We start from the raw sequence: 230,686 nt of genomic DNA on the forward strand, positions 1-230,686 counted from the left end.
TCTAAAGGTTTTCCGTAAGTGGATGGTTTACAGCAGGAAAAAGTTTAACCCTCGGCAAAACTTTTTGGGATATCGGGTGTTTAGGGCGACTTAATAAACCCATCAGGTTTCAAAAACCTGATGGGTTTGAAATAAAGCGTGCCGTAATAACATACTTATATAGTAGCACTGAATCTGATTTGCTAAATAACTATAGCTATCCTCGTAAATATTTATAAATTAGTTATATGTTACAGGTTAAACGATGGTGCGATGATTTAATCGGTTTATTATTACCAAACCTCTGCAATGCCTGTGGTGCGGCTGTATACCACAGCGAGGATTTGATCTGTACCAAATGCCCGTACGATTTGCCTTTTACCGATTATCACCAACATGGAGAAAACAGGGTAGCTAAACAATTATGGGGGCGTGTACTGTTTAATGCTGCTATGGCAATGTTATACTTTAGAAAAGGAGCCAAAGTGCAAAACCTGATCCATAACCTGAAATATAACGGCAGAACTGATGTTGGCGTACTCCTAGGGGGATTGCTTGGAGAACGACCAAAAGTGAGTTCTTTTTACCAGGATGTTGATTTAGTAATTCCAGTTCCATTGCATCATAAAAAGTATAAATACAGGGGTTACAACCAAGGTACTTTTATTGCCGAAGGAATAGCAGATAAAATGGAAATTGGGTTTAGCGAAAAAAATTTAGTACGCAACAATGCTACAGAAAGCAGACTAAAAAAAACCGTTACAACCGCTTTGAAAATATGCAGAACGTTTTTAGCGTAACTGGCCCGGAACATATTGCTGGCAAACACACTTTATTGGTTGATGATGTGATTACAACTGGTGCAACTTTAGAAGCCTGTGCAAACGAACTCTTAAATAGCGGGGCCGCAAAAGTTAGTATTGCCGCACTGGCTTTTGCCGAATAGCTTTATTATACCATGGGCCCCTTGTAAGAACTCAAACATTTTTCTAAGTTTGAGTTATGCTTTCAAAAACTATTTTATTGCTATTGATGATATTTTTTGTTTTTGCATGCAGAAAGGGCGAACGCATTACCACAGATACAAACGCAAGGTTAAATATTCCAAGTAAGGAATTGTTGTTTGATACCATTTTTACTTCAGTTGGTTCTATAACGAAACGGTTAAGCATTGTAAACAGCAATCATGATGCGGTAAAAGTTTCTGAAATCACACTTGCTGGTGGAAACAGTTCTGCATTTAGCATCAATATTAATGGGGAAGATAGCTTTAGCAAAAATGACCTGGTTATAAATGGTCAGGATTCTATTAATCTCTTTGTAAAGGTTATGATTAATCCAAACACAGATCATTTACCCTTCCTGGTTCAGGATTCAATTATTTTAAATACCAATGGAAACAGGCAAGTGATAAGGCTTTTAGCTTATGGCCAGAATGCGGTTTTTGTTAATGATCAAACCATTGCCATTAACACCACCTGGACAAAATCGTTACCCTATATTATAATTGGATCTTTAACGGTTAAAAATGGATCTTCACTTATGATCCAGCCTGGTACTAAAATTTATTTCCACAAGGATGCCGGTTTAAACATAGAAGGCAATTTAATGGTTAATGGAAGTATTACCGATCCGGTTGTATTTTGTAGTGATAGGTTGGAAAACCTATATAGCGAAGAACCCGGTCAATGGAAGGGGATTTTTTTGAAAAGGACCGGCAACGGAGTAATTAAAAGCGCACTGATCAAAAATGCCTCGGTGGGCATTACATCTGATTCGTTATCGTTAAATGCCGATCCTAAATTGATTTTGAGCAATAGTATTATCAAAAATATGCAGGTGGCTGCCTACATTGGTTATCATTCGGAGCTATTGGCCTTTAATAATGTGATGTACAATTGTGGCAATTATTTAATTTATGCCGTTGGAGGAGGAAATTACAGCCTTAAACAAAATACTTTTGCAGGTTACAACTTAAATTTTCCCCGTAAAACAGCATCCCTAAGCTTTTCAGATTATTTATCGGCGAATGTATACAACAAACTCCAGTTAGATTTAACCAACAATATTATTTGGGGTAGTTTAACGAATGAACTGGATATCCAAAAGAAAACATCCGCAGCAGTTCAGCTTAATTTATGGAGCAACTTAATCAGATCTACCAATAATAGTTATGGCAACAATGGCAATATTTTGAATACTGACCCCTCTTTTATCAGTAAGGAGATGGAGAATTTTGAGGTATCGGCAAATAGCCCGGCAAGAAAAAAAGGTGCTGATTTAAGCAACGACCCCTATTTTTCAGGCTTTCTCAATAAAGATATAAAAGGCCATACAAGAATTTCTCCCTCAACCTTAGGAAGTTACGAGAAATAATCGTTTTTTTTCATTTTCAAAAAACAATTCGGCGAGAAATCTCGTTTATATATATGAGAGCGTTAATTTAGATGGTAAGGGTCGATATTTCTTCTAAAGAATATCGGCCCTTTACTTTTTACCAGGATTTTAAGATCGCAGGATTGCCGCTCAATTCTTTCAGGTTAGTTTTGAATATCCATCTATTCCCAGTAGTATTATTTTTTGAAAGTGGACATTGGTGCCCGTGGCGGCCTGCAGTCCCGCTTTTCCTCCTACTGTTTTAATTTATCGATATTAAAAACATAACGCTCAAAACGACATCCGTTCAATCGGGCTTAATTAACAAAGTCGCTATTTAAATATGATTATAATGAAAAAAGCAGCTACAAATTAATGCAACTGCTTTATTTATTTGTTTTGTTGTAAATTATTCTACGGTTACCGATTTAGCAAGATTCCTTGGCTGATCTACATTACAACCACGCATTACCGCAATATGATACGATAATAACTGAAGTGGAATAGTTGCTAAAAGTGGTAAGAAAGCTTCGTTTGCATCAGGGATCTCGATACAATAATCAGCCATTTTCTTCACCTCTGTATCGCCCTGCGTTACAATAGCAATTACTTTACCTTTTCTGGCTTTTACTTCCTGAATGTTACTGATCACTTTCTCATAAGATGAGTTTTGTGTAGCAATAAAAACTACCGGCATTTCTTCGTCGATTAAAGCGATAGGGCCATGTTTCATTTCTGCAGCTGGATAACCTTCTGCATGGATGTATGAAATTTCTTTCAATTTTAAAGCACCTTCTAATGCTACAGGGAAGCCACTTCCTCTGCCTAAGAATAAACAGTTGGTAGAATCTTTAATTTTTTCTGCAACTTCTTTAATCAGGTCATTCGATTCTAAAGCTATCTGAATCTTTTCAGGGATATTGTCTAGTTCAGTTAAAAGTTCTATTAATTTTGAAGTGGTTATGGTACCTTTTTGTTGCGCCATGTAAAAGGCCATCAAAGTTAAAACAGTTACCTGTGCGGTAAAGGCTTTTGTAGAAGCTACACCAATTTCTGGTCCGGCATGGGTATAAACACCAGCATGGGTTAAGCGTGGAATAGAAGCGCCTGCAACGTTACAAATTCCAAAGATAGTTGCTCCACGTTCTTTTGCCATTTCTATGGCCGCCATGGTATCAGCCGTTTCTCCGGATTGTGATATGGCAATTACCACATCTTTTTCAGTGATAATTGGATTTCTGTACCTGAACTCTGAAGCATATTCTACCTCAACCGGGATACGTGCATACTCTTCGATCAGGTACTCGCCAACCAAACCTGCATGCCACGATGTTCCGCAGGCTACAATGATAATACGATCAATATTTTTTAGTTTCTCTGCAAATTCTTTAATCCCACCAAGCTGTACTTTACCTTCTTCAGGATAAATACGGCCACGCATACAATCTTTGATGGAACGGGGTTGTTCATAAATCTCTTTTAACATAAAGTGATCAAAACCACCTTTTTCGAGCATTTCGAGTTTTAACTCTAATTCCTGAATCTGTGGCGTTTGAACAACGTTGTCCAAATGTTTGATTAAAAGATCCTCTCTGGTAATCAAAGCAATTTCGCCATCTTTTAAATAAATTACATTTTTAGTGTACTCTATAATCGGGGTAGCATCAGATGCAATAAAATATTCCCCTTGTCCAACGCCAATTACCATCGGACTACCTTTTCGGGCAGCAATTAAACGATCGGGATGTTCCTTATCCATAATTACAATGGCATAAGCACCATTTACCTCATGCAAAGCCAAACGAACGGCTTCTAAAAGATCAATCTTTTCAATTTCCTGGATTTCTTCAATCAGATGGATCAATACTTCTGTATCAGTATCACTTTTAAACTCGTGCCCGCGACTAACTAACTCTTCCTTTAGCGTGGCATAATTTTCAATGATCCCATTGTGTATAATAGAAAGTTTACCATTATTTGAAGTGTGTGGATGGGAATTACGATCTGAAGGAACACCGTGTGTAGCCCAACGGGTATGGCCCATGCCACTTGTGCCTGATTTATCTTCTTTTTCAGCAAACTCTTCCAAAACAGCAACTTTTCCGGCTTTTTTATAAATATGCTGACCGCTGCTATTCATCAGTGCAATACCAGCACTATCATAACCGCGGTATTCTAATCTTTTAAGACCTTTTAATACAATTGGCCAGGCTTCTCTGTAGCCAATGTAGCCTACTATTCCACACATATGTTTTTATTATCACATTAATTTGCCAAATATATAAAACAAACGTTTGTTTTACAGCATCAACGCTAAAAAACTTAATTCATCAAAAAAGCAGTTACAAATTAATGCAACTGCTTTTTAACATTTTCTTTCTAAAATTAATTAGAACTATTTTTTACTTATATAATGGAAATGCACTTACCAACTGAATCACTTCAGCTTTTACTGTGTTTAGATTGGCTTCATCTTCAGGGTTGGTTAAAACGCGATCGATCAACTCAACAATTTGCTCCATTTCAGCCTCTTTTAAACCACGGGTAGTAATAGCAGCTGTACCTACACGGATACCAGAAGTTACAAACGGAGATTTATCATCAAATGGCACCATATTTTTATTCACGGTAATTTCTGCTTTTTCTAGAGCATTCTCAGCCAATTTACCGGTGATGTTTTTATTACGAAGATCGATCAACATCAAGTGGTTATCGGTGCCACCAGAAATAATACCATAACCTTTAGCTACAAATGCTTTGGCCATTGCCTGTGCATTTGCTGCAACTTGTTTAATGTAAGTTCCGTACTCCTCGCTTAAAGCTTCACCAAAAGCAATTGCTTTTGCTGCAATGATATGCTCCAACGGGCCACCTTGCGTACCTGGGAAAACAGCCATGTCTAATAAATTGCTCATTAGGCGAATTTCACCTTTAGGCGTCTTTAATCCCCATGGGTTTTCAAAATCTTTTCCCATCATAATCATACCGCCACGTGGACCACGTAAAGTTTTGTGGGTTGTTGTGGTTACAATATGGCAATGTGGAAGTGGGTTAGCCAATAAACCCTTAGCAATTAAACCTGCCGGGTGAGAAATATCAGCTAAAACCAAGGCACCAATTTTATCAGCAACAGCACGGATAAAGGCATAATCCCACTCGCGAGAGTATGCAGATGCACCGCAGATAATTAATTTTGGTTTTTCAGCTAAAGCTACTTCCTCCAGTTTTTTATAATCGATTAGTCCGGTTTCTTTTTCAACACCATAAAAAAATGGTTGATATAATTTACCCGAAAAGTTAACTGGTGAACCATGTGTTAAGTGACCTCCATGAGAAAGATCGAAACCTAATATTTTATCACCAGGCTGTAAAACAGCAAGCATTACTGCTGCATTTGCTTGCGCACCAGAGTGCGGCTGAACATTTACCCACGCTGCACCAAACAATTCTTTTGCCCTATCAATCGCAATCTGCTCTACCACATCTACTACCTGGCAACCGCCATAATAACGTTTTCCTGGTAAGCCTTCAGCATATTTATTGGTTAGTACCGATCCGGCAGCTTCCATTACCTGCTTGCTTACAAAGTTTTCTGATGCAATAAGCTCTAAACCATGCTCCTGGCGGTTTAATTCTTTATCGATAAGTTCAAAAATTTGGTTGTCGCGTGTCATCTTATATTAGGTTTGTATTTTTTTGGCAAAAGTAAGGATTTCAAATTTAATTTAGGCTGGTTTAAGTTAATGCTTTCACATTAAAGTTGTTAAAACCGCTTCCAATGGTTATCTCTATGATTTGTTGTTGCAACATTTCTAAAATAGCCAGGAAATTATATACGAAATGCACCTTATTTTCTGAGTTTTTGAGTACGAGGGCAAAATCGATCTGTTTATTGATATCGAGCAGATTCGCAATAAAATGTTTTTGCTGCTCAATGGTGTAAGGATATTGCACCACCGTATGTTTAACTTCTTCGCTACGCAGCTCATATTTCTGCATCGTTCGGTGATAAACCGTTAAAAGTTTATAAAGATCCAGCGATAAAAGTTCATCCTGATGAGAGGAAGATGCAGCAGCAAGGGTTAAATCGAATGCAATGTTTCCCCGATGATCCTGTTTTAAACGTTCCTCTTCGAAACCCTTCATTTCTTCTGCGGCAGATTTAAACTGTTTATAAGCAATAAGCCTCGCGATCAGGTCTTGTTCAGCATTGATTTCGTTTCCAGCTTCATCAACCTCAATCCTAGGCAAAAGCATTTTAGATTTAATGCGCATCAGGGTTGCCGCAACCAGAATAAATTCGCTGGCTATTTCTACATTTAAGGCAAGGAGTTGATGAATATAGGCCAAAAAGTCATTTGTAATCTTCGCAATCTCTACGTCCTGAATGCTCAGCTCGTCGCGCTCAATAAAGAACAACAACAAATCGAAGGGGCCTTCGAATACTGGAAGTTTTATCTCAAAATTCTCTGCCTGCATGTGAAGGCACAAACATAGTGAAAAATTTTAGTCTGGAGGATATTTAACCCCAATGTAAAAAGATAGACATCATTATTACAATAGCAACCTAAAGCACTAAACATTAACCGCTTAACCTTCAATAATAAACCACTATTTTTCTCTTCTATATTAAAACAAAAATACCTTACTTTGTATCTTGTTTTTTACCAAAAATTTCGAATGCAAGTAAAAGCTGGCCCTCTGCTATCAAAAATCAACTATCCTGCTGATTTAAAGCAATATAGCGAATCTGACTTAGAACAAATAAGTCAGGAATTACGACAGTATATTATTGATGTAGTTAGTGTTAACGGAGGCCATTTTGCGTCCAGTTTAGGTGTTGTCGAATTAACGGTTGCCTTACACTATGCATTGAATACCCCATACGATAAATTGGTTTGGGATGTAGGCCACCAGGCATATGGACATAAAATTTTAACCGGTCGCAGGGATTTATTCCACACCAACCGTGTGTATGGAGGCATCAGCGGCTTTCCAAAAATTTCAGAAAGTGAGTACGATACTTTTGGCGTTGGTCACTCTTCTACCTCTATTTCTGCCGCTTTAGGTATGGCTGTGGCTTCGCAGCTAAAAGGAGAAACAGATAGACAACATGTTGCCATTATTGGTGATGGTGCGATGACTGCTGGTTTGGCTTTTGAAGGATTAAACCACGCGGGAATTGAAAACAGCAATGTGCTGGTTATTCTGAATGATAATTGCATGTCTATCGATCCGAATGTAGGTGCACTTAAAGAGTATTTAACCAGCATAACGATTTCCAAATCTTATAACCGTTTCCGTGATGATATTTCTCATGTATTGGCCGGGCTTTCTAAATTAGGTCCAAATGCACATAAGTATGTTAAAAAAATAGAAAAGAGCATTAAAGGAACTTTACTTAAACAAAGTAACCTTTTCGAGGCCTTAAATTTTAGGTATTTCGGCCCTGTTGATGGCCACGATGTAAAACGTTTGGCTCAAACCATAAAAGACTTATCTGCCATTCCAGGCCCTAAACTTCTTCACTGTATTACGGTAAAGGGTAAAGGTTTTGCGCTTGCAGAAAAAGATCAAACAAAATGGCATGCACCAGGTCTTTTTGATAAGATAACGGGTGAAATCAATAAAAGCATTCCAGATAAACCACAACCACCAAAATACCAGGATGTTTTCGGACATACCATGGTAGAACTGGCTGAGGCTAATGATAAAATAGTAGGTATTACACCTGCGATGCCTTCAGGATCATCATTAAATATTATGATGAAGGCTATGCCAAAACGTGCTTTTGATGTGGGTATTGCAGAACAACATGCGGTAACCTTCTCTGCTGGCTTAGCCACACAGGGCTTGGTTCCTTTTTGCAACATCTATTCAAGCTTTATGCAAAGAGCATACGATCAGGTAATCCATGATGTGGCGATACAAAAACTAAACGTTGTTTTTTGTTTGGATAGGGCAGGTATGGCAGGTGCAGATGGGGCAACCCATCATGGTGCTTACGATATTGCTTATATGCGTTGCATCCCAAATTTAGTAATTTCTTCTCCAATGAATGAAGAAGAACTACGTAACCTGATGTTTACTGCTCAACAGGAAAATGTTGGGCCATTTGTAATTCGTTATCCTCGTGGCAACGGTGTAATGCCTGATTGGAAAAGGCCATTCAAAGCTTTAGAGATTGGCAAAGGACGTAAAATTTGCGATGGTGAAGATGTAGCGCTATTAACCATTGGCCACGTAGGTAATTTTGCTGTTGAAGCGAGAGCAGAATTAAACAGCGAAGGCTTTTATCCGGCTCATTATGATTTACGTTTTGTTAAGCCTTTAGATGAGCAATTATTACATGAGGTGTTTGCTAAATACAAGAATGTAATTACTGTAGAAGATGGATCTTTGCCCGGAGGGGTAGGCTCAGCTGTATTAGAGTTTATGGCCGATCACGGCTATCATGCTAATGTAGTCCGTTTAGGTATTCCTGATCAGTTTATAGAACATGGGGAGCAACCTGAGCTTTGGGCAGAATGTGGTTATGATAAAAGTGCGATTATTGAAGCGGTAAAGAAAGTTGCAATAAAAAGAACAACGAATACAATGGCTGGATAGCTTAAAAGAGCAAATTTCTTTGATAATTGTATGTTTAGATTATCAAAAGGTTAAGTTTTGATGATGATTTTAATCAAATTACTCAAAAATAAGTATTGATATATGTCATAACTACAAAAGGAGGCCTAGAATCGATTTTATTGTTCCCATAATCTACTTTGATCGGCAAACAGTATTTAAGTTACTATGTTTACTGGTATCATATTTGTGTTGATACCAGCAAACCTTAATAATATAGTAATGAAAACGTTTAAAAAATCCATCCTATTTACCAAAACCGTTCTTAATTTTTTTGGATTCTTATTTAACCAATCTTTAAACAGAGACAAACTCAGCAAAAAGTCTGGATAAAGAAATGCAAATCTTTAAAAATCGTGGTAGATATTTCTAAATGAGCTTCTTAATCCAATAGTTAACAATCCCGTTTTATTGATCCCCAACTCGTTACTTTCTCTTCTATATGTACCTGCCACTTCTAATCTTAAATTGTATTTAGGATTAAGTAAATAAGCAACCTGCCCTTTTACATAGTAGAGGTCTGTGCCTTTGCCTTGCCCTATGTGACTACCATATTGAACAGATCTGGTATCATAACTCTTAAAAATATCACCACCATAATTCATGCCTGCAGGATCTAGGCCATATCTTGAATATAATGCTTGTCCCTGAAGGTCAAATCGTTTGTAGCTATAGTTTAAAATCCCCAAAAACTCTCTAAAGTTTGCGCCACGTGGATGCGCTAAGGATTGATTGTAATTGGCGTAATTCGAAATTCTATCGAAGTGCGCGTAAGTATATGGCCTGGCTGTGTTAAATTCAGCGAGATAATTTAAGCCCTGTACTTTAAATAGATCAGATCCGCGTACACCAAACTGAACAGCAAATTTATTAGCCCAATAACCATTTCCTTTAAAAAATTCTTTGGCCGTAAATTCATCGAACATGAACTGCCCATATAATGCTGTTTTTTCTAAGAGTTCATATTTTAGGTTAATTCCTAAACGCATTTTATCCGGCGAGGTGGTATTCGTACTCTCAACTGGGCGCAAAAACAAAAAAGGGTGGATATAATTAAAATCAAATCCACGTTTGCCTTCGGGCTCTGCATCAGCCCAAGTAACTGCCTGAAAAAAACCAACGGAAAAACGTTTCGTTGCATTCCAATCTACATAGTGCGCTGCCATCCATTTCCCACGGTCTCCTAATCTTCTATCACTCGCTAATTTTGGCGCCCCTGGATCGAGCATGTAGGCAAATATGGTTTGATACTGCACACTACCTACAGTTGCCCTTACTCTAAAGAAAGAATAATTTGAAGAAACATCTGATAACAGCATCGAACGATAACCATCCCCTATGAAGTTCTTATCATATCCTAAAGCAAAATTTAAATATTTATTTGGCGTATATGACAATAATGCTGTAACGTAAGACCAGTCTTGTTTATCTGCTCCCAATTTACCATATCCCTGCCCAGGTACTACCTGGTTCGCGACGATAAAGTTGTTTACATAATCCACAAATTTACCTTGATTTTCAAAACCATTCAGGTAGAATGAAAACTGTTTTCCTACGTTACCTCCAACCTGGAAACCACGTGTATTTAACCATGTTGACCTATTTCCGCTAAAATCTTTCCCTATCTGAAAATCAGGAAGAAAATCTGCGTAGATATTATAGTCATCACTTTTAAATTCAAAAAGATGTTCCTGGAATAATTTACGATGCACCCAGCTTCTTTTATTTAAACTGTCCGTTCCGGCATTCATTAATGAATCATACTGCTTTTGTAAAGCACTATCATCCGAATAGAAACCCTTGATGGCAGAGTGAAATTTAGATTGCTGATCGTAAACAGCAGGGCTTAATTTTTGATAAAATTGATAATCGTAGGGAATAATACGATTAGGAGTAGGGTTTTGTGCATCAGCAGCTAAAGCAAAAATGGCCATGAAGGCCATTAAGAAGATTCTTTTAATCATATTTTAGTCGTTTATTACCTTATCTAATTCTTCAAATATCGAATTTTTACTTTTAAATTCCGGAACCAGTTTTTTCATATTCATTACCACCTGCCGATCATTATCCGATTTGGCAGATGAGATTAACTCATAAATCTGTTTCTCCACATCTGCGAATATATATTCCCTTACTTTACCGATCATAATTTTCTCATGATGGGTAGGCATAGTATTTTCATTATCATTGAGTAATTCTTCGTATAATTTTTCTCCCGGACGTAAACCTGAATATTCAATTTTAACGTCAACATTAGGTTCTAAACCAGCCAGTCTAATCATCTTTTTAGCCAATTCGACAATCTTAACCGACTTACCCATATCAAAAACGAAGATTTCACCACCTTTCCCCATACATCCTGCTTCGAGTACCAAACGACAAGCCTCAGGGATCGTCATAAAATAACGCGTGATTTCCGGGTGGGTTACGGTAACTGGTCCACCTTTTTCAATCTGCTGTCTAAATCGAGGAATTACAGAGCCATTAGACCCTAAGACGTTTCCAAAACGGGTAGTGATAAATTTAGTGATCGGTTTAACATTCAGGTCATTGATATATTGTAAGCCGTTGCTAAAAATAAAACCATCTGTACTTAATGAATTGTTAAGTGATTGAACATAGATTTCGGCAATGCGTTTTGAGGCGCCCATAATATTGGTCGGATTTACAGCCTTATCAGTAGAAATCATTACAAATTTCTGAACACCATATTTAACAGATTTATCCGCAATGGTTTTAGTCCCCAATACATTAGCTTTAATGGCTTCCGCAGGATTATCTTCCATCAAAGGGACATGTTTATAGGCAGCCGCATGATACACGTAATGTGGCTTGTAAGTTTCAAACAGCTTATCCATGCGCTGCTCATCACGAACATCGCCAATAAAAGCGTGGAAATTTTTACTCTTATTGGTTTCCTCCAACTCAAGGTATAATTCATGCAAAGCAGTTTCTGATTGATCGCAAAGAATAATCAGTCCCACATTAAATTTCGAAAGCTGACGAACAATCTCACTACCGATAGATCCTGCCGCACCTGTAATTAGGATCCGCTTTTTGTCCAGCATCTGTCCAATTCCATCAATATCAATTTTAATTGATTTTCTATTCAATAAATCCTCGATATTTAATTTCTGAATCTGTGTCGACTTTAGCTGTCCATTAGTCCATACATCAGGAGGAGGGATGTTTAAAACCTTAATATCATTCTCCAGGCACAAATCAACAATTTCATCCTTTTTTTCATCTGGAATAGTGTAAGAAGCAAAGATAATTTCATCTAACTCATGTTCACCAATCAGATAGGCAAGATTTGCAGCATCTAAAATTTTAATACCATCTATAGTTTTGCCAATTTTTCTCTGGTCATCATCTACGAAAGCAACAATATTTTTATTTACACTTCCGTCATGATCAAAAGTCCTTTTAGTCGCCAAACCGGCTTCGCCTGCGCCATATATGATTACTTTCTTTTTATCGAGATTGAGGTTTTTAACATAAATAAAGAAATATTTAATCAAAACCCGGTAAGTCATCAAAAACAAAAAGCTGGTTAGGCCATTGGTAATTAATATCGTAATAGAGATTAAAGGGTATTGAAAGAAAGTAATTGCAATTAGGTTGAGTACGAAAAAAGTACCATTACCAATTACTACGGCAATTAAAATACGGAATGAATCCTGCGCACTGGTATAGCGGATGATACCCGTAAATGTTCTAATATGAAAGAAAACTGCAATATTAATGGTACCAATAATCAGGAGATTTCTCGCAAGTTCAGGCAATTCTATTGCTGTTAAATCTAAATTATGCTTAAGGGAATAAGCAAATATTAAAGAACAGGTGCAAATGGTCAGATCTAATAAGAAAATGACCCAGCGCGGAACAATATTAATTTGTGTAAACAAAATACAATAGGCTAAATTTTAGTAAAGATACGCATTATAACAAGATTAATACAAGTGTAATGCAACAACTTCATCAGGCTCAAAAGCGCGGGAAATAGTGCTAAGTCTGCCTATTGCACTACAGGCATCTACACTTGTACCCATCCCAATTTTAGCACTGCCTCCTATATACGAGTTTGGATAAATACAACAAAAATCTTCAATAATGGCATCATGGTCAACAGTTACATTTGCATTAACTATCACATGTTTGCCAATAATAACGCCAGATTGAATTACTGCGCCTGCTAGAATTACACTCCCTTCACCTATAACTACATTATCCGCAATTATAGCCTTTGGATGTATCAAGGTGCCAAATTCGTGCACGATATACTTAGCAATATTTCTGCGTACCTCATTGTTACCAACTCCAATAATTAACTTAGCCTGTTGCTCAACACTTTCGTGATATGGCAAAACAGGAATATTGTTAATGGAAGACAAATCTTTATTATCATCAAAGTAGGTGATTAACCGACCTTTATTAAGTGTAATTGCATCGCCAATTACCCTGGCATGGCCTCCGCCGCCATAAACTACCCAATCATTCATTTGTTACTGATTTTATCAATCTATCTTTCCCCTCCATCATAAAACGGACAATAAGGAAAATAATTCCCGACGTTACAATCAAAAACAATGCCGTTAGCGAATCTTTTCCCACAAATAAAATAAGAAGGACATTGATGATCAATTGGATTAAGATATAAATGCTCACCACCAATAAATGAGGCCATTTTTTTTCATTGGAAAGAAACTGATAAAAATGGCTTCTGTGCGCTTCAAAAATATTCTCTTTTCTAATTACCCTAAATACAATTGTGGTTACAGCGTCTAATCCATAAAACAATAATAATAGGATGTAATTAAAATTCTGCGTTTGGATCACCAGCTGCCCTATGAGAAAAACAATAATGAAAGCGATGCTCACACTTCCTACATCACCGGCAAAACACTTAGCTTTTTTTCTGAAATTAAAAAAATTGAATACGAGTAACGACAAGCCAACAGTAATTAATAAATCAGATGAAGTAAATGAGGTAACCTGTTCGTTAATATAATATAAAGTTGCAATTGCCAATAAGCTATATCCTCCTGTAATTCCGTTTATACCATCCATAAAGTTATAGGCATTAATGGTTCCGATCACAAAAATTAATGCAATAGGAATCCAATACCAGCTTAAACTAAATAGATTCCATTGGTAAAACATGAGCAAAACAGATAAAAGATGGATACTTAATCTTAATTTGTTGTTTAGAGTGAAAATATCATCTAAAAAACTGATTAAACTGATTAGAAATAAACCCAGAATAAAATAGGTATATTGAAATCCAAAAGTGAAGAAAAAAATTAGCGCTGCCAGTGTAAAAATAATTCCTCCTCCGCGGATAGTTACTGTTGTATGAGAACTTCTGTGATTGGGTTTATCTATGATATTGAAATGATCGGCTATTTTAAAGTAGAAAATTTCCAGAGCAAACAGGCCAATTAGAATAATTAAAATAAAAATCGGTGCCATTGGATTATTGGATAAAGGATTTAAATTAAAGTTAATAATAGTCAAAATGCAGTTAGGTGTTACTGAAGGATTTTGCTGTAATCCTTAATCCTTCATTCGTTTTGAGAGGCAAATGGCCCCCTATCGCTTTTTTTATTTTATTATTGCTTACCAAATAATTCTCTGTTAACTTACTTAAACGTTCAGAATTCAACGGTAACTTTAAAAGGTCACCAACTTTAGCTAATCCTCTAATTATTCCCGGTGAAATTGCCCATAGTTTAGATTCTCTATTCAATGATTGTGCTAAAATACCTACAACCTCATTAGTTGATAAAGCATCATCATCTGCGATGTTATATATTCCAGAAGGAATATCTTTCTTGAGTAAGTTCGCAATTACAAAACACAAATTCTCAACACTTAAGAATGAGCGTTTATTTTTAAATGAGGCTAAAGGGTAAGGGATTCCTTTTTGAACAAATTTATATAGTAAATTTAAATTCCCCTTATTACCAGGACCATGAATCATACAGGGGCGAAGGATGTAATACGACTTTCCTTCAGGCAATGGCTGGCCCTGTATATATTTTTCGGCCATAAGCTTGGATCTGCCGTAATGAGTTATCGGAGCTGGTAGAACTTCTTCGGTCAAAACTCCATCAACTTGATCAGCTGCAGCTTTTACCGAACTAATAAAAATAAATTTTCGGCAATCAGATTTTAAAAATTCATCGTAGAGTTTTTTTGTAAGTTCAAAGTTAACCTGATAATATTCCTCAGGATTTGAAAAATTTTTTAAATCATGTGCCTTTCCAGCGAGATGAACAATAGCTGCTTTATCTCTGATAATTTGATTAGAAATTAACTCAGACCGCTTGAAATGCTCCACTTGCATTTCTAATTTACTGAGGTAAGGACTTAAATTTTTACCGACAAAACCGGTAGCTCCCGTTATTAGAACTTTAATCATTTAAATTGGGATAAGGCTTCGTTATTAATTTTTTCTCTTTCACTATCAAAAAACCAACCCCATTTATTGAAGTAAGCAACTGCAGATTTTATAAAAATTATAAATAATTTTTTGCTTTTGTTTGCTCCGGATTCATATCCATGATAAACCGATACTTTAGGAAAATATATAGTTTTATATTTCTGATGCATTCTTCTGGATAGGTCCCAGTCCTCAAAATACATAAAGTATCGATCATCATACATTCCAACATCTTTAATTGCTTTTAAATTTAACAATGTAAAACAACCAGAAAGTACAGGGGCATTATAAACTAAATCTTTTGGTACAAACCTCAGCTCATAGTTATTTATAAATTTAAGATATGCTTTGTTAGGCTTTTTTAACTTACGCCATAAAATGTGCAGGGGTTTTGGCAGTAACTTTGGCAGATCCTGGACAGTATTATCTTCGTTTAAAACTCGCGGCATCATCATTCCAACACGATCATTTTCTTGCATATATTTCACCATTGGAAAAATTACATTTTCATCAAAATAAATATCAGGATTAATTATGAAGTGATGATTTGAGCCTGCAGAGATTGCTTGCTGAATAGCGAGATTATGCGCAGAGCCAAAGCCCGGATTAGAAGGATTATGAATGTATATGATATCTTGAAAATTATGCTTTAGATGGATTAATGCATCAGTAGGAGAGTTATCAATCAAAAATAAAATTATATTATTAGGCTGATAGCTAAAAATACTTGAGATTGCTTTACTTATTTCTATAACATTATTTTGATACAGAACTATGCTTGCTGTTACCTTCATACTATCTACCTAGTTTCACAATTAATAACCTTCTTATATATTTAACTCTTGAATAACAAAAAAGGAAAACAAATTCTAGTAGTTTCACAACTTTTAATTGATATCCTAACCTCATATTTTGCAAATCACCGATAGCCATTTCTCCAAGATTAGATGAAAGTCCGACATGGCCAAAATGGGGCTTTCCATCTCCAGTAGTAACCAAACTTTCGTTCAAAAGGAAACATTTAAAGCCAGCTGACGCAATTCTTATCCAATAATTAGCATCTTCACAATAATCTTGATTTTCACTAAATAAGCCTACATTATCCATGACATTTTTTTTAATCATAACTGTAGGTGTTGCAAAGAAATTTTTATAGAGAAGCATTCTCGCAGTGATTCTAGTCAAATGAGAAAATTTAATCCAAAAAAAACGAAGAAAATGCTCATTATTTCTATTACATCCTATAAATGAAATATCCTGATTTTCAGTAATAAATTTCATTTGTCGCTCAATTTTATTGCTTGCCCATTCATCATCAGAATCCAAAAATGCAATCCAATCGCCTTTAGCTAATTTCATCCCTGTATTTCTAGCCCGAGAAACACCAGCATTAATTTTATTTGTTAATTGGATGGTCATAGGCCCAACATTGCTTTCGATAATCTGTTCAATTATTTTTTGAGAATTATCTTTTGAACCATCATTTATAATTATTATTTCAATTGCACCTGTATAGGTTTGATTCAAAATTGAATCAATACAAACTTTAATAGTTTTTTCAGAATTATACACCGGAATTACTACAGAGATCAACATTTTATATAGTCAAATTTATTATACTAGATATTTTACTTTTCAATCTATTCAGTTTATACCTTTTTAAATACAAAACTCTGTTTCATTGCTTTATAGAAAACAATAAATCCTTTGACGAAAAGAATAGTCAATAAAGAACTGTACAGCTGTGTAAATACCATTACCCAGTCAAAGAAATAGATCAAATCATAGAAAGTTGATAATAGTATAATTATTACAAAAGGTTTATTTTTAAAAAAAATCAATAACCTATAAAATCCTGTAATATAAAATATTGTAAATAAAACCCCAAAATAACCGTACTTTAAGTATAAGTAAATTGGCAACGTAAAATTTACGGACATATAGTTCTCCCTTACGAAAGATTCTGAAAAGCCCATAAACATTGCCCTGTAATAATTATTGGGCATCACATCAAATTCAAATATCTGACCCGGCAACAATGCATCAATACATAGTTTCAATTGATGCCAAAAATCATATTTAGAATAAAATAAACTTAAATCCAAACTATGACTCTCATGATATAAGGGAAGCATAGATGTTTCAAGTGTTGACATCCTTCCCACAATTTGATTCATAATAAAATCAAAACCAACTAGTTCAGTTATACCACGGGATAAAGTTGCATAAACGAATAAAATAGGTGCAATCAACAGCCCATATTTTAAAAAATTTTGCAGCTTACTTTTGTAATGCTTAAACCCTTCAAAGGCCATGCCAATAAAAAAGACAAAAAATATAGAAATTATACCACTTCTACTACCGGATAGCGTAATGTAAGCGACATAAAAAAATATCGCCTTAATAACACTAGACCTCTTTTTTTGAACAAATAATAATAATAGTAATAATGTAAAAGGATTTAAAAAAAGTGATACATAATTTGTCAGTGATCCTGTAGAATCTCCATTTACCAGCGACTGAAATCCACCACTTAGATAAAATACCAATAATTTGAATAAAATAGAAAAGTAATATAAAAAATTAATTGGTCTGCCATCAACAATTGGTTTTACCACAAAATCTTTTTTTGTAGTAATTTTCAATACAAAAACACTTAATAGTAAAGAACTTGCAATTAACAAGATAGATTTATATAGGGATGGATAGTCTACTAAATCCGAATACACAGGAGTAAACCCCATAAATAGGTAATAGACACACGGAATAAATACGTGTAAAATAAGAACATACCAAATAATCGCAATAACCGCTTTTTTCATCTATATATTTTTCTATCACACCAAATGAAAGAACAAAGAATTTATTATTTTAAAATACTTAATAAACTTTTTGATATGATTCTTATAACGCCAAATTTAATAGCTAAAGAACCATAATAAAATGCATATGATATCGGGCGAATTCCTTCTTTAATTTGCGATTTGTTAAAATAAATCCATCCGATATGGTAATTTAATGTTGCATTTATCTTTTTTTTATTTTTTTCATCTTTTTCCGAATCAATATAGGTTTGGAACAAAAATTTATATCTATTGATCCGGCTATTATCATTTAAAGAAAGATTTGAACTTCCCAAAAAATAATATCCCAGCGCTATAGAGATATATTTAAAGCGTATTCCTGTTTTAGCTAGTTCAATCCATAAGTAATAATCTTCCAAACCAATTAATTCTTTCTTTTCTGAAAATCCAATTGACTCTGTGAAAATAGATTTACGCACACATACAGATGATGTAGGAATGCCGTAGCTGCCATATAGTAAATCATGGTATGAATCTTTTTTATCCAAATCCCTCGACTTCATCTTTTTTACAACCATCCCATTTTGAATAATATCTAAATCATGATAAATAAAATCAATTTCCTCTAAATTCAGTTTTGATATAAAATCTAATTTATCGCTCTTATACCAATCGTCAGAATCTAAAAAGCAAACCCATTCTCCTATCGCACTGGATGCCGCAATGTTTCTTGGCCGTGCAGGTCCTCCTGAATTTGTGGTCAAATAAATATATTTTATATCTAATACCGATTTATATTTATCAACTACCTCTTTTGTATTATCGGTTGAGGCGTTGTCGCATACAATAACTTCAAAGTTAGTATACGTTTGAGCCGCTAATGAATCTAAACAACGTACTAAATCAGAAGATCGATTATAAGTTGGTACTATAATCGAAAATAATACAATTGAATTATCTTTCATTTCGTTCCAAACTATCAAAAAGTTCTTTAATTCCATCTTCTAGCGACCATTGAATGGTGAAGCCGATGCTAAGAAGCCTACTGTTATCCATTTTATAAGATATTGGTTTCATTTTTTTATCTGATGCCACGGATGTTATTTCTAATGCAGTGTGGTACCTTTCAAAGTAGACCTGCCGTATCTTAAAAGCAATTTCCATTATCGATAAAGTTAATCCAGAACTAAGGTTATAAACTGTGTGATTGGAATCTGTTTCGAGTATTGCTTCAACAGCACCACAAATATCCCATCCATGAATAAAATCACGCAATGGCGAACCATCAGATTGAAGAATGATCTTTTTTTCCAAAATAGCCATTCGGCAAAGATCATTTATCACTAACCACCAACAGTTACTATCATCAAATATCGGAGCGCCATAGCTATTAGATAGGCGAATTATCTTGCACTCGACATCCGAAACTCTATTATAATGTTCACAGATAACTTCTCCGATATTGTGAGTAAGTGCATATGCATTTAGTGTTTTAGTACATTCTAATTCCGTAACAACCTCATTTTGTATAGCACCATAAACCTGCATAGTTGAAAAATACAAAAACTTAGATAATCCTTTTTTTGAAAAAATATCAAGTAAGCTCCATACCGGAGTTATATTAACTGAACTCACAAATGAAGGAGAGCCATTAGACTGATGATGATCAAGAGAGACTAAATGTATAATGGCATAAAAATCTTCCTCAGCAAGTTGATAAATAAAATTTTCATCCCTAATATCACCTATAGCAACTCTTTCCATTTTTGCTATCCAATCATTATCTGATGGTAATTTTGAGTAGCAAACAGGCGTTACCGCATATCCTTGAAGTGCTAAATGTAAACATAGCCGTGCACCAATATAGCCACTGCCACCTGTTACCAGCACTTTTTTATTTACCATTTGTATTCAATTTCATGCAACTCATCTTTGCGTTCAACTTCTGAAGGATCGTGTTCCATATTTGCTAAATTTAGCAACAAATTATAAACTTCGCCTTCACCATAGAATGCAACCCAAACATTGGGTGGAATAGTAATTCTCTGATAATTATTCACACCCAGTATTACATCATAAAAATTACCCTTTGTAATACTCTCTTCTCTATCATCATATATCACAAAACGAATTGTGCCGACGGGAACAACAAAATTAAGAGTCATTCTTAAATGTTTCTTCCATGGTTTGGCGTCCTTGTAGTTTATCGTAGAAAAATAAGCTTCACCAAAACCAGAAAATCCTGCATCCGATTTTTTCATTCCGTGAAATACATCTCCTTTAGGATGATGTATTTTTTTTAATGAAGTTAATAAAACTCCCTCTACATTTATCTTGTCCATGCTATTTCTTCGGCTAAAGCTAAATCTTCGTATGCCTCAATTTGTGCCTTGGTATAAGTAAACATATCGCCTTTATTTTTATAAAACTCATAGTACCAATCGCTCGTAAACTCAATCAAAGTTTTATAATTAAGCGTTGGTTTCCATTTAAAATGAAACAGAGCTTTATCACAATTTAGCTTTAGCAACCCAGCTTCATAGAATTTAATATCTCCAGTTACTATATAAGCATCCTTTGAGTTTTCAAAATGCCAACGTACCGACATATCTTCCAATATTTCCTGAACAGAGTGGTTGTATTCAGACTTAGGCCCAAAATTGAAACTTTCTCCATTTAATGAATGATCTTTATGTAGTCGTTCACCTAGTTGAAGATAGCCACTTAATGGCTCCAAAACATGTTGCCATGGGCGAGTTGCCTTTGGACTCCTAATTTCAACAACTTTTCCCACACTCCAAGAACGCATACAATCGGGTATTATTCTATCTAATGCCCAATCACCACCTCCTATAACATTTCCAGCACGGGCTGAGGCAATTCGTACATTTACCCCATCTTTTTTGAAAAATGAATGATAGTAGGATTTAAACATCAATTCCGCTGCTCCCTTACTTCCACTATAGATATCTTTCCCACCAACGGCATCTGTCTCTTTATATCCATAAATCCATTCCACATTATCATAACACTTATCACTTGTGATAATGATTCCTGTACAATTCTTATCATACTTTCTTAGTACCTCAAGTATATTAGCGGTTCCCATCACATTGCTAGAAATAGTGTCTAATGGCTCGCTGTAAGAAAATGACACGATTGCTTGTGCTGCCAGATGGAATAAAAAATCAGGAGCCACCTCATTAACAATTTTTTCAATACTTTCAAAATCGCGAACATCGGCTACATAATGAGTCATCTTGTCTGCTAATCCTAACTCGAGAAACATTGATGGATTAGATGGAATATCTTTAGATATTCCGTAAACATCTGCGCCTAAAGAAATCAGCCAGCTACATAGCCAAGAGCCTTTAAATCCAGTATTACCTGTAACTAATACTTTTTTGTTACGATAAACATCTCCAAAAATTATTTTTTTTCCCATTTCACCCATGGCGCCTGATTGTTGTTATAAAGTTCATTTAATAAAGTGTATTCTCTTGAAGTGTCCATAGGTTGCCAAAAGCTATCATGCTCGTAAACTTTCAATTCTCCTAATTCTACCAGCTTTTTCATTGGCTCTTGTTCGAGCACTAAGTCTTCTGCATCACTCAAAATGTCTAAAAACTCATTATTGCAAACAAAATAACCACCATTAATCCATCCACCACTTGCTTGCGGTTTTTCATTGAAACCGGTAATTGTAGAACCATCATCAGCAATGCCTAATTCACCAAATCTTCCAGGAGGTCTTACTCCGGTTAGGGTAACCATTTTGCCATGCGACTTATGGAATGCTACCAGAGACTCTATATCAATATCACCTACACCGTCACCATAGGTTAACATAAAATAAGGATCATTCCCTATATATTTTTTTATCCTTTTTACCCTCGCACCTGTCATTGCTTTTATACCAGTTTCAGCTAGGGTTATTTCCCAACCATCTTCTTCGTGGTTCGCCTCTGAAATTATTTGCTCCGATTTTTTACCCAATCTAATCGTAACATCAGAACTTCTAAGTTCATAATTAATAAAAAAATCTTTAATTACTTCACTTTTATATCCCATGCATAAGACAAAATCAGCATAACCATAATGGGCATATGTTTTCATGATATGCCAAATAATTGGTTTCCCTCCGACAGGAATCATCGGTTTTGGAATGTCATCAGCTACATCACGGATGCGAGTACCGTATCCTCCGCATAATATTACTGTTTTCATATTTTTATTGTATCTAGTTATAATATGTTTAATTAAATCAATCCTAATCTTGATTTTTCCCAAAAAACGGTCCTCTGAATCGCCTCTTCGAACTCAGTGAATTTAAAATTTACTAGCGATCGCATTAATGAAATGTCTAAACAGAAATCTTTAACATCGGTTGATTTAGACTCAATATAATTGATGTGCAGTGTAGGAAAATATATTTTTATAATGCTCAATATATTATTCAATTGATAAGCTTGGCCAGAACCAATATTTATTATCTCATTAACAATACCAAGCTTTAAGAGACGAAAAATTATTTTCACTAAATCGTCAACAAAAATATAGTCTTTAGATTGGTTCCCATCTCCCCAAACCTCAATTGTTTCGTTATTTAAAGCTCTTCTTACAGCAATATTGATAACGCCCTGTTTTTCCGACAAATGGAATTTCCCAAATGGGTTTGAAACTCTCAAAATCAAGTAATTAATACCAAATTGCTTTTGATACAATCGCAAAAAATTTTCAATCGTAAGCTTAATCACCCCATAAGAACTTACTGGACTACAAACTGTCTGTTCAGAAACCGCTTCTAAATTTTTATCTCCATATACTGCTCCTCCAGATGAAAGGTAAAGTATAGAAAAACAGCCAAAATCTTTCATAACATCTAATAATCCAATTGTAGCTATTAAATTACCGTTGATATCAGACAATATGTTATTATTTGAGGATAGCGGAGTTGTTGATGTAGCACAATGAAAGACCCTCGTAAAATTCCATTTTGAAAACAGTCGAATTAATATGTTCTTGTCTCCGTAATCGCCCGAAACATACTCTACACCATCAATCTTTTCATTTTGAAAATCTCTTGATAAAACAACTATTTTATGATTTAAAGATTCTTCATTATTGATGACAAAATCGATAATATTCCTGCCAATAAAACCGGAGCCCCCGAGTAATAAAATTGTGTCTTTAGCTGTCATGAAGTTGATCATAAATTTGTTTCAATTTCAATCCATAACTCTCAGGATTATAATTTACATAGGTCCCTTTTGCATTAATACCTAATGAAGTCCTCAAATCTTTATTACTGTACAATCGAAAGATTTCATTTGATAAATTATCAACAAAAGTTAACATATCATTTGGTATTAAAACACCGTTAACATTCGCATTCAGTACCTGAGAAATCCCTGCAAAATCAGTCGCCACAATAGGCTTCCCGTATCCCAATGCTGATAGTAAAACTAATGGCATATCTTCATCTTTAATGGATGGCAATAAAAATAAATCGCTAGCAGCTATATAATCTTCACTGTTATTTTTGTACCCTAAAATAAAAACATTTGAAGCAAGGCCCAGCTCATTAATGTAATCTCTCAAATAATCTTCTTGCTCGCCGTTCCCAACAAAAGCGCAATATACCTTTTTTGTTGAAAGTAATCCATTCCTAAACAAATTACAGAGAGCGTCTATTAAATATTTTTGCCCCTTTCTTTCGGACAAAAAAGCAACCTGAACAATAAGAAAACTATCCAACGGAATATTCAATTCCGTTAAAATTTCTTCCCGATTATTTTTAATTGCTGGCAATGGAGCACAGTTATTAACTAAAAATATTTTATTAGGATTAAAATTTCGTGCTTCTACCAACCGTTGTTTTGCCCTAATGGAAGCATTGATGAAACAGTTTACATGCCTATCGATAAATTTATCATAAATCTTTTCAAAATAACTTTTGCGATCCAATGCTTGATTATTTACCTGGTAAACAACTTTTGCCTTAATTGTCAAATAATTAGCTAAAACGATTACACTGCAGCTACTTGCGGCTGGATATCCTCCATTATTAACATGAATTATATCTGGTTTATTTCTACGTAATAACAAAATAAATCTAACCAAATTCCATAGAAAATAAATTTTGAACTTTGAAAGTAGAAAAAACGGAACTTTAATTACTCCTTTTAAATATTTAGAGATTTTAAGACAATTTATTTTGTAAAACAGTGTATTATTAGATAATAAAGTTAGAGGGAAGTTATTTTCTCGATCAAACAAACCTTCATTTTTCAATCCGATCTCGTATTCTCTATGCTTTCTATAGCTATAGAGAAGTTTAAAATCCCTATTTAAAATCTCATTTTTTAATAAGAAGGCCATTAACTTTTCACTTCCTCCATATATATAACAATCAGTAAAAATTAGTATGCTTTGCTTACCCTTATTTTTCATTTCTTACCCTTAACTTTCCTAAATTATTTACTTCTGAGTTGTTTTACTGTTTTGTTCAATTGATTTTTCCAGTTTTGAGATGTTAAATACAGTACGACAAAAGATCCTAATATTAATATACCAATTACTGCAGCAACAATCAATAAATAAAGTTTAGACTTTTCCTGTGGCAGATAATTCCTAATGGCAAATGAAGTTAACGTCAAGAATAAAACAGGCAAAAATATAGGGCTAAAAATCTTTTTTATTGAATCCAATAAATTAAGCTTGAGATAACCTATCATAAGTTTGTACAAAACTATGGCAGAAAACAAAAATGCAATTAATTTGAATATTGCAAATGAGTTTGCGCCCCACATACCTATTGTGACAATTATCCCTATCCAAAAAATAATTGGAAGTAGGGTATTGATAAAATATAGTTCTTTTTGACGTTCTTTTGCAATCAACATAAAGTTAGTTGGATAAGTGATAAAGGCAAAAACATTGCAAAAGACTAAAAACTGAACTATTGATATTGAATTATAATAACCAGCACCAACCCATGTCACAACAATTGGTTTGGCAAAAATAGCAATTGCAATAATAGGAAATATAACTACGGGAGCTAGAATTGAGACCACCTGTAAATAAAAGGATTTTAAACTTTCCTCTTCTTCACTACCTACAAAATGATTGAACCTCACATTAAAAGGTGAAAAAAGAATCCCTAAAATACTCCTAAAAAAAGTAAGAACCGTTAGTCCGATAGCATAAACTGCCACTTGATCAGCTCCTAATAGTTTACCGATGGCTACAGTATCTAGCTCGTAGTATAATATCCAGGAGATAGTGACAAATAAACTGGCAAATGCTAAACCTTTTATCTTTTCAAAGACAGCTTTATTAAAACTAATAGATAAAAATAATTTTTTAAAATTATAATTATATCTGCTCCGAGCAATTTGTAAAGTAATTAATGCCGCAATTAAATTAACTACCTGAGTGAATAAAAAGTAGCCAATAATATCGTACTTACCTTCCCTAAAAAACCACAGTACCGATGATATCCTAATAATACTTCCTAAAATATTAGTACGCTGAATTACAAAATCTTCCATCCTTACACCAAAAATCATTTGCAATAAGCGCTGCAACAAAGTTGTAGGGGTAAAAATTGCAAGTATTAATAATAGCGAAGATGCAACATGCCTTTGCTCAATAGTTTTTATTCCTTTAACTAATAGCTCTGGCTGAAGACTTAGAAAAATAAAAACAATGGAAAACAAAATCAAAAAAACCAATAAAACAAAATTAGTGAACCCTATTGTTTTAATCTCTCCATCCCTATCACCTTTAGCAAAAGATTCAGCTGCATATTTTTGCCCAGCGCCCATAAATCCCAGATCAGCATAAGCTAGAAATATCGAAAAAGATATACATACCGAGTAAATCCCATAAACTGTTGGATTAGAAGTAAGATAAGGGATTACCACAAACATGGAGAGAAAATTCAATACTAAGGAGACTCCTTGCCAAAGATAAATTTTAAGATAATTTTTTGTGTAGGATTGTTGCATTGAATTTAGATTCTTTTGTATGGGTTTTAGTTTAGCTTTTTAATGAATTTTGCAGGTACTCCAGCTACCAAAGTATTTGCTTCAACATCCTTATTAACAACAGCACCAGCTGCAATTACCGCATTATCTCCGATTATGACTCCAGGTAAAATAATACTTTTTGCACCAATCCAAACATTGTTACCAATTGCTATTTTTTTTGCAACGTTAGGTTGTTCTCTTATCAAGATGTCTGTTTTTGTATCATGATTACTATTTATGATCAAAACATCTGGTCCTAAAAGACAATCATTTCCAATTATAATATCTTCTTGGTTGGCACTAAAAAAGCAGTTATAATTGGCGAAAAAATTATCTCCAAACACAATTGAAGCCCCATTTTCAGTAAAAATTTTAACATCAGGACAAACTCTAAAAAAATGACCAATTTTAATATTCTTTATATTATCAATAGTCACATGATCGGGGATAACAAAATCAGAATGTCCCCAAAACCTGGAATAATAAAACTTTCTTAAACGTACACCTCCAAAAACAGAAGGAAATGTCCGAACGAACCAAATCCATAAATTCATAGTTTGAATTATTACCTTTTATTTGCTATAAAGTCTAAAAATATATTCTGAGATAATTCGAACTCACTTGCTTCTGACGTTAAATACTTATAACTATAATCCATATATAAATCTTCATTTATTCCTGTAGGAATATTCAATTCTTCAGAATCCATAGATATTATGGCACATCCTGATGCATTCTTTATTGCATTTAAAGATAATTTATAATCAAGAAAAGTTTCCTCTAAATATTCATTGGTCAAAAGAATAAGTTTCTTTTTGTAACAAATAGGAAAGCAAACAGCGGTACTATTATGAGTTAAAACTAAAGAAGCATTTTTCACTAACTCATTTGGTTTATAAAATATAATTTCTCTACCATTGAATGGGTTTTCCGTATTATATTTAGCTGCTTTGGGATGAGCGGCTATAATAACCCTTTTATTGGTTCTTTTTTCAAATTTCTCAAAAAAGGCATTTAATTCGCTATAATATCTATTTGCTTCAACTGTTTTTATATTAAAGTAGATAGTATCTGGATGATATGGAAAATATTGGTCCAAAAAAACAGCATAGTCATCTTTGAACGCCTCTTTTTTTTCTCTTTCAATTAGAAACTTATCATAATCAATAGTGTTAACGTTAATAATTTCTGCGTTCAATAAATCTATATCATTACCATAACCAAATGCAATATGACCATCTGAACCGGCTCTAAAAATATAATTGTAAGTTTTTACATAACCATAAATTTTAAACAATCTTGCCAGCCGATTTTTTACCATTATGCTCAAGCGATTCAGGCCAAAATTTTTGATATTAAAAATATATTTGGTTACCGTAGAGTCATAAATATTCGGGAATGCACCCCTGCCAAAAACACCTGTAAATAATTTGTGTTTCGTAAAAATTCTGAATAGCTTAACAACTCTCCATTCATAACCTATAAATGATATATATAAATTTTGAGAATTATCCTGCCCGATCAAATATTTTTCCAAATCCTTGTAGGAAGAAATTTTAACCGTATCCTTATAAGAAAATTCATTTATTAGATCTACATTAAAGAAAAGTGCAGTTACGTCTAAATATTCTACTAAAATATTATTCTGCAAAAGCGCTTCAAAGTAATAATCATTATATATAACGTTTGTTAAAGGAAAATAACCAACGTATACAATCTTCTTAAACTTCATTTTTTATATTTCTAATTATTTTAGCTGGGCTACCCACAGCTACAACTCTGTCTGGGATTGATTTGGTAACGATAGAACCTGCTCCTATAACCGAGTTTTCACCAATTGTTACTCCTGGTAAAATGATTGCATTGGCACCAATCCAACAGCCTTTTTTCAATGTAACGGCCTCATCAGGGTAATAGCCTTGATCAATTAGCGAAACTACGGGATCATCAAATTTATGATTATTTACATATATATGTACTCCCGCACCTATCATGACATCATCCTCAATTCGAATTGAGCAATCCATTTCTATGACGGTATCACCAAAAAGCATTGTATTAGGCCTTATAATTACTCTTTTACCAATTTCTATTTTAGAACACCCAACAGCATAAGCTCCAGCCCTAAACTGAGCTGTATCGGAAAATTTTCTAAACTTTTTTCTACACAGCTTAAGCATTCTATTTTGGTAATGAAGCATCCAGTGCGTAAACGGAATATCCGGACCAATGCGATCAGCTCCGATACAAAATTTAATTTTCCTATATATATCAACTAATAACATCCCATTGAGCTATATTTTCTCCCGAACTTATTATATGTTTTCTTGCAATGGGTAAACCGTCTCCAATAAAATTAAAAAGATTAGCTGTCGCTACAGCACTAACTCCTTGAAGTTTTAAGCCGTCAATAAGATGCTTTTCATTCCCTGCTCCCCCAGCTATGATAAGCGGAAGATTGATTTGATCCTGCAATTTGATAATATTATCAAAATCATAACCAAAACCGGTTCCATCTTTATCTATGGAGTTCAAGTAGATTTCACCAATATTGAGATCTTCTAAATATTTAATGTAATCAGTTAAAGATAAACTGATTTTTTGGGTGCCATCCTTAATATAAACTTCGTCGATACCATTAACCGTTTTATAGTCTATTGATGCAACCACACTTTGAGAGCCATAAGTTTTGACAATCTCAGTAACCAATTCGGGGTTTTCGGTAAGAACACTGTTCAACACGATTTTATCCGCACCGCTATTAAACATAAGTTCTGCATCACCAATAGAACGGATTCCTCCGCCTGCAGCTATTGGAATAAAAACATCATTAACAAGACTAGTAACTGTTTTAGCAAAATCAGATATTGATTTTTCACCTTTTGTGGCATCTAAGACAATTAGTTCATCTAAAGAAAATGCAATTTTTTGAAATTTATAGTTACGTTCGAGCCAATTGACGTTTCCAACTTTTTGCAAACGGAAATTTCTACTTTGCATGAAATATCCATCACTATATATCAAAGTGAAAATTATTCTCTTTCTTAACATTAAAATTTCTCAATAAAGTTTTTCAAAAGCTTAAGCCCATTGGTTTGGCTTAATTCTGGGTGAAATTGCACACCAGCTATATTATCTTTTTCGAAGCCAGCAATAAATTTATCCCCATAAGTACAATATGAAGAATTAATATCAGCATCGCCAGTCATCTTGTAGCTGTGAGTAAAATAAAAATCCGGCAATATACTTAATCCATCAAATAACCGAGACTTTTCACAAACTTCAACCTGATTAAATCCAACATGTGGTATTTTTAAGCCCGTTTCATGAAACTTGGTAACTTTTGTATCTACCAAAGCCAACCCGTCGTTAAAGCCATCCTCATCGCTTGAATTCCCAAATAATTGCATTCCCAAACAGATTCCCAAAATTGGCTTTTTATTTATATTTACTAAATCATTTAAGTATTTATCAATCTGTTTTTCCTTAATACGTTGCATTGCCTTACCAAAAGAGCCTACGCCTGGTAAAATTAATTTATCAGCACTTTTCATAATGTCGAAATTGGCTGATAATAAAACATCTTCAACTCCAAGGAAACTTAAAGAACTAGAAATAGATTTAATATTTCCCATTCCATAATCGACAATTACAAGTTTCATAACACAAAATCCTCACCTGGGATAAATTTTGGTTCCCATACCCCATCTATTTTCTCAAATAACTCTTTATTTGCATATTTATCCAAAACAGCATCAAATTCTTCTTTAGTCATTTTATAATAATCTAAATAAGTATCGATCAAATCGCGTGGGTAAGCATTATCATACATCTTAACTAAATTAAGTGCCTGATCTCTAGTCATAGACCCCCTACGGATCTCAATCCCGGCATCTTGAGTTGCTCGTCCAAAACCAAATTTAAGATACATTAAATAGGCGTGAAGTGCATATAATGCCTGGTCATTTTGAGAGAAATTAGTAAAAGTATCTAAATTACCTTCATCTTTCTCAATTAAACCACAGTGTTCTTTTGCAACGACATAATTACGATAAGAATCCCAAGGCTCAAAATAAGACCAATGTGTAAACGATAAGCCAACTTCTGATATTTCTTCATCTGTAGGAAATTTAAAGAATGACAAATCTGCTTCTGAAATATCGCCGTCCTGCATTATTCTTTCAAATACTTTATCGTGTCCACCTTCTAGATAAACACGCTTCATATAATTAATATCATATAAAGGCTTGTTCTTGCTTTCAGTAGAACCTCCATATTCTATTTCACCATCTTCTCCATATACTAACAATGGGATTTTAAAATTTGTTGCAGTCTTTATTACCGCGGTCATAATAGCAATTAACCAACCATAATAAGGAAATCCTTTTTCAATAAATCCATATTTATTTAAACGATTTAAAACAATAGGATTTGGTGTTAAGTGAATGTGATTATAGCCCGAATGAATAAAATTACTTAAATTTTGATCACCAATTTCTAAAGATAAGGCAGGCCTAACAGTTATGGCCAATGGATTCATACCATACTTATGCTTTAACGTATAAGCAACATAAGAACCATCTTTCCCACCACTAACCGGAACAATACAATCGAAATTCCCATTCGTTGATTTATGTTTTGCCAATAAATCTTCAAGCTCTTTTGCTCTCGGATTCCAGTCCATTACTTTTTTTTCTTCCATCCATTGGCACGCATTGCACCAACCTTTTTCATCAAATGTAATTCTTGGTCTGGTTGACATATTCAAGCAGTTTTTACACCAAAAAATTGTTTTATTGCCCATATTTATATTTCGTAATAATTTAATATCTAAATGCTTGTCCATCCGCCATCTATGGCGAGATTCTGACCTGTGACATATTTTGATTCGTCAGAGAGAAGAAAAACAACTGCGGGCGATATGTCTTCAGGAGTTCCCATTCTTTTCATTGGTACTTTTTTGTTATAATTTTCAACAAAGATAGGGTTTTGATTATCGAAAATCCCACCTGGAGAAACTGTATTAACCCTAATGTTCTTTGGGCCAAAATAAGAAGCTAAATATCTGGAGAAATTAACAATTCCTCCTTTTATAGCAGAATAAGCTGCAGGCATTGTCATTGTTGTTCCGTTGTACACTGTAAAATCAGGCCCAACTATACCATAAACAGATGACATGTTAACAATAGCACCAAGTTCCCTTTCAACCATATATTTGCATACCTGCTGTGTAAAGTAGAAATAGCTATTCAACTGCCAGTCTACATTTTTTTGCCACGATTGATATTTTATATCTTCAAATTTATTTCCCCAATCTGCAGTTCTGGGATACGCATTGTTTACCAAACCATCAATTTTTCCATATTTATGGATTATTAATTCAATGCAGTTCGTTACAGATTCTTCATTTGTAATATCACACTTTAAAGTTGATAAATCTTCTTTAGTTTCATTGCTGATATCGACGTTTATACAAAAACCTCCCTCGCTTAGAATACTTTTAATTATTTCTTTGCCAAGAAGTCCACTTCCTCCAGTAACAATAATAATTTTATCTCCTAATCTATTCATTTATAAGGCAAACTTTAAGTGTTTCAAGTGATTCTTCAAAGGTATTCATTGGCATTTGATTATTCATCAAACAGTCTATAAAATATTGCATTTGTGATTTATACGTTTGTAAAATCGTAAAGTCACTTGGTTGATAGATTAATCCATGTAAACTGGATGTAATTTTATTCTGCAACAAATCCACTTGCCAGGTTTCATCCTCAAACAAAATTTCTAAACTTCTTTTTGCGTCCTTCCTATAGTAATTGAGCACTATATTCACACAAAAATTCGCATACTCTAACGAGTAATTAGCATAATCGTATGCATCAATATCAAGTGAAGATTTATTTCTTTTAATGCAAGATCCATTTAAAGGAATATCAAAGAACCATTTAACATAATCTATCTCATGAAATAAATCTAAATGAACGCCTCCGCCCATAACTTTGTTCGCACTATATACTTGTTTATAATCAACAGAAGGTCTCCACTCTGGCAAATATGAACCACAGTATACATTTACCTCATTTATTCTTTTTTTATTCGATGAATCAATGTAATTCTTTACAAATGATACGCATGGATGAAACCTAAGATTACATGCAACATAAGTTTTTAAACCTATTTTATTAATATTCTTAACAAGTTCATCAGCTTCAGCCAGTGTGCTAAGCGGAGGTTTTTCAATAAATAAAGGAATATTCTTATTGGCTAATGAATTAATATAAAATGAATGGAGGTGTGTAGGGTTTGAGATAATTGCAAAATCAATCTCTCTATCAAAATTATCTAAATCATATACATTAATGACACCATCTATTATCGAGGCACCTTTTTGAGATCGTAAAGCATAAATCTTCGATTCCACATTTAAAGCCTTTAAAGCGTCAATATGCTTTTTCGCAATAGATCCCAACCCAATGATTAAAATCTTTAGCATAAAATATCGATTTTTTTATTTACAATCAAGTATTCTAAAAATTCGAAATCAATTGGATGATCAAGATCAAAACAAATATGTTTCATTTCAAAAATTAAAGATCGACTAGTGATAGGTGATTTTAATCCTAAATCAAAGAATGAACGTTTATACCAATAAAAAGATGCATTTAAATCGTATACCGGAGGCGCCATTTGTCTACTCATTACCGAACCATCGCTCGATTTCTTAATTAAATCAAAATAGCCATTACCAGCAGGTTCAACCATATTAAAATAAGGATTTCTCGCTGCTGGATTAACGGAAAATAGTGTTAAGGCATTTTCATTTTTCTGTATTAAATCAAATCCTTCCTTTAAGTCTTCTTTAGTTCTTAACGGAGATGTTAAATCTAAATCTAAAATATAATCGTACTGATCACCGAATAAAGACTCTTCATATAATAAAAGATCTCTGATAGTATCGATCTTACCAGCACTATCAGAAGCAAGTTCATTAGGTCTTGAATAATTAGTATTTAAATGTAACTGGGCTGCTGCCTGTTTTATTTTATCATCATCAGTAGAAAGCGCTATTTTAGCATTATAATCTTTAGCGAAATTCCTTGCAACCTCAATGGTATATTCAAGTAGTGGCTTTCCAGCCAGTGGCTTAATATTTTTGCCTGGGATTCCTTTCGAACCACCTCTGGCACAAAGTGTTATTAGAATATTCAACATTATAATTTTATGTGTTTAATATCTTCTTGAGCCTTAATCAGATCATGATGTTTACCAATATCTAACCAATATCCTAAAAGAGGATAGTGAATTAAAGTAGTATTATCATTTTCAATCACTTTATCCATTAAATCAGTTGCGTTAAAAAACGTGCCTCTTTCAAATACTTTTTTTAACGAAAATTTTAAAAGATAAATACCCCCATTGGAATAATAAGTATAATTTGGCTTTTCCGAAAATGAAGTAATCTGATGCCCAGATGTTTCTATCACAGCATACGGTATATTAACGTGGTAAGGTACACTAGCTATGGCCATATCAGCCTTATTGGTTTTATAAAAATTAAAGAAATCTTCAAAATCAATATTTGTTAATAAATCCGAATTCATTACCAATATGTCTTCATAGTCGATTTGATTTACAAACCCCATAGCACCAATTGTACCTAAAGGTTCATTTTCTTCGAGATAATGTATATTTATTCCTTTATCTATGCCATTGCCAAAATAATCTATAATCTGTTCTTTTAGATATTTAACACTAATATAAATATCCTTAACACCGTAGGAGATTAACCGATCTATATTATGTTCTATAATTGGCTTATCTCCAACTTTTAACATGGGTTTTGGACATCCATCAGTTAAGGGCCTTAACCTTTCTCCTTTACCACCTGCCATTATTAATGCTGCAATTGGGAGAACTGTTCTTGTTTTTTTTAAATCTAAAATTTCTAATAACTGAAATTCATCATCAATTGATGGTATCAGGTTAATTTCAGCTATCCGGTATTGCTTTATAAGATCAATATTATCTTCAGAGACTTTAAGGTATTTAAAGTTTATATTCATGAAATCCTGAATAGGATGGGAAATTTCTAATCCATTTAAAAGCCCTCTTCTAATGTCTCCATCAGTTAACGAGCCAACTAACTTATTATGATCATCAACAACAAATAAAGTCCTACTTGCGCTATCGCCCAACTCATCTAAAGCCTTAAGTGCAACCCTTGCTTCATGGTTAACACTTACAATATGCTCTTTATTTTTATCTATAAGATTCATAATTTTTTACAATATTGGTTATTAACTTGGCGGAATTTCGTTTATAATAAATATTTTCTCCTGTATATGAATTATCTTGACCGATTTTATTTACTGCCTCGATGATTTTGGATGAGTCAATGGGTACATGAATAATATTTCCACCCGCTGTTCTACCTTTTTGACGGTCGCCCAGATTAATAACATATTTATTAAAAGAAGCAGCCTCTATTATTCCACTTGAAGTATTACCTAATAAAAACGAGCAATACTTCATCGCTGAAAAATAACTTTGAGTGCCTAAATTTTCTATTAAAAAGACTCTTTTGTTATTAGAAAAATTATCAATTAAAGCTTTTCTGACAATGTTGCCCGAAGTGTCTGCATTAGGCATAGTTACAAGTACCTGATAATCGGCCAGATTAGCTAGTGTTTCTACCAATTGCCCTGCGTAATGGCTGTTTTGTTCAGCAGCTACAGTTTCAGGATGAAATGTAGTAAGCATTGTTGGTAATGACAGATCAATTCCCCACTTGCTCTTAAACTCTTTGATACTTAACAATGTAATATCGTTCAGGTTATCGAGACTAAGCGCTCCAATATCAAAAATATTTTCTTCACTGCCTGTGATTTGAGCAACTCTTTTTGCATGGTTTTGTGTAGATACAAAATGACACTTTGATGCTAAAGTTATGGAGTGTCTAAAAACATTATCTATTGCTCCTATGGTTGTCTCACCACCGTGAATATGTGCAAATGGAATTTGAAATGGAATACCAGCTGTAACTGCAGCAAACATTTCATACCGATCACCTAAGCAAAAAACAAGTTCAAAACTATCTGAATGTTTATTCCAAAAATCTGCAAATTTAATTGTTGTTAATCCTATTGCAGTTGAAATTGAACTCGCTGAATCTGTTAAGAGCATTGATTCAATAGTATAACTAACATTAAATCCAAGGTTCTCGATCTGGTTAATGGTTTTGCCATGAAAGTCAGAAAGGTGCGTTCCAAAAGCTATTATTTTCAGCTCAAAAAAATCATCTTTTACCAATTCTTTTAATAATGGCAGATAAATCCCAAAATCAGCCCTTGAACTCGTTAATAAACCTATTTTCATTAGATAAAATCTGTAGAGTTTAGTTTGTAGCCTGCGGGCAAATTACCAACTATTTGTTTCCCGATTACTTCTCTCATTTTCATTGGTGAGAGCCCATCACCGGGTCTTAACATTTCCAAGTCAGACTCTAAAATAATCTCTCCCTTTTTCTTAGCAACTGCTAAATGAATACTTTTTCTTGCTATAGCTATATTTTTAATTTCAGACTCGCTAGGCTCTTTTTTACTCGAACCTAAAGAATGCTCAATATTACGAATAGCATTTACCATATCCTTAAGCTCTCTAGGCTCTAAGGATGCCGCGTGATCCGGTCCAGGTAAACTACGATCTAACGTAAAGTGTTTTTCAATTATTTTTGCACCAAGGGCTACAGCAGCAATTGGAACTTCAATTCCGAGGGTATGATCAGAATAACCTATTTCTACATCAAATTTTTTCTGAATCTCCAACATAGCGAATAAATTAACATCCTTGTATGGCGTAGGATATTCCGTATTACAGTGTAAAACTGATATTTTAGCTTCTGAATTTTGTTTCAACACCGAAATGGCCTCTCCAATTTCCTCCATCGTGCTCATTCCAGTGGATAAAATAATTGTATCGGCTAATTCAGCAACTTTTTCAAGATATGGCAAGTTGGTTAATTCACCAGAAGGAATTTTAAATAAACTTAAGCCCAATTCCTTTAAAAAAGTTAAACTATCTAAATCAAAAGCTGTTGAAAAAAAACTTATATTCTGTGATTTACAATAATCAATCAACTCGTAATGATCACTTATCGATAATTCGAGTTTTTGCAACATCTCCAATTGACTTTCGCTAGAATTACCTGTGTTTTGATTTTGATAATCAGCTTTCACAGCTTTACTGCTTACCAATTTATTGGCCTTAAAAGTTTGAAATTTAACGTAGTCAACACCAGCTTCTGCAGCGGCATCAATAAGTTTTTTAGCTGTTTCAATGCTTCCATTGTGATTTACTCCTGCCTCTGCGATTATTAATGTTCTCATAGGTTATTTCTTTTTAGCAGGATTTCCATAAACGATTTCCCCATCTTGAATATCTCTTACCACCACAGAACCTGCACCAATAATTACATTTTCTCCGATAGTAATTCCTTGCCTTATTACTGCATTTGCTCCAATAAATGTCCGTTTTCCAACGGAAATATTACCTGCTAATACCGCACCAGGTGCTATATGCACATAGTCATCAATTGTACACTCATGTTCAATAACACTGCTCGAATTACAAACAACAGCTCTTCCGATCTTAGCCAATGAATTTATTACTGCACCCGGCATTACAACTGTACCATTTTCAATAGTAGCTAAATTGGAGACATTCGCTTTGCTATGAACCAAATATGGACAACGTATTCCTTTATTCACTAAATGTTCAAAAACTTTAGCTCTGATCAAATTATCACCCAAACCTAAAAAGACATCACTATCCTTAAGATTATTTAATATTTGAGGATCATTTTCATTTCCTAAATATGTTAGGTTATATGGATTATTAACTTTTTCTTCTCGTTCGCAATATCCAATCAAGCGGTAGTTAGCAGACAGAATGGAATCAATAACTACAAATGCATGTCCGGAATAGCCTATTATTACAGCTTTCATTATAACCTTACACTGCTAGGTATATTAACTAAACGGTCAGCAATCCACTTACTATTTTCAAGATTTCCTCTTTCTGAATTTTCGAACATTTGTAGCCTGTGCATCAATTCCCAAACAGGTCTGGCCATTACACCATTACTATTCATATATCCCAAAAATTCTTGCTGTTGTTCTTTATCCTCTAAAATGAGTGTATTAAGCCAATAATTAGCCTTCGCATCTGCTAGTTCAGTTACAAATTTGATATTAGTTCCTTCTAGTTTGTTTTGATATAAACCAGCTAACTCTCTTTTATTTTCAACAAATTTACCCAGTTGTTCCAATTGTGCACAAGCTAATGCAGCATTCAAATTTGGCATTCTATAGTTGTAGCCAATTTCATCATGCACAAATGCCCACGGGTGAGCAACTTTAGCTTGTGTGGTTAAATGCTTGGCTCTTAATGCCAGTTCTGAGTTGTTGGTAATCAAAGCACCACCACCACCACTTGTTACAGTTTTGTTCCCGTTGAAACTAAATGTTCCAATTTCTCCAAAAACACCAGTATGTTTATTTTTATAATAACTTCCTAATGATTCTGCTGCATCTTCAATTAACGTAATATTCCAACGTGCACAAATTTCAGCTATTTCATCAATACGACATGGTAAACCAAAAGTATGCATCGGAACGCAAGCCTTTATTTTCCTTCCCGAATTTTTGTTATAAGTGAATCCATCAGCTTTTATAGTTGCATTTTCCTCCAAAAAGCTTTTGATCGAGGCTGGAGAGAGTCCTAAAGTATCTTTATCAACATCTAAAAATACTGGCTTAGCGCCGATATAACTAATGGCATTACAAGTAGCAATAAATGTTAAACTTTGTGAAATAACTTCATCTTCAGCTTTTACATCGGCTAAGATTAAAGCCATGTGCAATGCATTTGTTCCGTTGACAATTGCTATAGCATGTTTAGCGCCTGTAATTTCACACATCATTTCCTCGAAACGATTAACATAGCTTCCTACAGAGGAAACAAATGTAGAATCCAACGTATCCATCACATATTTACGTTCATTACCTATAAATAATGGCGCGTGTAAAGGAATAAAGTCTTGATTTGGAAATAATTCTTTAATGAATAAGGCTAAATCTTCGAAAATAACTTTCATACTACATTTTTGCATCTAAATATTTACCCGTTTCTTTATGTCCAAAATCTGGAATCATACTGTGAAATAAATCAACTATAGTTTCTTTGGTCCACTTCTTTCCGGCTTTCAAACTGGAGATATTCTTTTCAAAATGATCAAGTTGATCATGATCAAATTTAAGTTCGTTTTTAATGATACCTAAGTTATCAAACCTATCCAGATCCAACACTTCATTCTCAGTATAAAATTCTTCAAAGTCTTTTTCTCCAGTAGTATCACTATGCGTGAATAAGCACGGCCATTTACCTTCGTGAGGCAAAGTTTTGATTAATGCCCTTGCTTCGTCCTCAGTATTACATAAGTAAGGTTCATACCCTAAATCATTTAAATACCTTACCGCGATATCGGCAAAAGTAATGAGATGCAGATTTTCGCTTAATTTAGGAAAGAAAACATCTCTATTTTCACCAAAAATACAAGACATTAAACACAATTCTCCAGATTCTTTAGGGATAACGAAGTACCTTTTAATGTCGTTAGGCGCAACTATTGGCTGTAATTTTTGAACACGTTGATTAAAGCCATGTAATAAGGAGCCATCAGAAAAAGCAACGTTAGCAAAACGAGCTGTAGAAATGTTGATTTCTTTGCTTTTACGCATTAAAAACATTTCCATAATACGTTTTGAAGCTCCCATCATGTTAACAGGGTTTGCAGCCTTATCAGTTGATACACAAAAATACTTCTTAACTCCTTTAGCAATAGATTGATTGATTGTTTTTTCAGTATTAAAGATATTCACATCAATCATGCGCATTAAGGTAAAAGGATCTTTTTCGCTTCTTACATGCTTTAATGCTGATAGATTAAGGACATAGTCATACTGGCCATCCGATTCAATAAATGCATCATACTCGATTGAGCCAATATCTAAAGCAAAGGTTTGGAAATCTCCGTTAATATAACCAAAAGAACTTCGAATGTCTCTAACCAATTCTACCATATTATTTTCGCTGATATCTACAACATGAAGCTTTAGTGGATTTCTTTTGAATATCTCTTTGGTTACAGCCTGCCCTATAGAACCAGCCCCACCAATGACTAAAAACCTAGATTGACTAACTTCTTCACTTAATCTATCTTCATTTCGACTGATGTCATCATGAAATAGTTCTCTTTCACGGCCGATTAAACTTAATATTTTCATTTTTCTTTATCAAAATAACTTCAAAATTAGGTTCAAACTTATTTTAGAACAACAATGAAGTAGCTTTAAATTATTTTTTAAAAATCTTTTGGTACCATTTCTCGTTAGAACTTTGGCCATAATTCCCGTACCCATAACCATAACCATAATACTTGCTTACGATATCATTAACGACAATCCCTAGGTTCTTCATTTTTCTGGTCTGATATAATTCTTCAACAATTTTGATCTGATCTTTTTGTGTGATCTTTTGTCTTACTAGATATAGAGTTACATCAGCATATTTAGAAAGTAACTGAGCATCAGCAATAATTCCCACTGGAGGAGCGTCCATAATAATATAGTCAAATTCCTTTTTTAACTCTTCAATTAATTTTGGGACATGTTCATTCATTAAAGTCTCTGCTGGATTGGGCGGTAATGGCCCAGAAGAAATAATGAACATATTTTTATTGATTGACAAAGGTTTAACAATATCGGCCATTTTTATTAAAGGGCTTATGGTGAAATTACTAAAACCCATATCATTGCGAACCGCTAATTTAGCCGAGAGTCCCGGCTTACGTAAATCTAATTCCATCAACAATACTCTTTTCCCTGCTAAAGCAAGTATATTTCCCAAATTAATTGCAGTAAATGACTTACCCTCGCCGCTCATACTAGAAGTTAAAAGTATCACTTTCTCCTTTTCTGTTTTTAAGTAAAAGGAAAGATTTGTACGTAGAGCTCTAAACTGTTCAGAAATAGCTGAACGACTTTGATTGGCTACAATTAGGTTATCATCAATAGAATTGTGACTAATTTCTCCTATAACTGGTACACTTGTGAGAGAAGTAATCTCCTCCTTTGTTTTAATACTTGTATTAAGCAGTTCTTGTCCAAAGATTAAAGCAATGGGAAAGATTAATCCAACTACTAGACCTACAAGATATATAGTGTTTTTCTTAGGGCTAATCGGACTTACATCAGACTTTGGAGGATCAATAGTTTTAGCTATTGAAATATTCGCTGTTTTGGAAATATTGGTTTCTTCGGCTTTCTGCATCAAAAATATGTACAATTCCTGCTTAATCTGCTGGTTACGGGCAAGTTTCAGATAATTTTTTTCTACCTGAGGAACGCCAGAGATCTGATTTTCGGCTGTATTGAGTTGGCTTCGAAGCTTATCTCTTGTGAACAAAGCCGATTTTTTTGTATTTTGAATGTTGGAGAGCATATTACTCCGTAATTCAGCAATTTGTTTATCTATATTTTGAATGAAAGGACTTTGCTCCGTAACTCCAAGTAACTGTTTTTCTCGTTCAAGGAGCAAAGAGTTATAGTTTTGCATAATATTAGAAAACACCATATCTTGGGGTATCAGAGACGAAGGGAATGCGCGCTTATTATTTTGATTGTCCTTTAAATATTTCTCCAGATCATTGATTACCGTAACTTGGGTTTCTGCCTTAGCCAATTCAGAAGAAAATACGCCAGAATTTTGGACTAATAATCTTCCCTGCTCACTCATATCAGCTAACTGATTTTGCTGTTTAAATGTTTCCACCTTATTTTCTACATCTCCCAGCTCTGAAGCAATTACATTTAATCTTTCTTTGATAAATCTGTAAGTACTGTCCGCAACCGCATTTTTATCATTTAAATTGGATTGTGTATATTTCTTAATTAAGGTATTCAAAATATCCTCTCCTTTATTCGGTAAAGGATAAGACAATTTTAAATCAATTATACTAACCTGTTTGTTGCTCGCTGCAACGCTCAATTGCCCCATAAGTGAAGCGACTCTAGAATCAATTGAACTAATGATAACATGGTATTCACTATCATCAAATTGACCTAATTGAGTTGACTCAAGTTGCAACATACCTATTCCATTAACTTTAAACTGCTCATTCCATCCAACTTCTTTTTTAAAATTCTTAGTACTGACCAAAAACTTGTTTGCAGTTTTTTTGACTATATCCAATTTTGTCGTTACAATTGTATCAACCCCCTTAATAATATTTATTTTAAATGGCGCTTGATACAATTCACGACTAACTAGATTCGTTTTCTTTGAGTACACAATATTTAATTGCATTTCTCTAACAACCTGTTCCATCAAAAATCTAGTTTTTAAGATTTCCACCTCATTGTCAACGGAATTCTTAGACCCCATCAGCCCACCTAGATCCATGAGCGCTCCAGCCTGTTTTGCCATCCCACCACCTTTTTGATCGTCGTTAACAATTAACTTTGCATTGATCTGATAGGCTGGAGCAGTATATTTGCCATATATGAATGCAACTATTAAACAAGCAAAAATACTAATTACAAACCACGTCCATTTATCTAAAAGTTTATTAAATATGTCTTTAAAATTAATTTCAACCTCTTCATGGTCTTGTACGATATTCATTTCTTGATGATTATTCATTTAAATGGCTACTATTATTTAAAGTTAGAAATGGCCAAAACAATAACCGAAACTACTGAGGCAATTACACCAATAGTCTGGATTTGAGCAGAATTTGAAGCAGAAACCTTGCGTTTATTTGGTTCTACATAAACAACATCATTCTGCTTTAAGTAATAGAACGGACTGCTAAAAATATTGCTGGAATTGAGGTCCAACCGAGCAAATTCCTTTTTACCATTATTATCTCGAACAATCAACACATTTTCTCTCCTGCCGTAAATAGTCAGATCCCCAGCTAAACTTAAAGCATCTAAAATTGTTACTTTTTCGTTTGGTAAGGTATAGGCAGATGGCGAATTTACTTCACCCAAAACGCTCACTTTAAAATTAGCAAAGCGCAACTGAACGTTAGGTTGTTTATAAATGTCAGTAGATTTTTCGCGGATCATTTCTCTCGCCTGATAGGTTGTTAAACCCGCTACTTTTAGTTTTCCAATAAGCGAAAGCTCAATTTCTCCATTTTTGTCAACTAGAAAACCAGTGCTCTGAGCGGCTAAACTGGAATTCGTATTGCCGCCAAGTGCTGGAGTTGAAGCGGCTTGATTAATGATTGCACCGCTTTGAGGATTAAGGGTAAAGATGTTAATACTTAATATATCATCTGGTTGTATTACAGGCTCTGTAAAAGCAATAGCGCTATCTAATTTGGCTTGTTTAACAGACTGAATGTCTTGAAAATAAGCAATTTTTTTATTACTTACACAAGAAAAGCTAAGGGTAATCATAAAAAACAGAACAATCAGCTTCGATCCCTTATTCACATTATTTTTTTTATTCATAGGTATAAATCTGTTCTAACATTATGGTGTATAATGAACAGCTTGCAAACTTAATCATTTAATTGTAATATCTAAAAAGCATAATTTCAGATTAATTATAACTAGTTTAATTTCAGCGTTAATTATAAAAATGATGTCAATTTTGAATTAGTGAGGTATAAATAAATATTAGATCAAAACCGATCCAAATATTTCCTGATTCTTAAAGTCATAAGAACCAATTAAATCATAAAGTTTACCGGATTGTATCGCCTCTTTTAACGTATTTAAATGTTTATCATGATGTAAGTCAGTACCTGCTAAATCATACATTTTTTCTTTTAAAAGCGATTCTGCGAGTTGTTTTACATCTTTACCATAGTATCCCAAAACCGACAAAAGATTCAGCTGTAACAAACAGCCTTTTTCTTTAAAGCGTTTTAAACGGCTCTTGTCTCTAAAATAGAAGGTATAACGCTCGGGATGTGCCAAAACAGGCTTATAGCCCTTAATTTCAACATCAAATATGGTTTGACTAATGCTTGGGCTTTCAGAAAGATAAGACATCTCAATCAACAAATGTTTCTGATCTAGTGAGCATAAATTTTGATCTAAAGTAAAATCCTGATCAATCATATATTCTGCCCCCGCACCTAATTTTGTCGAAATATTAGCATGATCAAGTGCTGTTTGCAAATCCCGTCTGGCCTTATTTATACTTTCTGGCGTATTAGGATATAATTCCTTTAATATATGCGGGGTAGCAATCAATTGATCAAAACCAAGTTCTGTAAGTGATTTCACAAATCTAACAGAAGTGGCTACATCGGGTGAACCATCGTCAATTCCCGGCAAAATGTGTGAGTGTATATCAACACCAAGCCATGAAATATCGGTAACTTTATTTTTCTTACTAAAGAAACTGAACATATATTATAAATGGAAATATCAAATTAATTCACTCAACATTAATACTAAACATATCAACTAAATCCTTATTCATTTATAATTGAAAGGAAAAAGATAATTACTCAAATTAACTGCATAAATCTAAGGCATTTTATACAGTTTTCCTATAAAGAGTAGATTAAATCAGACAAATAGTCGAAGTGATCTCTTCATAAATAAGTTTATAGCTAACCTCAGGTAAAAGGTTATTCAAAATAGTTTAAAGTCTTAAATCCGCCTTCTTTTAAATATTCATTCTTTTTCATTAAATGAAGATCTGAAGTTATCATATCCTTAACTAAAGCAGCCAGATCATATTTAGGCTCCCATCCCAACTGCGTTTTAGATTTGGTTGGATCGCCCAACAACAAATCGACTTCTGTTGGCCTGAAATATTTAGGATCTACCTGCACAATTGTGCTACCTAAAAATAATTTATCACTTTTCAATCCATTTTGTGCCAAAGTTTCTTCATCTAAACCAATAATTACCCCTTTTTCGTTTTCATCTTTTCCAGAAAATTCGATATCAATACCTAACTCAGCAAAACTCATACGTACAAAATCACGAACAGTGGTGGTAATACCTGTAGCTATAACGAAATCTTCTGGTTTTTCTTGTTGTAAAATTAACCACATGGCTTCAATATAATCTTTTGCATGCCCCCAATCTCTTTGAGCGGATAAATTACCGAGATAAAGACATTTTTGTAGACCTAAAGCAATTTTAGCAGCAGCCCTGGTAATTTTCCGGGTAACAAAGGTTTCGCCTCTTAACGGGCTTTCGTGATTAAATAAAATACCATTGCAAGCAAACATGTTATACGCCTCACGGTAATTTACGGTGATCCAATAAGCATACATCTTAGCAACAGCATATGGCGAGCGTGGATAGAAAGGCGTAGTTTCACTTTGTGGAACAGCCTGAACCAAACCATATAATTCTGAAGTACTGGCTTGGTACACCCTGGTTTTTTTGGTTAAACCCAAAATACGTACGGCCTCTAAAAGTCTCAAGGTCCCAATGCCATCTGCATTGGCAGTATACTCAGGCATCTCAAAACTTACATGCACATGGCTCATTGCCGCAAGGTTATAAATTTCATCAGGCTGTATTTCCTGAATAATACGGATTAGGTTAGTAGAATCAGTTAAATCACCATAATGCAATTTGAAATGCACATCTTGCTCATGTTGGTCCTGATAAAGGTGATCAATTCGATCAGTATTAAATGATGATGAACGCCTCTTTAACCCGTGTACGAAATAACCTTTTTTTAGCAGAAACTCCGCCAAATAAGCTCCATCTTGTCCTGTAACACCTGTAATTAAAGCAACCTTCATATTCATTGATAATTTTTATAAGTTACAAACATACAGAATAATTTATTTGGTTGATAAGCGATTTTAAAATGGTGACTGGCTTTATTACGCCCTTAAGCAGGAAACGTTGATCATTACCCATTCTTCTTACCAAGCTCACACTAGCCAGGCCCTTTGCTATTTTAGACATTTCCTCATATCCGCCATTTTTATATTGTTTGTTTACCTTTTAGGTAATAAATGGGTAAAGAATAGGTAACCCTGGGGTTAACCTGGTAGCAACAAGGGATAAAGAACAGGTACAGAAGGGGTAAACAAATATCAGCAATATTATAGCCTTGCATCTGCCAAATCCCTGTTGATGAAGGATTTCGTATCGAAAATAATTGATCCTTTTGCTTTAAAACCAGCGTAATCGATATGTAAGAATTGCTGGTGAGCTACTGCTAAAATAACCACATCATAATACTCAAAGTCATCATTTTTAATCATTTGAATATTATATTCTGCTTTCACTTCAGCTGCATTGGCCCATGGATCATACACATCAACCTGCATACTAAAAGAGACAAGTTCTTTATAAATATCAATCACTCTAGTGTTTCTGGTGTCAGGGCAATTCTCTTTAAACGCAAAACCCAAGATGAGTGCTTTAACTCCATTAATGACCTTATCTTTGGCTACTAACATTTTGATCACCTTATTGGCCACAAACATCCCCATGTTATCATTTACCCTTCGGCCAGATAGGATTACTTCTGGCTTGTAGCCCAATGACTCCGATTTATGTGCCAAATAATAAGGATCTACTCCAATACAATGACCGCCTACCAAACCTGGTTTGTAATTAAGGAAATTCCATTTGGTAGCAGCAGCAGCCAATACATCAGCTGTGTCAATGTTCATACGATCGAAGATTAAAGCCAATTCATTGACAAATGAGATATTGACATCTCGTTGAGCATTTTCGATGGCTTTTGAAGCTTCTGCAACTTTAATACTAGGCGCTAAATGAGTCCCTGCCGTAATAATTGACGCGTAAAGTTGGTCAACCTCCTCTGCAATAACAGGAATAGAGCCCGATGTTACTTTTTTAATTTTAGTAAGTGTGTTGATCTTATCGCCAGGATTAATCCTCTCTGGCGAATAACCACAGAAAAAATCGTTATTATATCTTAAGCCTGAAATTTTCTCTAAAACAGGCACGCAATCTTCTTCGGTACAGCCTGGATAAACCGTAGATTCATAAATCACAATATCCCCTGTTTTGAGCACAATGCCCAACATTTTACTGGCAGCAAGCAAAGGTTCTAAATCTGGTCTTTTAAGATGATCAATAGGGGTTGGAACGGTAACGATATATATCGTACAAGCTGTTAGATCAGGTAAGCTCGAGCTTAAAGTTAAGCCATTATCACTATTTGCTGAATTGCACACATTTTTCAAGTCGTTCAGATTGGCTTCATGTGTACGGTCTACCAATCGATTTAATTCAGCCACACGACTTTCATTGGTGTCAAAACCAATTACTTTATATTTTTTAGCAAATTCTATTGCAAGTGGCAATCCGACATAACCTAAACCTATAATGGCAATTTGCTTTTTTTTATTCATTTCTCTTTCGGTGATGGGGCAAAGATAAGATAAGATAAATCAAGAATGCTTTAATTGTGCTTGATTCAATGCTGGCAATCTTTTTACCACAAAGCACACAGAGAAAAAAGCACAAAGCACACAGAGTCGGAGCAGCGTAATGTTTAAATGAATCTTACATTTTTATGTGCATCTGTAAAGATTCTTCGCTGCGCGATAATTGACGTTAGTCTATAATGTTTAAAATGAGCGCATTATGCAAGATGTACGTTTCCAGCCAGCTAGGCCTTAGCATCATTTCCCCGTTCTACGTAATCCGTCCTAACAAATTTTTCGGTGCCTACTATTCAAGCCATACCACTGACTTCGAAAGAAAAATTTTCAGCTGGTGGTTTTTGTTTCTTTTTGGCAGCAAAAAGAAAGAGCCCATCGGCGGCGGCGAGCCGAGGAAAGACTGTGCGGATGGATAACGTCACTAATATTGATTTTTATACAATAAATTATCCCTCAGGATGACAGAGCATAAAAATAAAATCGCCAATAAAAACATTTGTATTTATCGGCGATTAATAAGGATAATATGCTAAACAGGATTACTTAATCTGTTTCAACAAGTAACTACCATACCCACTTTTAACCAAAGGGGTGGCGATAGCTTTAAGCTGCGCTGCATTGATAAAACCCATGCGATAAGCAATCTCTTCAATACATCCGATTTTTAAACCTTGTCGCTCTTCTATGATCTGTACAAATTGTCCTGCTTGCATTAAAGAGGTGAAGGTTCCCGTATCTAACCAAGCCGTACCTCGGCTCAATACACCTACTTTTAATTTACCCCTTTCTAAGTAAATCCGGTTTACATCGGTAATTTCGTATTCACCTCGTGAGGAAGGTTTAATATTCTTTGCAATTTCGACTACCTCATTATCGTAAAAATACAATCCAGGTACTGCATAATCTGATTTTGGCTGAAGTGGCTTCTCTTCAATGGAAATGGCTTTTTTATTAGCATCAAACTCCACTACGCCATAACGTTCAGGATCTGCTACCTGATATGCAAATACCACACCGCCGTCAGGGTCTGAACTGGCCTGTAATAATTTTGCCATTCCATCACCATGAAAAATATTATCACCTAACACCAGTGCTACTTTATCTTTACCTATAAACTCTTCACCAATTACGAAGGCCTGTGCTAAACCATTAGGCTCAGCCTGTACTGCATAGCTAAACTTACAGCCCAGTGAAGCCCCATCACCTAATAATTTCTCGAAATTAGGCAAATCGTGAGGGGTAGAGATAATGAGGATTTCTTTTATACCAGCCAGCATTAGGGTTGATAAGGGATAATAAATCATCGGTTTATCGTAAACCGGCATCATTTGCTTACTACAAGCCAAAGTTAAGGGGTGCAAACGTGTTCCGCTGCCACCAGCTAAGATTATACCTTTCATATTAGATTTGAGATTTGAGACATTAGATTTGAGTGAATACTCAAGCTAACAACTTATTATTTATCTATTATTAATTTGTTTTATACATTCTGCCAGGCTATCTCTCCAATAAGGGATTTCCAAATTAAAAGTTTCTTTTATTTTAGTTTTATCCATTACCGAAAATGCCGGACGGGTAGCTTTAGTTGGATAAGCAGATCCTGGAATGGGATTTACTTTAACACTTGTTTCATTGATATCAAAAATTGCTTTAGCAAAATCAAACCATGAGGTTACGCCTTCATTACTATAGTGATATATGCCATAAGCTTTTGAGGAACTAGCAATCACATCAAAAATAGAATTTGCCAAATCAATGGCATAAGTTGGTGTACCCACCTGATCGGCAATAATATTAAGCTCATCTCGTTCAGCGCCAAGCTTTAACATCGTTTTTACGAAATTATTGGCATATTCAGAATATAACCAACTGGTACGAATAATGAAATACGCAGGTAGTATTGAAGCAACAGCTTTTTCACCATCCAATTTAGTTACTCCGTAAATATTGATCGGCCTAGCTTCATCTTCCTCTTTAAGCAATTTCACTTCATTTCCTTCAAAAACGAAATCGGTAGAAATATGTACAAGTGCTACGTCATTGGCCAAACAAGCCGAGGCAAGATAAGCTGCGCCAGTTTCATTAATGGCTTTAGCTAAACCAACCTCATCTTCTGCTTTATCAACTGCGGTATATGCTGCGCAGTTGATTACATAAGCAGGATTTTCTTTTGCTAAAAGAGTATTTAAACCACTCTCATTTAAAATATTGGCATCTTGCTCAGCAGGAAAAACAATTTCTATAATTCCCCTTCGTTCTGCAACTACTTTTAAACACTGGCCCAATTGCCCGCCAGCACCAATAACTAATATTTTACTCATATATGCTGTAAATCGGAAAAAGGTTTTAGAAGCAGGTCTTTATCCGATATGGCCTTATCTTTTTCTGGGATTAACCAATCGATATTCAAATCCATATCGTTATAGATTACCCCAGTTTCTGAAGCTTTATTGAAAAAATTATCACATTTATATAAAAACTCAGCGGTTTCACTTAATACTGAAAAGCCATGAACAAATCCCTTGGGAATATACAGTTGCAATTTATTTTCAGCACTTAAACGTACTGCAATATGTTTACCATATGTTGGTGAGCTCGGGCGTACATCAACGGCAACATCCAATACTTCACCTTTGGTTACCCGCACCAGTTTTGCCTGTGCAAACTCTCCTATTTGCGCATGTAAACCACGGATCACACCATAAGAGGAGGAAGATTGATTATCCTGAACAAACCTTCCTGATAAACCTGTTTTTTCTTCAAAAGTATTTTGATTAAAACTTTCGAAAAAATATCCCCTTGGATCTTCAAATACCCTCGGTTTAATAATCAAGCAGTCTTTTAATCCTGTTTGTTCAATTTCCATTATTTATTGCTGTACTGCTGTTCGTAATACGATTGATAATTGCCAGAAGTTACATTGTTTAACCAGTCTTCATTTTGTAAATACCAGTCGACCGTTTTGGCTAAACCTTCTTCGAACTGTAAACTTGGTACCCAATCTAATTGATTTTGCAACTTACTAGAATCAATAGCATAACGTAAATCATGGCCTGCACGATCGGTTACGTATGTAATAAGTTTAGCTGAATCCCCAGGTTCACGACCTAGTTTTTGATCCATGATCGTACAAAGTAAATTGACCAAGTCGATATTTTTCCACTCATTATGTCCACCAATATTGTAGGTATCCCCAGTTTTCGAATTATGGAAAATCACGTCGATTGCCCTTGCATGATCTTCTACCCATAACCAATCGCGAACATTTTCACCTTTACCATAAACAGGAACAGCTTTATTATTTTTGATATTATTAATGGCTAGTGGAATCAGTTTCTCTGGAAAATGATGCGAGCCATAATTGTTAGAGCAATTAGAAATCACGCAATCCATACCATAAGTATCATGATAGGCTCTTACAAAGTGGTCGGAACTTGCTTTTGACGCTGAGTAGGGGCTATGTGGATCATATGCAGTGGTTTCAGTAAACATACCTTCCTCACCCAAGGCTCCATAAACCTCATCAGTACTTACATGGTAAAAACGTTTTTTATCGTAATCACCTTTCCAATACTCGCGGGCAGCGTTTAATAAATTTACAGTTCCAATTACGTTGGTAATCACAAAAGCTGTTGGATCAGAAATAGAACGATCTACATGGCTTTCTGCCGCCAGGTGGATTACTGCATCGAAGTTTTCTGTTTTAAACAGATCAAACATCGCGTTAGCGTCTGTAATATCTTCTTTTACAAATCTATAATTTGGTTTATTTTCAATATCGGTTAAATTAGCCAGATTACCCGCATAGGTAAGTTTATCTAAATTAACGATTTCATACCCGGGATAGTTATTAACAAAACGGCGAACTACATGAGAGCCAATAAAGCCCGCACCACCAGTGATTAAGATTTTTTTCACAGTTATTAAATGATTTTCAATTCGCTAAAGTAAGTTAGATTTCATTGAATTACAACTAATTTTTGGTAATCATGATTACTAATTTTCCTACCGCAACTAAACTTCAACGACAAACTAAAAACTATTTAATTAATTTTCAGTATTAAAAAGCAATCCTGTTGTCCTTAATAAGGAATAAATATGTTATAATGGACGAATTCAAGTAAATTAACTTTATAACTATGTCAACCTGATAAACCTGACACATAAGTACTTTTCTTTTGTTCACAACACATTTTATTTCTTTTGGACTAATGCCTCACAGCTATTTCTCAGATGAAAAGATTCCCAGCGATGATGAAAAATTAAATTAATACTTTTCTTCATCTAAAATTAACCTCTTTTAGTAAGTACTCTTAAAAATTCTTCACGAAAAATAAAAGAAATCAAGCAGCTAATTTTGACGATATCAATTTACAAGCCGTATTTTATTTATTTGCTATCCACTTTATTATATAAGGCCCGGGTACCAATATCCCATAATACTGTGGAGATTTATAATTTGCCATTAAAACCAACGAGACGGGACATTCCTCGAATCATATTTGTACGAAGCATCGAGTTTATTATGATCATTTCTTTACAAGCAACCTTTTTTTTATGGTTTCGAATTGGAGACACTATTCATAAAACATTCAATTAAAAACACAGAATTACAGTAAAGACCTACCCTAAAAAAATAGTTTTATCATACCTAAAGTTGCTGAACTATTCTGATACCCTCCAAAAAGACTGAGAAAATCAAATAAAAGTACAAATTTATTATTCACAAAATCAAATATGCTATTGATCACAGGTTTCCTTCCTGCCTGGAAGAATGATGGTTTACATTTTATCTTTTACTACAATTAGAACAAAATTGAACTAAACTATGATTAAGATTAAAATTAGATTTATGTCTCATTAGTTATTCGCTGATTAATCACGGTAAACGCATCTTGGGGATATTACTCAAGTAGTGCATCGTACAGAGATATTATCTTCCCCTCCTTGCCATTTTGTTTTCTGAATCAAACGCTCCACCTGACATCTTCACCGCCAGGTTGGGCACATTGTTAGGTTGATATCGTTTTTGATCGTCATAAAATATTATCCTATCACCCTGAAAAAATCCTTCGGGACGAACTAACGGCCTGACCAGGCGCTTAAAATCAAGGATCTCGCTTCCGTCGTAAACCCTCTTTGTACGATGATTGATCAAGGTGAAGCCGATAACATCCCCGCCCTTGGTATGATAAATGATATCAATATTTAACTTCTCTCGGAACGCCTCTGAAAGATCGGATTTATAGTTTTTCCTTAGATAAGAATGCCAGAAAGAAGGGTGGCGGACGGGCGTGCCGGAAACAACCTTCAAAGAGAGCTCAATTGCCTGTTTAAGTGCACTGACTTCAACACTGTTATGTTTATAGCTTTTTATGATATTATTTATAACGTTCAGATCTACCTTTCGAATTGATCTCGAGTGCCTCACCATATAGAGGGTTGTAGCTCTAATGTAAGCCGAATACCCCATAGTCTTTAATAGAATAGTGAACTGATCTAGTGTTGTAAATTGATAAGTAATTGCTTTTGAATAATCCATCTCAGCCTGGGCAACGGGATCAAAGCCTATAAGCTGGTGTAATGCCAGAGATGCTCTCAATTTTTCATAGCGGGATTCAACAGATTTTCTGTTTTTACACACCCTTACTGAAACAATGTGTACATGATTATTGGTATTATCATTATGAAAATAAATCAGGTGGGGATTATTTGCGTAACCCATTTTTTCGAGCCAAAGCCCAGCAATATGCGTTAACTGACGTTTATCATATGAGTGGCCTTTAGCCATTATAACTGCATGAAGCTGCTTGTTTTTAACTTTTGGGTTAAGCGCCCCAATCATCCGCAGGTAAGACCTATAATCCGAGGGCTTAGGCTTATCCAATACTGATAGCGATTGGAAGTTTTTAACACACATCAGCTCGGCCTTTCCTGCGGACACTTTGTCTGCATTATATTTAATTGCCGCAAACCGGCTATTGGATGAAAGAAACTGAACTATCATGATTTCGGATCTAAATAAAAACTGAACTTGTAATTAATTACTGCCAATAAGCTTAATTAATTTTTTCATGCATTTCCCTATATTATATTGTGATTCATAACACTTGGCGACCAAAGAAATTAATTCATTCATATAATATTTATCGGTCGGTGATTCGACAGCGCATTTTTGCACGAAATTTCGAATGGCCAGGGTCGAGGAACCCGACTCGACAGCAACGCGATCCATCCACTCGACCAGATGAGCTGAGTCAAGTAAAAGATGTGCCCTTTTATCAAATATTAATCTCCGGATATATTCGGACATCGTAACGCCGAGCTTTGAGATTTCTTTTTTCATCTCGGTGTACTCTTTATCTGTCATACAGCATATTGCTTTTCGGTTTCGCAATTCATTAACTTTATATGGTTTCTTCATAAAACTCTTTTTTACTAAGAACCGAACCTGAAGCCCGGTCAACGCTAATGAAATTCGCCATCATTTTTCATATTTATTGACAATACCCATAACAATACCTAGATATTTTAAAGATATTTCACATCATTCACGATACTGAGCTACCTTGACTAACAAGCTATGTACTCATTAAGCTTCCTGGTTGGCCTACGGTATTGCTGTCTATAATCCCGTACTTCAGATCGTATCTGGAGTATCTACGCCTGATAGAAATGAGGGACTTTGAAACCGAAGCAGTGACTCATTAAAGCCAATCAATCAGCAACCGCTGGTTGCGCTCTTCTTAGAGCTTAAATTGGTGGAAAAGCTGGCGATCAAGATGGTAAGGAGCAGTGCAAATAGGAATGAAAGTAAAAAGCCAGTATTGGGATCTAGTGTTGAAATAATCATAGAAAGACTTGCAGACGAAGAAATTTTGCAGGAAATCCATCAACCTTATATTGATTAGTTATAGGCCAAAGATGAAATATTCCCTTATTAGAAATAAAAGTTCAGGATGACATTGACAGTAAAGCCATTAGCAAAGTAAACTGCCTAACAAAAAACATACATCCTTTCAGATGCCGATAACATTAGAACGGGAACCCACTCATAAAGCTGCTGTCTTACTTTTGTTTCACTCTAAGTAAAATAATTATGCCACATGTCTCCCGCTGTTCCTGCTTTTCGCAAATAGGGAATAGGTTTTCCGATAAAACCCAACTCAAATGCATCGGTCCTAGGGTAAATGTGATCCAGGCAACGACCGTTCCGGAATATCATTTTTTGGGATCGGTGATACGTTATCAAACGCTGACATGAAACCCGCCATTGCATGCCTTATCTATAGGCTCGTGAGCACATGGATGTCTCACCCTACGGTTCTGCAAAAAACCTCTTTTTATCTTATGATCATTTATATGTCTGCTTGTGCCGCATTATGGCCGAACTTCTGCAGCATAAGTACCCGTCGGTATCATATTATAACATATATACCCTGATGCTTTACAAACTATTCTCTATTCGAACGCAGTTTAACATCGAATGTTCTCTCTTTCTTACATGAGCTCGCCATTGCAATGCCCTTTCTATTGGGCTTGTGAGAACATATATGTCTCACCCTGTGGTTATGCAAATAACCTCCTTATTGTTTATTCTGTGATTACCTGGATACCTGCCAATTCTGCCTTGTAGTTGATCTTTTCTTTTAAGTTGTAATAGCTCCAGTTCTGTAGCAGGTAAGGGTCTTCCTTTGCCATTTCCTCTTTTTCCTCCTGATTAACAAGCAGGAGTGTTGCAGCGCCGTGCTTTACGCAGAAATCGATCAACATCCTGCTGTAAAGGTGCAGCTTCTGATCGACGTAGCGTTTTTCCATGTGCCTGTAATCCTCCACACTTTTCATCTTTCTCTTTCTCCCGTGACCGCTGCTGTTGAAGGGCACAGCCTTTTTGACCCTGTTGACTGCTGCCTTTATGGCCATCCTGCGGTGGAGGAACTCTTCCCTGTTGCCTATCACACGTTCATGTTGCCCGATCTTGACCGTTACCGGATGTTCAATGGAAAGTGATGCCTCGGCAATAATCGCAGGATCAAGGGCATGCTGTTCTTTCTCTACCGGTACGGATGCGAGCAGGAATATTTTTCCTTTGTCCAGTTGTATCTGGCTTGCACGGAGTTTTAACGTGCCGTTGATCATCCGTTCGAATATCTTTTTTTTGCCCGACCTGTCTTTCCCGAGGTAGGTCTTGAAAGGGATCTGAAAAAGCCTGAAGGTAAAGTCACGGTTGTCGGCCGTTCTTGATAGTCTGCAAATGATTTCTGCGCCAAAGGGCAGCGGTATATTATGCTTATAGTTCCTGAGGGATTTCTCACCTCTCCAGTAGGCATCCTTTTCCTGGTTGAAATAGGCAATCAAGGTATTATTGAGGTTGCTCAGGATATTGGTGGGTATCTGACCCTTGAAATGATCGGACAGCAAGCGATAGGTGGTATTCTGCCGGGAGGATTTTAGTATCCCATTTTCCTCCTTTTTAACGTCGGCGATCTTGAGCTTGATGTCCTCTGTCAGGTAGAAAAAGTCCTTGACCCTTTCCTGTATGAACTGATGGCTCATTATCATGTTGGCCGCACGGTAGCAGATTGATTGCCAACCGTACAGCTGTCCTATTGTCTGCCTGACTGTTTCCTTATCACTGGAATCGATCCGCAGCTGTATTTTACGGGTTACGATCATCATGTTCTTTTCCATATCACCTTTTTCTGCTTTTTTTGATTCTGAGCGAAGCGGCGGCGAAGGCCCTCTGTATATATCCCTGATCGAGGTTTAATGCTACCGCGATCTGACTGAAACTATACTGTAGCTCGTAGCGCATATTGAGGATTTTAGATTCTTCTTCGCTCACTTCGCCCTCAAAACTGAACTTAGTGGTCTTTTCCAGTTTATTGAAATTCGCTGCATCGCTGATAACTGCTTTCAGGTATTCAAGCGTGCGCTCCACCTTTCTTGCTACCTGATAATCGGAGATGCCACCAATGTGCCAGGCCATGCGAGGGTAATCAAATGAATATTTTATACATAGCCGAATAAATAGCTGTTGATCAGGACTGAGATTGGGCAGAACGGCCTCAATCCTCTCCCATTGCTTTTTTTCTTCATCGAGTGGTTCATGATGATAGATGACATTTTCTTCCCAGTCAGAGTCCGGATTGTACCCAACCTTAAACTCCTGATAGTTTTCAATTTCATCCAATCTAAGCATATTGCGCTGGAAACTGTTAGCGTTAGTTTTGTAATATGCCCTGCAACCTTCAGCAGTCACTTTTGTTAAGAAGGTTTCGATATGTTCAATGCAGGTAATGTTTTGACGGCATAGCCAGAGCCGGAGGAAGGCTTCGCTTACTATGCAGTCCGCACTGATATCATCTTTGATGTACCTAAAGCTATAATAGTATATGGAGGAATATAACCTTTTATAGAAAAATTCAAGTCCCCTTTCATTTCCCTCCTTAAACTCGGCGAAATATTTTTTCTGATTCGGTATGGATGAAACCCTGGTTGATTGCATGCTGGCATTATTTAATTTTTATAAATAAGCCTGAACAAAGTATTTACCAATTAAAATAGGGCTGGTAACCCACTTAGTTCGTTGCAGCATGGTTCTGGTAAACCGCCAAACCTTTCGGAATGGATCTCAACAACAGACATAAGCGAGCACCAGCCCTATTCTTACATAGGGTGGCAATGCTACACTTACGCTCGCTGAGATTAAATTTACCAGATTTAGCTGCGAGGCTCGTATGCAATCCTTCTAGTTCTCGGAATGCAAAAGTATAACTTTAATTTATTATCATTTTTATCAAAAATAACAATAAATAATGTAAAAGCAAAATTAAATAATTTAAAAACATAATTAATTAACTTTTTACATTAATTTTAAGGCTTAATCAATAATTTTCTGAATCTTATATTTGTTTTACTACAGCTACAATGAGTAAGACAATCTATAATCGCATCAAGTCGGTATTAGCCGAGAAAGGAAAAACAAATAAAGATTTAGCTGATGCTCTAAATATAGCTCCTGAAACTGTTTCGAGTTGGTGCACGAACTCAGCTCAACCTTCAGTAAAAAGATTGTTTGAGATAGGTGAATACCTTAATACCGAACCTAGGGATTTATTGATTTCAATTAAAAAATGAAGTACCCTTGATAAAAATCTAAATTAATTAGCATTAATATTTATTACCTATCGATTTAGGACTTTTAGTATTTTTTAATTTGTTACTCCAGCTGCTAATTTTGATAATAGTTTTATCCAACTTCATCTTGTCCTTTTCCGATATTTATTTTCTCAATTTTGCTTTTTCTTAAAAGCCAAGGTAGCCACATTGAGTTTAATGGTCAGCTCCTGATCATACAGGGAATTTGCAGGACCTCTTTTTTTGTATTGTCAGTACCAAAAGCAACAACATCACGCCATTTCCGTAACATATCGAAATGCTCGGGTAAACCTGCAATATAAATTAAATAAGGCATCCTGAAATGTTAGTGGGTTTACGATTTCATCATTATCAAGATTTAAGACCCTGCTTTTTGGTTGTTTTTTTATTAGTTTTTTTATGACCTTGATTAACTGAATAATTAAATATGTTCCTATTTATGGATGCTGACTAAATCGAAGGGCGCGCTTGCCCGAGACTGCTGTGAAAGTCGATATTTCGCGGCCTCCGCCTGCAACAAATCAATTTTTCATTAAACATAGTTCTCGCAAATTCAAAAAAGGACAATAAAACCTGATACAAGTCTTCTGCATCCATCTTACATATATAGCAAACCCCTCTTTGTAGCATGCGCTGGAATAACTTTTTGTCATCAGCTTAAAAAGACTTCCATTCTTCCATATGGAAAGTAATAGTTTATATGATTTCTCAGAAAATGAGTTGCATAGGCACAATAATAGGCTAAGGTTATAGAATTCGGAACGATAGCCTAAGTGGGCTTGGCTAAGGCAGATACAGCCTTGCTCAGCAGCCTATTATCAATATTATACAGGAGGGAACGGAAAGAAAAATTGTTGAAAGAGTCAATTTAAATAAAGAAAAGTACGATAAATAATTGGAGAAATTTTTTAGGACAAAATATAATTCTCGCACTAATCTTTCATACGCTACCCTTATTTATCGTTCGACCATTAAATAACTGATTCCTGAATTGTTATAGACATGATATTTCGATTGAATAAATAGGCATTACCATTTAATTGAGGCAACTTAAACTTCATAAGGCTAATCAACACATAAATTTATAAGGCAATTTTATAAATGCATGATAAGTAAAAGATCATACCAAGAAACTGCAATTACAATTCAATAAGCTCTTACATCGCAGCCACAGAACTCTCAAGTTCTTTATACCACTCTTCTCCATACTTCCGGATGAGTGGCCCTTTTAAAAAACTATATACAGGTACTTTAAGCTCACGGCCGAAGGTGCAGGCATCATGACAGATATGCCAGCGATCGTAATTCAACACATCAAACTCAGGGTATTTGGTAATGCGGATAGGGTAAAGGTGACAGGAAATTGGTTTCTGCCACTCAACTATTCCTTGCTCGTAGGCTTTTTCGATAGCGCATTTGGTAATGCCTCCTTCAAAAAGCACATAAGCACACTCTTTATTTTTATCAACACAAGGGGTGGTTAAATCGCCATCTTCATCAACAACGTAAACACCTTGTTCTTCAATAGCTTTAATGCCTTTTTCGTTTAAAAGGTGTTTGATTTTCGGATAAATCCCTTCCAGGATACCTTTCTCATCATTATCCAGGGGTGCACCAGAATCACCTTCCACACAACAGATCCCCTTGCACTTGCTTAAATTACAAACAAAGTTTTCTTTCAACACATCTTCGTGTACCAACACCTGTTCAACTTCTATCATCATTATTCTTTTGCTAAAGCGTATTTAAGGCCATCGGCCGATTTTAATTCCATGGTTACTGCACCCACCAATATCTCAACCTGAGCCTTTACCGGTACGCGGTTTCCATCGTCGGTTACCCAAAGGTACAACCTGCTGTCTTTTTTAAAGATTCTACCCGGTTTAATTGACGGGCTAAATTTCAAGCAGCGGATACTCCCCAATTTACTCTTCACCGTTTCTTTACCTACGTATTCAACTTCAAGGGCCGAAATTTCATCACCCAGGAAATAGTTCAGTTTAAACTTATCGCCCACTTTAATTTTACTGATGTCGAGGCTCCGGGCAAAATAATAGGCCGAAACAAGGTCAAAAGTCTGGTTTGTTGGTGTAGTAAATGTTCCCCTGTTCGATACTACCTTTTTCGCACCCTGTGTAAAACGTGCTTTATCCTGACGTTTGTAGCTCGCTTCACGGATATTTTCCTGGTAGAAGTAAGGCAACAGGTCAGTTTTATCAATATACGAATCGTAATGGTCTCTTATTTTATAGAAAATATCAAAAGTACCCGATGTCTGTGCATCCACCGTAAGTTTATACGTTGGCTTGTTATCAAACTTTAAATCAGAATTGGTTACTTTAATGGTGGCTTCTGCCGCGGTAATAAAGCCGTATCTCAATTTATATTGTAAAACTTCACCTTCCTGAAAAACAGCATCCTTCTTCAGGGGAAGTTCCTGAGCCATTGCAAAAATGTTGCATAAGCTAGCCGTAACGGTTATCAATATCTTTTTCATTGCTCTTGTATTCATTTGTGTGTGTGATTGAGAAAGAATCAGGCTTCTTTAGAATCCGGTCAAATTCCTTTTCACTATGAAGATATACAAAAAGCAAACCAAAATTTAATCTTTTCGCTTATATACAGGAACGGTAGAGCACGGCTCGCCAAACATGATGCTTTTTACCACAGGGGTAAGCAGGTTGGTGATTTCTACATAAGCTGAAACCGGTACGTCAATATCGCCACATCCTTTTACCACTACACGCTCATTGGCATATTCTTGCGGATTAACTTTAGACAGCGCTTTGGTAAATAAAACAGCTTCTAAAGTATCCAGACCACCAAATACCACTTCATTAGCATAAGGCTTTAATTTATTGGCCAATAACATGTAAGCCCAGGTAGGAACAATGGCATCTGCGGAGCAGGTAATGGCTACATTTTTATCCTGGTATTGTGCCCAGTCATGATCTTTAATAAAGGCCCTGAAATCTTTTTCCCTCAGCATTAAGCCGTGAAAGAGATTATCTACAATATCATACACAACTCTTTCGCCTTTATGATAAAAGTCTTCGAGGTTTAAGGTGATTAAACCGCTGCTGGCAACTTTATTAACGATGTTCTCTTGAATTTCCATGGTCTTAAATAAAAAAACCGTTCCGATGACAGATCGGAACGGCTACAAAATTACGTATTTTCTAATTAATAGAATTTCACGCGATTGTCTTTTATCTTTGCATTTTCCTGTAAGGCCTGGAAAGCTGATCCTAATGAACGCTGACCTAAGCTTAACAACATGCTTTCTTTTTGTTTAAACATATTGGCAATAGGAGCCGGGCTTGTAAATCCATCTACAGTAAATACATATACACCACGCTCACCTTGAACAGGAGCAGATACTTTACCTGGCTGTGAACCAAATACACTACCTACTAAAGCATTTTCTTGTGCAACACCTGGAATTACAGGGTTAGCAAATACTACGTTCTGTACTGGATTAACCGGACGGGCAACTTTAGCCGCAACCTGATCTAAGTTTGAACCAGCATTAGCAAATTTCTCTTTCAATTGTTTTGCTTTAACTGCATTGATTACCATTGGTTCGATTTCTTTTTTCACATCAGCCAATGACAAGATACCTTTAGGGCTAATATTAGTTAAACGAGCCACTACATAAGCATTACTCATGGTATAAATTTCTGGTAACACATCACCTTTATCTGCAACATAAGCATCCTGGATCAATTTACGTGGGTTATCTAAACCTGCTGCAAATCCTTGTGTTGGTGCTACCTTATCAGCCACACCTACTTTTAATCCTTTTTGAGTTGCCAATTTGCTAAAATCATTACCTTTTACATCAGCTAAGAAACTGCTCGCTGCTTTGTAAGCTGCTGCCTGGGTTTTACTACTTGCTGTTAAGGCTTTTTCTACGTAAGCCAATTTAGCCACTTTAGAAGAACCAATGTGTTTTTCGATTTTGAGGATGTGATAACCGTATTGTGATTTTACCACTTTTAGATCTCCAGGTTTACCATCAAATGCTGCATTTTCAAATTCAGGCACCATTTGTCCACGAGAGAAAGTTGGCAATTCACCACCTTTATCTTTAGAACCATCTACGCTATAATTTTTAGCCAGTTCAGCAAAATTGCCTCCTTTTAAAATTAATGTTTTTAATGAGTCAGCTAATTTAGCTGCTTTATCTTCGCCACCTACTTTAGTCGGGTCGATTAAAATGTGGCTTGCTTTTACCGAATCAGGAGAGATACGGGTTGCAACCACTTTTATAATTTTGTATGAGTTACCGGTTAATTTCGGGCCATAAAAGCTGCCTGCAGGTAAAGCGAATACTGCCGAATCAACTGCAGGGTCTAATTTACCTTTAGTAAGATAAGTGAATGGTATTTTAACTTCTGAATTGATCGCAGCAAAAAGTGAATCGTTTTTAGCCACCTGAAAATCAGCCGCAATTTTATCAACCTGAGCTTTAATTGCTAATGAATCTGCTTTATTCGGACTGATGCTGAAAGTTACGTATTCGAAAGCACGGGTTTCTTGTGGATTGTTGAAACGTGCTTTGTTCTGATCGTAATATTCAGAATAATCACCATCAGTTAATTTAACTGATTTATCCGGAATAGACGCATAATCTAAACTTACATATTTAAAATTAGCCAGTTTGTTACGGTTGTTATATTCATCGGTAGCTTCTAATGAAGTTACATAAACCGAATTACGGATCAAATTAGAATATTTGGTCTGTAAAGCCTGATTTTTAATTTCTTCCTGCAACATTGTAGATTGTTGTAATGCCTGAGGCTCTTTTGATTTTAAAAAGTTCATCAAGGTTGCACGGTCTACCTGTCCGGTTTGAGGGTTAGAGAAATATTGTTTGATCAATGGGCTAGGGTTTTGGCCTTGCAATAAATCCAACAATTCATCTTCTGATACGGTTAAGCCTAAACGATCATATTCTTTGGTTAACAAAACTTTAGCAAGCTCTGCATTCCAAGCCTGATCTACAGCCATAGCGGTCATCTGTGCATTTGCACTACCGCCATATTGTTGTTTCATTTGGTTTACACCTTGATCAACTTTTGGTCCGAACTCGTCGATATTGATATCGTTACCATCAATAGATCCTACAACTTTTTGATTTGCCGACCAAAAAGGTTTACCCACGTTAATTGCATCACCTACTAAAAATGCAACAATTGCAAAACCGATAGCGAAGACTAGGATGTAGCCCGCACGGTTACGCAAAAATGTCATTAATCCCATATTGTAATTATAAATTTATTTAGTTCTTTTTTAAGAGGGCGCAAGATACAAATTTGGATTAAAAAAGAAAATACAAAATTTTATTTATCAAGTGTTTAATTTTTAAGGTAATAGAAGCCGAAATATTTGAAATTATTAGATGCTAAAACCTTTTTACCAAAGTTGATGATGCCAAAAGAATTTACCGGTTAACTATCGCAAAAGAAAAAAGCTGTTGCTTTAACTGAATTGGCCTAAATAAAAAGTCAATTGTGGCTTCTTATTTATTTTAGACTTCATTTAAGCAGATATCCAAAAAGTTAAAAAGGCTCATCCCTTACAGGATGGGCCTTTTTGGAAAACGGCAATAATTTATTGTATCGTCATTTTAGCACTAACAGATTCTTTTCCGTCTTTATCATAAGCAACAAAATCCATTGCGATAACAGCAGTTGCTGTATTGTTACTTCTAGTAATATTGGTCAGAATTAAGTAGTGCGTTTTTATTCTATTTATTAAGGTGTTTGCGTCATTTACATAGGAAGCAGCTCCAGTATAATAAGGAACTAAATCTATTCCATTATTTCCAGTCGCAGCCCATACTGTTCCAGTTGGTGCAGTACTACTATTTGTTATAATGAATGGGTACAATGATATGGCTGGTTTCGCTGAAACATTTACAAAGGGGTCCCATGTTTTCAAAGCAGCAATATTTCCTGCACTTTGAATGCCAAATGACAAATTAGCCGTCTGGGTGGTATTGTCGGCATATGTTAGTGCTAAAATAGCTGGTCTATTAACCACACCTACTCTCCAGGTTGTATTTTCCAAATCAAATTGTAAATTTTTATCTATCCAATCCCAATTTGCAGGGCGTTTAAATAATTTATAAACCACGCCGCCCTCTGGCTTATAAACCCCACCACTGCGATAACCTCTTATTTCTATACTTTCATCGCTAACACTTATCACTTTAAATATGTGGTCTGTAATATCAGAATATTTGGAGCCTACTTTAAATAAGCTGGTTATATCAGAGCCTGTAGTAAATGTTAACAGAATACTTCCGGTACCGTCTTCTATTTCGAAATAGCTTGGTGTAACTTCAGATTGTCTGTATATTGATCTTGTTATAACGGTATTTTTTGTTGTATCAAATTTCATTATTACCGGTACATAAGCAGAACTGGCTGTGCTTTTAACCATCATTACCCAACCATTTGGAGCACTATGCAAGGCTTTTTTTAAAGCCTGTTTATTTTGGGCTGTTATTAATTTACTTTCTGTAATTGAACCATTTACAACATCTTTTTCGCAAGATATAAAGACAACGGCTAGTAGAAAATAAAAACAAATTATTGATTTATTTTTCATCTTATCAAATATTTAAAATTAATAATTGGTTCTGTAAACAACAGAATCCAAAACGTCATGAAGTTTGTATAAATCCATTCCCCTGGTGCTGTAAAAATTATCTATGTATCTATATTTAGTTACCAGTTTAGGATTTTTAGTTAATAAAACATCAACATTGGCCTTAGTGCTTCTCGCAATATTTTCAACTGTTGTTGCAAAATCTTCTTCGGGTGCATAGCCTCCATAAGCAGTTGTAAAACCATCTGCATTTGCAGTAGCAAGTGATTTTGAGCTATAACTAGACCCATAATAGGTACCTACTGAAATCCTGTCAAAATCAAATCCTCTTCCGTATTTATGATCTTGCTGATGAGCATGTTCGTGGTATAAAGTAACAATATGATCAAAAAGCCATGCTTTATTGGCCTTATCAAAATTATTTACCCCCCCCATACCCAATCTGTAAAATTGAGCGTTCATACCAGCTCCGGCTGCAGCACCAGCAGTAGTGATGTCATTAAAATGAATAAAACCACCTGCCAGCACAAATTCAATTGGTGTTTCCTTGGAAAAATAAAGTGGAAACTTTTCTTTAAGAGGTTTTAACCAAAACCCAAGCAAAACAATCCTGGTGTAGTTTAGTGCTTTGGTATAATCAGGAGGAGTAAAAAAGGTAGTTCCTGCAATTGTTTGTGGCGAATACTCGTAAATGATCTTTACGCCATAATCTTTATAGATTTGCTCACATAAATAATCAAGCTCATTCCATAGAGGTTTTGGTTTATTGCTAACTGTAAAATAATCAACATTTGGTTTAAATTCTCCTACCGGAGTCTCTGTTTTACAGCTTCCAATAATAAAACTCACTAAAAAAAGTAATATAATCTTTTTAAAATTTTTCATGTTACCTTGGGTTTAATTGTGTTTCTAAAGCAGGGTTTCCAATTCTTGCAGATAAAGGGATTTGTAAAGCGGTCCGTAAGTCGTTACTTTTTAATATCGTACCAGTAGCTGGTAAATACCTGATTAACCTATGCTCTACCTCTATACCTAGCCTCTTTATGTCGTACCATCTCATCCCTTGTCCCAAAAATTCAATCCTTCTCTCTTTTAAAATCAAAGCCAGAATTTGCTCATTGGTTAATCCGGCAGTATTTAAGGCAGTATATGGAGTAAATCTTGTCTTCCTAAGGGCTTCCATATCTGCGATAGCTGCAGCCACATTTGGCGTACTTGCTTTCATGTAGGCTTCAGCTCTATTTATTAATGCTTCCTCTACAGTAAAGCATTCATATCTAGCTGCTGGTACACTTGGTTGATTGTCTTGATGTGCATATTTTAAATACATTGAAACACTGTCGATTACAGTTGCTACACCAAGCATTAATCTCCTTCTATAATCAGTTGTATTCCACAAGGTAGATGAAGCTAATGAATAGTTGTGTGATAGGTAAAATCCCCCCAACCGATATCCAACAGGTAATTCTAAAAAAGTCCCGGTTTGACTTGCCAACAAAATATTTTTATGTGTACTGGGATTCATAAATTCTAATGTAAAGTTGGCATTAGAAGTAGATGTTAATACTGCTAAATCTTTAACATAATCCCGTAATGTTAATCCAGTTTGACTTAGTACATCATTAGAATACTTAATGGTTGCATCCCAGCTGCCTTTATATAAATTTAATCTGGATCCGAATGCATTTGCACTAGCTACACTAAATCTATATGGATTTTTAATCAGAAATGATTCTCCGGCTTTTAATAAGGCTAAGCCTTCTGCAAAATCCTTATCAATCTGATCATAAACTTCCTTTACAGTATTTCTTTTAAATGTTGGCCTGTTGTCTTTTGGAACTTCGGTAATTAATGGAACAGCCAAGTTGTTGCCATTGGTTGAGGGATTATAATGCATTCCAAAAAGATTAGTTAATGTAAAATAGCAATAGGCCCTTAGCATCAACGCTTCCCCTAACACGGCTTTCTTTTGTAACTCATTACCAGAACTCCCCATTACCCCCTCAATCACAATATTTGCCATGTAAATTTTACTGTAGTAGTGAGCATAGGATCTTGAAGGTGTAGCAGTTGCTTCTTCATAATCATCTTTATACATGAAAATGGGTACATATCTGGATACGTTACTAGCTTGCATGGTAGGTGCGTAATGATGAAAATCATCTGTTAAAATATCAGTAAACATATCTTGTCTTTCAGGGTATGCTTTAGTTACCACATCTTCAAAATCTCCTACAGATTTTAATTCCAATCTGTTATCGTAAGGTTTATCTATAAATTTATTGCAGGATAACAATAGTAACACAGGTACTATTGCAGCATATATATATCTTAATTTCATAATTTATTTATTATAGTCCAACAGATAACCTAAGTGAGTATGATTTTGGATTTGGCATAGAAGTACCGCCAGAAAGTAATAAATCAGGATCAACTCCTCTTAACTTTCCACTTGCCCAATAATGAATATTATTTGCAGCAAATGATATTCTGGCCGATTTTATGCTTTTGTTTTTAAGAAGGTTCTGACCAAAGTCATAAGAAAACAAAATCTCACTCAATCTCAGGTTATTACCACTTGCAACCCTTAAATTACTTCTATTGTAGGCCAGCTCATCCATATTTGATATGCTGTTTAAATAAACTGCTTGAATAGGGCTGATTAATGCCGGGATATTGGTGTTGAACTGATCACCTGGCGCGCCATATCTATACTGTAAATCAGCAGAAATTGATGAATTATTGCTATAGTTTCTTTGATAAATTGGCGACATAAAAAGTTTGTGCCCCATAGAGTATGTTAAAAACACCCTCACATCAAAGTTTTTATAAGAAACATTAGTTGCAAATGAACCCGTTGAGGTAGGTTGCCTTGAACCAACATATTCTACCAAAGATCTATCTCTTTCAGATGTAGGAATATTCATAACAGGGGTATTTCCTCTTAAAAAAGTAGGCCTTCCATCGGCATTTAACGCATTATATTTAAAAGCGAAAAGCGCATCAAGCGGATAACCATTAAGTGGGTAACCAGTTGGCCTTGTTATTTGACTCAGAATAGAGGATTCTAATTCTCCATCAGTTACTTTATTTTTTACATAACCATAGATAAAATTAACACTCCATAAAACTTTATCATTATTTAATATATTGTTTATACCTAATAATACATCAACACCTTTATTAGACATATTGGCAAAATTTATTAGTTTGGTTGTAAAGCCCTCTTCTTGAGCTACATTAACACTATTTACAAGGTTTTTATTTTTCCTGTCATAATACTCTGCTGTTAGATTAATCTTACCAAATAAACTTAAGTCGAAACCAACATTAGTAGTATAATCCTTTTCCCAGTTAAGGTTAAAAAGTTCGGGAGAAGTGATATCAATACCTGTTTCACTATTTTCTGTATCTAACCGGTTAATATTAACGTACTGAGCATTTAACATGGGCGAACCCTGATAAGCATTTCCTCGCAATGCATAACTAGCTTTTAGCTTTAACATATCAACTATGTCTCCCGAATTGATTTTCTGAAAAAAGGGTTCTCTTTCAACATTCCACGATACCCCAACGCTATAATTTGGTAAAAACTTAGATCTTGCCAGTTTACCAAACATATTGCTGGTATCAAATCTCATGGCCCCTTCCAAATTATATCTATTTAAATAGTTGTATTGAAAATTACCATAATAACCAACTAATGACTGATCGGTAAAGGATTCGATGTACAATCGATCATCTTCTAATACCGATTTTTGATAAGCTAGATTACTTGGAGAGATGATCTTGCCTCCATAATACATGTAGCCAATCGCTTTAGTATATTTATAATCTGTTCTAAGGCTATTAATATCCATACCTACTAATCCAGAAATACTATGGTTTTCCCATTTTTTGTTCGCGGTAAGCATATTTCTGACATAATAATTAGAAGACATATTACTTCTTGAATATAAAAATCCACCTTTTGGTAAAATTGTTGTTGGAACTGAAAATGGATTGGTAGGATCTTTATAAAGTAAAGTATTTTGACTTCTTAAAACATCATTATAATCTACTCTATGCGCGTTAGACCAGTTAGATCGCTCAGTAATCGTATGATCATATGAAGTATTAGATCTATCTATAGAAAATGTTCCTTCGTATTTTAAAAAGGGAAGTAATTTTACAGTAGGCTTAATCATCAAAGAAACTGTTTGCGATTTCAGTGTATTGAAATTTTCATTCAATTCTTCAACAATGTTAAATGGAGCCAGATTATTTAAATAATACTTATATGATCCATCGTTATTGTAAGGATACATCGCCCTGCTGGTACGCATAGCATATAAAAAAGGGTTTATTTCTGCTTGCCTTGTAACCTCTGAAAAAGATGTACTACTATTTAATGTTCCTGGGGTACGCTGATTTCTGAAATTCCAATTTAAATTGATATCTAAATCTAAAAATTTAGTTAAATTAAATATCGACCTGGCATTTGTAGTAAACCTGTTCATATCGAAACCCACTGACTGCCCGTTATCATTTACATAACTTCCGGATAAATAATATGTATTTTTTTCTCCACCACCTGAAAATGACATATTATATTCTTGCAAAATATTGTTTCTGAACAACACATCAAACCAGTCGGTATTAGCATTTGCAGATCTATCTAATTCAGCATAGGCTTGCTTAAGATTTATATCTCTTAATGCATATTGTCTGTAAGTTTCCGTTAAAGCACCAGTTGAACTTGGCCAATTTGCATTAGCAAAATAGCCCATGTTATACAATTCGTTATAAAACTCCGTTTCCTGATAAGAATCCATCAAGTTGAAATCTTTTGCTTTAGGCTTAATGCCGTAACTCAATGCGGTTGTAAAATTTATATTTCTTTGGTTTTTTTTACCAGACTTGGTTGTAATTGAAATAACTCCATTTGCAGCTCTAGTACCATATAATGATGTAGCCGACCCATCTTTTAGAATTGAAATATCTTCAATATCATTCGCGTTTAAGCCTGCTATTGCAGAACCTAGTAAACTTGCAGGATCGCCAGAATAAAGCTGGCTAACACTTACATTTGCAGGCGATGTTACAGGCACACCGTTTACCACATACAATGGCTCTTGATTTGCACTGATTGATGCATTACCACGAATTCTAATTTTAGGTGTAGCACCAAATGTACCGGAAACATTTTGAACACTTACTCCGGCTGCTGCCCCCTGCAACATTCTAGAAACATCTACAGATCCCGATCTTTCAATATTTTTCATATCTACCTGACTTACAGAACCAGTAAATTTAGTTTTATCGATTTTCTGATAACCTGTTACAATAACCTCATCAAGTTTATTATTACTGCGAAGTACAATTTTCATTGAATTTGTAGCTGCAACTTCATGGCTGGTATAACCAATATAGCTAAAAACCAAAATTGCACCTGCCTGTGAAACTTTAATATTAAAATTTCCATCATTGTTGGTTTGTGCATAATTCTTTGTTCCTTTCTCCGTAACCGTAGCTCCGGGCAATGGCTTTCCACTTTCATCAACAACCTTACCCGTTATGATTACCTGAAACGTTTCGGTATTTAATTTTTTTTCGGGTTCATTTAAAGGGTTAATCAATATCGTTTCGCCTTCGATTTCAAATTTAAAAGGCTGGTTGGTCATTGCTATGTTTAGCGTTTCAGTAATCGAAGCATTATTTACTTTTAAGCTAACCGTGTTTGCCTTGCTAAGCAAATCGGTATTATAAATAAGCTTGTAATTACTCTGTTTCCTGATTTCCTGCAAGACCGAATTTAGGGTTGCATTTTTTACATCGAGTGTAATTTTTTGAGAAAAGGTTTTAGCAGAGATGTGCAAGCTTGCAATAAGGATTAAAACTGCTGTTAGTTTCATGGTTAGTGAAAATTTGGAGATCGTTCTTCCCGCGCGCCCATAATTCTGCTGTAGGCAGAGCAATAGCTTGCGCTGAATATTTAAATTCATACTTTTGTTTGGTTCTAGTGATTAGTTGATGGACAGTTAACTTGGTTGCTTTAATCAAAACCGGTTGCGTTGGTAGCGCAATCGGTTTGCTTTTTTTTTTGTAATTATTTACATAGGCGAATTTTTAATGGTTTATCTTAATGGTATTATTGGTGATCTGAAATTTTATATTTCCTGTTTTTTCCAGCATACGTAATACTGCCGAAAGTTTTTCATCTCTGGAGATGAAAATATTGTACCTGGTTTCAGGAAGGTCGTTATAATCTACTTTTACGTTATACCACCTGGATAACTGCCTTAAAATATCTTTCAGGTACATATCCTCACAGCTAAAATCTCCATCTTTCCACGAAACTGCTTTTTCAGCATTAACTTTTACCACTTCTAAATGGCGGCCGTTCATGGAGACAGCCTGTTCGCCAGGGCTTAAAATTTTATGTTCGCCGGTTACCTGTTCTTGCACATCAACTTTGCCTGATACAAGCGTGGTTCTAAATGCAGGATCATCATTATATGCACTGATATTAAACTCTGTTCCAAGCACTTTAATAATTTGTTTTGGCGTTTCTACATAAAAAGGAATGCGATTGTTATTTAGCAATAGTTTTGCTACTTCAAAATAGGCTTCACCGGTAAGCGCTACTCTACGTTCTTCATGAGCAAACTTTAAGGGATACTTTAATGATGAGCCGGCATTTAACCATACCCTCGTTCCATCAGGCAACAAAACTTCATATTTGGCCCCGTTTGGCGTAGCAAGTACGTTATATCCTGAAACATCGCTATTGCTTTGGCTGCCTGTAATTTCATATACCAGTGCCCCATCTTTCGCCCTTTTTATTTTTATTCCTTTATCGCTAAATACAGCGTTGCTGTTATCTGCAGTAAGTGCAACAGATGATCCGTCTGCCAGGGTCAGAATTGCCTTATCAACACCCGGCTGGGCATCATTTATCAATGCTGTTTTTACTTTGACCTGATCTTGTTGTTTATTATACCGCCATACCGTAAAAGATAAAATGCAAATGATTGAGGCTGCTGCTGCATATTTAAAAAACAGCATAGAAAAATATGGCTGTTTAGTTTGCCCGGCAAAAATATTTTCGTGGAGGTAACGATCTGTTTGATTAAAAATCTCCGCTATTTGGATTTTCTCTTCAAAATGTGGAGGAGCATCTTTTTTGAGTTCATCAAGGATCAGCAATTTCAGGTCGGTTTTTAACCCATCTTTACCAAAATACGCTAATAATGCTTTTATTTCTTCAGCGGTACACTTATTATCGAGGTATTGCTTAAATAAGCTGGAAATCTCCTGCATGTTAGTTTGTTTCTTTCAAGCTAATACGCTCGAAAAGAAAAAACCAACTACTTTAATTTAAATTTTTATTAAAAATTATTTAATCAGGAGCAAAATCAACATAAAACTAACCTCAGAAAGGTTTGTCTTCAAGATTTTCGTTGCTTTTACAATATGATTATTAACTGTTGCTGTAGAAATATTTAAAATTTCGGCCACTTCGTTATAACTTCTCCCTTCTACCTTGCAAAGCATAAACACTTCACGACATTTTGGAGGAAGTTGCTCAATGAGATTTTTTATGAGGTTAAAATCTTCTTTTAAATGCAAATCATGTTCAATCGGATTATATTCTTTACCAATAGAAAGCATAATTAATTTTTCTTCGAGCTTTTTATCCCTTGAGGCCTTTCTGAAAAAATCATAAACTTTATTTTGGGCAATTCGAAAAATATAATTTTCAAAAGATTGGGTAGTATCAATGGCAGATCGGTTACGCCATATGGCAACAAATACTTCCTGAAGAATATCAGCAGCAATTTCTGTAGACTTTGTTAGTTTAAGGATATTTGCAAGTAATGGTACCCTATACTTTTTATAAAAAAAATCGAAAGATTTACTATCTCCTTCTTTTAACCGAATAAGTTGTTCAAAATCTACAACCAAAACATGATGTTTGTCAACTGGTTCTGCTCCAAAATTTACCATACCTGTAAAGGAATAATTGAGTGGTTAACAATAAATTTGGGATGATTATTCTATTGTTGTAAAATCAAGAATCCAACAATGTCCTGTTTTATATAAATAGAGAAACTAAGATATAAAATAATAATAAATAACAGTAATTAAATCATTATTTTAAAAACCAGATGGGTTTAAGCCTAAGAAAAGTATAGAAAGAAGATTGAGTTAAGGTGCTACACCTTCTTTCATATTTAACTCCCCGTTACCACTATCCATTTCGTAAGTGCTAAAATCCTGAGGGGCTTTAAAATTAATCCCTTCACCTATGCTGCCATCAGCGCCCTTAACATACACACGCTGATTGGAAAAGAAGTATTTTTTTGATTCGTCCCAGATCAGTTCCTGAGAAGAGAAAGTATCACCTTTGCTGTTCTTTACCACAACGTTTTTCCTGAACTCGGTTTTAAGCTCTGCATCTTTTCTGATGGCATAATCGCAAACCAGGTTTCCATCAATGGTTCCGTTCGGATTATAAAAATCGATATTTACACCTTTAACCATTTCCTGATAAGAACTCCCGTTAGCTGGGGTAACCTTATCCATTATTGGGGCATATCCTTTTGCCTTTACCCTTGCCGAATCGCTATAGGTAATATCAACACCAATGGTCCTGTCGCGCGATAGAATTGTTTTATTTACCGCAACTGAACTTGCATTTTTTAAATCGTCGTCTCCACATGATGCCAGAAACAAAGGCAACAACAGAAACAGACCATATAAAAATGTTTTCAGTTTCATTAGTCAACCCTGTACTTACGGAACCAGGTATCGTTCAAAGTAAAGCCTAAGTGAAAGTTAATGTATTGTTCTTTTACCAGATTATTGTTTAAAGTTCCCCTTTGTCCAACCTCAGTGGTAAAATTGATTTTATAAAATGCAGTGCCACCAGTTGCTGTAGGTAACGGGAAACCAAAGCCTAATGATGCACCCATTTGTTTAATGTCCTGATTGTTGATCTGGATATAGGTTTTATCGTAGCTTACGCCCAAACGGTAATCAATACGTTTTAAGTAACTGTTATAAGAATAGGCATCAGGCGTCCACTGGCCACCTAATGATGCACCCCAGCTATCCTGCAAGCCTTGATTTACACCGTTTATGCTGGTTTTAGACCATTTGCTCATTCTGAAATCGGCACCAACCAGCCACTTATCGTTCTGCTGGATTGCGATACCAAAATTATGTGTTAATGGTAAAGTAAGATTAGATTTTCCATTATTGATTGAACTTAAAGTATCAATCGCTGTATTTTCGTTTCCATCCTGATCTCTGGTATACTGAGTAGCAAAGAAGGTTTGTGTAGAGTTTATTTTGCCCGAAGTGCTACCTGAATAACCTAAAGTAACCAATGTTTTTTTGCCTACGTTAAAATCGTATTGAATACCGTAAGAGTAATTCAAACCGGCTACACTGTTTTTGTTCTGAAGTTTAGCGTTTAAAGCACCTACCGACTGGAATTCGGTTGCGCGGGTAGTTTGCAGGTTACCAAAAATGTATTCTAAGTTACCACCAATCCTTAAGTGATCGCCAAAACGGTAACCATAGCCTAAATAAGCTTTTGATAAACCACCTTCACCTTCATAAAGCTGATTTACTGTTGTGGTATCAACTTTTGTTGTGTTTTTATAAGAATAACCTAGATCAGAATAGGGTAAGATGCCAAAACTCAGGGCCGATCTTCTGGTAACCGGAGCAGCAAATGCCAGGTGACTAAAAGTAGAGTTAAAGCTCGATTCGCTTAAACTTCCCCTGGTTAAATTGGTTGTACCTGCACTCATACCAATATCAATGGTGGTTAAGTTAATACCTGCATATGATGCCGGATTTTGCATATTGATATTATTGAAACCGGTAACTTTGCCTACAGCAGTAGAAATTCCGCCCATTGCCCTAAATTGAGGCAATAAAGATCCTTTTATATTTCCGAGCCCATATCTTGAATATGGTGATGATGTGGTAACCTGTGCCTGAGCACCAAAACCACAAACTAGAACGAGTATGGCTGCAATATAATTTATTCTTCTGTACATTTTAATCTGCAATAGCTTCATTTAATCCTTTTAATACCAGGTATGGATCTTTTATAATTTGAGGCGCAAAGATGCTGTTTTGTAATTGCTTATACAAAAAATTAGCATCGCCACCCGTTATAATCACCTTTAAGGCACTTTCTTTTTTATTATTTAGGGCAATAAAGCCTTCAATTTCATTTATTATCCCTTGTAAAACACCGTTTTTAATGGCCGATAAAGTATCGGTTCCATCCGTTATGCCTTCACTTTCATCCCATTCTACCAGTGGCAACCGGCCGGTAAATTCGTGTACTGCTTTAAAACGCATTTTTATACCCGGGCTTATACTTCCACCAAAATACTCTTTCGATCGGCTTAAAGCATCATAAGTAATACAAGTTCCGGCATCTACCACCAAACTTGCGCTTGCAGGGTATAATCCGTTTGCACCCAAAACTGCTGCCCATCTGTCTAATCCTAAAGTAACGGGTGTTTTATATCTGTTTTGCACGCCGTTGCTCAATAGGGTTGAAAAACGGATGTACTCGGTATGCTTTTTTAAAAATACTTCCAGCGGACCAATTTCCTGGTTTACACTGCTGATGATGGATTTTGCCGGTGAAAATTTTTCAATCAACTGCGCTAAATCAATGATGCCAAGTTTATTGAAACGCTGATGGTGAACAATTTCCTTATTTGCAAAAACGGCAACCTTGGCAGCAGAATTTCCAATATCAATGCTTAACCTGCGCATTTAAAATCTCCTCCTGCAAATAATATGTTCTTTAGAAATTCCAATGACTCCATTTTTTATCCATCTGATTAAAACCCAAAAGGCTTTAATTCTAAAATCATGCACAAAGCTATTAATCTTTGTCAAGTTTCGTTCTAGTTATTTGTTAAAAAAGGTTAAACAAACAGAAAATACTGTATGGAAAGCACAAATAAAAGGAACAAAGTTTCGTAAAACCAGCGTTTTTTTGCGTTGCTGAAATAGTAGGCCAGCAGTACCGATCCGGGTGGTACGCAAAGCAGGAAATGCCATGTTCTGAAATCCGGTTTAAGGTAAAAGCTGGCTGCCGAAACAATAAACATAAAAAATAACAGCTGGAAGCTTTTCCTTGTACTGATAAAACTCCTGAAGAAATTTTCGCGTAACTGTAATGATGCCAATATAATAATTACCGCTACCGGAATCAGCACCAGGTAATCGTTATAATTGATTTTAAAAACAGAAGGAAACTTATTGCTGAGTGGTTTCCAGATCTGATAAAAAGAGCTCAAATTATCATTCCAATAGTAAAATACCGCCAGGAAAAAGAACACAGTAATAAAGCCGATTAATCCGGCCACCCACTCGCGCCAGTTAAAAGACCTGAAAAGCAACAGCGCCAAAAAGATCATCAGCAGCATCACCATAAAAGGAAAATAAACCAATGTACCTATGGCGATAATCATCCCGATATCAAACACAGTGTTGATTGAATTGGCGCTTTTACCCAGTTTTAGAAATTTATCGATAATCCAGATGAGTAAAAAATTGCAGATCAATGCCGGCGATAGGATCATGAAGGGCATAAACAAACTGGTACCGGTAATGAACATTAATCCAGGCAGAAAACTGGGTTTACCCAATAAATTGTGGTTGTTTATAATTCTGTTAAAAATTAAGGCTTGTATATAAACCAGGATCCCCGCAATAAAAATATTGGTTTGCGGCGTAAAGGTGTTATCCAAATCTACATTGATCAGCAGCCTGGCGAAAGGCTCTAAAAAATCGAAGTTTAACTGCGCAGGTATTTCGTAAAAGATAGCCATACGCAAAAAAAACGTATAAGCCAGCAATAATACGAGGTTAATTGGATTTAGCTTTCTAAACTGATTAATCATGCCTTTTTAAAGAGTAGGCAAAGTAAAGAAAATAATTTAAGAGTAACCGAAGAAAGATAAAAGGGGGAAGACTGAAGGGGAAAGACTAAAGAGAGGATTTATAGTCAGATATTTATAGAATAGTCAGTCAGAGCGGAGTCGAAGAGCGTTTGATAGGCAAAAAGCGGAAAGACTAAGACTAAAGCGGAGGGCGGTAAACGGAAAGATTAAAGAAAGGAGTTTTATTATTTTTTGAAAAGCAGGTTCCAGTTCTTTTCGATTACGGTAGTCCTGCCGCCCGCTTTATCCCGATGAAAAAATCGGGATGCCCGCTTCTGTCAGGTTTAGATAACATTTTAAGATGCAATAAATTAGGATTATTTGCTAGAAGTTAAACAGTAACTTAACAAAACTTACATTTTCTTCTATTTCTTATATGGTTCAAATGACGATTGGTTACAACGGTATCGTTTAATTAAAAGATTCTTCACTAAGTTCAGGATGATAAAACTAGTCTAATCAATTCTGGACTAAAGACTTAGGACTCCGGACTAACCCTACTATATTTCCTCACCATATCGTCAATTATCTGAGCCGTTTCATCCGGGAAATCAAATTCATGCTTTTGTGGATTTTCTACCCAGTTTTTAATAATAGGAAGCCAGTTACGGGTACTGCCCCAAATTACAGGCAAACCAAACTGTTTTAAAGCGTAGGCGTTACACTGCTGTTCGAACTGAAAGCGCATAGGTGCAACCAACAGCTTTTTCTTTAAATAAAGTGCTTCAGCAGGCCCTTCAAAGCCGCCTCCGGTAAACAAACCTTCGCAGGTGGCCAAACTTTGATTAAACTTTTCGTTGTTAACAGGCTCTACAAAAACATTGTCCTGTTGATAAGCTACTTTACTATGCTTAGAAAAAACCTGCCAGGTAACGTCAGGCAATTGGGTAAAAAGCTTTACCAAACGTTTATCATCAATAGCCGGAAGATATACGGTATAATGACCTAGATTTTCACTTTTCAGGTTTCTGATCTCCGCCCTGATTACCGGAGTATGGATAAAGGTATCGTAACGGTCGAAATGAAAACCAATATGGTATTTTGTCGGCGCATAACGGCTTAAAATCAGCTTCCCCCAATCTAAAGTCCTCGGGCGGGGTACTCTTTTCGATTTAAATGCCGCCTGGTGACTTAAGGATACGCATTCTATGCCCTGCAGTTTACAGGCCCAGGCACTTACCGGCTCAAAATCGTTAACAATTAAATCATATTCTTTAAGCGGAAGCTGTTTCATGTCTTTCCTAAAACGGAAAAGATTCATGTTTAGCCAGGTTTTATAATGATCTACACCACCTTTTTTTCCAAAAATGAAACTGAATCCATGTAGTTGGTATTTTACAGGCTGGCTCAATTTTACATCGGCCTGCGTTCCACTGACTAAAATATCCAATTCGCCATATTTTTGAAGCAAAGGAATAATTTCCCTCGCCCTGCTGATATGACCGTTTCCTGTTCCCTGTATTGCGTAAAGTATCTTCATTTATGCCCGAATATCTAAAATTATTGGGCAATTTCATATTTTATATTCTGTAAAAGAATATTAATATCCAGTTTGCTTTTTAAATCTTCAGCATCCGAAAGGATTCCTTCGTCTAATTCATCCTTTGTAAAATGCTGATGCTCATATTTAAATATTGTCCAATTTTGATCCTGATATTCTAAAGCAGTTAAACTTTCTACCCAGTCGCCGCTGTTCAGATAAGTTACTTTTCCGTCATCGGTTACAATTTCGCGTTGTTCTGCCTGGTGTATATGGCCACAAACTACGTACTGGTAACCTTTCTCAATTGCGAGCTCAGCCGCCGTTTGTTCGAAACTATTAATGAATTTAACAGCATCTTTAAACTTTGCCTTAATTTTTTTCGAAAAGCTCATTTTTTCCCTTCCAAATGCAGTAAGCACCCAGTTTACAAAACTATTGATCAGGATGAGGGTATCGTAACCTACGGCACCCAGTTTGGCAAGCCATTTAGAATGCTGCATGGTAACATCAAAAACATCGCCATGAAAAAACCAGGCTTTTTTACCATCCAGTTCTAAAATAAGCTTATTTTGAAGGTGAAATGTCCCCATTTCCATCCCGTCGAATTTGCGAAGCATTTCATCGTGATTTCCGGTGAGGTAATGCACCTGAACGCCCTCTGAAACAAATTTCATCAATTTACGGATTACTTTCATGTGCGATTCGGGCCAATAACTTTTACTAAACTGCCAGATATCGATGATATCGCCGTTTAAGATTAATGTTTTTGGCTTAATGCTTTTCAGATACTTTAAAAGTTCTTTTGCATGACAGCCATAAGTACCTAAATGCACATCGGAGATTACGACTACATCTACATTTCTTTTATCCATAAAAGGGAAATTTTAGGGGGAAGGGTATTATTACCGCCCGGTTAAAGCAGTTTAGAGATAAATTAACCTGGTTACCATTCTTCTTCCTCATCGAGTTTTACCTCAAAAGGGCTAAAGAAATAAAGTACAACAATTAATAAACATACGGCAAAGAATGACTCTAACATATCACCTGATTTTTCACTACAAAGATAAGACACTGTATATCAAACAAATGTTACGACATTGTTAAATTTTAGTTTGGCGGTTAATTAGTTCAGTAGTTCATTTGCCATTGGTTTATGGGTAAAGCAAACTGCCAATTCAAAACCGGGTATTGGTTAATCGGTTAACTGAAGCCAAAGTCGTCTTCTCGACCGAAGCGCAGCGAAGTGGAGAGATCTATTTAGACAGATGCGAAGAAAAGTCGTCATTGCGAGGAGGTACGACGAAGCAATCTTAAAGCGCATGCCAGTAGCGGTCGTTGTAAGGATTGCTTCGTGCCTCGCAATGACGATTCCCCGCAGCTGAGCATTTCTTCAAAATTATCTTTTCTCTACTGGTTTTTATAAAATAAATTATCCCTCAGGATCAAAAACCGAGGGAAATTTTCTGTGTTTCCGTGGCAAAAAAACAAGGGCAACAAAAAACCCCGCAAGAAATAAATCCTACGGGGCGTAAATTTATCTAGAGAAAAAATTAAGCTTTAACGGCTTTCTTTTTCTTCTTTTCTTCAGAATAAAACCCGAAACCTAAGCCAGCCAATAACAAAATCGATCCTGCTAAAGAGATTTTCTCACCAGCGTAATAAGATGTTGGGTGAAAAATAAATTCGAGTTTATGGTTACCTGCTTCAAGCTGTGCTGCACGTAAAACGTAATCGGCCCTGAAATATGGTTTTTCCACACCATCGATAAACATTTTCCAACCCTTGTTGTAATAAATCTCCGAGAATACTGCAATTGCATCTTTGGAGGTAGAATATTCGTAGGTTAAATGATCAGGATTATAGTTGGTTAATTTGATAAAACCTTCCTGTCCGGTTCCTAAACGTTTGGTATCCATTGTATTTTTGAAGCTTTCATCAACAATGGCTTCCTTTTTAGCATCGAAACTGCTGATGGCTTTCATTTCTTCATCGGCATTTTTAACAAACTGCACACTTTCAACAAACCAGGCATTGCCCGCAGCGGTTGCGTTACGTTGCATTTTATACGATCCGTTTTGAGGATCCTGGGTAATGATGTATTTGGTATTTAGCATATCCAATACATCTTGGTTGATACTTTTGGTCAGCTGGTTATCTACCAATTCCTGAAAACGTTTTAACCTTGCCGAGTGGAAACCACCAACAGTTTTATGGAAATAAGATGTTTCAGCACTTTTAAAAGGATCGCCTAATGATAAATCGAAAACCCTGAAGTTTGGATCTTTATCGGCCGAGATAAAATTATCTACATCTCTTGGTTGATAATGATTATCTAAGTCAGATTTGCTTACAAAATTCTGGTTATTTAAATAACGACGGTCTACCTGCCATAAATCTACTAAAACAAACAAAGCCAATAAGCCAAAGGCCAATTGCATATTCATTTTTTTGGTGATGAAAGCCCAGGTAATACCAAAACCAATGGCAATGAATATTAAAGTACGTAAAGCATCGGTACGGGCTAAACTTATTCTATCTGCTTTAACCGCATCTAAAATTTGAGCGGTTAACGAGGTGTTATTTTGTAATATCTGGTTTAACCAGGTGGTTAACTGGGGTTGCGATGCGTTGGTAAAGCTAAAAAATGCTGTTGGCGCAACAGCAACCAAAAGGGCAAAACCACCGGTAATTCCGGCTGACCAGGTAAGGCGCTGAACCAGGTATTTTTGATCATACTTGCCATCCTGTGCTTCCTTAACAGCTAAAATGGCCAATAAAGGAACCAATAAACCCACTACAGCAAGAATAGATTCTACTGCTCTAAACTTATTGTACATTGGCAAATAATCAAAGAATATATCTGAGATTAACGGAAAATTCTGTCCGAATGAAAGCAATAACAATAAAATACTACTTCCCAATATCCACCATTTCCAACGGTGTTTAACAATAAATAAACCAAAAACGAACAAGAAACAAATGATAGCACCAAAATAATATGGGCCAGAGGTACCCGGCTTATCTCCCCAATAATTCGATCCTACATTTTGTGCAATGGCATTTAAGGCTTTCTCCGTATCCTGACCATAAACAGGGCCAATTACATTTGATACCGTACCATCCTGCAAAATTTTAATAAATTTCCCGTTAGGATCTAACTGGCCACCACTTGCCCCACCATATAAATTCGGGATCAGAAAAGTAAAACTCTCGCCAACACCCTGGCTCCATTGGTAAGCATATGCCTTATCCAAACCATTTGCTGGTTCGGCTTTATCGGTAGTTAAGTTAGATTTACCGCGGATGGTTTCTTTACCATACTCGTAAGTGGTCCATAACGTACCCGCATTAACCAACACCGCCAGGAATAAACCAGCTACGATATAAGCAATTGATTTACCAAAAGTGGCAACCTGTTTTGCTTTAATCGCGTGGTAAAGCTCAATACAACCCAAAATAAACAGGGCAATAAACAGGTAATAGGTCATTTGGATATGGTTCGAACGAATCTCCAAAGCCATAAACAAGGCGAGTAAACTACCCCCCACCAAATACCTGCCCCTAAGCGTGAGGATAATAGCGGCTAAAATAGGAGCGAAGAAGCCAATAGCCAAAGCTTTATTGCTATGCCCGGCTGCTATAATGATAAAGTTATAGGAGGTAAATGCAAAGGCAATGGCACCCGCAGCTGCCAGCCATGGATTTATTTTTAGTACACAGAATAGTAAATATGCGCCCAAAAGGTATAATAAAACCGTACCTACAGGATCAGGAAATACACCTTTAATTACATCAATACCATAAGTGGTAATGTTAAGCGGGTACTGCACCCAGATTTGGTAAGCCGGCATACCGCCAAACATCTGGTTGGTCCAAAGTGGTCCTTTACCATCTTTAGCCTTAATATCCATAATTTCCTTCTGCATGGCTTTGGCCTGCAAAACATCGCCCTGTTGCGGCGCTTTACCCTGTAAAACAGGACTGAAGTAGGCAAAAGTGATGACTACAAAAAATGCAATAATGGCCAGGTGTATGCCATTTTTATTAAACCAGTTATTCATTAAGGTTTGTTTAAGTTTAAACGAACGTCAAAAATAAAAAATTGGGCGGTATAAAAAAGGAATAAATTAAATGCGTGCTGAATAAAAAATTAGATTTGTAGCAAAGAATAAAAATTCAACCCATTTATTATGAGAAAGTTTGTTGTCACCATCGCGCTTGCTTCGCTATACTTTGCTTCGTTCGGGCAGATTGTAAGTTTAAATACCACTGAAACCGAAAAGCTTAAAAACGCCGTAAAAAATGATGAAGAATCCAAAAAACTGTATCAGGGCTTCGAAAAATCGGCTTTAAAATATTTGAATGAACAGCCTAATCCTATTGACACCATTAGAACGGAAGGTTTATTGAAAGGAAATCCGAAGAAAGTGAAAACCCAGCAGGCCCTGGCTGATATGAACAAAATTTTTGCACTGGCTTTACAGTACCGGATGACCACCGAGCAAAAATATTTAAACAAATGTGTAGAATTTCTTTCGGCATGGGCAAAAACGAACAAAGCCAACGGAGATCCTATCGATGATACCAACTTAGATCCGGCGGTTGAAGCTTACGACCTGATCAAAGCCGACATCCCGGCTACAGACAAAAAACAGATTGAGCAATGGCTGAACGAAACAGCCTGGGCAGAAATTAACAGCAAAAGGATGAAACCCGGTAAGGGCACCGCTGTTAACAATTGGAATGCGCACCGCTTAAAAGTAGTTGGCGAAATCGGTTATGCGCTCAACAATCAGGAATTAATTAAATGGACCATTGATAACCTGAAAAGCCATATCAACATTAATTTATATGCTGACGGAACGAGCCTGGATTTTAAAGAACGTGATGCCATGCATTATCATATTTATGATCTTGAACCGATGCTGAAACTGGCGATTATGATCGACAGGGCAGGCGGCGCAAACTATTATACTTACGAATCGCCTAAAGGATCTTCAGTCAAAAAATCGGTAGAGTGGTTAATCCCGTATATCAATGGCGAAAAACAGCACGAAGAATATGTAAACACCAAAGTTAAGTTCGATCGCGACCGGGCAAAAAACAATGAGCCGGGTTTTGCGCCAGGAAGTATGTTTAAACCGGGTTTAGCCTTGCCTGTGTTAAGGTTGTCGGTTTATTTCGACCCTTCACAAGCCGATCTGTTAAAAAAGGTAAGTGGTGACTCGAACAACTGGCAAAGGGTACTGGAAGAATTAAAGCATAAACAATAAGTATTTTCAAATTAAATAAAGTTTCAATAATTTTTGAAAGTTTAAAAATAACTTTATATTTGTGTATGGAATTAGCAGCAGCAAAATTAAAATTTATAGAAGCCTGGGGCAAATTAGGCTCAGAATGGGGAATTAACCGCACGATGGCCCAGGTACATGCATTGTTGTTAATTTCGGCAGAAGCATTAACCACCGAAGAAATTATGGAGCAGTTGAGTATTTCGAGGGGAAATGCCAATATGACCCTCCGCGACCTGATTGGTTGGGGGCTGATTGAAAAGCAACATAAAGCCGGCGAACGTAAAGAATATTTTTTTGCGGATAAGGATGTTTGGAACATTGCCCGTCAGGTTGCCAAAGAACGCAAAAAAAGAGAACTTGAACCTGTTTTAAAGGTATTGAACGAACTCTCGTCTGTAGATGGCGATGAAAAAGACCCGGAGTATATTACCTTCAAAAAATCGATTAAAGACATTAATAAACTGGCCGGAAACGTAGATAAAACTTTAGAAACCATGTTAAAAGCAGAAGAAAGCTGGTTCTGGGGTTCGGTGTTGAAGGTGTTTAAGTAGGGAGTATTAAGTAGCAAGATTATAGTATCAAGTAGCAAGACTAATAAAAAAGTCCGTCATTGCGAGGTACGAAGCAATCTTACAACGGTAGCAGGAAAGTGATGGTAAGAAAGAAGTAGCAAGACATGCGTACCCTAACCGCTAACACTAATCCATAAACCCAAAAAAGCCTTACCAATAGTTCGGCTTAATTTTTTAAATCAATGTTTCATATTTTACTGAAAGTATTAAAATTTAAATAAGATGAGAACGCTTAAAAACCATGTGATTTTATTTGATAATGAATGCCCAATGTGTTACGCCTACACCAAAGCCTTTGTAAAAACAGGAATGCTGGCCAGTGATGGTCGCGAGGCTTACCAGGAGATGGCGCAGAATATTTGTCCATTGGTAGACCGGCAGCGTGCGGCCAATGAAATCGCGCTTGTAAATACTGAAACTGGCGAAGTTATTTATGGTATTCAAAGCATATTCAAAATTATTGCGCACGCCATGCCCTTCTTTAGGCCATTGTTTTTGTTCGGTCCGTTTATTTACCTGATGCGTAAATTTTATGCTTTTATCTCTTACAACCGCAAAGTGATTATTCCGGCTGCCGTTAAAGAAAATACGATACAACCTACTTTTAAAGTCCATTACCGCATAGCATACCTGCTTTTCACCTGGTTGGTTACGGCTTACATTTTAACCGGTTATGCACATTTGCTAACCGATTTTGTACCCTTGGGAAGCAAATACCGCGAATATTTAATCTGCGGCGGACAAATATTTTTCCAAAGTGCCATCATTGTTTTTTACCGGAAAGAAAAACTTTGGGATTACCTGGGCAATATGATGACCATTTCTTTTGCCGGTTCATTATTGCTGCTGCCAGTGCTGATTTTGGCAAAGTACTTTGACGTACAACCTGTCTTTTTTATCCTTTATTTTTTAATGGTTGCCGGATTGATGTTTTTGGAACACATTCGCAGGAGCAAATTATTAAAACTGGGTTGGTTGATGAGCATGAGCTGGGCGCTTTACCGCTTAATGGTTTTGGGATTAATCTTTTTATTATAACATCATGAAATACGGAAAAATTGTACTCGCAGGTGGCAATGGTTATTTAGGTAATGTATTGGCCAAACATTTTAGCAGTCTGGCTAATGAAGTAATTATTCTGGCCAGAAAACCAAAGGCTGATAATGGCAATATTAAAACCTTGCTATGGGATGGAAAAACGATGGGCGATTGGGCAAATAATTTATCAGGTACCGACCTGTTGGTGAATCTTTGCGGCAAAAATGTAAACTGTAGGTACACCGAAAAGAATAAAAAGGAGATTTTCGATTCAAGACTGATCCCCACCCGTTTACTGGGTGAGGCGATCAAAGAAATGGAAAACCCTCCGAAACTTTGGATTAATATTACCTCTGCAACCATTTACCGTCATGCGGAAGACAGCCCACAAGATGAGTTTACGGGTGAAATTGGTGCCGGTTTCTCTATTGAAGTTTGCAAAGCGTGGGAAAATAGCTTTTTTGAAAATGAAACACCTCATACCCGGAAAATAGCGCTCAGGATGGGCATTGTGTTAGGTTTAAAAGATGGTGCATTTCCACGCTTGCTGAACCTTGTTAAACTGGGCATGGGTGGTAAACAGGCCAATGGCGAACAATACATGAGCTGGATACATGAAGATGACGCCGCCAGAAGCATGGAATGGTTGCTTAATCATCCAGAAATAAATGGCGTAGTAAACTGCACCGCACCAAATGCAGTTAAAAATGATGTTTTTATGCTTAGCATCCGGAAAGCTTATGGTCGTAATTTCGGCTTACCTGCTCCAGCATGGTTATTGGCCATAGGCGCTAAAATTATCGGAACGGAAACAGAACTGATATTAAAAAGCAGGTGGGTTAAGCCAGTTGTGTTGTTGAATAGTGGTTTTGAGTTTAAGTATGGGGAAGTGGGTGAAGCAATGGAAGCGTTGAGCGGGAAGCGATAAGTAAAGGGACTAGGTTTATTATGATACGTGCAATACTGTATTTTCTTTACCGCTCTTTGCCGCGGAGGCATTCTACTTTGGAGCGCCAAAGTAGCCAAAGCGCTTTGTCAATCCAACAATGGGCCTTTCACACGATCCCTACACACATCAAAAAACAGCGGCACTTCGTTTTGTTTGTCACAGCGGGTTGAAAGTGTTTGCAAGCTATTAAACACAAAACCACTGCGTTTAAGGCTTGGTACTGCTATTGGCTCTGTTTTGCAACTGTTTTTTGATTCGGCAGGCCCTTGGGATTGACGGCGTGCTTCGGTAGATGCAGTGGGGTTTTTAAAGCAAGTTAGCATAGTGCCTCAAACTATTCTTAAAAATATACCCGATAGATAAATACGCAAACGTTAATTATGCCTACCATCATTTTAAAAACATTGATTAATGCAACGGTTGAGCGTTGCTTCGATCTATCTAGAAATATCGATCTTCATATGCAATCTATGGAGCGCTCGCAGGAGCAGGCCATAGCCGGAAAGGTAAATGGATTGATCGATTTAAACGAATCAGTTACCTGGAGGGCCAAACATTTTGGCCTCTATTTCGAAATGACCAATAAAATTACAGCCTTAAAATATCCAACTTCCTTTACCGATGAAATGATAAAAGGACCATTTAAAAAACTTCATCATCAACACTTCTTTAAAACAATAGGCACACAAACCGAAATGACCGATGTTTTTGAGTTTAAAGCGCCTTTGGGTATTTTAGGCTGGCTGGCTGAAAAACTTTTCCTAATCCGTTACATGAAGCTGTTATTAGTAGAAAGAATTGAGGTAATAAAGCGTGATGCGGAAGGCGATAAGCGGAGAGCATAAAGACTAAAGCCGAAAGACCAAAAATCAGCGCTTTTTTCACCATGTTACATATTTAAGTACCATATAAGCCTACATGCCCTTTTATTACTCATATGCTAAAACCCTTTATGCGACTGAATAATGTCATTTAACAGCTTAGTTGTGCTCAGGTAACTAAGGTGGTAAATTAAACCACGCAATATTTATTTTTATAACCACCTGAGATCACCTGATTTTAGCGCATTTTTTTCACCATATAAGACATTTAAGGATCATATAAGCTTGACTGCTCTTTATATTCCTTAACCCCTTGTGTACAAATGTGAGACTGGCCAATGCCATTCAACAGCTTAGATGTGCTCAGGTGACTAAGGTGGTAAATTATACCCCAGTTTCTTCACCATATAAGACATTTAAGCACCATACAAGCTTACATGCCCTTATATTCCTTATATGGTAAAACCCTTTAAGCAATTGGCTAATGCCATTCAACAGCTTAGATGTGCTTAGGTGACTAAGGTGGTAAATTATACCACGCAATATTTATTTTTTATAATCACCTGAGTACCCAAAACATCATCTCAATTTTTTATTCCCATAATTTCCGCTTTACGGTTTTCCGTAAGGATTGCCGTTGCCTTGCCTATACTTTTGATCAGCTAAACAATACTAAAAGCATTAAAATGTATAAATTATGAAAACAGGCAATACCCTGAACTTTTTCAGGATAATGGGATTATTGGGCTTAATTGCAATTTCAGCATGCAAAGGTTCTGGAGGATCTAAATCAGAAGATCCGTTTGCTGCTACAAACTTCAATTTTTACGATCAGGATTTAGGCAAGCGTATCGAATTATACCATATCGCTACCACGCCGGGAAATGAAACTAAAAGAGGCATACCTGCGCTTTACATCGATTTTTCATCAGGTATAAACAAGGCATTTTCTGATCCGGCGATCAAAAGCATGATGTCGGCCTGTTTCAATACCATTCTGGCACAACAATTTGAAGTTTACAAATTAGGTTCTAACAAAATATCATTATTAAATGTAGCCAATACTACTGAGCTTGGGCAACAAGTAAGCGACCCTAAACAATATGCTGATATCTGGGCACCTTTGCAAGCAACAGTAGAGAAAATTGTTGCCGGCAATAGTGATGCGCTTCTGATTACCGATTTTGAGGAGTGGCAAAAAAACATAGAAGTTACCAATACCGCTTTTCTAAAAATCCCTTTCTCCAAATGGCTCGAAAAAGGAAACGCTGTTCACTTTTTTATTGCTGATTATAAAGAAGGCAAGGTGAGCAAACATCTTTATTTTACCATATTCAGCTGTGGCCATCCTGATGCAGGCAGTATGATTTCAAAACTCGAATCAAAACTTGCCCCTTCAACAACCAGGTTCGATTTATCGAACAGTGCTTACCAGTTATCAACAGCATATCCCTCTGAAAAATCAGGAGGCATTTTTTACGATGAAAGTGCAAAATCAGACAAAGCGAAAAATATACTCGATTTAAAAGAGGGTTACATCAACGGACTTAAAAACGGGCGCAATTTTGAGTTTTATCCACTAGGATTAGATTGGAAAAACATCGATCAGCTACACAGCACCTATGCAGCCCAGAATCAGTTTAACGATATCTTCAGGGAACTTTTCATCAACCCCAGCAATGATGATAGTTACACTTTCGGAAACTTCAGCGTAAAAGTTTCGGATGTAACCACCGATTTCGAAAATTTCGCAAAAGCAGAAGAAGCTAAAAAACACCAACCCAAATTAAGCAAAGGGAGTAATGGCGAGGCCAAGTTTTCTGATCAGGAAAAGGATGAAATTGCTCTGGTATGTTACAATACCGATGGGAAATTGAAAGCGCAATGGATTTACAAAACACAGGCATCAAATCAGCTAAATGAGGTTTTTACCTTAAACCAAACACTCTTTACCAATACCAGGGCATCAAATCCTAAACATGTAGAATTTGGCATTGCTTTCGACCCTAAATTCAGTGTAAGCAACATGCATAATCCTGAAGGCTTAGTTAGGGTAGATATTCTATCAAACACAGCTACCCCTAATTTACAGGGCACTAAAATGGCCAAATTTGAGTGGATTAATGCTAAAAACAGTCCAAATACAGCTTTGTCAGAATCTATTAAAACCACCTTACAGGAGCTTAAACCTGTAGATAAAGTAGTGTACTCCTACTACATCAAAACTCAACAGTAACCTAAAATTTTTAAAATAAATTCTAAAATGGAATCAACTTCAGCTTACATCATCTCGATCATCACCGCATTGATCTTTCTCCTGCTATCTGCCATCATTGCAAACGCCATTAAATTTGAAGGCGGGAGCAATCCAAAAGATCCGCAGGCCCGCAAAACCTGGTTTTGGATATTGGCCATCTTAAATCCTGCAGTATGCTTTTTATTAGGCTACTATGCATTTAAACCAGATGCAAATATCATGGTGGTAAATAACTACGTAACCGCCCTGGGCATTGGCACAGCTATCGGATTCATCCTCTACATCATCATCGGTTTTGTAATGAGCAAAATATTTACCACTGGCAAAATCGGACACTGGTTTTGATTTTTTAATAAGATATAATGGATAAATTATTCGTAATCGCCATAGGCGGTACAGGGATGCGCTGTTTAGAAGCCTTTACCCACCTGTGTGGCATCGGGATGTTCGACAACCAGGAAATTGAAATCCTCACGCTTGATACCGACCAAAATAACGGGAACAAAGGCCGGGTTGAAGAACTGATCGGCCTTTATAACCGGATTAAAACAACAGGCACCAGCGTAGGCGGAACACCAAATGCAAATACTTTTTTTTCAGCAAAACTGAATTTATACCGGTTTTTCACCAATTATGCCAGTCCGGGAAGGGAAACCTATAAAAATATCACTAAAATCACTACAGGTTCACCAGAACAACAAAAGGCCAATAAATTAATTTCCGACCTGTTTTTAGACAATGGTTCGGTACAGGAATTTGCTTTAGATCATGGCTACCGTGCACAAACCCACCTGGGTTCTATGCTGATGTACCATGGCATTGTAGAGGCAGCCAGGAATATTATTAAAGGTGCTGCGGTGCAATCGCAAGAAAGGGAACTGGATACTTTTATGGGCAAACTAGAGGGAGCAGGTGCTCACGCAAGGGTATTCATCTTCGGATCTATCTTCGGGGGTACAGGTGCATCATCTATTCCGGTAATCCCCAAAGCGTTACAGGATTTTGTAAAAATACGCTCTAATGGCAATGCCAGTATCGATTTTGCCAAGGCCAAATTTGGCTCTACCTTATTAACAGAGTATTTTACCTTTAATAAACCCGATGATAAACAGAAAGCCAGCAAAGCCAATAGCGTAATTGCCGATTCGTCGTTCTTTCCGCTAAACAGTCAGGCGGCACTGCAGTTTTACCAAAGCGACCCTACGGTGCAGAAATGTTATAAACTACTTTACCATATCGGCTGGCCGATAGAAAGTAAAAAAATTGATGGCAACAATGTTTCCAATCAGACCATCACGGGTGGTAGCGAACAAAAAAATCCATGCCACATTACAGAGCTTTTATGTGCCTGTGCCGCTTACGATTTTTTTACCCGGAACGATGGCTTTAACAGTGCAAAAGCAGATTACCTGTATAAAGCGGTAGAGTTTAAAGATAATTCGTTCAACTTTTCTTTTGACGACTTTATAGGGAATGAAAATAAATCGGGCGAAATCTTTGTAAACAAACTCGGTGCATTGTTCTCCCTGGCACATATTTCATTAACCAAAAACGGTGGTGCTTTTGATGATGCCGGTATAAAAGGTTTTATAAAACAATGTGAAAACCAAAAACTCAACCAGTACAGTACCATTACCGATGCGGAGTGCAAAGATATAAACGAATATTTCAAGCTATTTGCCTACACCTTTAAAGATGCCAAATTTATACCCGGCTGGCTTTACCAGGTGAGGAGTTCTGTTGCGCCGGGCAAGTTCCTTTTTGATAGCAAAGCATTCCCGGATAATCCTACTGAACTAAAAAAACTGGATGTTGGCACCATTTTCCTCGATGAAAAGCACCATTGGAGTAAAGGAGGGCTTTTTAGGGACCGCTATGACCTTTTTGTTGAAAAACTGATCAACACCAACCCAAAAGATGAGCAAAAAGTAAATACCACCAAGGAAAAATTCCTTGCGCACATTTTTAATGCACTCACCATTTCACAAAACTTCGATATAAACTAAAGATCCATGTCTGATAAAAGAATCAAAGCACTGGCGATAAAAGTTCATCCCAAAACAGAACCGAACGGTGTCGAATTTGCCTGGGATAAAATCCCCCAGCTTGAAGTATTTACCAAAAACATCCTGATACCCGAAATTGCTGTCGATCAGGATGGGAATTCTGCTGTTAATATCGGAACAATTGTATCGGGCATACCCTCAGTATTTGCCCGTGCCAATTTGTTTAAAAATGCATTAGATAATATCCTTGATAAAGATGCCGAAACATCAGGTTTGATGTTGTTCTATAAATCGCTGATCAGCGAATGGAAAGGCATGATTAGCTGTATAGCTTTAAACTATAAAGATATTGAAGCAAATAGAGTTCATCTGTCATATTCAGACGGCGGACATTTAAACACTACAATAAATATATACGAGCCTACCGGAGCATTTGGCAATATGCTGTTTGAACGTAAACCTTTATGGTGCGATCAATCATTGGCAAATAATACCGACAGGGTACCTTTTATCGACGTTATTTCATTTAAAGGCCATGTGATCGGCGGAACTTCGCCCGATAGTTTTGTTTTTACTTCGGTATCGTACCAGATTAAAGAAAAGTTCCCGTTTATTAATGTTCAGAATGGGAAATTTATCGATCCCTTACAATCAGAAATCAACCCGCAGGAACTTTTTACCCTGTATGGTTATGCCAAACACATTTTAGAAAACATTGAAAGGTTCAGGTTAAATTATGCCGGTGTAGAGGAACTGATCAGGCCTGAATATGGAAATATTTCTACCTGTATCCAGGCATGGATGAACGATATGGTCAATTATCAGCAGGCAAAGGGATACCCTAAACTCGATAAATCTACCCCGCCCGAAGTTGGTTCCCTGTTCAATTATCCTTTCAGCCTTCTTTTTAATTATTCAACCGAACTATTCGGCTCGGAAGGTATTATCTATAATGAAGCAAAAGAGGGTAGCATCTTATTTGATCCGAAAGATTTATTGCTACCGGATACCACAGAAATTGCACAGATAGATTTTGGCAGGGAAGGAATGGAAACGCGGAATTTTCTAAAATCAAAACCCATACTGCTATTATCGGCCGAAACCAAAGGCCAGTTAAAAAGTTATGCATATTTTACCCTTCCGTTAACGCCATTGGCATTAAATGTTTTTGGTGCCACGCTTGATGCATTGGTGGGCATTTCGGAATCATCAAACGTAAAATCGCGGATTACCGCCATTTACGACCCTGCGGATAAAGATGGCGAACGTTTAATCGTTCAGTTAAAACTTTATACCGAAACCGGCAACGAGATTGTTAAGGAGGTAATTTATAAGGTCACCTCCGAATCCATCAGTGGAAAAGACATTTTAATGTGGCCGAATTTTATTTCCAAACAATGGAACCGTTATTTTCTATATTCAGAAATCCCACATAACGATGCAAAATTTCAGGCTACGCCATTTATCGGCAATGTAGACGACGATTTTTTCAGGATAGCTTTAGATGAAAAGGGCATTCCTTTATACCTGGCCAATAACGGAAAGGCAGCGGTAATCTCCGAAAAATATGGCAACATTAAAGCGCAGTTGCATATCGCATCCAATAATGCGGTGGCCGACAATAAATATAAATACGAGATCTACGAAAGCAATAAACCTTTTAAAGGCGTAAAGTTTGCACATGCCGGGCTTGATTGCGGCTTCGGGATCATCCGTTATGATGGTTCGGGCAATACACAAGCCTTGCCTATAAACATGTTAAATGCACCAAGGGCTTTATCTCCAGCCTTTTTGGGTGTCGACTTTGGCAGTACCAATTCTTCTATCGCTTATTTTTCCGATCAACGGAACGAGGTTTGCGAAAATTTAAAACTGACCAACAAAAGGGTATCACTCCTGGCTAGCGATAGCAAAAACAACGATGAAAGGCCAGCTGTGGAAGATGAGATTTTCTTTTTTCAGAACGACGAAATCTTAACCAATTCCATTAAATCGGTGTTAACCATCCACGATTCGAGAAGGGTGGTAAACGATGGCAATATCCAGGTTAATTCATTAATGGCCCAGGCTGTAAAAGGTGGTTTTCCATGTTTCGAAAAAAACCTACCGATCGAAAATGCAGAAAACAACCGCTACATTTTGGGTTATAACCGGATTGGCAGGGCCGAGCTGGTGTACAACATGAAATGGTCTACCCAACAAATTGATAAAAGTTATAAAACGGCTTATTTAAGCACCCTGCTCCTTCATGTATATGCACAGTTATTTATCGAAGGGCATGAGCCGCATACCTTAAAATGGTCGTATCCATCATCAATGGGCAAAGAACTACTGAGCGAATACAGGGCCATTTGGGATTCGCTTAAAGAAATATCGCCGATTGAAAGTAGTGTAAAATTAAAAACCTACCCTCCTTCCGATCTTTCGGATATAGGCGATACATCGGGCGGCAGTAGCTGGGGTGCTCCGGTGGCTACCCCTGGCTGGGGTACTCAGGTTTCAGCTCCCGCGGCCACAACATCGGCCTGGGGCTCAACGGAAACCGGAAATACCGGATGGGGCGAACAACCTAAAACAAATGCCGCTGAAGGATGGGGCAGTGAAACCAAAAAATCGGTTACAGTAGTTGATATCAAAACCGAAACAGGCCCGGTACGGTTCGATTTCAAAAAGTTAAGCAATGAAGAATCCTTATCCGAAGCCTGCGCCGTGGCCAATTACCTCGTACGCCCCAATGGCGGTTACGCCATTAACCCGGGAGAATTGGTGTTATGTTTCGATATCGGTGGAAGCACAACGGATATTACGGCACTGAGCCAAATGGGAGAAGGGAAGGCAATGATTAAACAGAATTCCATCCGTTTTGCTGCCGAACGTGTGGCCCAAGCCACCAAATTTTCGCCCAACTTTAAAAACGTGCTGCTGAGGATCTGCGAAAAGAAAAAAATATCTATCCAGGGTTTAAATTCAGGCACACCTAAATATAACGAAAATACCGCCCCATATTATTTCGAGCAGGTTGTTGACCGGTTAGAAGCGTCGGATTTTGAAACATTTTACCTGTTAATTGCTGCCGAATGTAAGGAAATGATGAGCGTTAATCTTTATGTTACCGGCCTGATTATGTTTTATGCCGGTCAGATTGCCTATAAACTAAGGAACGAAATTGTAAGATCGGAAGATGCACCACCGGCTGTTAAAGCGATCGCCCCAAAAATAAAAATTGCTTTTGCAGGCAAAGGGGCCAGGATATTCGACTGGTTTACGGCGGTAAATCCTGCCGCAGCCGATGATTATTATACCCAGATGTTCATCAGGGGAATGGGCGGAGAGGCTGTTGCCAAACAAACCATTAATCCGGTATCGGCAAGCCCATTAAAAATAATCGATATCAATTCGCAGCGCGGAACCGATAATGCAGATGTTAAATACGAAGTATCGAAAGGGCTGGCCATTCCAACCAACATCACCAGCATTTTGGTACCTACCAATAAACAGGCCATTGAAATATTAGGCGAAGATAATTTCTGTGTGGTTACGCCAAACGGGGAATTTAAATACCTCGAGTCGACTAATTCTATTACGCCGGAAATGCTGGAACATATCGGCAACCATTTTATCTGTTTGCCGCAGGAAGGCAAACCGCACTGCCCAAGGTTTATGGATTTTGCCGATCTCTTTTATAAAGTTTCGTCTGGCATGTTTGGTTTAAAAATGAATGCGACAGATTTTATGGCCGGTTTCCAGGATATGAACATTGAGAACTACATCAAAGGCGAACCCGACTTTATTAAAGCACAAAAGCGGAAACACGAGGAACAGAAAGAGTTTGATTATGTGGCCCCGATCATTATTCTGGAAGGGATGAAATTCTTCGAAAAACACCTGCTTAAGGGCATTCAAAAACAATAATTGCGATGAAATTTTGTGTATTGGCAAAAATATCGAAGCGTACGGTTACTTTCTGGTATCAATCAGAAAGTAACCCCTATGCGCCATTAACAATGAGGGAATCGAATGAAATTCCCTTATACTTTTATGTAAATGGCAACGATTTTATTTTTGGTGCCGCAGCGAGGGATCGATTCTATAAAAACGATCCGCATGCCTATGGCAATTATTTTGAAATTGTAAAAGACCCGGGCAAACATTTCAGCATTTACGGCAATAAAAAACCGGTTAAGCAGCTTTTTTATTATGGTATAGAACAGTACCTATCCCATTTTTTAAATACGGTATTATACAAGGCAGATTCTATCGAATCGTATAGACAGCAGTTCCCTTTGCGCTTTTTATTTGATGATGATATTGAAGACAATGAAAAATCGCTGATCGAAAACCTGTTTCAGGAGGCCGGCTATTTTAATTTAGACCGTATAGCATACAATCATGCGCTTTTTAATATACTGGGCCAAAAACAGCTATTGCCAAGTAACAGGGCAATATTGTTAATGAATGGTATTGACGATGTGCTTTATTTAAAACTATATCGAAACATCAAAGCCGAAACGCTTGGTTCGACTAAACTGGCAGGTCAGGGTGCCGACCCGAGGGTAAAAATCCTGGCCGATATGATTGTAGAATACATTACCGTGCAAAACTCTTACCTGTCGATCAATAAAGATACAGAGATTGCTTTTCTGCTCTCTTTTTGTGCAGGTTTACTTCAAAATATCAGTCCCATTATTAATGGTGAGGCTGAACTATCTGACGGAAACCGGTATTGGTTTAATGTAAGAGCGCGAAATTTGAACGACAGGCTTCAATATTATGCCAATGACGGGATGATTTTCACGGCAATAGACGACCTGTTAAAAGCAAACAGTTTACTGGCAGATGATGTGATGATCTTACTTGGATCTGAAGAAATCAATACGGCCTATTTTTCTGAAAAATTGCTTAAAAAGTACCATCATGTGGTCGCATTACAACCGATTGATGTTAAAGATACCATGCATTCGGTTTTCATGGCCATTGCGAGTGCCAGTTACAGTGTTAAAATAAAAGCGCCCACTACACCACCGGTAATGGCCCGGCCGCCCCTCCCAACACCAAAGCTACCGCCGCCATTGCCGCCGAAAAAGGAAAGCAGCGCTCCTAAACCTGTAAATATACCCAGGTTACCCGAAATAAAAGTTACACCAAACACTAAAAACAATGCGGTAAAACCACCGCCCTTGCCTCCTAAAAAAGGTTAGGCATATCAATCAAAAATATCACAAAATGGCTATACAAATAGAAAAAAGAAAACCTGTATCCCTAACCAGGGAAGAACCCGGCTTAAACCATATCATTGCCGGTTTAGGCTGGGATCCGGCACTTGTAAACGGACATTCCGTAGATCTCGACCTTTCGCTGTTTATGCTGGGCGAAAACGGTAAACTCATCGCTGATGAATACTTTGTTTTTTATAACAATGATACCAGTCCGGATGGCTCAAGCCACTACCCTGGCGATAGCAGGGGTGGCGAAGGTGATGGCGATGATGAAGTAATCCATATCGATTTATCCAAAATAGATCCAAGGGTTGAGTTCCTGTATTTTACCGTAACCATCGATCAAAGCGAAGAAAGGGGCCATCATTTTGGTCACGTTCAAAACGCTTACATCAATATCAGGAACCATGCAGATAAATCTGTGCTGTGCCAATATATGCTTCAGGAAGAATTTACGAACGAAGATTCCCTCATGATTGCTTCCATCTCCAGAAATGGTGGCGAATGGAGTGTAGAAGCGCTTGGCCAGGCCTTTTCTGGTGGCCTTAATACATTAATAGAATTATATCAATAAGATGAGCAGTTTTAACTTAAACAAGGGAGACCGGTTCTCCCTTTCAAAGGCAGCGCCTGGATTAACCATTGTAAAAATAGGAATGGGCTGGGATCCTAACGACGAGCCCGGCGGGCCGGAATTTGACCTCGATGTTTCGGCATTTTCAATAGGCAGCGATTTCAAAATCCCTTCTGATTCTTACTTCACCTTTTACGGACAGATCCGGATGGGAAATAAAATTGAAGATAAGATAGAAAAAGGCCTTTTTAGGCCATTTACTGAGGATGGGGCTATTACCGGTGCGATAGATGATCCGGATGGAAGCAGAAGTGATGGCGACGACGATGAAGATATGTTTATCGATTTATCGAAGGTAAGCCAGAAAATTGAGCAGATTATCATTTGCTGTACGATTTGTAAATACCCTAACGACAATAAAAAAGACAGAAGAACATTAGACCTCAACTTTGGAAAAGTAAACGACTGTTACATCAGGATTGTTGACGAAAGTAATGGTTCGGAGATCCTCCGTTACGACCTGAAAGACCAATATACCAATGAAGATGCCGTAGAATTTGGGCGTTTGTTCCGTGCCGGCGATAGCTGGGAATTTGAGGCTATGGGCAGGGCACACACCGGCAGTTTGCAAACTTTAGTGGAGATGTACACCTAAGCAATATAAAATTATGGCATTTGATTTAAATAAAAACGATGGTTCTAAAAAGGAACCATCCAAATTCGATCTTTCCAAGGCAGAGATTGAAAACCCGACTCCAAAATCACGGACCTGGTTCATTGGCCTGTTTGGAATATTAGTTGTTGGTGGGGTTATCTGGTATTATTCATCGGGCAAAACAGATCCTGCAGCAAAAACATCTACACCAACCGTTTCTTCCAATCCCGCTTCGGTTGTTGTACCTGTAACGCCAAAAGAAAAAGTTAGCGATATGGATACCACTGCTGCAGCGCAGGTAAAATCACCGGCGATTAAAGAAGATTCGATCAGAAAAGACAATCTGGATGCAGCCCCTGCCCAATTACCAACAAAAGCGCTTAAAGCTTTAAACCATACTGTACCGGTAACATTTGTTCAGGGTTCATCATCTTTTGCCAGTACCAACAGCGCTTTAATCAAACGCATTGTGGCTTATTTGATCAAAAACCCTGCGGCATCCGTTCATATTGATGGTTATGCCAGCAGCGATGGTCCGATAGCCGTAAATCAGCAAATATCGCAGGCAAGGGCTGATGCCTTCAAAAATCATTTAACAGGATTAAATATCGAAGCAAACCGGATAATTGCCACAGGCAAAGGCATTGAAAATCCGGTTGCCTCTAATAATACTGCTAGTGGAAGAAAAAAGAACAGACGTGTTGAAATTACATTGCTATAAATTAACTATTAAACAAACACCTGTGGCAAAAAGAAGAACCAGGAAAACAAAACAAAGAGGTTTTAAGGAAATTTTAATCTTATTGGGGGTGCTCTTTAGCAGCATCCTCTTTATCATCAAAATAATTTTCGGGCGCATTGGCTGGTTAGAAGTTTTTGCCCCAATTGTAATCGTATTTTGCACCCTTTTTCTCCTGTCGGCGTTAAAAACTGCGCTGAGAAAAGTATAAAAATGAGGTTGTGCCATAATGTGGATGACAGGGGACTTAGAGAATCGATAAGCTACGAAAAATCGTCATTTCGCCTGAAGCAGAGCGGAATGGCGAAATTTATCTCAAGATGTCCAACTTTGCTAATAGCCTGAATATTTACTTACTAAGCAGTTGTTTTTGTGGCTTGCGCCATTCCCACGGAGCAATAGCTGTCATATCTTGCCATAAACCTATTTTATTTTTCCTTGCGTTTATCTCCAATTGCGCATATAACGGATCGCTGGAATATTTTTTAAAATGCCAGGCCATGCCGAGTTTAATCATTTCCTGATTAATTACCTGTTTTTTATCGTTAATCACTACAGCAATCAATCTTTTATAGCGGTCGTATTTTTGGCCCTGCACCGTTACCATCTGTCCGAAACACAGATTGGAAAGAGCTTGTTTGGCTTCGGTACCAAAAGGCTGGTGGCCACGTTTCTCGGGGCAATCGATATGTGCCAAACGGATTTTAAGGGGATGTTCCTGATACAATACTTCCATGGTATCGCCATCTAATATGCGGATGACTTTGGCCGTAAAAACCAGGTTGCTGTAATTTAAGGGTTTCCCTTCTCCGGGCTGGATAATACAGGCCTGCAGTGTTAATAATAATACGAGTAATCCTACTTTTCCCAGCCGCATAGTGTTTTTCCGTCTTTTTTAGCTTTTTCTATATCTATTTTTACAATCTTATACGTACAGTTACTCAAACCCTTACAACTAGAAGAATTGTGGTACCTTTTAGCATTCGGACTGTTGCAAATGTACACCGTTGTGCTTTCTTTGCAGGTGATGTTGGTTAAAAAGAAGAGGATGAGTAAGGAGAGTGTTTTCATTATCTCAGAATAGTTTATTATTACTTGTGAATTATAAGTAGCGCATTATAATAATTCAATTTTTCTTAAATGTATATCCATTTGTTTCTGAATTGTTTTATCATAATCAGATTCTGATTCGTTTGATTTAGCAATTAAAATAAGTAACTCTAATAATAAAAAAAACATGAGCCAGATAATATATACAGTTGCTGCAATGGTAGATTTTTGTAAAATGCTAAACATAATTCCAAGTTCATCCAAAAAACCAATTTTACTGCCTACTTCTTTTTCCAATAAAGCCTTGAGACTTAGCAGTACATTTTCTTTAGCTATTTTCTGATCATTAAGTAATTTTAATTGGTTGTCGATAGGCTGAAGTTGATCTACTTTAGGGTTAGGGATAGTTTTGACAAATTTTGTAACAGTTCTCGTTAATGTAGTACTTGTAATTAGTCGGTTAGCGCTGTCCAATGATGTTTTTGTCACAGGTGTATTGCCTGATGTTGTTTCTACTATTTGCTTGGTCGGATTTTTGTTAATATCATCTAAAAGTTCCCTTCGTTCATTCTCTTTCTTTTGCACAGCGCTATTTAAATCTGCAATTTGATCCGATATTTGTTTTGTTCTACCAGGCATTAATGAATTAACCTGATCTTGATTACTTGCCATTTTTGTTTTATCTATATCATCCTTGAAAATAATCTGGTCTACAATTAATGAACCTATTATCGACATCAATACAGCTAATCCTATGCGAGTAATTTTTAGCCCTCTGTTAGTTTTTCCACTAAGCAAAATCTGTCTCTCAATTTGAACAATTATGAATACAGATATAAGAGCGCCTAAAATACTCCCAAAAACGCCTATTTTCATATATGTATTGCAAAAGCAAAAGCCTACAAATGCCCAAATAGTTGTGACAATTAATAAGGCAGCTGTATATTTTTTAACTTTTTGAGTGGATACTTCACTACAATTTGAGAGGATATAGAAATTATATCCAGTTAAAAAGCAACAGAATTTAAGCCACCAAATTTGAAATCTTTTCATTTAAAACCGCTTTAATATTGAATGATGAGAGATTGCCGATAGACCGTTCATAAAACCTCTTGTGTAACTAATTATTATCCCTTTACTATCTCCGATATTATTTATATGCTCTGTTTCAATTTCTAAAACTTTTTTCATATGACTTTCTGCTATGTTTTTCTTCATCTTTAGTTCATCGACCACATCTACCATTCCACTCCTTGCTCGACTATCGATATGAAAATCAATCTCTTTAATAAAGTCTTCATAGAAAGTTTTTACTCTCCTTATTGTACGTTCCAATTGATTTTTTAATGAATCTATATTCTGTTCCATATGTTTTGTATCAGGATTCATCAATGCATCATCATAGCCTTTGGTTTCATGATTTTTATCCAAGAAATCAAATAATAACTCTATGCTATGATCAACCTTTTTAGCGGCCACATCATCATTTTTCAATGCCAGATCTTTTTCATTTTCTATAAATATATTTTCTGGGATATCAATAGGGTTTATCCTGTTAATTTCTTCGTTAGTTGAAGATGGATTTAAAGGCAGAATTTCTGCTTTTCTTTTAAAAAAGTTAAACATATTTTTAAAGATAAATTATAGGAACTTTGAATTTTGAGTGGCCACGCTGATGGCAAGAATTACATAATGTGATTAACAATTTTTCTGAATAGTCCCAAGGAACTTTAAATTTCTTCACTTCAATTAAATAATGATATTGACGATGATGTACCTCTAACTTTTCGTCAAATCCACAGATCACACATTTATTAAGATCTCTTGCTAAAATCATCGCTCGTTTTTCTTTCCACCTATTGTCAAATAATAATGCACCATAAGAGCCATGCTTCTTTATATTTTCCTTCCCAACATTTGAGGATTGGTCTTCTGTATTAATAAATCTTCGATAAACTTCCATAATTGAGCTTTGTAGCAATCAAAATTATATAGAATAAAAGCACAAACCTTACGGGAAACCGTAACGCAAAAAACTATTTTCATGATGCCTGCAATCTAAACTGACATTAAAAACACTAAATATCAAACAGTTAAACAACACTTAAATCATCGTGAACAGTAAAAGAAGTATGACTATATTTTCTTAGCAGATTTCTCCACTACGGTCGAAATGACGACCTCACGAAACCTATCGTTTAAGATTGCTTCCCCGAAAACCGGGGCAAGCTGCCGGCTTAAAAAGCATCCTCAAAATGACGAATAATCACAAATTATTCCTTCGGCTTAATATAATCTTCTGATTTTTCTTTCTTCCACCAACTGTTATCGAGGCGTTTAATAGACATAAATGTTCGGGTAATGCCGGGTTTCATGGTAGCCGTATCGAGGTGCCTGGGCCATACGTGGATAATGGTATCTTTCCCGATGCATACCCACCAGAATGTTTTTCCGTAACGTTTGGTGGTATAAACTTCGCTGATGGTTCCGTTAATTACTTTGGTGTTAAAACCAGGTTCCATTAACTGGTAGGTTAAAATTTTCTGTGCACGGGCGGTGGCTATCGCGAAGGTGAGTAATAACAGTATCATCAGGTTTTTCATAGCGCTAAGGTATTCAGGCTAAAAACGGATTCTTTACGGCTAACCTTAGGGTAATCCTTCAACTTTATCCGATAGCTATCGGATCAGGATGATAAATCGCTTTTTTAACCATAGAGATCCACTGAGGTAAGACACGGAGAACACAGCGGGTTGCAGGCTTAAATGATCTTATTCCTTACATGGTTGACTAATAGCAGAGATTGTTTTGCGCATTAATACGTTAAAGAAAATATAAGCTTAGGTGGCTTACCGCCTTGTTTTTTACCACCTAAGATACCTTAGCTCACCTTAGCGTAAGCAATTTCATTCGATGTTAATAAGCTAGATGTTCTCAGGCGACTTAGGTGGTTTACAATAAAGATAGGAGTAAACCTAAGTGGTGACAATTTTCGCAAAACTATCCTTCGACTCCGTTACCATTAACAGATTTAGAAAGGTCGTTATTGCGAGGTACGAAGCTAACCGAACGAAGTGAGCTCATGAATGCCATTAAAAACAACTGCAAAAATGAATAATCTTAATGTGCACGCTAGTAGCGATCGTTGTAAGATTGTTTCCCCTCAAATCGGGGCAGGCTGTCGGCTGAAAAAGCCTTCTCGCAATGACGACCCCTATAAGCCTGTTAATTTTTATCCAATAAATTATCTTTCAGGATGATAAATCGCTGAGCGTTTGCCTGTTTAAAATGAGAGGTTGCCCTGTTTGCTCCCAAACAAACCATCAGGCAACCCCTACATTTTTGATTGATGAGAGCGGATAATTAATAATTTTCTAAGGTTTGGTGTAACTGGTTTCTGTAATTGTAAAGCTCATCGAGGTTAAACAACTGCTTTTTCTCACCCGCGTCCTTTCCGTTCTGGAAAGTTTCGAGGTATTTATTGGCGGTATTAAAATGGAACCTGCAGATGGGTTTCCGGTTATTGTCATCAAGCAATACCCCAAAATACGATTGCGTATCGCGGGCGGAAATGCGTGCAGCAGGAATCTTTTCGCGTAAAATGGCCTTTACAATCTGAAAAGCTTCCAACTCTTCTTCAGTGGTTACAATTTTGGAATCATCTGGAATTTCGGTAACCGGTAGTGTTTTATCTTCCTCCTTTTTCTCAATTTTTTCGTTGATATTCAGGGCTGATTTTAAACGATCGCTGATTGATTCATTTATGGAAATGGTCAGGGCTTTTTTAGCGTATTCTTTAAAGGCAATCATCCGGTTTGCGGTGAGTGGTTTATCGAAAAACCGGTTCACCAATAACTTCACCATTTCATCAGAAGGAGTATCGATTTCCTTTTCAAATTCCTTTCTAATGGCTTTAATGTATTTTAAACCTTCGGCCGAATCGAGAATGGTTTCTAAGTTATATTCATTTTTGGTAAAACTTTCGAGAATTTTTATCGCATTATCCTTCAGGTCTTCAATATCAATGGTGAGGAAAGGTTTCTCATCCATAATATTCGGCTTTTCCAGGTCGGCGTAAAAGTTGTAAACCGTACCATTGGTTAATACGCCAAAGCGGGCTTTAGAAACATGGTAATATCGGTGCAATTGCGAATTATGGGCATCGGCACTTTCTTTCCAGTGTTTACATTCGAAAATGAGGATGGGCTCGTTATTTTTACGGATCACGTAATCAACTTTCTCTCCCTTTTTTGTGCCGATATCGCAAATGTGTTCAGGTATTACCTCCGTTGGGTTAAAAATATCATACCCTAGAATTTGAATAAAAGGCATTACAAATGCATTTTTGGTAGCCTCTTCGGTATTGATCTGGTCTTTTAATCCGACCACACGCTGGTGAAGCTGCTCTAATTTTAATTTAAGATCCATAACCTGCTGCATTTAAATGGTTTCATCTACTACTGGTGCAGCGGGTGCATTTAATTTTACCGATTCGATACCATTATCGCATGTATCTTCAGTATTATACATTTGGCTTGTGCCAATAATTTCGCCATTGCCAGCCTTTAAATTGAAATAAAATGATCCGTTTTTGGCCGTTTTTCTATCGTACCTGGCATCAGTTGATGCGTTGTTTTTAACCGATTCGATTCCTTTAATGCAAGATGCCTTTGTGGTGTAACCTTCGCTGGTGAGGATCACCTTTCCGTTTGATGCTTCGAGGTTAAACTGGTATTCGCCGTTGGTTCTTTTAGTAATGATAAATTTTCCCATAATTAAGTTTTAGCTGCTCAAAAGTATGAGGGCAATTTGGTTGATCTTTACGGGAAACCGTAGGTTGGTTTAATAGTTCACTGGTCATTAGTTTAATTGTTTGATAGTCTATAGCAGTTTTCGTCATTGCGAGGGAGGTATGACGAAAACTGCTAGCGACCCTTACTAGAAATATTCTTCCCGGCCAATAAACTGCATTAAAACCTTCTATTCATATTTGATTTTTATACCATAAATTACCCCTATCAATGCCAGATTCTAAAGAATGGTCGTCATTCTCGAGCAGGGAACCACGAAGTGCTCAGCGAAGCTAATCTTAATGCAGCTTACAACCCCTACCAAGGCATTACGATTGCCAGTCGGGCTGGCAATGACGATTCTACGCGCTGTCATTAAACCTCCAATGTATTTGAAAAATGCTAACCTCTACCATTGTCGGACATAAAAACACTCGTCATTGCGAGGAACGAAGCAATCTTACAACGATCGCTAAGTATTAAAACTATATTAATGCTTTTTTGTCCACCCATTGTAGTAAGATTGCTTCGTGCCTCGCAATGACGATTTTTGGCAGATTTATCAGCTCCGCGCTCAATGACAGATTCTAAAGAATGGCCGAGGTCAATCGACTCATGACTATGGACTGAAGACTTAGGACTAATCAAATAATCCCTACATCTTTACAATAAGCGATCAGTTGTTCATTTTTGGAGAAGCCAAGCACTTCTTTCATCAAATTAAGGCGTTTTTCGACGCTGCTGAGGCCAGATGGTTTAATATTGTTTTCCTGCAGGTAATGAGGAATATTTTTTTGGGGTGTTCCATCAACCAGTTGAGAAATGATGGCGATATCCAGTTCTGTAAAGTCGTGCGAGTTATTTTCTTTCCTTGCCAGTTTTACATCCGGAGAAAGGTATTTTTTATGATGATAAATAGCGGTTAAAGCCTGTTTGAGGTGATGGGCATCATTGCGTGCCTTACATACATAAGCATCAATCCCCATTTCTTTAAATAACATGTCGATAATTGCAGGTTTATTCTCTGCGGAAAATACCAGGATTTTTAAATTGGGTTGTACTTGTTTTACAGCTTGTATAAGTTCTGTACCGCCAGCTATTTTTTGTTTATTATGGTCATCTATAAAAGTGAGGTCGGTAACCAGCAGATCATAAGGTTGTTCTGCCCTAATGGCGTTATTAATCCATGCAAGTGCATCATCACAATAATATACGTATTCAGGATTTTCAAAACCCAGATCAGTTAATGTTTTCTGCATCGAAATATTGGCCATTAAATGATCTTCGGCAATAAGTATTCTTTTAAACATATCTATATTAATTAGGAAACCGGAAAGAGGATCTTAATTTTTAGCCCCTTTTCTACATTAGTATCAAAGGTAAGTGTACCATTTATTGCTTTAATACGGTTTCCCGTATTGGTAAGGCCATTTTTAGCCTGTGGTTTACCTGAAATGCCGATTCCGTTATCTGTATAATAAATGTTTATTTTTTCGTCTGCATGCTCAAACCTGATCACCACATCATTTGCCTGGCTATGTTTGCTCATATTTACCATCAGTTCCTGAAGAATATGCTCTATTTCCTCCTTCGCCTGATCAGATGCTTTTTCCCATAATGGGGCTGAATTACCTACAAGGATTACTTTTGTGCCTTCGGAAGCGAATGACCTTAACAGATTCGCTATTTTTTCGTTAAATGGCAGATTTTTAGTTTTTGGTTTTTCGTACGAAATATCACGCGATTGCTCATAAAGTTCTTCTATTTCGTTAATGATGGGATCATCTTTTAAGGTTTCCTGATGATCAAGTTTACTCATGATCCTGTATAAGCCGTTAGCAACTACATCATGCACTTTTTGCGAGGTGATTAACTTATTTTCGCGGATAGAATTTTGAGCTTCGAGTTCTAATCTTTGTTTTCTTTTTTTATACCAAAGGGTACCAGCAATAATGAGTAAAAGAATACCGATAATGAGTATGATGATCTGGTATCTTTTACCGTCATTATCTTTTTGTAGAACAAGGTTATCGGCTTTACTTTTCTCTGTATCGTAACGGATTAGTGCAAACTGGTTTTTAGCCGCACTGCGTGCAGTTTGTAGACTATCGTTTAATTTTTGATAGGTAGCAAAGAATTGCTTAATGTTTCTAGCAGGACTTAATTTAATTAGCTTTTGCAAAGCTTCTAATTGATCATCAGGACTTTCCAGTTTTTGCGCTATCTGGTACATTTTATTTGCGTACAAAAGTGCTGAGTCTGGTTTGATTTTAAAATAATAATCGGCAAGATGAGAATAACTTGAATTTAACCCCCAAATATCATTTTCTTTTTCTCTAATCTGGAGCGCCTTTAATAATTCCGGTATAGCATTATATTTTTCATTTTGTTCCCATTTTGCCGATGCCATATTAGTTAAGGTCATTGCATAATTTTGAGGGCTAATGATTTTTTGTTGTAAAATCTCCTGATAAACGGCTAGCGATCTTGAATATTTTTTTTGATTATTATATGCGTTCGCAATATTGTTTTTTGTTATTAAAGTAGAAGCGCTATCCTGGGCATATTTTAAAGATTGATTATAATATTTAATGGCTTGCTCATAATTTTTCAGTTGAAAGGATGCCAATGCAAGTTCATGCAGATTAGACTCTAAATATCTAAATTGCTCTTTTTTATTTACATTGAAATAAGTTAATGCTTCCAGTGAGCATTCCTGGCCGCCGAAATAATCTCCTTTATCAATGGAAATCAAGGCCATGTTTACCAGGCACTTTGCAATTCCTAAACTATCTTTTTGTTGCAAAAATAGCTCTTTAGCTTTGTTGAAATATATAAAAGCACTATCAGGAACTTTCTTTTCTCTGAATTCAAAGGCTTGATCATAATAAAGATTAACCGCTTCGCTTTTTTTTTCTTCCTTATCTTGTGAGCAAGAAAAGAGCAGTAATAGTGAGAAGAGCGTAAAATAGAAGTATTTCAATTTTATTTGGTTTTTATTCTAAATTATAAAAATAATCATAATTATTCTATTCAGCTTGAACTACTGACATCATAAAAGCTCAAAAAGAAAAAGGGCGACAATAATGCCGCCCTTTAATCTATTACTTACTAGTCAATTTTTGGAGGAGGTAAGTGTCCGTTATCTCCACCTGTATCGTCACCCCCAGGCTCATTACCTGGATCACCAGGGGTGTTACCGTTTGTACTTACTTCTGTACCGCCGCCGTGGGTACAATTACTATTTGTATTTGTAGGTGTTACCAATCCTAATAGGATAGCGATAAACATTGGAATAAACATGATTCAAAAATTTAAAAAGTGATGTACACGTAGTTCCCCACGCCCCATGCGTGGGGGTTGCTACAAACTGTAAATCAGAAGGCCTTCTGAAATTTTTGGGAAGTGGTGAGTGTCTGTCGCGGGAGCTAGTAACTGCTTCCCAAACCGGCAAATAACAACCGCGATTTCTACTCGTTTTTAACATTTAGTTCTTGCTAGGATTATCGTTTGAATCGTTGCTTGAATTAATTGTTGGGACAAATATTCAAGCTTCAAATCGCTAGTTTTCAGATAATTCCAAAGATTCTAAAGAATTCTTTTTAAATTCCAAAGAATTCCGGAAACCCGTAAGGATTCCAGAAATTCCATTTTTACTTTTACGCTTAAATTTTTAAAAAAATGCTCGAAGATTATCAAGACATAGTATTGGCTGCCTATAAAAAGATGAAGGATGGCGGGAAGTTGCATGCAATTTTGCCAAAAGAGACAACTACCAAATTAAGAAGCGCATGTTTAAAGGTTTACAAAAGTAGGCACGATCCAAAGGACCAGGATATACTTGCAACTTTTTTTGATGTAGATAGAATGGTTTGCGATATCCAAAAAAAATTAAACGAATCTGAGCCTGATGATTTTAGACCTCTTTGGAACCATATTACTGGTGGAACAGTTACAACTGAGGAGAGAAATACCGATCTTCTAGCATGGTTAATAGATTTGGAACCTAGACCAAGTAGTTCTTATTATTTGAGTGCTGATAAAACAATTAAAATCGGGGGCATACCTATAGATGATCTTTTATCCCCTCCAAAACCTGAGCCACCAAAACCTGAGCCACCAAAGCCACCTGAAAGATTTTACAAGCCCCGCTTCTCACCACGCTATATTACCATTTCCTGCATCATTTTACTCTTCATTAGCACCACTACTTTTGTTGTATGGGAACGTCACATTAAAATGATTAAAATGCCCGCATCAGGAGAGAAATTTATGTATTGGGATGGCGATCATTATGAGCCGGTTAAAGATGATAAACAAAATATTGGGGGGCCAATAATTCCGTTAAATGTTCAAACTTTAACACAGCAAAGAAAAATTAATTTACCTGATACGCTAACGAGTTATTCAATTGGGAAAGTATGGTATAAAGGTCGCGGAAAGGGTCATGAGTTTTTTACCGATAGCGGTGCGTATCCTTTAGATACACAAAGAGTCCTGTTACCACTTTCGAGTACTATTTTAACAAAGTACACTTCCAATTACAGATATATGCTTACCCGGTTAGTATGGTTTTTATGTGCTGCCTTTTTTATTGGTCTTTGTGGTTATGGAGTAAGTACAGTGAAGAAAGTTGATGAATCGAAAGGAGAGAAGAATCCGGAAATACAGGTATCACCAGAAACGTCTCATGAAATGAATGATACTACTTTAGCGCCTGAGGAATACAGTTTATCATCCTGAGGAATAATTTATTGTATAAAATCGATATTACTCACAGAGAAGTTTTTGAACCTAACTCCCCCTAACCCGTCATTTCGACCGGAGTGCAACGAAGTGGAGAAATCTGCTGCTGACAACTCCATTCAAGATAGATTTCTCTCCCGAATATTCGGGATTATGCTTCAGTCGAAATAACGTATAGGGTTTTATGGGCAAAAAAACATGATTATTATCGGAGATTTATACAAACGTCATTATAAACGGAGTACAGCAAAGTCGAGAACCACCTAAGTACTCTGCGAAGCAAAACCTATCTAGATGGATCTCTCCATTCCACTGCGTTTCAGTCCAGATGACGAAACTTTTATTGGCGTCTGTTATGGTGGCGTACTAGAAGGAGCTATGGAAAATGAATTTAACCGCCTAGCCTTGGGCGATTAACATCAGGCACAAAGCATCTCTGTATTCTCTGTGCCTTTTCTCTGTACTCTCGGTGGTAAAAAATGCAAGGAGTTCAAAAGTCGGAGGACCGGGGTCCGAAGTTAATAGCGCAAAAAAGCCACCCAGCTTTGCGTTCTTTTGCGCCTACGCTCTGTGAACTTTGCGGTTAAACGATCAAGGATATTTCACCATTTAGACAAGCACTACGTCAGAAGCATCTCAATGTTCTCCGTGCCCTTCTCTCTGTAATCTCTGTGGTTAAAAATGCAAGGAGTCCGAAAGTCGGAAGACCGGGGTCCGAAGTTAATAGCGCAAAAAAGCCATCCAGCTTTGTGTTCTTTTGCACCTACTCTCTGCGAACTTTGCGGTTAAACGATCAAGGATATTTCACCATTTAGACAAGCACTATGTCAGAAGCATCTCAATGTTCTCCGTGCCCTTCTCTCTGTAATCTCTGTGGTTAAAAATTCATATGTATTGAGCATCCTACACAATTAACCGGTTAACCAATTTAAACAGTTAACCCAATCAACAAATGACTAATGAACTAACGAACCAACCCTCCTTTTAAACTATACACTTCCCCTTCATAAAGCCCTTCCAACAGCTGCACCGCCATTTTGCTCCGTTGCCCGCTTTGGCAATAAAACACCAGTTTTTTATGCTTTGGTAGTGTTTCAAGTGAAGAGGTTAATTCATATAAGGATATATTTACCCCACCAATATTGTTTTCCTCGTGTTCATAATCTTCTCGTACATCGATCAGGAAAATTTCATCAGTGGATTCAGAAAGCCATTGATCTAAAGTAGCCTTATCAATTTCATTTGTACTTATTTCATTTTTAACACTTTGCGGTTGTTTTTCTGGTGTAATTCTGAATACAAACATCGTGTTATTCAATGCATCGATCGTCATTAATTTACCAGCTAAAGTTTCGCCGATACTGCAGATTAATTTAATGGCTTCGTTGGCCATGTATAAACCGATAATTCCGGGTAGAATGCCAATTACACCACCTTCTGCACAATTAATACTTTCGGTTGGTGGTTGCGGATAAAGATCCCGATAATTTGGCCCTCCATGATGATTAAATACCGCAACCTGACCTTCAAACTGTAAAATAGAGCCAAAAACCAGGGTTTTACCTAAACTTACGCAGGTATCGTTCACCAGGTAACGGGTAGTAAAATTATCCGAACAATCGATTACCAGATCATAAGGCTGGCAGATAGCTAAGGCGTTATCAGCCATAAAACGTGCTTGGTAAGCGGTGAAACCTACATGCGGATTAAGAAATTTTAGTTTAGTTGCAGCAGTTTTTGCTTTCGATAAACCGATATCGGTATGGTTATATAAAATTTGCCTGTGTAAATTGCTCAATTCTACCACATCATCATCTACAATTCCGATTGTTCCGACGCCAGCCGCGGCCAGGTATTGCAATACCGGACAGCCCAAGCCGCCGGCACCAATAACCAATACCCTGGTGGTTTTCAGCTTTTCCTGTCCGCCGGGGCCCATTTCAGGCAAAATCATCTGCCGGTTGTAACGGCTGAGTTCTTCTTTTATTAACATGATTTACTGATCAAACTCATATCCCAATCTTTCCAAATCGGTTCGTAACCTTGTTTTCTAATCATCGCAGCAATTTCCTGTGCCGAACGTTCATCCGATATTTCGAACTGCTCTAACGATTGTGGTTCTACTTCATAACCGCCCGGATTGGTTTTCGAACCGGCACTAATGGCGGTGATCCCCAATTTAATTACCTGATTTCTGAATGCCTGTGTTTCGCGGGTAGAAATAGACAATTCTACTTCGCTGTTAAATAAACGGTAGGCACAAATCAACTGTACCAATTCTTTATCGTTCATTACCACTTTGGGTTCTAAACCACCACTAAAAGGACGCAACCGTGGAAAGGAGATGCTGAACTTACTCTGCCAATATTGTTTTTCGAGATAAGATAGGTGCAGGGCTGTAAAAAATGAATCGGTACGCCAGTCTTCTAAGCCAATCAGCACACCAAGTCCCATTTTATGGATTCCGGCTTGCCCCAAGCGGTCAGGAGTTTCTAAACGGTATAAAAAGTTCGATTTTTTCCCTTTGGGATGGTGTTTGCGGTAATCGTCCTGGTGGTAAGTTTCCTGATAAACCAATACGGTATTTAAACCATGTGGAATCAGTGTTTCGTAATCAGCGACATCTAAAGGCTGCACTTCTATCGAAATATGGGCAAAATGCGGACTAATCAGATCCAATACTTTTTTAAAATAATCGGTGTGTACCGTTTGGTTGGCTTCGCCTGTGACCAATAATACATGATCGTAGCCCATACCCTTAATTACGGCCACTTCCTGCATAATTTCCATTGGGTTAAGCGTTCTCCGCCGTACCTTATTATCGTAACTGAATCCGCAATAAGTACAGATGTTATTACACTCATTGGAAAGGTAAAGCGGGATGTACATCTGAATTACCCGCCCAAAACGGTCTAAGGTTAAACGTTGACTGATCTGCGCCATATCTTCTAGGTACGGCAGGGCTGCCGGAGAAATCAATGCTTTGAAATCCTCCAGATTCCGCTGTGGATTGCTCAAAGCCCGCTCTACATCAGCAGTTGTTTTATCGTAAATACTGGCTTTGGTATCGTCCCAATTATAGGATTCGAATACCTCGTTAAAACTCTTCATCTAAAAATGCAGTTAGTGGACTGCTTGCCGCAGCATAGTGTTGTTGAGCGCCTAATTTAGATTCGAAAGCCATTCTACCAGCTTCTACCGCCAACTTAAAGGCAATAGCCATATTGGCTGGATCTTTTGCAATAGCAATAGCCGTGTTTACCAAAACAGCATCTGCACCTATTTCCATCGCTTTTGCGGCATCAGAAGGCGCACCAATGCCAGCATCTACAATTACCGGCACCCTGCTCTGGCTAATGATAATCTCTAAAAAATCGATCGTTCTTAATCCTTTATTACTACCAATTGGAGCGCCTAATGGCATTACCGCAGCGGTACCCACATCCTCTAAACGTTTACATAACACCGGATCGGCATGGATATAAGGCAGCACCACAAAACCGAGTTTAACCAGTTCTTCGGTGGCTTTTAATGTTTCAATCGGATCGGGCATCAGGTATTTGGGATCGGGATGGATTTCCAGTTTGATCCAGTTGGTTTCTAAGGCTTCTCGTGCCATTTGAGCTGCAAAAACAGCTTCTTTGGCATTGCGTACACCCGAAGTGTTGGGCAATAAATTAATGTGCGGATATTTAAGGTGCTGGAGAATATCATCATCTTTTCCTTTTAAATCAACACGTTTAAGGGCTACGGTAACAAGCTCAGAGGCGGAAGCAATTAAGGCGCTTTCCATTTCTTTTGCCGAACTGAATTTTCCGGTTCCGGTAAAAAGGCGGGAGCTAAAGGTTTGATCTGCTATGGTTAACATATCTGTAATTTTTAAATCGAATGAATACTGAATTTGCTGTTAATCTGTTCGAGAACGGCAGCAGTTTGTGTTTGGTTGGTGAGCGCAGCTGATATGGCAATTCCGAAAATTCCGGTTTGGAGTATAGCCGGAATATCTTCCGTTTCAATGCCGCCAATGGCAATAATCGGGGTATTAATTCCGGCATCTTTTACTTTTTCCATTAAGCGGCTATAACCTTCTAAACCTACAATCGGACTCAGATTTTCTTTTGTCCGGGTAAACCTGAAAGGTCCTAAACCTATATAATCGGCACCTTCTGCTACCCTTTGCCTGATATGCTCGAAAGTATTGGCTGTACCCCCAATAATTTGATGTTTGCCTATGATTTTTCTGGCTTCGGCAATCGGCATATCCTGAAGGCCTAAATGCACGCCATAACTATTTACGGCTTTTGCCAGGTGCGGATAATCGTTTATAATCAGTTTGGCACCATAACTCTCGCATAAGGCCTGCGCGGCTTTCGCAAAAGGCAGGATTTCGGCTTCGGCCTGGTTTTTTATGCGGAGCTGGATCCATTTTCCGCCAGCCTTGAGCACCTGTTCAATGGCATCTATATGGGTGCCTGTTTTAGGTGCTTGCGAGATATATTGTAAGGGCTGAATCATGTGTGTATGGTTAAATTTTGAGCATAAGCGAGGCATTTTTCCTGTGCTTTTTTAAAAGTAATTAGTGCTTGCGAAAGATCGTTCCAGATGCTACCCAGTAACGCAACGCCATCGAAGTTCATCTGTTTTACCTGATCGATTTCATTTAAACCGATGCCACCAAGGGCAATGATTTTCGTTTTTACATGTTGTTTTTCCAAACGGAAATCAGGCTGGATTACCCCCTGATAATCCGGTTTGGAAAAGCTGTTAAACACCGGGCTAAAAAAGCTATAATGGTATTGCAAAATGTGATCTATATCGGATAATTGATGGATGGAGGTGCTGCATATCTTGTTTTTAGGATAATCTTTCTCTATACTATTTTTCCTGAAACGCTCTGTATGGTGAATCCGCTGAATATCGTAATCGCTGGCAAGCGAATGGAAATGATGTAAAGCAATCCGTGGGTGATATTCGGATGAAATGCCTTCAATGATTTTCCGGTAAGCTGCCTCGTCAGTATTTTCTTTACGCAGGTGAAAAACCTGTAAACCGGCTTCGAAAAGCTGATTTACCAGATCATTTTCTTCCTTAAAAACAATGGGTTTGGCAATTACGATCAGGTCCATAGTAATTTAAGAATAAATTTCGCTTCCTTTTTCAGTAAACTCTTTCGATTTTTCCTGCATGCCTTTAGCCAGAGCATCTTCTGCTTCTACACCTTGTTTCGCGGCATACTCACGTACATCCTGGGTAATTTTCATCGAGCAGAAGTTTGGACCACACATTGAACAGAAATGGGCGATTTTTGCACCCTCAGCAGGTAAAGTTTCATCATGGAATTCTTTTGCCGTATCCGGATCAAGTGATAAATTAAACTGATCTTCCCACCTAAACTCAAACCTGGCCTTACTCAAAGCATTATCCCGGTATTGTGCTCCAGGGTGACCTTTAGCCAGATCGGCGGCATGGGCAGCAATTTTATAGGTAATTACACCATCCTTAACATCTTTTTTGTTTGGTAAACCTAAATGTTCCTTCGGGGTAACATAACACAGCATCGCCGTTCCGAACCAACCAATCATAGCTGCACCAATGGCCGAGGTAATGTGATCATAACCCGGCGCAATATCAGTAGTCAGGGGGCCTAAAGTATAAAAAGGAGCTTCTGAGCAATGTTCGAGCTGCTTCTCCATATTGGCTTTGATCAGGTGCATCGGCACATGCCCGGGCCCTTCAATAATGGTCTGCACATCGTGTTTCCATGCAATTTTGGTCAGTTCGCCAAGGGTTTCGAGTTCCGAAAACTGTGCTGCATCGTTAGCATCGGCGATACAGCCTGGCCTTAAACCATCGCCTAAAGAGAAAGCCACATCATAAGCTTTCATGATCTCACAAATTTCTTCAAAATGGGTGTAAAGGAAGTTTTCTTTATGATGGGCCAAACACCATTTAGCCATAATTGATCCGCCACGAGAAACAATGCCGGTGATTCTTTTTGCGGTTAAAGGCACATAACGGAGCAATACGCCCGCATGGATGGTAAAATAATCAACCCCTTGTTCAGCTTGTTCGATTAAAGTATCACGAAAGATTTCCCAGGTGAGGTCTTCAGCTTTTCCATTTACTTTTTCAAGGGCCTGGTAAATCGGAACGGTACCAATTGGCACAGGCGAATTGCGGATAATCCATTCACGGGTTTCGTGGATATTTTTCCCTGTAGAAAGGTCCATAATGGTATCGGCACCCCAACGGCAGGCCCAAACGGCTTTTTCTACTTCCTCTTCGATAGTAGAAGTAACTGCGGAATTACCAATATTGGCATTGATTTTTACCAGGAAATTACGCCCAATAATCATCGGTTCAAGCTCGGGGTGGTTAATATTACATGGAATTACCGCACGGCCGGCAGCAACTTCTTCCCGTACAAATTCTGGCGTGATGTAGCCTTTTGGGGTATTGGCACCAAAACTATTGCCATGGTGCTGGTGGTTCATTACCTCATGCTGGTTGCCCAATTGTGCATTCAGCAATTCAATTTGCTGGTTTTCCCTAATGGCGATATATTCCATTTCGGCGGTAATAATGCCTTTTTTGGCATAATGCATTTGTGATACATTGGCTCCCGGCTGGGCTTTGTAAGGTTTATTGGTATAATTAAAACGCAAAGCATCAAGTTTATCATCGGCCAGGCGTTGTTGCCCATAAGCAGAAGATAACTGATCAAGCTGCGTAACATCCTGCCTGTCTTTAATCCATTGTTCCCTTAATCTCGGAATTCCTTTTCTTACATCAATAACCGCATTGGGATCGGTATAAGGCCCACTGGTATCGTAAACCGTTACTGGTGGATTAGGTTCGGTAAGGCCAAAACCATTGTGGATTTTCGTTTCCGTTAAACTGATTTCGCGCATGGCCACCTGTATATTGTGGATTTTGCCGGGTACAAATATTTTGCGTGAAGCCGGAAACGGACTGCGACTGATGACTTCCTGGTTAGGTGTTTTTTCTTGTTTCATATTGGTAGTTCAATTATTGAATGATTGAATTTTGAATAATGGAGATCAGAGAAGGATTGAATGAATTATAACATCGCGCATCAATCATTCTCTCATTCAACATTATCCGCCTTGAGTGGCTTTTATGAGTATGATCTGATCGCCCGGATGCAACGCATGTGTAGGCCAGGCGGATTTGGAAATGATGGTTTGATTAACGGCTATGGCAAGGCCATTCGTTTCGGTGGAGATTACAGTAGCGAGCATCTGCTCAATGGAACAGGCTTCGTTGAGCAGATAGTTTTGATTGTTTATAGTTACTTCCATAATTTAAAAAAATTGGAAAAACTATAGAGATTGCCCCAAATAGAGGTCGAAAAGACAGCAATATAACATTGCTTTCACTTTTCCCTTCGGCAGTACTAACTGCATCAGGTTCAAAGGGTATTTCTCAGCACGTAGGCACCCCTAAAGTTTTTTGTAAATATATAGGATTAAATTTCTATTGCAAATAAAAATTAATATAGATAAAATCTATAGCTTGCCATTAGTGGTATTGTTGTCATTCTGAACGGAGTGAAGAATCTTTCGCCAATGAAACACAGAACCAAAAATCGTGTAATAAAGATCCTTCGTTGCACTCAGGATGACAGACTGAAGGGATGAACGATTAATTCTTCATTCCGCAGACTGCCGACTTCGGACTAAAGACTATGGACTAACCAACCACCTTTCGCAAAACACAAAACTTTCTTACCTTTGCACCATCATCAAAAGCACCCGATAAATGTAAGATTCATTTCTTTTCAAAAATAGATAACTAAGCCAGGCAACAACGCTTGTGCAATTATTTACCAATAAGAAAGAAATTTATGCTTAATATACAAGGAGCAACCTATATCCATCCTAATGGAGATTTACTGTTTTCAGATTTAAATCTCACCATAAACAAACACGAAAAAGTTGCACTCATTGGTCACAATGGAGCAGGAAAATCGACACTTTTAAAAATTTTGGCAGACAAACTCAAGCCAACTGCCGGACATGTTAAAACAGCATCAACACCTTATTACGTGCCACAGCTTTTCGGTCAGTTTAATGATTTTACCGTTGCACAGGCATTGAAAATTGAGGCTAAACTAAAAGCGCTGAACGAAATCCTCAATGGGGAGGTAACGAATGAAAATTTGACTATCCTAAATGATGACTGGGCCATTGAAGAACATTGCCAGGAAGCTTTAAGCTATTGGCGCTTGGGCGGACTGGATTTAACCCAAAAAATGGGAAGTTTGAGCGGCGGACAAAAAACCAGTGTGTTTTTGGCAGGCATCGCTATACATCGGCCAGATATTGTTTTGCTGGATGAACCTACCAACCACTTGGATTTGGACGGCAGGAACAGGCTATACAACTATATCCAATCAACCAGGAACACCTTGATAGTGGTGAGTCACGACCGCACTTTATTAAACCTCATTGAAAAAGTTTGCGAACTAAGTCTGCGGGGAATAAACGTATATGGTGGTAATTACGATTTCTATGCTGCGCAAAAGAAAATTGAAAGTGAAGCCTTAAACAATGACTTAAAAGCTAAAGAAAAAGCACTGCGCAAGGCTAAAGAAGTGGAACGGGAATCTTTAGAACGGCAACAAAAGCTGGATGCCCGCGGGAAAAAGAAACAGGAAAAGGCGGGATTGCCGACCATTTCGATGAATACCTTAAAAAACAATGCAGAAAAAAGCACAGCAAAAATAAAGGGTATCCACACCGAAAAACTTGATCATATTTCAACTGAACTTACCAAACTCCGTTCGGGAATGCCTGATGCGGATAAAATGAAAATAGGGTTTAATCAAGCCATGGTTCACAAAGGAAAAAGTATTGTTGAAGCCAGGGAAATCAATTTTGACTTTAATCATCAGCTGCTTTGGAAGAGCCCGGTTAGTTTCCAGTTTTTTAGCGGCGGCCGTTATGCGATAAAAGGTAAAAACGGATCAGGTAAAACAACTTTACTCAGGATTATTTTAGGAGAAATAAAGCCATTAACCGGAAGTTTACACAAAGCAGCTATTAACGCCATGTACATTGATCAGGACTATTCGTTAATTGATAACCAGCTCACGGTTTACGAGCAGGCGCAACAATACAACGCTGGCGAATTGCAGGAGCATGAAATAAAAATTCGTTTAAACCGGTTTTTGTTTGGTAAAGCAGATTGGGATAAACCCTGTGTAGCACTAAGTGGCGGCGAAAAAATGAGGTTAATCCTTTGTTCGTTAACCATCAGTAATCAATCTCCCGATCTGATTATCCTGGATGAGCCCACCAATAACCTCGATATACAAAATGTAGAGATTTTAACTAATGCCATTAATGAATACCAGGGAACACTTGTGGTGGTATCGCACGACGAATATTTTCTTGAACAGATCCAGGTAGAATATACAATCGACTTAAAATAAAACTTAGCCTTATCTTCGTTTCAAATTATTAAAATCAACAAAACCTATGCAAAGCCTGTTAGCACTACAAAGCGGCGAACTAAAAGGAGCAGTTTCGCTTAAACTTTCAGAAAACCTAACGGAATTTCCAAAAGAAATATTCGACCTGGCAGAAACACTGGAGGTGCTGGATTTATCTTTTAATAAACTCAGTTCGCTGCCTGCAGATTTTGGCCGTTTAAAAAAACTGAAAATTTTCTTCTGTTCAGAAAATCTTTTCAAGGTTTTACCCGAGGAACTGGCCGATTGCCCTTTGCTGGATATTGTTGGTTTTAAATCGAATCAGATTACAACCGTACCGGCGAAGTCGATCAACCCGAATCTGCGTTGGTTGATTTTAACGAATAACAACATTGCTGAATTACCAACGACAATCGGTTCTTGTAAACGGATGCAAAAACTCATGCTCTCGGGGAATCGTTTATCTACGCTACCCGAAGAATTGGGTAATTGCCAGAATTTAGCGTTGTTGCGGATTGCCGCGAATAAACTGCATGAACTGCCACAATGGATAATCATGATGCCTAAACTTTCGTGGATTGCATTTTCTGGCAACAATTTTAGTAAAACACCGGCCGTTGAAACACTTTCACTCATCAATTGGCACGATTTAGAAATTAACCATTTATTAGGCGAAGGTGCATCAGGTGTTATTTCTAAGGCAAACCGGACAATCGGTGATGAAACAAGTGAAGTGGCTGTTAAAATATTTAAGGGAAATGTAACCAGCGATGGTCTGCCGGAAGATGAAATGACAGCTTACATTGCAGCAGGTTATCACCCCGGCTTGGTTAACCTGATCGGACAGATTGCCTTACATCCTGAAGATAAAAAAGGCCTGGTGATGGATTTGATTCCACATCATTTTTACAACTTAGGCAATCCACCAAGTTTAGAAAGCTGCACCAGGGATGTTTTCCCGACAGATATGAAGCTTTCGGAAAAGCAAATCGTTAACATTGCTAAAACCATTGCCTCTCTGGCGGCTCAATTACACGAAGCAGGCATTATGCATGGTGATTTATATGCACACAATACTTTGATAGATGACGAAGGCAGTACCTTATTCGGTGATTTTGGTGCAGCCAGTTTCTATGATAAAACAACTACTGAAACAGCTTATGCCCTGGAGCGGATAGAGGTAAGTGCTTACGGTTATTTACTCGATGATTTACTTTCTTTAAAAGATGAAGGGCTAAGCAGGGAGGTTTACACAACGATAAGTAGACTTAAAGATGCCTGTTTGGTTTCAGCACCTATGGAGCGGCCAGGTTTTCAGGATTTGGTTGATGTATTGGAAAAGGTTTAATTACAACAGGTTGTTAGTCTGAGTCTATAGAAAAGTCGTCATTTCGATTGTTGTGCAGTCCCGAAGTTTCGGGAGAGAGATCTATCTAGGCAGATTTCTCGGTTACGTTGCACTTCGCTCGAAATGACGGCACGGGGCGTTTTATTAATTCTGTTGCTTTTTTGCCCAATCCAATCTTCGCTGATCAGGCGTAGGCGTTACCTTGAAATTTTCGAATGTGGCGTTAAAACCTTTTCCATCCGGGCAGGCCGCCACTAAACCAACCATTACAGGGGCATTATCTTTAAAATAGCAGGTGCGGAGCATCGTATATTTTTTATCATCAAGTGAATAGAAAATTTCTACTGCATCCAGTTTCCTAACTGCTTTCATCCATATAGAAGCCGGTGCCTGTGTCAGTTCCACCACACTCCAATCGCTGGTTTTATGCGTTACTACCGCACTTACATTTTGTTTCCCGTTTACAAATTCTACCCCGGCCTTAATCCATTCTTCTTCGTTAATGCGGAGCATCAATCCCATCTGATCGAAGGTGGTTACATAGTTACCGGTAATTTTTACCTTTACTTCAAACTCGCCGCCATAAGTAGCATAGTAAAAAGGTGCATCATCAACCGTAAAACCATAATGCGAAATGCGCCAGTAATCAGTTTTAGCAGGCACAAACATGCTAAAGGTGTTTTTATCCTTAATTTCCCATTTATCCGGCTCATTAAACCAATTCATTTTAGCCAGGCTCTGTGCATTTGCCCTTTGGGTAATTAAGTAGGCCAATATGGCCATTATGGCTGATAATTTAAGTTTCATTTGTGTGTTATAGGTTGGTTTTGTGTGTTTGTGTTCTGCAAACATAATGTAAGGACTAACTTTTGAAAAGGACATACATCACTATTTTAATGTGATGATTATCACGTTTATATTTGATTAAGACAAACCAACCAGGATTATAAATCTTCAATAAACAGTACATTTGTTTTGTTGTATCAGAAACATGGAAACAAATTTTTTAAGAGCGCATATCCATCAGATTGTTTGTTTAACAGATGAAGAATTTGAATATGCCGAGTCTTTTTTTACAAAGCGGAAATACAAAAAACACCAATATATTATCCAGGCAGGTGATGTAGCCAGTCAGGAACATTTTGTAGTAAAAGGCATTGTAAAATCTTCTTATACCGACCATGAGGGCAAAGAATATATTTTACAGCTGGCGATGGAAGAGTGGTGGTTTTCGGATCCGAACGCCTTTAACACCGGCATGCCTGCAACGCTGAATGTAGATTGTATTGAAGATACAGAGACGCTCTCCATCTCTTTTGAAAACAAGGAAAAACTTTGTGCCTCATCCCGGAAAATGGAATACTTTTTCAGAAAAAAATACACCACAGGCAATATGGCTTTGCAAAAACGGGTATTGGCTCTACTGAGCAATAATGCTGGTGAGCGTTATAAACAATGGCGTAACCAATACCCATCTTTACAGAAAAGGATTTCGAAAACCCTTATTGCATCTTATCTTGGTGTAACCAGGGAAACTTTGAGTAGATTGTCTCTTTAAATATTAAAATCTCCGCGTTTTTAACCGCAAAGGCCACGGAGAACACAGAGAAAGGCACGGAAAACACAGAAATACTTACCACATAGCCTCTGACTTAATGTTCTTAACTTCTTAATGGTGAAAAACCCTGATCTTTTAACCACGGAGAAAACAGAGAAAGGCACGGAGTACGCAGAGATACTTACCACATAGTCTCTGACTTAATGATCTTAACTTCTTAATGGTAAAAAACCCTGATCTTTTATAACCACGGAGAACACAGAGAAAGGCACGGAGGCCGCTAAGCTGAAAACTTTACAGGTAAATCCAGCTTAGTAAATTTCCGATGGGGAAAGGAAGCAACACACCGATATAATCCCTGTTTATGGTTAAAAAACCATTAAATTTATTTATAACTCCCGAAATTAACCATCCACTGGACACCAAATTTATCTTTAAAACTTCCGAAATAATCACCCCAGAACATATCTTCCATTGGCATTTCGATTGTACCACCGGCAGACAGCCCATTAAATAAGCGGTCGGCATCTTCACGACTTTCGGCGTTAATATTGATGTACATGTTATTGCCTTCTTTAAGCACATGCCCCATAGAAGGTACACAATCAGACGCCATTAAAATGGTATGTTCGTTAATGGGTAAAGCCACATGCATTACACGATTTTTTTCTTCCTCAGATAATTTATCAGCATCTGGCATATCGCCCATTTTTCCAAAGAAGGTAAATTCTCCACCAAAAACAGATTTATAAAAATTAAAAGCTTCTTCGGCCTTGCCATCGAAGTTTAAGTAAGGGTGCATAGTTGTCATAATCTTATTTATTTTGTTAAGACTAAGTTACAGCTACAAAAAACAACGAAATGGGTGCAGAACGGACAAATTTAAGGGTGATTCGACCATTTAAGTGTATTCACGAATCAACGCGATGTATAAACATCTACTTTACAGGTAAATAAAAATCTTTAACCTGTATTTCCCACACTTATATTGGGTCGTACACTTATTACAAGTGTGGTCTGTGAGGATACAGGCCAGGGGATAGAATCTGTGGTTATCTGTTTGTATCTGTGGTTAAAACCTTAACACCATCAACACTCCATTTATAACCCGGCAAAGTAGCCAGTAATAAACTCGAAGCACTCACTACGAAAACGGAATAATTAAAAGGTGCCCTGTAATTTGCGAAGATCAGCATCGAAAGCGCAAAAGCAAGCGTAAGTAAAAAACTACCAATAGCCGCCAGTTTAATCTTATAACCGATAATGAGCAATATGCCAAAAATCAATTCGCCGGCGGTTGCAATACCTCCCATAACGTTGGCTAAAGAACGGCTTAAATAGGGCATAAGTGAATGGGTATAATCTACAAATATTGGCCAGCTGCCCCAACCAACGGTTGGAGAGCCCGGTGTACCCAACCAGCCAAAGCGGTCCATTACAGGAAGGATAAAACCAATGCCCAAAGCGAGCCTAAGAAATAATTGGGCAAAATGTGGCGTATTTTTCATCTTGTTTAGTAGTTTATTATAATATTTATAATGAGGCAATTTAGGGCCTATCCGTTACAACTATCTTAAACTAGATTAAGAAATAAAACTATTGCAGAAATTACAACCTGCAGGAAAGATCAATTTAAAAACACTCTACTTCCCAAAACCTTGACCATTTTTCGCCAACCGCTAACTTAACAATCCCCTCTTTATTTACCAGTTCCTGATCGTGGTTAACGCCATCTGCTACACCGCACCAAGGCTCTAAACATACAAATGGCGCATCGGTTGCAGCCCATATGCCAAAGAAAGGAAAATCCTCAAAATGAAAGTGAAGGCCATAATCATTTTTAGTATTCAATAAACTGATGCAATTACTTTGCAAGGTTTTAAACACCAATGCATCATCGTAAAACAGCTCGTGTTTAAGGTTTAATTTATGATAACTTAGCTCAATATTTTCGGTTTCATCTGCCACGAGGCCCTCTTCCAGTTTCCAAAAAGTTAACTTTTCATCCGCATTAAATGCGAGGTAATAATCTTCGTAAACCGTATCAGGTGTATTGGGAACGGCAAAAGCAGGATGCGCACCCAAAGAAAACAAAAGTTCTTCGGTACCCGTGTTAATGACCTCATAAGTTAAGTTTAACTTTCGGTCTATCAATTGATATTTAAGTTTCAACCCAAAATAAAAAGGATAAACTTTTAAAGTTTCTTCCGTTTGGGTTAATGTAAAAACGGCCTCGGTTTCGCTTATTTTTTCAAAATTGAAAACATGATCGCGTGCAAAACCATGCCTTGGCAATTCGTAATTTTTATCCTGATAATTAAAACTGTTATTTTTTAAAGAGCCTACAACAGGAAATAAAACCGGACTATGCTTTGCCCAATATTTGGGGTTGGCATTCCATAAATATTCCAATCCGGTTTCTTTGCTAAATAAGCCCTGCAGTTCTGCACCTTTAGCCGCCAGGCTAACTTTTATAAAGTCGTTCTCGAGAGTAATCATTTGCAATCTAAATTAACAAAAAGATGGGCTTTGAAGATATTTTTTTAATTAATGCGAAAAATAAATTTAGCACATGGAGCTAAACGCCTGGCGTTCTAGCAACATATAAGTCGGCAATTTTCAATTGGAAGTTAAATATAACCCCGAACTCCAAGCTCCCCACTCAAAACTAACTACGTTCTTCCCAGATACAGGCAATATTGATAATCGTTTGCACGGCTTTTTCCATATCCTGTACACTCACCCATTCTTGTTTACTATGAAATGCATGTTCTCCGGCAAAAATATTCGGACAGGGTAAACCCATATAAGAAAGGCGCGAGCCATCTGTTCCACCACGGATGCTTTGTTGTTTGGCTACCACGCCTGCCCGTTCAATGGCCTCAATTCCGTATTGCACAATTTTAGGATGCTGATCGAGCACTTCCTTCATGTTACGGTATTGTGCTTTAATTTCTAAAGTATAGGTTGATTTCGGAAATTTTGCCATCACCTGCTTTACTGTTTCCTCTAAAAACCGACCGTGCGCAGCAAGTTTTTCATTGGTAAAATCCCTGACGATAAACTGTGCTTCAGCTTCCTCTACCTGTCCATGCATACTTACCGGATGGATAAAACCTTCTTTTTGGTATGTGGCTTCGGGTGTTAAGGTATCTTTAGGTAAGGAATTTAAAATTTCTGAAAGGATTTTAATCGCACTTTCCATTTTTCCTTTTGCAAAACCCGGATGGGTACTTACACCATAAATTTTAAGGATTGCACCATCAGCAGAAAAAGTTTCATCTTCTATGGATCCCAGGGTTTCACCATCAATGGTATAACCAAAATCAGCTCCCAGTTTTTTTAAATCAGCTTTATCTACCCCTCTGCCAATTTCTTCATCTGGTGTAAAAAGAATTTTAATGGTTCCGTGTTTTACCTCGGGATTTTTCATGAAAAAGGCTGCGGCTTCCATAATTTCGGCAAGGCCGGCTTTATTATCAGCGCCCAGCAAAGTGGTTCCGCTTGCCGTAATAATGTCGTTTCCAATCTGGTGTTTCAAATCTTTATGATCAGCCATTTTAATCACAATTTTCGGATCATCGGGTAAAATCAGGTCCTGCCCTTGATATTTGTCATGAATAATCGGTTTCACATTTTCTCCGCTGCAATCCGGCGAAGTATCCATATGCGAGCAGAAAAAAATTACGGGTAATTGCTTGTCTGTATTAGACGGAATAGTACCGTACACATAGCCATTATCATCCATTTCTACATCAGAAACGCCGATTTCCAACAACTCCTGAACCAATTCTTTCCCTAAATTCTTTTGTTTTAAGGTTGAAGGACAAGTAGGAGAATTTGGATCGGATTGTGTATCGATCCTGGCATATTTTATAAAACGCTCTTCAAGAGATTTGTTAAAGTTGTTGTATGTGCTCATAATTCAAAGGTAAAAGTTATAGATATTCGATAAACATATTATTTTTGTAAAAAAACAATATGATTTTCAATTTGCTGAGAGCTACTTATATAACCCTTTTGCTTGTTTTTATTGGAAGTTTTTCTTTTGCCCAGTCCAATTATTTTAAAATGTCGTACGGTTTCGGTGGAGGAGTAAACAAATCCTATACCGACGTGTACAAAGGGGGCTTTGGCTACACCGCTTATGGCGTATTTGATTATCATATTACCCCGTTTGTAACGCTAGGTTTGGAGGGGCAGTATGGCATGGTTCAGGGTGGCGATATTGTAAACGATCCGCATAACCGCCAGTTTGTAAATAAATACAAAACGCTTTCTGTTAATGTAAAACTGATGCTCGGCGAAGTGGTTGATTATGATAAAAGTGAATTTTTATACAATATCAGAGGCTTATATTTAGGTTTGGGTGTTGGGGTTGTAAACAATAACATTACTGATATTGTGCGGTATAAACCAAGCTGGGCAGCTTACGATCCCGGTTATGGTCCTTTTCCGGGGCAGGATAAAAGCAATAACCTCCTGGTACCTTTAAATTTCGGGTTTAACTATTTCATCAATGATGGATACGGTTATATGAGGTATGTAATCAATATCAATGCACAATCGAACTTTACCTTTGGCGAGGGATTAGATGGATATAACGATTCGAGCACCAAGTTTAAAAACTATTCGCCAGATGTTTACAATGCCTATACCATAGGCTTTAAGTACATGTTGGGCAGGATTAAATCTTATCGCAAAACACTTTAATAACAGCATTTCATTTGTTAGCTTTAAGGCATGAGAAAATTCTTTGTGTTATGTTTGCTATCGATGAGGCTTAAAGCTGTCGCACAAAAAACACCATTCGAATTAAGTGGCAAAACGGAAACCACAACTTACACTGCTGCAATATCTTATTACGAAAATCTGGCTAAAACTTATCCCGAAGCCAAACTGCTCACCTACGGAAATACCGATTTTGGAAAACCGTTGCACCTGCTGGTACTGTCTCGTGATAAGGTTTTCGATCTGGCATTGATCAGAAAAAGCAATAAAAGAGTATTATTGATCAACAATGGAATCCATCCCGGAGAACCGGAAGGAGTAGATGCTTCGATGATGCTGGCCCGCGACCTGCTTAAGGGAAACAAACTTCCAAAAGATGTGGTCATCTGTATCATTCCGCTTTACAATATCGACGGCAGTTTTAATCGCACGGGCACTTCGCGGGCTAACCAGAATGGCCCGGTAGCCTACGGTTTTAGGGGCAATAGTAAAAATCTTGACCTGAACCGCGATTTTATTAAAACTGATTCAAAAAATTCAGCAGCATTTCAACTGATTTTCAATACCTGGCAGCCCGAAATTTTTGTAGATACCCATACCAGTAATGGTGCCGATTATCAATATGTGATGACGCTTATTCCGACGCAAAAGGATAAGCTAAACCCGATACTTTCTGCTTATTTAACAAAGACTTTGGTGCCTGATCTTTATACAGCAATGGAGAAAGCAGGTTATCCGATGATCCCTTATGTAAATTCGATCGGTGAAACACCAGAAACCGGAATAACCGGATTTATCGACCCTCCACGTTACTCTACAGGCTATACTACCTTACACAATACCATTGGTTTTATGCCCGAAACACACATGTTAAAATCATACGATTTACGTGTGGATGCCACTTATAAACTTCTGGAAAGCTATATTCGGGTTGTAGAACGTGATGCAAAAATCATTGGCGAGAACAAACGCAAAGCCGATGAAGCTGTTGCTAAACAAATGGAATTTCCTTTGGAATGGAAATTAAATAAAAGCGAAGTAAAAGATTTAACCTTTAAAGGTTTTGAGGCCGGACAAAAACCGAGCACGGTAAGTGGTACCGATCGTTTATACTACGACCGCACTAAACCTTATACTAAAACGATTAAAGAATGGAATAAATATGAGCCGGCAGTTTCTATCCAGAAACCTGTAGCCTATATCATCCCAAAAGCCTGGGATCGTGTAATTGCCTTGCTTAAACTGAACAACGTTAAAATAAGTGAACTAAAAGCGGATCAGAAAATTGCAGTAGAAAGTTATTACATCAGCGATTTTAAAACGGGCACCAGGCCTTACGAAGGGCATTACTTACACTCAGGTGTGAAGGTTAATCCTGTTCAGCAAAATTTGCAATATTATGCCGGCGATTTTGTAGTATATGTAAACCAGCCAACTAACCGTTATATTGTAGAAACGCTGGAGCCACAAGCTACCGATTCCTATTTTAACTGGAATTTTTTCGATTCTATATTGGATATGAAAGAACATTATTCGGCTTATGTTTTTGAAGATACGGCAACAGAATTGCTTAAAAATAATCCTGAACTGAAAAGTAAACTGGAAGCCAAAAAATCAGCAGATCCAGAATTTGCAAAGAATGGTGCTGCACAACTTGATTTTGTGTATAAAAATTCTGATTATTACGAAAAAACACACAACAGATATCCGGTTGCACGTTTGGTTACAAACGCAAAACTTGATTTAAAATAACCCCAATGGAATACTTCAATATTGCACCAGTTGCATCCTTAATCTTCGTTTTTACCATTATTACCAGCTTATATGCTTTCTACGATCATTCGGTTTACGGAAAGTTTATGCTGCACCCGTATAGCGTATCAAGAGGCCACAAGGTTTGGACAGTGATAACAAGCGGACTAATACATGCCGATTGGATGCACCTTTTCTTCAACATGTTTACTTTCGTTGCATTTGCTTTTACTTTAGAACGACTAATGGGCAGTTTCTTGTTCGGTTTGCTTTACATTTTGGCGCTCATCCTCAGTGATGTACCAACGATATTTAAATACAAGGAAAATTTTAATTACAATAGTTTAGGTGCATCAGGAGCAATTAGTGCTGTACTTTTCAGCTTTATTTTGTATAGTCCGAAAAGTGGAATAAGAATACTTTTCATCCCATTCGATATTCCTGCCTATATTTTCGGAATACTATATCTTGTATACTGCTACTACGCCTCTAGAAACTCCAGAGATGGCATCAACCACGATGCACACTTTTTCGGAGCGCTAACCGGATTGATTTTTACCATTATTTTCGTTCCGGGTATTTTACAGAATTTTATTGCCATGTTTTAACAGGCGGGAGGTAATATCCATTGGGAAGAATCGTCATTCCCGTGAAAACGGGAATCCTAATGCAACATACAATAACATTTTTCGGTTTAAGATTCCCAATCAAGTTAAGAATGACGGATTCCAAAAAATCGGGCGCCATTGCGAGAAGAAACGACGAAGCAATCTTTCCAACTTGCGATAAAGATTGCTTCAGCCAATGAAAAATCGGCTTCGCAATGACGACATCCTTAGAAAAATCTATGATTTAAACTCCACTGTTTTTACAAAAAAACTGACCTCTGGGAATGATGGTAAGCAAAAACCTACCCCGCAGTAGGCAAATAAGGTTTTTCGAAGAAACTCATCGGTTCATCAGGGTTTTTAATAATCTCGAATACCACATAACCCCATGGTTTCCAGAAATTTTCGAGTACCTGCGCATATATTTTATTTTGCCAAACATCAAAAAGCGGCTTGGTCATGTTGCCACGCAAAGGCATGGCTTCGATATAAGTAGTGCCCTCAACAGGCATAAAAGTATATTCGGGCAGGCGGTTAAAAAGATAAGCCGAATAATAAAAACGTGCACTCAGCTCTTCAAACTGCTCGGCAGATAAAGCTTTACCTTTTACCTCATTGATAATATCCTGATGATAGCGTTTGTTGGTTCCATTATCCTGCAGGCAGGCAATGATCCCAAAATCTTTCATTTTTAAAGAAAAAGTTAGCGTATTAATTTCATCACGGAAACTGAAAGGCGTTTCTCCGTTTTCTAATTTCACTATGGTAATAGACCATGGCGAAAAATCTTCGAACGCTAAACTGGTGTACAGGTTCTGCATCATGAAATTGAGGTTGGCAAATTTCATCATCAGCGATTGCGACATGTTTAACCCATCTGCAGTCATCTCCTTACGTAAGGCCGAATGCATTTCGATGTACACAAAACCGTATAAAAACTTGCCGATCCAATTGAATAAATCCAGCTCGGGTAATGCAGAAACGGCATCATAACCTTTCGCAAAAGCTGCTTCAATTTTATCTTCTAATGGATTTAAAAACTGCTCGTTTACTTCACTGTTTACCGGAATAACCAGGGTATTGTATGAGCGGATACTTTCATCTAAAAACTGAATTTGTTCTTCGCCGCTTAACCCTGCCTGCTCCAACAGCCATTTCGGAAGTAAAGGCACCTGAACAACAGGAGAATTAAAGGTTTTGCCACTTAAAAAGCAGGTTTTATATAAAAAATCGAAATTTTGGAAAGGATTGTATAAGCCGGTATTCATTACTGCAATATTAGCCATTATATTTTAAGGGCCTTATATCGATGATTTAATTTAACGCAGGGATTACAAGCTCACCCTGTTAGCGGAAGTAATATAGCAGTGTCAATCGTCTCCCTCTCCTGCAGGAGAGGGATGTTACCGTAGTGGGTTAAACCATTTCTGTTAACAGGGTGAGGTCTAGTAATTATTATAATAATACCCAATATCATCAACCAACTGGTTATAAATCGGCTTGGTAAACTCCAAAAACAACGCGCTTGGTGGAGGTGGTAATTGTTCTTTTCTTCTGGTGATGGCCAGTTGCTGATTGCTTAAAGCCCTGTCATCGCCTTTGTAACTCGCCCAGCTATCTCTCCAAACATAAGTACCTGGGAATTTTTGCTGGCGGACCAATTTTCTGCTTTTCCAATCAGTAATGCTCATATCCAATAATCCCGATGACGAAATATTCTTTTCAAAAATACTTAAAGTGGCTTTCACTGTGCCATAAACTGGTTTTTTATCGCGGGTTTCGCCAATCACCACACTATCACGGCTTATTTTTTCAACCCTCTCCTTTACATAGGTTTGGCCAACTATAAAGTCATCAAAATTTAAACTTAATACCTGATCGGGAACAATTTTCTGATTGGTGGCCTGCTCTTCGCCATAAAAAATTACAAATTTATTTCTGGAGTATTTTGCAATATACTGGTCAATCTGTTGTTGAAAATAATCGGCGCTTAATTTGTACATGCCGCTATTTACAATAATGGGCTGTACCACCACCCTGGTTACAGCTGCCCAATATGCATCGTCCATTTTTGTTTTGGTATCTTTATAATTGGGTTCCAGGTTAAGGGTTTTCTCAAATTCGTAATAAGCTTTTTTAGCGGCTTGGCGGTTATTTTCTCTTAAATAGCCTAAACCAGAATTATACCGTGCGCCGGCAGCGTTATATTTACTTTCAGCCAACTCGCTAATGTATTTAGATGGGTTTGGAACAATAGCCAAACAAGCGGGGCAGCTATTAATATTATCAGCCAGCTGATTAATTTTTTGATAATCATACATCACCGATTCCCATCTAAATAAATCATTTGACATTTTCGCCTCATCTACTTTACGCAAATGATCTTTTAAAGCTAAATCGTATGCCGTTTTTAGCACTTCCATCGCTTCGCTGTTTTTCGGCGAATTTTGGAGCCTGCTTACCGATTTTTCGACCGAAGTATCATAGTCGCCTTTCTGTAAGGCTTTTTTTCCTGTACTACATCCTCCAATAATTATTAAGGATAAATAAATAAAATACCGTAATCTTGAAATGTTTTTCATGGCAGGAATATTTGCGTTAATGAACAAAGATAATTTGTAATGCGATAATTACCTCATTTATTTAGAAGACGATTGATAATGAAGATTAGTTGCAAGCAATTTGAGTTAGAATTAAAACATCCTTTTTCGATTTCGAAATTTACACGTACCAGCACCCCCTTAATCTTGTTAAAGATTGAACATGAAGGAGTGGTAGGTTATGGCGAAGCCTCTATGGTACCCTATATGGGCGAAAGTTATGAAAGTGCCAGCGCTTTTCTTAAACTGGCAGACTGGGGTAAAATTCAGTTTCCTTTCAATTTTGAAGAAATTATTAATTATTTAGATAGCCTTGCACCTGGGCAACCGGCCATTAAAGCGGCTATCGATATTGCACTTAACGACATTCAGGGAAAGCTCCTAAATAAACCTTGCTACGAAATTTATGGTGCCGACCCGGCGAAAATGCCTGTAACTTCTTATACCATCGGGATTGATACACCGGAGGTAATCCGCGAAAAACTGAAAGATGCCGAAGCTTTTAAAGTAATCAAAGTAAAACTGGGCAAGGATAATGATCAGGAAATTATCGAAACCATCCGCAGCATGACCAGCGTTCCACTTTATGTAGACGCAAACCAGGGTTGGACGGATAAAATAAAAGCGATTGACTTGATTTACTGGCTCCATAACCAGGGCGTGGTATTAATTGAGCAGCCGATGGATAAAAATAACCTCGACGGTAATGCCTGGCTTACCGAACGTAGTCCGATTCCATTATTGGCAGATGAAGCGGTGCAACGTTTAGCAGATATGGATAAACTCAAAGGTGCTTACCATGGCATTAATGTAAAACTGATGAAAAGTTGTGGCATGTACGAAGGGCATCAGATGATTTTAAAAGCCCGTTCTTTTGGCATGAAAGTGCTGATTGGCTGCATGAGCGAAACCAGTTGTGCAACTTTAGCCGCAGCAGCCTTGGCGCCGCTATGCAACTGGGCCGATTTAGATGGCCCATGGTTGACCAAAAACAATCCTTTTACCGATCCGGCTTTCGAAAACGGAAAATATATCCTGAAAGATTTACCCGGATTGGGACTGGAAGGAACTGCTACTTCTGATCTTTTTCTTTAAAGTTTTTTCTAAGCTCTTTAGTTAACTGATACTTGAAATAAAACAGGCAGCAGGCCACACCAACCAAAAATGCAGCAGGTATATATTTATGGTTGTTGTAACACCAAACCAATCCAAAAATAGAAAGGATAATGGCCAGGTTATAAAAGATATTTAAAGCAAATTTTTTACCCACAATAGAAGGATTGAATGAGAGAATGAGAGAAGAATTGAATGACTGCATGAGTGAATTTTGAATGAGTGAATGTGATTAACTTAAACTAATTCTCTCATTCAAAATTCAACAATATTTAATATACCGTCATGCTTGGATCAAAAGCTTCCTGCCAGGCTAAAATTCCGCCTTTTAAGTTATAAAGATTGTCGAATCCGTATTGTTGCTCCAGCTGCATTACTGCTGCTGCGCTTCTTTTTCCACTGCGGCACTGAATAATTACCGGTTTATCTTTAGCAACCTTATCAGCTTCAATTAAAATTCCACCCAAAGGGATATTCTCACCATCAAGATTGGAAACCTCGTATTCGAATGTTTCACGAACATCAATTAATTGAAAATCTTCTTTGTTATCGATTTTCTCTTTTAGTTCTTGTACCGATATTTCTTTCATTTTATAAATGTATTTATGCAAATATAGGAAAATCAGCTTTACACTCCCCATCAAAAAAATGCCATAAAATTTTGCCAGATACTGTAACAACTGAAACCCTTAGGCGTTTAAATATAAATAGTTACAAATGGACAAACTGAACCGTTTCTTCTGGTTTTGCTCTGGCGCCCACATCTCAACGCTGGAAAAATATCCTTCAGAACAAAATAAATATACCGGCATTGGTGCCACCATCTTTTTTACTGGATTATTTGCCGCACTTTCTGGCGGTTATGCCATGTATTTTGTATTTAAAGGAGCCGATTTGGCTGTAATTTTCGCCATTGTTTTTGGATTTTTATGGGGTGCAGCCATTTTTAATATGGACCGTTATATTGTATCCAGTATCAATAAAAGCGCAAGTACAAACAAACAATTGTTACAGGCGACACCACGTATTTTACTGGCCATTATGATCGGTATGGTAATCTCACGCCCAATTGAGCTAAAGATTTTCGATAAAGAAATTAAAGAACGTTTAAAAGTAAGTTACCTGAACGGTCAGCGGGCTAAAATTGATACGCTGAACAAAGCTTTCGAAAAAAAATATCAGGTAGAGTTTGGTAGGTTAAACCAACAGAAAGCGACAAGGGATTCTCTTGAAAAGGGTATAAAAGCCGACCGGCAAAAGCTTAATTTCGAAATTTTCGGAAACAAAACCACAGAAACTTCGGGTGTAATGGGTTATGGCCCTTATGCCAAACGTAAGGAGACCGAAATTGCGCAACGTACCACAGAACTTGATTCGTTGAAGTCAGCCATCAATAAATCAGAAGGTTTTGTAGATAAGCGAAAAGAATTTGATGGTTTGTTTACCGAAAAATTGTACACTAAAAAACAGTTAGATAGTTTATCGGATATTGCCGGTTTTGCCGACCGCAACTGGGCTTTAGGTCAGCTTAAATTCAATGTAGATGGCACTAGCGACAACAATACCGCAATAGCTGTTACCTTTATCGGATTGCTGTTTATCTTCTTTGAATGTTTACCTGTATTTGTAAAACTGATGAGTGCCCGCGGACCTTATGATTATGCTATATCAGATGGTGATGAGGTTGCAATCTATCACTCCAAAAAAGATAAAGATTTTCATTTTGAGGTAGCCGATAATATCCACGAAACCAGGGTCGATTCCGAATCAACCAAGAAAAAAGAAATAATTAAAGGAAAAGCCTACCGCGATCTGGAGAAACACAATTGGGACGGAGAGGAATAAAGAATGGTTCATGGTCAGATAGTTTATAGATCATGGTATAAATTGTAATGTAATATTGAAAGGTTGGAATGGCAATACAAACTCAAATCAGTATCAAACTACGGCTATTAACCATGAACCAAAAAACCATTAACCAATAAAACTATCCACACTGAATTATCAACCAAAAATCCTAAATTCACCACTCTATACTTATTATATGAATAAAATATTCCTTTTTACACTTGCCGGCATGGCAAGCCTGCAGCTTAAAGCGCAAAACATTGATAAAATTATCACCCGTGAGTATACCGATCACCTGATTAAAACCTTGAGTGCTGACGATATGCAGGGACGTGCCACTTTTACTCCTGGAATAGATAAAGCCGCCACATTTATCGAATCAGAATTTAAAAAAATTGGTTTGCAGCCTTTAACCGGTGAAAAAACATTCCGCCAGACCTTTAACAAATACCAGGTTGCAAATGTAACTACCAGTGTTAAAATAGATGGGCAGGAAATTACGCCGGAAAACTTAATGGTTACTGGCGCGACTACAGAAAGCATTACGCTTGATAAATCGAACACCACAGTTGTTAAATTAGATCCTGAAAAACCTTTTGTAGCGCAATTCCGGGCAATGCTAAATGCTGATAAGAATCAGATTGTTTTGGTAGACAGTAAATTTGCTGATTTATTTAACCGCTATAAAGATCATTTCAGCAAACCGACAACGGTTGATGAAGAAGATATCAAAAAAACAGTTAGTGTTGTACAGGTTTTTATTTTAGGTAAAGATGCTGCAACAGATTTTTCTGCAACGTTTAAAAACAAGGTAACTAAAATGCCTTTGTTTAATGTTGCTGGTGTAATTCCAGGTAAATCTAAGGCAAAAGAAATTGTGGTATTCTCTGGCCATTATGATCATTTAGGCTTTTTAAAGGCCGTAGATGGCGATAGTATTGCCAACGGGGCCGATGATGACGCATCTGGTACTACAGCAATGATTGCTTTGGCTAAATATTATAAAGCACAGAAAAATAACGAACGTACCTTAATCTTTGTTGCTTTTACGGCTGAGGAAATTGGTGGTTTTGGCGCCAGATACTTCTCAGAAAAATTAAATCCTGATGATGTGGTAGCCATGTTCAATATCGAAATGATTGGTAAAGATTCTAAATTCGGTAAAAACACTGCATTTATTACCGGTTATGAAAGATCTGATTTCGGTAAGATTTTACAGAAAAACTTAACCGGAACAGAATTTACTTTCCATCCGGATCCTTATCCAGATCAGAATTTATTTTACAGAAGTGATAATGCTACATTAGCCGCTTTAGGCGTTCCGGCACACACCATCAGTACCGATAAAATTGACATCGATAAACTGTACCACAGCGTAAAGGATGAATACAGCTCTTTAGATGTAGAAAACATCCTTTCTACCATTAAAGCCATTGCAAAAAGCGCTGTTACCATTGTAAACGGAACAGATACGCCAACCAGGATACCGAAGTTGAAGAAATAAAAGGGACAGCAGTTATAAAACGGTAGTCATTCCCGCGCAGGCGGGAATCGTAATGCAGTAAGCTTTAAGATTCCCAATCGAGTTGGGAATGACGAGCCGCCAAATACAATATTATAAATAATGGCCAGTGAAAAATCACTGGCCATTATTATTTATAAATCTTTGCAAGCAGATTACTTACTCAAATACATTGATTTATCTTTGTAAAGCTTGCGGAAGTAAGGATCTTCTAAATCTTTGATGAAACGGATTGCCTCACCGGTAGATTTCATTTCAGGACCTAATTCTTTCGCTACTTCAGGGAATTTCTCATAAGAGAAAACCGGCTCTTTAATCGCGTAACCTTCAAGCTTGCGCACAATTGTGAAATCTTTCAATTTCGCAACGCCCAGCATAATTTTAGCAGCGATGTTGATATAAGGAACATCGTAAGCTTTTGCAATGAATGGAACCGTACGAGACGCCCTGGGGTTCGCTTCGATAACGTAAACCTTTTCGTCTTTAATTGCAAACTGGATGTTTAACAATCCGCGTACATTTAAAGCCTTCGCAATTTTGATCGAGTATTCTTCCATCGCTTTAGTTACCGTATCTGGCAAACTAAAGGTTGGTAGCACAGCGAAAGAATCTCCAGAGTGAATACCTGCAGGCTCAATGTGCTCCATCATACCTACAATGTGAACATCATCCCCATCAGAAATCGAATCCGATTCTGCTTCTTCTGCTCTATCTAAAAAGTGATCGATCAATACGCGGTTGCCCGGTAAATCGCCCAGTAATTTTACTACTGCCTTCTCCAGGTCTTCATCGTTGATTACGATGCTCATCCCTTGTCCACCCAATACATAACTCGGACGAACCAATACCGGATAACCAACTTCGTTTGCTACAACAATTGCTTCTTCAGCATTTTCTGCAACACCATATTTTGGATAAGGAATATTTAATTCTTTTAACAGGTCAGAGAAACGGCCACGGTCTTCAGCAATATCCATATTCTCGAAAGATGTTCCGATAATTTTGATACCTCGCTCCGTTAATTTCTCAGCCATTTTCAACGCTGTTTGTCCACCCAATTGAACAATTACACCTTCAGGTTTCTCCAGCTCAATAATTTCGCGAACATGCTCCCAGAAAACCGGCTCGAAGTATAATTTATCGGCCATGTTAAAATCTGTAGAAACCGTTTCGGGGTTACAGTTAATCATAATGGCTTCGAAACCTGATTCTTTTGCGGCCAATAAACCGTGTACACAAGAGTAATCAAATTCAATCCCCTGACCGATACGGTTAGGGCCAGAGCCCAATACAATTACTTTTTTCTTATCGGATGGAATAGATTCGTTTTCCTCTTCGAAAGTAGAGTAGTAATACGGTGTTTTCGCAGGGAATTCCGCAGCACAGGTATCAACCATTTTATACACCCTGCTGATGCCCAAAGCCTTACGGCGATCGTACACCTCATCTTCGGTAACGTTTCCTAATAACCAGGCAATCTGAATATCAGAGAAACCTTTCTGTTTAAGCGTTACAAAGAAATCCTGAGGGATGTTATTTAAAGAATATCTTTTTAATTCAGTTTCAAGTAATACAAGCTCCTGAATCTGATTTAAGAACCATTTATCGATTTTGGTTACCTTACGGATCGACTCCAAAGGCACACCCATTACCATGGCATCTTTTATTAAGAACAAACGGTTCCATGAAGCATGCTCCAAACCGTCCATAATTTCTTCAATATTGCGTACCTGCCTGCCATCTGCACCTAAACCTGCACGGTTAATCTCCAAACTCTGACAAGCTTTTTGCAAGGCCTCAATAAAGGTACGGCCGATGGCCATTACCTCACCAACAGATTTCATCTGTAAGCCAAGTTCTTTATTTGCACCTTTAAATTTATCAAAGTTCCAGCGAGGTACTTTAACAATTACATAATCTAAAGTAGGTTCGAAATATGCTGAAGTGGTTTTGGTAATCTGGTTTTCAATTTCATCCAGGTTATAACCAATTGCCAGTTTGGCGGCAATTTTCGCGATTGGATAACCAGTTGCCTTACTTGCTAAAGCTGATGAACGCGATACACGTGGATTAATTTCGATGGCGATAATGGCATCATCTGCAGGGTTAACCGAAAACTGAACGTTACAGCCACCGGCAAAATTACCGATTGCACGCATCATTTTAATTGCCTGGTTGCGCATTTCCTGGTAACAACGATCTGATAAAGTCATTGCAGGAGCAACCGTAATCGAGTCTCCTGTATGGATACCCATCGGATCAAAGTTTTCGATTGAGCAGATAATGATTACGTTATCGTTGCTATCTCTTAACAACTCTAACTCATATTCTTTCCAGCCTAAAACCGCTTTCTCTACCAATACTTCATGTGTTGGCGAAGCTTCTAAACCACGTTTTAACGCTGCATCGAATTCCTCTTTCTTATGCACGAAACCACCTCCAGAACCACCTAAAGTGTATGAAGGGCGGATAACCAATGGATAACCGATTTCTTGTGCAGCCTCTTTACCTTCTAAAAATGAGTTGGCAATTTTCGATTCTGCAACACCTACACCGATATCAACCATTAACTGGCGGAAAGCTTCACGGTTTTCAGTTTTTTCAATTGCGGCAACATCTACACCAACTACTTTAACACCGTATTTTTCCCAAACACCACGTTCTTCTGCTTCTTTACAAAGGTTTAGTGCAGTTTGCCCTCCCATTGTAGGAAGTACCGCATCAATTCTAGGTAAATCTGCAGAGTCGATGTGCTCTTGTAAAATAACCTCTATTGAATCAACAGTTAACGGGCGCAGGTAAACATGGTCACCGATAACCTTATCCGTCATAATGGTAGCCGGATTGGAGTTGATAATGGAAACGGTAATCCCTTCTTCTTTTAAAGAAAGGGCCGCTTGCGAACCCGAGTAATCAAATTCACAGGCTTGGCCAATGATAATTGGTCCAGATCCTATAATCAGTACTGAGCGGATGGAAGTGTCTTTAGGCATGATAAAGCTTAAACAATAATTAAAATTCTAAAGTATTTGGGTATTTTAAATACCCTGAAAGCAACGAGATTTTGTGCTTGTATGAAGAAAAATCCCAACTGTTCTGTCGGGATGCAAAGATACATCTTTAGAAGGATTTTAAGCTGATTTTTTTAAAATAAAAAAGAGGATTTGCTGAACCCTCTTTTTAAATTTTTCTTTTGCAAAACTTACTACTGCTGCAATTTAATTTCGCCTAAATCCGTAGTGGCGCTATCTTTTACGGCCACCTTTTCTATCACGGCATCTTTATATGGCGCATTGGCTTTTATCACTACATTATAAACACCCTGTTTAAGGTTGGTAAAAGTAAAAACGCCCTGATTTACTTCAGCTCTAAGCGTGTCTGTTGCAGCTACAAGCGTAATGGAAGAAGCCGCATCTACCGGGCTTATTTTTCCGATTATTCCACCTAATTTAATATTTGTAAAGGCAATTGCACCCAAAGTAAATATGATAAGGAGTGATAACACAACACATAACTTTTTCATGGTATAACGTTTTAGTTTGATGTCTTAAATAAATAACACCATTTCGTACAAATAGTTTTAAATAATGAACACCCAAAATAAACATTGTACTATAAATTATACACGACTGTAAAATGAAGATGTACAATAATACCGCAAATGTTAATTAGTGTTAAAAGAATTTAGAGAATATGGGGCCACGCGTCAGAATTAAGTCATGAAGTGATGAAGATCGGAATATTGGCAATAATGTTGTAATAAGGAGAACATATATACGTTTTGTATATACTTTAGACAATGATCTAAAGCTTCCTCCGCGGATTAGTTACCCGCCATGAGGATTTCTTCATAAATAGTTTGTTTGGTTTATTATCCGGTTGCAGGAGCCCTCCTCAACCGGATTTTTTCTTTTAAAGCTTTTTCCTTTACATTTGGAATATCGTGAATAAAAATATCAAAAAGATTGCCATTGTTGGCCCGGAAAGTACGGGAAAATCTACCCTATCTCAATTGCTCGCAAAACATTACAAAGTTTCGTGGGTACCAGAGTATGCCCGTTATTATTGCGAAAACCTGGTTACCGAATATACTTTGCAGGATGAAGAAAATATGTATTATGGGCAAGTGGCCCTGGAAGATGCTATTTTAGCCATAACAGAAAGCGAATTTATCATCTGCGATACCACTTTTGTTACGGTAAAAATCTGGAGTGATGAAGTGCTGGGCGAAACACCAAAGGTGGTGCTTGATGCTTTGCCTGAAAGACCATATGATTTATACCTGTTAATGGACATCGATTTGCCATGGCAGGACGATCCGCTGCGCGATTTCCCTGATAAACGCGAATATTTTATGCAGGTTTGGCACAAGGAGCTACAAGCGCTAAATGCCAATTATAAAGTTATTGGTGGTTTAAGTGATGAAAGGATAGCAAATGCTGTTAAGGCCATTGATGACTTTTTGGGTAGATAGGGGCTTTATTTTTTTGGAAATGATTGTTAGTAGCTTTTGGCTGCCGGCAGCCCCGCCACCTAAACCGTATTGAAGCGGATAGCCCGGATCCCGATTTTTCATCGAGGACTTGGAGTGCAAAGCAGGACTAAAAATGCCATGCACACAGAACCGCTCATTTTCAAAACCTAAAAGCAATCAATTATTCCATTTTGCTGTCAATTTTTGGACTATTAATCCATAATCCACCAAAGAATGCCCGAATTGCCAAATATTTTCTACATTTGCCTCATCATTAGGGGTGCCTTGTTTAAATAACACAAAAACAGGCTGAGATCATACCCATTTTGAGGTAAAAGGTAGAAGGTAAAAAGGTAGAGGGTAATGCCATCAACCTTGAAACCCTCCAGCCATCAACCTCGAATGCACCTGATCCGGGTAATGCCGGCGTAGGGATTGGAGTTATGGAAGTTTAACTGAAATCGGGGAAACCCCTTTTTCCGATGGGTTTAACTAAAAACAAAAACATTGAAAAATTTACTTTTTGCAGCGCTTGTTGCAATACTGCCATTCTTTGCATCGGCACAAATTTCGGTTACAGGAAAAATAACAGATCAAAACCAGAACGTTCTCCCGCGTGCTACGGTTAAATTGAGGAATCAAAAAACAGCAGTAGTAAGCGATGCAAACGGAAACTACACCATTACAAACCTATCGAACGGGAAATATACCATTGTAGTAAGTTATGTCGGTTATAAATCGGTAGAAAAAACGGTAGAGTTAAAACAGAGTATAAGTTTAGATTTTAGCCTGTCGCCACAAAATTTCCTGGCCGATGAGGTGATTGTGCGTGCAACGCGTGCTACAGATAAATCGGCTACCACTTATAAAAATATCAGCAAGGAAGAAATCCAGCAAAACAATTTCGGACAGGACCTTCCATTTATCCTTCAGAACACGCCTGGGGTGGTGGTTAACTCTGATGCTGGTGCCGGCGTGGGTTACACGGGTATTCGTATCCGTGGAAGCGATAACAGCAGGATTAACGTTACGGTTAATGGCATTCCGATTAACGATAGCGAAAGCCAGGGAACGTTTTATGTAAACATGCCCGATTTTGCCTCGTCTGTTGATAATGTACAGATCCAACGGGGTGTAGGAACTTCTACTAATGGCGCAGGTGCATTTGGTGCAAGTTTGAATATCCAGACCACTGCCAGCGAAACTGAACCTTATGCAGAGGTAAACAGCACTTATGGTAGTTTCAATACCTGGAAAAATACGGTAAAGGTGGGAACGGGTTTAATTAATAACCGCTTTAGCTTTGATGGCCGTTTATCAAGAATCAGTTCTGATGGTTATGTAGACCGCGGTTCATCTTTGCTTAAATCATACTTTTTATCTGGTGCCTATCACGGAAATAAAGACCTTTTACGTGTAAATGTATTTTCTGGAAATGAGAAAACTTACCAATCATGGAACGGAATCCCACAATCGCGTTTAGAAAATGATGTAGCCGGAATGAACGCTTATATTGATAGAAATGGCTTAAGTACCGAAGATGCGGCAAATCTTTTAAATTCGGGCAGGAGGTATAATAGTTTCTTATATAATAACCAAACGGATAATTATACGCAAAACCACTATCAGTTAATTTATGCCAGGCAGTTTTCTGATCAGTTTTCTTTCAACGGCGCTTTACATTATACTAAAGGTGAAGGTTATTATGAAGAATACAGGGTACAGGATAGCCTGAAAAATTACGGTTTAGCCCCTGTAGTTATTGCAGGAGGTACACCAGTTGCCACAACTGATCTCATCCGTCGCCGTTGGTTAGATAACGATTTTTATGGCGTTACCTACGCCTTTAATTATGTGCCTGAAAAGAATTTAAATTTTACTTTGGGCGGAGCGTACAACGAATATAAAGGCGCACACTTTGGGCAGGTGATCTGGGCACAATATGCTTCAAACGGAAATATAGACAGGCATTACTATGATAATGAAGGTTTCAAGACTGATTTTAATGTGTATGGCAAGGTAAACTATAGTCCCATTGAAGCTTTAAGTTTATTTGCCGATCTGCAGTACCGCCGTGTATATTATGATATTGCCGGTACAGAAAACAAGCTGAATACTTTGGCCATTAACCAAACCTTAAATTTCTTTAACCCGAAATTTGGCGCCACTTATTTTATCAATCCGCAAAGTAATGTTTACGCATCATTCAGTGTGGCCAACAAGGAGCCTAACCGCGATGATTACGTGGATGCAACCGTAGGCATTACCCCTAAACCAGAGCGTTTAAATGATGTAGAATTGGGCTACCGTTTTAAAGATGATCAATTTAATATAGGCGCCAATGCTTATGGCATGTTCTATAAAAACCAGTTGGTGGTTACCGGAAAGATAAATGATGTTGGAGGAAACTTCCGCCAGAATGTGGATAAAAGTTACCGTTTGGGAATAGAGCTTGATGGTTCTTATAGCATTAGCAAACAATTTATCGTAAATGCCAATGCAGCATTCAGCAGGAATAAAATTAAAAACTTTACCGAATATTATGATGATTATGATAACGGCGGGCAGGTAGTAAACACCTATAACCTAACCGATATCTCGTTTTCGCCAGGTGCGGTTCTTTTTGGCGAATTGGTGTACAAACCGATTAGCGGTTTTGCCATAGCCTTACAGAGCAAATATGTGAGCAAACAATACCTGGATAATACGCAGAATAACGACAGAACCATTAATGGTTATTGGGTAAACAATGCCCGTTTGGGTTACGATTTTAAATTTGCCGGCGTTAAAAATATTAACCTTGGTTTATTGGTTAACAATATCTTCGATAAGAAATACGAAAGCAACGGTTATACTTATGGATATCAGTTAGGAGGAAGCAGAACTACCGAAAACTTTTTTTACCCACAAGCAGGAACCAACTTTTTGCTAAGTTTGAACGTTAAATTTTAAGAAAGCTGAAAGATAAAGCTAAAAGCTAAAAATCATTAAAATCGCCATTGGAAGATAAACGCTCCATGGCGATTTTGTTTATATTGCCCTCCTGATCTTAAATCCTTTAATCTTACCAATCCTGATCCAGAATGAAATATATCGAAAAGTTCCAGTACATCACACACGATATCCCACACTTAAGCCACATTGAGCAGGCACAGCTAGCTTGCGAAGCGGGAGCAAAATGGATCCAATACCGTTGTTTGAGTAAAGCGGATGAGGCACTTTTACAGGAGATTAACGCCATCGCAGAAATTTGTGATGATTGGGGCAGCACTTTAATCGTTACCAATCATATTCATTTAAATGGAAAGGCAGATATCCAGGGGTTTCATATCGAAGATATGGATGCCGATTTTGTCGCCCTGCGCAAATTGGTTGGTAATGATATTACGCTGGGTGGTTCTGCAGATACCATTGAAAATTTAATCAGACTGGCCAGCGAAGGGGCAGATTATGCGGGTTATGGTCCATTTGCTGTGAGTGAAACCAAACCCAACGGTTACGCACTTATCGATCTCGAAGCTTACCACCATACCATAAAGGAATTACAGGCCAAAGCTATCCAACTTCCGGTACTAGCCGTAGGTGGTATCAAAAATTATGATGTAGAAGCTTTAATGCAAACAGGAATTTACGGAATAGCCGTTTCGGGAGCCATAAATTTTGCGGATGATTTTATTGAAGCCTATCAGGATTTTTACCTATTAGTTAAAGAAAGCCCTGTTAATTAACACTTTATAGTTTGATGCCTGTTGGATAATTTTTAGTTTTGGGATAAACCCAAACCAATATGTCTGAAAACGCGCTTCAAACCAACTCCCCATGGAGCATTTATAAAAAAATATCCTTTAGGTTTTTTTTCCTGCTGTTATCGCTTTTTATCATCCTGAACAATAATGGCGCTTTCATGGTCCTGTCAAGCATATTGCAGTTGCCCAACCTGGTATTGCACGATTTTATTCCCTGGTTTTCCAAACACATTATCCATTACAATTACGATTTTAGCATCCATACCAATGGTAGTGGCGATACCTCTTATGACTGGGTATTATTGCTGGTTATGTTTCTTATTTCGGTGATAGGCTGTATCATTTGGTCGGTTTTAGACCGTAAACGTAAAAGCTACAACGCCGCCTATTACTGGCTAGTGGTATTGGTCAGGTTTTACCTCGCCTTTACGTTATTGTTGTATGGCGCCGTAAAGGTGATCAAACTTCAATTTCCCGATCCATCCTTAACCCGGTTGCTCCAACCTTTTGGCGAAGCCTCACCAATGGGCCTGGCCTGGACTTTCCTCGGTTTTTCTAAAGGTTACAATATTTTTATGGGCATAGTAGAAGTTTCTGCCATTTTACTCTTGTTCCGCAGAACGGTAATTGTCGGCGCGTTACTGTCATTGGCAGCAACCGCCCATGTAATGTCGATGAATTATTTTTTCGATGTTCCGGTAAAACTGCTTTCTACCGCACTGGTGGTAATGAGCCTTTTTATTTTGGCACCCCATTTTTTAAAATTATACCGTTTCTTTATTAAATATGAAAGTGAACAGCTTGATAAAATGTACCGCCCAACCTTTAAAAAACGCTGGATTTACATTTTGGCCTATAGCCTAAAATACCTGTATATCACAGCCTCAGTGGTTCTTTTACTTTATTCGTTAATCGGGCAACGAAAAACCTACGGCAGTGCAGCGCCCAAACCATTTTTATATGGTATTTACCATGTAGAGGAGATGAGGCTTAAGGGCGAAACACTAGCGCCATTAACGACCGATAGCAACCGGTGGAAACAGATGATTATCAGTTATGAGGGTTATGCAAGGGTTAAAAAAATGAATGATAGTACAGTTAATTTTACCACCGTTTTTGATCAGAAGAAAAAAGAACTGGTACTGAAATCTACCACCAAAGATTCATTGAAATATGTGTTAAACTACAAACTTATCGGGAAAGATAAACTCATTATTTCTGGCTTGCAGGATAAGGATTCTGTTTCGGTAAGCTTTAAAAAGAAAGACCTGAAAGATTTCAGGCTCATTAACAGGGGATTTCATTGGGTGAGCGAATACCCATACAACAGGTAATCATTTTACCGGCAGCTGATTCTTTGTGTATCGTACTTAATGTGAATTTTCTATATTCGCAGTATGTCTTCACACCATATTGTAAAAGAAAAACAAGAACCAGCTTTATTTATAGAGGAGCTTGGAAATTTTAACGAAGAGCTTTTGGGCCAACTGTTAGAATGGAGCCCTACGCTTTTGGTTAATGCAGAAAGCTATGATAAAATCTTATCCTTAGGTTTAAAGGTTGATGTTCTTGTAAACGGAACACAAACCGAAACGCAGGAAAACACCAAAATAATCCAAGGGCCGGTTGATGCTTTAATGGTAGCGATTAACTACCTGTACGAAGAGAAATATCCTGCCGTAAATGTGATTAGCCGCAAGTTCGACTTAGAAAAATATGCCGGATTTGAAGACAAAATCAATCTTGTGGTATTTACCGAAAGAGCTAAACATTACGCTATAAAGTCGGGTTTTTCGGTTTGGAAACCAGCCGGTAGTGAATTTTTGATCCATGGCAACCGATACCTCGAAGTAACCAACCTGATGCAGGATGAAGATGAAATTTTTAAGGTGGTAAACGACGGTTTTGTCGAATTCACTTTCTCAGGACACCCCATTTTTATTAGTGAACCAATATGATTACCCTTAGAAGAGCAAAAGAAGAAGATCTAGAAATCATCAGGGATATTGCCGCTGCAACCTGGCCATCAACCTATCTTGATATTATCGGACAGGCACAGATTGATTACATGCTGGATAAAATGTATAACAGGGGCGAATTGTTGAAACAATTGATGGAAGGCCACATTTTCCTGATTGCCGAAGACGCCGAAAAGCAATATGGTTTTGCAGGCTATTCTATTATTGGGCACGACGAACGCATTTACAAATTACATAAACTTTATGTGTTGCCATCAGCACATGGCAAAGGTGTTGGCAAAATCCTCATCAACGAGGTTTTTAACCAGGTAAAGGATGCCGGTGGAAGTGCTTTACAATTGAATGTAAACAAACACAATAACGCTAAAGATTTCTACTTAAAAGGAGGATTTACCATTAAAGAATCGGTAAAAATCGATATTGGTGAAGGTTATTTTATGGATGATTATGTGATGGAGTATAAATTTTAAATTAATAAGTGATTGGTCCGTGGAGACACGGACCATGGCGATAAGATGACAGGTATAGCCGGATCTTCATTTCGATCCTGAAAATTCGGGAAGAAATCTTGTAAATTGCATTTTAATAATTTCGTTCAAAGGTCTCCCCACTTCGTTGCTTCGGCCGAGATGACGAGCCTGTAACCCCTAATTCTTCATTCTTCCTTGCTCAGCCTCAGTACCTGTAGAACGGCGGCGGGCTGGTTTGATTTCATTTTTACCGAAACGATAAGTGAAACTGATCCGGGCCACCTGACTTTCATTTTTTTGACGCACCTGATAGGTTAATCCTGATAAAATGCTTGATAAATTAGTTTTATAGGTATTAAATACATCTGATAAGGCAAATTTCAAACTCGCTTTTTTATTAAACAATGCCTTACTCAAACCGGCATCAATGGAGTATCGCGGTCTGATGGAAAAAGTACCATAATCAAGTGGCGATTCGTAACTACCGTTCAGTTCTGCCGTAAAACCACTCATAATGGTAAAGGTTTGCTGCGTTTTAAACTGGAAAGATGTTTTTCCGGTTTTTAATTCCTTTCCGGCTAAGTCTGGCGCCTGAAAACTCAGGTAAAAAACATTTAAATTATTATTCATCTGCCACCATTTGGTAACCTGCACGGGTATATTTAGGTTGGCATTATAACTGATATTTTTGGCCAGGTTTGCATTGGTTTGATACAACGCTTTTTGAGCGGTATCTGGCAAAAGCACTTCCATAATTACATCGTTAACCCTGCTGTAACCAACTGATAACATATATTTTTGCATCAGGGTATAACTCAGTTCTAAATTATTGGTATACTGTGGATTTAAAAAAGGGTTACCTTTACTATAAGTAAATTGATCGAGATAGTACACAAAAGGATTTAAAGCATCATAACTTGGCCGGTCTATCCTTCTGCTATAAGAGAATCCAAGCTGGTTGTTTTTAGAAAGGGTTTGTTGCACAAACAACGTAGGGAAGAAATCCCAGTAACTTCGCTCAACCACGGTGTTGTTGGTAATTAAATTTCCTTTCGAATTGGTTTGCTCTAACCGCAGACCAATTTGCACACTGGTATTTTTAAATTGTTTATTTAAATTGGTATAAGCCGCGTTTACATTTTCATCGTAAATAAACTGATTACTGCGGTGTACATCGTTCCGCCAGGTATTGTTTACAAATTCTTCTGCCTGAAGATCGTTATCGGTTTTAACCCAGCTGCTTTTAACACCAGCCTCTAGTTTAACGGTTTTACTCAACGAAACATTATAATCAACCTTAAAAGCTTTAATATCGATAATAGAAGGTGTATTATTTCTGGTATAAACAATAGGACGAATCCGCTCACCGTTAGGAAAAAGATAATCGTTATCGTAGTTTGAACCATCGTTTCCGCTGTATCTGGAATAATCAACATCTGCCGAAATTTCTGAACCAGCGGTATCTAAAACCGATTTATAATTTAAATTATAAGAAAGATTGTTGTACTTATTGGTCTGTAATGTATTCGAAATCAACAATGTATCTACTTTTTGAAAAGACGGACCGATTAATGTATTGTTTACTGAAGCTTCCGTACCGTGGTTAAAATAGCCATTTACCAATACCCCAATGGTGTTATTTTTATCGATAAAATAATCTAAACCAGCCTTGAAATTATTATTCTGTTGCTTTCTAAGGCTCCCACCTGTTTGCATAAAATACGTATCGGGCGTACCATTTGCTATCCGGTCAATATCAATCTGGTTTTCCCTCACGTTCCTACCATAATTGTAATTACCAAACAGATTCAGTTTTTGTGTTCTATGATTAAGATTTAAACCCGTATTACCCCTAAAGTTTTTACCATATCCGGCGGTTCCGGTTAAACTACCGTTAGTGCCTCCGTTTCTATTCTTTTTTGTTTTAATATTAATGATTCCAGAATTACCAGACGCATCATATTTTGAAGAAGGATTGGTGATCAGTTCTATACTTTCGATTTCTGAACTTTGCATATTACGGAGCAGGTTTGCTACGTCGGCACTACTCATGTAGGTTTGTTTGCCATCCAACTGGATCAATACGCCTTGTTTACCCATCATCGAAATTTTGTCGTTCTGGTCTACCGTTACGCCAGGGGCTTTTTGCAAAACCTCTAATGCTGTAGAGCCGGTCATAATCGCACTGTTTGATACGTTCATCACCACCTTATCCATTTTACGCTCAATTAACGGTTTGGTTATGGCTACGTTCACTTCCTTTAGATTTTGAGCAGTTGCAACAAGCTGCGCAGTGCCAAAATCTACTTTTTGGTTATCTTCTGTTAGTATGATGGTTTTACTTTTAAGCGTTTTATAACCCATATTACTGGCCTTATAAAAATAACTTCCTTTAGCAGGAATATTAAAACCAAATGTGCCGTTCGGATCAGTAAAAGCTGTTTTAACCACAGTCGAATCGGCAGCTTTAAACAATACAACGGTCACATAGTCTGCAGGTTTTTTATTTTCATCCAAAATTACCCCGTTGATATTAGGCTTAGGATTGGTTTGCGCAAAGCCCACCGCAGCGGTTAAAAATAGACTTAAGGTAATCGATATGCTATATAATGTTTTCATTTTCAGGTATTATTATCTTAAAAAATTGGGCAAAAAGATTCCATAACGCTTGTAAACGCGTTTTTAACTTTTGCTTGCTTGTTTAAAGTTTAGCTCGGAACGAAAGGTTCCCCATTGTTTAGTTATAAATAAGACGACCGTTTTTTGAAAAGGTTACAAGGATTTTGAAAAAGTCCGGAATCGGGAGTCCGAAGTCTGGAGTCTATTGTGCTACAATTCACAAGGGTGATGTAATCCTGAAGGATAATTTTATGGTATAAATCAATGTTAGCGAGAGATTTTTTGGGCAACAAGCTGCAAGGGATCGTCATTGCGGGGCAATTTTCATTGGATGAAGCAATCTTTATAGCAGGGCTCCCAAGCATGAAAGATTGCTTCCCCGAAGTCGGGGCAGGCTGTCGTTCCTCCTCGCAATTACGAATTTTTATTTGAATCTGATAATTGTAGACATTAGTGTCAGCAAAAAAAGGGGTTGGAATGAAAATATAGTCGGATCGTCATTTCGACTGAAGCTCACCGATTCTTCATCGGTAGCTAGTGGAGAAATCTTTAACCTTTTAGGTAACACGGGCCAAAGATCTCTCCACTACGCGTTGCTTCAGTCGAGATGATGACCTTTCTATAAATCTGCCTGTAGTAGCGGATCTAAATATTCTTTAATGAACTTCCTCAATTAACCAGTTTAAACAGTCAACCAATACCCAGTTGACGGTTTGCAGGTACTAATAAACCAATGGCCAATGAACAAATGAGCCAAAAAAGCCACAGATCAGCAAGCTTACACTTGCCTATCTATGGCTTTTAATTTTTTGATTAAGAATCTTCTATTTTACCCCCAATACATCAACACCTTGTTCGAAAACAACATCTACCGGGATATTCTTTTTGGTTAAGCGATCTAAATCTGATTGAAGTTCGGTATGGATAATTGCTTTTTCTTTCTGTGCTTTTTCTACCGCAACTTTATCGCCATTACCCTGAAGCGTAATAATGAATGCACTTAAATCGTTCATTGCAGTTGCAAATTTCTCAAAATTAACTTTGTAAGTACCTTTAGCAGTACGTTCAAAAGCACCTTTTTCCTGAAAATAATTAAAGCATTGCATATTGGCTTTTCCATGCGCTTCAGAAACCCCGAAGCGCACCGAACGTAAAATACCAGCCATAAATGTGGTGTAGTAATCTTTTATGTCACCTTTTAATTCGCCTTTTTTAAGTAATCCGGTTACCATGTATAAACCTAAAATATCGGCTTTACCTTCTTCTAACCAGCTATATTGTTCTTTTAAAGCCTCACGTACAAATCCTTTTCCTGTAATGGTTTTTTTAATCCCCAAACCATGGGCCACTTCATGAAACATTACATTGGCAAAAAAAGCATCAAATTTAATATACTGCTGCTGATCTGCATCAATTAATTCTTTCGAAATCGGCAGCAAAATTTTATCAAATTTGGCCTGCATGGCATTTTTTAGCTGCGAGCGGCGGGTACCTTTTTCCTGTTGAATTTTTTCATCGTTTGGAAGGTTAACAGCAATGGTTTTCGATCCTGCGTTACAATCCCCTGCGTAATAAACTACATCATAAGCATTCAACTCAGAATCCGTTCCCGGGGTTTCTGCCTTATATTTTGCTGCTACAGGCAGGTTTTTCTGCAATTCGGGGAGCATTTTTACATACTTTGCCAAACGTTTGCTCCACTCCTTATCCTTAATTAAAACATAAGCCTCGTAACTGGTGCGGGCATTAAAGAGTTTATCTTCATAATTTTCAATCGGGCCGATAATAATATCCAACCCATTGGTTTTCATATCCAGCCAGGCATAATCACTGGCGGTAAAATTATCAGTTACCAGGGCATCAGCTCTTAAGTTTAAATATTTTTTCAAACCGGCATCTTCCGTAATTAAAGCGGCCTGTTTTAAAAGAGAGCTCACCCGCTGTAATTCTGAGGCAAATAAAACATGGTAAGGCACGGTAGATAATTTGCCTGTGCTATCCTTTTGAACCACAGAATAAGCACCAAATTTATCGGCCAGATCAGATTTTTCGATCTCATCCTTTGTGATTCCGTAAGGATAAAAAGATGCACCTTCTGGTTTAACGCCTACACCTTCAACAAAAGGTTTATCATTATTTAACCGATCCCAGGGACCATAATTGATATTCAGAAAATCGCGTGTTTTTTCATCCTTAATTGTGGCCAGCAGGCTATCTCTTTGTGGGTAGGCCTGTTTCCAATACAACTCATCCATAATTTCTGCCGCCTGGATCAGTAAAGGCAAAATTTTACGGTCGTTAACACTCAATTGATTGATATTGGTCGTGAGTTTAACTTTTTCGTAAATGGCTAAACGCTGTGCAACATAATTGGTCAAGCTATCTTTTTGTACCGTAACCGTCTTTTCGCCGGTTGTTTTGTTATCGCCTGTACAAGATGACATTGACCCAGCCGCAATAGCCAGTGCAGATAAAATCAGGGTTGATTTGTATAAATTCTTCATATTAAAGTATATCGCCGCTAAATTAGTAAATTTTGAAAGCTTTGTATAAAGTTTGATGTATTGGCTGAAGTTTCGCATAACTTTGTAACTTCAACTTGCTAACAATTCATGCCCATGTTATTTTCCAGATTTTCAAAACCATCATCTAATCTTACTTTTTCGCTTCTGCTTGTTTTATCGGCCTGTAGCACCAATAAATATGCTGCAACAGAAAAAATATATAAAGATAAGGCCAAAGATTTTTCGAAAATAATCAGTACAACTCCTCCGGTTGGTCAGCTTTACGATTCATTAGAAGCAACAAACCAAAGCTGGGTTGGTTCTGTAAATTTTGGGATACGTAAACCGAATTTTGTAGTGATCCACCATACGGCGCAAGATAGTTTGGCACAAACCATTAAAACATTTTTCTCGACCAAAGCTGGTACCAGTGCACATTATGTTATCAGTCGCGATGGTAAAGTAGTGCATATGGTTAACGATTACCTCCGTGCCAACCACGCCGGGATAAGCAAATGGGGTAAAGATACCGACCTTAATTCTTCATCCATCGGCATTGAGTTAGACAATAACGGCTTAACAGATCCATGGCCTGATGCGCAGATGAATAGTTTGTTAAAGCTGTTGGCTACTTTAAAGAAAACCTACAATATCCCAACCGCAAATTTTATCGGCCATGCCGATATTGCGCCAAAACGTAAAAACGATCCCAAAAATTTCCCATGGAAAAAACTGGCCGATAAAGGTTTTGGCTATTGGTATGATGATGTGTTAAAAAACCCACCGGCAGATTTTAATACCGAAATGGCCTTGAAATATATAGGGTACGATACCACCAATCTACCGGCAGCCATTACGGCTTTTAAGCTCCATTTTATCCAGAGTGACATTACGCCAGCTTTAACGCCCGTTGATATTTTAGTGCTTTATAATGTTTATACGAAATACTAAAGATGGAAAATGTGAAGAGGGATGATGGAATAGTCCGAAAGTAGGGAGACCGAGGTCCGAAGTTTAGGTGTAAAACACTCTGCTTGGCGTACTTTGCGGTTAATGATGGATGAAACTATCGGAGCGCCACGCCCCACCAATGAACTCATGACTAATGAAAAATCCCAAACCTATTTGGATGCTTCCTCAATTGCCCTTTCTAAAATTTCGTCGCGGTTCTCTTTAATGCCTTGTATTGTTTGCTCAACATAAATATTTGGAGTTATTCCAATCCCGTGGTGCTGCGAACCATCGTGCTTTAACACTTTCATTCCTGTAAACCACATACTATATCCTCCAGGTAAGGTTATTGTATTGATATCTCCATTGGTACCCGCTGTTGGCTGGCCAATTATAGTGGCTAATTTATAATGCTCGATGAAACTCATATAACTTTCGGCATAACTGATCGCCTGACCGTCTATTAAGAAAAATATTTTGGCATTTAAATGTGGTGATTTTGCTTTCAGATGCCATCTTTCAAATTTATAGCCTGCAATATTCTCCCGATCGGGATAAATGACTTGAGGTATCTGCATCCATTTAGATGAAGTATCATCTTTAACCATCAGGTATTCTATTAATCCCGTATTATCAGCCGGATACCCCCTTAAATCGCATATAATGGCTTTGCTTTTTTGAAGTAGGGGCAACGCATTGTTAATTGCCTCCATTTTTGCATTGCTTATACTGATATAGGTAATATCGTTCCCTAGCGATTTAATTGTATCCTGTTTTGGAAGCAGTTCATAATATGTTGAAGAGTGCATATTTCTGGATAATTTTATTTCTTCACCCTGAATCAGCCCAAGATTAAAAGGTGTATCCTTTTCTCCCATTAGCGATTCTGTTTGAGCACGATGATTTAAAAGACCAATTGTGGCTGCAGAGATATAACTGTTAACCCTGGCAAAATAGGCTTTAACATCTTCTCCATTTATTTTTTCCACCACGTCGCCCTTTCTCAATTTTAAGGTGGAGTCCATTACACCTGTAACAACCAGGTTATTTTCTAGCCATTTCCATGTAATTGGAGGCAAATATTGATTTTTACTACTGCTTGTCGACCATACATTGATGTGCCCATCCTTTAATTTAGCCGTTAGTTTTTTAAGCGTTTTAGCATAATCCAAATCATTTTTATCTTGGTAACAATCACTAATTGCCCGATTTAAATCGTTTCCCCAATTGGTTTTAGCTACATCAAAATAAGGGAAAAAGTGTTGAAAAACATTCCAGGTATTAATGGTATTACCCAGTCTAAAATATAAATCAGATCCATTTAAAATATAATCAGATTGATTGATCTTCGCTAATGCGGATGATGTTTGTACCGAATCAGGAACTGGAAAAGTATGTGTTTTGGTGCCATACAACGCAAGTGGAACAATTATTTTTAAACCACTTCCTATTGGTTTTTCAATGTACTCGCCAAATGTTGCGTGTTTTTGAAACAGTTCTTCATTTATGATCTCGCTTTTTTCTTCATCTTTCGGCCCCATTAGCGATAGGTACTTATTCCCATTTGCTTCACGAACGGTAAAAGAATACTTACCCTTCGAATCGGAGAAATTCTGTGAAGCAAAACCGATTGATTTTGGTTCAGCATTTACGGTTTCTGATTCAAAATTATCACTAAAAATTTCATATCCTTCAACCTTTACGGATAGATCATCAATCAAGAAATTACCCAATCCTGATAGATACGCCCCAAAGCCAATATTTTCTGCCAGGTCATCAATCTTACCTTTAATGCTAAAATTAGTCCATTCTTTATTGGTTATAGGACGGTCGTCCATATTGTCGAAAAACCCCATTTTCTCCTTCCCATTTTCTACTTTAAACCAAAAATGACCAGCCCCACTTCCACTGGATAGCTTTGCCCTGCCACTGAGCTCAAATGTTTTACCCGCAATCACTTTCGCATTGGTGTGGACAGATACCGTACCATAGCCCATAAAAGCTGTTTTAAATACTTGTGGTCGATTAGTCCTGGCACTTTTATATAAATTGGCCTTGTCTTTTACCAATCCTACCCCCAAATGCTGCCAGCTAATAAGTTCATACTCTGTTAAATCTTTTGGGGTAAATGGTTTTGGATTGAACTTATACTTTTCTTCAATATTTTTAACCACAACGCCAGGCATGAGCTTTTTAACCAGATTATTTAAACTGTCTTTTAAGGCTGCAGTTGTTTTACAGCTTTCAATATGCTTGGCGCCATAAATAGAAAATTTATCCCAATCTATTTTTGTAGCCTCATCACCAGGATAAAAATATTTGATGTACCCATAAAACTTTGCAAAGGCAATTTCATTTTCAACTTGCTGGGGAGTTTGGGCAAACGATTTAAAGGCGATGAGAAAGAGAGCGGCAATTAAGATGTTTTTCATGATCAGTTTTTTATAAAACTAACAAACATCTGTCTTTCCATTTGTTAAAAAATGCAAAAAGTGATTTTTGGCGATTAGCATGATAAATCGAAAAACTGAAGTTAGGCGTTTAGTTTAGTCCGAAAGTCGGAAGACCGAGGTCCGAAGATTAGGTGTAAAAGAAACCGCTTGGCGTACTTTGCGGTTAATGATGGAAAGAGTCTGAAAGTCGGGGGCACCGAGGTCCGAAGTTTAGGCGTAAAATAATCAGCTTGGCGTACTTTGCGGTTAATGACGGAAATCGACGGTAGAAGACCATATTCGACCAATTGACAAATGATTAATGAACCAATGAACCTGTTCAGTTAATCTTTCTAAAAAAAACACGGATAAATCTGTGTTCATCCGTGTTTATCTATGGCAAAAAAAGCAGCGAAAAATTAATTCGGCTTCTTAAATGTATCTTTTAATGTTACCGTTCTATTGAAAACCAATTTATCAGCAGTAGATTCTTTATCCAAACAGAAATAACCTTTACGGATAAACTGATAACGGCCATCTAAATCTGCGTCGGCCAAAGCTGGTTCGATATATACATTAGGTAGTACCGTTAAACTTTCAGGATTTAAATAATCTTTAAAATCGCCTTCTTCCGCATCAGGTGTTTCTGAAGTAAATAAACGATCATATAAACGGATTTCTGCAGTTTTAGCATGTGCCGCACTTACCCAATGGATGGTACCTTTAACATTAATGCCACTGGTATCGCTTCCGCTTTTTGATTCCGGAATGTAAGTACAACGAATTTCTGTAACGTTTCCGTTTTCATCTTTCACAAAATCTTCGCATTTCACGATATAAGCAAATTTTAAGCGTACCATTGCTCCAGGCGCCAAACGGAACCATTTTTTTGCAGGCACTTCCATAAAATCTTCACGCTCAATCCAAAGTTCGTTACTGAAAGGGATCACACGTGTGCCACCGCCATCTTCAGCTTCAGGATTGTTTTCGCCGATTAATTCTTCTGAACCTTTATCATAATTGGTAATAACCAATTTAATCGGGTCCAAAACTGCCATTACGCGGTTAGCCGTTTTGTTCAAATCCTCACGGATACAAAACTCCAATAAGCTCAACTCAATTAAATTTTCGCGTTTGGCAATACCAATACGCTCACAAAACTCACGGATACTTTTTGGTGTAAATCCTCTTCTGCGCAAACCCGAAATGGTAGGCATGCGGGGATCGTCCCAGCCGTTTACCAGGTTTTCATTAACCAATTGTAAAAGCTTACGTTTACTCATTACCGTACTGGTAAGGTTTAAACGGGCAAACTCATATTGTTTTGAAGGAAAAATATCCAGTTTTTCGATAAACCAGTCGTACAATTCGCGGTGTGAAACATATTCTAAAGTACAAATCGAATGGGTGATGTTTTCGATACTATCGCTCTGTCCGTGGGCAAAATCGTACATTGGGTAAATACACCACTTGTTACCGGTACGGTGATGTTCTGCATGTTTAATGCGGTAAATAATCGGATCGCGCATTAACATATTCGGACTTGCCATATCGATTTTAGCCCTTAAAATATAAGCGCCATCAGCAAATTCGCCATTTTTCATTTTCGTAAAAATGGCGAGATTTTCTTCAACCGTACGGTTGCGGTACGGGCTATCCTGACCAGGTTCGGTAGGTGTACCCTTTAAGGCCGCAATTTCATCTGCAGAACTTTCATCCACATAGGCCAATCCCTTTTCAATCAGTGTAACGGCAAAACCATACAGTTCATCAAAATAATCTGATGCATATAATTCATTTTTCCAGTTAAAACCTAACCACCTGATATCTTCCTGCTGGCTGTTAACATATTCTGTTTTCTCCGTTACCGGATTCGTATCATCAAAACGCAGGTTGGTATAACCGCCGTATTTTTGTGTTAGTCCGAAATTTAAGCATATTGCTTTCGCGTGGCCGATGTGCAGATAACCATTAGGCTCCGGCGGAAAACGCGTAACCAAAGTTTCATACTTACCACTATTTAGGTCGTTCTCAACAATTTCTTCAATAAAGTTCAATGACTTCTCTTCACTCATAAAAACCTGTAAATTAGGAATGCAAAGGTAAAAAGATTGAGCGTATTTATACAATGATTAGCGGTTTATTAGCATAGGGTTAATATTAAATGTTTTTCAATTACTTTATCGAGTTGTTAAATAGCTATGCACCATTATCCTGATCAACTTGCAGGCAAAAGCCCTGATCATCAACCATGATCTAATTTCGCTATTAGTGAATAAAATCAATACATTTACGTCAACTTAATATTCATTTATGAGCAAAATATTAAATCGGCCAATACGCGTTTTGGTGGCTAAAGTTGGTTTGGATGGCCACGATAGAGGCGCCAAAGTAATTGCAACTTCTTTACGCGATGCAGGCATGGAAGTAATATACACCGGCCTGCGCCAAACACCCGAAATGGTGGTTAATACAGCGCTTCAGGAAGATGTTGACGCCATTGGGATTTCGATTCTTTCAGGTGCTCACATGACCGTTTTTCCAAAAATTATCCATTTTATGAAAGAAAAACAGATGGATGATGTGTTATTAACCGGTGGTGGGATTATTCCCGAAGCCGACCGGTTAAAACTTGCTAATCTTGGGGTAGGAGAATTATTCCCTCCGGGCACAACAATGGCAAGCATTGTAGAATATATTCAAAATTGGGTTACTGAAAACAGAAATTTTTAAGCTATGGCATACCAGAATTTAATCTCAGAAGTAAAAGAAAACATTTTATACATTACCATAAATCGCGAAAAGTCTCTTAATGCATTAAATAAAGATACCCTTGCCGAGTTAGCCGATGTAATTGCCTATGCGGGTAAAACCGATGAAGTGAGAGGCGTTATTTTAACAGGTGCAGGAGAAAAAGCCTTTGTGGCGGGGGCAGATATTAAAGAATTTGCAGATTACAGTGGCAAACAGGGGGAGGAATTAGCAAAACACGGGCAGGACCATGTTTTTAATGCCATAGAAAATTCGCCAAAACCATTTATTGCGGCCATTAACGGGTTTGCTTTAGGCGGCGGACTGGAACTTGCAATGGCCTGCCATATTCGTATTGCAACTGATAACGCAAAGTTAGGCTTACCGGAAGTTACTTTGGGTTTAATTCCGGGCTATGGAGGTACGCAACGCTTAACACAATTGGTTGGAAAAGGCAAAGCGATCGAGATGATTACAACAGCGAACATGGTAACAGCAGCTGAAGCTGAGAAAATCGGACTTGTAAACCATGTTGTTCCACAGGCAGATTTAATCAGCAAAGCACAAGAAATCCTTAATATGGTTAAACAACGCGCTCCTTTAGCTGTTTCTGCGGCTATTAAATCAGTAATCGCATCTTTAAATGGTGATAACGGCTATGCCACGGAAATAGAATCTTTTGGCAAATGTTTCGAAACTGCCGACTTTAAAGAAGGTGTTACAGCGTTTGTTGAAAAAAGAAAAGCCAATTTTACAGGACATTAACAGCCCTGTGGTATTAATGCTTTTAACAAAAATTAAAAGGATAGCGAGTAGCAAAGAGATTGATCTCGATGTGAGGATTATTATTGCAACCAACGAAAATCTTGAAGACTGTATACAAAAAGGAACATTCAGAGAGGATTTATACCACCGATTTAACGAATTTTCCATCAATGTTCCTTCATTAAAAGACAGGGGTGAAGATATCATGGTCTTTGCTGATTTTTTCCTTGCAGAAGCGAACCAGGAACTGGATAAACAAATTTTATGTTTTTCTAAGGAGGTTAAAAATTGTTTTTTAAGCTATAACTGGCCGGGTAATGTACGCGAACTTAAAAATGTAATCAGACGGGTGGCTTTACTCACCAACCGGCAACAGATAGAAGTAGATGCTTTACCTTTGGAGCTCGAAAAACTTAGTGCTGTTAAAAACCTGCAGCGCGAAAAAAAACTGCCCCTCTTAAAGAAAAGCTCCGATAATCCCCCTCAGGATCTCAAAAAAACAACCAAAGAAGCAGAATACAGTGCTATTTTAAATATTTTAAGGGAAGTTAACTTTAATAAAGCCAAAGCAGCCAGGATACTTAATATCGACAGAAAAACGCTTTACAACAAAATAAAGGCAATTAACCTGAATGAGGAGCAACAAATTTAAAATCGATAAAACAAAACAGGCTGATTTGGCATTTAAAGAATAATCCCAAGCATCCTAAATTATGTCAGTATTTTCTTATAAACAGCGTAACAACATTAACCTTGTTATCATTATTGCGCTTGGAATTCTAATTGCCTATTCTTTACAAAGTATTTTTAGTGCCATCCTGAGCACCCTGGTGTTATATACGATTATGCGACCAGCCTATATACACCTGGCCGAAAACAAAGGTTGGAATAAAAGGCTGGTGGCCATTTTTCTCATCACCATTAGCATTATTTTAATTGTATTACCGTTTTATGCACTGAGCAGCATGGTTATCAGTAAAATCTCAGAACTTCGAAGCAACGAAATATTTTTTAAAAATCTTTTAGTAAAGTTACAGCATCTTGTTCCGGTTAAAATTAACCAGGAATTGATTCAAGATGGCATGAACCGCCTGGGTAACTGGGCCACGCAGCTTTTCCCTTCGCTCATATCAAGTGCTGTAAATATTGTACTGAGTTTACTGGTGATGTACTTTTTACTCTATTTTATGTTAATAGAACGAAAAAAATTCGAATTTTCGTTAATAAAGTATGCCCCTTTCAGGGAACAAAATGCATTACGTTTTGGTGATGAAATGCGCAATACAACCTATGCTAATGTTTTAGGTCAAGGGCTAATCTGTTTGGTACAAGGTTCGCTGGTAAGTCTTTCATTTTATGTGCTGGGTTATAAAGATCCCATTTTTTGGGGCGTTATTACCACATTTATTTCCTTTGTCCCCGTTTTAGGCCCTCCTGTAGTTTTTGTGCCAGCTGCCATTTTGCAGATTGCCAATGGAAATAATTTTGCCGGCTGGGCCATGCTTATTTTCGGTTTTGTGGTGATTATCAACATCGATAACGTACTTCGTTTTATCATTGCAAAAAAAGTTGGCAACATTCATCCCATTATTACAGTAATTGGCGTAATTATTGGTATTCCTTTATTTGGAATTTTGGGCCTTGTTTTTGGTCCGCTGCTATTATCTTATTTTATTTTGCTCATTAAAATTTACGAAACCAGTACCCTTGCATCAGAAAGATTGGAAAGAATTAAAACAAATAATGAACATAGTGAGTTATAAATATAGCTTAACAATAAAATAATGTAGTAGTTTTATATTGTACATAATTGTTAAACCCTTAAAATACATTGATTATGAATGATAACTCAAAAGTTGTAGTTGCGCTTTTAGCAGGATTAGCTGCAGGTGCAGCACTAGGAATTTTGTTCGCACCAGATAAAGGTGATGAAACCCGCGACAAATTAAGCCAATCGCTAAAAGATTTAGGCGATTCTATTAAAGATAAAGCTGCTGACGAAATTAACAACCTGGCAAGCCTGAAAGATAAAGTGGTAAGCTCTATTAAAACTAAATTAAGAAGCGTAGAAGAAGAATATAGCGACGACGTAGAGCACGCTTAATAAATAACATTGCATGGCCGGGCATTTTGCCCGGTTAAATCTCATCTGAATTATGCAGGAAAATAAGGATAAAAGTATTGAAGATCTTGTAGATGATGCCAAAGGCTTTTTAGAGGCCAGGGTAGAATATACCAGACTTTATCTAGTTGAAAAAGTATCAAAGGTTTTTGCCGATCTGGTAACCAGTACTGCTGTTATTGTTTGTTTTATACTGGCTTTTTTATTTGGCTCGGTAACATTGGCGCTCTATCTTTCGAGTGTGCTGGGCAGTTATGCAGGGGGCTTTGGTTGTGTTTCCTTGTTCTATATTTTACTGGCCATAATTGTATATCTAACCAAGGATAAATACATTGAAAAAGCAATTATTAATGTAGCCATCAGGAAATACTTTGATAAACTTGCAGATAAGGAGGAAGATGAGAAGCTATAAAGACATCCGCAACCTGAACGACCTGCAGGCTAGAAAATTAGAGCTTAAGGTTGAATATACGTTGAAGCAGAACATGCTTAAAACAGACACCAAAACTTTTTTCAAGCAATTTACACTTGGCGCATTGATTAAGAGATATGCCACGCCCAACAATTTATTTAAGGCCGATGAAAAGTTAAATATAAGCGGAACAGCAATGTCATTACTTTTGCCAATGTTTATGAATAAAACCATATTCAGAGGTGCAGGCTTTTTAACTAAAGCAGCAGTAGGATTAATTTCTGGTAAAGTAGGCAAATCGCTTGATGCGGAACATTTGTCAGCAATTTTCAACTCTGTTAAAAGCTGGTTTGGCAAAAAGCAAGAAAAAAAAGATAAAAAGTTTGTCGATTACGGCATCCCGCCAGATAGCGAAACGTATTAGTTCAATGTTTCATTAGTCATTTGTTTATTAGTAAGCAAGATGCAAAAATGATCCAAAATCAAGAAAGCCTCAGAATTTTAAATTCTGAGGCTTTCTTTACTTAAAGCTATTTTGGCACTTACAACCCACCTAATGGGCCGTGTTATCTAGTATACTCCTAACCCCACTGAACCAATGACTAATGAACCAGTGGCCAGTGAACTAATGAACCTACAAATCGGTCTTAATCTTCAATTCTTTCAGTTGTTTCTCATCAATGGTACTTGGACTATCAATCATAACATCTCTGCCCGAGTTATTTTTAGGGAAAGCAATTACATCACGGATGGAATCTAAACCTGCGAAAATTGAAGTTAAACGATCGAAACCGAATGCAATACCACCGTGCGGAGGTGCACCAAATTCGAAAGCATCCATTAAGAAACCGAATTGTTTTTGTGCTTCTTCTGCACTGAAACCTAAATGTTTAAACATTAAGGCCTGCAATGTACGGTCGTGGATACGGATAGATCCGCCCCCAACTTCTGTTCCGTTGATCACCATATCGTAAGCATTGGCCCGTACATTTTTTGGATCGGTATCCAATAAAGCAATATCTTCTGGTTTTGGCGAAGTAAACGGATGGTGCATCGCATGATAACGTTCAGTTTCTTCATCCCATTCTAAAAGTGGAAAATCCAATACCCAAAGGGCTGAGAAAGTATTTTTATCGCGTAAACCCAAACGGTTACCCATTTCTAAACGAAGTTCATTTAACTGTTTACGTACTTTATCGGTAGAGCCGGCTAAAATCAACAATAAATCGCCTTTTTCTGTTGAGAAAGCTTCGCTCCATTGTTTAAGGTCTTCTTCGTTAAAGAATTTATCTACTGATGATTTAATCGTTCCATCATCATTATGGCGGGCATAAATTAAACCTGTGGCACCAATTTGCGGACGTTTGATAAAATCTGTCAGCTCATCCAATTGCTTGCGTGTGTAGCTTGCAGCGCCTTTTGCGTTGATACCCACTACCAGTTCAGCATTATCAAATACAGGAAAACCTTTTCCTTTTACCAAATCGTTAAGCTCTACAAACTGCATATCAAAACGGGTATCAGGCTTATCAGAACCATATAAACGCATCGCATCAGCATATTGCATGCGTGGCACTTCCGGCAGATCGTAATTACGCACTTCTTTAAATAAAGTACGGATTAAACCTTCGAAAGTATTTAATATATCTTCCTGTTCAATAAACGACATTTCACAGTCGATTTGGGTAAACTCCGGCTGACGGTCGGCCCTTAAATCTTCATCCCTGAAACATTTTACAATCTGGAAATAACGATCGAAACCCGAAACCATTAACAATTGTTTAAAGGTTTGCGGCGATTGAGGCAAAGCATAAAACTCACCCTCGTTCATGCGGCTAGGCACCACGAAATCTCTTGCACCTTCTGGTGTAGATTTAATTAAAACAGGTGTTTCTACCTCGATAAAATCCAAAGCATCTAAATAACGGCGAACCGATTGTGCCATTTTATGACGTAAAACCAGGTTATTACGAACCGGGTTACGGCGTAAATCCAGGTAACGGTATTTCATACGCAACTCATCACCACCATCAGTTTCATCATCAATCATGAAAGGAGGTAATTTTGCAGCGTTTAAAATTTCTAAAGCAGAGACTTTAATTTCTACATCACCGGTTAACATTTTTGGGTTTTTGTTGCTTCTTTCTACAACGGTACCAACGGTTTTAATCACAAACTCGCGACCTAATGAACGTGCCGTTTCGCAAAGCGCTTTATTATCGTCCATGTTAAAAACCAACTGGGTAATACCATAACGATCGCGGATATCGATAAAAGTCATACCGCCCAAATCTCTTGATTTTTGTACCCAACCACATAACGTAACACTTTCGCCTAAGTTGTTCAGGTTTAATGCTCCACAAGTTACTGTTCTTAACATATATATAATCTAAATTGAGCGGCAAAAATACCGATTTTGTTTTAAAGTTGGTGCTATAGCCGAAGGTTTTTGAGATGGGATTTTTAGCGCACAAAAAGTTTGCATTTTGAAACCTTTTTATATAAGTTTAATAAAAGAGAGAGATCCTTAAATGTTGTCGTCCTGTCCTGAATGCTCGGCATCAGGGTCTTTATTGCAGGAAAGATGCTGAAATAAATTCAGCATGACGATCGCATTGCATAGCAAACCAAAAAACATTATTATTCAACTCTTAATAAATTCAACTTAATGTAAGTAACTATTTATAAATGTGAATTTAAAATGCTTTTTAGAGAAAAATAACTTAGCATACTTAAAATTACACCCTAAAGCTATGCCTTTGATTTCAACCTGCTCAGCGTTTCCTGCGAAATATTTAAATAAGAGGCCACCATTTTATTTGGCAAATGTGCTACCACCCTTGGGTTTTGAACCAGCAACTAGCGGTAACGCTCGGTGGCATCAAGGGTAATAAACGACATTAAACGATTGGTATTGGTTACATAAGCATACTCCAGGTAATGACGGTACAGTTTCTCCCATTGTGGAACAATTTTCAGCAATTCATAAAAATCGCTCTGCCATATATAATAAAGCTCAGTATCTTCTACCGCCTGCACAAATTCTTTTGAAATTTCGCCCGTAATAAAACTGACTAAAGCTGTAGCAAATTGATTTTCGAAAGCAAAATGCCTTGTCGCTTCGCTACCACCTTCGGTTAAGAAAAAAATCCGCAGACAGCCTTTTACAACAAAATAAATTCTTTGAGGTTTTTCGCCAGGGCTGACCAGAATTCCATTTTTCTTAACTTTTAAAGTTTTAAAATACGACAATACGGTTCCAGATCCGGATCGCTGATCGTGATTTTTTCTCTGATATAAGCCGGAAGCAGTTTGTACATATTTTAAAATTACACAAAGTCAGGATTTACCCGTAATTTTTTCAGCAAGCTTACGGGCATTCGGAATAATAACGAATGCAGCAAAATACGCTACAGGCAGCATTACACTCCATGCTTTTAAAAATTTAATGATCCAATCTTCACCAAAACCGTAATTACGCATTAAACCCACAAAGGCCATAATCAAAGTCATAGGGATTACCACAAACAAGGTATTGATGTATCTAAAGTATTCTTTTTTCATTTTATTTCTTTCTAATACCGCAAAAATGCAGGTATTAAAAAGCTTAACCTTTGATGTAGGTCAAAAAAGGAGAGGAAGTTAATATTTCTCTTCCAGCACGATTTCAATAGCGATCACTTTCCACTCTCCATTAATATTTTTCCAATGGTAAATTTCTTCTGTCTGGATCGTCTGTTTTTTGGAAAAAAAGAACAATTTGGGTTTTACCAGAACCGATTTACGGGCAATTTTTTCGATAAAAAGATCATCTTCAATGGACGATTTTATTCTATAATAACTGGTATTAATTTCCCTGGTTCCGCTGAAATACCTTTTTAAATCAATGGTAAAATCGCCTTTGTTTACGCTAGATTTTTCAAAGGGTGTAAAACTCAAAGCATCGTCAAACATGGTTGTGTAGGCGATTACATCTTTATTTTCTAAAGCCTGGTTTGCTTTCTGGTGTAGCTCGTTTATTGCTGAAAGGATTAAATCAGTTTCCATGGCATGAAGTTAATGGTTTGTATCAGGGTTTTCAAATTTATGATGATCTGGTGGCTGATTTTCCACAAATGCGAAAAACATAGTCCTGCCCTTTTCATTAATTATAAATTATTTTTTGGGTTTAGGAAAGGAGTGTCACCAGCTCCTATCGGGCTTAGTTAACAAAGTGTCGTTCTAAATCGCCCTGCTTTTTGCCTTTAAATGGATGAAGGGTTTGAATTTCCTGCACCAGCCCAGGTCAAACAAACCCGATTGCAGGGAAGAGCTTCCGATCCTTCATCGGAACTCGTACCAAAAAGCGGGATTGAAAATGCCAAAAGAACAGCACCCTCCGTTTCCAATTAATCATAAAATGTTTTTTTCAGGAAACGAAAGTGCAGCATTTCATAGTTGCTGTAGCCTCACCACACGCTTTAATCTTTTGCATTTCTATCGTGCTGAGGCACGAAGGATGCGTTTCATAGCTGGCAGATGCTATGTGCCTCAGCATGACAGCGTTTTTAATCATACGGGAACAAATTCATCTTTTGAGAAAAAGCATTCTTTTAATCTTAAAACTGTATTAACATATTTTAAACTTTTTTTATACCTTGATGCAACGTTTTAAAATCCCTTATGTCTTATAATCAGAATATTCGAAATTTTGGAAGCCGTATACATCGATAAAAACCTAGAACTAGTAAAAAAATGCATGCAGGGCAGCCGCGCAGCGCAGTTTGAATTGTACAAACTGTATGCAAAGGCCATGTATAATGTTGCGCTGCGCATTTTAAATTATGAAGAAGAGGCAGAAGATGTTTTACAGGAAGCATTTTTGGATGCTTTTACCAGGATTGTCGATTTTAGGCAGGAAACCACCTTCGGGCTTTGGCTAAAGCAGATCGTGATTAACAAATCCATCAATTACCTGCGTAAACGTAAGATGGAATTTGTAAGTACCGACGAAATATCGGAAGTGCCGGATGAAGATAGTTTTGATGATAGCGAAATGCAATTGCAGGCCGATGAAATTAGAGAGGCCATTACCCAATTGCCAGATGGTTACCGGGTAGTATTGAGTTTATACCTGTTAGAGGGTTACGACCATGAAGAGATTGCACATATTTTAAAAATTAGTGAAAACACCAGCCGTACACAGTACATGAGGGCAAAAAAGAAGTTAAAAAGCATTTTAGAACAGAAAGGGATGAGAGATGAATAATAGATTAGAAACCTTTGTAAAGGACAACCGTAAGGCTTTTGATATTATGGAGCCATCGGAAGGGCTTTGGGCAAAGATTGAACTAGGTTTAGACGCTAAAAAGAAAAAAAAACCGGTAAAGCTGTATTTATGGATGAGTGCTGCAGCAGCTATTGTAGTGGTTTTCGGTTTAGTTTGGCTTTACGCAGGAAGGTTACAAAACAAAGATTTAGAAATAGCCGACGTTAGCGCTTCTTATGCCAAAAAAGAAGTCCATTTTGCAGGCTTAATTACCGAAAAAAGAGATAGTTTGGCCATTTTTGCCTCGGCAAACCCTGAATTATATAAAAAATTTACTGCCGACCTGAGAAAACTTGATGAAGATTATGAAAGGTTAAAAGCAGAATTGCCAACCTCGCCTAACCAAACATTTGTGGTAAAGGCAATGGTTAAAAACCGCGAAATACAGTTACAGTTATTAAAACAACAATTATTAATTATTAACCAGGTTGACGATTATAAAAGGGTTAACCAGATTTAAGCTGAAAACAGCGAAAGTAGACAATAGCTCGATCAGTTTTGACCACTGATTCAGGTTACTTGATACTTAGGAGAGAACGCTCACCACATTTATGTTGCTTAAAACCAGCCGGCAGGCTTTAAGCCATTAGATGTTTAACAATTAACAACATGAAAACAATAAAAATATTTTTGGCCTTTATGGCTTTAATCGCCGTAAAAACACATGCACAAGAAATTGCGGCAAACAGTCCAGCCGAAAAAGCAATCGCAGAAGCTTCGGATAAATCTTCTTCGCTGGCCATGGTTAGCTACTCAAAATCGACACAAACAGGAGGTGATGCCGAACGTTCAAAATCTTTTAGCAAAAGTTTTAGTGTGGATAATAACGATAAGGTTAACCTAAATAACCAATATGGATCGATTACGATAAAAACCTGGGATAAAAAGGAAGTGCGTGTTGACGTAGATATTAAAGCGTACAGCAATTCGGATAATGATGCGCAAAAGCTGATCGACGGCGTTAATATTGATGCAGGCAAAAACGGTGATGTGGTTTCTATCAGAACAAATATGGGCGATAGGAACGGACGTTATGGCCGTGGGGTTAAAAATGGGGTAACCACCTGGAGAAGGGAAATTAAGGTAATTTATACCGTGTATATGCCTGCTGCAAACCCTTTAACGGTTTCGCAACAGTACGGAAATGTAGAAATGGGAAATTTTTCTGGCCCTACTTCTTTAAAAGTAGAGTACGGCAACCTGGTTGCAGGCAATTTAAGCAATGTTAACAATTATATCAATGTGCAGTATGGTAAATGCGATATTCAGGACCTGAATGCAGCCGTGGTGAAACATGAATACAATGGCCCGGTAACGATTGGCTCGGTGGGTACTTTGGAGCTTGATGCTGAATATGTTGCAGTAAACATCAATACCATCAGAAAATCTGCTGATATTAAAATACAGTATGGCAAGGGTTTAACTGTTGGTACCATTGGCGGCAACCTGCTCTTAAATGCCGAATATGCCAAAGTAAACATCAATACGGTTAAAGGTAATACAGTTGCCAAACAGGCTTATGGTGATTTTAATATTGCATCGGCAGGTAAAATTGCTGTAAATGCAGAATACTCAAACGTTACTTTGGGCACGTTAAACGGTGATGCCAACATTAATATGGATTACAATCGCTTAAGCGTAAACGAAATTACGCCAGCCTGCAGAAACTTTACCTTTGGGGGCGAATATGTAAGTGTAAGTCTGGGTTTTGCTGACCGTTATAATGGTACATTTAATGTTTCTACCTCTTATGCAGGCTTTAAATATGGCTCAAACGTAACCTCGAGCATGATAAGTAAAGATGATGAAACTAAAAAATATTCGGGTAAAATAGGGGGCGGTGGCACTTCGAACGTATCGGTTAAAACCGAGTATGGCTCCGTTACTTTTAAATAAAAATTTTCAAATCAACCAAACTATTAAGTCCTGCCACATTGGTAGGACTTTTTTTATATTTATGGCCGATGAAAATTTACCTGACAATCCTTTTTTCTATTTTTTATTTACCCCTCCTGGCACAAGAAACTCCGGTTAAATGGGCTACGCAAGAAACTTTTTTTGAAGATTTAGCAGGAAAAGAACTGCCTGCCTTTACAGGGTTAACGGTTAACAAAAAAACATTCAGTTATGCCGGTTTGAAAAACCAGGTAACGGTAATTAATTTCTGGTTCGAAAAATGCCCTCCATGCATTGCCGAGATGCCTGAATTAAACCAATTGGTAGCCAAATATGGCACAAAAGGTGTAAGGTTTATTGGTATTACACATGATACGCCAGCCAGTGCCAAACGTTTTCAAAAACGGAACGGTTATAAATATGAAATTGTATCGTTAAGCAAGGATGAGATTCGCAAGTTAAACATCAACCATGGTTTTCCATCGAATATCCTGGTAGGTAAGGATGGGAAAATTATTTATGCCACCGCTAATATTTCGTTTTCAGATTCTTTATTTAAAGCAAAATCGATTCTTTTTGAAGAGAAGTTAAAAACCGCCATATCATTCTGATCGCAGTAAAGAATCCAAATAATTCATTTTTGTTGACAAGATATTTTTAGGGCCTTAACTCATTGGTAAAAAATCCTCGTTCCTCAGGATTGACAAAATCCGCAGTGGAATGGAGAGATCTACTCCGAAAGATTTAGCTTCGCTGAACCTTGGGGTTCTCGACCATACTTCACTTCGCTCGAAGTGAACGTTAATCAAAACTTAATCTCCTCACAACTGTTCCATAAGTCGGGATAGTTTTGTATATCTTGGCTTTATCAGATAATAATTAGTATGGATTTCTTAAGTACGCCAGAAGCCTGGATCTCACTGTTGACACTTACTGTGCTCGAAATTGTGCTGGGTATCGACAACATTGTGTTCATTTCGATCCTTTCAGGGAAATTGCCGGAAAATCAGCAGAAAAAAGCCCATCAGTTAGGCTTAGGGCTGGCCATGATTACCCGGGTTTTACTATTGCTATCGCTAAGCTGGATTATGACCTTAACGTCGCCAATATTTAATATAGGTGGCTGGGTTGGCATAACAGACGGAGCATGGTTCGAAAAGCTGGCTATCTCTGGTCGCGACCTAATTTTGATTATCGGGGGCTTGTTCTTGATTTATAAAAGCACACACGAAATCCACAATAAATTAGAGGGAGAAGAAGATGAAGAAGGAAAAGCAAAAGTACATTCATTTTGGGCCACTATTGTACAGATATTGATTCTGGACATCGTATTTTCACTCGATTCGGTTATTACTGCCGTAGGCATGGCAGATCATATCGAAATTATGATTGCGGCTGTAGTAATTGCGGTAATTATCATGATGATTTCTGCAGGTTCGATCAGTAGTTTTGTAAATAAACACCCAACGGTTAAAATGCTTGCATTATCATTTTTATTGTTAATTGGTGTTTCGCTTTTGGCAGAAGGTTTAGATCAGCACATCCCTAAAGGTTATGTTTATTTCGCCATGGCTTTTTCGGTTCTTGTCGAAATGCTGAACCTTAAAATGAAAAAGAACAGTAAAAAACCAGTTGAACTGAAAAATTCACCAAAGAAATAAGAAGCTCATTTGTTACTGATAGTCGAGAGGACGATCTTCTATTACTGGTCATAGCGCCTCGCTAAGCCAAATTAAATGAAATAACATTTGTTTTTGGAAAATGATGAGCTATAGGAGCCGTCATTGCGAAGCCAATTTTTCTTTCGATGAAGCAATATTAAAGCGCATGTTAGTAGCGATCGTTTTAAGATTGCTTCGCACCTTATAATGACGACTTTTCTAGTGAAATATTTTTGAAATGCTTATCTTAGTTTTTGAGATAAGCATTTTTTATATCCCTACACGATGAAGTCTTCAGCTAATGCGAAATTTTATGTGGCTATTGCTGCGCTGGTTATCTGGTTCTCTATCGGTCTCCAATTTACAATCAGCCTAAAACTAACTGATTATAATTATCCAGAAACCCTTAAAGTTTTCCTTTCTTACTTTACTGTAAGCACCAACATTATTGTTGCCATTTGTTTCACTGCTTTATCTTTTGCTAAAAAGAGTGATAATGGAAGTTTTTTCACAAAATCTGGTACCTTAACCGCAATAACAGTTTATATTGTGGTGGTGGGTTTAATCTACAACACCATGTTACGCGGATTAATGCTACTTAATGGGTGGCCGAGAGTCGCCGACGAACTTTTACATGTGGTAAGCCCGATCATATTTTTGATCTTTTGGATATTCTATGTCGATAAAAGCCACCTTAGGTATAAAAGCGCCCTTAAATGGTTAATTTATCCCTTAATTTATGTAATTTTTACGGTAATAAGGGGTTATTTTATTAACCGTTATCCCTATCCATTTATCGATGTGGTACAATTGGGTTACCCTACAGCCATACTGAATGCAGCAATCATCATCTTTATTTTTTGGTTATTATCCCTCTTTTTTATTTTTATCGGGAGGAAGACAACTAAAGCCTAAAGAATATATTCGTCATTAATCGGTTTAATCGGCTCCGGAATCTCATCTTCTTCGAGCATCTGTAAAAGATTAATTTCTATGGTTCTGGTAATCTGATTAAGGGGTACGCCTGCCGAATTGTTTTCGAAAGGATTAACCAGGCTCATCCCGTTAATCTGCGTAGATACAAATACAAAGCCAATTAACCAGCCCAAAAATATAGCTGCCGGTCCGGCATCCTGACTGATTACAAGGGTAAAGGTTACCACAAATAACCAGATAAATACCTTCGTTAAATAAGTGTATGTGGTTGGAAATATGGTATTTTTAATGCGTTCGCTCATTCCCATCGAATCCGAAAAACGGGTGAGCATTTCATTAATTTCAATAAAACGGAAGCCATCAATGCCGTTTGCTTTTGACAATTTTTGTAAATCCCTCGACTGGATGTTAAGCAATGCATTGTGTATATTGTTATGCTTTTTAAGCTCCTGTAAATCGGCTTCGGACAAGTATTTGGTGTAAATCTCATCTACCGTGTTTCTAAGATTCGCCTTCAGTGCGTATAAAAAAGCAATATGCCTGTAAACCATACGTTTTACACTTACCTCATCTTCATCCACATAATTAATCAATGCCCTCGCAAAAGAACGCGAATCATTTACCAGTGCACCCCATATTTTTCGGGCTTCCCACCACCTATCGTAAGCCTGGTTATTGTTAAAACCGATAAAAAAGGCAATGGCTGTACCTAAAACGGTAGGAATAATGGATGGAATGGAGAAATGATGGGCAATTAAATACTCCCTAACAAAGTAAGCTGCTGTGCAGGAGGCGATCATAATCAGGTCAACCTGCCATGTATTTCTTAAAATTCTACTTAACCTGATATTTTGTATTAAAAGCATATATTTTGATTGGAAAATGAAAATACAAAACTAAAGCCAAAATGTTTGATAATGTAACAAATTAATTGACAGACAGTACAGGTTGCCAGTTCTTGTTCAAATGTTTATCTTGGAGAACCAAATATTCTTTTTCTTATGAGCGAAACGTTACCCAAGAACAACATTTTTAAAGTAATTGGTGCTTCATCACTGGGCACATTGATTGAGTGGTACGATTTTTACATTTTTGGCAGTCTCGCCGTTATTATTGGTCATCAGCTTTTTCCTGAAGATGCAGGTGCTTCGGCTTTAATCAATACCCTGGCCATTTTTGCTGCAGGTTTTATTGTCCGGCCTTTTGGTGCATTGGTTTTTGGCAGGCTAGGCGATTTAATTGGCCGGAAATACACTTTTTTGCTCACTTTGGTATTAATGGGTGGCTCTACATTTTTTATCGGTTTAATTCCCTCTTACAAAAGCATTGGTTATGCTGCACCGATTCTGGTTTTGATATTAAGACTGATCCAGGGTTTGGCTTTGGGTGGCGAATATGGCGGTGCGGCAACTTATGTGGCCGAACATGCACCCAAAAATAAGCGCGGTTTTTTCACCAGCTGGATCCAGACCACAGCAACATTGGGGTTGTTCCTATCGTTGGGCATTATCGTGATTACCAAGAATATTTTAGGTGCCGAAACTTTTGGCGATTGGGGCTGGCGGATCCCCTTTCTTTTATCCATTGTACTGGTTGTGGTTTCGATTTATATCCGGATGAAAATGCACGAATCGCCCATGTTTTCGAAACTGAAAGCGGAAGGAAATGTATCGAAAAACCCTTTAAAAGAAAGTTTTAACAATAAGGCGAATTTTAAAATGGTGCTTCTGGCGCTTTTTGGGGCTACCATGGGGCAAGGCGTAATCTGGTACACAGGTCAGTTTTATGCGCAATCGTTTTTAGAGAATACCTGTAAACTGGATTTCAACGATTCGAGGTACATTTTACTCTGGGGAATTGCCTTTGCCACACCATTTTTTGTAATTTTTGGCGCATGGAGTGATAAAGTAGGCAGAAAGTGGATTATGCTGAGCGGAATGTTGCTCGGAATCCTTTTTTACCGCCCGATTTACCAGGTATTTTTAGATGATACGGATTATACAAAAATTGAACAGACAGCTGTTTTATCGTCGATACCGGCTCCGGTAACTTCAGTTCTCATTGCCAATTCACCAGATAGTTTAAGAACAACATCGCTTAAAGTAATATTGAAAAATGGAGCCTCTTTTAATAAAGTTCAGATCGATACGGTATCAGCTACAAAAGGTATCCTTGCAGGCAAAGAAATAATTAAAGATAAAGTTTTGGCCACACCTATCTTTTGGAAATTTGTGGGTTTAATTTTCTTTCAGATTTTGCTGGTAACGATGGTTTACGGTCCGATTGCGGCTTTCCTTGTTGAGTTATTCCCAACAAAAATAAGGTACACGTCGATGTCATTACCTTACCACATCGGAAACGGTGTTTTTGGAGGCCTAGTACCATTTATTGCTACACTGATTGCCAGTTTTTCGGGTTCTACACCCTTATCAGGACTGTGGTATCCAATAGGAATTGCAGCATTGAGCCTAGTTATCGGAACAATTTATTTATCGAATAAACGAGACGAAAGCATTAACGATTAATACGAAAAAGATGAATACGTTAAAGAAATTTTTAGGCCTGGTTTGGATGGTTTTAGGTCCATTAACCATGACTTTCCTGTTTTTACAGGCGATTGATAAAGTGGGTTTAACGCACACTGATATCGAACGCACCAATACCATTTTGCAATGGGGAATTATCCTGTTTATTTTTCTGCCGATTAGCTTAGGACTGATGATTTTCGGCTTTTATGCCTGGAAAGGAGAATATGAGCGTTTGCCGGAAAGTTCGGAGGAATTGTAACTTCGGTTTTTTAACCAAGAAGTTTTCAGTTGGCAGTAAGTTTCTAAAACACGCTAACGAATGAACTGCTTTTTCACCACAAAGGCACGAAGACACAAAGAAGTTTTCAGTTAGTAATTTTAAGTTGGCAGTATTAAGTTCTAAAACATGCTAACGAATGACAAATGAACGAATGAAGCACTTTTTCACCACAAAGGCACGAAGACACAAAGAAGTCTTCAGTTGGCAGTATTAAGTTTCTAAAACATGCTAACCAATGAACGAATGACAAATGAAGCACTTTTTCACCACAAAGGCACGAAGACACAAAGAAGTCTTCAGTTGGCAGTATTAAGTTTCTAAAACATGCTAACCATGAACGAATGACAAATGAGGCAGTATTAAGTTTCTAAAACATGCTAACCATGAACGAATGACAAATGAACTAATGAACCATCTCTGACTATAAAACCCGTAACAGTAATCCTTTCAAATATTCTCCCTCTGGGAAAGAAATCCTAACCGGATGATCTTCAGGCTGACAGAACTGTTTAATAATCTGCACTTCTTTACCCGCATCAAGCGCTGCCCAGGCAATAATCTGTTTAAAAGTTTCGAGATCAACGGCTCCGGAGCAGGAGAAGGTAGCCAATAAACCACCTTTTTCGAGCAATAACATGCCTAAACGATTTAAATCTTTGTAGGCTCTGGCTGCGCGATCTAAAGCGGAACGTGATGGGGCATATTTTGGGGGATCGAGTACAATTACATCAAATAGCTCCCCCGATTCTTTAAAAGCACGTAATTGTTTGTTCACATCCGATTGAATGGTTGTTACTTTTTCTGTGTCGAATTTATTTAAAGCTACGTTTTGTTTTAGCGTTTCAATGGCCAGGCCCGAACTATCAACGCTGGTTACACTCGCAGCTTCATGGGCTAAACTGTTTAAGCTGAAACCACCGCTATAACTAAAGCAGTCTAAAACCTTCTTATCTTTTGTATAACTGGCTAAAATATGCCTATTATCACGCTGATCGCAGTAAAAACCAGATTTTTGTCCTTCGGCTATATTGATGTGGTAAATAATCCCGTTTTCTTTTACCTCTAAAAATTCTGGTGGATTTTCGCCCCAAAGCAAACCATTTTCGATAGGTAAACCTTCGTGTGTACGGGCAGTGGCATCACTTTTATCAAAAATTCCTTTTGGTTTTAATTCCGTTTTTAAAATTTCGACAATTTCTGTTTTCACTTTTTCAATACCCGAACTTAAAATCTGCAAGGAAAGGAAATCCGCATATTGGTCAACAATTAAGCCTGGTAGAAAATCGGCCTCGCTAAAAACCAAACGGCAAGTATTGGTTTGTTCGCTTAAAATAAACTGACGTGAATCAATGGCTTGCTTTAAGCGGTTTTGGTACCAGTTGTTATCGATGGTTTGTGTTTCATCCCATTCTAACAAACGAACGGCAACGCGAGAATTACTGTTAAAATACCCATAGGCTAGAAATTCATTGTCGAAAGCAAAAACTTTTACTACATCGCCATCTTCAGGTTTTCCTTTAACTTTTTCTAATGCGCCAGAAAATACCCATGGATGCCTTTGTAATGCCGCTTTTTCTTTGCCCTTTTTTAAAATGATTTCTACCATGGTGCAAAGGTAATAATTAGTTTGGAGTTGGGGGTTTGGAGTTTGGAGTATCGTTCATCTGCCCATACCACTAACACTAGAATACCCCGCGCTGGAAGATAAGTTGGGAGTTAGGCTAAGCGCCAACCGGCATACGCTTAGCGCTTCTGCATTTTCACTAGCTCTGTATCTAAAACCTTTGTTTCGAATTCGGTGATAGGTCTTTTGGCTTCAATCATTGAAATTAACAATTCTGTAGCAACCTGTCCCATTTCGAACGCAGGTTGTTTAACTGAAGTTAAGGATGGATTAAATAATTCGACGAGGTTGGAGTTTGTAAAACCTGCAATTGCGATTTTATGCGCCACCTCGGGATTGGTTTTTTTCAGCGCCATAATGCAGCCGGTGGTTAAGCGATCACTCGAGATGAAAATTCCATCGGGATTTAGGGGCAAAAGTTCTTTAACGGCCTGTTCCAGTTCTGCACTGTGCATACCACCATGCTGGCAATATTTAACCAGTTCGGGTTTAAATTCGATATGATATTTGGCCAGGGCCGCCTTATAGCCTTCTAATCTTTCTTTCGTTATTGAAAGGTTTTCAGAATTGGTTAGGTGTGCAATGATGCGTTTTCCTGATAAAATCAGGTGTTCGGTGGCATCAAAAGAGCCTTTAAAATTATTCGCGATTACTTTATGGGTTTCAAAATCTTTCGGCACTCGGTCGAAAAAAACTATGGGCAAACCTTTGGCATATAAGCTCCTTAGGTAATCAATATCCTGTGTTTCTGATGAAAGCGCAATTAACAAACCATCAATAGAACGAGAGGCAAGATGCTCAACGTTTAGTTTTTCCTGTTTGTACGACTCGTGGCTTTGAGAAATAATTACATGATAATCTCTATCATAAGCGATTGATTCAATGCCATTAATCACCTGAGAAAAAAAGTTATTGGCAATTTCGCTCACAATAATACCGATAGAATAACTGCGGCGTTCTTTCAAACTCCGGGCAATAGGATTGGCTCGATAATTAACTTTTTCGGCATAAGCCAAAACCAGTTTTTTTGTCTCTTCGCTAATTTCGTAACGGTCTCTTAAAGCCCTCGAAACCGTTGAAGTTGACAGTCCTAATGCTTTAGCAATATCTTTTATGGTAGATGTTTCAAATCTCATTTTCGTATTGCGTACAAGTTACAAAAAATATCTCTTTAAGGGGATTGGATCAGCAAGATTAATAAACGTCACAACAACGTTTTTGGGAACGTTTGCACACTTTTTTAGTTAAAATTGGTTTCAAACGGTTTTTAGTTTGTAAAATTGTTACATCAACGTAACCAAATATAAAGAAACAATAACATCCCGAAATAGAATTTAATTCTACATGCAAGCGATTGCAGTATCTTAAAATAACCAAATCACTTCAAATAAATAATTTATGAGCAGAGTTCTACTCTTTTTAGCATTTTTCTCTTTTTTTGGATTAGCTGTAGCGCAGGCGCAAACCAGGCAAGTTACCGGAACGGTAAAAGATAAAACCGACGGGCAGCCGCTGGTTGGGGTAAGTGTAAACGTTAAAGACTCCAAAATTGCAGCCAGTACCGATGCAAACGGAAGCTATAAAATCAATATTCCGGCCAGTGGGGCAACCATAACTTTCACTTATGTGGGTTACAAAACCAAAAATGTAACGGTAACCAACCAAACCAAGGTCAATGTTAGCCTGGAAGAAGATGCCAACAATCTTCAGGAGGTTACTGTAAATGTGGGTTATGGAACGGTTTCGAGGGATAAACTTTCTTCAGCAGTATCGAGTGTAACAGCCAAAGATCTGGCCGATTTCCCGGTGAGTACAGTAGCGCAGGCATTGGCCGGTAAACTGGCAGGGGTATCGGTAACCACAACCGAAGGTTCTCCGGGTGCAGAAATAGAAGTTAAAGTAAGGGGCGGAGGTTCATTAACACAAAGTAATGCCCCGCTTTATATTGTTGATGGGGTTCAGCTGGATAATGCATTATCGTTATTATCTCCAAACGAGATCCAATCGATCGACGTGTTGAAAGATATTGCATCTACAGCCATTTATGGTGCCCGTGCGGCCAATGGAGTGGTTATTATTACTACAAAAGGTGGCAAGGAAATGAAAACTTCGGTTTCTTTTGATGCTTATGCAGGTGCAAGGCAGATTGTGAACGAACTGTCGGTAATGAATCCCTATGATTATGTTTCATACCAGTACCAGCTGTATAACTACAATACTTCGCAGGATGTGAAAGACGCATTTACCAAACGTTATGGCACTTTTGAAGATCTTGATATTTACAAAAACATTCAAAATATCGATTGGCAGGACAAAGTGTTCGGTCGTCAGGCGTTTTCGAATACGCAGGTTGTAAACTTAGCAGGCGGAACCAAAACCACCACTTTCAATTTTACGGCAAATAATACTCAGGAAGACGGAATTATGCTAAATTCGGGTTATCGCCGTACTTTTGCTTCGCTCCGTTTCGATCATAAAATTTCGGATAAGTTCCGTACAGGGATCAACCTACGTTACAGCCGTCAGCGTATAGATGGTGTGGGTACTTCGAGTACGGGTTCGCAGGGCACCAACCGTTTGCGTAATTCGGTGCGTTACCAGCCTTACAATGGCGCTGGCGATTCAGGCGATCAGTTTGATGCCGATTATGGTGCAACTTTATTAACCAACCCGATAACATTGGCTAATCAAGAGTTGAAATATGATTACCGTAACGATTTTATCAGCAGTGCCTATATAAGTTATCAGATCTTAAAAAACCTGAGCTTTAAAAGTACGCTTGGTTTAAACTTTACCGATCGTAAAACGAATACTTTTAATGGTCCTTTAAGCGGTGTGGCCCGTAACGCGGCAGGTTTACCGGTTGTAGTTCTGGCCAATTCGAGCACCACAACGCTAACGAATTCGAATACGCTTAATTACAGGCCTAATTTGGGTGGAAAGAACGAACTTGACCTTTTGATCGGTCAGGAGCTTAACCAATCTGATAACAATCAGAACAGCACCACCGTTAAATATTTTCCGGTTAACATTACTGCCGAAGAAGCTTTTGGAAACATCCAGAAAGCAAGTCCGGGAACAGGTCAAGTACAGGATGCGCCAACAACAGGTGTAAGCGGTTTCAGGTTATTCTCTTATTTCGCCAGGGCAACCTACACCTTCGACAACAAATATATTTTAACGGCTTTGGTGAGACGTGATGGTTCTTCGCTATTTGCTGCAAACAACCGTTGGGGAACTTTCCCATCAGCACAATTTGCATGGAGAGCATCAGAAGAGGGTTTTATCAAAAATGCACAGTTAAACTGGCTGGATAATTTAAAACTCAGGGCCAGTTACGGTTCGGCAGGGAACAACAGGATCGATCCAGACCTTTATAAAACATTATTTTACACCAATTCGGTAAGTGCTGGTTACGCAGCGAGTGATGCCTCTATTACCCCGGGACTTGCCACAACAGCTTTAGCCAATCCCCTGTTAAAATGGGAAACCACCATCTCGTTAAACTTTGGTGTCGATTTCAGTTTATTCAAAAACCGTTTATCAGGATCAATTGACGTGTATCAGAACCATGTGAAAAACCTGATCCTGAACGCCGATATCCCGTCTATTTTAGGAAATGCTTTCCAGCTTCAGAACGTTGGTTCTACACAGAACAGGGGGCTTGAATTCCAGTTAACCGGTTTAATTGCGAAAACCAAAGATTTTACCTACAACAGTAGCTTTAACATCGCCTTCAACAGAAATAAAGTTTTGGGTCTTGCATCAGGCGTTACCGCAGTTAAAGCAGCTTCGGGCTGGGTAAATAGCCTTGATGATTTCTATGTTGAGGTGGGCAAACCGGTAGGTCAGTTTTATGGCTATGTTTCAAACGGTTTTTATAGCCTTGATGATTTCGACCGTGCCACTTATGAATCGACCAACAGATGGGTTTTAAAACCAGGTGTAACGGATAATGCGGCCATTATCGGTAAAGCAACCGTAGCTCCGGGCGATATGAAATTATTAAAAACGACCAATTCGGCCAGTAATGTAATTACCGTTGATGACAGGACGGTTTTAGGTAATGCACAACCGAAATTTACCGGTGGTTTAAACCAGCAATTTGCTTACAAAGGTTTTGATATGAGCATCTTCGTTAACTTCTCGGTTGGTGGAAAGGAATATAACGCCAATAAAGTTGAGTTTACCTCTCAGTACAATGTAAAAGATAATAACCTCTTATCAACGATGAACGACAGGTGGAAATGGTACAATGCCAACGGTGCTTTGATCACCAATTGGGATCAGCTTGCTGCTGCCAATGCCGACACAAAAATCTGGACACCGGTTACCAACAACTATTTCTTAACTTCTTACAGTATCGAAGATGCCTCTTATTTAAGGATCAGCAATGTTACCCTGGGTTATTCGTTACCTCAAAAACTATTGGCAAGAACCAAAGTAATTAACAAAGTCCGCTTTTACGCTTCAGTAAATAACCTTTACACCATTACCGGCTACACCGGTTACGATCCTGAAGCGAGTACACGCAGAAGCAACCCTTTAACACCGGGTGTAGATTATGCGGCCTATCCCCGTAGCCGTTACATTTTGGCTGGCTTAAATGTTACATTTTAATTTGAACTGATCATGAACAAAGCATATTTGAAATATAAATTATTGGTGGTGATGTTGGGTGTAATGGCATTTACCTCCTGCAAAAAATACCTCGATGTAACTTCCCCATCAACCACTTCGCCCGAATCGGCTTTTGGAAGTACATCAAATACCAACGCCGTATTAATTGGCGTATACAATAAACTATGTGGCGATAATGGCTATGGAAACCGTTTATCGGCACTTTTCCCACAAATGGCCGACGATTTCAGAACATCCGGAAATTTTACCAACGGATCAGACCGTAGGGGGATCAGCATGTATGCTGCAACGCCCGATAATTCAGATCTATACAATCCATGGCTGCAGTTATACAGCGGCATTTCGAGGGCCAATTATGCCATCAAATACATTCCGTTATCGCAACTGTATACCAATGGATCGGATGCCGAGAAAACAGAAATGAAACGTTATTATGGCGAGGCTTTGGCGCTTAGGGCACAGTTTTATGCCGAATTATTGCGCAACTGGGGCGATGTGCCTGCATATTTTGATGCACCTACCGATGTGGAGGATGCATATATTCCCAATGTTAACCGCGACGAAACCTATAACCGCATTATTGCTGATTTAAAAATAGCCGAGGATTTGGTGCCATGGAGAAGCGAACTGCCGAGTTACGGCGATTTCCGTTTTACCAAAGGTGCCGTTAAAGGTTTAAGGGCAAGGATTGCCCTGGCAAGAGGAGGTTATGCTTTCCGTACTACCGAAAATGCCATGGTGCGCAGGGCCGATTATCTGGATTTTTACAAAATAGCCAAAGAGGAGTGTTTGGACATTATGAACCACAGGGGTGATCATAGTTTAAATCCGGTTTTCGAAAATGTTTTTAAAACACTACATACCACCACCCGTTATGATGATGCACACGAACTGATGTTGGAAGTTGGTGCTTTTGGTACCAATGCCTCTACCGATAGTAAAATCGGTTATTACGACGGCCTTGTTTTTGCCGCTGGATCATCTTACGCTTCGCAACAGGCTGGCGGTGGTGTAAATGCCATTCCAACCTATTTTTACGAGTTCGATCAAACCAAAGATTGCCGCAGGGACGTAACTATTGGTACCTACCAGATCAATGCCTCAACGTTAAAAATACCGGTATTGCCTACCTCGCAGACCAATTCTAAATTCCGCAAATCGTGGACGGCATTTAACAATGCAAGTACATCACAGAATTTCTCGATCAACTGGCCAATCCTCCGTTTTGCAGACGTGCTTTTAATGTATGCAGAAGCAGATAATGAGATCAATGGCGCACCGTCTACTGCTGCCATATCGGCTTTGCAAGAAGTTCAGAAACGTGCCTATTTAGGTTTCGAAACACAGATTCCGGCGGTAGCGACCGATAAGGATGGCTTTTTTAATGCGATTGTTAAAGAACGTTTATTAGAATTTGGTGGTGAAGGCATCCGCAAGTTCGATTTGATCAGGTGGAACTTATTACAGACAAAACTTGAGGAAACCCGGACTAAATTGAGATTGTTTATGACCAATACAGGAGCCTTCGCCAGCGTACCGAAAACGGTATATTATATTGCTTCTGCTTATAATTTATCACCAAGTGTTACAGAGGTAGCCACGATCAATTTTTATGGTGGCAATGCAAATACCGCATTGTTCCAGCCTACAACAGCAACTTCTACGCCTACAGGTTATACCTCATTGGCATGGTCTACCAATATTACCGAAGATGTAATTACCAGTGCCGCCAAAGGTGTGGCACCAGGTTATGTTCCGGCAAAATCGCTGTTCCCATTTCCGGCAACAGCCATTATCCAGAACCCAAAAATCAAACAAAATTCTAGTTATTAACCGCTTTTTAGGTATTAATCATGAAAAAATATATTAACCAACTGGGCTATAAAATGACTTTCCTTTTAGGGATAATCATTTCTATTTCAGCCTGCAAAAAAGATGTTGATCAGCCAACAGAAGCTGCCCGTTCTTTTAAACCTAGTGATGTTAAAGTTAGCGCATCGGCAACTTCGGCAAAATTAACCTGGACGGCACCTTTAATGTCGACCGGGAAAGCACTAAAATACAGCATCGATTTTTCTACAGATTCGCTCTTTTCGAGTGTAAAATATTCAACTACATCCGACACCTCCGGTGTTTCGGTAACAGAAGAAAATTTAGCTGTCCGGACAAAATATTATGCAAGGGTAAAAGCAAACGCAACTGAAACACAGCCGGAATCTAAATACCTGGTAAGTTCATCGTTCCAGTTAACGGGGATCCAGTTGTTTTTACCCATCCGGGATTCGGAGATTAAGGAAACCGGCATTACACTGCGCTATACCCCAACCGTTGGTCTTACTTCGATCGTATTAACGCCAACAGCAGGAAATGCAATCACCGCTACTTTAAGTACTGGCGATGCGGCTGCCGGATTAAAAACCATTACCGGCTTAACTGCGGGCATTAAATACAGTGCAGAATTGTTTGCAGGTACAAAAAGCAAAGGGATTACCACTTTTACTACCCAAACACCTACCAGCTATACTATTGTAATTTCAGCTACCGACGATCTGGCCGCAACCATTGCAGCAGCAGCCAATGGTGCCGTGATCGGTTTAAATCCGGGCACCTATAATTTAACTGCCGCAACAACATTTATTACGCAGAAAACCATCACCCTAAAATCGACTTCAGGCAATGCCACAGATACAAAAATCAACTATAAAGAATTTGATCTGGAAGGTACAGGAGCTGGTTTAACCTTATCAGGGTTAGAACTTGATGGAACAATCGGTGCTTCGCCTTATTTTATCAACCTGATCGGCTCGCAGGCCAATAATGCATCAGCAGCAACCTTTACCAACCTTGTGGTTGATAACTGTATTGCACATGGCTCTACCACTGCGTTTTTACGTGGAGACCGTGGTACTGCGGCGAAAGATTTTAAAATTACTGGCATTACGGTTAATAACTCTATTGTTTACGATATGGGTGCCAACGGAACTTCAACCTATTATACCTTCAACATTACTAAATTGCAGTTTAATACGCTTACGGTATCGAAATCTACTTTTTATAATTGTGGTCCGGGTTTGGTGCTTACGTCAACTGCTTTCGTGGGCGATCAAACCCCAACCGTTCTGATCAGTTATTCTACCATCAATGCATTTGGCGGAAGCGCTAAATATGCCCTGCTGGATGCCAATACCAATCCAATCAATTTCAGCATCCAGAACAGTATTTTGGCCAATACACCAAAAGCCGGAACGGTTAATGCAGCCGCCATAAGGGGTACAGGCGCGGGAAGTTCCCTCACCATTTCGAATACCAATTATTTTAACCTGAACAGCGCATTAACCGCTGGCACCGCCTTAACATTTGGTACGGCAACCTTAAGTGTTACACAGCAGCAAAACTTAGGTTGGACAGCAATAACCACCGATTTTACATTACCGGCAGGTTCAACATTAAGAACTTCGAGCACCACCGGAACCGCAATAGGCGATCCACGCTGGGCTTTTTAAAACAACATTTATTTTACGAAGGGCAGGGGTTAACCTGCCCTTTTTTAATGAAATTTAAATAGCAAAAGTTCGTCATTGCTTCGTTGTTCCTCCTCGCAATGACGAACATTACTTTAACCAACCAAAATGAAAAAAATACCCTGCTATAAACTGATTACCCTCCTCCTTTTAAATATCATACCCTTTATTTACGCCAATGCTCAGGATCCCGAATATCCATCTACAATTACTGTTTCGAAAGATGGCAATGCGAACTATAAAACCATTCAGGAGGCCGTAAATTCGGTAAGGGATTTAGGGGAAAAAGAGGTTAAAATCTATGTTAAAAAGGGCACCTATAAAGAAAAGCTGATTATCCCATCCTGGAAAATCAGGATTTCAATTATTGGGGAGGACCTCGAAAAGACCATTATTACTTTCGATGATTATTCAGGAAAGTCAAATCTGGCAGGCAAAGATATGTTTGGCAATGCTAAATTTAGTACCTATACTTCATTTAGCGTATTGGTTCAGGGAAATGATACTCACCTCGAAAATTTAACAATAATCAATGCTGCAGGCCGTGTTGGGCAAGCTGTTGCCCTACATGTAGAAGGCGATCGTTTTACAGCAAAAAACTGCAGGTTTCTGGGCAATCAGGATACACTTTATGCTGCCGTTGAAAATAGCCGTCAATATTATCAGAATTGTTACATAGAGGGCACAACTGATTTTATTTTTGGCAAGGCTACCGTTGTTTTTCAGGATTGTACGGTCAAAAATTTAAGCGATTCTTATGTTACAGCAGCCTCTACCTCCGCACAACAGAAATTCGGATTTGTTTTTCTAAATTGTAAGCTTATTGCCGACTCTTCTGTAACGAAAGCTTTTTTGGGCCGGCCATGGCGACCTTACGCAAAAACAGTGTTTTTAAACTGTGATTTAGGGAAACACATTCTGCCTCTAGGTTGGAATCCTTGGAAAGGCGACGCGATGTTTCCGGATAAAGAGCTTACGGTCCTTTATGCTGAATATAAGAATACAGGTGCAGGCGCATCGCCCAAAACAAGATTAGCCTGGACAAAACAACTGACTGATAAAGAGGCTAAAAATTATACTTTAAAAAATATATTGGGTGGAGCAGATCAATGGAATCCAATTACAAATTAATTGAACAGATGAAAAGAAATCTCTTTAAAATTTTTGCGGCAGGGGCTTTAGCGATTTTATTCTCCTTTACTTTTGTCCAGAAGAAAACAAAACTCTACATCATTGGCGATTCTACCGCAGCGAACAAAGAAGAAAAAGCTTATCCGGAAACGGGTTGGGGCATGGTTTTGCAATCTTTTTTTAAACCTGATGTTACTGTTGATAACCGGGCTTTAAACGGACGCAGTACCAAATCGTTTCGTGCAGAAAAACGCTGGGATCCCATTTTAGCGCAATTAAATCCTGGTGATTATGTTTTTATAGAATTTGGGCATAATGATGAGAAAATTGATAAACCAACCATTGGCGTTTCTTTAGCTGATTTTAAAACCAATTTGGTTAATTATGTAAAAGAAACCAGAAGCAAAAAAGCTTTTCCGGTTTTATTGACGCCAATCTCGCGCAGAAGTTTTAAAAATGGTATTTTAATCGATTCTCACGGCGATTACCCACGCGCTACCCGCCAGGTGGCCGACTCGTTAAATGTGCCCTTAATTGATATGCTTGCCAAAACAGAAAGTTTATTAACCCGTTTGGGGGATGAGCCTTCGATTAAGCTATTTAACCATGTGGATTCGGGAAATGTAAATTACCCAAACGGCAAGAAAGATGATACGCATTTAAGTCCGGAGGGAGCAAAACAGGTTGCTGGCTTGGTAGTGAAAGGGATTAAGGAGTTGAAGTTGAGTTTAGCGAAGAGTTTGAAGTAAAAAATAGAGTCATTTCTGTTTTTACCGCAGAGAGCACAGAGAAATTCACAAAGTACGCTGAGTTGGGTGTCTAAATGCGCTTATCGTCCCGATTTGCAATCGGGATGCACGAGAAAGGCGATTGTATCGCCATTAATTGCTCTTACCGCATTACAAATGCGAATCTCGCTAATCCTCGTTATAAACGAGGGCTATGAAGGGTAATGTTTCGGACAGGTTGGTGAGGCACCGACCTTGGAGTTAAAGCTAAAATAGTTTGTCATCCTGAACGCAGTGAAGGATCTTTTAAATGATCCTAAATTAAATAACGAATCGATCAGGTGCAGTATTTCATAGGCTAGGGATTCTTCACTGCGTTCAGAATGACAGAAAAACAAAAAAGCCGCAAACCCACAGATTAACATCCATGTTTTTGCGGCTTGGTTCTTATAAACTATTCGTTAAAAAATATACTTCGTACTTAAGAAGTTCGAATCATCTCCTCTAACAATTTCATTCAATAACTTTTTATTGTCCTCTGTAAATTTAGTAGCCACCAATGAGCGAATCGAGAATGAACGCAAGGCATCCACTACAGAAAGCGTTCCTTCGGCACTGTCTTTACGACCGGTGAAAGGGAATACATCTGGTCCACGCTGACATTGGCAATTGATATTTACGCGGCTTACCTGGTTAACCAAAGGATCGATTAACGAAGAAATTACTGCAGCATTGTTGCTAAAAATACTCACCTGCTGGCCATGTGGCGAACCGATTAAATACTCGATAGGTTCTTCCAGATCATCAAAAGGCACAACTGGCACAATCGGACCAAACTGTTCTTCGCGGTATAATTTCATGTTGCTGTTTACCGGATAAACGATCGCAGGATACACAAAGGTTTCTAAGGTTTGGCCTCCATTTTTGTTTACCACTTTTGCACCATGCGAAACGGCATCATCAATACATTCTTTTAAATATTCCGGTTTGTTCAACTCTGGTAATGGTGTAAGGTTTACACCTTTTTCCCAAGGCATGCCGAATTTCAGTTTTTCTACTTCTGCAGATAGACGTTTTAAAAATTCCTGTGCCAAACTGCGGTGTACATACACGATTTTAATCGCTGTACAACGTTGTCCATTAAAAGAAAGCGAACCTAAAACGGTTTCAGAAACCGCTAAATCCAGGTCTGCATCTTTGGTGATGATCGCTGCATTTTTGGCATCTAAACCTAAAATTGCCCTTAAACGGTTTACTTTAGGGTGTAGTTTTTTGAGTTCGTTGGCTACTTTACTCGAACCGATTAAAGTAAGCACATTGATTTTACCAGATTTCATTAAACCCGGAACAATCGTATTACCACGGCCATAAATGGTATTCACCACACCTTTAGGGAAACTAGAACGGAAAGCCTCCAACAAAGGATAGTGTAACAAAGTACCGTGTTTAGGTGGTTTGAATAAAAGTGTGTTGCCCATAATCAAAGCCGGAATAAGCGTTGTAAAAGTCTCGTTTAAAGGATAATTAAACGGCCCCATACAAAGTACCACCCCAAGCGGAGAACGGCGCACCTGGGCTACAATTCCCTGCTCTATTTCGAAACGTGAAGACTGTCTGTCGATATCCTTCAATGCATCGATGGTTGCATAAATGTACTCTACCGTACGGTCGAATTCCTTTACTGAATCGGCATAAGATTTACCGATTTCCCACATAATCAATTTCGCAACAATTTCTTTTTGCTCAAGCATTTTGTGCGTAAAGTTTTCGACGCAGCGGATGCGGTCGGCAACACTCATGGTTGGCCATTGTCCACGACCATTGTCATAAGCGGCTACAGCAGCATCTAAAGCTTCTGTCGATTCTTTTTCTGTACATACCGGAAAACTACCGATACGCTTTCGTTTCAAACCTTCGGGGGTTTTTACGCATACTGGAGAAAACACTTCGTTAAATGGTCCGTTCCACGGTTTCATTTCTCCATTTGAAAGAAACTCCTTTTGATTGATTTCTTCCGTGAGCCTAAATTCATCTGGAATCTGGCTCTCTTCAACGAAAATACTTTCGAGGTTTAGAGGTGTACTCAATTTGGGTTGGTTGTTAGGGGTTTATAATTGTGTTAATCTATGGTTTAAGTATAGATTAACCTTGTTGCAAATATATCAATACGCAGATAATTTAACTTTACCTGCGTATTAAATCTGCAATTATTTTAATTCGATTACTTTATATTTTGGAACTAAAGTTTTCATTACTGTCCAGCCGATTAAATAACATACCGCACAGATGGAAAAGATAATGAAATATCCGGCTTCTTCACCTTTAAAACCCATAAAAACGATCTGGTTTTTGCCGGTATAATCGAACAGTAAACCAGAGCCTTTATTGATGATGAAAGCGCCTATACCGCCTGCCATACCGCCAATACCGGTAATGGTTGCAATGGCTTTTTTAGGGAACATATCGCCCACAGTAGAAAATATATTGGCCGACCATGCCTGGTGGGCAGCACCTGCAATACCGATAATGATTACCGGAATCCAATAGGTAATGTGCCCTAAAGGTTGTGCTGCCAGGGCCAAAAGCGGGAAGAATGCAAAGATCAACATGGCCCTCATCCTTCCTTCATAAGGATTCATACCTTTTTTATCAACGAAATAGGTTGGTAACCATCCGCCAACAATGGATAGTAAAGTAATCATATAAAGTACAAATAACGGAAGCGCACTTTGTGTAGAATCCATTCCGTAAACAGATTTTAGGTAGGCTGGTGTCCAGAATAAAAAGAACCACCACACGCCATCTGTCATAAATTTACCAAAAGCAAAAGCCCAGGTTTGTTTATATTTAAAACAATCAACAAATGAAACTTTCTCTTTAGTTTCTTCAACATAATCGGCTAATTTTCGATCGTTGATCACATCCTGTTGGATATAGGCCAATTCTTCGGCACTCACTCTTTTATGCAATTCTGGCTTGTTATAAACGAATACCCATAATCCCATCCATAAAAAACCCAATGCACCGATGATAATGAAAGCCATTTCCCAGCCATAAGCTTTGGCAATAAAAGGAATGGTAATGGGTGCCGCAAGTGCTCCAACAGTGGCACCAGCATTAAAAATACTGGTGGCAAATGCCCGGTCTTTTTTAGGGAAATATTCTGCCGTAGCTTTAATTGCCGCCGGAAAATTTCCAGCTTCTCCAACTGCCAATACAAAACGGGCAAAAATAAATAAGGTAACACTCACTGAAACCACCATCCCGGTATCGTTAACACGGGCAATGATTTCTTTAGCGCCTTCAAAACTTACAAACCAGTTGCCATTAATGATCCCTGCGGTTGCAATACCACAAAAAGCATGTAAACAGGCACCAACAGACCAAACACCTATTGCCCATAAAAAGCCTTTTTTAGTATCCAGTTTATCAACTAAACGACCTGCAAAAAGCATCGATATGGCATAAAAAATAGAGAACAGCGCTGTTATATTTCCATAGTCGTTATTGTCCCAATGAAACTCTGGTTTAATAAAATCCGTCCAGGTTAAAGAAAGTACCTGCCTGTCTAAATAATTTATCGTAGTGGCTAGAAATAACAGCAAACAGATGGTCCATCTATATTTGCTTGTTTTGGGTTGGTTCATTTGGTTAGGGTGTGTTAAATTTTTATTTGCTTTGCTGAATCAGATCAAGCGCTAATTTTGTATTGTCGAATAACTCCTCGTAAAGGCCTTTGCTCATTACTTCTTTGCTAATCAATTTGCTCCCCATACCAACGGCACAAACACCTGCTTTAAACCAGGTTTTTAAATTATCGGCATTAATTTCTACACCACCAGTTGGCATAAATAGCTGTCCGGCAAAAAGATCTTTAATTGATGAAATAAATTCAGGCCCTAAAATGTTAGCTGGAAAAATTTTGATCAACATGGCTTTGTGTTCTTGTGCCACGCTAATTTCGGTCGGCGTCATACAGCCTGGGATCCACAGCATACCAATTTTGTTGGCAATTTCGGCCACTGCAGGGTTTACAATCGGGGCAACAATAAAATCAGTTCCAGCTTCGATAAAAGCATGTGCATCTGCAGGAGTTTTAATCGTTCCGATACCTAAATAAAGATCGGGCATTTCGGCATCACGTACTTCTTTTAACTTTTTAAAGTTTGGCAAAGCAGATTTTCCACGGTTGGTATATTCGAAAACACGAACACCAGCTTTATACAAAGTGCGTAATATTTCTACACTACCCGCTTCGCTATCCTGATAAAAAAGGGGTAACATGCCCTGCTCTAAAATGGCATCTAAAATTTTGTGCTTGTTGCTAATCATTGCGTATTATTCTTTTTTCTATATCTGCTACTGTACTGGTTGTACCATCACTTGGAATGTATAATTTATCGTATGCTGCCGCTGTGGCAAAGTTTAAAGTTTCTTTGGCTGATAGCTGGTTGTAAAAACCGTAAATCAGGCCAGCCATAAAACAATCACCACTGCCTACTTTATCTAAAATTTCATCCGATACATATTCTTCAGATACGGTTAATTCTCCCTCAGTGTAAATGGCAGTATAATACCTGATGCCCTTACCATGATCGAATCTGAAAGTATTGGCAACCGCTTTACATGCCGGAAACAAACTTAGTATTTCTTTAGAGGTATCGGCTGCCTGCTGCAGTAACGTTTCTTTTGCATAACCCTCAGTTGGCAATAAATCTTCGTGCAATGCAGTACCCAGCATTTTATTGGCCGCCCAAACATTACCCATAATCAGCGTACAATATTGCGCCAGTTCAGGTAAAACATCGATCGGATCTTTACCGTATTTCCAAAGTTTTGCACGGTAATTCAAATCCAGTGAAATGGTAATGTTCCTTGCGCTTGCAGCTTTTAAAGCTTCCAGGCAAACATCAGCAATAGATTGATTAATGGCAGGACATATGGCACTGAAATGAAACCAGCTCACCTCCTCAAAAACTTCATCCCAGTTAATCTGTCCAACCTTTAAATCGGCATAAGCAGAATTTGCCCGATCGTAAATTACTCCTGCATTTTTAAGGTCTTTCCCTTTCGGAAGATAATACAAGCCTAAACGCTCACCGTGGTAAACCATTGGTGTAGTATCAATGTTCCGTGCATCCAGATAATCTACAACTTCGCGGGTTACCGAATTATCGGGCACTGCCGATAAATAGGCGGAAGGAACATCCCAAAGGGCCAGTGCAGTGGCTACATTCAGCTCTGCTCCACCCACATAAAACGGTAATTTATTTTCTTTTAGCCATTGGCCGTCCATATCCGGACAGATGCGTAAAAGTATTTCACCAAAGCTTAAAACTTTTTTTCCTTTTTTTGATGAAGCGAATATTTGGGTGCTCATTTTTATATATCATCGGCGTATTTCATGCTGTTTTCTGCAACGGTATGAAAATGGAAGGAAAACGATTGAAATGATTTATTTCCAACGAAATACCTCTTTAAAGCCTTATTTTGGTTAAAATTTAAAGTAATTTTTTGCGTTAAAGTACGAAATATCCTGAACAATTTTGCCAACCCACTCCAGGTCGTTAGGCAATTCGCCATTCTCAATGTCTTCTCCAAAGAGGTTACAAACAATCCTTCTGAAATATTCGTGACGGGGAAAAGAAAGAAAACTGCGCGAATCGGTAAGCATACCCACCAAACGGCTTAAAAGCCCCATGTTGGATAGTGCGTTTAATTGTTTGATCATGCCATCTTTCTGATCCAGGAACCACCACGCTGAGCCAAACTGTACTTTACCTGCAACAGACCCATCGTTAAAGTTACCGATCATGGTTGCAATTAATTCGTTATCGGCAGGGTTAAGGTTGTAAATAATGGTTTTGGCTAGTTTATCCTGGTTATCTAAACGGTTCAAAAATTTAGAGAGCATCCGCGCCTGGCTAAAATCGCCGATTGAATCCCAACCGGTATCAGGGCCTAATTGCCTCAACATCCGGGCGTTGTTGTTGCGTAATGCACCAAGGTGATATTGTTGCACCCATCCTTTTTCATGGTCCCATTCTGCAAAATAAACCAGCATGGCCGATTTAAATTTCAGGTTCTCCTGGTAAGAAATACCTTGTTTACTACGGATTTTATCAAAGATGGATGAAATTTCAACATCGGTATAATCTTCGGCATAAATCTGCTCCAAACCATGATCGGAAACCGAACAGCCATTATCGGCAAAGTAATCGTGACGGCTTTTTAAGGCATCGATATAATCCTGAAAGCTGCTGATGGTTTTATCTACAACACTTTCTAATTTGTTTATATATTCGTTTAAACCTTCAATATCGTCACTGTTCATCGCTTTATCCGGACGGAAAGCAGGTAACATTTTCAGGTTTGCACCTTCTCTTGCCAATTGCTGGTGGAAGTTTAAGCTATCCAACGGATCATCAGTAGTACAAACGGCTTCTACATTCATTTTGGCCAACAAACCACGTACTGAATATTCTGGTGTTTGCAATTTTGCAGAACATTCGTCATAAATTTTCTGTGCGGTTTTGCCAGATAATAAATCGGTTACACCGAAATAACGTTGAAGCTCAAGATGTGTCCAGTGGTAAAGCGGATTGCGCAGGGTATAAGGAACGGTTTCTGCCCACTTCTCAAATTTTTCATAATCTGATCCTACACCGGTAATGTATTTTTCATCAACACCATTGGCACGCATGGCCCTCCATTTGTAATGGTCGCCAGCAAGCCAAACCTGGCTCATATTGGCAAATTGGGTGTTATTGGCAATCTGCTCCGGAATAAGGTGATTATGGTAATCTATAATCGGCAATGGTTTTGCAAAATTGTGGTAAAGCTTTTCTGCTGTTTTACTTTGCAAAAGAAAATTTTCGTCTAAAAAAGGTTTCATGTTATGTGATTTGAGACATTAGATAATAGATTTGACATGATCAAAACGACTATCGATTCATTTTTTATTTATTAGTGGTCTTTTATCCCCGGTCTATGCCCTCACAGATCGGAACTCAATTTATGTTTCGCTTAGTGGTTTGTGAGGACACAAACCACGGCGATTGGATGATCAAAACGCTCATCTATTCTTTTTTTATTTATCCCCGGTCTGCGCCTTCACAGATTGGAACTCAATTTATGTTTTATCGTTTAGTGGTTTGTGAGGACACAAACCACGGCGATTGGATGATCAAAACGCTCATCTATTCATTTTTTATTTATCCACGGTCTGCGCCTTCACAGATTGAAACTCAATTTATGTTTTTCGCTTAAAGACTTTAGACTTTTCTCTGCACCCAAAACTCCCAACTCCGGACTAAAAACTCCAAACTAAAGACTCACGCCCCGTTTCCATGGAATAAAATCATCCTGGTTAAGTAAAACCGCTTTAGGAATTACTTCTCCGCTAGCTGCTTTAATACAATATTCCAAAATATCTTCGCCCATTTGTTCGATTGTTTTTTCACCCTCTATTACCGGGCCGCAGTTGATATCGATGATATCGCCCATGCGTTTGGTTAAGGCATTATTGGTGGAAACCTTAATGGTGGGGCAAACCGGATTTCCCGTTGGTGTTCCCAGCCCTGTGGTAAACAAGATTAAGGTTGCGCCCGCTGCTGCCTTTCCGGTAGTAGCCTCCACATCGTTTCCGGGTGTACAAACTAAATTTAAACCGGGTTTAGTTGCGGGTTCGGTATAATCCAAAACATCTTCTACAGGTGATGTACCACCTTTTTTTGCTGCACCTGTACTTTTAATAGCATCCGTAATCAAGCCATCTTTGATATTTCCAGGCGATGGATTCATGAAAAATCCGGAACCAACGTTTTCTGCGGCCTGATTATAAGCCGTCATCAACTGAATAAACTTACGAGCCGCGGTTTCATCTTTGGTACGGTCGATTAGCTGTTGTTCGGCACCACAAAGCTCTGGGAACTCAGCAAGCAGCACTGTTCCACCTAATGCCACCAATAAATCGGAGGTATAACCTACAGCCGGATTGGCACTGATGCCACTAAAACCATCACTACCACCACATTTAACGCCCAAAACCAATTTACTTAATGGTGCGGGCTGGCGCTCAATTTTATTGATTTCGGTTAAACCGATAAAGGTTTTACGGATGGCTTCTTTAACCAACTGTTCTTCGCTTTGCGATTGCTGTTGCTCAAAAACAAATAAAGGTTTATCGAAATTCGGACTACGTAATTTTAAATCGTCCATAAAATCTTTAACCTGCAAATTCTGGCAACCCAAACTTAATACCGTTACACCGGCCACATTAGGGTGATCGGCATAAGCGGCCAATAATTTGCTCAAAACGGCTGCATCCTGACGGGTACCGCCGCAGCCGCCCTGATGGTTCAGGAATTTAATGCCATCTACATTTTTAAAAACACGGTTAGCCGATGGGTTGGCCAATCCGATAGAATTTGGATCGGCTTCTTCTAAGATTTCGCCATTTTTATACGCCTCTACCAACTGGTGGGCGTACGATTTGTATTTATCGGTAACGGCATAACCCAGCTCGTTATGTAAAGCTTCACGGATGACATCTAAATTTCGGTTTTCGCAAAAAACGGTTGGGATAAACAACCAATAATTTGCTGTTCCTACACGGCCATCGTTACGGATATAACCGTTAAAAGTTCTGCCTTCAAATTTAGAAACATCAGGTGCATGCCACTCGTAATGATACGGGCGAAATTCATATGGGTCTGAAGCATGTTTGGTATTTTCGGTATCCATCAAGCCACCTTTTAAGATGAAATGCTGCGCTTTACCAACCAGTACACCATACATAATAATGTGATCGCCGGCATTCATATCCTGCATAAAAAACTTATGCTTGGCCTGGATATCATCCTGCAAAGTATATTCCTGTCCGTCGTGGATAATGGTTTCGCCTTTTGCCAGGTTTTGCAGGGCAACAAGCACATTATCGTTGGGATGGATTTTTAAAATTCTAGTCACCATTTTAAATTGTTCTTTCTGGATGCAAGTTACTTAAAGTTTCTTTTGCACCCTTATTTTGTAATAATTCTACGTAAGATTTTACGGCCTCGTTAAAGCCTGGATAATTGTTCAGGTTTTTATCCCAAAGGCGTCTATCGCCGAGGGTATTATCTACAACAGTTTCAGGATTTCTCCAATATTCGAATAAAATTTCGGCAAATTCATCCTGTACCGGGTAAGTTTTTCCGTTTGCTTTAGCCGTATAAACATCGCCATCTTTGTTTACGTTCATAAAAAGGATGTAGGCGGCAACTCCCAAAGCGGTAAGCTGGGGGACTTCATTTTTTAAGGCGTAATACTTTCTAATCAGCGGCATGTTACGCATCTTCATTTTAGAAGTAAAATTTAGCGTAATGGCTTGCCACTGGTGTTCTAAAAAAGGATTGCTGAAACGGTCGATTACGCTATCGGCAAAAGCAATGGCTTCTTCGTAGGTGATATCTTCGTTTACCACAGCCGGCGCAATTTCTTCCTTCATCAGTTTTAGCACATTGTTGGCAAAATCTTCATCAGCCATTGCTTCTTTTACGGTATTAAAACCAGCTAAAATGGCCAATCCGCAGCTAATGGTATGTGTGCCGTTAAGTAGACGGAGTTTTAATTCTTTAAATTTATCGATGGACGGAACAATGAAAATTCCTTTATCTGCCTTTTCGAAAGATAAAATTTCTTTCACTTTTTCGCTTGATGATTCAATAGCCCAAAGCCTGAAAGGTTCTGCCATAATCATCAGTTCATCTCCGTAACCCAGATCGTTTTCGATGGCTTTTTGTTCAGCGGCCGGAAGTTTTCCAGGCACGATCCTGTCGACCAAAGTTTTACAAAAATGGTTGGCGGTTTTTAACCAGTTTTCGAAATCCCAGCCCAACTTGTTCTGGATGGCAAGTTCCAATAAAATTTCTTTCAGTTTATCGGCATTATCGCTGATGAGTTCTGTAGGTACGATCACCATTCCGCTTTCGGCAGAACCATTAAAAGCTTTATATCTTTCGTGCAGGAAAGCCAACAATTTGCCCGGGTATGATTGTGGTGGGTTATCGGTAATTTTATCCTCACTTTTCACAATACCTACTTCGGTGGTGTTCGAAATTACCACCTGCATTTCGGGCTGATGAGCGGCCTTTAAAATTTCTGTCCAATCCTGCGAAGCGGATAAAACCCGACTGATAGAAGCGTTGATGGTATTTTCTTCCACACTCACACCATCTTCAATACCTTTTACGCAAAGGGTGTACAGATTATCCTGTTTTGCAAATTCATCTGAGCCACCCCTTGAAGTTGATTTAACCACCAAAACCCGGCCGTTAAAAACACCTTTTTGATTGGCCTTATCGATAAAATAATCAGGCAGGCCACGCAATAAAACACCCGTTCCAAACTGAATTACCTTTTCGGGCAAGGCTAAAATTTCGGCAGTTGGTTTTGTAACCTTATCGCCATTAATGTTTTTTAGATTTTCTTTGTTTAAAATCATTGGTAATGTTATTTGACCACCCAGGCACGAAGGCACCAAGTGAGATTTATAATTTCCTGTTAACGAGTTATATTTTATTTATTTGCCGTTTGTGGTTAACCACTTGGGGTATTCTTTTTCGATTAATTTCTGCCCCCAGTTGCCGTACCAGGCATAACCGTTGCGCCTTTCGGGACTTAATTCTTCTAATTTTGTTTTGATGGTATTGTCTCGATCGCCGAAAATCGGGGTGTTTTTATCGAGGTCGTAAAAACGTGCCCAGGTATTGGCTGTATCATCAGCAATCAAAGCCGCTGTTTTAATATTGGTTTTAGGATCGCTTGGTCTATCGAAACGGTAACCTGCAATTTTATAGGTATCGAACCATTTTACCGCTGCAGCTATCGCATTTTTTTCTGCCTGTGATGGATTTTTCATCCGCATTAAAAAACGAATAATTCCTGCCGATTCACTTGTACTTAACGAAGCCGGTTCGAATGCCCTTGCTTTTGCAGGTAACATCGAATCTTTATCATACTGAGCCGCCCAGATGGTTAAGGTTCCATTTTGTTTTACCTGTGTTTTTAAAATACACTCGATGCCTTTTGCCACCGCTTTTTCTGCTTTTTTAATATAGGCGGGGTTAACCACTTCGAAATCATTTGTTTGTGTGGCAATGTCTTGCAAAATGTTGAGTACATTGATCATTGCATCATCGTTATAAGTAATTTCCGAACGGTACAAAGCTTTATCCGGATAATATTGTGGCCAGCCACCATTTGCATACTGGGCCGACAAAATATAATCCAAACCTTTTTCAGCCGCGCTTAAATAAGTTTTATTTTGTGTTTTTTTATAAGCTTTAACCAGGTAAAGCACCTCTCTGCTGGTGGCTTTATTATCGAAGGTGGCATGCAAATCTTTAGTGGCTTTTATTTTGGCCAGTAATTCTGGTGTTAAGGCAGCACCGTAGTTTACCACACTTTTATCTTCCAGTTGTTTTGGCCAGCCACCATTGCCCAATTGGTAAACGAGCATTTTATCTGCCGTAGAATCGGTTGGCTGCTGTGCGTAGCAGGATAGTAATAAAGTGCCACACAATAAGGTTAACAATATTTTTATTTTCATCATTTTGTTTGTTCCGTGGTCCGTGTCCTCACAGACCACCAATTTTCTTTTTTTCATTTACCATGGTAATTGTTTGCCACGGATGCACGGATTAACACGGAATTTTTTTTAATACCTATAGTCCTTTACGCCGTGGTTCGTGTCTTCACGAACCATTATTCCATCTGTGTTCATCCTTTTCATCTCCCGATAATCGGGACAAGTAGTGGTTAAATTCTACTTCTTCCCCGGCACCTGCTTAATCAACCAGTTTACCAGATCATTGGTGGCTTTAAAATTTTCTAAGTCTGCAGGCAATTTCCTGCCATCTATATATTCATTGTAAAACCAGGGATCGCCTACCGCGAAAACCGTCCCTTTACCATATTTAGCGGTGGCAACAATTACATCTCCCTTATCAGTTAATGCAGAAACGGCCGGATTTTTCGCCACAATGGTCGAAATCTCTTTGATATATACTTTTTTGGCCGTTTTAAAAATAGAGTTCCCTGCAGGCATTGTTACCGCACCTTGTTCAAAGTTTGCCCCCTGCACTTTGTTTCTGCTATCTTCGTTAAAATGGATGCCAAACGTTTCTGGCAGTACATTAAATTTCGAGATTTCGCAGTTACCCACATCGTTTAAGAGCAATACCAAAACACCACCTGCTTTTACCCACTCACTAATCTGTTTGGCGTGTGCGGCGTTCATGAAATTCGGATTTGCCGTTTCTTTTTCGGTATCCGGATCTACAATAATATAAATATTAGTTCCTTTTAAATTAGCAGTGCCTGGTGCAACTTTAAGAGTAGCAGTTTTTACACCAGCATCGTTAAATACTTTTCCGAATAATGAAAAACCGTTGTTATCATCCTCATCCCAAAGGTAATGGAAAGGGATTTTATCACCTGTTGGCCCTGTGATGTACTCGTTATTAAAGAAATTATCAACGGTAACGGTTAAACCTTTTCCAGGTTTTGGTAGCTGATCAACTTCCATTTCGGCAGCGGCACAAACAAATGCACCCATGCCTTTCGGGTCGTTGGTAATGACCTTTTCGCTGATGTAATAATCAAAACTACCATCACGGTATTTTGGTTTTCCGCCCAAACCTGATACAGAAACCGTTTTGGTCAGGTTTATTCTTTCATCTGCTGCCTTTTCTACAAATTCTTTCTTTAAACCCGCATAACCTTTATTTGCAGCAGCCATAAATGATGGCGCTAACCAACCATTACGCACGCCTTTAGCCAAACCATATACAAACATGCTCGATGCCGAACTTTCAAGATAATTCCCTTTTCTAGTCGGCAGATCTAAAATATCAAACCAAACACCCGATTTCGAATCCTGGTACTTTACCGCAGCTGTTGCGGTACGGTTTAAAATGGCTAGTAATTCTTTACGTTGCGGATGATCTGTTGGGAAATTATCAAGCACATCTACTAATGCCATAATATACCAGCCCATTGCCCTGCCCCAAAAATTTGCCGACCTACCGGTTGTTTTATCAGCCCATTGTTCTGTCCTGCTTTCATCGTATCCGTGGTAAAGTAATCCCGTTTTAGCATCACGGGAGTTTTTTTCCATGAGGATAAACTGTTTGGCAATATCATCGAAAGCCGCATCCTTTTTCATCAGTTTGGCATATTCTGCATAAAACGGCTCGCCCATGTACAAACCATCCAGCCACATCTGGTTTGGATAAATTTTCTTGTGCCAAAAACCACCTTCTTTGGTACGTGGCTGTTTTTGCAGCTGATCGTATAATTTAGTCGCTGCCAGCAGGTATTTTTGCTGTCCGGTAACTTTATATAACAGCAACAAAGCGCGGCCGTTTTTAATGTTATCAATGTTAAAATCATCTGGTTTGTAGGTAGTGATATTACCTTCTTTATCTAAATAAGCATCCATCGAACTTTGAATGTATTTAAAATATTTTCCATCGCCTGTATTGCGCCAAACTGCAGCAGCACCTTCCAAAACCACGCCCATATCATAACTCCATCTCGGCCCCTTTGGTCCTTTTAAAACGGTAGTGTCCTGCCAGAGGGTTTCCATTGCAGTTAAGGTTAACTGTTCTGATAATTTCTTTTGAGCAAATCCACTTTGTGCTAAAATGGAAAAACCGATGAGGGCAGCTGCTGTATATAAAATTGATCTCTTCATTTTTATTATTTTGAAATTTCCAGTGCTTTTTTATCTACTTCTGTACCTAAAAGAGAAGCCGTTTTTGCTTTAGAGACATCCGTTCCGCTGATTTTTACACCTTTGGATTTTTCTCCCGAAACATCGAATAAAACTTTACTGTTAACCGGATAGGTGAGGTTGCTGATGTTGATGTTCGAACCATTCCGGATCATCACCACCGGACTGGTATTATCGGTAATTACGTTAACGTTCTTCAGAAAAATTCCTGCGGCCTCAATAATTTCGATGCCTTTTTTTGCTTTTATGGTTACGTTTTCCAGGTGGATATCTTTGATGTTCATTTCAGGTAATCCCCTGAAAAATATCGCCTTTTCGGCACCATTGGCTACCACATCTTTGATGTAAAAATTCCTGAACTGCGGGGTAGCTTCGGTAACCGGAACAGTAACTGTTTTAATGGCTTCGCGTTTTTCTCCAGCCAAAGGAACCGGATCAACCGCGGCATAATACATATCGAACAAAATGGCTTCACCGGGAATATCGATCATGTTGATGTTATTGATGTAAATATTTTCTACCACACCGCCACGGCCGCGGGTAGTTTTAAAACGGAGGCCGATATCGGTACCAATAAAAGAGCAATCGTATACCCAAATGTTTTTAGCGCCGCCGCTCATTTCACTGCCGATTACAAAACCGCCATGCGCATGGTAAACAATGTTATTTCTTACAATCACATTTTCTGTTGCTACGCCACGTTTACGGCCAGCTTCATCACGACCTGATTTGATGCAGATGCCATCATCACCCACATCAAAAGTGCTGCCCTCAATTAATACATTTTTGCATGATTCTACATCAACACCATCGCCATTTTGTGCAAACCAGGGGTTTTTTACCTGTAAATTCCTCAACGTTAAATCTTCGCAGAGCAATGGATGTAAATTCCAGGCTGGCGAATTTTGAAAGGTAACGCCTTCTAAAAGCACTTTTTTGCAACCCGTTAATACCAATAAATTAGGACGAAGGAAATCTTTAATGTCATCATAATCTGCTGCAGTTTTGCCTGCTTCAATTACACCCGCATTTTTAGTGTTCGAGCCTTTAACCGTTTTTTCTGATGGGTACCACATTTTTCCATCAGCTTTTACAATACCGCCTGATGCAACGAGGTTTTTCCACTGTGTTTCGGTAAGTTTATCTTTTTTAACCATGCGCCAGGCTCCACCGTTCCCGTCGATAATCCCGGTTCCAGTAATGGCTATATTTTCGAGGTTAACACCCGAAATCGGACTTTGGTTTCGCCATGCGGGTTGACCTTCCCAATTTCCCTGAACAAGTTTATATTGATTAAAATCAGCGGTAAACTGAAGGATCGCATCACGTTTTAAATGCAGGTTTACATTGCTTTTTAGTTCAATTGGCCCGGTTAACCACAAACCAGAGGGAATTAGCACCACACCACCGCCTTTTTGGCTTACACTGGCAATGGTTTTATTTATGCTTTCGGTATTTAAAGTAATGCCATCTCCTTTTGCACCAAAACTGGCGATGCTCGTGGTATCTTTTTTAAATTTAACCTGCTGGATAATGGGTAAACTTTGATTTTGTTGTGCCATAGCCGTTGCAGAAGATAAAAATAAGCATGCGAGCGCTATTTTAAAATGGCATAAACTACCAGGAATATGTTTCATTATTTGGGCTGTTAAATTATACTTGGTTATTGTAATAACAAGTGTACGTTGTTTGCAGTTAAAACAGAAGAGAAATCTATGCAATCGTTACCGGAAACCCCAATAAAAAAGCGCCTCACAAAAGGCGCTTAACAACTGTATACCAACAAGTTGAATAGCTTATTTTACCTCCGGATTCCATCCACGGAAAACGTTTTCCAAAATATAAGCCTTGTACTCATTATCAGTTAACTGGTGCGACCAATTGGCCCTGTTTTGAGGGCTTGCACCTTTTCCTGTGCTTTTATATTCGGCATAGTAGGCCGTTTTTTCGTTGCTTTCTTTACCCCAGTTATTCCAACCTTCGGGGCGGATAAAATCAGGCAATTCGCAATTGAGGTAAGCTACTTTGGCATAAGGCCTCCAGGGGCGGCCCAGATAAAAACTGTTGACAGCAGCATCTCCCTTTATTTTACATTTGTTGAGTACATAGCCAAATTTTGTGGTATCGGGAGTTGAAGCGGCCGTGATGTAACCCGCTTTTTTACAAAAAATGGTACAACTTTCGAACCAGGCTGTAGAAGCGCCGAAAATAAAATCGACCGTTCCCTCTATATAACAGTTTTTATAATACTGGCGGTTACTGCCTCCATAAGTATAAAGCGTATCCTGAAAACCCAAAAACCTGCAATTGGTAAAAATCAGTTTATCGCCACCAGCCCAAACGGCCACAGCTTGCCCCACCGGACCAGATGAATTTTCGAAAGTGATATTCTCGGCAGAAAAACCTTCGCCATAAATGTAAAAGCTAGATGAACCCGAAGTACCTTTTTCTTCGCCAAAAGCATTTTTCTTCTGGGCAAAATCATCATAAGTTAAAATGGTTTCGTTTAAGCTCTCGCCAATAAATTTCACATTCTTTTTGGAGGCCGCCAATACCAGTTTTTCCTTGTAAATCCCTTTTTTGATAAAGATTACCGTTGTTTTATTCCTGAAGTCGGGCACCGCATGGATGGCTTCCTGTACGGTTTTAAAATTTCCGCTACCATCTGCAGCCACCACGAAATCGGGCTTAACATCCAGGGCATAAGCGGTAGATGAAATGGTAATAATGAAAAATAAAATGATTGCTTTCATATTAATTTGGTTAGGCTTAAATTAAAATCGGCCACGTAAAAGTAGAAACTTCGTAACGCAGCCGTGTTTTAAAAATATATGATGAACAATTTTAAACATTAATATCGAAGCGAAAGAAGTTTTTGTCAGATTAAACATTGCAAACGATGTCGGGAACGATTGCACAATATCAGCTTGCCTGAAAAAGAAAAAAGACTTAATCTTGTTAGCAGCCTTATTCATCATAAATAGAGAATTGTCATCCTGAGCTTGTTGAAGGATTTGCCTTAACGTATTATGAAACGTTTCGACAGGCTCAACGTGACGAACTATTTAAGAAACTTAATTTCACGACGGGCATGTTTTTTTTAATTAGCACTAACCAAACATCATTGTAAGATGAAATATCTATACAGTTCAATCCTATTTTTAAGCCTCAGCATAAATGCCTTTGCTCAACAAAAACCAGATAACCGATATGTTTCTAAAGTTTGGGTTGCCGATCAGGGCAATGGAACTTATAAAAATCCGGTAATCAATGCCGATTATTCTGATCCTGATGCCATCCGTGTGGGTGATGATTTTTATATGATCGCCTCCAGTTTTGATGCGATCCCTGGGTTGCCGATTTTACACTCAAAAGATCTGGTGAACTGGAAAATCATTGGTCACGCGTTAAAACGCCAGCCTCCTTTCGAGCATTTTGAAAAAACACAACATGGCAATGGGGTTTGGGCACCTGCTATCCGTTACCACAATGGCGAATTTTACATTTATTACCCCGACCCCGATTTTGGCATTTATTTAACCAAAGCAAAAACCATAACCGGTGAGTGGTCTGCTCCAAATCTTGTTGTTGCAGGTAAAGGCTTAATCGATCCCTGCCCCTTGTGGGATGAAGATGGGAAAGCATACCTGGCTTATGCTTATGCAGGTAGTCGTGCAGGTATTAAAAGTGTGTTGGCGATTATGCCATTAACTGTTGACGGTTCAAAAGCAACAGCAACCGGCCGTATTGTTTACGATGGACATGAACTCGACCCCACCATAGAAGGACCAAAATTTTACAAACGCAATGGCTATTACTATCTATTTGCTCCGGCTGGAGGTGTTTCTACAGGTTGGCAGCTCATTTTGAGAAGTAAAAATATTTATGGTCCATATGAAAGAAAAGTAGCAATGGATCAGGGTAAATCGTCAATAAACGGACCGCACCAGGGTGCCTGGGTAAATACCCAAACGGGCGAAGACTGGTTCCTCCATTTTCAGGATAAAGATGCCTATGGCCGTGTGGTACATCTGCAACCCATGAAGTGGATCAACAACTGGCCGGTGATCGGAATGGATGCGGATGGCGACGGAAAAGGCGAACCCGTTACTACTTATAAAAAGCCAAATGTGGGCAAAATTTATCCGATTGAAACGCCGGCAGAGGATGATGAGTTTGAAACTGCTCAATTGGGCTTGCAATGGCAATGGCAGGCCAACCCGCAGCCTACCTGGTTATTTACCGATGCAGCAAAAGGTGTGTTAAAATTATATACCTCGAAAATTCCTGATGACGGGAAAAATCTGTGGGATGTACCTAATTTGTTAATGCAAAAATTCCCCGCAGAAGAATTTACGGCAACCACAAAACTTTTGTTTAAACCTAATCCTAAACTGGAAAATGAAAAAACGGGTTTGGTAATCATGGGAAGAAGTTATGCCGAGGTCAGTATCAAAAGCAAAAAAGATGGATTTTATCTTGTGTATGGTATTTGTCAAAATGCCGACAAAGGAAAAACAGAAAATGAAAAAGAAATTGCCAAACTACAATCGGGTTCAGTTTACCTTCGTGTAAAAGTTTCTACAGGGGCAAAATGCCAATTCAGTTACAGTGAAGATGGAATAAGTTTCAACAATGCCGGAGACGAATTTCAAGCTACCGCCGGACAATGGATCGGTGCAAAAATAGGGATATTTGCCATCAGGGATACTCAGACAAACGACTCAGGAATTACCGAATATGATTGGTTCCATGTAGAGCCTTTAAAATAAAATATGATGAAAAAGTATAAATACCTTGTTGCAGCATCTGCACTTGCCATTGTATTAATGGCCTTTAATATTAAACCCAAGCCGGTTAAAGTTTATTTGATCGGTGATTCTACCGTTGCCGATTATACTTTGGATGAAGGCTATATGCAAAAGAAATATCCTATTACGGGCTGGGGACAGGTTTTTCAACAGTTTTTGAACAAAAACAACTTAAAAAGCTTAAAGCATCTGATTAAAAGTGACAGTGCCATAGTGGTTGATAAAGCAAAAGGCGGCAGAAGCACCCGAACATTTTTTGAAGAGGGCAGATGGAAAGATGTTTTGTCAACCCTTGAAAATAACGACCTGGTATTGATCCAGTTTGGACATAATGATGCGGCAAAAGACAAACCCGAACGTTACGTGGATATTCCGGGATATAAAGACTTTTTGAGGATGTATGTGAAAGAAACCAGGGAAAAAGGCGCTTTACCGATCCTCATTACGCCAGTTACCCGTAATTACCCATGGAAGGACGGAAAGCTAGGTAGCACACATGGCGAATATCCACAGGCGGTAAAAGATGTGGCTAAAGAATTAAATGTTCCCATAATCGATCTAACCTCACTTTCAGCTGATTTTTTCAGCACCAAAGGAAACGAATTTGTAAGCAAACATTATTTCATGAATTTAGATTCAGGTAAATATCAAGCTTATCCGAAAGGACAGAAAGACAATACGCATTTCCAGCCAGATGGAGCAAAAGAAGTGGCAAGGTTGGTATATGAAGGATTGAAAGAGATTAGCGGAGCGCAAAATTAGACCTAAATGTTTGCGCTCGTTTCCAAACGAGTGCATAAATAGCCACACAATTTTATCGTTTGTAAACGACAAAAATTCAATATTTTTTTTAATAGACCTATGAGGTTTTAAAAACCTCATAGGTCTGAAAAATATAACTATCCTACCATTACTTTAGCGGTAATCGCCAGCCTGTTCCAGGCATTAATGGTAACAATAGCCATAATAATCTGCGCTACCTCCTGCTCATTAAAAAAGCCTGCTACTTTTTGGTAAGTGGCATCAGAAACGTGATGAGTGATTAAGGTTACTTCTTCTGTTAAAGCCAAAACTGCTTTTTCCTGTTCAGTAAATAAAGTGGTTTCTTTCCAGGCATTTAATAGGTATAAACGTTGCTCAGTTTCACCTATTTTACGCGCATCGGTTGAGTGCATATTTAAGCAAAAAGCACAACCGTTAATCTGCGAAGCACGCATTTTAATCAACTCTAAAAGGATCGGATCTAACTTGCTGGTTGATAAATATTTTTCTAAACCATACATGGCCTGATAAGCTGCAGGTTCTACTTTTGGGATATCAATTCTACTTTCCATTTTACTTGTTTTTTGATTACGATGTAAAGGTCGGCATCCCAATAATCAAAAAACTTAATGTAGTTTAAGAAATGAATTTTGTAACCTGAAAGGGTGTAAAGGTTTTGCAAAAGACGCTAAGTAGGTTTACAAGGCCTGCCAAACCGCTATTTAAAAGCCGCCCGATAAAATTTAGGCGATCCTTTATTTCGACCGCAGTAGAGAAATTTAATTCGTTCTTTGGTGCCCCACCAAATATTATTTTTTTTGCCCCGGAAATACGAATAAAGAGGATGAATGCAGGTAAATGTAAACGGAACTTATAGATTTCTCCATTTCGCTGCGCTCCAGTCGAAATGATGCAAAAAACTGTAAATTCAACTCTGCGTACTTTGCGGTTAAAGCCACTATTTCTTCGCCCTGATTTTACTCAAAAACTCAGGCGTAAAACCCAGGTAAGAAGCCAGCATATATTGTGGTACACGTTGTACAAATTCAGGAAATAAACTGTTAAAATGGCGGTATCTCTCTTCGGCGGTTTGACTGTACAGGAATTTTATCCTCCGTTGGGAGGCCTGGTGATTTTTCTGCAAAATTAGCCTGAAATATCTTTCCAGTTTGGGCAACTTCAGGAACATTTCATCATAATGATGTTGTTCAATGGCAATCACCTCAGTAGCTTCGGCGGCCTGGATATAAAATTCGGAAGGGTTTTGAAACAGGAAACTGGTAAGGTCGGTTATCCACCAATTTTCGATGGCGAACTGGGTGGTTTGTTCGGCACCTTTTATATCAATAAAATAAAGCCTCAAACAACCCTTTACTACAAAATAATTGGCCCTGCAGGTTTGTCCTTCTGTTAACAAAAAGGCTTTCTTTTTAACAGAAAAAGATTTGAGCATCGATGCAAGAATTTCTTGTTCACCGGTACTCAAATCTATAAATTTATTAATGTGGTTATAAAGTGCACTGTACATGTTATCTTATTGATTATGCTAAACTAAGCATAATTATAAGAACCTAATTCATCGTGCTAAAGTGAAAAGGCTTTAAAAATAGGATGTGCGTATTCACCCCAGTTTTTCATTGCACCAAGTAATATGGCTTTTAATCCTTTATTATCGGTCGGTTTTCCCTTTGTAGGGGCCAGCAGGTCTTTTTCGGGCACGGTAACTTCTGTTACTTTCGTGGCAAACCAGGTTACATTTTCGTGTGGTAAAGCTAAACCTAAAATCATCCCTGGTAAGCCTGTAAAAGATTCAGGGCCGCCGGAAACAGCAATCTGGTTACTATAATAAGCCACTACATAAACCGAATCCATAATAATGGCATTTGCCCTGCGGCATTCGTAACCAGCAATTTCGCGGGTCTCATCGGTAATTTTCCAGTTAATTTTCCTTACGCTGTCTTTAACGAGGTAAACGTCTTCATATACATTTTTCTGTGTCGCACTGCTTTGCAGATCGAAATTTGTAGCTATGGTATTTTTTAAATCAGCCAGTACATCCGATGAGATCCAGTTGTTATTCGCAGTTTCTTCTACCGTTGGCCATTTATATAAACTTTTATCCTTGTTAAAGCTTAACGTACTTTTGGCCACTTTAAACTGCGGATTGTTTTTTTTGTACATTTCAAAAGCCTCATTCATATAGCTTTCATTATCCTTATTGATTTTCTTTTTGATCAAAGCATACATGTTCGATCTTTTTTCGAATTCAACAACCCCGTTTTGTATAAAGTGTATGTTTTGAGCAAAAAGATCGCTGCTGATGAAAATAACAGCAAATAGGATGATATATTTTAGTGTAGTTTTCATGATTATTTTTGTGTTTTAACGCCGCCGCCCATTTTGTTGAAGTCCCATGATACCGAGAACATAAAATACCGCTGAATGGTTGTATTCCGGGTTTCGCTGATGGTGGTATTGGTAGCCGAACGATCAAACCCTACATTTTGGTTTAAAATATCGTTTACGGTTAGAGAGAATTTTAAATTATCCGTTTTGAAGAATTTTTTGCTCAATGAGGCATTCCAGATAAAACGTTCAAAATTCTTGTTAAGCACCTGTGTTTTTCCATTATACTGGTACTCTCCATCCGTAGAGATTTCGAATTTAACCGGCAACTGCACATTTCCGGAGAAATAACCACCCAATCCCCAGCCATCGCTGTTTGTACCTATACTTACCCTCGACATGTTATACGTTGGACCAAAACGACCATAAAAGCTGTACTTCTTTTCTACATATTTCGAAATATTTAACCCTCCACCATAATTGTAGTTTTTAGTGTTGTTTAGCTTCCTGACCTCTTTAGTGGTGATGTAGTTATAGTTAGAATTTCCGTTCGCATCCAGGTTTAAACCGATGTTCATATCCAGAAACTTAATTTTTCTACCAATTTGTCCATACAGGTAAAAATTAGTCTGCATTTTATCCGAGAAATTGGTATAACTGTAAGTGCTTTTACCAACACCATCGGTGTTTACATCGCTAATGATCGGGTTTGAGGTAAAACTGTAAGAACCGCTTAACCAGATTGATTGATTGGTTAACACCTTGTAAGAGTTGTAACTTGCATTAACACTGCTTCTGAAGGATGGCCTTAAATCCTGATTTCCTTTAACCTGATTAAAAGGGTCGCTATTTACCCTAACCGGCTGTAGCTGATCGAGCGAAGGCTGATTGGTATTCCCATTATAATTGATCCTGAGTGATTTTTGCTGAGAAAAACGATACTGATAAGAAGCCTGAGGCATGTAATTTACAAAATTCCGGATGTATGTGCTGTTGTGGTAAACATCATCCTGTTTAAAGTTTACACCACTAAATTTAGATCCGAAGTTGATGACCGTTTTGCCTTTTTTATAATTGAAAATGGCACCTCCCTGGTTAATGGTCTGGTTTAGTTCGAAGTTATTGCTGTATAAAGTATCTAGAATATCATATCTACCGCTACCAGATTGATTGAAAGATTTACGGTCTGATTTTCCGTTCATTAAAGTTAAACCATAGTTTACAATTACCGTTAAGGTTTTAGAGAGTGGCTCGGTATAAGCTGCATTTAATTTGAAGGAGTTGTTGGTAACATCATTTACTTTAAACTGGTTGGTAAGACTATCAACTTTTAAGCCTGTTTCTATAATCCTATTTGTATTCTTTGAATCTAAATAACCTTCAGTATTATTTTTATTGATCGATTGGTTGAGATTTAATGATAATGTACGACCCTTTTTCTTGAGCTTTTTGGTTAGCAACACATTCATATTAAAATTCTGATCATCCGCCTCGTTACTGACCGTTCTATCTGACGAATTTAAGAAATAGTTGTTTTCTCCATTTGTTTCCGTTTTATAATGATTCGCGGTGTTGCTTTTTTTCAGGGCTCCATCAACACTCACTTTCATGGTTAAAGTGGTATCAATTTTCAACTCATAAGTTGCATCCAGTTTTTGCCTGAACATGTCGTTATCAAAATCTTCATCAGAAGTGCTAAACTGCGTGCCTGATTCTAAATTATTCTGACTGATTGAATTCCGGCTACCTTTTACCCTGATCGAACCGATTTTGTAATTGGTATTGATTGATTCTTTGTCTTTATTCCACTTATTATCAAAATGTAAACCACCCGTTCTGGCTACCGGCAAACCTACCCCATTATACTGGCCACTGTAAGAGTCGAGGTCATCACCACCACCATAACTGAAATACATGCCACCATCATCGCTTATGGTTAAACCGCTCGATCCGCTATATTTATCGCGGTCATCCCAGCCTAAACCTACCGTTCCGTTATTGCCTAAAATACCATAGGCAGAAAATTTCTTTTTCCCCCAGAATTTATTGAACATCGCCTGGCCCTGATAAAAATCTTTGGTACCATAACCGCCCTGCACTTTACCGAAATAACCGTTCTTTTTATCTTCTTTAAGTTTTATGTTCAGTGTTTTGGTTTTTTCGCCATCATCAATACCTGTAAAACTGGCCTGATCGCTGGCTTTATCATAAAGCTGAACAGATTCTACCATATCAGCACGCAGGTTTTTGGTAACCAGGGTAGGGTCGTCGCCAAAAAACTCTTCCCCATCTACCAGTACTTTCGGAACGGTTTTGCCCTGGGCTGTAATTTTTCCGTCTTTATCCACCTGGAAACCCGGAAACTGCTTAATCAGGTCTTCCACTTTCGAGTTGGGTTCGATATTATAAGCTTTAGGGTCAAATTCGGTGGTATCGCCTTTAATTTTAATGGCGGTACGGTTTCCCTTAATAATTACATCAGCCAGAATTTTAGCCATTCCCGTAAGGTTAATCTTTCCATAATCCTTAACCTGCGTGGTAGAATCTAAGGTAAAATGATCAACGAAATCGGCATATTTTGGATAGGAAACCAGCAGGATAAATTTTCCGTTTTTGATGCCGCTAAGTTCAAAAGAGCCATTTTCAGCTGTTCTGATAAATTTTACCAGCGTAGAATCCTTTGCATTTAAAACGGCCACGGAAGTTCCGGCCAAAAGGGTTGTAGATGCGGTATCAATCGTTCGGCCTTTAATGGTGTGGAGGCTCTGTGCTTTTGAGTAGGAGGTGATCAAAACTAAAAAGCATAACGAGAGTAATAGACGTTTCATAGAGAAGATTTGGTTTTGTTGCCCGAATATAAAACTAATATATTAGTTACGAGCAATGGTTTAACTTTTTTTAACAAATTAAAAACTGATCTTTAGTCTCTAAGCACAAAAGATGATATCTTTAAATAAAAAAATAAAATGAAATTACCCTCTCTTCAACAGCTTTACAATGGGTTTCTAACTGTAATTAAACGTTTCCCTTTACAATTTATCTTTGCAGTTGCGGCCACCATATGCTGGTGTTATTATATCCATATTTCTGATTATCGGAATCATTCAGAACAAAACGAGCATCTGGAAGATCAATTAATAAAGGCGATTGCCATTTTAAACCTGGCACTTACGCTTGTATTAGCACTCGATTTAATTGCTGAACGTAACCAGTATTCGTTAAAGAAAAAGTGGCTACTGCGCTTGGGTGGCTTGCTGCTTAGTGTTCTGCTTTATTTTAGTCTCGATCCAACAAACTATTCAGCAGATCTTTACCGCATTTTCTTATTTGCTTTTGCTTTTCATTTGCTGGTGGCATTTGCACCTTTTATTGGCCAGGAGAATGTAAATGGTTTCTGGCAGTTTAACAAAGCTCTTTTCCTCCGTTTTCTCACCTCAGCACTTTATTCGGCTGTACTATATGCTGGCTTAGCGATTGCTTTGGTTGCCATAAACGGATTGTTTAATGCTAATATTAGATGGCAAACGTATATGACTTTATTTGCCATTATTGGTGCCGGATTTAACACTATCTTTTTTTTAGCAGGAATCCCAAGCGATTATAAATGGTTAGAGGAGGACCGAAGCTACCCAAAAGGTTTAAAAATATTTGCCCAGTTTGTACTTATTCCTTTGGTGACTATTTATTTAGCTATTTTACTGGTATACGAGCTCAAAATTGCCCTGTTATGGGAACTACCAAAAGGTTTGGTATCGAGCCTGATTTTAGGTTACGCAGTATTCGGAATTTTATCCTTGTTGTTGGTTTACCCGGTTAAAGAAACGGCAGGCAACAGTTGGATTAAATTATTTTCCAGGTTCTTCTATGTGATGATGATTCCGTTAGTGGTGCTGTTATTACTTGCCATTTGGAAAAGGGTTGGCCATTACGGCATTACCGAAAGCAGGTATATTTTAACGGCATTGGCTTTATGGCTGGTGGGTATAACTGTCTATTTTCTTTTTAGTAAGAAGCAGAACATTAAGGTGATCCCGATTAGCCTGTGCATCATTTCATTAGTGGCTACATACGGTCCGCAAAGTGCTTTTTCGGTTTCAAAATTTTCGCAGGTCAGCCGTTTAAAGCGAATTATGAACAGCAATAAAAAAGACGATATTAAAGAAAAACCTGCTGTAATCAGGTACCTGGTATATACACACGGATTAAAAACGTTGCAGCCCTTTACCAAAAAAGACCTCAGCAAAATCGAAAAAAAGATAGATGCCACCAATAACTACCGCTATACCATGCGCATGAACAAGGTAGATACAGCCCTGGCAGTTTTTAAAGTTAAAAATGATAAGGAATATGATTCCGGTGTTACCATTATCCTGCAAAATGATGAGAACCAGATTTTAAATATTAAAGGTTATGATTACCTGATCGAACTAAACGGATATCCGGAGCAAAAAGTAACGCGTCTTTATGGTACAGATTTAACAACAGATAAAAACAATACGAAAATTTCGTTAACGGTTAATAACCAGCCGGCCTTGCTCATCGAATTAAAAACAGTGTTCGATCAGGCAGTTAAAGCATATCAAAAAGGTGCTTTAAAGCCCACCAATAAAAAGCAGGAATTTCTTTATCCCGCAAAGCTGATGAGTGCTTCTAAAAACATCAATGGGTATCAATATACCATAGTTATCACCTCTCTGGAAAGTACTTACCACGAAAATAATGAAAATGATTATTTCTGGAACGATACCAAGAGTTACCTGCTCATTAAAAAACTTTAAGCTAACCTTCTTCCCTTAAAAGCCGCTCTTTAAACAGAGCGGCTTTTTTTGTTTGTCGATGTTTCAAAAAACCAACCCCTTTTCGTATAGGTTATTTTGGCGTTCGTCTATAAATACAAGTGCATGGTATAATTGCCCGTATTTCGCTGAAACGTTTTCGGCCAACCGCAGTCTTAATTACAAAACCACCTAATAATTAGGGATTTAAAGCAAAGATTTATAAACATAAAATATTAAGGTCATGAAAACTTCTATCAAAAATTTATTCGCAGCTGCATTAGTAATGGTTACTTTAAGTAGCGCAACCGTAGTCGCAAACGCATCAGAAAAAAATGCCAGCTATACCGCTTTAACAAGCGTTAAAAACATCAGCAAAATCGTGGTATCAGGAAATGTAAAATTAATCCTCGTTCAGGATGCTAAAGAAAGCGTTGAGGTTTACGACCAATACTACACCAAAAATGCTTTGGTACAACAACAGGGTGCAGAATTGAGGATCAGTTCTTTTAATACAAAGACTTTAACGGTAATTGCCCACGTAAATAACCTATCTGCAATCGAAGCATCAAATACTTCAACTGTGAGCACCGCCGGAAATTTCAATTTATTAAACTTAAGCATTGTTTTAAATGATGATGCATCGGCAGATATTAAGGCCAATACCGTTAATTTATCAACAAGTGTAAAAGATGGTGCATCGTTAAAATTAGAAGGCAGTACCGTTACACACCAGGCTGTACAGGGTGTAGCGTCCAAAATAAACATGACCGGTTTTACTGCTCAGGAAACTATTATCAGACTAACCGGAAAATCACTTTTGGCAAGTAATAACAAATCCCGTTACGATGATATACAGGTAGATTTATTAGAGAAACTATTCTAACTCCATCATATATTTTACCACAAAGCCGCTGAATTTAAAGTTCAGCGGCTTTTTTTGCTACTACCGTTATTGCGAGAAGGCTTTTGCTGCCGACGAAGCAATCTTACAACGATTGCCCATAATCAAAAAAGATTTTACGCAAACCGGGATTTACAATTCTGTCTTTCATCCTCAGGATTTATAATCCTGGTAACTGATCCAAGCGAAGACCTGGATTACAAATCCAGGCCAATATTGGCAATAAAAACGTCTTTTTCATGCATCCCCGTTACAAACGAGGACAATCGTACCATATTACAAATCAAATTTAATCCCCTGCGCTAAAGGCAAAGTATTCGAATAATTAATCGTATTCGTTTGCCTGCGCATATAAGCCCTCCAGGCATCCGATCCGCTTTCTCTGCCACCACCTGTTTCTTTTTCACCTCCAAATGCACCGCCAATTTCGGCTCCAGAGGTACCTATATTTACATTGGCGATACCGCAATCTGAACCTTTCGCTGATAAAAATTGTTCTGCTTCCCTTAAATTTAAGGTCATAATAGCCGATGATAAACCTTGTGGTACACCGTTTTGCAGTGCAATGGCATCATCTAATGTTTTATATTTAATCAGGTATAAAATTGGTGCAAATGTTTCATGCTGAACAATTTTAAAATCATTCTGCACTTCGGCAATACAAGGTTTCACATAACATCCGCTGGCATAAGCATCGCCCGTTAAAGCACCGCCTTCTACTACGAAATTGCCACCTTCGGCCTTACACTTTTCAATCGAATCTAAATATGCAGCAACCGCATCCGTATCAATCAGTGGTCCAACATGGTTATTTTGATCTAACGGATCGCCAATCCGTAATTGCCCGTAAGCTTTAATAAGTTTAGCAGTAAAAGCATCGTAAACACTTTCGTGGATAATTAACCTCCGGGTTGAGGTACAACGCTGCCCGGCGGTACCAACCGCACCAAATACTGCACCAATTAAACTCATATCCAGATCTGCATGTTCAGAAATGATGATCGCATTATTCCCGCCAAGTTCCAATAAACTCTTACCTAAACGCGCACCAACAGCAGCACCAACGGCTTTGCCCATGCGGGTAGATCCTGTAGCAGAAATTAATGGAATTCGGCCATCATTCGTCATTAATTCACCAACTTCACGGTCGCCTAAAATTAAATTACACACGCCTTCCGCAATATCATTCTCTTTAAAAACCTTTGCTATAATATGCTGACAGGCAATAGCGGTTAGAGGCGTTTTTTCTGATGGTTTCCAGATGCAAACATTACCACAAACCAGTGCTAAAGCAGTATTCCAGCTCCAAACTGCTACCGGAAAGTTAAATGCAGAAATAATGCCTACAATACCCAGCGGGTGCCATTGTTCGTACATGCGGTGGCTTGGACGTTCGCTGTGCATCGTTAAACCATAAAGCTGCCTCGATAACCCGACTGCAAAATCACAGATATCGATCATTTCCTGCACTTCACCCAATCCTTCCTGCAAACTCTTTCCCATCTCGTAAGAAACCAGGGTACCCAAAGCCTCTTTATTTTCCCGAAGGCTATCGCCAAACTGACGCACAATTTCTCCCCTTTTCGGAGCAGGAACAGTCCGCCAGTCATTAAAAGCCAACTGTGCTTTTCCTACAACAGCATCATAATCGGCAACACTTGCAACTTTTGCCGAAGCAATCAGTTTACCATCCACAGGCGAATAACTTTCTAAGTTACCTGTGTTCGATGCTCCGCCCCAATTGCTTCCTGTACTATAAGCAGCATTATCTGCTTTTATGCCCAAATTATTTAAAATGGATTGAATATCTGTAGTCATATCTTTAACGATTTACACAAAAAAACAAAAAAATAAGGTAAAGCAGGTTACATTCCGGTGCTTAAATTATCATAATCATTAATATCCTGCTTTAAAGAAAAATGGCGCATATAATTGACTAATTTTTGCTTTGCGAGGTAAATATTGTAGTTTAGAATAATACTAATCGGTTAAACCTCTCATTTTTATGAAAAAAATAAAATTACTCCTTATCCTTTTTATAGGATTTAATTTTGCCCTTCAGGCACAATCCAAAAAGGCTACCAATTCACTTTTATGGGAAATTTCGGGTAATGGCTTAAAAAAGCCATCCTACCTGTTCGGTACCCATCATTTAGTGAATGCAAAATTTGCAGACACCATGAAGGTTTTGCAGGAAAAACTAAAATCGGTTGATGCTGTAGTTGGCGAAATTGTGATGGACAGTACCGTGCAGACTAAGTTAGGGCCATTTCTGATTATGAAAAATAATACGCTGGATAGTTTACTAACAAAGGCCGAATACAAAGAGGTAGAACAATATTTTCAAAGCAAACAACCAAATTTTGAGCTAAAACAGCTCAATAATTTTAAGCCCGCTATGGTATCGATCATGGTAGCCTTATTTGATGACCCGGATCTGCAGAAAGGATTAAGTAACGGCATTGACGACAGCTTTCAGCAATACGCTAAAAAAAATGATAAATCTGTATTAGGCCTGGAAACAGCCGAGTACCAGGGAGCACTTTTATTTGATAATGACTTGCAGAAACAAAAAAAGGCACTGCTAAAATCGCTCAGGGAAATTGCTAAAAGCAAACAAAAAATGGAAGAACTTAAAAGGTATTATTTAGCGCAGGATATGGATAAGCTGACCACTTTTTTTAAGGCTTTTGATGAAGAAAACAAAGAGTTTATGACCGAGTTATTAAAAAACCGCAACAAAAGGTGGTTAGACCAGCTACCAGTGCTGATGCAAAAACAATCGTTATTTATTGCGGTAGGCGCAGGACATTTAGTTGGAGATGAAGGGCTGATAAAAGGCTTGCAAACTTTAGGCTTTACCGTAACCCCAACCGCAACAAACTAAAATAAAGCAAGTTACACCAAAAGCATTAATTATACCACAATTCTTAATATCTTGCTTGCATAAAACTGACTTATTAAATCTTAAAAAATGAATAAAAAATTTATTGCCTGTGGGGTAATATTGGCTTCAGCTTTTATGGCTAATCCACTTTTTGCACAGGAGCAGCCCGTAGAAAAATCAACTAACCTTAGCGTTTACCGTGTAACGGCAACTAAGGTTAACGATCTGGTACATACCAAACTTGATGTATCTTTCGATTATGCAAAACGTTACCTTTATGGAAAAGAATGGGTAACCCTAAAACCACACTTTTACGCAACAGATTCTTTAACGCTTGATGCACAGGGAATGGATATTAAAACCGTTGCCCTGGTTGGAACTAAAGGGAATACCCCGCTTAAATATGTGTACAACGACAATAAATTGTACATCACCCTGGATAAAAAATATACCAATACCGAAAAATACACAGTTTACATTGCTTATACGGCCAAACCTGACGAGCTGAAAGTAAAAGGAAGTGCAGCCATAACCGATGCCAAAGGCCTGTATTTTATCAACCCGGATGGTACCGATAAAAATAAACCGACCCAAATCTGGACGCAAGGTGAAACGGAATCATCATCAGCCTGGTTCCCAACGATAGATAAACCGGATCAGAAAACCACCGAAGAAATTTCGATGACCGTAAAGTCGAAGTACACTACACTTTCTAACGGGAAATTGGTTAGTCAGAAAGCCAATGCTGATGGCACAAGAACCGACACCTGGAAAATGGACCTGCCACATTCGCCATATTTATTTATGATGGCCATTGGTGAGTTTAAGGTTACGAAAGATACTTACAAGGGCAAAGAGGTAAATTATTACCTGGAACCAAAATTTGCCCCATATGCCAAACAGATTTTCGGAAAAACGCCTGATATGATCCAGTTTTACAGCAATATTTTGGGCGTAGATTATCCATGGAATAAATATTCGCAGGTGGTGGCCAGAGATTATGTTTCGGGAGCTATGGAAAACACCACAGCAACTTTACACGGGGAGCAGGTACAGAAAACAGACCGCGAATTATTAGATGGCAATGAAGAAGGAACCATTGCACACGAACTTTTTCACCAATGGTTTGGCGATTATGTTACGGCCGAATCGTGGTCTAACTTAACCATGAACGAATCTTTCGCTACTTTTGGCGAAGTTATCTGGCATGGGCATGATGCTGGAAAGGATGCAGAAGATAAATCGCGTTACGAAAAGCTACAATCGTATTTAGGATCGACTAAAAAAGGCGAAAGCCCGGTTCTGGCCCGTTTTTATTACAACGATAAAGAAGATATGTTCGATAATGTGAGTTATGCAAAAGGTTCGATCATTTTATATGCGTTGAAAAACCAAATGGGCGATGCAGCTTTTTACAAATCACTTAATCGCTACTTAACTACAAATGCCTTTAAAAACGGCGAAACACACCAATTGCGCTTAGCGATGGAAGATGTTACCGGTAAAGATTGGAGCCCTTATTTTAACCAGTGGTATTACAATGGCGGCCACCCGATTTTAAGTATAGATTATGGTTACGAAAATGGCAAGGCAACCATTAAAGTGAAACAAACACAGGATTCGAGCGTGCAAATTTTTACTTTACCAGTAAAAATAGATATTTATGCAGGCGGTAAAAAAATCAGAAAAGATATCCTGATCAATAGCCGTGAGCAGAATTTTAGTTTTGAAGTAGGCACTAAACCCGATTTAATCGATTTTGATGTGGATAAAATCATTGTGGGTGAAACAAATGATAATAAAACAGCCGAAAACTATTATTTTCAGTACAAAAATGCACCAAGTTATGCCAACAGAATTGAGGCTTTACAGTTTATTATGCAAAGCAAAGCCAAAAGCGGTCAGCAGGTATTGCTGGAAGGATTAAAAGATAAATCGGGCGATTTACGTGTATTAAGTATCGACGGGATTAACCTGGAAGATGCCAGCATCAAACCGGCTGCTTTACCCGTTTTGCTTCAAATGGCTAAAACCGATAAAGACACTGAAGTAAGATCAGCTGCAATTGTAAAGTTGTCTGAAACCGGGGATCAGGCTTACAAAGCTTTGATGTTAGAAAGCCTGAAAGACAGATCGTACAAAGTGCTTGCTGCTGGTATTGGTGGTTTGGCCAAACTGGCACCACAAGAAAGCATTGCTGCATTATCTGCATTGGATGCTGATACCAAGGAACACATTGCACCTTCTATCGCATCGTTATACATCAGCGATCCGAAAGACGAACACCAGGCATTTTACGAAAACATTATGTTAACCGGCGACCGCAATAAAATTTTTGGTGTAATTGGTCAGTATTTCCAGTATTTAAGGGCAAATACAAACCCAACGATTACTGAAAAAGGCATCAATAACATTAGCAGCGCAATAGAAAGATTAAAACTGCAAACGTTTTTAAACAAACAACTGGCTGGCGCTTACACCGCAACCGCCCAGGCTAAAACAAAGCAGGCAGCAGCAGCAAGTGGCGATGCAAAAACCAACCTAAACAAACAGGCAGAACTGTTTAAGAAGGGAGCTGCAGATTTAGGAAAAGAATAAGAAATTAAATCACATTTTTAAAAGGGCTGACATGGAAACATCGTTGGCCTTTCTTTTACCAAACGTTCCTACGGAACAAAAAAAACACGTAAATATTGTTTTTTCTACCCAGCAAGCATTCCTATGGAACGGCTTTCACGTTGGCAAATAGTAACCCCGAATAGTAGCAACAACAATGGTAAAGCCCGGCTAGCAATAATTTACACACAGGTTTTGCTATCCAAAAAAATAAACCAACAGTAAAACCTACTTACAATTGTCCTTTCTCCTCGTATCAATAATATAAACAATTTGCCAGCCTTTACCACCCTTTACCAATTGAAAGGAGTTAACCCCGCAATGGCTAAATTTTTCACCTACATAAAACTTATAATCCGTCCATACAGAGGCCAGCGGCCCATCAATTAATATTTTGGTAAACACCACTCGTTCATCGTATATTTCTTGATGTGGTGTACCAATAAGTTTAACAAAATCATTAACAGATTCTGTTCTAACGCTTACTTTTCCATCCTTACTTACAATAGTTTGCATTACCGCCCCGGTGGCAAAAGCTGATCTGGTTAAAACACTGTCGGTTGTTTTCATTCCGGCAAATAGATGATTAACGGCTTCCTTAACCGCACTTTCATCATTACTTTGTGCAAAGCTGTTTGTAGTAAAACCGACTAAAAACAGGGCAAAAATGATCAATCCTTTCATGACTTCTTGATTACGTATATCCCATAAATTTATAGTATTTTTGTAAAAGAAGGGAAAAGGAACCGCGATGTTGCAAAAAATCTATCGATTATCCACACATCTTAATCACAGTTAATACGCTTTATATTCAGCTATTTACATTGTTTTAACCCATTGATGTTAATAATTATTTAAAAAACGAATAATTTAAATTGGTAAACTTATAATGTGTTTTTCTGCTAATTGGCACGGTTCTTTAATAGTATAATATATGGAAGAAGAATTCTTTTTTGAATCCAACGAAGACGCACAACGCTCAGTAGAACGTTACGAAGAAATGCTCCGTAATCAGGATCAGTATTTTTTCGATGCAGGCGCTTTTGAATACATTGTAGATTTTTACATTGAAAAAAATGATCCGGTAAAAGCTTTGCAGGTAGTTGATTTTGCCATCAGTCAACACCCTTATGCAACTGTTTTTTTAATCAAACAGGCTCATCTTTACATTTTAACCAACAACAACGAGCAGGCTTTTATTGCTTTGCAAAAGGCTGAACTTTTAGAACCATCAGAACCGGATATCTATTTGCTGCGCGGTAATATTTTTCAAAATACCGAACGTTATGATGAGGCACTTGAAAATTATGAAAAAGCTTTAGGCCTGGCCGAAAGTACGGATGAAATTTTGTTGCAGATGGCTTATGTTTACCAGAGCATGAGTGATTATGAAAGCGCCATTACCTATATTAAGCTGAGTTTAGAGCAAAATATGGAAAACCAGGATGGTTTGTATGAGCTGGCTTTTTGTTACGATGTTTTAGACAAGCAGGAAGAAAGCATTAAATTTTATCAGCAATATATCGATACCGATCCGTATTCGTATGCGGCATGGTATAACCTGGGCAACAGTTTTCATAAACTGAATCTTTTCGAAAAAGCAATCGATGCTTACGATTACGCCATTTTAATTAAAGAAGATTTCAGCTCGGCTTATTTTAACAAAGGAAATGCATTGGTGCAGTTGGATAAATACGACGAGGCGATTGAGGTTTATAAACAGACTTTCGAATATGAACCGCCTAATGCGGACACTTATTGTGCCATTGGCGAGTGTTACGAAAAGCTGGAGAAAATGGACGAAGCACGTTCTTATTATAAAAAATCGGTAAAAATGGATCCAAAAATGGCAGATGCCTGGTTTGGAATCGGTGTTACGCTGAATTTTGAAGAACGCTATTTCGAATCGCTTCATTTTTATAAAAAAGCAATTGATTTAGAAGCCGAAAATCCAGATTTCTGGTTTGCTATGGCCGATGCTTATTATAAACTAGGCCAGATTGACGAATCAATTGAAGCTTACGAAAAAGTACTGGAATTTAATCCGATGGATATTGAAGCCTGGTTAGATTTCAGCACGGTGCTTTACGAGCAGGGAAAATTACTGGAAGCATCAGAAACCATGGCCGAGGCAATTAAAAATAATCCCGAAGCAGCCGAACTCTATTATCGCATGGTGGCTTATCTTTTTGCCATGGGTAATTATAGTGATGCGCTGGGATACCTGGAAACAGCTTTAACAACCGATCCTGACAAACACTATATTTTGTTCGAATATCTACCGCAATTGCAGGATAATAGTGCCATTTTGAACGTTATAAACAGATATATAAGATAACGACCTTGTGAGAAAAATTTAACAAATAAATCTCAAAATTTTTTTCACTTTTGTACGCATATGAATTATCCATTATTAAACGTTCCCGAACGTCCAGCTAAACCACGCCAAAAAGGCTTAACAATGGTTATGGATAAGGGATTGAGCCTACGCCAGGTAGAAGATTTTATTGAAGTTGCCGGCGTACATACAGATATCGTAAAATTAGGTTGGGCAACATCACATGTAACACCAAACCTTAAAGAAAAATTAGCTTTATATAAAAGTGCAGGTATCCCGACTTATTTTGGCGGAACCTTATTTGAAGCCTTTATCATCCGTAACCAATTTTCGGATTATCAGCGTATTTTAGACCAGTACGGAATGGAATATGCAGAAGTTTCTGATGGTTCTATCGAGATCGAACATGATAAAAAGTGTGAGTTTATCCGCGAACTTTCAAAACAGGTTACTGTAATTTCGGAAGTGGGAAGTAAAGATGCTGCAAAGATATTTGCCCCATACAAGTGGATTAAACTGATGCAGGCAGAGCTTGAAGCAGGATCGTGGAAAGTAATTGCCGAAGCCCGTGAAGGCGGTAACGTTGGTATTTACCGGGGAAGCGGTGAAGTACGTGAGGGTTTGGTGGATGAAATTTTAACACAGATTCCTGAAGAAACCATTATCTGGGAAGCACCACAAAAAGAGCAGCAGGTTTGGTTTATCAAATTAATCGGCAGCAATGTAAACCTGGGCAATATTGCCCCTGCAGAAGTAATTCCTTTAGAAACCATTCGTTTAGGCTTACGTGGAGATACTTTCGATTATTTCCTGAACCAGGTTAAATAAAAGATAAAATTCGTCATTACGAGGCGCATAGTTAAATAAACCTTACAGGTTTCAAAAACCTGTAAGGTTTGCTTGTTTATATCAATATGAAAACATACGGCTTAATCGGATATCCATTATCTCATTCTTTCTCCAAAAAATATTTTACCGAAAAGTTTTTAAATGAGGGCATAGCCGATCATCAATATGAACTTTTCCCCATCGAAGATATCAAATCGCTTCCCGATCTGCTGATTGAAAATCCTTCACTTTGTGGCCTCAATGTAACCATCCCTCACAAGGTAAATGTACTTTGTTATTTAAACGAAGTGGATGAAGCTGCAGAGAAAATTGGTGCCGTAAATTGCATTTCCGTTAAAAGTTTCGAAGGCAATAATTATTTAAAAGGTTACAATACCGATGCCTATGGCTTTGAAGCCTCATTAACACCACTGCTAGGTTCACAACATACAAAAGCGCTGGTTTTTGGTGATGGAGGAGCAGCCAAAGCGGTAAAATATGTTTTAGAAAAACTAAACATCGAATACCAGGTGGTGGTACGCAAACCTGTTGAGGGTGCTATTTTATATGCAGCGATTACACCCGAAATTTTGGCCTCACACCATTTATTGATCAACACCACCCCATTGGGAATGTCGCCAAATGTTGATACCTTTCCTGAAATTGATTACAGCCAGCTCGGGCCTGCTCATTTAGCTTACGATCTGGTATATAATCCATTAGAAACCGTATTTTTGGCTAAAGCTGCTGCACAGGGCGCTGCTATTAAAAACGGACTGGAAATGTTATACAAACAGGCCGAAAAAGCCTGGGCCATCTGGAATAAATAACTTAACTTATCGTCATGGCGAGGAGGAAGGACGAAGCAATCTTTGATAGAACGTTATGAAATTAAAAGAATTGATTTTTTTACCGCTTGTGTTACTTTTATGCATAACCGCCTGTCAAAACCACGATTATAGTCCTAAACCCAGGGCTTATTTCAGGATTGTATTTCCCAAAAAAGAATATACTCCATTTACCGAACCGGTTCCTTTTAGTTTTAAGTATCCTACATACGCAACTGTAGAGCAGGATCTGAGTCGCGATGCCAGAAAGAACTGGTACAACCTCCATTTTAAACAATTTAATGGCTTTTTGCACCTGACTTATTATGATGTATCAGGTAAAGGAGCATATGATGAAATGGTAGAAGACGCCCGGAAACTTGCTTTTAAGCATACCATAAAGGCAAGTGCCATCGATCAAAAGGTCATTAATTACCCCGGTCGCAAGGTTTATGGCATTTATTATGCCATAGAAGGAAATACGGCCTCATCTGTTCAGTTTTTTTTAACGGATAGCGCCAAACATTATTTTAGGGGTGCCCTGTATTTTAATGAGCGACCACAATACGACTCGATAGCACCCGTTGTTAATTTTATTAAAAAAGATATCGACACGCTCATCGCCACTTTTAAGTGGAAAAATTAATTTAAGACCTGTTTTAAAAACTATGATTACCGTAAAAACCTTCACCTTTAACGCTTACAGCGAAAATACTTATCTGCTTTACGATGAAACCAAAGAATGTGTCATTATTGATCCGGGCATGTATGAAGGTTTTGAGCAGAACGAAATTGCCGCTTTCATTAAACAGGAAAATCTTACACCCGTTTTATTGTTAAATACGCATTGCCATCTCGATCATGTTTTTGGCAATAAGTTTATTTTTGACACCTATGGCTTAAAACCGCAGTTCCACGAAGGTGAATTGCCGATTTTAAATGCAATACCCGGATATGCACCATCAATGGGTTTTACCCGTTATGAGGTTTCGCCGCAGCCCGATACCTTTCTGCCTGAAACCGGAACCATATCTTTTGGCAACAGCACTTTAAGTTTAATATTTGCCCCTGGTCATTCGCCGGCGCATTTGTGCTTTTACAGTGCTGCTGATCATATTTTAATGGGTGGTGATGTACTTTTTTATGGCAGCATCGGTCGCAGCGATTTGCCCGGAGGAAACCATCAGCAATTAATCCAAAACATTTCGGATAAACTTTTTGTATTACCTGATGAAACCAAAGTTTACCCTGGCCACGGACCAGCTACAAGCATTGGTTTCGAAAAGCAACATAACCCGTTTTTTTAAATGTAAGGTGGGTGATGGAAAAAGGATGATGGTAATATCCATCTCACATATTCCATCTTACCTCATCCATCTTTTACTATCTTTACCGCTGTGAATACATCGTTTTATATTGCCAAAAGGTATCTTTTTGCCAAAAAATCTACCAATGCCATTAACCTGATATCGGGCATATCAATGGTTGGTGTAATGGTAGGCAGTGCGGCATTAATTATTATTCTTTCGGTATTTAACGGTTTAGAAACAGTGGTGTTGAACATGTTCGATACCATTACTCCTCAAATTGCCATTACCCCTGCTAAAGGAAAAACCTTCGACCCGAATACCACTTATTTTAACCAGCTTAAAAAAAATAAGGATGTTGCTGCCTTTACAGAAGTATTACAGGAAAACGCACTGTTAAAATACAATAATAAACAAGCCGTTGGTATGGTGAAAGGCGTTAGCCCCGATTATTTAAAAAACACTAAATTAGACAGTACCATTAAAGAAGGTCGTTTTATACTTCATAACAAAAGTGGCAATAATGCGGTTATCGGTTCGGCCCTTCAAAGTTATCTGGCCGTAAATACGGTAGATCCTTTTACCGAGCTTGAAATTTATTCGCCAAAAAAAGATATCGTACCGAACAGTTTAAACCCAGCCGATGATTTTGTGGCTAAAAGCATCCGGGTAAGTGGTGTTTTCGAGGTGCAGCAGGATTTTGATAATGGCATTATTGTACCATTAGATTTTGCCCGCGAGTTGCTGGGCGAAGAGAAAAATGTGTCTGCAATTGAGATTAACCTGCAACCTGGGGTAGATTTAGACGGTTTTCAGAAAGAAGTTATAGAAAAAGCCGGAAAAGATTATGAGGTAAAAAACCAGGCAGAACAGAACAAATCGCTTTACCACATTTTAAACACAGAAAAATGGGCTGTATATATTATTCTTACTTTTATCCTCATTATTGCTATATTTAATATCATAGGGTCGTTAACCATGTTAGTAATAGATAAAGTGAAGGATGTTGCCATCCTGAGCAGCTTAGGTGCCGGGAAAAAATTAATCAAACGTATATTTTTATTCGAGGGTATGATGATTACCATGTCGGGCTGTGTGCTGGGCTTAATTATCGGCCTTATTTTTTACTATTTTCAGCACACTTACGGCCTGATTAAAATGGGCGAAGAAAATAAAACGCTGGTAAGTTCTTATCCTATCGGCTTAAAATGGAAAGATTTTGTTTTAGTTTTCGTTACTGTAGGAATCTTCTCATTTTTGGCATCTGCTTTGTCGTCCAATTTAAGTGTTAAAAAGATCGATCAAATTAATCAATCCATATAAAATGAAGTTATTTAAACAAGCAATTGTATTCGTTGTGCTCCTTGGCGTGGCCGCTACAGCTTGTAGAAACGATAAAGCCGAGGGAGAAAAAAGTAACCTGAAAATTGTTAAAGGTTTGTATAGTTTCGGTCCAGAAATGAAATCTTTTACCCTTTGCGAAGATACCCGTGATTATTGGGTTACCGACAGCGTAAAAAAATTAGAACTGGCTTATAGCAATTTAGGCTTCGAAAAACCTTACGAGCCGGTATATGTAGAATTAGAAGGTTATTTTAAAAAAACCGATACGGCTACCGTTTCTGCCGATTTTGATTCTACATTAGTGGTTACGAAGGTGATCAAGATCAGCAAAGAAATCCCTGACGGGCCTTGTGCGCAATAATTGATTAAATCACTGCCTTGGTTCATGGACACACGAACCAAATTAATTTTATAAGAAACCACGCCATGGTTCGTGTCTCCACGAAACAAATCAATTTCAAAAGAGATAACTGATCCTTATAGATCGTCTTAAATTCAAAATATTTATTTTTTGGAGCGCAGTTGCAATGCTAATCGGATGCAGCAGTCCTGCTTTCCGCTACTTCCGATGAAAAATCGGAACCGCTTCAATCAGGGCTAAAGAAATAGGCTTGTTGCGAAAATTTCCACGCCATGGTTCGTGTCTCCACGAACCAAATCAATTTTATAAGAAATAGGCTTGTTGTGAAAATCTCCGAAGTTTCCCAAGGCACTGGCATTGGCAAACTTCGGAAGCCAGCAGCGCTTTCCTCTCCACCTAAACCTGATCGCAGTGGTTCCGGTCTGCCTACCGTTAAACCAGCACAAATTATCACCGGAAAGAACGGAGAGCAGGAAGATTTTTATCTAACTGCTGCAGTATCTGCTTTCCAAAAAATATAATTGAATTTTATTTCACTCAAATAACCACTTTGAAAATACTGCTAAAACAAAAAAGCTTTCCAGTTTCCCAGAAAGCTTTAAAATATACTAATCGCCTTGGTGCGTGTCACCACGAGCCAATCGATACTACCAGTAAATACCGTAAAGGGCTACTAATAAACCAATAATAATCAAAGCACCAACAGCAAAACCCGTTGTAGTTTTAAACATTTTCGAATCGATTTCCAATCCTTTAGGGTTAACGCCATTTTTATTTTCGAATAAACTGATAATTACCATGCCCAGAATACAGAATACGAATACAAAACCCATTCTATCTAAGAAAGGAATTTCGTAAATGCCGGCTCCGTTTTTAACCGAGAAGCCCATACCCGATAACCAGGAAAGATCTGTCCAGCCGGGAAGGAATTTTAACAGCAACGATAAACCGAAACCACCAATGGTTGCAAAAAGTGCTGCATTAGAGGTTGCTCTTTTCCAGAAGAAACCCAATATAAACATGGCAAAGATACCCGGAGATACAAAACCAGTGTACTCCTGAATATATTGGAATCCTCCTTTTTTATCGATGCCTAAATGTGGTGCGATTAAAACACCCAATGCCATCGCTATCACTACAGCAATTTTACCCGTTAACACAAGGTTTTTTTCAGACGCGTCGGTTTTTAATACTTTTTTATAAATATCTAAGGTAAAAATGGTGGCAATGCTGTTTGCTTTACCCGCTAAAGAAGCCACCACTGCAGCGGTTAAAGCAGCGAATGATAAACCTTTTAAACCTGCAGGCAATAAATTTAGCAATACAGGGTAAGCACGATCAGGGTTAACCGATCCGTCCTGCAGCATTTCTGATTGGAAAGCACCATCTTTATATAATACGTAAGCGGCAATACCGGGTAAAACCACGATAATTGGCATTAATAGTTTTAAAAATGCAGCGAAAAGGATACCCCCGCGGGCCGTTTTTAAATCAGCACCTAAAGCACGTTGGGTAATGTACTGGTTGCAGCCCCAATAATTCAGGTTCACAATCCACATCCCACCTACCAGGACACTTAATCCTGGTAAATCGATATAATTTTCATTATCTGGCTTTAAAATCATATGAAAATGTTCTGATGCTTTTGAAGTCATTAAACTATAACCTTCAAAAATACCTGAGGTTCCATAATGTGTAGAAACCAAATTTAAGGCTAAATAAGTGGTTGCTAAACCACCCAGTATTAAGAAAAACACCTGGATAACATCGGTATACCCAATTACTTTCATTCCACCCAGCGTAATTACAATGGCAAAAGCTGCAATGGCGTACATACAAAAGGTAAGATTAAAACCCGAAATACTGCTTACTGCTAAAGCACCCAAATAAAGGATTGAAGTTAAATTTACCACTACATATAACAATAACCAGAACACCGCCATAATCATGGCCACGGTTCCGTTATACCGTTGATGTAAAAACTGCGGCATTGTGGCAATTTTGTTTTTCAGGTAAACCGGAATGAAGAAAACGGCAACAATTACCAAGGTAAGGGCAGCCATCCACTCGTATGTTGCAATCGCTAATCCCATTTTAAAGCCCGATCCGCTCATTCCAATAAACTGCTCGGCCGAAATATTCGATGCAATTAAGGATGCGCCTATGGCCCACCAGGTAAGTGAACCTTCAGCCAGGAAATAATCTTTTGAGCCTGTGGATGCGGATTTCTTCTTGTTGTAGATGTACAGACCGTAAGCAGCCACAATAACGAAGTACACTGCAAATACAATGTAATCCTTCGTGTCCAATAAGTTGTGTTTCATTAATGTAATAGTGGTTATTTGGTTTAGAAAGTTAAATGTAATAAAATCATAAAATAATATCCGCTTTTTTTTAAACTAAAAAATGTTAAATTGACATTTATTAATTTTACTTCTTCTTCAAATATGGAGAATCTCATAAGATAAAACAAAAGCGGTTGAGCTCATTGGCTAAATAAAAAGATGTCCTTCGATAACGCTATCAATGACAGATGCTAAAGAATGGTGGTCATTCCCGCGCAGGCTGGAACAACGAAGTGCTCAGCGAAGCTAATCTTAATGCAACCTGCAACCCCTGCCAAGGCATTACGATTGCCAGTCGAGCTGGCAATGACGATTCTACGCACTGTCATTAAACCTCCAATGTATTTGCAAAATGCTAAGCGCTACCATTGGCAGATTCTATAGTAAGGTTGTCATTCCGACTGAAGTGCAATCCCGAACATTCGGGAGAGAAATCTTTTAACATGGCTCAAAGATTTCTCCACTGCAGTCGAAATGACGATATTTTGAGACCATTCATCTCCCTCAGGACTGACAGCTTTTTTTATTTAACAAGCCTTAGGTCTTCAACTACGCATCCGAGGTCTGTGTCTCCACAGGCCTCGGAATATTATCTATTAAAAATAGTTTTAAATATACCTGTTGATCAGATTCTCTAAATATTCCTGTTTTCCGCTACGTACTTCTGGTTCACCGTTTTCGGCAGCGTAATTTCGGAGGTCTTCTAACGTTAACTTACCCTGTTCAAAATCTGCGCCTTTACCACTATCAAAAGAAGCATAACGATCGGCCCTGATTTTTTTATAATCTGATTTTTGGAGAATGGCATCCGCAGTGATCAAAGCGCGGGCAAATATGTCCATGCCACCAACATGTGCATAAAATAAATCTTTAGGATCGGTAGAGTTACGGCGGATCTTTGCATCAAAGTTTACACCACCGCCTTGCAAACCACCGCCTTCTAAAATGATCAGCATGGTTTCGGTTAGTTCATTAATATCATTCGGAAACTGATCCGTATCCCATCCGTTCTGATAATCGCCACGATTAGCATCAATAGAGCCCAAGAGGCCATTATCAACGGCAACCTGTAATTCGTGCTGAAAAGTATGACCAGCCAGGGTAGCGTGGTTCACCTCTAAATTTAATTTGAAATCGGCCAGCAGATCATATTGTTGCAAAAAGCCCTTAACCGTTGCCGCATCATAATCGTACTGGTGTTTAGAAGGCTCGCACGGCTTTGGTTCGATAAAGAAAGTTCCTTTAAAACCTTCTTTACGGGCATAATCTTTAGCCGCATGTAAAAATTTAGCCAAATGCTCCTGCTCACGTTTCATATTGGTGTTCAACAGGCTCATATAACCTTCACGACCACCCCAGAAAACATAATTTTCTCCCCCTAAAGCAATTGTGGCATCTAAGGCAGCTTTAACCTGCGCAGCACCATGGGCCAATACATGAAAATCGGGATTAGTAGAAGCTCCATTCATGTAACGCTTATGGCTGAACAAATTGGCGGTTCCCCAAAGTAATTTTACACCACTATCAGCTTGTTTCTGTTTGGCATATTCTACCAGGGTTTGTAGTCTGCGCTCATTTTCGGCAATATCATCAGTATAAACTACCACATCCACATCGTGGAAACAGTAATAAGGAATCTGCATTTTGGTGATAAATTCAAAAGCAGCATCCATTTTATCCTTTGCCCTTTCTACGGCATCTTTTTTTTCATCCCATGGAAAAACATGTGTTGCGCCGCCAAATGGATCTGAACCGTTGCCATTAAACGAGTGCCAATACGCACAGGCAAATTTAAAATGTTCGTTCATGGTTTTTCCTGCCACAATTTTATTGGCATCGTACCACCTAAAGGCTAAAGGATTATCGCTTGTTAAGCCTTCAAACTGAACTTGTTCAATCCCTTTAAAAAATTCTTTTGCTCCTGTTACTACTTTTGTCATGTGTTTTTGTTTTTTTGTTGATGGTTCATCTTTTAATTCATGGTTGATGGTTCGTAGCCCACCTAGCTATGAACAATTAAACTATGATCCATGAACCCTTATCTATCAATTAACTCTTTCTCTAATATTGCTTTCCAATCCTGGTAAATTGGTTCGTATGCTTCTGAATTTTTCGGGCTTAACATTTTAATCGCCTCGTGCTGCGTAAAAGCTTCTTCCGCGCTGTTAAAAATACCGGCCCCAATCCCTGCTCCCAGCGCAGCTCCAACACTGCCATCGTTTTCGTACAACTCAACCGGAATACTCGTAACATCTACGAAAGTCTGCGCGAAATTTTCGCTTAAAAACAGATTTGCAAGGCCAGCCCGGATTACCTTAGGTACCATGCCATTTTCGCGCATAATATCCAATCCGTAACGAAACGAAAATGCAATTCCTTCTTGTATGGCCCTGAAAATTGTTGATTGGTTATGTGTATTTAAATCAATTCCCAATAGCTGAGCACCGGTATATTTGTTGTTTAACATGCGTTCGGCGCCATTACCAAAAGGAAGAACCTTTAATCCATTACTTCCTATTGGTGCATCTGCCGCCAGCTGGTTCAGTTCGGCATAGGTAGCCTGGGGAGCAAAATTATGTTTCGCCCAGCGGTACATACTTCCTGTACCATTAATACAAAGGAGCACGCCTGTATGCTTTTTTTCTGCTGAATAGGTTACATGGGCAAAGGTATTTACCCTCGATTGTTTATCGTAGGTAAGATCGTTGCTTACGCCATAAATTACACCCGATGTACCTGCCGTTGCAGCAACCTCGCCCGGTTTTAATACATTTAAAGAAAGTGCATTATTAGGCTGATCGCCAGATTTGTAGGCAACAGGAATACCTGCAGTTAAACCTAAAGCAGCAGCAATATCAGTTTTTAAATAACCATGCGCTGAGAACAGCGGTTTTACAGTTGGAATAAGCTGTTCATCAATGCCATAATAGTTTAGTACATCTTTAGAAATTTCGTGGTTTTCAAAATCCCATAAAATACCTTCTGAAAGCGCGGAAATACTGGTGGTGATTTCGCCGGTTAATTTCATGGCAATGAAATCGCCTGGCAGCATCATTTTATCAATACGGTTATAAATATCGGGTTCATTTGTTTTTACCCAAGCCAGTTTTGAGGCGGTAAAATTTCCTGGAGAATTTAACAGGTGTTTCAAAGATTTATCATGACCAATGGTTTCAAAAGCTTCATTGCCCAGTTCAACAGACCTGCTATCGCACCAGATAATGCTATCACGCAGTACCTGCTGCTTTTGATCTACCACCACCAGGCCATGCATTTGGTAAGCAATACCAATGGCTTTAATTTCCTTGGGATCGAATAAACCTGTGGCATTTAATTTAAGAACGGCCTGCTGAACATTTTGCCACCACTCATCAGGCGATTGCTCAGCCCAGCCAGTTTGCAGGGATTTGATCGGTGTTTCCTCTTCGGGATATTGAACTGTAACTACTTTTTTTTGTGTAGCTACCTCAACAATGGCAACTTTTATGGATGATGTACCTAAATCAATTCCTAATAAATACATGGTTAAAAATTATTTTATACTTGGTTATGCAAACGGTTGCATAAATATAGAGGTAAAAATATAAATCGCAAATTTTTTATACTGCCAATGTGATTTAGTGCATTTAAATCCTAGCTGAATAATGTATATTTTTGATCATTATATTAAATTGAGCGATGGAACAAATTACCTGGGATGATTTTGAAAAAGTAGAATTAAGAGTGGGAACAGTATTGGAAGCCTATGCGTTTCCTGAAGCCCGCAGACCAGCCTATAAACTAAAAGTAGATTTTGGCGAGTTCGGGATTAAAATGAGTAGTGCACAGATTACCAAACATTATACCCTGGAGGAATTGGCAGGCAAACAGATTGTTGGGGTAATCAACTTTCCTAAAAAGCAGATTGGCAAGTTTATGTCTGAGTTTTTGGTTACGGGTTTTGCCGACGAAAACGGAGATATTGTGTTAACCGCAGTACAAAGCAAGGTACCGAATGGGAGTAAGCTGGTTTAGGAGTTGACTTCCGAAGTTTTTAGCACGTACCCCACAAAATAGCCCTCATTGGAGCGTAAAGCACGCAATCCCGATTTTTCACCGGGAGAGGACTTGGAGTGCAAAGCAGGACTGCAGCAGCCGATAAGCACTAAAACTGCGCTCCAAAAATCTAACCAGCCCAGCCTTTAAACTTCCGAAATTCGCCTGCGCCATGCCCATCGGAAACTTCGGAAGTCTTTGCCGCTTAAACCCTATATTTGCTCCATGAGTTTTTATAATTTCGAAGATACCAATCCCGGGGAAGAAGACATCCATTATATGAAACTGGCTCTGGAGGAAGCTAAAAAAGCCCAGGCAGAAGACGAAATCCCTATAGGCGCTATTGTGGTAAGCAAAAACCGTATTATTGGCCGTGGTTACAACTTAACCGAACGTTTTAACGATGTTACCGCACATGCCGAAATGCAGGCATTTACCTCAGCCGCCCAAACCATTGGTGGAAAATATTTAAGAGATTGTACGCTTTATGTTACCATAGAGCCTTGTGTAATGTGTGCCGGCGCCAGTTACTGGACACAAATAGGCCGGATTGTTTATGGCGCCCGTGAAGAAAAAAGAGGTTTTATTTCTAAAAACGCAAGTCTCCTCCATCCTAAAACGGTATTGAAGGGAGGAGTGATGGCAGAAGAATGCGGAGCGCTAATGAAGGTTTTTTTTGCGAAGAAGAGATAGGCGTTGATGGCTCATGGCCTAACCGTTTAATGGCCG

The 230,686-nt window shown here is 38.0% G+C and carries 198 protein-coding genes and 1 riboswitch; of the genes, 74 read left to right on the forward strand and 124 right to left on the reverse strand.

The annotated features are described in order from the left end of the window. The first annotated feature begins 227 nt into the window (after window positions 1-227). The 3 genes from R2R28_RS14270 to R2R28_RS14280 are packed head-to-tail and all read left to right on the forward strand — an operon-like array spanning window position 228 to window position 2,355. Window positions 228-779, forward strand: a complete 552-nt coding sequence (locus tag R2R28_RS14270; protein ID WP_316826358.1) for a ComF family protein — start codon at window positions 228-230, stop codon at window positions 777-779. Continuing rightward, window positions 758-925: a ComF family protein gene (locus tag R2R28_RS14275; protein ID WP_316826359.1), complete on the forward strand. Its 168-nt coding sequence runs from the start codon at window positions 758-760 to the stop codon at window positions 923-925. The genes R2R28_RS14270 and R2R28_RS14275 overlap by 22 nt, the downstream gene beginning before the upstream one ends. Window positions 926-981: 56 nt before the next feature. Then, window positions 982-2,355, forward strand: a complete 1,374-nt coding sequence (locus tag R2R28_RS14280) for a hypothetical protein (protein WP_316826360.1) — start codon at window positions 982-984, stop codon at window positions 2,353-2,355. 409 nt (window positions 2,356-2,764) lie between these two features. On the opposite strand, the gene glmS is transcribed toward R2R28_RS14280, so the two are convergent. The 3 genes from glmS to R2R28_RS14295 form a co-directional block, all read right to left on the reverse strand. After that, the gene (glmS, locus tag R2R28_RS14285; RefSeq protein ID WP_316826361.1) at window positions 2,765-4,603 is read right to left on the reverse strand and encodes a glutamine--fructose-6-phosphate transaminase (isomerizing); all 1,839 of its coding nucleotides are present in this window, start codon (window positions 4,601-4,603) and stop codon (window positions 2,765-2,767) included. A gap of 154 nt (window positions 4,604-4,757) precedes the next feature. Beyond that, complete coding sequence (gene glyA, locus R2R28_RS14290; RefSeq protein WP_316826362.1) at window positions 4,758-6,029, reverse strand: serine hydroxymethyltransferase; 1,272 nt, start codon at window positions 6,027-6,029, stop codon at window positions 4,758-4,760. A gap of 61 nt (window positions 6,030-6,090) precedes the next feature. Next, window positions 6,091-6,834: a segregation and condensation protein A gene (locus R2R28_RS14295; protein ID WP_316826363.1), complete on the reverse strand. Its 744-nt coding sequence runs from the start codon at window positions 6,832-6,834 to the stop codon at window positions 6,091-6,093. Between the two features lie 201 nt (window positions 6,835-7,035). Here R2R28_RS14295 and dxs point away from each other — a divergent pair, with 201 nt between their 5' ends. Further along, window positions 7,036-8,964 (forward strand): 1-deoxy-D-xylulose-5-phosphate synthase, encoded by a 1,929-nt coding sequence (gene dxs, locus R2R28_RS14300; RefSeq protein WP_316826364.1) that lies wholly within the window; start codon window positions 7,036-7,038, stop codon window positions 8,962-8,964. A gap of 365 nt (window positions 8,965-9,329) precedes the next feature. On the opposite strand, the gene R2R28_RS14305 is transcribed toward dxs, so the two are convergent. The 36 genes from R2R28_RS14305 to R2R28_RS14480 all read right to left on the reverse strand — a co-directional run bounded on the left by R2R28_RS14305 (window position 9,330) and on the right by R2R28_RS14480 (window position 46,707). Beyond that, window positions 9,330-10,946 carry a gliding motility protein RemB gene (locus R2R28_RS14305; RefSeq protein ID WP_316826365.1) on the reverse strand — a complete coding sequence of 539 codons (1,617 nt, stop codon included), beginning with the start codon at window positions 10,944-10,946 and terminating at the stop codon, window positions 9,330-9,332. Window positions 10,947-10,949: 3 nt separating this feature from the next. Further along, window positions 10,950-12,890: a nucleoside-diphosphate sugar epimerase/dehydratase gene (locus tag R2R28_RS14310; RefSeq protein WP_316826366.1), complete on the reverse strand. Its 1,941-nt coding sequence runs from the start codon at window positions 12,888-12,890 to the stop codon at window positions 10,950-10,952. 45 nt (window positions 12,891-12,935) lie between these two features. Then, window positions 12,936-13,484 (reverse strand): transferase, encoded by a 549-nt coding sequence (locus R2R28_RS14315; RefSeq protein WP_316826367.1) that lies wholly within the window; start codon window positions 13,482-13,484, stop codon window positions 12,936-12,938. Then, the gene (locus R2R28_RS14320) at window positions 13,477-14,454 is read right to left on the reverse strand and encodes a glycosyltransferase family 4 protein (RefSeq protein WP_316826368.1); all 978 of its coding nucleotides are present in this window, start codon (window positions 14,452-14,454) and stop codon (window positions 13,477-13,479) included. The genes R2R28_RS14315 and R2R28_RS14320 overlap by 8 nt, the downstream gene beginning before the upstream one ends. Window positions 14,455-14,506: 52 nt before the next feature. Beyond that, window positions 14,507-15,406, reverse strand: coding sequence for an NAD-dependent epimerase/dehydratase family protein (locus R2R28_RS14325; RefSeq protein WP_316826369.1), 900 nt, complete (start codon window positions 15,404-15,406; stop codon window positions 14,507-14,509). Beyond that, window positions 15,403-16,221, reverse strand: coding sequence for a glycosyltransferase family 2 protein (locus tag R2R28_RS14330; protein ID WP_316826370.1), 819 nt, complete (start codon window positions 16,219-16,221; stop codon window positions 15,403-15,405). Before R2R28_RS14330 ends, R2R28_RS14325 begins: the two co-directional genes overlap by 4 nt. Window position 16,222: 1 nt before the next feature. Continuing rightward, window positions 16,223-17,023 carry a glycosyltransferase family A protein gene (locus tag R2R28_RS14335; RefSeq protein WP_316826371.1) on the reverse strand — a complete coding sequence of 267 codons (801 nt, stop codon included), beginning with the start codon at window positions 17,021-17,023 and terminating at the stop codon, window positions 16,223-16,225. A gap of 53 nt (window positions 17,024-17,076) precedes the next feature. Continuing rightward, on the reverse strand, window positions 17,077-18,249 hold the full coding sequence (locus tag R2R28_RS14340) for a hypothetical protein (protein WP_316826372.1): 1,173 nt from the start codon (window positions 18,247-18,249) through the stop codon (window positions 17,077-17,079). A gap of 44 nt (window positions 18,250-18,293) precedes the next feature. Continuing rightward, on the reverse strand, window positions 18,294-19,196 hold the full coding sequence (locus R2R28_RS14345; protein ID WP_316826373.1) for a glycosyltransferase family A protein: 903 nt from the start codon (window positions 19,194-19,196) through the stop codon (window positions 18,294-18,296). Further along, window positions 19,186-20,136 carry an NAD(P)-dependent oxidoreductase gene (locus R2R28_RS14350; RefSeq protein WP_316826374.1) on the reverse strand — a complete coding sequence of 317 codons (951 nt, stop codon included), beginning with the start codon at window positions 20,134-20,136 and terminating at the stop codon, window positions 19,186-19,188. The genes R2R28_RS14345 and R2R28_RS14350 overlap by 11 nt, the downstream gene beginning before the upstream one ends. Then, window positions 20,130-20,573, reverse strand: coding sequence for a dTDP-4-dehydrorhamnose 3,5-epimerase (locus R2R28_RS14355; protein WP_316826375.1), 444 nt, complete (start codon window positions 20,571-20,573; stop codon window positions 20,130-20,132). The genes R2R28_RS14350 and R2R28_RS14355 overlap by 7 nt, the downstream gene beginning before the upstream one ends. Next, window positions 20,561-21,685 carry a CDP-glucose 4,6-dehydratase gene (rfbG, locus tag R2R28_RS14360; protein ID WP_316826376.1) on the reverse strand — a complete coding sequence of 375 codons (1,125 nt, stop codon included), beginning with the start codon at window positions 21,683-21,685 and terminating at the stop codon, window positions 20,561-20,563. Before rfbG ends, R2R28_RS14355 begins: the two co-directional genes overlap by 13 nt. Beyond that, a complete protein-coding gene (gene rfbF, locus R2R28_RS14365; protein WP_316826377.1) occupies window positions 21,661-22,458 on the reverse strand; it encodes a glucose-1-phosphate cytidylyltransferase in 798 nt (265 codons plus the stop codon). Before rfbF ends, rfbG begins: the two co-directional genes overlap by 25 nt. Before the next feature lie 32 nt (window positions 22,459-22,490). Continuing rightward, window positions 22,491-23,432 (reverse strand): NAD-dependent epimerase/dehydratase family protein, encoded by a 942-nt coding sequence (locus tag R2R28_RS14370; RefSeq protein WP_316826378.1) that lies wholly within the window; start codon window positions 23,430-23,432, stop codon window positions 22,491-22,493. Continuing rightward, a complete protein-coding gene (locus R2R28_RS14375) occupies window positions 23,422-24,684 on the reverse strand; it encodes a glycosyltransferase (protein ID WP_316826379.1) in 1,263 nt (420 codons plus the stop codon). The genes R2R28_RS14370 and R2R28_RS14375 overlap by 11 nt, the downstream gene beginning before the upstream one ends. Window positions 24,685-24,707: 23 nt before the next feature. Next, on the reverse strand, window positions 24,708-26,243 hold the full coding sequence (locus tag R2R28_RS14380; RefSeq protein ID WP_316826380.1) for a hypothetical protein: 1,536 nt from the start codon (window positions 26,241-26,243) through the stop codon (window positions 24,708-24,710). 26 nt (window positions 26,244-26,269) lie between these two features. Further along, window positions 26,270-26,818 carry an acyltransferase gene (locus tag R2R28_RS14385; RefSeq protein ID WP_316826381.1) on the reverse strand — a complete coding sequence of 183 codons (549 nt, stop codon included), beginning with the start codon at window positions 26,816-26,818 and terminating at the stop codon, window positions 26,270-26,272. An 11-nt stretch (window positions 26,819-26,829) separates the two neighbouring features. Next, window positions 26,830-27,996, reverse strand: a complete 1,167-nt coding sequence (locus tag R2R28_RS14390; RefSeq protein ID WP_316826382.1) for a hypothetical protein — start codon at window positions 27,994-27,996, stop codon at window positions 26,830-26,832. Beyond that, window positions 27,986-28,549, reverse strand: a complete 564-nt coding sequence (locus R2R28_RS14395; RefSeq protein ID WP_316826383.1) for an acyltransferase — start codon at window positions 28,547-28,549, stop codon at window positions 27,986-27,988. Before R2R28_RS14395 ends, R2R28_RS14390 begins: the two co-directional genes overlap by 11 nt. Continuing rightward, complete coding sequence (locus tag R2R28_RS14400; RefSeq protein ID WP_316826384.1) at window positions 28,536-29,264, reverse strand: HisA/HisF-related TIM barrel protein; 729 nt, start codon at window positions 29,262-29,264, stop codon at window positions 28,536-28,538. The genes R2R28_RS14395 and R2R28_RS14400 overlap by 14 nt, the downstream gene beginning before the upstream one ends. 50 nt (window positions 29,265-29,314) lie before the next feature. Next, complete coding sequence (gene hisH / locus R2R28_RS14405) at window positions 29,315-29,926, reverse strand: imidazole glycerol phosphate synthase subunit HisH (RefSeq protein ID WP_316826385.1); 612 nt, start codon at window positions 29,924-29,926, stop codon at window positions 29,315-29,317. Beyond that, complete coding sequence (locus tag R2R28_RS14410) at window positions 29,923-31,068, reverse strand: N-acetyl sugar amidotransferase (RefSeq protein WP_316826386.1); 1,146 nt, start codon at window positions 31,066-31,068, stop codon at window positions 29,923-29,925. Before R2R28_RS14410 ends, hisH begins: the two co-directional genes overlap by 4 nt. Window positions 31,069-31,094: 26 nt before the next feature. Next, complete coding sequence (locus tag R2R28_RS14415; protein ID WP_316826387.1) at window positions 31,095-31,835, reverse strand: oxidoreductase; 741 nt, start codon at window positions 31,833-31,835, stop codon at window positions 31,095-31,097. Beyond that, window positions 31,828-32,757 carry a Gfo/Idh/MocA family oxidoreductase gene (locus R2R28_RS14420; RefSeq protein ID WP_316826388.1) on the reverse strand — a complete coding sequence of 310 codons (930 nt, stop codon included), beginning with the start codon at window positions 32,755-32,757 and terminating at the stop codon, window positions 31,828-31,830. The genes R2R28_RS14415 and R2R28_RS14420 overlap by 8 nt, the downstream gene beginning before the upstream one ends. Then, window positions 32,751-33,476, reverse strand: a complete 726-nt coding sequence (locus R2R28_RS14425) for an acylneuraminate cytidylyltransferase family protein (protein ID WP_316826389.1) — start codon at window positions 33,474-33,476, stop codon at window positions 32,751-32,753. Before R2R28_RS14425 ends, R2R28_RS14420 begins: the two co-directional genes overlap by 7 nt. Continuing rightward, the gene (locus tag R2R28_RS14430) at window positions 33,476-34,540 is read right to left on the reverse strand and encodes a nucleotidyltransferase family protein (RefSeq protein WP_316826390.1); all 1,065 of its coding nucleotides are present in this window, start codon (window positions 34,538-34,540) and stop codon (window positions 33,476-33,478) included. The genes R2R28_RS14425 and R2R28_RS14430 overlap by 1 nt, the downstream gene beginning before the upstream one ends. After that, window positions 34,524-35,639 (reverse strand): UDP-N-acetylglucosamine 2-epimerase, encoded by a 1,116-nt coding sequence (gene neuC / locus R2R28_RS14435; RefSeq protein WP_316826391.1) that lies wholly within the window; start codon window positions 35,637-35,639, stop codon window positions 34,524-34,526. Before neuC ends, R2R28_RS14430 begins: the two co-directional genes overlap by 17 nt. Beyond that, the gene (neuB, locus tag R2R28_RS14440; RefSeq protein WP_316826392.1) at window positions 35,639-36,649 is read right to left on the reverse strand and encodes an N-acetylneuraminate synthase; all 1,011 of its coding nucleotides are present in this window, start codon (window positions 36,647-36,649) and stop codon (window positions 35,639-35,641) included. Before neuB ends, neuC begins: the two co-directional genes overlap by 1 nt. A 3-nt stretch (window positions 36,650-36,652) precedes the next feature. Beyond that, the gene (locus R2R28_RS14445; RefSeq protein WP_316826393.1) at window positions 36,653-37,267 is read right to left on the reverse strand and encodes an acetyltransferase; all 615 of its coding nucleotides are present in this window, start codon (window positions 37,265-37,267) and stop codon (window positions 36,653-36,655) included. Then, entirely contained in the window at window positions 37,267-38,418 is a 1,152-nt protein-coding gene (locus R2R28_RS14450; protein ID WP_316826394.1) for a LegC family aminotransferase, read from the reverse strand. The genes R2R28_RS14445 and R2R28_RS14450 overlap by 1 nt, the downstream gene beginning before the upstream one ends. A 1-nt stretch (window position 38,419) precedes the next feature. Beyond that, window positions 38,420-39,607, reverse strand: a complete 1,188-nt coding sequence (locus tag R2R28_RS14455) for a UDP-N-acetylglucosamine 4,6-dehydratase (RefSeq protein ID WP_316826395.1) — start codon at window positions 39,605-39,607, stop codon at window positions 38,420-38,422. A gap of 70 nt (window positions 39,608-39,677) precedes the next feature. Further along, entirely contained in the window at window positions 39,678-42,023 is a 2,346-nt protein-coding gene (locus tag R2R28_RS14460; protein ID WP_316826396.1) for a polysaccharide biosynthesis tyrosine autokinase, read from the reverse strand. 14 nt (window positions 42,024-42,037) lie between these two features. Next, window positions 42,038-42,844, reverse strand: coding sequence for a polysaccharide biosynthesis/export family protein (locus R2R28_RS14465; protein WP_316826397.1), 807 nt, complete (start codon window positions 42,842-42,844; stop codon window positions 42,038-42,040). 168 nt (window positions 42,845-43,012) lie between these two features. Then, on the reverse strand, window positions 43,013-43,753 hold the full coding sequence (locus R2R28_RS14470; protein WP_316826398.1) for a tyrosine-protein phosphatase: 741 nt from the start codon (window positions 43,751-43,753) through the stop codon (window positions 43,013-43,015). Between the two features lie 224 nt (window positions 43,754-43,977). Continuing rightward, window positions 43,978-45,114, reverse strand: a complete 1,137-nt coding sequence (gene gmd / locus R2R28_RS14475) for a GDP-mannose 4,6-dehydratase (protein WP_316826603.1) — start codon at window positions 45,112-45,114, stop codon at window positions 43,978-43,980. 309 nt (window positions 45,115-45,423) lie between these two features. Beyond that, window positions 45,424-46,707 carry a nucleotide sugar dehydrogenase gene (locus R2R28_RS14480; RefSeq protein WP_316826399.1) on the reverse strand — a complete coding sequence of 428 codons (1,284 nt, stop codon included), beginning with the start codon at window positions 46,705-46,707 and terminating at the stop codon, window positions 45,424-45,426. Between the two features lie 224 nt (window positions 46,708-46,931). Between R2R28_RS14480 and R2R28_RS14485 the strand changes: the two genes are divergently transcribed. Continuing rightward, window positions 46,932-47,156, forward strand: coding sequence for a hypothetical protein (locus R2R28_RS14485; RefSeq protein WP_316826400.1), 225 nt, complete (start codon window positions 46,932-46,934; stop codon window positions 47,154-47,156). A gap of 123 nt (window positions 47,157-47,279) precedes the next feature. Here the strand turns inward: R2R28_RS14485 and rfbA are convergent, their stop codons facing one another. From rfbA to R2R28_RS14525, 8 genes are all read right to left on the reverse strand, one after another. Beyond that, window positions 47,280-48,140 carry a glucose-1-phosphate thymidylyltransferase RfbA gene (rfbA, locus tag R2R28_RS14490; RefSeq protein WP_316826401.1) on the reverse strand — a complete coding sequence of 287 codons (861 nt, stop codon included), beginning with the start codon at window positions 48,138-48,140 and terminating at the stop codon, window positions 47,280-47,282. Between the two features lie 60 nt (window positions 48,141-48,200). After that, on the reverse strand, window positions 48,201-49,061 hold the full coding sequence (rfbD, locus tag R2R28_RS14495; RefSeq protein ID WP_316826402.1) for a dTDP-4-dehydrorhamnose reductase: 861 nt from the start codon (window positions 49,059-49,061) through the stop codon (window positions 48,201-48,203). After that, a complete protein-coding gene (gene rfbC / locus R2R28_RS14500) occupies window positions 49,058-49,606 on the reverse strand; it encodes a dTDP-4-dehydrorhamnose 3,5-epimerase (protein ID WP_316826403.1) in 549 nt (182 codons plus the stop codon). The genes rfbD and rfbC overlap by 4 nt, the downstream gene beginning before the upstream one ends. Continuing rightward, entirely contained in the window at window positions 49,606-50,658 is a 1,053-nt protein-coding gene (rfbB, locus tag R2R28_RS14505; protein WP_316826404.1) for a dTDP-glucose 4,6-dehydratase, read from the reverse strand. Before rfbB ends, rfbC begins: the two co-directional genes overlap by 1 nt. Before the next feature lie 1,015 nt (window positions 50,659-51,673). Then, window positions 51,674-52,747, reverse strand: coding sequence for a relaxase/mobilization nuclease domain-containing protein (locus R2R28_RS14510; RefSeq protein ID WP_316826405.1), 1,074 nt, complete (start codon window positions 52,745-52,747; stop codon window positions 51,674-51,676). Window positions 52,748-52,780: 33 nt separating this feature from the next. Beyond that, window positions 52,781-53,164, reverse strand: a complete 384-nt coding sequence (locus tag R2R28_RS14515; RefSeq protein WP_316826406.1) for a plasmid mobilization protein — start codon at window positions 53,162-53,164, stop codon at window positions 52,781-52,783. A gap of 1,169 nt (window positions 53,165-54,333) precedes the next feature. Beyond that, a complete protein-coding gene (locus R2R28_RS14520) occupies window positions 54,334-55,431 on the reverse strand; it encodes a hypothetical protein (protein ID WP_316826407.1) in 1,098 nt (365 codons plus the stop codon). 1 nt (window position 55,432) lies between these two features. Next, window positions 55,433-56,248 carry a sigma-70 family RNA polymerase sigma factor gene (locus R2R28_RS14525; RefSeq protein ID WP_316826408.1) on the reverse strand — a complete coding sequence of 272 codons (816 nt, stop codon included), beginning with the start codon at window positions 56,246-56,248 and terminating at the stop codon, window positions 55,433-55,435. 422 nt (window positions 56,249-56,670) lie between these two features. Here R2R28_RS14525 and R2R28_RS14530 point away from each other — a divergent pair, with 422 nt between their 5' ends. Further along, window positions 56,671-56,880: a helix-turn-helix transcriptional regulator gene (locus R2R28_RS14530; protein WP_187592085.1), complete on the forward strand. Its 210-nt coding sequence runs from the start codon at window positions 56,671-56,673 to the stop codon at window positions 56,878-56,880. 1,178 nt (window positions 56,881-58,058) lie between these two features. Here the strand turns inward: R2R28_RS14530 and R2R28_RS14535 are convergent. From R2R28_RS14535 to R2R28_RS14615, 17 genes are all read right to left on the reverse strand, one after another. Continuing rightward, the gene (locus tag R2R28_RS14535) at window positions 58,059-58,622 is read right to left on the reverse strand and encodes a DUF3109 family protein (RefSeq protein ID WP_316826604.1); all 564 of its coding nucleotides are present in this window, start codon (window positions 58,620-58,622) and stop codon (window positions 58,059-58,061) included. 2 nt (window positions 58,623-58,624) lie between these two features. Further along, window positions 58,625-59,398, reverse strand: coding sequence for a DUF3108 domain-containing protein (locus tag R2R28_RS14540; protein WP_316826605.1), 774 nt, complete (start codon window positions 59,396-59,398; stop codon window positions 58,625-58,627). 105 nt (window positions 59,399-59,503) lie between these two features. Beyond that, window positions 59,504-60,019 (reverse strand): DUF2480 family protein, encoded by a 516-nt coding sequence (locus tag R2R28_RS14545; RefSeq protein ID WP_316826409.1) that lies wholly within the window; start codon window positions 60,017-60,019, stop codon window positions 59,504-59,506. Window positions 60,020-60,084: 65 nt separating this feature from the next. Continuing rightward, the gene (locus tag R2R28_RS14550; RefSeq protein ID WP_316826410.1) at window positions 60,085-62,166 is read right to left on the reverse strand and encodes a SurA N-terminal domain-containing protein; all 2,082 of its coding nucleotides are present in this window, start codon (window positions 62,164-62,166) and stop codon (window positions 60,085-60,087) included. A 351-nt stretch (window positions 62,167-62,517) separates the two neighbouring features. After that, window positions 62,518-63,519: a DUF4302 domain-containing protein gene (locus tag R2R28_RS14555; RefSeq protein WP_316826411.1), complete on the reverse strand. Its 1,002-nt coding sequence runs from the start codon at window positions 63,517-63,519 to the stop codon at window positions 62,518-62,520. Window positions 63,520-63,537: 18 nt separating this feature from the next. Next, window positions 63,538-64,404 carry a substrate import-associated zinc metallohydrolase lipoprotein gene (locus R2R28_RS14560; protein WP_316826412.1) on the reverse strand — a complete coding sequence of 289 codons (867 nt, stop codon included), beginning with the start codon at window positions 64,402-64,404 and terminating at the stop codon, window positions 63,538-63,540. Window position 64,405: 1 nt separating this feature from the next. Then, window positions 64,406-65,860, reverse strand: coding sequence for a RagB/SusD family nutrient uptake outer membrane protein (locus R2R28_RS14565; RefSeq protein ID WP_316826413.1), 1,455 nt, complete (start codon window positions 65,858-65,860; stop codon window positions 64,406-64,408). A gap of 10 nt (window positions 65,861-65,870) precedes the next feature. After that, entirely contained in the window at window positions 65,871-69,182 is a 3,312-nt protein-coding gene (locus tag R2R28_RS14570; protein WP_316826414.1) for a SusC/RagA family TonB-linked outer membrane protein, read from the reverse strand. A 445-nt stretch (window positions 69,183-69,627) separates the two neighbouring features. After that, window positions 69,628-70,821 carry a FecR family protein gene (locus tag R2R28_RS14575; RefSeq protein ID WP_316826415.1) on the reverse strand — a complete coding sequence of 398 codons (1,194 nt, stop codon included), beginning with the start codon at window positions 70,819-70,821 and terminating at the stop codon, window positions 69,628-69,630. 75 nt (window positions 70,822-70,896) lie between these two features. Beyond that, window positions 70,897-71,508, reverse strand: coding sequence for an RNA polymerase sigma-70 factor (locus R2R28_RS14580; RefSeq protein WP_316826416.1), 612 nt, complete (start codon window positions 71,506-71,508; stop codon window positions 70,897-70,899). A 201-nt stretch (window positions 71,509-71,709) separates the two neighbouring features. Next, window positions 71,710-72,282, reverse strand: a complete 573-nt coding sequence (locus R2R28_RS14585; protein ID WP_316826417.1) for a hypothetical protein — start codon at window positions 72,280-72,282, stop codon at window positions 71,710-71,712. Next, window positions 72,282-73,574 carry a hypothetical protein gene (locus R2R28_RS14590; protein WP_316826418.1) on the reverse strand — a complete coding sequence of 431 codons (1,293 nt, stop codon included), beginning with the start codon at window positions 73,572-73,574 and terminating at the stop codon, window positions 72,282-72,284. The genes R2R28_RS14585 and R2R28_RS14590 overlap by 1 nt, the downstream gene beginning before the upstream one ends. Window position 73,575: 1 nt before the next feature. Next, entirely contained in the window at window positions 73,576-74,310 is a 735-nt protein-coding gene (locus R2R28_RS14595; protein ID WP_316826419.1) for a type III pantothenate kinase, read from the reverse strand. A gap of 155 nt (window positions 74,311-74,465) precedes the next feature. Next, complete coding sequence (locus R2R28_RS14600; RefSeq protein ID WP_316826420.1) at window positions 74,466-75,446, reverse strand: DUF6427 family protein; 981 nt, start codon at window positions 75,444-75,446, stop codon at window positions 74,466-74,468. Window positions 75,447-75,963: 517 nt separating this feature from the next. Continuing rightward, a complete protein-coding gene (locus R2R28_RS14605) occupies window positions 75,964-76,965 on the reverse strand; it encodes a glycosyltransferase family protein (RefSeq protein WP_316826421.1) in 1,002 nt (333 codons plus the stop codon). A gap of 20 nt (window positions 76,966-76,985) precedes the next feature. Beyond that, window positions 76,986-77,840, reverse strand: a complete 855-nt coding sequence (locus R2R28_RS14610; protein ID WP_316826422.1) for a UDP-2,3-diacylglucosamine diphosphatase — start codon at window positions 77,838-77,840, stop codon at window positions 76,986-76,988. A 678-nt stretch (window positions 77,841-78,518) separates the two neighbouring features. Then, window positions 78,519-81,029 carry a YfhO family protein gene (locus R2R28_RS14615; RefSeq protein ID WP_316826423.1) on the reverse strand — a complete coding sequence of 837 codons (2,511 nt, stop codon included), beginning with the start codon at window positions 81,027-81,029 and terminating at the stop codon, window positions 78,519-78,521. 129 nt (window positions 81,030-81,158) lie between these two features. Between R2R28_RS14615 and R2R28_RS14620 the strand changes: the two genes are divergently transcribed. From R2R28_RS14620 to R2R28_RS14680, 13 genes are all read left to right on the forward strand, one after another. Beyond that, window positions 81,159-82,241 carry an alginate lyase family protein gene (locus R2R28_RS14620; protein WP_316826424.1) on the forward strand — a complete coding sequence of 361 codons (1,083 nt, stop codon included), beginning with the start codon at window positions 81,159-81,161 and terminating at the stop codon, window positions 82,239-82,241. Window positions 82,242-82,306: 65 nt separating this feature from the next. Next, entirely contained in the window at window positions 82,307-82,813 is a 507-nt protein-coding gene (locus R2R28_RS14625; RefSeq protein ID WP_316826425.1) for a GbsR/MarR family transcriptional regulator, read from the forward strand. Between the two features lie 243 nt (window positions 82,814-83,056). Beyond that, window positions 83,057-83,872, forward strand: coding sequence for a DUF393 domain-containing protein (locus tag R2R28_RS14630; RefSeq protein ID WP_316826426.1), 816 nt, complete (start codon window positions 83,057-83,059; stop codon window positions 83,870-83,872). Window positions 83,873-83,876: 4 nt separating this feature from the next. Next, window positions 83,877-84,800, forward strand: coding sequence for a TIGR01777 family oxidoreductase (locus tag R2R28_RS14635; RefSeq protein WP_316826427.1), 924 nt, complete (start codon window positions 83,877-83,879; stop codon window positions 84,798-84,800). A 401-nt stretch (window positions 84,801-85,201) separates the two neighbouring features. Further along, window positions 85,202-85,666, forward strand: a complete 465-nt coding sequence (locus R2R28_RS14640; RefSeq protein WP_316826428.1) for an SRPBCC family protein — start codon at window positions 85,202-85,204, stop codon at window positions 85,664-85,666. Between the two features lie 673 nt (window positions 85,667-86,339). Next, a complete protein-coding gene (locus tag R2R28_RS14645) occupies window positions 86,340-87,878 on the forward strand; it encodes a hypothetical protein (protein ID WP_316826429.1) in 1,539 nt (512 codons plus the stop codon). A 27-nt stretch (window positions 87,879-87,905) separates the two neighbouring features. Next, window positions 87,906-88,244: a hypothetical protein gene (locus R2R28_RS14650; protein WP_316826430.1), complete on the forward strand. Its 339-nt coding sequence runs from the start codon at window positions 87,906-87,908 to the stop codon at window positions 88,242-88,244. Window positions 88,245-88,261: 17 nt separating this feature from the next. Further along, window positions 88,262-89,905, forward strand: coding sequence for a hypothetical protein (locus R2R28_RS14655; RefSeq protein ID WP_316826431.1), 1,644 nt, complete (start codon window positions 88,262-88,264; stop codon window positions 89,903-89,905). 6 nt (window positions 89,906-89,911) lie between these two features. After that, window positions 89,912-93,817: a hypothetical protein gene (locus R2R28_RS14660; protein WP_316826432.1), complete on the forward strand. Its 3,906-nt coding sequence runs from the start codon at window positions 89,912-89,914 to the stop codon at window positions 93,815-93,817. Between the two features lie 5 nt (window positions 93,818-93,822). After that, window positions 93,823-95,103 carry a hypothetical protein gene (locus tag R2R28_RS14665; RefSeq protein WP_316826433.1) on the forward strand — a complete coding sequence of 427 codons (1,281 nt, stop codon included), beginning with the start codon at window positions 93,823-93,825 and terminating at the stop codon, window positions 95,101-95,103. A gap of 25 nt (window positions 95,104-95,128) precedes the next feature. Continuing rightward, entirely contained in the window at window positions 95,129-95,695 is a 567-nt protein-coding gene (locus R2R28_RS14670; RefSeq protein ID WP_316826434.1) for a TerD family protein, read from the forward strand. Between the two features lies 1 nt (window position 95,696). Next, on the forward strand, window positions 95,697-96,350 hold the full coding sequence (locus R2R28_RS14675; RefSeq protein WP_316826435.1) for a TerD family protein: 654 nt from the start codon (window positions 95,697-95,699) through the stop codon (window positions 96,348-96,350). Between the two features lie 13 nt (window positions 96,351-96,363). Continuing rightward, a complete protein-coding gene (locus tag R2R28_RS14680; protein ID WP_316826436.1) occupies window positions 96,364-97,071 on the forward strand; it encodes an OmpA family protein in 708 nt (235 codons plus the stop codon). Window positions 97,072-97,438: 367 nt separating this feature from the next. On the opposite strand, the gene R2R28_RS14685 is transcribed toward R2R28_RS14680, so the two are convergent. The 11 genes from R2R28_RS14685 to R2R28_RS14735 all read right to left on the reverse strand — a co-directional run bounded on the left by R2R28_RS14685 (window position 97,439) and on the right by R2R28_RS14735 (window position 106,220). After that, entirely contained in the window at window positions 97,439-97,966 is a 528-nt protein-coding gene (locus tag R2R28_RS14685; protein WP_316826437.1) for a thermonuclease family protein, read from the reverse strand. Then, window positions 97,948-98,160, reverse strand: coding sequence for a hypothetical protein (locus R2R28_RS14690; protein WP_316826438.1), 213 nt, complete (start codon window positions 98,158-98,160; stop codon window positions 97,948-97,950). Before R2R28_RS14690 ends, R2R28_RS14685 begins: the two co-directional genes overlap by 19 nt. 45 nt (window positions 98,161-98,205) lie before the next feature. Further along, complete coding sequence (locus tag R2R28_RS14695) at window positions 98,206-99,192, reverse strand: DUF4407 domain-containing protein (protein WP_316826439.1); 987 nt, start codon at window positions 99,190-99,192, stop codon at window positions 98,206-98,208. Next, on the reverse strand, window positions 99,193-99,765 hold the full coding sequence (locus R2R28_RS14700) for a hypothetical protein (protein ID WP_316826440.1): 573 nt from the start codon (window positions 99,763-99,765) through the stop codon (window positions 99,193-99,195). Window positions 99,766-99,769: 4 nt separating this feature from the next. Then, window positions 99,770-100,102 carry a hypothetical protein gene (locus R2R28_RS14705; protein WP_316826441.1) on the reverse strand — a complete coding sequence of 111 codons (333 nt, stop codon included), beginning with the start codon at window positions 100,100-100,102 and terminating at the stop codon, window positions 99,770-99,772. Between the two features lie 310 nt (window positions 100,103-100,412). Continuing rightward, the gene (locus tag R2R28_RS14710; RefSeq protein ID WP_316826442.1) at window positions 100,413-100,730 is read right to left on the reverse strand and encodes a hypothetical protein; all 318 of its coding nucleotides are present in this window, start codon (window positions 100,728-100,730) and stop codon (window positions 100,413-100,415) included. A gap of 772 nt (window positions 100,731-101,502) precedes the next feature. After that, window positions 101,503-102,567, reverse strand: a complete 1,065-nt coding sequence (locus tag R2R28_RS14715; RefSeq protein ID WP_316826443.1) for a type I restriction endonuclease — start codon at window positions 102,565-102,567, stop codon at window positions 101,503-101,505. A gap of 12 nt (window positions 102,568-102,579) precedes the next feature. Beyond that, complete coding sequence (locus R2R28_RS14720) at window positions 102,580-102,915, reverse strand: YegP family protein (RefSeq protein WP_410479182.1); 336 nt, start codon at window positions 102,913-102,915, stop codon at window positions 102,580-102,582. Between the two features lie 658 nt (window positions 102,916-103,573). Next, the gene (locus tag R2R28_RS14725; protein WP_316826445.1) at window positions 103,574-104,239 is read right to left on the reverse strand and encodes a response regulator; all 666 of its coding nucleotides are present in this window, start codon (window positions 104,237-104,239) and stop codon (window positions 103,574-103,576) included. A gap of 11 nt (window positions 104,240-104,250) precedes the next feature. Continuing rightward, window positions 104,251-105,912 carry a tetratricopeptide repeat protein gene (locus R2R28_RS14730; RefSeq protein ID WP_316826446.1) on the reverse strand — a complete coding sequence of 554 codons (1,662 nt, stop codon included), beginning with the start codon at window positions 105,910-105,912 and terminating at the stop codon, window positions 104,251-104,253. A gap of 128 nt (window positions 105,913-106,040) precedes the next feature. Beyond that, entirely contained in the window at window positions 106,041-106,220 is a 180-nt protein-coding gene (locus tag R2R28_RS14735) for a hypothetical protein (RefSeq protein ID WP_316826447.1), read from the reverse strand. Between the two features lie 390 nt (window positions 106,221-106,610). Here R2R28_RS14735 and R2R28_RS14740 point away from each other — a divergent pair, with 390 nt between their 5' ends. Beyond that, on the forward strand, window positions 106,611-107,672 hold the full coding sequence (locus tag R2R28_RS14740; RefSeq protein WP_316826448.1) for a hypothetical protein: 1,062 nt from the start codon (window positions 106,611-106,613) through the stop codon (window positions 107,670-107,672). A gap of 297 nt (window positions 107,673-107,969) precedes the next feature. Continuing rightward, on the forward strand, window positions 107,970-108,092 hold the full coding sequence (locus R2R28_RS14745) for a hypothetical protein (protein WP_316826449.1): 123 nt from the start codon (window positions 107,970-107,972) through the stop codon (window positions 108,090-108,092). A 547-nt stretch (window positions 108,093-108,639) separates the two neighbouring features. Here the strand turns inward: R2R28_RS14745 and R2R28_RS14750 are convergent. From R2R28_RS14750 to thiS, 7 genes are all read right to left on the reverse strand, one after another. Next, the gene (locus R2R28_RS14750; protein ID WP_316826450.1) at window positions 108,640-109,668 is read right to left on the reverse strand and encodes a HesA/MoeB/ThiF family protein; all 1,029 of its coding nucleotides are present in this window, start codon (window positions 109,666-109,668) and stop codon (window positions 108,640-108,642) included. Continuing rightward, window positions 109,662-110,786: a 2-iminoacetate synthase ThiH gene (gene thiH / locus R2R28_RS14755; protein WP_316826451.1), complete on the reverse strand. Its 1,125-nt coding sequence runs from the start codon at window positions 110,784-110,786 to the stop codon at window positions 109,662-109,664. Before thiH ends, R2R28_RS14750 begins: the two co-directional genes overlap by 7 nt. Then, a complete protein-coding gene (locus R2R28_RS14760; RefSeq protein ID WP_316826452.1) occupies window positions 110,773-111,543 on the reverse strand; it encodes a thiazole synthase in 771 nt (256 codons plus the stop codon). The genes thiH and R2R28_RS14760 overlap by 14 nt, the downstream gene beginning before the upstream one ends. Before the next feature lie 11 nt (window positions 111,544-111,554). Beyond that, a complete protein-coding gene (locus R2R28_RS14765) occupies window positions 111,555-112,190 on the reverse strand; it encodes a thiamine phosphate synthase (RefSeq protein ID WP_316826453.1) in 636 nt (211 codons plus the stop codon). Beyond that, window positions 112,187-112,801 carry a thiamine phosphate synthase gene (locus R2R28_RS14770; protein ID WP_316826454.1) on the reverse strand — a complete coding sequence of 205 codons (615 nt, stop codon included), beginning with the start codon at window positions 112,799-112,801 and terminating at the stop codon, window positions 112,187-112,189. Before R2R28_RS14770 ends, R2R28_RS14765 begins: the two co-directional genes overlap by 4 nt. Before the next feature lie 6 nt (window positions 112,802-112,807). Then, on the reverse strand, window positions 112,808-114,691 hold the full coding sequence (gene thiC, locus R2R28_RS14775; RefSeq protein WP_316826455.1) for a phosphomethylpyrimidine synthase ThiC: 1,884 nt from the start codon (window positions 114,689-114,691) through the stop codon (window positions 112,808-112,810). A gap of 102 nt (window positions 114,692-114,793) precedes the next feature. Further along, window positions 114,794-114,997: a sulfur carrier protein ThiS gene (gene thiS / locus R2R28_RS14780; protein WP_316826456.1), complete on the reverse strand. Its 204-nt coding sequence runs from the start codon at window positions 114,995-114,997 to the stop codon at window positions 114,794-114,796. A 64-nt stretch (window positions 114,998-115,061) separates the two neighbouring features. Continuing rightward, window positions 115,062-115,150, reverse strand: a riboswitch (TPP riboswitch). Between the two features lie 392 nt (window positions 115,151-115,542). Here thiS and abc-f point away from each other — a divergent pair. Continuing rightward, entirely contained in the window at window positions 115,543-117,132 is a 1,590-nt protein-coding gene (gene abc-f, locus R2R28_RS14785) for a ribosomal protection-like ABC-F family protein (protein ID WP_316826457.1), read from the forward strand. Between the two features lie 46 nt (window positions 117,133-117,178). Further along, window positions 117,179-118,480 (forward strand): leucine-rich repeat-containing protein kinase family protein, encoded by a 1,302-nt coding sequence (locus tag R2R28_RS14790; protein WP_316826458.1) that lies wholly within the window; start codon window positions 117,179-117,181, stop codon window positions 118,478-118,480. Between the two features lie 144 nt (window positions 118,481-118,624). On the opposite strand, the gene R2R28_RS14795 is transcribed toward R2R28_RS14790, so the two are convergent. Next, the gene (locus R2R28_RS14795; RefSeq protein ID WP_316826459.1) at window positions 118,625-119,362 is read right to left on the reverse strand and encodes a DUF1349 domain-containing protein; all 738 of its coding nucleotides are present in this window, start codon (window positions 119,360-119,362) and stop codon (window positions 118,625-118,627) included. 109 nt (window positions 119,363-119,471) lie between these two features. Here R2R28_RS14795 and R2R28_RS14800 point away from each other — a divergent pair, with 109 nt between their 5' ends. Further along, entirely contained in the window at window positions 119,472-120,038 is a 567-nt protein-coding gene (locus R2R28_RS14800) for a Crp/Fnr family transcriptional regulator (protein WP_316826460.1), read from the forward strand. Window positions 120,039-120,423: 385 nt separating this feature from the next. Here the strand turns inward: R2R28_RS14800 and R2R28_RS14805 are convergent, their stop codons facing one another. The 4 genes from R2R28_RS14805 to pepT form a co-directional block, all read right to left on the reverse strand. Beyond that, window positions 120,424-120,849 (reverse strand): VOC family protein, encoded by a 426-nt coding sequence (locus R2R28_RS14805; RefSeq protein WP_316826461.1) that lies wholly within the window; start codon window positions 120,847-120,849, stop codon window positions 120,424-120,426. 241 nt (window positions 120,850-121,090) lie between these two features. Further along, window positions 121,091-121,546: a DoxX family protein gene (locus R2R28_RS14810; protein ID WP_316826462.1), complete on the reverse strand. Its 456-nt coding sequence runs from the start codon at window positions 121,544-121,546 to the stop codon at window positions 121,091-121,093. Window positions 121,547-121,670: 124 nt separating this feature from the next. Further along, entirely contained in the window at window positions 121,671-122,537 is an 867-nt protein-coding gene (locus tag R2R28_RS14815; protein WP_316826463.1) for an aldose 1-epimerase family protein, read from the reverse strand. A gap of 169 nt (window positions 122,538-122,706) precedes the next feature. After that, window positions 122,707-123,960, reverse strand: coding sequence for a peptidase T (gene pepT, locus R2R28_RS14820; RefSeq protein ID WP_316826464.1), 1,254 nt, complete (start codon window positions 123,958-123,960; stop codon window positions 122,707-122,709). A gap of 59 nt (window positions 123,961-124,019) precedes the next feature. Here pepT and R2R28_RS14825 point away from each other — a divergent pair, with 59 nt between their 5' ends. The 3 genes from R2R28_RS14825 to R2R28_RS14835 are packed head-to-tail and all read left to right on the forward strand — an operon-like array spanning window position 124,020 to window position 127,129. Further along, on the forward strand, window positions 124,020-124,751 hold the full coding sequence (locus R2R28_RS14825) for a hypothetical protein (RefSeq protein WP_316826465.1): 732 nt from the start codon (window positions 124,020-124,022) through the stop codon (window positions 124,749-124,751). Between the two features lie 30 nt (window positions 124,752-124,781). Then, window positions 124,782-126,521 carry a M14 family metallopeptidase gene (locus R2R28_RS14830; protein ID WP_316826466.1) on the forward strand — a complete coding sequence of 580 codons (1,740 nt, stop codon included), beginning with the start codon at window positions 124,782-124,784 and terminating at the stop codon, window positions 126,519-126,521. 5 nt (window positions 126,522-126,526) lie between these two features. After that, window positions 126,527-127,129 (forward strand): rhomboid family intramembrane serine protease, encoded by a 603-nt coding sequence (locus R2R28_RS14835; RefSeq protein WP_316826467.1) that lies wholly within the window; start codon window positions 126,527-126,529, stop codon window positions 127,127-127,129. Window positions 127,130-127,431: 302 nt separating this feature from the next. On the opposite strand, the gene R2R28_RS14840 is transcribed toward R2R28_RS14835, so the two are convergent. Continuing rightward, window positions 127,432-128,415, reverse strand: a complete 984-nt coding sequence (locus R2R28_RS14840; RefSeq protein ID WP_316826468.1) for a hypothetical protein — start codon at window positions 128,413-128,415, stop codon at window positions 127,432-127,434. A gap of 159 nt (window positions 128,416-128,574) precedes the next feature. Next, window positions 128,575-129,711 (reverse strand): hypothetical protein, encoded by a 1,137-nt coding sequence (locus R2R28_RS14845; RefSeq protein WP_316826469.1) that lies wholly within the window; start codon window positions 129,709-129,711, stop codon window positions 128,575-128,577. Window positions 129,712-129,789: 78 nt separating this feature from the next. Here R2R28_RS14845 and R2R28_RS14850 point away from each other — a divergent pair, with 78 nt between their 5' ends. Then, window positions 129,790-130,824, forward strand: a complete 1,035-nt coding sequence (locus R2R28_RS14850) for a dipeptide epimerase (protein ID WP_316826470.1) — start codon at window positions 129,790-129,792, stop codon at window positions 130,822-130,824. On the opposite strand, the gene R2R28_RS14855 is transcribed toward R2R28_RS14850, so the two are convergent. Then, window positions 130,802-131,047 carry a DUF6358 family protein gene (locus R2R28_RS14855; protein WP_316826471.1) on the reverse strand — a complete coding sequence of 82 codons (246 nt, stop codon included), beginning with the start codon at window positions 131,045-131,047 and terminating at the stop codon, window positions 130,802-130,804. The genes R2R28_RS14850 and R2R28_RS14855 overlap by 23 nt on opposite strands. Before the next feature lie 67 nt (window positions 131,048-131,114). Further along, window positions 131,115-131,432 (reverse strand): rhodanese-like domain-containing protein, encoded by a 318-nt coding sequence (locus tag R2R28_RS14860; protein ID WP_316826472.1) that lies wholly within the window; start codon window positions 131,430-131,432, stop codon window positions 131,115-131,117. 127 nt (window positions 131,433-131,559) lie between these two features. Between R2R28_RS14860 and R2R28_RS14865 the strand changes: the two genes are divergently transcribed. Further along, window positions 131,560-132,687, forward strand: coding sequence for a DUF4407 domain-containing protein (locus R2R28_RS14865; RefSeq protein ID WP_316826473.1), 1,128 nt, complete (start codon window positions 131,560-131,562; stop codon window positions 132,685-132,687). 199 nt (window positions 132,688-132,886) lie between these two features. After that, complete coding sequence (locus R2R28_RS14870) at window positions 132,887-134,194, forward strand: M20/M25/M40 family metallo-hydrolase (RefSeq protein ID WP_316826474.1); 1,308 nt, start codon at window positions 132,887-132,889, stop codon at window positions 134,192-134,194. A 173-nt stretch (window positions 134,195-134,367) separates the two neighbouring features. Here the strand turns inward: R2R28_RS14870 and carB are convergent, their stop codons facing one another. Together carB and R2R28_RS14880 are read right to left on the reverse strand one after the other, a co-directional pair. Further along, window positions 134,368-137,205, reverse strand: coding sequence for a carbamoyl-phosphate synthase large subunit (gene carB, locus R2R28_RS14875; protein WP_316826475.1), 2,838 nt, complete (start codon window positions 137,203-137,205; stop codon window positions 134,368-134,370). A 212-nt stretch (window positions 137,206-137,417) separates the two neighbouring features. Next, complete coding sequence (locus R2R28_RS14880) at window positions 137,418-137,735, reverse strand: carboxypeptidase regulatory-like domain-containing protein (RefSeq protein ID WP_316826476.1); 318 nt, start codon at window positions 137,733-137,735, stop codon at window positions 137,418-137,420. Between the two features lie 420 nt (window positions 137,736-138,155). Here R2R28_RS14880 and R2R28_RS14885 point away from each other — a divergent pair, with 420 nt between their 5' ends. The 6 genes from R2R28_RS14885 (at window position 138,156) to R2R28_RS14910 (ending at window position 144,881) form a co-directional block, all read left to right on the forward strand. Next, window positions 138,156-138,686, forward strand: coding sequence for an ATP-binding protein (locus R2R28_RS14885; RefSeq protein WP_316826477.1), 531 nt, complete (start codon window positions 138,156-138,158; stop codon window positions 138,684-138,686). 507 nt (window positions 138,687-139,193) lie between these two features. Continuing rightward, window positions 139,194-141,638: a TonB-dependent receptor gene (locus R2R28_RS14890; protein WP_316826478.1), complete on the forward strand. Its 2,445-nt coding sequence runs from the start codon at window positions 139,194-139,196 to the stop codon at window positions 141,636-141,638. A 131-nt stretch (window positions 141,639-141,769) separates the two neighbouring features. Beyond that, a complete protein-coding gene (locus R2R28_RS14895) occupies window positions 141,770-142,414 on the forward strand; it encodes a thiamine phosphate synthase (protein WP_316826479.1) in 645 nt (214 codons plus the stop codon). Between the two features lie 59 nt (window positions 142,415-142,473). After that, the gene (locus R2R28_RS14900) at window positions 142,474-143,766 is read left to right on the forward strand and encodes a hypothetical protein (RefSeq protein WP_316826480.1); all 1,293 of its coding nucleotides are present in this window, start codon (window positions 142,474-142,476) and stop codon (window positions 143,764-143,766) included. Window positions 143,767-143,829: 63 nt separating this feature from the next. Continuing rightward, complete coding sequence (locus R2R28_RS14905) at window positions 143,830-144,390, forward strand: thiamine pyrophosphokinase (protein ID WP_316826481.1); 561 nt, start codon at window positions 143,830-143,832, stop codon at window positions 144,388-144,390. Further along, the gene (locus R2R28_RS14910; RefSeq protein WP_316826482.1) at window positions 144,387-144,881 is read left to right on the forward strand and encodes a GNAT family N-acetyltransferase; all 495 of its coding nucleotides are present in this window, start codon (window positions 144,387-144,389) and stop codon (window positions 144,879-144,881) included. Before R2R28_RS14905 ends, R2R28_RS14910 begins: the two co-directional genes overlap by 4 nt. Window positions 144,882-145,058: 177 nt before the next feature. Here R2R28_RS14910 and R2R28_RS14915 read toward each other — a convergent pair whose 3' ends face one another. Together R2R28_RS14915 and R2R28_RS14920 are read right to left on the reverse strand one after the other, a co-directional pair. Next, window positions 145,059-147,500: an outer membrane beta-barrel protein gene (locus R2R28_RS14915; protein WP_316826483.1), complete on the reverse strand. Its 2,442-nt coding sequence runs from the start codon at window positions 147,498-147,500 to the stop codon at window positions 145,059-145,061. 824 nt (window positions 147,501-148,324) lie between these two features. After that, window positions 148,325-150,004 carry a dipeptidyl-peptidase 3 family protein gene (locus R2R28_RS14920; RefSeq protein WP_316826484.1) on the reverse strand — a complete coding sequence of 560 codons (1,680 nt, stop codon included), beginning with the start codon at window positions 150,002-150,004 and terminating at the stop codon, window positions 148,325-148,327. Between the two features lie 114 nt (window positions 150,005-150,118). Here R2R28_RS14920 and R2R28_RS14925 point away from each other — a divergent pair, with 114 nt between their 5' ends. Next, window positions 150,119-150,955: an N-acetylmuramoyl-L-alanine amidase gene (locus R2R28_RS14925; protein ID WP_316826485.1), complete on the forward strand. Its 837-nt coding sequence runs from the start codon at window positions 150,119-150,121 to the stop codon at window positions 150,953-150,955. Window positions 150,956-151,125: 170 nt separating this feature from the next. Here R2R28_RS14925 and R2R28_RS14930 read toward each other — a convergent pair whose 3' ends face one another. Both R2R28_RS14930 and R2R28_RS14935 read right to left on the reverse strand, forming a co-directional pair. Beyond that, on the reverse strand, window positions 151,126-153,387 hold the full coding sequence (locus R2R28_RS14930; protein WP_316826486.1) for a S41 family peptidase: 2,262 nt from the start codon (window positions 153,385-153,387) through the stop codon (window positions 151,126-151,128). A 419-nt stretch (window positions 153,388-153,806) separates the two neighbouring features. Continuing rightward, window positions 153,807-155,462: a glutamine--tRNA ligase/YqeY domain fusion protein gene (locus R2R28_RS14935; protein ID WP_316826487.1), complete on the reverse strand. Its 1,656-nt coding sequence runs from the start codon at window positions 155,460-155,462 to the stop codon at window positions 153,807-153,809. 238 nt (window positions 155,463-155,700) lie between these two features. Between R2R28_RS14935 and R2R28_RS14940 the strand changes: the two genes are divergently transcribed. From R2R28_RS14940 to R2R28_RS14970, 7 genes are all read left to right on the forward strand, one after another. Continuing rightward, window positions 155,701-156,120, forward strand: a complete 420-nt coding sequence (locus R2R28_RS14940; protein ID WP_025142258.1) for a cobalamin B12-binding domain-containing protein — start codon at window positions 155,701-155,703, stop codon at window positions 156,118-156,120. Between the two features lie 3 nt (window positions 156,121-156,123). Then, entirely contained in the window at window positions 156,124-156,903 is a 780-nt protein-coding gene (locus R2R28_RS14945; RefSeq protein ID WP_316826488.1) for an enoyl-CoA hydratase/isomerase family protein, read from the forward strand. A gap of 16 nt (window positions 156,904-156,919) precedes the next feature. Then, window positions 156,920-157,555, forward strand: coding sequence for a sigma 54-interacting transcriptional regulator (locus R2R28_RS14950; RefSeq protein WP_316826489.1), 636 nt, complete (start codon window positions 156,920-156,922; stop codon window positions 157,553-157,555). 61 nt (window positions 157,556-157,616) lie between these two features. Beyond that, window positions 157,617-158,666, forward strand: coding sequence for an AI-2E family transporter (locus R2R28_RS14955; protein ID WP_316826490.1), 1,050 nt, complete (start codon window positions 157,617-157,619; stop codon window positions 158,664-158,666). Window positions 158,667-158,740: 74 nt separating this feature from the next. After that, window positions 158,741-159,007 carry a YtxH domain-containing protein gene (locus R2R28_RS14960; RefSeq protein ID WP_025142262.1) on the forward strand — a complete coding sequence of 89 codons (267 nt, stop codon included), beginning with the start codon at window positions 158,741-158,743 and terminating at the stop codon, window positions 159,005-159,007. A gap of 52 nt (window positions 159,008-159,059) precedes the next feature. After that, complete coding sequence (locus tag R2R28_RS14965) at window positions 159,060-159,437, forward strand: phage holin family protein (protein ID WP_316826491.1); 378 nt, start codon at window positions 159,060-159,062, stop codon at window positions 159,435-159,437. Next, window positions 159,424-159,861: a hypothetical protein gene (locus R2R28_RS14970; protein WP_316826492.1), complete on the forward strand. Its 438-nt coding sequence runs from the start codon at window positions 159,424-159,426 to the stop codon at window positions 159,859-159,861. Before R2R28_RS14965 ends, R2R28_RS14970 begins: the two co-directional genes overlap by 14 nt. 210 nt (window positions 159,862-160,071) lie before the next feature. Here R2R28_RS14970 and aspS read toward each other — a convergent pair whose 3' ends face one another. The 4 genes from aspS to R2R28_RS14990 form a co-directional block, all read right to left on the reverse strand. Beyond that, on the reverse strand, window positions 160,072-161,817 hold the full coding sequence (gene aspS, locus R2R28_RS14975; RefSeq protein ID WP_316826493.1) for an aspartate--tRNA ligase: 1,746 nt from the start codon (window positions 161,815-161,817) through the stop codon (window positions 160,072-160,074). Window positions 161,818-162,296: 479 nt separating this feature from the next. After that, complete coding sequence (locus R2R28_RS14980; protein ID WP_316826494.1) at window positions 162,297-162,689, reverse strand: Crp/Fnr family transcriptional regulator; 393 nt, start codon at window positions 162,687-162,689, stop codon at window positions 162,297-162,299. Between the two features lie 87 nt (window positions 162,690-162,776). Continuing rightward, window positions 162,777-163,001 carry a DUF2798 domain-containing protein gene (locus R2R28_RS14985; RefSeq protein ID WP_316826495.1) on the reverse strand — a complete coding sequence of 75 codons (225 nt, stop codon included), beginning with the start codon at window positions 162,999-163,001 and terminating at the stop codon, window positions 162,777-162,779. 78 nt (window positions 163,002-163,079) lie between these two features. Continuing rightward, the gene (locus R2R28_RS14990; protein WP_316826496.1) at window positions 163,080-163,484 is read right to left on the reverse strand and encodes a hypothetical protein; all 405 of its coding nucleotides are present in this window, start codon (window positions 163,482-163,484) and stop codon (window positions 163,080-163,082) included. 310 nt (window positions 163,485-163,794) lie between these two features. Here R2R28_RS14990 and R2R28_RS14995 point away from each other — a divergent pair, with 310 nt between their 5' ends. From R2R28_RS14995 to R2R28_RS15025, 7 genes are all read left to right on the forward strand, one after another. Further along, window positions 163,795-164,091 (forward strand): hypothetical protein, encoded by a 297-nt coding sequence (locus R2R28_RS14995; protein WP_316826497.1) that lies wholly within the window; start codon window positions 163,795-163,797, stop codon window positions 164,089-164,091. An 84-nt stretch (window positions 164,092-164,175) separates the two neighbouring features. Next, the gene (locus R2R28_RS15000) at window positions 164,176-164,685 is read left to right on the forward strand and encodes an RNA polymerase sigma factor (protein WP_410479181.1); all 510 of its coding nucleotides are present in this window, start codon (window positions 164,176-164,178) and stop codon (window positions 164,683-164,685) included. Beyond that, window positions 164,678-165,205 (forward strand): hypothetical protein, encoded by a 528-nt coding sequence (locus R2R28_RS15005; RefSeq protein ID WP_316826499.1) that lies wholly within the window; start codon window positions 164,678-164,680, stop codon window positions 165,203-165,205. Before R2R28_RS15000 ends, R2R28_RS15005 begins: the two co-directional genes overlap by 8 nt. Before the next feature lie 149 nt (window positions 165,206-165,354). Then, a complete protein-coding gene (locus tag R2R28_RS15010; protein ID WP_316826500.1) occupies window positions 165,355-166,641 on the forward strand; it encodes a hypothetical protein in 1,287 nt (428 codons plus the stop codon). A gap of 68 nt (window positions 166,642-166,709) precedes the next feature. Beyond that, window positions 166,710-167,252 carry a TlpA disulfide reductase family protein gene (locus R2R28_RS15015; RefSeq protein ID WP_316826501.1) on the forward strand — a complete coding sequence of 181 codons (543 nt, stop codon included), beginning with the start codon at window positions 166,710-166,712 and terminating at the stop codon, window positions 167,250-167,252. A 273-nt stretch (window positions 167,253-167,525) separates the two neighbouring features. Next, window positions 167,526-168,302 carry a TerC family protein gene (locus R2R28_RS15020; protein WP_316826502.1) on the forward strand — a complete coding sequence of 259 codons (777 nt, stop codon included), beginning with the start codon at window positions 167,526-167,528 and terminating at the stop codon, window positions 168,300-168,302. Between the two features lie 285 nt (window positions 168,303-168,587). Beyond that, on the forward strand, window positions 168,588-169,217 hold the full coding sequence (locus tag R2R28_RS15025) for a Pr6Pr family membrane protein (protein ID WP_316826503.1): 630 nt from the start codon (window positions 168,588-168,590) through the stop codon (window positions 169,215-169,217). Here the strand turns inward: R2R28_RS15025 and R2R28_RS15030 are convergent. Beyond that, the gene (locus R2R28_RS15030) at window positions 169,214-170,104 is read right to left on the reverse strand and encodes a bestrophin family protein (protein WP_316826504.1); all 891 of its coding nucleotides are present in this window, start codon (window positions 170,102-170,104) and stop codon (window positions 169,214-169,216) included. The genes R2R28_RS15025 and R2R28_RS15030 overlap by 4 nt on opposite strands. A 135-nt stretch (window positions 170,105-170,239) precedes the next feature. On the opposite strand from R2R28_RS15030, the gene R2R28_RS15035 reads away from it, so the two are divergent. Both R2R28_RS15035 and R2R28_RS15040 read left to right on the forward strand, forming a co-directional pair. After that, the gene (locus R2R28_RS15035) at window positions 170,240-171,763 is read left to right on the forward strand and encodes an MFS transporter (RefSeq protein ID WP_316826505.1); all 1,524 of its coding nucleotides are present in this window, start codon (window positions 170,240-170,242) and stop codon (window positions 171,761-171,763) included. A 10-nt stretch (window positions 171,764-171,773) separates the two neighbouring features. Then, window positions 171,774-172,025, forward strand: a complete 252-nt coding sequence (locus R2R28_RS15040; protein ID WP_316826506.1) for a DUF6814 family protein — start codon at window positions 171,774-171,776, stop codon at window positions 172,023-172,025. Between the two features lie 442 nt (window positions 172,026-172,467). Here R2R28_RS15040 and R2R28_RS15045 read toward each other — a convergent pair whose 3' ends face one another. Beyond that, window positions 172,468-173,652, reverse strand: a complete 1,185-nt coding sequence (locus tag R2R28_RS15045) for a class I SAM-dependent rRNA methyltransferase (protein WP_316826507.1) — start codon at window positions 173,650-173,652, stop codon at window positions 172,468-172,470. Window positions 173,653-173,789: 137 nt separating this feature from the next. Further along, window positions 173,790-174,806, reverse strand: a complete 1,017-nt coding sequence (locus R2R28_RS15050; RefSeq protein WP_316826508.1) for a LacI family DNA-binding transcriptional regulator — start codon at window positions 174,804-174,806, stop codon at window positions 173,790-173,792. Between the two features lie 262 nt (window positions 174,807-175,068). Between R2R28_RS15050 and R2R28_RS15055 the strand changes: the two genes are divergently transcribed. From R2R28_RS15055 to R2R28_RS15075, 5 genes are all read left to right on the forward strand, one after another. Beyond that, window positions 175,069-178,290, forward strand: coding sequence for a TonB-dependent receptor (locus R2R28_RS15055; RefSeq protein WP_316826509.1), 3,222 nt, complete (start codon window positions 175,069-175,071; stop codon window positions 178,288-178,290). Window positions 178,291-178,302: 12 nt separating this feature from the next. Further along, window positions 178,303-180,144: a RagB/SusD family nutrient uptake outer membrane protein gene (locus tag R2R28_RS15060; RefSeq protein WP_316826510.1), complete on the forward strand. Its 1,842-nt coding sequence runs from the start codon at window positions 178,303-178,305 to the stop codon at window positions 180,142-180,144. 20 nt (window positions 180,145-180,164) lie between these two features. Continuing rightward, a complete protein-coding gene (locus R2R28_RS15065; RefSeq protein WP_316826511.1) occupies window positions 180,165-181,814 on the forward strand; it encodes a fibronectin type III domain-containing protein in 1,650 nt (549 codons plus the stop codon). 126 nt (window positions 181,815-181,940) lie between these two features. Continuing rightward, on the forward strand, window positions 181,941-182,963 hold the full coding sequence (locus R2R28_RS15070) for a pectinesterase family protein (protein ID WP_316826512.1): 1,023 nt from the start codon (window positions 181,941-181,943) through the stop codon (window positions 182,961-182,963). An 8-nt stretch (window positions 182,964-182,971) separates the two neighbouring features. Then, on the forward strand, window positions 182,972-183,712 hold the full coding sequence (locus R2R28_RS15075; protein ID WP_316826513.1) for a rhamnogalacturonan acetylesterase: 741 nt from the start codon (window positions 182,972-182,974) through the stop codon (window positions 183,710-183,712). 440 nt (window positions 183,713-184,152) lie between these two features. On the opposite strand, the gene R2R28_RS15080 is transcribed toward R2R28_RS15075, so the two are convergent. The 11 genes from R2R28_RS15080 to R2R28_RS15130 form a co-directional block, all read right to left on the reverse strand. Beyond that, window positions 184,153-185,778: an NADP-dependent glyceraldehyde-3-phosphate dehydrogenase gene (locus tag R2R28_RS15080; RefSeq protein ID WP_316826514.1), complete on the reverse strand. Its 1,626-nt coding sequence runs from the start codon at window positions 185,776-185,778 to the stop codon at window positions 184,153-184,155. A 120-nt stretch (window positions 185,779-185,898) separates the two neighbouring features. Further along, entirely contained in the window at window positions 185,899-187,338 is a 1,440-nt protein-coding gene (locus tag R2R28_RS15085) for an MFS transporter (RefSeq protein ID WP_316826515.1), read from the reverse strand. A 22-nt stretch (window positions 187,339-187,360) separates the two neighbouring features. Further along, complete coding sequence (locus tag R2R28_RS15090) at window positions 187,361-188,023, reverse strand: bifunctional 4-hydroxy-2-oxoglutarate aldolase/2-dehydro-3-deoxy-phosphogluconate aldolase (RefSeq protein WP_316826516.1); 663 nt, start codon at window positions 188,021-188,023, stop codon at window positions 187,361-187,363. Beyond that, complete coding sequence (locus R2R28_RS15095) at window positions 188,016-189,071, reverse strand: sugar kinase (RefSeq protein ID WP_316826517.1); 1,056 nt, start codon at window positions 189,069-189,071, stop codon at window positions 188,016-188,018. Before R2R28_RS15095 ends, R2R28_RS15090 begins: the two co-directional genes overlap by 8 nt. A gap of 114 nt (window positions 189,072-189,185) precedes the next feature. Continuing rightward, a complete protein-coding gene (gene uxaC / locus R2R28_RS15100; protein ID WP_316826518.1) occupies window positions 189,186-190,586 on the reverse strand; it encodes a glucuronate isomerase in 1,401 nt (466 codons plus the stop codon). 431 nt (window positions 190,587-191,017) lie between these two features. Next, complete coding sequence (locus R2R28_RS15105; RefSeq protein WP_316826519.1) at window positions 191,018-192,664, reverse strand: altronate dehydratase family protein; 1,647 nt, start codon at window positions 192,662-192,664, stop codon at window positions 191,018-191,020. A gap of 1 nt (window position 192,665) precedes the next feature. Continuing rightward, a complete protein-coding gene (locus R2R28_RS15110; RefSeq protein ID WP_316826520.1) occupies window positions 192,666-194,177 on the reverse strand; it encodes a tagaturonate reductase in 1,512 nt (503 codons plus the stop codon). A gap of 78 nt (window positions 194,178-194,255) precedes the next feature. After that, complete coding sequence (gene pelA, locus R2R28_RS15115) at window positions 194,256-195,341, reverse strand: pectate lyase (RefSeq protein WP_316826521.1); 1,086 nt, start codon at window positions 195,339-195,341, stop codon at window positions 194,256-194,258. A 159-nt stretch (window positions 195,342-195,500) separates the two neighbouring features. Then, window positions 195,501-197,432 (reverse strand): glycoside hydrolase family 88 protein, encoded by a 1,932-nt coding sequence (locus tag R2R28_RS15120; protein WP_316826522.1) that lies wholly within the window; start codon window positions 197,430-197,432, stop codon window positions 195,501-195,503. Window positions 197,433-197,437: 5 nt separating this feature from the next. Next, window positions 197,438-199,108, reverse strand: coding sequence for a glycoside hydrolase family 28 protein (locus R2R28_RS15125; protein WP_316826523.1), 1,671 nt, complete (start codon window positions 199,106-199,108; stop codon window positions 197,438-197,440). A gap of 159 nt (window positions 199,109-199,267) precedes the next feature. Continuing rightward, complete coding sequence (locus R2R28_RS15130; protein ID WP_316826524.1) at window positions 199,268-200,224, reverse strand: pectinesterase family protein; 957 nt, start codon at window positions 200,222-200,224, stop codon at window positions 199,268-199,270. Between the two features lie 378 nt (window positions 200,225-200,602). On the opposite strand from R2R28_RS15130, the gene R2R28_RS15135 reads away from it, so the two are divergent. Both R2R28_RS15135 and R2R28_RS15140 read left to right on the forward strand, forming a co-directional pair. After that, the gene (locus R2R28_RS15135) at window positions 200,603-202,243 is read left to right on the forward strand and encodes a glycoside hydrolase 43 family protein (RefSeq protein ID WP_316826525.1); all 1,641 of its coding nucleotides are present in this window, start codon (window positions 200,603-200,605) and stop codon (window positions 202,241-202,243) included. Window positions 202,244-202,246: 3 nt separating this feature from the next. Continuing rightward, window positions 202,247-203,044 (forward strand): rhamnogalacturonan acetylesterase, encoded by a 798-nt coding sequence (locus R2R28_RS15140; RefSeq protein WP_316826526.1) that lies wholly within the window; start codon window positions 202,247-202,249, stop codon window positions 203,042-203,044. Between the two features lie 137 nt (window positions 203,045-203,181). On the opposite strand, the gene R2R28_RS15145 is transcribed toward R2R28_RS15140, so the two are convergent. From R2R28_RS15145 to R2R28_RS15160, 4 genes are all read right to left on the reverse strand, one after another. Continuing rightward, a complete protein-coding gene (locus R2R28_RS15145) occupies window positions 203,182-203,616 on the reverse strand; it encodes a carboxymuconolactone decarboxylase family protein (protein WP_316826527.1) in 435 nt (144 codons plus the stop codon). Window positions 203,617-204,002: 386 nt separating this feature from the next. Next, the gene (locus R2R28_RS15150; protein ID WP_316826528.1) at window positions 204,003-204,572 is read right to left on the reverse strand and encodes a Crp/Fnr family transcriptional regulator; all 570 of its coding nucleotides are present in this window, start codon (window positions 204,570-204,572) and stop codon (window positions 204,003-204,005) included. 56 nt (window positions 204,573-204,628) lie between these two features. Further along, window positions 204,629-205,411, reverse strand: a complete 783-nt coding sequence (locus R2R28_RS15155) for a GLPGLI family protein (RefSeq protein ID WP_316826529.1) — start codon at window positions 205,409-205,411, stop codon at window positions 204,629-204,631. A gap of 2 nt (window positions 205,412-205,413) precedes the next feature. Then, on the reverse strand, window positions 205,414-208,218 hold the full coding sequence (locus R2R28_RS15160; protein ID WP_316826530.1) for an outer membrane beta-barrel family protein: 2,805 nt from the start codon (window positions 208,216-208,218) through the stop codon (window positions 205,414-205,416). A 138-nt stretch (window positions 208,219-208,356) separates the two neighbouring features. Between R2R28_RS15160 and R2R28_RS15165 the strand changes: the two genes are divergently transcribed. Both R2R28_RS15165 and R2R28_RS15170 read left to right on the forward strand, forming a co-directional pair. After that, complete coding sequence (locus R2R28_RS15165) at window positions 208,357-210,168, forward strand: DUF4153 domain-containing protein (protein ID WP_316826531.1); 1,812 nt, start codon at window positions 208,357-208,359, stop codon at window positions 210,166-210,168. 241 nt (window positions 210,169-210,409) lie between these two features. Beyond that, window positions 210,410-211,051 (forward strand): GIN domain-containing protein, encoded by a 642-nt coding sequence (locus R2R28_RS15170; protein WP_316826532.1) that lies wholly within the window; start codon window positions 210,410-210,412, stop codon window positions 211,049-211,051. 294 nt (window positions 211,052-211,345) lie between these two features. On the opposite strand, the gene R2R28_RS15175 is transcribed toward R2R28_RS15170, so the two are convergent. After that, window positions 211,346-212,887 (reverse strand): aldehyde dehydrogenase family protein, encoded by a 1,542-nt coding sequence (locus R2R28_RS15175; protein WP_316826533.1) that lies wholly within the window; start codon window positions 212,885-212,887, stop codon window positions 211,346-211,348. Window positions 212,888-213,074: 187 nt separating this feature from the next. Between R2R28_RS15175 and R2R28_RS15180 the strand changes: the two genes are divergently transcribed. Both R2R28_RS15180 and R2R28_RS15185 read left to right on the forward strand, forming a co-directional pair. Continuing rightward, window positions 213,075-213,956, forward strand: coding sequence for a TraB/GumN family protein (locus R2R28_RS15180; RefSeq protein WP_316826534.1), 882 nt, complete (start codon window positions 213,075-213,077; stop codon window positions 213,954-213,956). A gap of 87 nt (window positions 213,957-214,043) precedes the next feature. Continuing rightward, window positions 214,044-216,554 (forward strand): M1 family metallopeptidase, encoded by a 2,511-nt coding sequence (locus tag R2R28_RS15185; protein WP_316826535.1) that lies wholly within the window; start codon window positions 214,044-214,046, stop codon window positions 216,552-216,554. A gap of 246 nt (window positions 216,555-216,800) precedes the next feature. Here the strand turns inward: R2R28_RS15185 and R2R28_RS15190 are convergent, their stop codons facing one another. Next, window positions 216,801-217,256, reverse strand: a complete 456-nt coding sequence (locus R2R28_RS15190) for a nuclear transport factor 2 family protein (RefSeq protein ID WP_316826536.1) — start codon at window positions 217,254-217,256, stop codon at window positions 216,801-216,803. Window positions 217,257-217,506: 250 nt separating this feature from the next. Between R2R28_RS15190 and R2R28_RS15195 the strand changes: the two genes are divergently transcribed. The 8 genes from R2R28_RS15195 to R2R28_RS15230 all read left to right on the forward strand — a co-directional run bounded on the left by R2R28_RS15195 (window position 217,507) and on the right by R2R28_RS15230 (window position 224,098). After that, on the forward strand, window positions 217,507-218,910 hold the full coding sequence (locus tag R2R28_RS15195) for a tetratricopeptide repeat protein (protein ID WP_316826537.1): 1,404 nt from the start codon (window positions 217,507-217,509) through the stop codon (window positions 218,908-218,910). A 60-nt stretch (window positions 218,911-218,970) separates the two neighbouring features. Next, complete coding sequence (locus tag R2R28_RS15200; RefSeq protein ID WP_316826538.1) at window positions 218,971-219,738, forward strand: phosphosulfolactate synthase; 768 nt, start codon at window positions 218,971-218,973, stop codon at window positions 219,736-219,738. Window positions 219,739-219,824: 86 nt separating this feature from the next. After that, a complete protein-coding gene (aroE, locus tag R2R28_RS15205; protein ID WP_316826539.1) occupies window positions 219,825-220,568 on the forward strand; it encodes a shikimate dehydrogenase in 744 nt (247 codons plus the stop codon). Between the two features lie 55 nt (window positions 220,569-220,623). Next, on the forward strand, window positions 220,624-221,211 hold the full coding sequence (locus R2R28_RS15210) for a gliding motility lipoprotein GldD (RefSeq protein ID WP_316826540.1): 588 nt from the start codon (window positions 220,624-220,626) through the stop codon (window positions 221,209-221,211). Between the two features lie 22 nt (window positions 221,212-221,233). Beyond that, window positions 221,234-221,872: an MBL fold metallo-hydrolase gene (locus R2R28_RS15215; protein WP_316826541.1), complete on the forward strand. Its 639-nt coding sequence runs from the start codon at window positions 221,234-221,236 to the stop codon at window positions 221,870-221,872. Between the two features lie 90 nt (window positions 221,873-221,962). After that, complete coding sequence (locus R2R28_RS15220) at window positions 221,963-223,195, forward strand: ABC transporter permease (protein WP_316826542.1); 1,233 nt, start codon at window positions 221,963-221,965, stop codon at window positions 223,193-223,195. Window position 223,196: 1 nt separating this feature from the next. After that, a complete protein-coding gene (locus R2R28_RS15225) occupies window positions 223,197-223,577 on the forward strand; it encodes a hypothetical protein (protein WP_316826543.1) in 381 nt (126 codons plus the stop codon). A 323-nt stretch (window positions 223,578-223,900) separates the two neighbouring features. After that, complete coding sequence (locus R2R28_RS15230) at window positions 223,901-224,098, forward strand: hypothetical protein (RefSeq protein ID WP_316826544.1); 198 nt, start codon at window positions 223,901-223,903, stop codon at window positions 224,096-224,098. A gap of 126 nt (window positions 224,099-224,224) precedes the next feature. Here the strand turns inward: R2R28_RS15230 and R2R28_RS15235 are convergent, their stop codons facing one another. From R2R28_RS15235 to R2R28_RS15245, 3 genes are all read right to left on the reverse strand, one after another. Further along, window positions 224,225-225,901: a sodium/sugar symporter gene (locus R2R28_RS15235; RefSeq protein ID WP_316826545.1), complete on the reverse strand. Its 1,677-nt coding sequence runs from the start codon at window positions 225,899-225,901 to the stop codon at window positions 224,225-224,227. Window positions 225,902-226,530: 629 nt separating this feature from the next. After that, window positions 226,531-227,862, reverse strand: a complete 1,332-nt coding sequence (gene xylA / locus R2R28_RS15240) for a xylose isomerase (RefSeq protein ID WP_316826546.1) — start codon at window positions 227,860-227,862, stop codon at window positions 226,531-226,533. 98 nt (window positions 227,863-227,960) lie between these two features. Beyond that, window positions 227,961-229,445, reverse strand: coding sequence for a xylulokinase (locus R2R28_RS15245; RefSeq protein WP_316826547.1), 1,485 nt, complete (start codon window positions 229,443-229,445; stop codon window positions 227,961-227,963). A gap of 155 nt (window positions 229,446-229,600) precedes the next feature. Between R2R28_RS15245 and R2R28_RS15250 the strand changes: the two genes are divergently transcribed. After that, window positions 229,601-229,936 (forward strand): tRNA-binding protein, encoded by a 336-nt coding sequence (locus R2R28_RS15250; RefSeq protein ID WP_316826548.1) that lies wholly within the window; start codon window positions 229,601-229,603, stop codon window positions 229,934-229,936. A gap of 246 nt (window positions 229,937-230,182) precedes the next feature. Continuing rightward, entirely contained in the window at window positions 230,183-230,650 is a 468-nt protein-coding gene (locus tag R2R28_RS15255; RefSeq protein ID WP_316826549.1) for a nucleoside deaminase, read from the forward strand. Window positions 230,651-230,686: the final 36 nt, after the last annotated feature.

This window comes from Pedobacter miscanthi, assembly GCF_032678605.1.
Classification (GTDB): Bacteria; Bacteroidota; Bacteroidia; order Sphingobacteriales; family Sphingobacteriaceae; genus Pedobacter; species Pedobacter miscanthi_A.

Excerpts from the sequence above, each read along its gene's own strand:
- R2R28_RS15090 (WP_316826516.1), bottom strand. The coding sequence starts at position 188,023 with ATGATTAGCAACAAGCACAAAATTTTAGATGCCATTTTAGAGCAGGGC.
- R2R28_RS14795 (WP_316826459.1), bottom strand. The coding sequence starts at position 119,362 with ATGTCCTTTTCAAAAGTTAGTCCTTACATTATGTTTGCAGAACACAAA.
- R2R28_RS14585 (WP_316826417.1), bottom strand. The coding sequence starts at position 72,282 with ATGAAACTGAAAACATTTTTATATGGTCTGTTTCTGTTGTTGCCTTTG.
- R2R28_RS14910 (WP_316826482.1), top strand. The coding sequence starts at position 144,387 with ATGATTACCCTTAGAAGAGCAAAAGAAGAAGATCTAGAAATCATCAGG.
- R2R28_RS14670 (WP_316826434.1), top strand. The coding sequence starts at position 95,129 with ATGGCTATACAAATAGAAAAAAGAAAACCTGTATCCCTAACCAGGGAA.
- R2R28_RS14595 (WP_316826419.1), bottom strand. The coding sequence starts at position 74,310 with ATGCGCAGGTTAAGCATTGATATTGGAAATTCTGCTGCCAAGGTTGCC.
- neuC (WP_316826391.1), bottom strand. The coding sequence starts at position 35,639 with ATGAAAATAGGTTTATTAACGAGTTCAAGGGCTGATTTTGGGATTTAT.
- R2R28_RS14700 (WP_316826440.1), bottom strand. The coding sequence starts at position 99,765 with ATGTTTAACTTTTTTAAAAGAAAAGCAGAAATTCTGCCTTTAAATCCA.
- R2R28_RS15055 (WP_316826509.1), top strand. The coding sequence starts at position 175,069 with ATGAGCAGAGTTCTACTCTTTTTAGCATTTTTCTCTTTTTTTGGATTA.
- R2R28_RS15045 (WP_316826507.1), bottom strand. The coding sequence starts at position 173,652 with ATGGTAGAAATCATTTTAAAAAAGGGCAAAGAAAAAGCGGCATTACAA.
- R2R28_RS14570 (WP_316826414.1), bottom strand. The coding sequence starts at position 69,182 with ATGACCAACCAGCCTTTTAAATTTGAAATCGAAGGCGAAACGATATTG.
- R2R28_RS14800 (WP_316826460.1), top strand. The coding sequence starts at position 119,472 with ATGGAAACAAATTTTTTAAGAGCGCATATCCATCAGATTGTTTGTTTA.
- R2R28_RS15020 (WP_316826502.1), top strand. The coding sequence starts at position 167,526 with ATGGATTTCTTAAGTACGCCAGAAGCCTGGATCTCACTGTTGACACTT.
- R2R28_RS14455 (WP_316826395.1), bottom strand. The coding sequence starts at position 39,607 with ATGAAAATATTAAGTTTAATCGGCCGTGAAAGAGAACTATTTCATGAT.
- R2R28_RS15065 (WP_316826511.1), top strand. The coding sequence starts at position 180,165 with ATGAAAAAATATATTAACCAACTGGGCTATAAAATGACTTTCCTTTTA.
- xylA (WP_316826546.1), bottom strand. The coding sequence starts at position 227,862 with ATGACAAAAGTAGTAACAGGAGCAAAAGAATTTTTTAAAGGGATTGAA.
- R2R28_RS14335 (WP_316826371.1), bottom strand. The coding sequence starts at position 17,023 with ATGTTGATCTCTGTAGTAATTCCGGTGTATAATTCTGAAAAAACTATT.
- R2R28_RS14350 (WP_316826374.1), bottom strand. The coding sequence starts at position 20,136 with ATGGTAAATAAAAAAGTGCTGGTAACAGGTGGCAGTGGCTATATTGGT.
- R2R28_RS14650 (WP_316826430.1), top strand. The coding sequence starts at position 87,906 with ATGGAATCAACTTCAGCTTACATCATCTCGATCATCACCGCATTGATC.
- R2R28_RS14870 (WP_316826474.1), top strand. The coding sequence starts at position 132,887 with ATGAATAAAATATTCCTTTTTACACTTGCCGGCATGGCAAGCCTGCAG.
- R2R28_RS14510 (WP_316826405.1), bottom strand. The coding sequence starts at position 52,747 with ATGATAGTTCAGTTTCTTTCATCCAATAGCCGGTTTGCGGCAATTAAA.
- R2R28_RS15195 (WP_316826537.1), top strand. The coding sequence starts at position 217,507 with ATGGAAGAAGAATTCTTTTTTGAATCCAACGAAGACGCACAACGCTCA.
- R2R28_RS14970 (WP_316826492.1), top strand. The coding sequence starts at position 159,424 with ATGAGAAGCTATAAAGACATCCGCAACCTGAACGACCTGCAGGCTAGA.
- R2R28_RS14540 (WP_316826605.1), bottom strand. The coding sequence starts at position 59,398 with ATGAAAAAGATATTGATAACCGTTACGGCTAGCTTATGCAACATTTTT.
- R2R28_RS15245 (WP_316826547.1), bottom strand. The coding sequence starts at position 229,445 with ATGTATTTATTAGGAATTGATTTAGGTACATCATCCATAAAAGTTGCC.
- R2R28_RS14985 (WP_316826495.1), bottom strand. The coding sequence starts at position 163,001 with ATGAAAAAAGAATACTTTAGATACATCAATACCTTGTTTGTGGTAATC.
- R2R28_RS15215 (WP_316826541.1), top strand. The coding sequence starts at position 221,234 with ATGATTACCGTAAAAACCTTCACCTTTAACGCTTACAGCGAAAATACT.
- R2R28_RS15140 (WP_316826526.1), top strand. The coding sequence starts at position 202,247 with ATGATGAAAAAGTATAAATACCTTGTTGCAGCATCTGCACTTGCCATT.
- R2R28_RS14515 (WP_316826406.1), bottom strand. The coding sequence starts at position 53,164 with ATGAAGAAACCATATAAAGTTAATGAATTGCGAAACCGAAAAGCAATA.
- R2R28_RS14270 (WP_316826358.1), top strand. The coding sequence starts at position 228 with ATGTTACAGGTTAAACGATGGTGCGATGATTTAATCGGTTTATTATTA.
- R2R28_RS14855 (WP_316826471.1), bottom strand. The coding sequence starts at position 131,047 with ATGCAGTCATTCAATTCTTCTCTCATTCTCTCATTCAATCCTTCTATT.
- R2R28_RS15175 (WP_316826533.1), bottom strand. The coding sequence starts at position 212,887 with ATGACTACAGATATTCAATCCATTTTAAATAATTTGGGCATAAAAGCA.
- R2R28_RS14465 (WP_316826397.1), bottom strand. The coding sequence starts at position 42,844 with ATGAATAAAAAAAATAATGTGAATAAGGGATCGAAGCTGATTGTTCTG.
- R2R28_RS14725 (WP_316826445.1), bottom strand. The coding sequence starts at position 104,239 with ATGTTTAAAAGAATACTTATTGCCGAAGATCATTTAATGGCCAATATT.
- R2R28_RS14950 (WP_316826489.1), top strand. The coding sequence starts at position 156,920 with ATGCTTTTAACAAAAATTAAAAGGATAGCGAGTAGCAAAGAGATTGAT.
- R2R28_RS14915 (WP_316826483.1), bottom strand. The coding sequence starts at position 147,500 with ATGAAAACATTATATAGCATATCGATTACCTTAAGTCTATTTTTAACC.
- R2R28_RS15125 (WP_316826523.1), bottom strand. The coding sequence starts at position 199,108 with ATGAAACATATTCCTGGTAGTTTATGCCATTTTAAAATAGCGCTCGCA.
- R2R28_RS14635 (WP_316826427.1), top strand. The coding sequence starts at position 83,877 with ATGAAATACGGAAAAATTGTACTCGCAGGTGGCAATGGTTATTTAGGT.
- R2R28_RS14850 (WP_316826470.1), top strand. The coding sequence starts at position 129,790 with ATGAAGATTAGTTGCAAGCAATTTGAGTTAGAATTAAAACATCCTTTT.
- R2R28_RS14345 (WP_316826373.1), bottom strand. The coding sequence starts at position 19,196 with ATGAAAGATAATTCAATTGTATTATTTTCGATTATAGTACCAACTTAT.
- R2R28_RS15170 (WP_316826532.1), top strand. The coding sequence starts at position 210,410 with ATGAAAACTTCTATCAAAAATTTATTCGCAGCTGCATTAGTAATGGTT.
- R2R28_RS14580 (WP_316826416.1), bottom strand. The coding sequence starts at position 71,508 with ATGGTAAATTTTGGAGCAGAACCAGTTGACAAACATCATGTTTTGGTT.
- R2R28_RS14375 (WP_316826379.1), bottom strand. The coding sequence starts at position 24,684 with ATGAAAAATAAGGGTAAGCAAAGCATACTAATTTTTACTGATTGTTAT.
- R2R28_RS14610 (WP_316826422.1), bottom strand. The coding sequence starts at position 77,840 with ATGGATAAAAGAAATGTAGATGTAGTCGTAATCTCCGATGTGCATTTA.
- R2R28_RS15105 (WP_316826519.1), bottom strand. The coding sequence starts at position 192,664 with ATGGTGACTAGAATTTTAAAAATCCATCCCAACGATAATGTGCTTGTT.
- R2R28_RS14390 (WP_316826382.1), bottom strand. The coding sequence starts at position 27,996 with ATGAAGTTTAAGAAGATTGTATACGTTGGTTATTTTCCTTTAACAAAC.
- R2R28_RS15135 (WP_316826525.1), top strand. The coding sequence starts at position 200,603 with ATGAAATATCTATACAGTTCAATCCTATTTTTAAGCCTCAGCATAAAT.
- R2R28_RS14415 (WP_316826387.1), bottom strand. The coding sequence starts at position 31,835 with ATGAATAGATTAGGAGATAAAATTATTATTGTTACTGGAGGAAGTGGA.
- R2R28_RS14990 (WP_316826496.1), bottom strand. The coding sequence starts at position 163,484 with ATGGAAACTGATTTAATCCTTTCAGCAATAAACGAGCTACACCAGAAA.
- R2R28_RS14425 (WP_316826389.1), bottom strand. The coding sequence starts at position 33,476 with ATGTTGAATATTCTAATAACACTTTGTGCCAGAGGTGGTTCGAAAGGA.
- R2R28_RS14705 (WP_316826441.1), bottom strand. The coding sequence starts at position 100,102 with ATGGAAGTTTATCGAAGATTTATTAATACAGAAGACCAATCCTCAAAT.
- R2R28_RS14560 (WP_316826412.1), bottom strand. The coding sequence starts at position 64,404 with ATGAAAAATTTTAAAAAGATTATATTACTTTTTTTAGTGAGTTTTATT.
- R2R28_RS14445 (WP_316826393.1), bottom strand. The coding sequence starts at position 37,267 with ATGAAAGCTGTAATAATAGGCTATTCCGGACATGCATTTGTAGTTATT.
- R2R28_RS14750 (WP_316826450.1), bottom strand. The coding sequence starts at position 109,668 with ATGTTAATAAAAGAAGAACTCAGCCGTTACAACCGGCAGATGATTTTG.
- rfbC (WP_316826403.1), bottom strand. The coding sequence starts at position 49,606 with ATGGAAATTGAACAAACAGGATTAAAAGACTGCTTGATTATTAAACCG.
- hisH (WP_316826385.1), bottom strand. The coding sequence starts at position 29,926 with ATGAAACTTGTAATTGTCGATTATGGAATGGGAAATATTAAATCTATT.
- R2R28_RS14370 (WP_316826378.1), bottom strand. The coding sequence starts at position 23,432 with ATGACAGCTAAAGACACAATTTTATTACTCGGGGGCTCCGGTTTTATT.
- R2R28_RS14280 (WP_316826360.1), top strand. The coding sequence starts at position 982 with ATGCTTTCAAAAACTATTTTATTGCTATTGATGATATTTTTTGTTTTT.
- R2R28_RS14790 (WP_316826458.1), top strand. The coding sequence starts at position 117,179 with ATGCAAAGCCTGTTAGCACTACAAAGCGGCGAACTAAAAGGAGCAGTT.
- R2R28_RS14275 (WP_316826359.1), top strand. The coding sequence starts at position 758 with ATGCAGAACGTTTTTAGCGTAACTGGCCCGGAACATATTGCTGGCAAA.
- R2R28_RS14940 (WP_025142258.1), top strand. The coding sequence starts at position 155,701 with ATGAGCAAAATATTAAATCGGCCAATACGCGTTTTGGTGGCTAAAGTT.
- R2R28_RS15005 (WP_316826499.1), top strand. The coding sequence starts at position 164,678 with ATGAATAATAGATTAGAAACCTTTGTAAAGGACAACCGTAAGGCTTTT.
- R2R28_RS14325 (WP_316826369.1), bottom strand. The coding sequence starts at position 15,406 with ATGATTAAAGTTCTAATAACGGGAGCTACCGGTTTTGTCGGTAAAAAT.
- R2R28_RS14760 (WP_316826452.1), bottom strand. The coding sequence starts at position 111,543 with ATGTTAACCATAGCAGATCAAACCTTTAGCTCCCGCCTTTTTACCGGA.
- R2R28_RS14550 (WP_316826410.1), bottom strand. The coding sequence starts at position 62,166 with ATGGGATTAATGACATTTTTGCGTAACCGTGCGGGCTACATCCTAGTC.
- R2R28_RS15150 (WP_316826528.1), bottom strand. The coding sequence starts at position 204,572 with ATGTACAGTGCACTTTATAACCACATTAATAAATTTATAGATTTGAGT.
- R2R28_RS15200 (WP_316826538.1), top strand. The coding sequence starts at position 218,971 with ATGAATTATCCATTATTAAACGTTCCCGAACGTCCAGCTAAACCACGC.
- R2R28_RS14840 (WP_316826468.1), bottom strand. The coding sequence starts at position 128,415 with ATGGCTAATATTGCAGTAATGAATACCGGCTTATACAATCCTTTCCAA.
- R2R28_RS14530 (WP_187592085.1), top strand. The coding sequence starts at position 56,671 with ATGAGTAAGACAATCTATAATCGCATCAAGTCGGTATTAGCCGAGAAA.
- R2R28_RS15250 (WP_316826548.1), top strand. The coding sequence starts at position 229,601 with ATGGAACAAATTACCTGGGATGATTTTGAAAAAGTAGAATTAAGAGTG.
- R2R28_RS14930 (WP_316826486.1), bottom strand. The coding sequence starts at position 153,387 with ATGAAAAACATCTTAATTGCCGCTCTCTTTCTCATCGCCTTTAAATCG.
- R2R28_RS14470 (WP_316826398.1), bottom strand. The coding sequence starts at position 43,753 with ATGTTCAGTTTCTTTAGTAAGAAAAATAAAGTTACCGATATTTCATGG.
- R2R28_RS14945 (WP_316826488.1), top strand. The coding sequence starts at position 156,124 with ATGGCATACCAGAATTTAATCTCAGAAGTAAAAGAAAACATTTTATAC.
- R2R28_RS14620 (WP_316826424.1), top strand. The coding sequence starts at position 81,159 with ATGAGAAAGTTTGTTGTCACCATCGCGCTTGCTTCGCTATACTTTGCT.
- glyA (WP_316826362.1), bottom strand. The coding sequence starts at position 6,029 with ATGACACGCGACAACCAAATTTTTGAACTTATCGATAAAGAATTAAAC.
- R2R28_RS14315 (WP_316826367.1), bottom strand. The coding sequence starts at position 13,484 with ATGAATGATTGGGTAGTTTATGGCGGCGGAGGCCATGCCAGGGTAATT.
- R2R28_RS14900 (WP_316826480.1), top strand. The coding sequence starts at position 142,474 with ATGTCTGAAAACGCGCTTCAAACCAACTCCCCATGGAGCATTTATAAA.
- R2R28_RS14575 (WP_316826415.1), bottom strand. The coding sequence starts at position 70,821 with ATGCAGGAGATTTCCAGCTTATTTAAGCAATACCTCGATAATAAGTGT.
- R2R28_RS14920 (WP_316826484.1), bottom strand. The coding sequence starts at position 150,004 with ATGAAGAATTTATACAAATCAACCCTGATTTTATCTGCACTGGCTATT.
- R2R28_RS14330 (WP_316826370.1), bottom strand. The coding sequence starts at position 16,221 with ATGAAGGTAACAGCAAGCATAGTTCTGTATCAAAATAATGTTATAGAA.
- R2R28_RS14745 (WP_316826449.1), top strand. The coding sequence starts at position 107,970 with ATGGATCTCTCCATTCCACTGCGTTTCAGTCCAGATGACGAAACTTTT.
- R2R28_RS15180 (WP_316826534.1), top strand. The coding sequence starts at position 213,075 with ATGAAAAAAATAAAATTACTCCTTATCCTTTTTATAGGATTTAATTTT.
- R2R28_RS14485 (WP_316826400.1), top strand. The coding sequence starts at position 46,932 with ATGAGCGCATTATGCAAGATGTACGTTTCCAGCCAGCTAGGCCTTAGC.
- R2R28_RS15035 (WP_316826505.1), top strand. The coding sequence starts at position 170,240 with ATGAGCGAAACGTTACCCAAGAACAACATTTTTAAAGTAATTGGTGCT.
- glmS (WP_316826361.1), bottom strand. The coding sequence starts at position 4,603 with ATGTGTGGAATAGTAGGCTACATTGGCTACAGAGAAGCCTGGCCAATT.
- R2R28_RS14480 (WP_316826399.1), bottom strand. The coding sequence starts at position 46,707 with ATGAATAAAAAAAAGCAAATTGCCATTATAGGTTTAGGTTATGTCGGA.
- thiC (WP_316826455.1), bottom strand. The coding sequence starts at position 114,691 with ATGAAACAAGAAAAAACACCTAACCAGGAAGTCATCAGTCGCAGTCCG.
- abc-f (WP_316826457.1), top strand. The coding sequence starts at position 115,543 with ATGCTTAATATACAAGGAGCAACCTATATCCATCCTAATGGAGATTTA.
- aroE (WP_316826539.1), top strand. The coding sequence starts at position 219,825 with ATGAAAACATACGGCTTAATCGGATATCCATTATCTCATTCTTTCTCC.
- R2R28_RS14735 (WP_316826447.1), bottom strand. The coding sequence starts at position 106,220 with ATGTTTATCGCTATCCTATTAGGATTGGTAACACCTACAAATACAAAT.
- R2R28_RS14810 (WP_316826462.1), bottom strand. The coding sequence starts at position 121,546 with ATGAAAAATACGCCACATTTTGCCCAATTATTTCTTAGGCTCGCTTTG.
- R2R28_RS14965 (WP_316826491.1), top strand. The coding sequence starts at position 159,060 with ATGCAGGAAAATAAGGATAAAAGTATTGAAGATCTTGTAGATGATGCC.
- R2R28_RS14655 (WP_316826431.1), top strand. The coding sequence starts at position 88,262 with ATGGATAAATTATTCGTAATCGCCATAGGCGGTACAGGGATGCGCTGT.
- R2R28_RS14590 (WP_316826418.1), bottom strand. The coding sequence starts at position 73,574 with ATGTACAGAAGAATAAATTATATTGCAGCCATACTCGTTCTAGTTTGT.
- R2R28_RS14935 (WP_316826487.1), bottom strand. The coding sequence starts at position 155,462 with ATGAGTGAAGAGAAGTCATTGAACTTTATTGAAGAAATTGTTGAGAAC.
- R2R28_RS14600 (WP_316826420.1), bottom strand. The coding sequence starts at position 75,446 with ATGATTAATCAGTTTAGAAAGCTAAATCCAATTAACCTCGTATTATTG.
- R2R28_RS14295 (WP_316826363.1), bottom strand. The coding sequence starts at position 6,834 with ATGCAGGCAGAGAATTTTGAGATAAAACTTCCAGTATTCGAAGGCCCC.
- R2R28_RS15000 (WP_410479181.1), top strand. The coding sequence starts at position 164,176 with ATGCAGGGCAGCCGCGCAGCGCAGTTTGAATTGTACAAACTGTATGCA.
- R2R28_RS14690 (WP_316826438.1), bottom strand. The coding sequence starts at position 98,160 with ATGAAAACACTCTCCTTACTCATCCTCTTCTTTTTAACCAACATCACC.
- R2R28_RS15120 (WP_316826522.1), bottom strand. The coding sequence starts at position 197,432 with ATGAAGAGATCAATTTTATATACAGCAGCTGCCCTCATCGGTTTTTCC.
- R2R28_RS15145 (WP_316826527.1), bottom strand. The coding sequence starts at position 203,616 with ATGGAAAGTAGAATTGATATCCCAAAAGTAGAACCTGCAGCTTATCAG.
- R2R28_RS14710 (WP_316826442.1), bottom strand. The coding sequence starts at position 100,730 with ATGATACTGTTATTACTCACCTTCGCGATAGCCACCGCCCGTGCACAG.
- R2R28_RS14355 (WP_316826375.1), bottom strand. The coding sequence starts at position 20,573 with ATGGACAAGATAAATGTAGAGGGAGTTTTATTAACTTCATTAAAAAAA.
- R2R28_RS14815 (WP_316826463.1), bottom strand. The coding sequence starts at position 122,537 with ATGATTACTCTCGAGAACGACTTTATAAAAGTTAGCCTGGCGGCTAAA.
- R2R28_RS14615 (WP_316826423.1), bottom strand. The coding sequence starts at position 81,029 with ATGAATAACTGGTTTAATAAAAATGGCATACACCTGGCCATTATTGCA.
- R2R28_RS14715 (WP_316826443.1), bottom strand. The coding sequence starts at position 102,567 with ATGGATCTTAAATTAAAATTAGAGCAGCTTCACCAGCGTGTGGTCGGA.
- R2R28_RS14340 (WP_316826372.1), bottom strand. The coding sequence starts at position 18,249 with ATGAAAAAAGCGGTTATTGCGATTATTTGGTATGTTCTTATTTTACAC.
- R2R28_RS14680 (WP_316826436.1), top strand. The coding sequence starts at position 96,364 with ATGGCATTTGATTTAAATAAAAACGATGGTTCTAAAAAGGAACCATCC.
- R2R28_RS15070 (WP_316826512.1), top strand. The coding sequence starts at position 181,941 with ATGAAAAAAATACCCTGCTATAAACTGATTACCCTCCTCCTTTTAAAT.
- R2R28_RS14865 (WP_316826473.1), top strand. The coding sequence starts at position 131,560 with ATGGACAAACTGAACCGTTTCTTCTGGTTTTGCTCTGGCGCCCACATC.
- uxaC (WP_316826518.1), bottom strand. The coding sequence starts at position 190,586 with ATGAAACCTTTTTTAGACGAAAATTTTCTTTTGCAAAGTAAAACAGCA.
- R2R28_RS15085 (WP_316826515.1), bottom strand. The coding sequence starts at position 187,338 with ATGAACCAACCCAAAACAAGCAAATATAGATGGACCATCTGTTTGCTG.
- R2R28_RS14430 (WP_316826390.1), bottom strand. The coding sequence starts at position 34,540 with ATGAATCTTATAGATAAAAATAAAGAGCATATTGTAAGTGTTAACCAT.
- R2R28_RS15040 (WP_316826506.1), top strand. The coding sequence starts at position 171,774 with ATGAATACGTTAAAGAAATTTTTAGGCCTGGTTTGGATGGTTTTAGGT.
- R2R28_RS14630 (WP_316826426.1), top strand. The coding sequence starts at position 83,057 with ATGAGAACGCTTAAAAACCATGTGATTTTATTTGATAATGAATGCCCA.
- R2R28_RS14895 (WP_316826479.1), top strand. The coding sequence starts at position 141,770 with ATGAAATATATCGAAAAGTTCCAGTACATCACACACGATATCCCACAC.
- R2R28_RS14395 (WP_316826383.1), bottom strand. The coding sequence starts at position 28,549 with ATGTTATTAGTTGATATATATAGGAAAATTAAATTTTGTATCGGAGCT.
- R2R28_RS15015 (WP_316826501.1), top strand. The coding sequence starts at position 166,710 with ATGAAAATTTACCTGACAATCCTTTTTTCTATTTTTTATTTACCCCTC.
- R2R28_RS14535 (WP_316826604.1), bottom strand. The coding sequence starts at position 58,622 with ATGATAGAAGTTGAACAGGTGTTGGTACACGAAGATGTGTTGAAAGAA.
- R2R28_RS14400 (WP_316826384.1), bottom strand. The coding sequence starts at position 29,264 with ATGCAAAGTAGAAATTTCCGTTTGCAAAAAGTTGGAAACGTCAATTGG.
- R2R28_RS14835 (WP_316826467.1), top strand. The coding sequence starts at position 126,527 with ATGGAATACTTCAATATTGCACCAGTTGCATCCTTAATCTTCGTTTTT.
- R2R28_RS14925 (WP_316826485.1), top strand. The coding sequence starts at position 150,119 with ATGTTATTTTCCAGATTTTCAAAACCATCATCTAATCTTACTTTTTCG.
- dxs (WP_316826364.1), top strand. The coding sequence starts at position 7,036 with ATGCAAGTAAAAGCTGGCCCTCTGCTATCAAAAATCAACTATCCTGCT.
- R2R28_RS15060 (WP_316826510.1), top strand. The coding sequence starts at position 178,303 with ATGAACAAAGCATATTTGAAATATAAATTATTGGTGGTGATGTTGGGT.
- R2R28_RS14695 (WP_316826439.1), bottom strand. The coding sequence starts at position 99,192 with ATGAAAAGATTTCAAATTTGGTGGCTTAAATTCTGTTGCTTTTTAACT.
- R2R28_RS15030 (WP_316826504.1), bottom strand. The coding sequence starts at position 170,104 with ATGCTTTTAATACAAAATATCAGGTTAAGTAGAATTTTAAGAAATACA.
- R2R28_RS14960 (WP_025142262.1), top strand. The coding sequence starts at position 158,741 with ATGAATGATAACTCAAAAGTTGTAGTTGCGCTTTTAGCAGGATTAGCT.
- pelA (WP_316826521.1), bottom strand. The coding sequence starts at position 195,341 with ATGAAAAAAAGAAAATTGGTGGTCTGTGAGGACACGGACCACGGAACA.
- gmd (WP_316826603.1), bottom strand. The coding sequence starts at position 45,114 with ATGAAGGTTGCTTTAATTACAGGTGTTACAGGACAAGATGGAGCTTAT.
- R2R28_RS14385 (WP_316826381.1), bottom strand. The coding sequence starts at position 26,818 with ATGAATTTATGGATTTGGTTCGTTCGGACATTTCCTTCTGTTTTTGGA.
- R2R28_RS14320 (WP_316826368.1), bottom strand. The coding sequence starts at position 14,454 with ATGGCACCGATTTTTATTTTAATTATTCTAATTGGCCTGTTTGCTCTG.
- R2R28_RS15185 (WP_316826535.1), top strand. The coding sequence starts at position 214,044 with ATGAATAAAAAATTTATTGCCTGTGGGGTAATATTGGCTTCAGCTTTT.
- rfbG (WP_316826376.1), bottom strand. The coding sequence starts at position 21,685 with ATGGGTGAAATGGGAAAAAAAATAATTTTTGGAGATGTTTATCGTAAC.
- R2R28_RS15155 (WP_316826529.1), bottom strand. The coding sequence starts at position 205,411 with ATGAAAACTACACTAAAATATATCATCCTATTTGCTGTTATTTTCATC.
- R2R28_RS14880 (WP_316826476.1), bottom strand. The coding sequence starts at position 137,735 with ATGAAAAAGTTATGTGTTGTGTTATCACTCCTTATCATATTTACTTTG.
- R2R28_RS14545 (WP_316826409.1), bottom strand. The coding sequence starts at position 60,019 with ATGGAAATTCAAGAGAACATCGTTAATAAAGTTGCCAGCAGCGGTTTA.
- R2R28_RS14995 (WP_316826497.1), top strand. The coding sequence starts at position 163,795 with ATGCCAAAAGAACAGCACCCTCCGTTTCCAATTAATCATAAAATGTTT.
- R2R28_RS14830 (WP_316826466.1), top strand. The coding sequence starts at position 124,782 with ATGAGAAAATTCTTTGTGTTATGTTTGCTATCGATGAGGCTTAAAGCT.
- rfbD (WP_316826402.1), bottom strand. The coding sequence starts at position 49,061 with ATGAGTAAAATATTAGTTATTGGTGCTGGCGGGCAATTGGGCCAGTGT.
- R2R28_RS14740 (WP_316826448.1), top strand. The coding sequence starts at position 106,611 with ATGCTCGAAGATTATCAAGACATAGTATTGGCTGCCTATAAAAAGATG.
- R2R28_RS14765 (WP_316826453.1), bottom strand. The coding sequence starts at position 112,190 with ATGATTCAGCCCTTACAATATATCTCGCAAGCACCTAAAACAGGCACC.
- R2R28_RS14860 (WP_316826472.1), bottom strand. The coding sequence starts at position 131,432 with ATGAAAGAAATATCGGTACAAGAACTAAAAGAGAAAATCGATAACAAA.
- R2R28_RS14665 (WP_316826433.1), top strand. The coding sequence starts at position 93,823 with ATGAAATTTTGTGTATTGGCAAAAATATCGAAGCGTACGGTTACTTTC.
- R2R28_RS15095 (WP_316826517.1), bottom strand. The coding sequence starts at position 189,071 with ATGAGCACCCAAATATTCGCTTCATCAAAAAAAGGAAAAAAAGTTTTA.
- R2R28_RS14450 (WP_316826394.1), bottom strand. The coding sequence starts at position 38,418 with ATGAAAGTTATTTTCGAAGATTTAGCCTTATTCATTAAAGAATTATTT.
- R2R28_RS14905 (WP_316826481.1), top strand. The coding sequence starts at position 143,830 with ATGTCTTCACACCATATTGTAAAAGAAAAACAAGAACCAGCTTTATTT.
- carB (WP_316826475.1), bottom strand. The coding sequence starts at position 137,205 with ATGCCTAAAGACACTTCCATCCGCTCAGTACTGATTATAGGATCTGGA.
- R2R28_RS15075 (WP_316826513.1), top strand. The coding sequence starts at position 182,972 with ATGAAAAGAAATCTCTTTAAAATTTTTGCGGCAGGGGCTTTAGCGATT.
- pepT (WP_316826464.1), bottom strand. The coding sequence starts at position 123,960 with ATGAGCACATACAACAACTTTAACAAATCTCTTGAAGAGCGTTTTATA.
- rfbA (WP_316826401.1), bottom strand. The coding sequence starts at position 48,140 with ATGAAAGGTATAATCTTAGCTGGTGGCAGCGGAACACGTTTGCACCCC.
- R2R28_RS15050 (WP_316826508.1), bottom strand. The coding sequence starts at position 174,806 with ATGAGATTTGAAACATCTACCATAAAAGATATTGCTAAAGCATTAGGA.
- thiH (WP_316826451.1), bottom strand. The coding sequence starts at position 110,786 with ATGAAGAGTTTTAACGAGGTATTCGAATCCTATAATTGGGACGATACC.
- R2R28_RS14845 (WP_316826469.1), bottom strand. The coding sequence starts at position 129,711 with ATGAAAAACATTTCAAGATTACGGTATTTTATTTATTTATCCTTAATA.
- R2R28_RS15130 (WP_316826524.1), bottom strand. The coding sequence starts at position 200,224 with ATGAAAGCAATCATTTTATTTTTCATTATTACCATTTCATCTACCGCT.
- R2R28_RS15225 (WP_316826543.1), top strand. The coding sequence starts at position 223,197 with ATGAAGTTATTTAAACAAGCAATTGTATTCGTTGTGCTCCTTGGCGTG.
- thiS (WP_316826456.1), bottom strand. The coding sequence starts at position 114,997 with ATGGAAGTAACTATAAACAATCAAAACTATCTGCTCAACGAAGCCTGT.
- R2R28_RS14305 (WP_316826365.1), bottom strand. The coding sequence starts at position 10,946 with ATGATTAAAAGAATCTTCTTAATGGCCTTCATGGCCATTTTTGCTTTA.
- R2R28_RS14660 (WP_316826432.1), top strand. The coding sequence starts at position 89,912 with ATGTCTGATAAAAGAATCAAAGCACTGGCGATAAAAGTTCATCCCAAA.
- R2R28_RS14525 (WP_316826408.1), bottom strand. The coding sequence starts at position 56,248 with ATGCAATCAACCAGGGTTTCATCCATACCGAATCAGAAAAAATATTTC.
- R2R28_RS15165 (WP_316826531.1), top strand. The coding sequence starts at position 208,357 with ATGAAATTACCCTCTCTTCAACAGCTTTACAATGGGTTTCTAACTGTA.
- R2R28_RS14955 (WP_316826490.1), top strand. The coding sequence starts at position 157,617 with ATGTCAGTATTTTCTTATAAACAGCGTAACAACATTAACCTTGTTATC.
- R2R28_RS15010 (WP_316826500.1), top strand. The coding sequence starts at position 165,355 with ATGAAAACAATAAAAATATTTTTGGCCTTTATGGCTTTAATCGCCGTA.
- R2R28_RS14420 (WP_316826388.1), bottom strand. The coding sequence starts at position 32,757 with ATGCTAAAGATTTTAATCATTGGGTTGGGATCTATTGCGAAAAAGCAT.
- R2R28_RS15160 (WP_316826530.1), bottom strand. The coding sequence starts at position 208,218 with ATGAAACGTCTATTACTCTCGTTATGCTTTTTAGTTTTGATCACCTCC.
- R2R28_RS14520 (WP_316826407.1), bottom strand. The coding sequence starts at position 55,431 with ATGGAAAAGAACATGATGATCGTAACCCGTAAAATACAGCTGCGGATC.
- R2R28_RS15025 (WP_316826503.1), top strand. The coding sequence starts at position 168,588 with ATGAAGTCTTCAGCTAATGCGAAATTTTATGTGGCTATTGCTGCGCTG.
- R2R28_RS14645 (WP_316826429.1), top strand. The coding sequence starts at position 86,340 with ATGAAAACAGGCAATACCCTGAACTTTTTCAGGATAATGGGATTATTG.
- R2R28_RS15210 (WP_316826540.1), top strand. The coding sequence starts at position 220,624 with ATGAAATTAAAAGAATTGATTTTTTTACCGCTTGTGTTACTTTTATGC.
- R2R28_RS14605 (WP_316826421.1), bottom strand. The coding sequence starts at position 76,965 with ATGAAGATACTTTACGCAATACAGGGAACAGGAAACGGTCATATCAGC.
- aspS (WP_316826493.1), bottom strand. The coding sequence starts at position 161,817 with ATGTTAAGAACAGTAACTTGTGGAGCATTAAACCTGAACAACTTAGGC.
- R2R28_RS14675 (WP_316826435.1), top strand. The coding sequence starts at position 95,697 with ATGAGCAGTTTTAACTTAAACAAGGGAGACCGGTTCTCCCTTTCAAAG.
- R2R28_RS15190 (WP_316826536.1), bottom strand. The coding sequence starts at position 217,256 with ATGAAAGGATTGATCATTTTTGCCCTGTTTTTAGTCGGTTTTACTACA.
- R2R28_RS14625 (WP_316826425.1), top strand. The coding sequence starts at position 82,307 with ATGGAATTAGCAGCAGCAAAATTAAAATTTATAGAAGCCTGGGGCAAA.
- R2R28_RS15235 (WP_316826545.1), bottom strand. The coding sequence starts at position 225,901 with ATGAAACACAACTTATTGGACACGAAGGATTACATTGTATTTGCAGTG.
- R2R28_RS14460 (WP_316826396.1), bottom strand. The coding sequence starts at position 42,023 with ATGAATAATCATCAAGAAATGAATATCGTACAAGACCATGAAGAGGTT.
- R2R28_RS14640 (WP_316826428.1), top strand. The coding sequence starts at position 85,202 with ATGCCTACCATCATTTTAAAAACATTGATTAATGCAACGGTTGAGCGT.
- rfbF (WP_316826377.1), bottom strand. The coding sequence starts at position 22,458 with ATGAAAACAGTAATATTATGCGGAGGATACGGTACTCGCATCCGTGAT.
- R2R28_RS14770 (WP_316826454.1), bottom strand. The coding sequence starts at position 112,801 with ATGGACCTGATCGTAATTGCCAAACCCATTGTTTTTAAGGAAGAAAAT.
- R2R28_RS15110 (WP_316826520.1), bottom strand. The coding sequence starts at position 194,177 with ATGATTTTAAACAAAGAAAATCTAAAAAACATTAATGGCGATAAGGTT.
- R2R28_RS14825 (WP_316826465.1), top strand. The coding sequence starts at position 124,020 with ATGATTTTCAATTTGCTGAGAGCTACTTATATAACCCTTTTGCTTGTT.
- R2R28_RS14380 (WP_316826380.1), bottom strand. The coding sequence starts at position 26,243 with ATGCAACAATCCTACACAAAAAATTATCTTAAAATTTATCTTTGGCAA.
- R2R28_RS14565 (WP_316826413.1), bottom strand. The coding sequence starts at position 65,860 with ATGAAATTAAGATATATATATGCTGCAATAGTACCTGTGTTACTATTG.
- R2R28_RS15255 (WP_316826549.1), top strand. The coding sequence starts at position 230,183 with ATGAGTTTTTATAATTTCGAAGATACCAATCCCGGGGAAGAAGACATC.
- R2R28_RS14685 (WP_316826437.1), bottom strand. The coding sequence starts at position 97,966 with ATGCGGCTGGGAAAAGTAGGATTACTCGTATTATTATTAACACTGCAG.
- R2R28_RS14410 (WP_316826386.1), bottom strand. The coding sequence starts at position 31,068 with ATGGGCAATAAAACAATTTTTTGGTGTAAAAACTGCTTGAATATGTCA.
- R2R28_RS14555 (WP_316826411.1), bottom strand. The coding sequence starts at position 63,519 with ATGAAAAATAAATCAATAATTTGTTTTTATTTTCTACTAGCCGTTGTC.
- neuB (WP_316826392.1), bottom strand. The coding sequence starts at position 36,649 with ATGAGAACATTAATAATCGCAGAGGCAGGAGTAAATCACAATGGAAGC.
- R2R28_RS14805 (WP_316826461.1), bottom strand. The coding sequence starts at position 120,849 with ATGACAACTATGCACCCTTACTTAAACTTCGATGGCAAGGCCGAAGAA.